We start from the raw sequence: 227,671 nt of genomic DNA, 5'->3' as shown, positions 1-227,671 counted from the left end.
AGAACCCGGTACCAGCCGCCACCGGCCCCACAGGGCCGACCGACCAGACGAGGAAGACGAACCGTGCAACTCGAAGCGCACGCCCCGTCCGTACCGCCTTCCGAAACGATCCCCCCGCCCGGCCTCACGGAGGACTCCGCCTTGACCCCGCTCACCGCGCTCACCGCGCTCGACGACGCCATCGAGAACCTGGGGGTGCCCGTCCCCTGCCGTTCCTACGACCCGGAGGTCTTCTTCGCCGAGTCGCCGGCGGACGTCGAGTACGCCAAGTCCCTCTGCCGCACCTGCCCGCTGATGGAGGCCTGCCTCGCCGGAGCCAAGGAGCGGCGTGAGCCCTGGGGCGTCTGGGGTGGCGAGCTGTTCGTCCAGGGTGTCGTCGTCGCCCGGAAGCGGCCGCGTGGCCGCCCGCGCAAGAACCCGGTCACAGCATGAACATCGCAGGAACCATCGACCGTCCCCTCACGCACGACCCCAAGAAGCAGGCCCCGATGAAGCCGTCCACCAGCGAGCCCGCAGGCTCCGCGACCGAAGACGTCACCACCACCGGCGCGAACGACTCGCGTCAGAACAGGACCCGAGAGATGCAACTCATCCCAGAAGCCCTGGCACGTGCGCATATGCACGACCGGCTGCACGAGGCCGAGCGGGAACGCCGGGCCATGCGCGTGGCGACCGCCCGCCGGATGCAGCGCCGGGCCGAGCGCGCCTCGCTGCGCGCTCGCCGGGCGCTCGCGATGGCCGTGATGCAGTAGCCCTTCCCACCTGAAGCGGTGGCCTCCCGATGAGGGAGGCGAAGCTCTCCCGCGGGGGCCGGTCCGTCCGAACGGACCGGCCCCGCGGTGCGTTCACGCGGTGGCCGGCCCCGGCCGCGAGGCTGACAGGTCGGCCGTATCACGCCTGAGCCGCTGTGTCCTCCCCGTCCTCCTCGTCCGCCTCCAGGTCCGTCTGGAGGACGTCCGCGAGTTCTTCCTCCTCGTCCGCCTCCAGGACGAACCCCGGGAGCCACGCCTCCAGTTCCTCGCGCAGCCGCACCGCCGCGCCGAGCTGGCAGAGCACACCGATCGTGCTGAGCGTCACCCGGTGGATCAGCAGATACGCCGGGGGGAGGTTGAGCTGCTTGCCCAGTTGATGGGCGGGGGAGCGAGGGTCGGCGATCCGTGTGGCCTGGCTGCGCATCCAGTCACGGGTGAAGGTGAACTCCTCCACCCGGGCCGGCTCGATGATCGGCAGGAGGTAGTCCAGAACGGCGTCCGGGTCCAGCTCTATGGACTCCTTGACGAAGCCCTCCCTGCGCAGCAGTTCGTAGACCGCGGTGGCCTCACCGTCCAGTGTCATCCGCAGGGATTCGCCGATGGGTCCGGGGAGGCCGCCCGGGAGCCGGTCCACGGTGCCGAAGTCCAAGACGCCCAGCCGCCAGTCGTCCTCGCCGTCGGGGCCGCCGGGCAGCAGACGGAAGTTGCCGGGGTGCGGGTCGGCGTGCAGCAGGCCGGTGCGGGCCGGGCCGGAGAAGAGGAAGCGGGACAGCAGCTGGCCGGCGCGGTCCCGTTGCTCCTGGGTGCCGTCGGAGATCACCTCGGAGAGCGGCACTCCGTCGATCCACTCGGTGATCAGCACCTGGTCGCCCTGGTGGACCACTGCCGGGACCACGACGTCGGGATCGTCGGCGAACTCCTCGGCGTGAGCCTGCTGGGCCTGCGCCTCCAGGCCGTAGTCCAGTTCCTCGGAGACCCGGTCCCGTAGCTCGGTGATCAACGGCTTGACGTCCATGCCGGGGACGAGAGGGCCCAACAGACGGGCGAAGCGGCTGAGTTGGGTCAGGTCGGACAGCAGGGCCTCGCCCGCCCCGGGATACTGCACCTTGACCGCGACCGCGCGCCCGTCATGCCACACCGCCCGGTGCACCTGGCCGATCGAGGCGGCGGCGGCAGGTTTGTCGTCGAACTCCAGGAACAGGTCCGTCCAGTCCTCGCCGAGCCGCTCGGCGAGCGCGGCGTGCACCGTGCGGGTCGGCATCGGCGGCGCCGCCTCCTGGAGCTTGGTGAGGGCCGCCCGGTAGGGGCCGGCGATCTCCTCGGGCAGGGCCGACTCGAAGACGGACAGGGCCTGCCCGAACTTCATCGCGCCGCCCTTCAACTCGCCGAGGACCTTGAACAGTTGTTCCGCGGTGCGCTGCTGCAGCTCGCGGCCGACGATCTCCGCGGACTCGCCCACGATGCGCTTGCCCAGGCCCCAGGTCGCCCGGCCGGCGAAGCCGAGCGGGAGCGCGGCGAGCTTGGCGGTCCGGGTGACCGCCTTCCGGGGAAGATCAGACATGCGCCCTCCAAGTCCCAGCCGACCGCGTCGCTTGTGGCGTACGGCCCAACCCGGTCGAATGCCGTTGCTCCGCCATTGTCGCGCGTGACCCCCCGTCCTCGGGGCGAGTGTGTTCCTCCTTACCTTTCTCCGCCGCCCCGCACGAGCACCCGGAGTGTGCCCACACCGGTCGCGCGTGCCACTGGAGCGTCGGCAGGGCGACCTCCCAGCGCGCGCCCGCGCTCGACGGGAGCTTGCCGTCGAGGAAGGCGACCGCGTGCGCCGCCGCCAGCCCGGCGACGGTCGCTGCCAGCGTCAGATCGCAGGCGCGGGCCGGGCGCCGCCGTACCCCGGAGTGCCACTGAGCGACCAGGCGCGGCCAGGCCGGATCACGATCGGTGCGCCCCTGGTGCAGACAGCCGGCGCACGCCGTCTCCCCGGGGAGGACCAGCGGGCCCACAAGCCCCGTCGCCTCCACCACCCCGGCGTACAGGTGCGGTGTGCCCGAGGCGATCAGAGGCTCGGCCGCCGAAGGAGCGGGCGCGTGCACGGACACGTCGTCCCGAGGGGCGAGGACGACCAGGGAGAAGCCGGGTGAGTCCGTCTCGGCCGGGGAGTGCGGGCTTCTGCGGGGCGGGCGGTCCGGGGCTGCCCCGCGCGCCGCGCGCCCCGCGGCCTCGTCCCGGCGTTCGCCCACCGTTTCCACGGTCAGTCCGCCCGGTGCGACGTCCCCCGGCTCCACCCGGCCGCCGTCGCGCACGTCCACCTCGCCCACCCCGGCGCCTGACAGGAGCGACGCCAGGACCGAGCCGACCCGTCCCGCCCCGCGTACCTGCACCCGCATCCGTCGCCGTGCCGCCAGGCGGCCGAGCGCTTCGCCCGGTTCGGAGGCGGTCAGCGAGAGCGAGGCCAGGTCGGGACGCAGCCGCTCCATGACGTCCTTCTTCTCCCGCAGCGCGTCGGCGTCCGGCCCACCGCCGCGCGCGTCGTCCAGCAGTCCGGCCCGGGCCAGCCGCTTCACCAGCAGGTCCACGTGATCATCGGGCAAGTCCATGCGCCTGCCCTCCTGACGCAGGAGCGGCATACCGCGGGTGCCGTCCAGCAGGTCCAGGAAACTGCCCGTCGCGGTGTCCATCGGGCCGAGCGTCAAGGCGTGCGCCGGCGTCATCCCGAACTGCACGGTGTTGAGGTCGCGCCAGCCGCGCCGCAGCGCGGGCTTCACCATCGGATGCATCGAGAACCCCCGTCAGCCTGAGATCACGGCCCCCGCCGGGATCAGCCTGCAACTCCTCACACCGGCGGAGCGGAGGCGTGGGGACGACCTCGCTCCGCCGGCTCGTGCCAGCATGCCGGGGACTCGAAGACCGGTGCCGAAAGTTGTCCACAGGCCGACTGGTTCGTCGTACTAATCCGTCGTACGAGGCAGGACGGCGGTCGGCGCTCGGAACCCGACCGCCCCGGAGTCGGGACTTCCGCCATGCGCAGCGGGTAACGTCTTGGCGTGCCCGCCGACCCACCGCACCGCGCCAGAAAGCCACAGCGCAGCACGACGAACCAGCCGCCGAGCGGTTCGGGGACGAGCGCGATCGAGGTCCGCAGAAGCGCCCGCCGACGCCGGACGGTCTCCGCGTACCGCGAGGGCGATCGCACCATCGTGCTCATCCCCGCCCGGATGTCCGCGGCCGAGGAGCAGCGCTGGGTGAGCGTCATGCTCGACAAGCTGGCCGCCCAGGAGAGCCGGCGCGTCCCCGGCGACGCCGAACTGGCCGAACGCGCCGAGCGGCTGTCGGCGCAGTACTTCGCCGGCCGGGCGCGGGCCGCCTCCGTGCGCTGGGTGACCAACCAGAACACCCGCTGGGGCTCGTGCACCCCGGCCGAGGGCAGCATCCGTCTGTCGCACCGGCTCAAGGGCATGCCGGAGTACGTCATCGACTACGTCCTGCTGCACGAGCTCGCGCATCTGCTCGTGCCCGGCCACGGCGCCGACTTCTGGCGGCTGCTGGAGGCCTATCCGCGCACCGAGCGGGCCCGCGGCTACCTGGAAGGGGTGGCCGCCGCCGCCCGCCCGCCCAAGGATCCCGGCGCGCCCGAGGACTGAGCCCGTTGTGTACCGGGTCTGTACCGACATCGTCCGATGTCGGAGTTTGCCGTTAGCCTGGCGCGACGCACTTCGAATCGGGATGGGGGACGGTCGTTACGCATGACCAGGCAATTCCAGCGCGGCCACAAGGCCAGGATCAGTGATCTCACCGCGGGCACGGATCTGTACGTCGGTGTGCAGATCTCCGGTCCGGGCCTGACCTTCGACATCAGCTGCTTCGGCCTCGACGCCGACGAGCGGCTCTCCGACGACCGGTACTTCGTCTTCTTCAACCAGCCGAAGTCCCCCGAGGAGTCCATCCAGCTCCTGGGCGCCCAGGCGGGCGACACGGAGTCCTTCCGCGTCACCCTCGACCGGATCCCCCCGCAGATCCAGAAGCTGTCCTTCACGGCGACCGTCGACGGCGCCGGGCAGATGTCGCAGATCGGCCCCGGCTACCTCCGGATCGTGGCGGGCGGCGAGGAGGTGGCCCGGTACGCGTTCGACGGCTCGGAGTTCTCCACCGAGCGAGCCGTGATGCTGGGCGACTTCTACCTGAAGGACGTCTGGCGTTTCGCGGCGGTCGGCCAGGGCTTCGACGGCGGTCTGGACGCGCTGCTGAAGAACTTCGGCGGCGAGGTCCTGGAGGAGGAGGCGCCCGCCGCTCCCCAGCAGCCGCAGTCCGGCGCCGTTCCCGGGTTCGCCCCGCCGGCCCAGGCCGACGCGCCGCCCGCGTTCGGCGTCCCCGCCGCCGCGCCCTCCGCCCCGCACCAGCCGCAGCCCGCACCGCAGAGCTTCGCCCCGCCCGCCGCGACGCCGTCGGCCCCGGCCCCGCCTCCCGCGCCGGCGCCCTCGATGCACGCCGCGCCGACCATCGTCGCGCCGCTGACCCCGCCCGGCGGCGCACCTGTCCCGCCGCCCGCCCCGGCCCCCGCGCCCTACGGCCAGCCGGGTCAGCCCGGCCAGCAGCCGCCGTACGGCCAGCCACCCCACCAGCAGTCCTACGGCCAGGCCGTCCCCGGCGCCCCGACCGCACCGCTGCCCCCCGGCTACGCCCAGCCGCCCCAGGCACCTCAGGCCCCCACCGGTCACGGCCAGCAGCCCTACGGTGTGCCGCAGGGCGCGCCCCAGGGCGGCGCCGGAGTGTCGGCCGCGCTCCAGAAGTTCAAGGAGACGCCTACCGGTCAGCGCTGGACGCAGCAGAACAAGAAGCTGATCCGCGTCGACCTCGGCATCGGCGGCCAGCCCGTGCTGGCCCGCCAGGGCAGCATGGTGCTCTACCAGGGCAAGGTCGACTTCAGTTACAAGGGCGCCGGGTTCGCCGGCCGGATCGTGGGCAATGCGACCGGTCAGGAGATGCAGCTGATGCGCTGCACCGGCCAGGGACAGGTGTTCCTCGCCGACAACTCCACGATGCTGCACCCCATCGAACTCCAGGGTGACGGCATCTGCGTCTCCGCCGAGAACGTCCTCGCCTTCGACGAGAGCCTCCAGCACGAGGTGCGCCGCGTCGAGGGGCACGGCATCCCCGGCGGCGCCCTGTTCACCATGCAGTTCACCGGCACCGGGACGATCGTCGTGAAGACGCACGGCACACCCGTCGTCCTGCCGGTCACGCCCACCACGTTCGCCGACTGCAACGCCGTCGTTGCCTGGTCGGCCGCCGCCCAGGTGGTCGTCTCCAGCCAGGTGCGGATGCGCCGCAACGCCTACCCCGGCGACACCGGCGAGAGCGTCAACCTCCAGTTCCGGGGCGCGCCCGGCAACTTCATCGTCGTCCAGCCGTACGAGGTCTGAGGGAGCCCGTCATGAACCAGCCGCTCGCGGGCTTCGCCCCCGCACCCGTGACCGCCCGTATGGAGAACCACGGCAGCCACATGCTGAAGGTCGCCCTCCAGACCGGGAACGACCTCCTCGCGCGCGTGGGCTCGATGATCGCCTACGAGGGCTTCATCCAGTACGAGCCCAACCCGCCGGCCGTGCGCCAGATCGCGCGCGACTGGATGACGGGGGAGGGCGCGCCGCTGATGAAGTGCTCCGGCGACGGTCTGCTCTACCTTGCCGACTACGGCGCCGACGTCGTCCTGATCAACCTCAACGGTGACGGCATCTCCGTCAACGCCACCAATCTGCTCGCCTTCGACGCCCACCTCACCTGGGGCGTGGAGCGGGTCAAGGGGCTGGCGAAGTTCGCCGGTCAGGGCCTGTGGAACACGAGGATCTCCGGGCAGGGCTGGGTCGCGCTGACCTCCCGGGGCAAGCCGATCGTCGTCGACTGCGGCGGCGGCGAGAACGAGACGTACGTCGACCCGGACGCGCTGGTCGCCTGGTCGCCGAACCTCAAGGTCAAGGGCAAGCGCAGCTTCAAGGCGCAGTCGCTCATCGGCCGGGGCAGCGGCGAGGCCTACCAGATGGCCTTCTCCGGTGAGGGCATCGTCGTCGTCCAGCCCAGCGAGGACAGCACCGACCGTCTCCGGGTCCGGGGCTGAGGGGGAGCCAGAGCACCATGCAGAGTTCGCTTTTCGCCTACAACGACCAGCCGACCCAGGAGCGCTGGAGCCTGCAGAACAAGCAGATGCTCCGCGTCGCCCTGGAGGGCCACGACGACATCCTCGCCCGCAAGGGCACCATGGTCGCCTACCAGGGGATGGTGGAGTTCGACGCCGAGTACCGGAGCGGCAACCAGGCACGCGCGCGTGCGCGCACCGGCGAGGGCCTGGACCTGATGCGCTGTCATGGGCAGGGCACCGTCTACCTCGCCAACCTGGCCCAGCACATTCACCTCGTGGATGTGGAGCAGGACGGCCTCACCGTCGACAGCAGCTACGTCCTCGCCATGGACTCCTCGCTGCACCACGAGGTCATCGCCGTCGACAGCCTCTACGGCATCTCCGGCTCGGGGAAGTACCAGCTCAACATCACCGGCCGGGGCCGGGTCGCCCTGATGACGTCCGGCGCCCCGCTGATGATGCAGGTGACGCCCGACAAGTACGTCAACTGCGACGCGGACGCGATCGTCGCCTGGTCCACCGGGCTGCGGGTGCAGATGCAGGCCCAGACGCATTCCTCGGGGGTGTGGCGGCGGCGCGGCAACACCGGTGAGGGCTGGGAGCTGAGCTTCATGGGCACCGGCTTCGCACTGGTCCAGCCGAGTGAACTGCTGCCCCCGCAGAACGCCCAGATCGGCTCCGGGCTCGCCGCGCAGTACGGCGTGGGGCAGCAGGGGGCGCGGGCGCAGAACCAGGGCAACGTCTGGAGCTGACGGTCCGAGAAGACGAACGTGTGAGGGGCGGTCACTCCTGTGGCCGCCCCTCACACGTTCGCGTTCACAGTCGTGCGCGCGTCGCCTCCACCAGGCGCACGACCGAGCCGTCCGCCACGCCCGCGACCTCCTGGTAGGGGAACCAGCGCAGGTCGAGGGACTCGTCGCTGATGGCCTCCAGGGCGCCGTCGGGAGCGAGCGCCGCGTACTGGACGTCGAGGTGCCAGGCGCACGGTGTGAGATGCCGGTCCAGACGCACCGGGCCGCCCGGGAGCAGGTTCAGGCCGGCGATGCCCGACTCCTCGGTGGCCTCGCGCAGGGCGGCGTCCGCGAGCGTCGCGTCGCCCGGCTCGCAGTGGCCGCCCATCTGGAGCCACATCCGCAGCTTCCGGTGCAGCGTCAGCAGCACCCGGCCGCGCGCGGGGTCGATCACCAGGGCGCTGGCGGTGATGTGCCCGGCCTCGCAGGCCTTCCACATGCCGTCCGGGTGGGTCTGGAGGTGCTCCAGGTACGTCCGGCACAGCTCTTGCTGGTCCTCGTACTCCTTCAGGACGAGGACCGCGTCGTCATGCAGGCTCACTCGGTGTCGTCGTCCTTCGCGCCGCCCGGCTCCGGCTTGCCCGCCTCCGGCTTCTCCGGCCCCTTGTCCAGGTCCTGCTTCCCGCCGGTCGAACCGCTCGCCGCCTCGCCGAGGATCTTGTCCAGCTCCGAGAAGTCCAGCTGCTCGCGGTGGACGAAGCCGTCCGGGTCGTCCAGGTCGGCGGCGGTCGGCAGCATGTCGGGGTGGGCCCACAAGCCGTCGCGGCCGTCGACACCGCGCGCGTCGGTCAGCGACGCCCACAGCCGGGACGCGTCGCGCAGGCGGCGCGGGCGCAGCTCCAGACCGATCAGCGTGGCGAACGTCTGCTCCGCGGGACCGCCCGAGGCGCGGCGGCGGCGCAGGGTCTCGCGCAGCGCGTCCGCCGAGGACAGGCGCGGCTTGGCCGCCGCGTGCACCACCGCGTCCACCCAGCCCTCGACCAGCGCCAGGGCCGTCTCCAGACGGGCCAGGGCGGCCTTCTGCTCGGGGGTGTCCTCCGGCTGGAACATGCCCTGCTGGAGCGCGTCCTGAAGCTGCTCGGGGTTCTGCGGGTCGAACTGGCCGACCACGTCCTCCAGCTTGGCGGTGTCGACCTTGATCCCGCGCGCGTAGCCGTCGACCGCGCCGAACAGATGCGAGCGCAGCCACGGCACGTGTGCGAAGAGACGCTGGTGGGCGGCCTCGCGCAGGGCGAGGTACAGCCGCACCTCGTCCTTCGGGACGCCGAGGTCCTTGCCGAACGCCTCGACGTTCGCCGGCAGCAGCGCGGCCTTGCCGGCCGGGCCGAGCGGCAGGCCGATGTCGGTCGAGCCGACGACCTCGCCCGCGAGGACGCCGACGGCCTGCCCGATCTGCGAGCCGAACATGGCGCCGCCCATCGAGCGCATCATGCCGATCAGCGGGCCGGCCATGGCCTGCATCTCCTCCGGCAGGACGTCGCCCATGGCCGTGCCGACGCGCTCGGCGACCGGGTTGACCAGCTCCTTCCACGCCGGCAGCGTCGCCTCGACCCACTCCGCGCGCGACCACGCCACGGCCGATCCGGCGCCGGACGGCAGGGAGGTCGCGTCGTCCAGCCACAGGTCGGCCAGACGGACGGCTTCCTGCACGGAGGAGTGCTCGGCGGGGCCGACACTCGCGTCCTTGACGCCGTCGGAGGTGCCCTGGGCGACCGTCTGACGGGCGATCTGCTGGGCCATGTCCCAGTTCACCGGGCCGCCCTCGTAGGAGAGCATCTGGCCGAGCTGCTGGAATGCGGCGCCCAGGTCGGTGGGGTTCAGCGAACCGAACATGGCAGCGAGCGGGTTGTCGGCACCCGGGCCGCCGAAGCCGCCGGCGCCGGACAGCCCGAAACCGAACGGGTTGGCCGGTCCCTGCCCACCGCCGCTCTGCGGGTCCTTCTTCTTGCCCTCGTCGCCGTCTTCCGGCTCCTCCGGCGGAAGGCCGAATCCGAATGGGGTGTCACTCACGGGGTTCCTCGGCTGGTAAGGCCACCGGCTCTCGGCCGGCGGCGCGGCTGCCCTGCAACACCACCCAGCGTAGACACCCCGGCTCGATCGGGCCTCGGTGCTTCGCCGACTCTCGGCCTGCGGCAGGATGGATGCCACTTGGTACGTACGCGCCACTCGCGCTCGTATGGAAAACAACCGCTGGAGACACCTGGTGAGTTCCCCAGATCCGCAGGTTCGCGCAGCGCGAAACCACTCGGCTCCGTCCGCGGGGCGCGGGCCCGTCGTCGCCGTCACCGGCGCCGCGACCGGAGTGGGCGCGCTGCTCACCGAGCGGCTCGCCGCGTCGGACGAGATCAAGCAGGTCGTCGCCATCGACGAGCGGCGCGGTGAGTGCGACGCGGCGCAGTGGCACATCCTCGACGTCCGGGATCCCGCCATCGCCGACAAGCTGCGCGGCGCGGACGTGGTGGTCCACCTGGCGCTCGACCTGGACCTGGGGAGCGACTCCGCCGCCCGGACGGCGTACAACGTGCGCGGTACGCAGACCGTGCTCACCGCCGCCGCGGCGGCCGGGGTGCACCGCGTGGTGCTGTGCACCTCCACGATGGTCTACGGGGCGCTGCCCGACAATGAGCTGCCGCTGTCGGAGGACGCGGAGCTGAAGGCGACGGCGGAGGCGACCGGTGTCGGGGACCTGCTGGAGATCGAGCGGCTGGCGCGGCGCGCCCCGCGCGCGCATCCCGGCCTGAACGTCACCGTGGTGCGGCCCGCGGTGTTGGTGGGAGGCACGGACACCGCGCTGACCCGGTACTTCGAGTCGCCCCGGCTGCTCGTCGTCGCCGGGTCGCGGCCCGCGTGGCAGTTCTGCCACGTCGAGGACCTGTGCGGTGCGCTGGAGTACGCCGTCCTGGAGAAGGTGGACGGGGAGCTGGCCGTGGGCTGCGACGGATGGCTGGAGCAGGAGGAGGTGGAGGAGCTCAGCGGGATCCGGCGGATGGAGCTGCCGTCGGCGGTCGCGCTGGGGGCCGCCGCCCGGCTGCACCGGATCGGTCTGACGCCGTCCCCGGCGGGGGACCTGGCGTACACGATGTACCCGTGGGTGGTGAGCGGGAGCCGGCTGCACGACGCGGGGTGGCGGCCGGGGTGGACCAACGAGGAGGTCCTGGCGGAGCTGCTGGAGGAGGTGTCCGGGCGGCACACGGTGGCCGGGCGCCGGCTCGGGCGCAAGGACGCGACGGCCGCGGGCGCCGCGGGAGCGACGGTCGCCCTGCTGGGTGCGGCGGCCGTGGTGCGGCGGGCCCGGAAGGCCCGGCGGCGGTAGCGGGCTGAGGCGCCCGGCCCGCGTGGGGCAGTATGGAGAGTATGGCTTCCAGTAACGATCACCCGGGTGAGCAGGGCTCTTCCGACCCGCTCAAGTTGATCGCCGTCCGTGACACCGCGCTCTCCCTGGACGAGGTCTTCCGGGCCGTCGGGGACGACGCGGCCGGTGGCACCGCGCTGTTCGTGGGGACCGTGCGCGACCACGACGGGGGTGCCGACGTCGACTCGCTCGCGTACTCCGCCCACCCCACCGCAGAGGCGGAGATGCGGCGGATCGCCGAGAAGGTCGTCGCCGGCTACCCGGTGCGGGCGCTGGCCGCCGTGCACCGGGTGGGCGAGCTGAAGGTGGGCGACCTGGCCGTCGTCGTCGCCGTGTCGTGCCCGCACCGGGGCGAGGCCTTCGAGGCCTGCCGGAAGCTGATCGACGACCTCAAGCACGAGGTGCCCATCTGGAAGCACCAGAGGTTCTCCGACGGCACGGACGAATGGGTCGGGACCTGCTGACGCGCGCCTGCTGAGGCGGGCCTGCTGACGTGAGGCCGCTGATGCGGGCCCGCTGACGCACCGCGTCACGCGTCGATCATCTCCCGGTTGCGTAACCCGACCCCTGCCGTGAGCGTTGTCAGTGCGGATGGTTAATCTGCTGATCAGTCAGTTGCTGTGGGCTCACTTCGGTCGGGAGGTCGGCATGGCGGTGCTCGCCTGGTTGTTGATTCCGCTGGTGGCCGCGGTCGGCGCCGGTCTGTGGGGCAGCTGGGCCAACCGGACCCGCAGGGTCCGCGGCGACGGGCCGGAACTCGACGGCTACGCGCGCTTCCGGGCGGCCATGGAGAGGTCCCACACCGGTTCATGATCCGGCAAGTGGCCCTGACGGTGCGCTGACAGAGGCGTCCCGTACTGTCGAGGCATGCCACGCCGCACCGCGACGATGCTCGCCTCCACCCTGATGCTGATCGCGCTCCTGTGCGCGGGAGTGCTCATCCCCGTGCCGTATTCGGAGATGTCCCCGGGGCCCACGGTGAACACCCTCGGCGAGCATGACGGCGAGCCGGTGCTGCAGATCTCCGGACGCAAGACCTACGAGTCGACCGGCCACCTGAACATGACCACCGTGCGGGTCACCGGCGCCGAATACCGGATGAACCTCGTCGAGACGGTCTACGGCTGGCTCGCGCACGACTACAAGGTCGTACCCCACGACACGCTCTACCCGGACGGCAAGACCGAGGAGCAGTCCACCCAGGAGAACGCCGAGGAGTTCAGCCAGTCCCAGGAGAGCGCCAAGGTCGCCGCCCTGAAGGAGCTGGACGTCCCGGTGCGGTCCTGGGTGATCGTCTCCACCGTGGTCAAGGGCTCGCCCGCCGAGGGCAGGCTGCACGCCGGCGACGTCATCAAGACCGTCGACGGCACGGACGTCAAGGCGCCCGGGGACGTGGCGAAGCTGGTCACCAAGCACAAGCCGGGCGAGAAGGTCGTCTTCGGGATCGTGCCCGCCAAGGAGCAGGCGGCCGCCGAGAAGGAGAACCGGACGCCGAACAAGGCGGAGACGGTCACCATCACCACCGCCAGGTCCGACGACCAGGGGCAGCAGCGCGCGATCGTCGGGATCTCCGCCGGGACCGACCACACCTTCCCGTTCACCATCGACATCAAGCTGGCAGACGTCGGCGGCCCGAGCGCCGGCCTGATGTTCGCGCTCGGCATCTACGACAAGCTCACCCCGGGGAGTCTGACCGGCGGCAAGTTCGTCGCCGGTACCGGGACCATCGACGACGACGGCAAGGTCGGGCCGATCGGCGGCATCCAGATGAAGACGGTCGGCGCGCGCGCCAAGGGCGCCCAGTACTTCCTGACGCCCGCCGACAACTGCGCGGAGGCCGCCGAGGACGTCCCCGACGGGCTGACGCTCGTCAAGGTGGACACCATCGGCGACGCTCTCGGCGCCCTGGCGGACATCCGCGGCGGCGACACGGCCGGCCTGCCGAAGTGCACGACCGGGTGAGCCACGCGGGGCCGCGCCAGGCCCCGCGACCTGCTACTCGAAGGTCGCCGACAGGGCCTCCGCGAGACCCGGGACCAGCTTGGCGCCCGTGAGGACCTCCGACGGGGCGTCCTTCTCACGCAGCCGCAGGGCCGACTCGCGCGTGCCGTCGCGCAGGACCGCCACCGTCATCCGCACCTCCTGACGGTCGGGGTGGTCGGCCACCCACCGCGTCAGCTTCGACCCGCTCAGCCCCTGCGGGACCTGCGCCTCGGCGGACGGCGGCAGCATCAGACGCTCCACGGTCAGCGCGCAGCCGACCACCGCGTCCGGCCAGGCGATCGTGGCGAGGAACTCGTCGAGCGGCTTGTCCGTTGGCACTTCGTCCTGCTCGATCGGAGTGAGACCGGTCGTGGCGGACTCGTCGTCCAGACCGAGCTGGGCGGCGAGCGACGGTTCCTGCGTCCGCAACCGTGCGGTGTCTACGAGGGCGAAGAGGCGGGCGGGCTGGTCCCAGCCGAGGCCGGATGCGTACTCGTCGATCTCGAGTACGGCCCGGGTGAGAGGGCTCGCTGCCATGGGAGTGTTGGACATGGTCACAATCCTGCCTCGTTCCTGGCCGGAATCGGGAACCGAGTAAAGGGTGAGTAAGTTGCATAGGTGGGGGCCCACGATCACGGGGCGTCCCACACGGTCCACGAACACGCGGACCTGACGAATCGACAACAGCGACTTTCGAGGTGCGCACCTTGGCTTTCCAGATGCCGGACCGCGGCGGAGGCCCGACGGGACCGCGGATCAGAGTGGGCCGCCCGTCCCGGCGCGTCCGGACCCTGCTCATGACGCTGGGCGTCCTTGCCGTCCTCGGCATGGCGTTCACCATGTTCGCCGGGTTCTGGACGGACTGGCTCTGGTACCGGTCGGTGAACTACTCCTCCGTGTTCACGACCACCCTGTCGACCAAGATCGGGCTGTTCTTCGTCTTCGGCCTGCTCATGGCCTTCGCCGTCGGCCTCAACATCTGGCTGGCGCACCGGCTGCGCCCGCCGCTGAGCGCCATGTCGATGGAGCAGCAGAGCCTCGACCGCTACCGCATGGGCATCGCGCCGTACAAGAAATGGCTGCTGCTCGGCATCACCGCGCTGGTGGGGCTGATCGCGGGCGCGTCGGCGTCGAGCCAGTGGCGCACCTGGCTGATGTGGGTCAACGGCGTGCCCTTCGGCGAGAAGGACCCGCAGTTCAAGCTCGACGTGGCCTTCTACGCCTTCGACCTGCCCTGGTACCGGTTCCTGCTCGGCTTCGGCTTCGCCGCCACGATCCTGTCCCTGATCGCCGCCGCGCTCACCCACTACCTGTACGGCGGGCTGCGGGTCACCAGCCCCGGCGCGCGGGCCACCGCGGCGGCCACCGGCCACCTGTCGGTGCTGCTGGGCGTCTTCGTCGCGCTGAAGGCGGTCGCCTACTGGCTCGACCGGTACGGCCTGGCCGTGAAGTCCAGCGACTTCAAGGCCACGGACAACTGGACCGGCCTGCGGTACGTCGACGCCAACGCCTATCTGCCGGCCAAGACGATCCTGTTCTGCATCGCCGTCATCTGCGCGCTGCTGTTCTTCGCCACCCTGTGGCGGCGCACCTGGCAGCTGCCGGTGATCGGCTTCGGCCTGATGGTGCTCTCCGCGATCCTCATCGGCGGCCTGTACCCGGCGATCGTCCAGAAGTTCCAGGTCCAGCCGAACGAGCAGGCCAAGGAAGCGCCGTACGTCGAGAAGAACCTCAAGGCGACGCGTGAGGCGTACGGCATCGACGGCACGCAGGTCACCGAGTACTCGGGCGTCAGCAAGAACGAGGACAAGACGAAGCTGCGCGACGACGTCGGCGCCACGGCGAGCATCCGGGTTCTCGACCCGAACATCGTGTCGCCGACGTTCCAGCAGCTCCAGCAGATGCGGAAGTACTACGCCTTCCCCACCAACCTGGACGTCGACCGCTACAAGGTCAAGAGCGAGGACCAGGACACGGTCATCGGTCTGCGCGAGCTGAACCTGGCGGGCGTCGACAAGCAGAACTGGATCAACAACCACTTCCGCTACACCCACGGTTACGGCGTGGTCGCCGCCAAGGGCACCACCGCCGACCCCGAGGGCCGTCCTGCGTTCACCGAGTCCGACCTGCCCTCCCAGGGCGTCCTCGGACAGTACGAGCAGCGGGTCTACTACGGCGAGAAGACGACCACGTACTCGATCGTCGGCGGTCCCCAGAAGGAGATCGACTACTCCGACGACGACGGTGAGAAGACCACCAGCTACACCGGCGACAGCGGGGTCAACCTCTCCAGCCCGCTGAACCGGGCGGCGTACGCGGTCGCGTTCGGCGAGCCGCAGATCCTCTACTCCGGAGCGATCGGCGAGGGCTCGCGGGTCCTGTACAACCGCACGCCCAAGGGGCGCGTCGAGGCGGTCGCCCCGTGGCTGACCATCGACGGCGACGCCTACCCGGCGGTCGTCGGCAACCGGATCCAGTGGATCGTCGACGCGTACACCACCACCAACGGCTACCCGTACGCCTCGCGCACGACCCTCGGCGACACCACCGCCGACTCGCTGACCGCCACCAACAACAACCGCGCGGTGGTGGCCCAGCAGAACCAGGTCAACTACATCCGCAACTCGGTGAAGGCGACGGTCGACGCGTACACCGGCGAGGTCAAGCTCTACCAGTGGGACACCAAGGACCCGGTCCTCAAGACCTGGATGAAGGCGTTCCCGGGGACGGTGGAGAAGAAGTCGGAGATCTCCCCCGACCTGATGGCCCATCTCCGGTACCCGCAGGACCTGTTCAAGGTCCAGCGTGAACTGCTCACCCGCTACCACGTGAAGGACGCCACGACGTTCCTCAGCGGCAGCGAGGTGTGGCAGGTGCCGGACGACCCGACCAACAAGTCGGGCGACGCCGTGCCGCCGTACTACCTGAGCATGAAGCTGCCCGACCAGCAGGCGCAGGCGTTCTCGCTGACGACGACGTTCACGCCCAACGGCCGGGACAACCTGAGCGCGTTCATGGCGGTCGACTCCGAGGCCGGCACACCGGACTACGGCAAGATCAGAGTCCTGAAGCTGCCGACGAGCACGACGGTCGACGGACCCAAGCAGGTCCAGAGCCAGTTCAACTCCCAACAGGACATCGCCGAGTCCATCAGGCTGCTCAGTGGTGGTGCCTCCGAGGTCGAGTACGGCAACCTGCTGACGGTGCCGCTCGACGGAGGACTGCTCTACGTGGAGCCCGTGTACGTGCGCGGCGGAGGGCTCAAGTACCCGCTGCTGCGCAAGGTGTTGGTGACCTATGGCGGCAACACCGCCTTCGAGGACACCCTCGACGAGGCCCTCAACAAGGTCTTCGGTACGGAGGGCACCGCGCCGCCGCCCGCGGACCAGGGCACCAACCCGCCGCCGACGTCCCAGAACCCCACGGTCCAGGAGGCGTTGAAGGACGCCCAGGAGGCCTTCACCGCCGGCCAGGAGGCTCTGAAGAAGCCCGACTGGGAGGCGTACGCCAAGGCGCAGAAGGACCTTGAGGACGCGCTGAAGCGGGCCGAGGCGGCGCAGGCCGAGGCGGACAAGAAGGCGGGAGCCACGGGCGGGGCCAAGCCGAGCCCCGGCAGCACGCCGAGCGCCGCTGCCAAACCCGGCGGCAGTCCGGCGAGCAGTCCGGGCGCGCAGCCCAGCCCCACCCCCAGCGGCTGATCGGAAAAGCTCACCCCCGCGCCGTGATACGGTTGTGGAACACGGCGCGGGGTGGAGCAGCTCGGTAGCTCGCTGGGCTCATAACCCAGAGGTCGCAGGTTCAAATCCTGTCCCCGCTACTGAAAATGAAGGCCCGGATCCTCCAGAGGATCCGGGCCTTCGTGGTGTGCGAACACAGTATTCGCGGCCTCTGTCGCCGCGCCGCCTCGGGGAGTTGGGGGTGTCTGTGTTTGACTTGTCTCTCTGTGGGCATGTCGACAAAACGCTGAAGTGACCTTACGGGCTGCGGTATACCAGGTGTATCCCGGTTGCAGGTGGTGCGACGATGGACGTTATGGGGGACAAGGCAACTCTGTTCGAGACAGGGCGATTTGTGCAGCCTTCCTATGAGAAGGCCACCCCGGACGCGAGTCGGGGCGAGTACCGGGTCGAGTATGACGACGACCACCGCGACAACCACCGAAACGACGGAAACGACGGGGACGACCACCGCGACGAAGAGCGGGACGAGACGGTGGAGGCCGTCGAGGAGGCACGCCGACGGCTGGCCGCCGAGGCCGGTGACGTCGAGGCGATGAGCGTCCTCGGCGCCCTGCTGCTGCGCCGCGGCGAGCTCGACGACGCCGAACCCTATCTGCGTGCCGCCACCGCGGCCGGGGACCGTGCCGCCGCCAACAACCTGGGCGTCCTCCTCCACCAGCGCGGCTATCCCGACGACGCCGCCGGCTGGTGGCGGGTCGCTGCCGTCGCCGGCTCCGCGGCCGCCGCGCACGCGCTCGGCCGCCATCACCGTGAGCGGGGCGACGAGCCGGCCGCCGAGTACTGGCTGCGCCAGTCCGCCGAACAGGGACACGTGCTGGGCGCCTACGCCCTCGCCGACCTGCTGGAGCACCGCGGCGACACCACCGCCGAGCGCTGGATGCGGGCCGCCGCCGAACGAGGGCATCGGGAGGCGTCGTACCGCCTCGCGCGCGCCCTCGACCGCAGGGACGCCCGCGCCGACGACGAGCGCGGCGTGAGCGACAGCGGAGGCCCCGCCTCACCGGAGGCCGAGCAGTGGTACCGGCAGGCAGCCGCGCGCGGCCACCGGCGGGCCGCACTGCACCTCGGGACGATCCTGGAGAAGCGGGGCGACCTCAAGGAGGCCGGGCGCTGGTACCTGACCTCCGCCAAGGACGGCGAGCCGCGCGCCGCCTGTGCGCTGGGATTCCTGCTGCGTGACGCCGGCGACACGGAGAACGCCGCCGTGTGGTGGCTGCGGGCCGCCCAGGACGGCGACGGCAACGCGGCCAACGCCCTGGGCGCGCTCTACGCCGAGCGGGGCCAGACCCAGACGGCGGAGCGCTGGTACCGGGCCGCGCTGGACGCCGGCGACGACAACGGCGCCTACAACCTCGGGCTGCTCTGCGCCGAGCAGGGGCGCCTCGCGCAGGCCGAGCAGTGGTACCGGCGCGCCGCGTACGCCGGGCACCGGGAGGCGGCCAACGCGCTCGCCATCCTGCTGCTCCAGGGCGGGGACACCGCGGGCGCCGAGCCGTGGTTCTCCAAGGCCGCGGAGGCGGGGAGCGTCGACGCCGCGTTCAACCTGGGGATCTTGTTCGCCGGGCGGGGCGAGGACGTCGTCGCGTTGCGCTGGTACGAGCGGGCCGCCGCCGCCGGGCACACCGAGGCGGCGTTGCAGGTGGGCATGGCCAGGTTGCGGGACGGGGACGAGCAGGGGGCCGAACGGCATCTGCGGTGCGCCGCGGGCGGGGGGAGTGCGGAGGCGGCGTACCGGCTGGCGGCCGTGCTGGACGCGCGCCGGCCGCCGCAGCCGGCGCACGAGCTCGGGGAGACCGTGCACGAGAAGACCGAGTGCGAGGAGTGGTACGAGCGGGCCGCCTCCCAGGGGCACCGGCGGGCGCAGGTGCGGGTCGGGATGCTGGCCGCCGCCCGCGGTGACGTGGTGGAGGCGGCGCGCTGGTACCGGGAGGCCGCGGAGGCGGGGTCGCGCAACGGGGCCTTCAACCTGGGATTGCTGCTGGCCCGGGAGGGGAGCGAGCCGGAGGCGGTGGTGTGGTGGACCCGGGCCGCCGATGACGGGCACGGGCGGGCGGCGCTGCGGCTGGCCCTCGTCTACGCGCGTCGGGGCGAGCTGGCCGAGGGCCAGCGATGGGCGGACCGAGCGGTGTCCCTGGGCCCGGCGGAGGTGGCCGAACGAGCAGCCCGCCTACGAGACGCCCTACGCCAGGAACTCTCAGCCTGACGTGCGAGCCCGCCCGCCGGTGCGGGCGGTGCGCCCTTACGCGCGTTCGCCGGCGCCGATCGGGCAGCGCGCGCTCGCCCGCTCAGGCGGGCTTTCACTGCGCCCCTTACCCCACGCGGCGCGGTTGCGGGACGCGTTGCGTCAGGCGCTGTCCGCCTGACCTGCCGTGCGGGCGACGGCGCCTGCGCGGCTGTCGGCGCGGGCGGGGTGTGCGTGCCCGCCCGCCGGTCCGGTGGCAGTGCCCCACGCGCGCTCGCCCGCGCCGGCGGGCTTTCACCTGCATCTCATGCCGCCGCAGCGGCGCGACTGCTGCGGGCGGCCCGCTTGTCGGGCGCGTTGCGCCAGGAACAGTTCGCCTGACTTGCGGTGCGGTGGGCGGGCCCTGCGCACGCAACGCCGGCACCGGGCGGCCTGCGCGCCTCGCCCGCATCGGCGGGGGTCAACCACACCCTCCCGGCTGCCGCGGCGGTGCGACTGCTGTCGGCGGCCAGGCGCGGTCCCGGTGCGGCAGGCGCTGTTCGCCTGAGCTGTGGCGCGGGTCGGCCGTGTCCTGCGCCCGTCCACCCGGCCGGTGCCAGGGCCGCGCCGCCGCAGCCTGTGTGGCTGGGGATGAAGGGATTTGCTTCCGCGGCCGGGCGTCGCGTAACGTTGCATTCGTCGACGCGGGGTGGAGCAGCTCGGTAGCTCGCTGGGCTCATAACCCAGAGGTCGCAGGTTCAAATCCTGTCCCCGCTACTGAAGGCCGAGGGCCGGAATCCATGGGATTCCGGCCCTCGGTGTTTTCACTGCGCAAAGGCGAACCCGCACGGGGGTGCCTCAAAGCGCCGCGCCCTCGGAGCGCGGCGCCTTCAGAGCGCCGCGCAGTTGGGGCAGATGCCGCGGTAGGTCACCTCGACGTCCGAGACGGCGAAGCCGAAGCGCTCGGAGTCGGGCAGGTCGGCGAGCGGGTTGCCGCTCGGATGGACGTCGCGGATCGCGCCGCACTTCCCGCACACCAGGTGGTGGTGCGGCCGGTGGGCGTTGGGGTCGTACCGCTTGGCGCGCCTGTCCGTGGCGACTTCGAGCACCTCGCCGAGCGTGACCAGCTCGCCCAGCGTGTTGTACACCGTCGCCCGGGAGATCTCGGGCAGCCTGGCGACGGCCCGTGCGTGGACCTCGTCGGCCGTCAGATGGACGTGATCGCCGTCGAGGACCTCGGCCACGACGCGCCGCTGCGCGGTCATCCGCCAGCCGCGTCCGCGCAGCCGTTCCAGAAGGTCACTCATGCAGATCAGCCTAACAGTAGGGGGACCAGGTCCCGAACGTGTGTGACTTTGGAGTGTCACTTGACTTAGACATTGTCCATTGTAGGATCGAACTCGGCTTTGGCCAAGCGACAGGAGCTGCAGAAGTGACGTCGGTGACGTGAGTGACCCCCGAGCGACTGCCGCCCGCAGGGACGACCGCCCCCGTCGTTCCTGAGCACCGTGAACCGCCTAGTCCCGGAGGATTTTCATGGCTGAGAACCACGACGCGATCGTCACCGACGACAAGCCGGCGGAGACGGGCGGCTGCCCGGTCGCGCATGGGCGCGCCGCGCACCCGACGCAGGGCGGCGGGAACCGCCAGTGGTGGCCGGACCGGCTCAATCTGAAGATCCTCGCCAAGAACCCCGCGGTGGCGAACCCGCTCGGCGCGGACTTCGACTACGCCGAGGCGTTCAAGAACCTGGACCTCGCGGCCGTGAAGCGGGACATCGCCGAGGTGCTCACCACCTCCCAGGACTGGTGGCCCGCCGACTTCGGCAACTACGGCCCGCTGATGGTCCGTATGGCCTGGCACAGCGCCGGCACCTACCGGATCAGCGACGGCCGCGGCGGCGCCGGCGCCGGTCAGCAGCGCTTCGCCCCGCTCAACAGCTGGCCCGACAACGCCAACCTGGACAAGGCCCGCCGCCTGCTGTGGCCCGTCAAGAAGAAGTACGGCCAGAGCATCTCCTGGGCCGACCTCATGATCCTCACCGGCAACGTGGCGCTGGAGCAGATGGGCTTCGAGACCTTCGGCTTCGGCGGCGGCCGCGCCGACGTCTGGGAGGCCGAGGAGGACGTCTACTGGGGCCCCGAGACCACCTGGCTCGACGACCAGCGCTACTCCGGCGACCGCGAGCTGGAGAACCCGCTCGGCGCGGTCCAGATGGGCCTCATCTACGTCAACCCGGAGGGCCCCAACGGCAACCCGGACCCGATCGCCTCGGCCCGCGACATCCGCGAGACGTTCCGCCGCATGGCGATGAACGACGAGGAGACGGTCGCCCTGATCGCGGGCGGTCACACCTTCGGCAAGACCCACGGCGCCGGCCCCGCCGACCACGTCGGCGACGACCCCGAGGCCGCCTCCCTGGAGGAGCAGGGCCTGGGCTGGAAGAGCACCTACGGCACCGGCAAGGGCGGCGACACCATCACCTCCGGCCTGGAGGTCACCTGGACCGCCACGCCGACGCAGTGGAGCAACGGCTTCTTCAAGAACCTCTTCGAGTACGAGTACGAGCTGACGGAGTCCCCGGCCGGCGCCAAGCAGTGGGTCGCCAAGAACGCCGAGGCGATCATCCCGGACGCGTACGACCCGTCGAAGAAGCGCCTGCCCACGATGCTCACCACCGACCTGGCGCTGCGCTTCGACCCGGTCTACGAGCAGATCTCGCGCCGCTTCTACGAGAACCCCGACCAGTTCGCCGACGCCTTCGCTCGCGCCTGGTACAAGCTGACCCACCGCGACATGGGCCCGAAGTCGCTCTACCTCGGCCCGGAGGTCCCGCAGGAGACCCTGCTGTGGCAGGACCCGCTGCCCGAGGCCGAGGGCGAGACCATCGACGCGGCCGACATCGCGGCCCTGAAGGCCAAGCTGCTCGACTCGGGGCTGACCGTCTCTCAGCTCGTCTCCACCGCGTGGGCCTCGGCGTCCACCTTCCGCGGCAGCGACAAGCGCGGCGGCGCCAACGGCGCCCGCATCCGCCTGGAGCCGCAGCGCAGCTGGGAGGTCAACGAGCCCGACCAGCTGCGTCACGTCCTGAGCGTCCTGGAGGGCGTACAGGCGGAGTTCAACTCCGGCGCCAAGAAGGTCTCCCTGGCCGACCTGATCGTGCTCGGTGGCGCCGCCGGGGTCGAGAAGGCGGCCAAGGACGCGGGCTTCGACGTGGAGGTGCCCTTCACGCCGGGCCGCGTGGACGCGACCGAGGAGCAGACGGACACCGAGTCGTTCGCCGCGCTGGAGCCGCTCTGGGACGGCTTCCGCAACTACGTGGGCAAGGGCACCCGGCTGCCGGCCGAGTACCTGCTGCTCGACAAGGCGAACCTGCTCACGCTGAGCGCCCCCGAGATGACCGCCCTCGTCGGCGGACTGCGCGTCCTGGGAGCCAACCACGGCCAGTCCTCGCACGGCGTCCTCACCGACAAGCCGGGCACGCTGACCAACGACTTCTTCGTCAATCTGCTCGACCTGGGCACGACCTGGAAGTCCACCTCCGAGGACCAGCACACCTTCGAGGGCCGTGACGCGGCCACCGGCGAGCTGAAGTGGACCGGCACCCGTGCCGACCTCGTCTTCGGCTCCAACTCCGAGCTGCGCGCCCTCGCCGAGGTCTACGCCAGCGACGACGCCAAGGAGAAGTTCGTCACCGACTTCGTCGCCGCCTGGGTCAAGGTCTCGAACCTGGACCGGTTCGACCTCGTCTGAGCGGACGGGCCGGCGTGAACGGACGGGCCGGATCCCCTTCGGGGGGTCCGGCCCGTCCGCGTGCCCGGACATCACACCTCCGGGCCCGGGCCCGGGCTCAGGCGGGGACCTGGCTGCGGGCGGGGGCCCAGCAGCGGATGATGTCGCGGACCGAGACGATGCCGGCCGGTTCGCCGCCGTCCAGGACCACGAGATGGCGGAAACCGCCGTGCGCCATCGCCCGGGCCGCTTCCTCCAGCGTCCAGGTCGGGGCGGCGAAGACGACGTCGCCGGTGGTGTGGCCGTGGGCGGGCTCGGTGTCCGGGTTCTGGCCCCGGCCCAGGGAGTTGAGGATGTCCCGCTCGGTGAGGATGCCGATGCCGCCGGCGTCCGGGTCGAGGACGATCGCCGCGCCGACGCGGCGTGCGGACATCAGAGCGGCGGCTTGGCGGAGGGTGTGTGCGGGGCCGATGGTGAGGACCACTGTGCTCATGGCGTCACGGACGAGCATGGGCTGGAGCCACCTCCTAAGAACCCCCGAAACAGAGATTCACATGTTCACAAGTGGGGGTGCTGTCAGCGTGGCAGGTAAAGCGCGGGTCAACAAGGGGGCGCGCGCAGTCAATTGAGGGCGCACGCGCTCATCTGTGTCCGACGGGCGGGGTGGCCGCCGCGGGTGCCCCGGCCTACTGACGCGGGTTCAGATACGTCAGCAGCTCGTCGTGGAGCAGGCCGTTCGACGCGGCCGCGTTGCCGCTGTGCGGGCCGGGCCGGCCGTCGAGACCGGTGAACGAGCCGCCGGCCTCCGTCACCACGATCGCGGGGGCCGCCATGTCCCAGAGGGACAGCTCCGGCTCGGCGCACATATCCACCGATCCCTCGGCGACCATCATGTACGGCCAGAAGTCGCCGTACGCGCGCGTGCGCCACACCTCGCGGGTGAGGTCGAGGAAGCCGTCGAACCGGCCCTGCTCCTCCCAGCCGCCCAGCGAGGAGTACGCGAACGAGGCGTCGGAGAGCTTCGAGACACGGGAGACCTGCAGGCGCGTGGCCCGGGTCATACTGCGGCCGGCGAACGCGCCGTGGCCCTTCGCGGCCCACCAGCGGCGGTTGAGGGCGGGGGCGGAGACCACGCCCACGACGGGCTGGTAGCCGCCCTCCGCGGCCTCCATGAGCGAGATGAGGGTGGCCCAGACGGGGACGCCGCGCACGTAGTTCTTGGTCCCGTCGATCGGGTCGATCACCCAGCGGCGCGGGCCGGTGCCCTCGACGCCGTACTCCTCGCCGAGGATCGCGTCGCGGGGGCGGGCGCGCTGGAGCCGGCCGCGGACGAGTTCCTCGGCCGCCTTGTCGGCCTCGCTCACCGGCGTCATGTCCGGTTTGGTCTCCACCTTGAGGTCGAGGGCCTTGAAGCGGTCCATGGTCGCGGCGTCAGCGGCGTCCGCGAGGACGTGCGCGAGGCTGAGGTCGTCGAGGTAGTCCGGCATGACTCGAACCTATCTGCCGAGGTGGCGGCGGAGCCAACGGGGGCTCGGGGTGAGTGAAGGGCGCGGAGGTGGGTACTTCGGATGTTTCTCGTCGTCTACCCCCCCTCACGCACTCATGACCGGCACTCACCACCCCCTCCGCGGACCCTTGACAGTGCGCGGACGCGCGTCAAACCTGGGCGCAGAGCCGCTCGCCCCAGGGAGGCGATGATGCCTGCTGCCCGGGAATGCCTACTCGACGCCGCTTTCACGGCGCTCACGCGACGGTCGTGGGCCGTGGTGCGCATGGTGGACGTCGCCGCGGCGGCCGGGGTGTCCCGGCAGACCCTCTACAACGAGTTCGGCAGCAAGGACGGCCTGGCCAGGGCGCTCGTCAGGCGGGAGGCCGACGGCTATCTCGCCGGCGTCGAACGGGCCCTGTCCGCGCCCGGCGACGCCCGTGAGCGGCTCACCGCGGCCGCCGAGTGGACGACGAACGTCGCCCGCGGGAACCCGCTCGTACGGGCCCTGCTCACCGGCTGCTGGAGCGAGCGCCTGCCGGCCCCGACGCTCGCCGCGGTGCCCTCCTCCTCGGCCGTGCCCGCGCAGCGGCGGGCGGACGGACCGCTGCCCTCGCCCGGCGACCTCCTGGCGGGCGTCCGGGACCGTGCCGTGGCTGCGATCGCCGGCCCCGGCGGCATCCCCGACGACCTCTCCCGCACCTGCGAACTGGCCGTACGACTGGCGGTGTCGTGCGTGGCGGTCCCGCCGGGGGAGGGCGGGGTCGCGGAACTGATACGCGGCGTGATCACCGCGACCCACGGGGGGAACACCGCCACCCAAGCGCCGGGCGCCGCGCCCCACCAGCCGGGCACTGCGGCTGCCGGCGCGAACACCGCGAAGCGCGGGCCGATCCCCGCGTCGCACGGAGCGCTCGCCGCGTCTAGTGCGCCGACCCCGACAGCTGCAGGCCGATCACACCGGTGATCACCAGGGTGATCGAGACGATCTTCAGGACCGACACCAGGTCGCCGAGGAAGACCATGCCGTAGATCGCGGTGCCCGCCGCGCCGATGCCGGTCCACACCGCGTACGCCGGACCGACGTCCAGCTTCCGCAGCGACAGGGTGAGCAGACCGAAGCTGCCGAGCGCGAACACGCAGAACGCGATCGTCGGCCAGAGCCGGGTGAAGCCGTGCGACAGCTTGAGGCAGACGGCGAAGCCGGTCTCGAGCACTCCCGCGACGATGACCAGCAGCCACGCCATGTGCTGTCCTCCCGTGTGTGCGGCTCGGTGCGATTATGCACTTACCGGGCTTGCACGCCGACAAACAACGCGGCGGTCAGTCGCCTTCCGTGCGCTCCCGCGTCGACAGCAGCCGGCGCAGTGAGTACAGCCGTGCCTGGTCCGCGTGGCCCTCGGCGACCCAGGCGTCCAGCGCGCAGTCCGGCTCGTCGTGACTGCACGCGCGCGGGCAGCCGACCGTCCCCGGCTCCAGGTCGGGGAAGGCGTGGATCACCCGGGACGGGTCGACGTGGGCCAGACCGAACGAGCGGACGCCCGGGGTGTCGATGGCCCAGTCGTCCGTGCCTTCGAGCGGCAGGGCGAGGGCCGACGTCGTGGTGTGGCGGCCGCGGCCGGTCACCGCGTTGACGTGCCCCGTCAGACGCCGACGGTCCTGCGGGACCAGCGCGTTGACCAGGGTCGTCTTGCCGACGCCCGAGTGGCCCACGAACGCCGTGATCCGCCCGGCCAGATACTCGCGCACCCGGTCCGCCGCGTCGCCGTTCTCCAGCTCCTCGCGGCTGGTGACCACGTAGGGGATGTCGAGGTCGCCGTACAGCTCCAGCAGCTTGTCCGGAGCGGCGAGGTCCGACTTCGTCATGACCAGCAGCGGTTCCAGCCCGCCGTCGTACGCGGCGACCAGGCAGCGGTCGATCAGCCGCGGGCGGGGCTCCGGGTCGGCCAGGGCGGTCACGATCGCGAGCTGGTCGGCGTTGGCGACCACCACCCGCTCGTACGGGTCGTCGTCGTCGGCGGTGCGGCGCAGCACCGAGGTGCGCTCCTCGATGCGGACGATGCGCGCGAGGGTGTCCTTCTTGCCGGACATGTCACCGACGAGGGCCACCCGGTCGCCGACCACGGCCGCCTTGCGGCCCAGCTCACGGGCCTTCATCGCCATCACGATCCGGTCGTCGACGAGACACGTGAGGCGTCCGCGGTCGACGGTGAGGACCATGCCCTCGGCGGCGTCCTCGTGCTTGGGCCGGATGTTCGTCCGCGGCCGGTTGCCCTTGCGGTTCGGGCGGCTGCGGATGTCGTCCTCGTCGGTGTGCTTGCCGTAGCGGCGCATGGCGGAGCCCCTATACCCCGAGCATCCCGGCCCACAGCTGCGGGAAGTCCGGCAGGGTCTTCGCCGTCGTGGCCACGTTCTCGATCCGCACGCCGTCCACCGCCAGCCCGATGACCGCGCCGGCCGTCGCCATCCGGTGGTCGTCGTAGGTGTGGAACACCCCGCCGTGCAGGGGGCGCGGGCGGATGTGGAGGCCGTCGGCGGTCTCGGTGACGTCGCCGCCGAGCTCGTTGATCTCCTTCGTCAGCGCGGCCAGCCGGTCCGTCTCGTGCAGGCGCAGGTGGGCGACGCCCCGCAGGGTGGAGGGTGAGTCCGCGAGGGCGGCGACCGCGGCGATGCCGGGGGTCAGCTCGCCGACATCGCCCAGGTCGACGTCGATGCCGTGGATCGAGCCCGTGCCGGTGAAGACCAGCCCGTACTCGGTGAGTTCGCAGGAACCGCCCATCTCGGTGAAGATCTCCCGCAGCCGGTCACCCGGCTGGGTGGTGCGGGACGGCCAGTCCGGGATCAGCACCCGGCCGCCGGTCACCAGGGCCGCCGCCAGGAACGGCTGGGCGTTGGACAGGTCCGGCTCGATCGTCAGGTCCCGGCCGAGCAGCGCGCCCGGCGTGACCCGCCAGACGTTCGGCTCGCCGCCCGACTCCGGGGTGTCGACCTGGGCGCCGACCGCGCGCAGCATGTCGACGGTCATCCGGATGTGCGGCATGGAGGGGAGGGAGCCGCCCGTGTGCCGGACCTCCACGCCCTGGTTGAAGCGGGGGGCGGACAGCAGCAGCGCCGAGACGAACTGCGAGGACGACGACGCGTCGATCTCCACCGGGCCGCCGTCCAGCGCGCCCGTGCCGTGCACCGTCAGCGGCAGCGCGCCGCGCCCGTCGTCGTCGATCCGGGCGCCGAGCACGCGCAGCGCGTCGATGACGCCGTTCAGCGGGCGCTCGTAGGAACGGGGGTCGCCGTCGAAGCGGACGGGGCCGTCGGCGAGCGCGGCGACCGGCGGCAGGAACCGCATCACCGTGCCGGCGTTGCCCACGTCGACCGTGGCCGGACCGCGCAGCCCCGCGGGCAGGACCCGCCAGGCCTCGCCGCCGGGACCGCCGCCGACGGACGAGCTGGAGGAGACCGTCTCCTCGATGCCGACGCCCATCGCGCGCAGGGCGCCCGCCATCAGCAGCGTGTCGCGGGAGCGCAGCGGGCGGCGCAGCCAGCCCGGCTCGGAAGCCAGGGCGGCCAGGACGAGCGCGCGGTTGGTGACCGACTTGGACCCCGGCACGTGGACCGTCGCGTCGACGGCTCCGCTCGCGTGCGGGGCGGGCCAGAGGGCGGTGTGGGCGGAGTTCACGGGCATGCGCCCACTTTAGTCTCCGCGAGGGCGGGCCGATGTCAGCCGTTTCGGCGCTGAAGCGCCGGCGACGGCCCCACCGGGGCCTTAGAGCCCGAGCAGCCAGCGTCCGCCGCCCAGCAGGGAGCACAGGCTCACCGCGTGGAACAGGAAGAACCACAGGGCCGCCGGCACATGGGTCAGCCGGGACAGCTGGTCGGCGTCCGAGTCGCCCGCCCCGCCGCGCGCCCGCTTCGCCTGCAGCTCGAACGCCGGCCGCACGCCGCCCAGCAGCAGGAACCACACCACCGCGTACGCGAACGCCGCCTGAACCTGGGGTCCCGCCAGCCAGGACACCATCAGGAACGTGCCGCCCGTGACGATCACCGTCAGGGCCCCGTAGGCGTTCCGGATCATCACCAGCATCGCCAGCAGCAGCGCCGTCGCCGCCCACAGCAGCAGCGTGATGCGGCCGGCGCCCAGCAGCGCCGCGCCGCCCAGACCGAGCAGCGGGGGAGCGGTGTAGCCGGCGGCGGCGGTGAGGATCATGCCGAGGCCGTGCGGCTTGCCCCGGCTGACGGTCAGACCGCTGGTGTCAGAGTGCAGGCGTATGCCGGTGAGCGTCCGGCCGGTCAGCAGCGCGACCAGGCCGTGGCCGCCCTCGTGGGCGATCGTGATGGCGTTGCGGGAGATACGCCACAAAGTGTGGGGGACGACTATGGCGAGGGCCGCGCCCATGGTGGCCAGCACCACCCACAGATCGGGGTCGGGCTGGGTGCCGGTGAGCCGGTCCCACAGATCGGGCAGCGCGGTGACGGCGGTGCTGTCCATAATCCTTGGTGGCTCCCTGTCGTCGTCGGAGTCTGGCAGTGTGGCACGTATGTGCGGACGGTATGCAGCGAGTCGCAGGCCCGAGGATCTGGCGGGAATCTTCGAGATCGAGAAGTGGGAACCCGAGGAGACCCTGGAGCCCGACTACAACGTGGCTCCCACCAAGGAGGTCTACGCCGTCCTGGACCGTCCCCTGAAGGACGTGGCCGACCCGCGTCCGGTTCGCCAGCTGCGCAAGCTGAAGTGGGGACTGGTCCCGTCCTGGTCGAAGAACCCCGAGGGCGCCGCCCGGATGATCAACGCGCGTGCGGAGACCGTCCACGAGAAGCCGTCCTACCGCCGCGCCTTCTCCTCCCGGCGCTGCATCCTGCCCGCCGACGGCTACTACGAGTGGGTCACCGGGCAGCAGGAACGCGACCTCGAGGTCGAGGGGAAGAAGAAGCGGCCCCGCAAGCAGCCCTACTTCGTGCTGCCGGCCGACGGCTCGGTCTTCGCGATGGCCGGGCTCTACGAGTTCTGGCGGGACCGCACCCTGCCGGACGAGCACCCGCTGGCCTGGTGGGCGACGTGCTCGGTGATCACCACGGAGGCCGAGACCGGACCGCTGGCCGTCGCCCCGGCCGAGGGACCCGGCTCCCTGTCCGACATCCACCCCCGGATGCCCCTGATGCTCACCCCCGACCGCTGGGACGCCTGGCTGGACCCCGCCCGCACGGACGTCGACGACCTGCGCGCGCTCCTCGCGCCCCCGCCCACCGGGCTGATGCGCGCCTACCCCGTCGCCACGGCCGTCAGCAATGTCCGCAACAACGGACCGGAGCTGCTGAAGGAGCTGGAGGGGCCCGAGGAGGGCACACTCTTCTGACGTGACGAGCGACGAGACCAACGACGTGACGAGCGTCGAGACGACCCGCCGGCGGACGACCCAGGCCGTCCCCACCGACGCCGGCGAGGCCCGCATCACCTGGTGCCACGCCGAGAACGCGCGCCTCCTGCTCGCCGTGAGCCACGGCGCCGGCGGCGGCATCGAGGCGCGCGACCTCAAGGCCCTCGCCGCCGTCCTCCCCGCGCACGGCGTCACCGTCGCGCTCGTCGAGCAGCCCTGGCGGGTGGCCGGCAAGAAGGTCGCGCCCGCGCCGAAGACCCTGGACACCGGCTGGCGCGGCGTCTGGCCCGCGCTGGCCGCGCCCGGACTGCCGGTGGTCTCCGGAGGACGCAGCGCCGGGGCCCGGGTGGCCTGCCGTACCGCCGCCGAGCTCGGCGCGCACGCCGTGCTCGCCCTGAGCTTCCCGCTCCACCCGCCGGGCCGGCCGGAGAAGTCCCGCGCGGGGGAGCTGCTCGGCTCCGGCGTCCCCACCCTCGTCGTCCAGGGCGGCAACGACCCCTTCGGGAAGCCGGCCGAGTTCCCCGGGGGCGCGTACGAGCTGGTGGAAGTCCCGTACGCCGACCACGGCTTCGCTGTGCCCAAGCGCGCGGAGATCTCGCAGGACCAGGCCGTGGCGGTCGTCACGGACACGGTCGTGAAGTGGACCGGCTCGCTCGGGTAAAGCTTCGGGAATGCCTGGGCGGCCGGCGCTGTTGTGCGGGACGTACGTGCTGGTTACCAGCATCGACGTCGTAGGAGAGGAAGTCCGCCGCATGGGTTCGACCACCTGCCCGACCCGCAGCAGCCGCACTGACCTGGACTGGACGGTGCTGCACGCGGCCAGGACCGCCCCGGTTCGGGCGGCGGGCGGACGGGATCGTCGTCTATCCTCCGATTCGAGTGAGGCCGCTCTCGGTCTCACGAGAACACTTGAGGAGGTGGGTCCGGTCACTGGGACCGACGCAGGGACCGATCACGGCCAGGCGGAGCAGCCCGAGGGCCAGGGCGGCACGGGCGCGGAGACGGCCGCGGAGCGCAGCGCGCGCTTCGAGCGGGACGCGCTCGAGTTCCTCGACCAGATGTACTCGGCCGCGCTGCGCATGACGCGCAACCCGGCCGACGCCGAGGACCTGGTGCAGGAGACGTACGCCAAGGCGTACGCGTCCTTCCACCAGTTCCGTGAGGGCACCAACCTCAAGGCCTGGCTCTACCGGATCCTGACCAACACCTTCATCAACTCCTACCGGAAGAAGCAGCGCGAGCCCCAGCGCAGCGCCGCCGAGGAGATCGAGGACTGGCAGCTGGCGCGTGCCGAGTCGCACATGTCGACCGGTCTGCGCTCGGCCGAGTCGCAGGCGCTGGACCACCTGCCCGACTCGGACGTGAAGGCAGCTCTCCAGGCCATCCCCGAGGAGTTCCGCATCGCTGTGTATCTCGCGGACGTCGAGGGCTTTGCCTACAAGGAGATCGCGGACATCATGGGGACCCCCATCGGTACGGTGATGTCCCGGCTGCACCGGGGCCGCCGCCAACTGCGCGGCATGCTCGAGGACTACGCCCGTGAGCGCGGACTGGTCCCGGCCGGCGCCGGAGAGTCGGACGAAGTGAAAGGTTCGGGCTCATGAGCTGCGGAGAGCCGCACGAGACGGACTGCGGTGAGGTCCTCGACCATCTCTACGAGTTCCTCGACAGCGAGATGCCGGACCTCGACCGCGACAAGTTCAAGCAGCACTTCAGCGAGTGCTCGCCGTGCCTGGAGAAGTACGGGCTCGAAGAGGCCGTGAAGAAGCTGGTCAAGCGGTGCTGCGGCCATGACGACGTGCCGACCGACCTGCGCTCCAAGGTCATGGGCCGGATCGAGTTGATCCGATCCGGCCAGGCCGTGCCCGAGCACGACGTGACGGTCACGCCCCAGGAGTCCTGACCCCCCGCAGGCCTCCCACGAGGAGGCCGTGCCGTCACCCGAATGTGCTAATCGACGGGTGATGAGCCCCCGTTGCCGTCCCTCGCCGCCCTAGGCTCCGGTGCCCGGACCAAGGTGTGGTCGGGGGAGGGCGACATGGAGGCAGTTCCGGCGCGGGCGCGCGGCTACGTCGTCTGCGCCGCCTTCGGCGCCCTGCTCTGTCTGACGCCGCCGCCCCTGGCGTGGACGCCTTGGTGGACGGTCCTGCCGCTCGCCGCGCTCTACGCCGGCGGGGAGCGGATCGCCCGCCGCCGGTTCGCCGGCGCCTTCTATCCCGTACTGCTCGCCGGGGCCTTCCTGCTGCCGCCGTCCGCTGCCGCGCTCGTGCCCCTGCCCGGCGCGCTGTGCTCCCCGGACGGTCAGCGGCCCTCCCCGCTGCGGCGGATCCGGCGGGCCGCCCACCTCGCGACCGGCGTGTGGGCCGCTGCCTGGGTCCACCGGGGGCTGGGCGGAGCCGAGGCGGTCGTGGACGCGGATCTCCCCGCGGCCCTCGCCCCGGTCGGAGCCGCCGTCTTCGTGTTCTGCCTGGTACTCGCCGCCGCGGACGGCGGGATGCCCGCGCCCGCCGAACGGCTGCGGTCGCGTCCGCCGGCCCGGCGGCTGTTCCTGCGCTCCCTCGCCCCCGTAGGGGTGCACGGGCTCGCCGGGCTGATGATGGCCCTGCTGTGGCGCAGCCCCTACGGGCCGGTCGCCGCGCTGCTCGTGCTGTTCCCGATGGGCGTGTCCTGGTGGGTGTTCGCCCAGTACCACCAGGAGCGGACCGCCCATCAGGCGACCATCCGCGCCTTGGTGCAGGCCGTCGACATCAAGGACGGTTACACCCGCGGGCACAGCGAGCGCGTCGGACAGGCCTCGATGATGATCGCGCGCGAGCTGGGGATGGACGAACAACGCGTGGAGACCCTGCGGTTCGCCGGAATCCTGCACGACGTCGGCAAGCTCGGCGTCCCCACGCGGCTGCTGCGCAAGAACGGGCCGCTGACGCCCGAGGAGCGCCGCGTCATCGAACTCCACCCCGAGTACGGGCACGAGATCACCCGGGGCATCGCCTTCCTAGGCGAGGCCCGCTCGGCCATCCTCCACCACCACGAACGGATGGACGGCAACGGCTACCCCTACGGGCTGGCGGGCGCCCAGATCCCCGAGTCGGCCCGGGTGGTGGCCGTCGCGGACGCCTTCGACGCGATGACCTCCACCCGCAGCTACAGCCGGGCCCGGCCGGTCGCCGCGGCCCTGGAGGAGCTGAACCGCTGCGCGGGCGCGCACTTCGACCCCCGGATGGTGTCCGCCCTGACCGAGGTGATCACCCGCGAGGGCTGGCACCCGGTGGTCACCGCCGACACCCCCCACCCGCCGCAGCAGCCCTCGCCGCCCTCCGCAGCCGGCGCCCCCGCCGGCACGACCACACCCCCCGCCCCCGTCCCGGCCCCCGGCCGGGCCGGCGCGCCTCAGGCGGAGTCGCGATGAAGGGCACCCGGTGGTATCTCGGCGTGGTGCGGACCGGGGCCGCGCTGCTCGTGGCGGGTTCCCTGCTCGTCACCCTGCGCGCCGGCGTCGAGGAGCGGGGCGTCGCGCTCGCGTTCGGGGCGCTCGTCGCCGTGGGGGAGTCGGCGCTGCCCCGGTGCCGGCCGCGCTCGCCGGGGCTGCGGGAGGGCGCGCCGCTCGGGGCCGCCGGCTCGCTGTCGTACGCGCTGCTCGGGGAGCACGCCGGACATGCCACGCACCACGGGCTCGCACAGGCCGTCTCGGTGGTGGCCGCCGCCTCCCTGCTCGGCAGCGTGCCGCGCATCGCGCGTGGGGAGGGACCGGTCCTCGACCACCTCGTCCGGCGCGTGCTGGCCGTCGGGTTCGCCGCCGCCTGCTTCCAACCCCTCTACAACAGCGGAGCGTTCGACACCTGGAGCGGTCCGGCGTACGCGCTGCTGCTGCTCGCGCTGCTCGTCCTCACGGTCCTGTGCGAGGCACTCCTCGCCGCCGTGCTCGCCCACGCCCGCACCGGCTGGCCCCTCGCCCCGCTCCTGCACGACGAACTGCGCGGCCTGCCCGGGATCGGGACCGCCGTGTGCGCGACCGGCGCGGTCATGGCGCTCGCGGTGGCCGTCGTCGGACTGTGGGCGCTGCCCGTGTTCTGCGTGCCGCTGCTGCTCACCCAGCTGTCCCTGCGCCGGTACGCCGCCGTGCGCGCCACCTACCGGCAGACCATCGCCTCCCTGGCCCGCGCCACCGAGATCGCCGGCTGCACCCCGCACGGGCACGCCCGCCGGGTCGCCGCCCTCAGCCAGGCCGTGGGCCGGGACCTGGGGCTGACCGAGCCCGAGCTGACCGTCCTGGAGTACGCGGCGCTGATGCACGACATCGGGCAGCTCAGCCTCGTCGATCCGGTCCCGGCGGGCGCCACGGCCGGGCTGCCGCCGGACCGGCAGCGGCGGATCGCGCTGCTCGGCGGGGCCGTCGTCCGCCAGACCGGGGCGGGCGAGCGGGTCGCGACGGTCGTGGAGCGGCAGGCCGACCCCTACCCCGAGCAGCCGCCGGCCGCCCGGATCGTCCGGGTGGTCAACGCCTACGAGGAGAAGGTGCGCGACGCCGGACCGGGCGGCCCGCTGTCCGCGCTGGAGGAACTGAGGCTGGGGGCGGGCGGGGAGTACGCGCCCGAGGTGGTCGAAGCGCTGGCCAGGGTGCTGTCGAAGGGCTGTCTGACCCTGCCCTTCCCGGGGTAACCCATGGGTAATGAGCGTCCTCGCAGCCACACGTGGTTGGATGCGAGGGACAGGGTGTCCGGGGGCACCGGCCAGCCCACACCACGGAACTGGCAGGCGGGAATCGTGAGGATCTTCGGCAAGGGACGGCACCGGCCCTCCGCCTCCTGGCGGCAGGCCACCGACCGGGCGTTCACGCTCATCGGCGACGGCCGGTACGAGGACGCGGGCGCGCTGCTGACACGTGCCGCCGACCTGGAGCCCTGGCTGTCGGAGTCCTGGTTCAACCTCGCCCTGCTGCACAAGTTCCGGCACGACTGGGAGCAGGCCCGCACGGCCGGTCTGCGCGCGGTCGCCCTGCTCGACCGGGAGACCGGGGCCCCCGACTGGTGGAACGTCGGCATCGCGGCCACCGCGCTCCAGGACTGGCCGCTGGCCCGGCGCGCCTGGCAGGCCTACGGGCTGCGCGTGCCGGGCGACCTGACCGGCTCCGGCGAGCCGGTCGGCATGGAACTGGGCAGCGCGGCCGTACGGCTCTCGCCCGAGGGCGAGGCGGAGGTGGTGTGGGGGCGCCGGCTGGACCCCGCCCGGATCGAGGTGCTGTCGATCCCGCTGCCGTCCTCCGGGCGGCGCTGGGGCGAGGTGGTGCTGCACGACGGCGTCCCGCACGGTGAGCGGACCACGTCCACGGGCCACGCGTACCCGGTGTTCGACGAGATCGAGCTGTGGGCCCCCTCCCCGGTGCCCACCTGGGTGGTGCTGCTGGAGGCGGCGACGGAGGCCGACCGCGACGCGCTGGAACAGCTCGCCGCCGACGCGGGCTTCGCCGCGGAGGACTGGTCGTCGTCGGTGCGGCTGCTGTGCCGGACGTGCTCGGAGTCCCGGATGCCGTCGGACGAGGGCGACGGCGAGCACCTCGACCCGCACGACCACAGCGAGCCTGGGCACCCCGGCCCGCTGGGGCACCGCACGGACGGGCAGCTGTGGGTGCCGGAGCGCGAGTGCGGGGTCGCCGCGCCGGCCGGGCTGGTGAGGGGGTTGCTGGACGGGTGGGTCGCCGACAGCCCGGATTCGAGGGACTGGCGGGATCTCGAAGAGGTCTGCTGACGCCGGCTCCCGGCTGCGGGCCGTGCGTGGCGGCACGCCCACGTACCCTGTATTCGCAACTTCACCCCGGTTTTGAGGAAGGCATCGTCGGTCATGGCGCAGCAGGACACCGATCAGCAGCACACGGGCGTGCTCCCCGTGGACGACGAGGGCTTCGTCATCGACACCGAGGAGCCGGAGGAGCGCGAGCGGGCCTGGTGCGAGGCGGGCACCTCGCGGCCGATCACCGTCGTCGGCAACCCGGTGCTGCACAAGGAGTGCAAGGACGTCACCGAGTTCGGCGAGGAGCTGCGGCAGCTGGTGGCGGACATGTTCGCCTCGCAGCGCACCGCCGAGGGCGTCGGCCTGGCGGCCAACCAGATCGGCGTCGACCTGAAGGTCTTCGTCTACGACTGCCCCGACGACGAGGGCGTACGACACACCGGTGTGGTGTGCAACCCCCGGCTCGTCGAACTGCCCGCCGACAAGCGCCGGCTGGACGACAGCAACGAGGGCTGTCTGTCGGTGCCCACCGCGTACGCGCCGCTCGCCCGGCCGGACTACGCCGAGGTGACCGGTCAGGACGAGAAGGGCAACCCGATCAAGGTGCGCGGCACCGGTTACTTCGCTCGGTGTTTGCAGCACGAGACCGACCACCTGTACGGCTACCTGTACATCGACCGTCTCTCCAAGCGTGAACGCAAGGACGCCCTGCGGCAGATGGCCGAGAACGAGCCCCGCTACCCCGTGGTCGCCAACGACTGAGCGACGCCGCCCCGCACGAGACGCCTGGCCGAGATCTTCTCCCGGTCAGGCGTCGTTCGTATGTACGTCGGATCTTCGATCGCTTATGCACATCCGCTGATCCATAACCAGTCATGCCGGGGCGTATACGCGGCAGGTTGGGGGAGTGAATGAAGCAAATCCGTTCCCAGAGCGGTCAGTCGTAGTGCTGAATGGGGAGTGCGGGGATACGCAACGGCGCACGCCCGGCACGGCGGGAGGGGTGTGCGTCACCGGCGGCTGAGAGGGGTTGTTCGTGCCAGCTTTCCCATACAGCACCACAAACCGCACCGCAGCGACGGGGACCGCCGTCGCGGTTCCGCCGTCGCTCTTCCTCCCGGTCGTCGAGGCGGAGTTTTCGCGGCGGCTGCACCCGTATTGGCCCCGGCTGCAGGAGAAGACGCGCACATGGTTGCTGGAAAAACGGCTGATGCCGGCCGACAAGGTCGCGGAATATGCCGACGGCCTGTGCTACACCGATCTGATGGCGGGCTACTACCTCGGGGCCGGTGACGAGGTGCTCCAGGCCATCGCCGACTACAGCGCCTGGTTCTTCGTCTGGGACGACCGGCACGACCGCGACGTGGTCCACGACCGGGCAGGCGCCTGGCGGAAGTTACGCGTCCGTCTGCACGCCGCCCTGGACTCCCCGGCCCGCCACCTGCACGACGCCGACCCTCTGGTCGCCGGGCTCGCGGACAGTGCGGGCCGGCTCTTCGCCTTCCTGCCGAAGACCTGGAACGCGCGGTTCACCCGGCACTTCCACACCGTGATCGAGGCGTACGACCGGGAATTCAGCAACCGCGTCGAGGGACGCGTTCCCGGGGTCGACGAATATCTCGCGCTGCGCCGCCTCACCTTCGCCCACTGGATCTGGACGGACCTGCTGGAACTCGCCGCGGGCCGTGAACTCCCGGACCAGGTGCGCAAACACCCCGCATTCCGCCGGGCCGCCCTGCTGAGTCAGGAATTCGCCGCCTGGTACAACGACCTCTGCTCACTTCCCAAGGAATTAGCGGGAGATGAGGTCCACAATCTCGGGATCAGTCTCATCACCCATGAGGGGCTGACTCTGGAAGAGGCGGTGGAAGAACTCAGGCGACGCGTCGAGGAATGCGTGTCCGAGTTCCTCGCCACCGAACCCGAGGTCCTGTCCCTGGCCGATCGGCTCGCCGACGGGACGGTTCACGGGAAGGAATTGAGCGTCACCGTCCTGGCCTGCCTGGGAAACATGCGGAACTGGTTCAGTTCCGTCTACTGGTTCCACCACGAGTCCGGCCGGTACCGGGTCGACAACTGGGACGACCGGTCCACGCCCCCGTACGTCAACAACGAAGCGGCAGGTGAGAAATGACCGTCGAATCGATGAAACACGAAACCCCGGAGACGGCCGGGACCCCCGGGACGGACGGCGTGCCGACACCGGCGGAGCCGCCCCTGGCGGGCGGCGGCGTCCCGCTGCTCGGCCACGGCTGGCGGCTCGCCCGCGACCCGCTGGCCTTCATGAGCCGGCTGCGCGACCACGGCGACGTCGTCCGCCTCAAGCTCGGCCCCAAGACGGTGTACGCCGTCACCGCGCCCGCCCTCACCGGGGCCCTCGCCCTCAGCCCCGACTACATCATCGCCGGGCCCCTGTGGGAGTCCCTGGAGGGCCTGCTCGGGAAGGAGGGCGTGGCCACCGCCAACGGCCCGCTCCACCGGCGTCAGCGGCGCACCATCCAGCCCGCGTTCCGGCTCGACGCCATCCCCGGCTACGGGCCGGTCATGGAGGAGGAGACGCACGGACTGGCCCGGCGCTGGCGGGACGGGGACGCGGGCGAGACGATCGACTGCACCTCGGAGTCCTTCCGCGTCGCGGTGCGCGTCGCCGCCCGCTGTCTGCTGCACGGGCACTACATGGACGAGCGGGCCGAGCGGCTGTGCGAGGCGCTCGCCAGCGTCTTCGAAGGGATGTACCACCGCATGGTGGTGCCCCTCGGGCCGCTGTACCGGCTGCCGCTTCCGGCCAACCGCGAATTCAACCGCGCCCTGGCCGATTTGCATCTCCTCGTGGACGAGATCATCGCCGAACGCCGGGCATCCGGCCAAAGGCCGGACGATTTGCTGACGGCATTGCTCGAAGCGAAGGACGACAATGGGGACCCCATCGGGGAACAGGAGATCCACGACCAGGTCGTCGCGATACTCACCCCGGGCAGCGAAACCATCGCGGCCACGATCATGTCCCTGCTGCTGGTCCTCGCCGACCATCCGGAACACGCGGACAAAGTATGCGAGGAGGTCCACGCCGTAACCGGAGGCAGGCCGGTCGCATTCGGCGACGTACGCAAGCTGACGCACACCAACAACGTGGTCGTCGAGACCATGCGTTTACTTCCGGCCGTATGGATTCTGACGCGGCGGGCGGTCACCGACACGGAACTCGGCGGGTATCGCATTCCGGCCGGGGCGGACATCGTGTACAGCCCCTACGCGATCCAGCACGACCCGCGCTCCTACGAGCGGCACCAGGAGTTCGACCCCGACCGCTGGCTTCCGCAGCGGTCGAAGGACATCCCCAGGTACGCGATGCGGCCGTTCAGCGTGGGCAACCGCAAGTGCCCCAGCGACCACTTCTCGATGGCCCTGCTCACCCTGGTCACCGCGGCGCTCGCCACGGCGTTCCGGTTCGAGCAGGTCCCCGGGTCCCGGCCTCAGCCCCGGGTCGGCATCACCCTGCGTCCCCAGGGCCTGCGGCTGAGGGCCGTGCCCCGCTGAAAGGCACGCGCAGGCCACCCGCGAGCCACCGGCGTGCGCTCACGCGGCCTCAGGGCCGCGGAACGTGCGCCGGTAGGCGTTGGGAGTGGTGCCCAGCGCCCGCACGAACTGGTGCCGCAGCGCGGCCGCCGTGCCGAAGCCGGTGCGCCAGGCGATCGCGTCGACCGTGTCGTCCGTCGCCTCCAGCAGACGCTGGGCGAGCAGCACCCGCTGCCGCAGGATCCAGCGGTAGGGGGTGGTGCCGGTCTCCTGCTGGAAGCGGCGGGCGAAGGTGCGCGGCGACATGTGCGCGCGGGCCGCGAGCTGCTCGACCGTGACGTCCTCGTCGAGGTGCCGCTCCATCCAGACCAGCTCCTCGCCGACGGTGTCGCACGACGAGCGGGGCAGTGGCCGTTCGATGTACTGGGCCTGGCCGCCGTCCCGGTGCGGCGGCACGACCATCCGGCGGGCGATCCCGTTGGCGACCTCGGGCCCCTGCTCCTTGCGCACGATGTGCAGACAGGCGTCGATGCCGGCGGCCGTGCCGGCCGAGGTGATGACCGGGTCGTCGTCGACGTAGAGCACGTCCGGCTCGACGGCCGTGCGCGGGTACTGCCGGGCCAGCTGCTCCGCGTGCCGCCAGTGCACCGCGCACCGCCGGCCGTCCAGGAGCCCGGCCGCGGCCAGGACGAACGCGCCCGAGCAGACGCTGAGCACCCGGGTTCCCCGGTCGACGGCCCGGCGCAGCGCGTCGAGCAGCTCGGGCGGGAACTCCCGGGCGGCGTAGGTGTCCCCGGCCGGCACGGCGATCAGGTCGGCGCTCTCCAGCCGTTCCAGGCCGTGTTCGGTACGCAGGGTGAAGCCCGCGTGGGTCGACAGCGTCGGCCCCTCGGCCGAGGCGACCGCGAAGTCGTAGACCGGCAGCCCGTCGTCGCTGCGGTCGATGCCGAACACCTCGCAGACCACACCGAGTTCGAAGGGGTGCACACCGTCGAGGAGGACCGCGGCCACGTTCTTCAGCATGCGGCCAGTGTGCCCCGGAATCCGGCTGGAGGGGACGGGGAAGTGGCAGGAAATCGAAGCCATGCGGCAGTCCTGCCACTGTCAGGAGTGTCAGCCACGCACGATGCTTACCTCATGAACGCACTCACCGCTTACCTCCCGGTCCTCGTCCTGTTCCTCCTCCTCGCGGGTCCGGCGTTCGTGGGACTGGCCCACGAACGCCGGATCGACCGTCAGCTGAAGGCTCAGAAGGCTCAGAAGTCCTCGTCCAGGTCGACCGTGCCCTCCACGGCCACCTGGTACGCCGAGGCCCGGCGCTCGAAGAAGTTGGTCAGCTCCTGAACGCCCTGGAGCTCCATGAAGGAGAAGGGGTTCTCCGAGCCGTACACCGGGGCGAAGCCGAGCCGGATCAGCCGCTGGTCCGCGACGCACTCCAGGTACTGGCGCATCGAGTCGGTGTTCATGCCCGGCAGGCCGTCGCCGCACAGGTCGCGGGCGAACTGCAGCTCGGCCTCGACGGCCTCCGACAGCATGTCGGTGACCTGCTGCCTCAGCTCGTCGTCGAAGAGCTCCGGCTCCTCCTTGCGGACCGTGTCCACCACGTCGAAGGCGAAGCTCATGTGCATGGTCTCGTCGCGGAACACCCAGTTGGTGCCGGTGGCCAGGCCGTGCAGCAGACCCCGGCTGCGGAACCAGTAGACGTACGCGAAGGCGCCGTAGAAGAACAGGCCCTCGATGCACGCGGCGAAGCAGATCAGGTTCAGCAGGAAGCGGCGCCGGTCGGCCTGGGTCTCCAGCCGGTCCAGCTTCTCGACCGAGTCCATCCACTTGAAGCAGAACCCGGCCTTCTCCCGGATGGAGGGGATGTTCTCCACCGCCGCGAAGGCGGCCGCGCGGTCCTCCGGGTCGGGGAGGTAGGTGTCCAGCAGTGTCAGATAGAACTGGACGTGCACGGCCTCCTCGAAGAGCTGGCGCGACAGGTACAGGCGCGCCTCCGGGGAGTTGATGTGCTTGTAGAGCGTCAGCACCAGGTTGTTCGCCACGATCGAGTCGCCTGTCGCGAAGAAGGCGACCAGCCGGCCGATGAGGTGCTGCTCGGCCGGCGACAGCTTCGTGAGGTCGGCCACGTCCGAGTGGAGGTCGACCTCCTCCACTGTCCAGGTGTTCTTGATGGCGTCCCGGTAGCGCTCGTAGAAGTCCGGGTAGCGCATGGGGCGCAGAGTCAGCTCGAAGCCGGGGTCGAGAAGGTTCTGGGTCATAGCAGTCGGCGCGAAGCGCCGTCCTCCAGGGGTGGTGGTCGGGTGGCGGGTGGGAATTACTGGCAGGCCTCGCAGGACTCGGGGTTTTCCAGGGAGCAGGCGACGGCGTCTTCGGCGGGCGTCTGCTGGACGGGGACGGTCTTCGCGGGCTGGCCCTGGGAGCCGGCCGCGCGGGCGATACGGGTCGCCGGGCGCGAGCGCAGGTAGTACGTGGTCTTCAGGCCCGACTTCCATGCGTACGCGTACATCGAGGAGAGCTTGCCGATCGTCGGCGTCTCCAGGAACAGGTTCAGCGACTGCGCCTGGTCCAGGTACGGGGTGCGGGCGGCGGCCATGTCGATCAGGCCGCGTTGCGGGATCTCCCACGCCGTGCGGTACAGGGCGCGCACGTCGGCCGGGATCCACGCGAAGTCCTGCACCGAGCCGCCCGACTCGCGCAGCGCCTCACGTGTGCGGGCGTCCCAGACGCCCAGCGCCTTGAGGTCCTGCACCAGGTAGGAGTTGACCTGCAGGAACTCGCCGGACAGCGTCTCGCGCTTGAACAGGTTGGACACCTGCGGCTCGATGCACTCGTAGACGCCCGCGATCGAGGCGATCGTCGCGGTCGGCGCGATGGCGAGCAGCAGGGAGTTGCGCATGCCGACGGAGGCGATCCGCTCGCGCAGGGCCGCCCAGCGCTCCGGCCAGGTGAACTCCACGCCGTAGTGGTCGGGGTGCAGCACCCCGCGTGCCGCGCGGGTCTTGTCCCAGGCGGGCAGCGGGCCGTTCCGCTCGGCGAGGTCGGCGGAGGCCTCGTACGCGGCGAGCATGATCCGCTCGGCGATGCGCGTGGAGAGCGCCTTGGCCTCGGGGGAGTCGAAGGGCAGCCGCAGCTTGAAGAAGACGTCCTGGAGGCCCATCGCGCCCAGGCCCACCGGACGCCAGCGGGCGTTGGAGCGGCCCGCCTGCTCGGTGGGGTAGAAGTTGATGTCGACGACGCGGTCGAGGAAGGTGACCGCCGTGCGGACGGTGCCGTCCAGCCGCTCCCAGTCGATGTCGCCGGTCGCCGTGTCGACGAACGCGCCCAGGTTGACCGACCCCAGGTTGCAGACCGCCGTCTCCCCGTCGTCGGTGACCTCCAGGATCTCCGTGCACAGGTTGGAGGAGTGCACGACGTGCCCCGGCTCGGCCGTCTGGTTGGCGGTGCGGTTGGCGGCGTCCTTGAAGGTCATCCACCCGTTGCCGGTCTGCGCGAGGGTGCGCATCATCCGGCCGTACAGCTCGCGGGCCGGAATGGTCTTCTTCGCCAGACCCTCCGCCTCGGCCTTGCGGTAGGCGGCGTCGAACTCATCGCCCCACAGGTCGACCAGCTCCGGCACGTCGGCGGGGGAGAACAGCGACCACTCGGCGTCCGCGTTCACACGGCGCATGAACTCGTCCGGGATCCAGTGCGCCAGGTTGAGATTGTGCGTACGGCGGGCGTCCTCACCGGTGTTGTCCCGCAGCTCCAGGAACTCCTCGATGTCGGAGTGCCAGGTCTCCAGGTAGACCGCCGCCGCGCCCTTGCGCCGGCCGCCCTGGTTCACGGCGGCGACCGACGCGTCCAGCGTCTTCAGGAACGGGACGATGCCGTTGGAGTGCCCGTTGGTGCCGCGGATCAGCGAACCCCGGGAGCGGATGCGGGAGTACGACAGCCCGATGCCGCCGGCGTGCTTGGAGAGGCGGGCGACCTGGTGGTACCGGTCGTAGATGGAGTCCAGCTCGTCCAGCGGGGAGTCGAGGAGGTAGCAGGACGACATCTGGGGGTGCCGCGTACCGGAGTTGAAGAGGGTGGGGGAGGACGGCAGATAGTCGAGGCGGCTCATCAGGCCGTACAGCGCGGCGACTTCGTCGACCGAGCGGGGGGTGTCGTCCTCGGCGAGACCGGCGGCGACGCGCAGCAGGAAGTGCTGGGGCGTCTCGACGACCTTGCGGGTGATCGGGTGGCGCAGCAGGTAGCGGCTGTGCAGGGTGCGCAGCCCGAAGTAGCCGAAGCGGTCGTCGGCCTCCGTGTCGACCAGCGCGTCGAGGCGGCGGCCGTGGAGGCGGGCGAACTCGGCGGTGCGGTCGGCGATCAGGCCCTCGCGGTGGCCCACGGCGATGGACTCGGTGAACGAGGTGACGCCCTGTGAGGCGGCCTCGGCGCGGATGCCGATGGTCAGCAGCCGGGCGGCCAGCCGGGAGTAGGCGGGGTCCTCGGAGATCAGGCCCGCGGCGGCCTCCGTGGCCAGTTCGCGCAGCTCCGCGAGGACCTCCTCGTGGCTGCCCCGGGCGGAGCGGCCGCGCAGTGCGGCGGCGGCGACCCGTCCGGGGTCGGCGGCGGGCAGGTCGGCGGTCAGCTCGGTCAGGGTCCGCAGCAGTGCGGCGCCGGGACCGTCGTCCTCCACGGGGGTGACTGCTGAAGCCGGACCGGCTGGCGCGATGGTCACGTGGGGCTCTCCCTCGCTCGGCGGGGCCTGGCGGAGGGCAGGGGCAGCACGCGAGCGCGCACGGCGTCGCGTCCACCGGCCCACTCCGCGAGGCCCGGACGTCGGGCGTCCGGACCGGATGGGCCGGACGCGCTGCCGGCAGGTCCTCGGACTGGACTGGCGTGCGGTGATGCACGAGTACACCGTTGCGGGACAGTTCCGGATTCGCACCGGATTCCCCTGCGGCGACAGCGAGCACGAGCATACATCTTGTGCTCACCCGCCACGCCACCCCCAGATGTTGTGTCGCGGCGGCTCCAGAGCGTCAGCCGGCAGGTGAGGAGAGTGATCCGGTCCAGGTGGCGTGCGGATTCCGGCGGGACCGGAGAAGGCGAGCGCCCCCGCCCCGGCGCCGCTGCCGGGGCGGGGGCGCTCGCCCCGCGTCAGTGGCTCGTACCCGCCGTCGCCGGCGGGAGCTCCACCTGCACGCCCGGGTCGCCCGCGTCCGCCGTGTAGTCCGCCGGGGACGTCTCGTCGACGCCGTCGGGGGCCTTCACAGCCTTCAGGGCGAACGTCAGGACCACCGTGACGACGACGTTGAGCACGAACGCCGTCAGACCGATGTAGCCGATCTCGCCGATGCCGGGGATCTCCTTGGCGGAGCCGCCGAAGTGCTTCTGCGTCGGGGAGGCGACGCCGTACGCGGCGAGGGTGCCGTAGACCATGCCCACCGCCCAGCCGGCGAGCAGCGCCCACCGGTGGAACCAGCGGGTGAACAGACCGCCGACCAGGGCCGGGAAGGTCTGCAGGATCCAGATGCCGCCCAGCAGCTGGAAGTTGATGGCGACCGTCTTGTCCATGGTGAGGACGAAGACCAGCGCGCCCACCTTCACCAGCAGGGACACGATCTTGGAGACCCGCGTCTCCTCCTTCGGTGTGGCGTCCGGCTTGATGAAGTCCTTGTAGATGTTGCGGGTGAACAGGTTCGCCGCCGCGATCGACATGATGGCCGCCGGGACCAGCGCGCCGATGCCGATCGCCGCGAAGGCCACGCCCGCGAACCAGTCCGGGAACATGTCCTCGAACAACTGCGGGATCGCCAGCTGCCCGTTGGTGACCTTGACGCCGGCCGCGATGGCCATGAAGCCCAGCAGTGCGAGCAGCCCGAGCATCAGGGAGTACAGCGGCAGGATCGTGGTGTTGCGCCGGATCACCTCACGGCTGCGCGAGGACAGCGTCGCGGTGATCGAGTGCGGGTACATGAACAGCGCCAGCGCGGAGCCCAAGGCCAGCGTGGCGTACGTCCACTGGCCCGCCTCGGCCGGCGCCAGGGCCCCGCGCGGCTTGCCGGTCGCGGGGTTGGTCTGGCTGAACGCGTCGCCCGCCCTGGCGAACACCTCGTCGAAACCGCCCAGTTTGATCGGGATGTAGATGATCGCCACCGCGATGACGATGTAGATCAGCGTGTCCTTCACGAACGCGATGAGCGCCGGGGCCCGCAGTCCCGAGGAGTAGGTGTACGCGGCCAGCACGCCGAACGCGATCAGCAACGGCAGGTCCTTGACGAACCAGTTGGTGTCCTCGCCGCCGCCGACGCCCATCACGTCCAGCACGGCCTGGATGCCGACGAGCTGGAGCGCGATGTACGGCATCGTGGCGAGGATGCCGGTCAGGGCGACCGCCAGCGACAGCCCCTTCGAGCCGAACCGGCCGCGCACGAAGTCCGAGGTCGTCACGTACCCGTGCTTGTGGGACACCGACCACAGCCGCGGCAGGAAGGTGAAGATCAGCGGGTACACCAGGATCGTGTAGGGCACCGCGAAGAAGCCCGCCGCACCCGCCGCGTAGATCGCCGCCGGGACGGCGACGAAGGTGTACGCGGTGTACAGGTCGCCGCCCAGCAGGAACCAGGTGACCCAGGTTCCGAACGACCGGCCGCCCAGGCCCCATTCGTCGAGGCTGTGCTCGTTCTCGGCCTTGCGCCAGCGCGCGGCCAGGAAGCCCATGACCGTGACGGCCAGGAAGAAGAAGATGAAGACGGCGAGCGCGACGCCGTTCACGCCGTCGTTCACTTCGCCGTACCCCCGTCCCGGCTCTTGCCGGCACCGCGGGAGCGCTGGTCACGCTGCCACAGCTTGTACGCGGTCATCGTGAGCGCGGTGGAGATCAGCACCCACAGCATCTGGTACCAGTAGAAGAAGGGGATCCCGGCGACCGCCGGTTCCACTTTGGCGTAAGAACCGACCCACAGCATCGCCACGAAGGGCGCGAACAAGCAGAGACCGATGACGACGCGCACGGGCGTCACCACCGGACCTCTCGACACCTCTGGGGCTTCCGACATTCAGGCCACTCCGTCCCCTTGTTGATCACCTGTGCAAACGCGCAGGCAATGTAGGTGACGGATAAAGCCCAGCGGAAGACCCCGTCCGGATATCGGTCCCAGTCTTCCCGCTGCGCCCGCGGTCAGTCCTGCGGCCGCTTCAGCCGTGCGACGAACTTGTAGCGGTCCCCCCGGTACACCGAGCGCACCCATTCCACCGGTTCGCCCTCCTTGTCCAGGGAGTGCCGGGAGAGCATCAGCATGGGCAGCCCCACGTCGGTGCCGAGCAGACCGGCCTCGCGCGGTGTGGCGAGGGAGGTCTCGATGGTCTCCTCGGCCTCGGCGAGACGGACGTCGTAGACCTCGGCGAGTGCGGTGTACAGGGACGTGTACTTCACGAGCGAGCGGCGCAGGGCCGGGAAGCGCTTCGCGCTCAGGTGGGTCGTCTCGATCGCCATCGGCTCGCCGTTGGCCATGCGCAGCCGCTCGATGCGCAGGACGCGCCCGCCCGCGGTGATGTCGAGCAGGCCGGCGAGGGTGTCGTCGGCGGTGATGTAGCCGATGTCGAGGAGCTGCGAGGTGGGTTCGAGCCCCTGGGCGCGCATGTCCTCGGTGTAGGAGGTCAGTTGCAGCGCCTGGGAGACCTTGGGCTTGGCGACGAACGTGCCCTTGCCCTGGATGCGCTCCAGCCGGCCCTCGACGACCAGTTCCTGCAGGGCCTGGCGCACGGTCGTGCGCGAGGTGTCGAACTCGGCCGCGAGCGTCCGCTCGGGCGGCACCGGCGTGCCGGGCTCCTGCGTCTGCGTCATGTCGAGCAGGTGCTTCTTCAGGCGGTAGTACTTGGGCACGCGCGCGGTGCGGACGGTCGCCCCACCCTCGTTCTCCGCACTGCTGACGTCGGTGCTCATGGCCTGCCTTCCGGCTCCGGATGCGGGTCGCATCGTGATGCGGCGACGCCGCCCCGTGCGCCGCGTCCCCGTGATCCCTCTGTATACCGTCGCGACCCTTGCTGGTCTAGTCCATACGGCAAGTGGTCTAGCGGCTCAGCATGCCACGCGGGCCGTGTTTTCAAGGGCTTCTTACTTAAAGGTTCCTTCATATGTAGGTCCCATAACGGCTGGTCAAACGCCTTTCCGCCACCCTTGACACCGCTGTGGGCCTGCGCCAGGCTCGGCGCACTGGTCTACACCATTGGTCCAGGTCCCGGCCCCACGTTCACCACGGGAGGCAGGGGGGTTCGCAGCATCCCTGAGGAGGGTGGCGTGAAGCGCAAGCTGGCAGCCGCGATCTGCATCGCGGGCATGACGGTCTCCGTCGCGGCGTGCGGGGACGGCAAGGACAGCGGGGCGGACAAGGGATCCGAGGCCGGCGAACTGACGGTCTGGCTCACGGTCGACGCCCAGAACAACTGGCCGGACCTGGTGAAGGCCGCCGACGCCGCCGTGGCGAAGAAGCACCCCGGTGTGAAGATCACCCACGAGTACTACGGCTGGCCCGACAAGAACGCCAAGCTCGACGCGGTCCTCGCCACCGACAAGGCCCCCGACGTGGTCGAGATGGGCAACACCGAGATGCTCGGCTACATGGTCAAGGGAGCCTTCGCCCCGCTCGACGCCTCCGCGTTCGACAACTCCTCCGCCTGGCTGGACGGCCTCAAGGCCTCGGTCTCCTACGAGGGCAAGACCTACGGCGTCCCGTACTACGCCGGCGGCCGCGTCGGCAACTGGCGCAAGGACCTCTTCGCCTCCGCCGGAGTCAAGGCCGCCCCCAGGACCTACGCCGAGCTGACCGCCGCCCTGGACAAACTCCAGAAGAAGGAGGGCGGCAAGTTCAGCGCCTGGTACCAGCCCACCCGCGACTGGTACGCGGCCATGTCCTTCGTCTACGACGCCGGCGGCTCGATCGCCGTCGAGTCGGGCGGCGAGTGGAAGGCGAACCTGTCCTCACCCGAGTCCGTCAAGGGCCTCACCGAGTTCAAGAACGTCGTCGACAGGTACATGCACGGCGACAAGACCAAGGACGAGTCCGACCGCCACATCGTCTACGGCCAGGGCAAGTCCGGCATGATCTTCGGCGCGGCCTGGGAGGGCGCGACCGCGGAGGCCCCCGAGAACGACAAGAGCGGCAAGCTCAAGGGCAACCTCGAGAACTTCGTGATGCCCGGTCCGTCCGGGAAGAACCTCCCCGTCTTCCTGGGCGGCTCCGACCTCGCCGTGCCGGTGAAGTCCGACGCGCAGGCCCTCGCCGCCGAGTGGATCAACGCCTTCACCGGACCCGCCGGCCAGAAGGGCCTGATGGCCAAGGGCAACCTGCCCAACAACAAGACCGACCTCGCCACGCTGAAGAACGACGCGGCCACGGCGGTCCCGGCCACCGCCGCCGAGTCCAACTGGTTCGTCCCGATGGCCCCCGGCTGGGGCCAGGTCGAGAAGGCCCAGATCCTCCAGACCATGCTCCAGAGCATCGGCACCGGCAAGAAGACGGTCGAGGAGGCCGCGAAGGAGGCGGACGCCGCCATCGACAAGGTCATCAACACGAAGTGACCGGCGAGAGCGGGGCCCCGCCGCCGGGCAGCGGGCGGGACCCCGCCTCAGTACGACCGAGGGACCGCTGAGGAGCGCGCGATGAGTGCCGCAGACACCACCACCCATGCCAAGGCGCCACCGCCGCGCCAGGCGCCACCACCGCCGGCCGTCGCCAAGCAGCCGCCCACAGGACGCCGGTCCGGCGCCGCCGCTCCCTGGCTGCTGCTCGCACCCTGTCTGCTGGTCCTCGCCCTCGTCATGGGCTATCCGCTGGTCCGCCTGGTCACCCTGTCGTTCCAGAAGTTCGGGCAGTCCCAGCTGTGGGGCTTCCAGCCCGCGGAGTCGGTCGGCTTCGCCAACTTCACGAACGTGCTGGACGACGGGGAGTTCTGGCAGGTCGTCGTGCGCACGATCGTCTTCGCCGCCGGCTGCGTGATCTTCACGATGGTCGCCGGCATGCTGATCGCGCTGCTGCTCCAGCGGGTCTCCGGCTGGGTGAAGACCCTGGTCAACATCGCGCTGGTGGCCAGCTGGGGCATGCCGATCATCGTCGCCACCACCGTCTTCAAGTGGCTCTTCGACGCCGACTACGGCATTCTCAACGCCCTGCTCAGCAAGCTGCCCGGTGTCGAGCTGATCGGCCACAACTGGTTCGCGAGCGGGCCGCAGGGCCTGGCCGTGATCATGCTTTTGGTGGTGTGGGGAGCCGTGCCCTTCGTGGTGATCACCCTGAGCGCCGGTCTCACCCAGGTCCCCGCCGAGCTGGAGGAGGCCGCCCGGCTGGACGGCGCGGGCTCGTGGGGCGTCTTCCGGTACGTCACCCTGCCCATCCTCAAGCCGATCATCGTGATGCTCACGACCTTGTCGGTCATCTGGGACATGGGCGTCTTCCCGCAGGTCTTCGTGATGCGCGGCGGCCACCCCGAGCCCGAGTTCCAGATCCTGACGACCTACTCCTACGACCGCGCCTTCGTCGTCAACGACTACGGACAGGGCTCGGCGATCGCCCTGATCACCGTGCTGCTCCTGCTCGGCGTGGTCGCCGTGTACATGCGCCAGATGCTGAAGATCGGAGACGTCGAGTGAGCGGCATCAGCAGCGTGCGCGCGCCCGCCGCCGGGCGCCACAAGTCCAGGCTCGGCTGGAACCTCCTCGGCCTGCTGGTCTTCGTCATCGCCGGCTTCCCCGTCTACTGGATGCTCAACACGGCGTTCAAGCCCGCCAAGGACGCCATCGACCCCGACCCGAGCCTGCTGCCGACCGGGCTGACGCTCGCCAACTTCGGCCGGGCGCTGGACATCTCGGACTTCTGGGGCCCGGTCGGCCGCAGCCTGGTCGTCTCCCTCGCGGTCGTGACCATCGGCATCGTGGTCGGCATGCTGGCCGCGCTCGCGATCTCCCGGTTCGCCTTCCGAGGCCGCAAGATCGTGATCGTGGGCATCCTCGCGGTCCAGATGGTCCCGCTGGTCGCCATGATCATCCCGGTCTTCCTGCTGCTCAACGACCTCGGCCAGTACGACCGGCTGACCGGCCTGGTCGTCACCTACCTGACCTTCGTCCTGCCGTTCACCGTGTGGACGCTGCGCGGCTTCATCGTCAACATCCCCAAGGAGCTGGAGGAGGCCGCGATGGTCGACGGCTGCTCCCGCACCGGCGCCTTCCTGCGCGTCGTCTTCCCGCTGCTCGCGCCCGGCATGGTCGCCACCTCGGTCTACGCCTTCATCCAGGCCTGGAACGAGTACCTCTACGCCCTGATGCTCCTCAGCCAGAAGAACCAGACCGCGACCGTCTGGCTCGGCAACTTCACCACCAAGCACGGCACCGAGTACGCCCCGATGATGGCCGGCGCCACCATGATGGCCGTACCCATCGTCGTCCTCTTCCTCCTCGTCCAGCGCAAGATGGCCGCGGGTCTGACCGCGGGCGCCGTGAAGGGATGACGCCCCGATGACGACACTCACGAGCGGCACCGACGCCCTCACGCGGGACGCGCTCACCGTCCTGCAGCCCGGCTTCCCCGGGACCACCGCCCCCGACTGGCTGCTCCGCCGTCTCGGCGAAGGCCTGGCCTCGGTCGGCCTGTTCGGCCGCAACGTCGCCTCGCCCGAGCAACTGGCCTCGCTGACAGCGCGGTTGCGGGCAGAACGCGAGGACGTGATCGTCGCGATCGACGAGGAGGGCGGTGACGTCACCCGCCTGGAAGTGCGGACCGGCTCCAGCTTCCCCGGCAACCTCGCGCTGGGCACCGTCGACGACGTGGAACTGACCCGGGAGGTGGCCCGGGAGCTCGGCCGCCGGCTCGCCGACTGCGGGGTCACCCTCAACTGGGCCCCGTCGGCGGACGTGAACTCCGACCCCCGCAATCCGGTCATCGGCGTCCGCTCCTTCGGCGCCGACCCCGACCTGGTCGCCCGGCACACCTCCGCCTATGTCACCGGCCTGCAGTCCGCGGGCGTCGCCGCCTGCGCCAAGCACTTCCCCGGCCACGGCGACACGGCCGTCGACTCCCACCTGGCCCTGCCCCGCGTCGACGCCGCCCCCGAGGTGCTGGCCGGGCGTGAGCTCGCCCCCTTCCACGCGGCCGTCGCCGCGGGCAGCCGGGCCGTGATGAGCGCCCACATCCTCGTCCCCGCCCTGGACCCGGACCGCCCGGCGACACTGTCCCGGCGCGTCCTGACCGATCTGCTGCGCGGCGAACTCGGCTACGACGGCCTGATCGTCACCGACGGCATGGAGATGCGGGCCGTCGCCGCGACGTACGGCATCGAGCGCGGCAGCGTCCTCGCGGTCGAGGCCGGCGCGGACGCGATCTGCGTGGGCGGCGGCCTCGCCGACGACGCGACGGTACGACGCCTGCGCGACGCCCTCGTCACGGCCGTCCGCGCGGGCGAGCTGCCCGAGGAACGCCTCGCGGACGCGGCGGAACGGGTGCGGGCGCTGGCCCGCTGGACGGCTTCGGCGCGGGCCGTGCCCCCGTCCCCGCGGGAGGTGACGCCCGCCGGCGTCGGCCTGGACGCGGCCCGCCGCGCGCTCCGCGTCACCGGGGCGGAGGGCTTCACCCCACTCACCGAGGCCCCCTACGTCGCCGCCCTCACCCCGGTCGCCAACATCGCCGTCGGCGACGAGACGCCCTGGGGCCTGGCCGTGGAACTGGCCCGGCTGCTGCCCGGCACCCGGACGGGCGGCTTCACCGGCGAGGACGCGGGGCGGGCGGCGTCGGCGGCGGCGGGGGAGCGCCGGATCGTCGCCGTGGTGCGCGACGAGCACCGCCACCCCTGGATGGCGAAGGCCCTGGACGCCCTTCTGGCCGCCCGCCCCGACACGATCGTGGTGGAGATGGGCGTGCCCCAGTCCCCGCCGCGGGGAGCCCTCCATGTGGCCACCCACGGAGCGGCGAGGGTGTGCGCCCAGGCGGCCGCCGAGGCCCTGACGGGCCCCCGCTGACCGGGCGGCAGGATCAGATCCCCTGCCAGGCCGGCTTGTCGGCGTAGGTGTGGCGGAAGTAGTCCGCCAGCTTCAGCTTGGACGCCGCGGGCTCGTCCGCGACCACCGTGGCGTGGGGGTGGAGTTGCAGCGCGGAGGCCGGGCAGACCGCCGCGAGCGGGCCCTCGACGGTCGCCGCCACCGCGTCCGCCTTACCCTCGCCCGTGGCCAGCAGCACCAGATGCCGTGCCTCCAGGATCGTCCCGATGCCCTGGGTGATCACATGGTGCGGGACCTGCTCGACGTCGCCGCCGAAGAAGCGCGCGTTGTCGATCCGGGTCTGCTGGGTCAGCGTCTTGATCCGGGTGCGCGAGGCCAGCGAGGAGCACGGCTCGTTGAAGCCGATGTGCCCGTCGGTGCCGATCCCGAGCAACTGCAGATCTACCCCGCCGGCCTCGGCCAGCGCCCGCTCGTAGGCCTCGCACGCCCCCGGCACGTCCTCGGCCGTGCCGTCGGGGCCGAGGAACGCGTCCATCTCGATGCCGAGCGGCTCCAGCACCTCCCGGCGCAAGACCGAACGGTAGGACTCCGGGTGGTCGGCGGGCAGCCCCACGTACTCGTCGAGCTGGGCGATCCGGGCCCGCGAGACGTCCACGGCTCCCGCGCGCACCTTCGCCGTCAACGCCCGGTAGACCGGGAGGGGGGTGGAACCGGTGGCCACGCCCAGCAGGGCGTCGGGCTTGCGCCGCAGGAGTCGGGCCATGGCCTCGGCGATGAGCTCGCCGCCCGAAGCGGCGTCCGGAACGATGACTACTTCCACGCTGGGCCTGCCGTTCTGGGAGATCTGACGTGGTGTGACATGTGGTTTAGACCAATTTATCAGAGGGGTGGGCCGCGCGACACGGCCGCGAGGTCTGCGTCCGGAGAAATTGCTCCGCCCATCCGGCCCGCTCGGGAACCCGCACAGGCTAGGCTGCGGGGTGGGCACACCATTGCCACAGCTTCCGCCTTCCCCGCACAGGAAGGCGGACCGAGGACCGGAGCTCTCTGCCCTGACTGCCCCGGCTCCTCACCTTCGGCCGACCGGGACCGCACACCCCAGCGGCCGAGATTGCTCCGGGCTGCGGTGCCGGGAGGGTTGAGGGTCCCTCCCAGGCGCCGCGGCCCGCGGGTGTTTTCCGGGCCCTCCGCCCCCGCGGGTACGCTCGCACACGTGCCCTCCATGAACGAACTCGTACGCCAGCACACCGCACTCGACGACTCCGACCTCGAGTGGCTCCACCTGCTGGTCTCGGAGTGGCAACTGCTCTCCGACCTCTCCTTCGCGGACCTGGTCCTGTGGGTCCCCACCCGCGACGGCACCCGCTACGTCTCCGTCGCCCAGATGCGCCCCAACACCGGCCCCACCTCCTACCAGGACGACATGGTCGGCCACCTCGTCCCGCGGGGCCGCCGCCCCCTGCTGGACGCCGCCCTCGACGAGGGCCGCATCGTGCGAGAGGGCGACCCGGAGTGGCGCGAGGAGGTCCCCGTCCGCGTCGAGTCGATCCCCGTCCGGCGCGACGGCCGCGTCCTCGGCGTCATCGCCCGCAACACCAACCTGCTCACCGTGCGCACCCCGAGCCGGCTGGAGCTCACCTATCTCCAGAGCGCCTCCGACCTCGCCCAGATGATCGCGGCCGGCGCGTTCCCCTTCCCCGACCAGCAGATGGACATGGATGCCGCGCCCCGCGTCGGCGACGGACTGATCCGCCTGGACGCCGACGGCATCGTCCAGTACGCCTCCCCGAACGCGCTCTCCGCCTACCACCGGATGGGGCTCGCCTCCGACCTGGTCGGCCAGCACCTCGGCCGGACCACCGCCGAACTCGCCCCCACTCGCGGCCCGGTGGACGAGGCGCTCGCCAAGGTGGCCAGCGGCTGGGCGCCCCGCGAGTTCGAGATCGAGGCCCACGACGGCGTCATCCAGTTCCGCGCGATCCCCCTCAAGCCCAAGGGCACCCGCATCGGTTCACTGGTCCTGCTCCGGGACGTCACCGAACTGCGCCGGCGCGAACGCGAGTTGATCACCAAGGACGCGACCATCCGGGAGATCCACCACCGGGTGAAGAACAACCTCCAGACGGTCGCGGCCCTGTTGCGGCTCCAGGCCCGGCGCATCGAGTCCGAACGGGGGCGGGAAGCCCTGGAGGAAGCGGTCCGCCGCGTCGGCTCGATCGCCATCGTCCACGAGACGCTGTCCCAGAACCTGGACGAGCGCGTGGAGTTCGACGAGATCGCCGACCGCGTCCTCGCGATGGTCGCGGAGATCTCCCCGGGCAAGGTCGTCGGCCGGCGCACCGGACGCTTCGGCATCCTGGACGCGGAGGTCGCCACCCCGCTGTCCATGGTGCTCACCGAGATCCTCCAGAACGCCCTGGAGCACGGATTCCGCGAGGGCGAGACCGGCACGGTCGAGGTCGCCGCGGTGCGCGGCGGCACCACCAAGGAGGCCCGCCTCCTGGTCACCGTCCAGGACGACGGCGTGGGCCTGCCCGCCGGGTTCGACCCGCACACCTCGGGCAACCTCGGTCTGCAGATCGTACGGACGCTGGTGGAGGGGGAGTTGGGCGGCGCCTTCGACATGGTCCCGGCGCCGGAGCGCGGCACGCGGGTGATCCTGGACATCCCGGTGCGGGCGCAGAAGTGAGCTGCCGGGAGTGAACTCCGGCCTGTGTGAGCGCTGCTGACGGAATGTGAGCGCCCTGGAGCGCCCTGGCCGTGCACAGCAAGAAGCCCCGGACCGCTCAGGGGTCCGGGGCTCGAATGCTCGTTGCCAGCTTGTGCTGCGCATCGGGGGTACTGCGCGCTGCGGCTCGGGGGCGGGAGAAGCGTACGCGGTGTACGCGCCGCCAAGCTCAGGCTGTGCGGGGCGGGTGTTGTCAGGCGGAGGCCTGACGGGCCCGGTTGCGGGCGGCGCGGCGCTTCATGGCACGGCGCTCGTCCTCGCTGAGACCACCCCAGACGCCGGAGTCCTGGCCGGACTCGAGCGCCCACTGCAGACACTGCTCGATAACGGGGCAGCGACGGCAGACGGCCTTGGCTTCCTCGATCTGCAGCAGCGCAGGACCGGTGTTGCCGATGGGGAAGAACAGCTCGGGGTCTTCCTCGCGGCAAACGGCGTTGTGACGCCAGTCCATGGCTGCTACCTCTCCTTGGTATTACGTGCAGGTTGCTTGTGAATGTGAACGCTTTCACGAATCCCTCAACAAGTGAAGGGCCACCAGCCGGGTTGCCCTGGCGTGGGTCCTGGTGTTTGTAGAGGGGTTCCGGTGATCAGCGGATGCCGGTGTTGCGGGCTGTCCCGATCGCCACGTAGAGACTCGCAAACCTCAGCGGCGGATACAACCCCTTCCGGAAAGTTTTTTTTGATTCCTCGGTGTCGACTAGGTCACAGCCGTACTTCCATGGGGTGGATCCTGGCCTAAACGTTCGAGTGAAAGGACTTTAGCCAGTTCTGCTCACACAATCACACGCAGTGCACGGCGTACGCCTGTGAACGTCACGCTGGTTCGCAGCCCCAGGTGGTCACCGTCCATCTGGAGGGGTAGAGGGACCTTCGAATGCAAGGTGAAGCGGTCCAGGTCGTGCAATGAGACAGCGTGCTTGCCATGGGGGCCCCGCTCGGGGGACGAAGTGAGCAACTGGGTGCCATACCGGACAACCGCAGCGGTGGACAGACGGCTGAGACCGAATACGTCGAGCCCGCTGTCGAACGAAGCCTTAGGCGACGCGTACACCGGGCGATTGCCCAGATAGGTCCACGGAGCCGTGTTGCAGACGATGGACAGCACCAAATCGGTCACCGGGTCCGCGCCCGGCCGTTCCAGAGTGATCGTGCCGTGTCGGCGCTGTGGTTCGCCGAGAAGCTGGCGCATGGCCTGGCGCACGTAAAGAGCGTGTGTGGATTTCTTGCCGCGTTCCCGGTGCTGTTCCACACGGCCCACGACCCCGGCGTCGAATCCGAGCCCCGCGTTGAAGGTGAACCAGCGGGCCGGCACCGCCTCGTCCTCGGTACCCGGGGTGCCGGAGGTCAGGCCCAGGCCGACCGTGCGCTCCCTGCCCTCGCGCAACGCGTCCAGCAGTACACCGGTGGCCTCCACCGGGTCGTTGGGCAGGCCGAGGGCGCGGGCGAAGACGTTGGTGGAGCCACCGGGGACCACGGCGAGGCCGGGCAGGCGCTCGGGGGCGGGCCCGTCGTGCAGCAGGCCGTTGACCACTTCGTTGATCGTGCCGTCGCCGCCCAGGGCGACGACCATGTCTATGTCCTCGCTGCGCGCTGCCTGCCGTCCGAGATCCCGGGCGTGCCCGCGGTACTCGGTGGTGACGGCGTCGAGTTTCATCTCGCTGGCGAGCGCGTGGATGAGGACGTCACGCGTCCGTGCACTGGTGGTCGTTGCAGCCGGATTGACGACGAGAAGTGCACGCATGGTCCGCAGCGTACCTACTGGGTGGTACCGGGGCACAGGCCGATCAAGGGATCGGTGAGAGTTCCCGCCGTGACCCTCACCACGGGCCCGGGTCCGCCGCGGATACGCTTCGGGGGTGAGTGGTGAGCAGAAGCCCGTCGTGCCGGAAACCGCAGGCCCGCGCCCGCGTCGTCTGACGTATGCCGCCGTCCTCGTCGCCCTGGAGGGATTGGCGCTGCTCGTCGGCGGGGTGTGGATCCTCGTCCTCGGGGTGGCCGGCGATCCCGACGACCGGAGCCAGGCCGTCACCGGCGGGGTGACGCTGGCGGTGCTCGCGCTGCTGCCGCTGCTGGCCGCCCGCGGGCTGCTGGGCCGCCGGGGCTGGAGCCGGGGCCCGGCCGTGATCACGCAGATCCTGGCGCTGCCCGTCGCCTACAACCTGCTCCAGGCCGAGAGCATGGCGATCCCGGCGGGCATCGCCCTCGCCGTCGTCGCCGTCTCCGCTCTCGTCCTGCTCGTCAACCCCGAGACGACCCGGGCCCTCGGGATCCGGGGGCCCGGCAAGAACGCCGGTGGCGGCGACGAGGAGAAGTAGCCCTCACTCCTCGACCCTCACTCCTCGACGAGGAGCTTCTCCCGCAGCTGGGCCAGTGTGCGCGCCAGCAGTCGCGAGACGTGCATCTGCGAGATGCCGACCTCCTGCGCGATCTGCGACTGCGTCATATTTCCGAAGAAGCGCAGCAGCAGGATCCGCTTCTCCCGTGGCGGGAGGTCCTCCAGGAGCGGCTTCAGCGACTCCCGGTACTCCACGCCCTCCAGCGCCTCGTCCTCCGCGCCGAGCGTGTCGGCGACCGCCGGGGACTCGTCGTCGGTGTCGGGGACGTCCAGCGACAGCGTGGAGTAGGCGTTGGCGGACTCCAGGCCCTCCAGCACCTCCTCCTCCGAGATCGCCAGCTTCTCGGCCAGTTCGTGGACGGTGGGGGAGCGGCCGTGCAGCTGCGACAGCTCGGCGGTCGCCGTCGTCAGCGCGAGGCGCAACTCCTGGAGCCGGCGCGGCACCCGCACCGCCCAGCCCTTGTCGCGGAAGTGCCGCTTGATCTCGCCGACCACCGTCGGGGTCGCGTACGTGGAGAACTCCACACCGCGGTCCGGGTCGAAGCGGTCGACGGACTTGATCAGACCGATGGTGGCGACCTGGGTGAGGTCGTCCAGCGGCTCGCCGCGGTTGCGGAAGCGGCGGGCGAGGTGCTCGACGAGAGGCAGGTGCATGCGGACCAGCCGGTTGCGCAGCTCCGCGTACTCGGGGCTGCCGTCCTTCAGTCCGCGCAGCTCGACGAAGAGCGCCCGCGCGCCGCTGCGGTCCTGCGGCTCGCGATGGTGGGGCTCGCGGCGCTGAGGCTCGTGCCGCGCGCCTGGCACGCCCTGTTCGTCGTCTCGCTCGTGCTCGCTCATCGTCCCGCCCGTCGCCCTCTGTCGAGCCTTTGTCTCAGCCCGGCCGGGGGTACCCCCGATCCGCCTCTCCCGAGGCGGCTCCTGCACCGCACCGCCCGCCAGGCCGGCGGCCCCCACGGAGGTCTGGTCGTCCTCCGGATGCGGCCGCGCCTGCTCGGGAATGCCGTCGACACCCATGCGCCGGGAGCCGTCCGAGGAGAGAGGCGCCCCGGCGCCCTCGGCAGGCAGCCCCCGTGTGCCGCGCTCTTCGTCCCGCACCGGCCCGTCCCCGTTCCTCACGCCGGCCCGGGTCCCGCGCCGCGTTGTTTGTAGAGGCTGATCGAAACGGTCTTGTCCTCGTCCACGGCGGAGGAGACCTTGCCCGCGAGGGCGGACAGCACGGTCCAGGCGAAGGTGTCCCGCGAGGGGGCGTGGCCGTCCGTGGTCGGGGCCGAGACGGTGACCTCCAGTGAGTCGTCGACCAGGCGGAAGACACAGCTGAGGACGGAACCCGGCACGGCCTGCTGGAGCAGGATCGCGCACGCCTCGTCCACCGCGATGCGCAGGTCCTCGATCTCGTCCAGGGTGAAGTCCAAACGGGCCGCGAGGCCGGCCGTGGCCGTCCGCAGCACCGACAGGTAGGCACCCGCAGCCGGCAGCCGGACTTCCACGAAGTCCTGGGTCGCGGGCTCGCCTGCGATCTGGGACACCCTCACCTCCAAGGTGGTACAAGCTTTTCAGGGCCGAGGGTCACCCCCCGGGGTAACGCGTGTGTGGTGCAGCGGTGACGCTATCGCGCTCTCAAGTCTCCTGTCCCGGGACCCCAACCCCATGGCGTCACTCACAGTAAACCTGTGAACACGCTCCGTGTCTAGGGGTCTGCCCGGTCCAAATGGGAACAGGGCGCGCCGGGTTGACGTACCCATGCGTCAGATGCTCGAACCGTACCCGCTGGACGGCCCGGCCGCCGGGGGGCGGTTCGGGCCAGGACCTGCGAGGTTCGCCGAGCACGCGGCGCTCACACGAGGACGTGGTCGACGAAGCACCAGCGCCAGTTCTCACCCGGTTCGAACGTCCGCATGATCGGGTGGCCCGACTCCTTGTGGTGCTCCGTCGCGTGGCGGCCCGGCGAGGAGTCGCAGCAACCCACGTGCCCGCACGTCAGGCACAGCCGCAACTGCACCGGGTGGGTGCCGTTGCGCAGGCACTCCGGACAGGTCTCGCCGAGCGGGTCCGGTGGGGGGTGCGGCAGCGCGTCGGCGTGCGTGCACTGTTTCATGATTGCCAGGTTACGACGCGCGCGCGGGCGACCGCGCGGAAAACCGAGGGCGGGACGACATGGACGTGATGCCACTGCTGTTGCTGGTGGCGGGCAGTGCGGCGATCGCCGGGGCGGCCCGGCGCACCCCGGTGCCCGCCCCGCTGCTCCTGGTGGCGGCCGGCCTGGCCGCGTCGTTCGTGCCGGGCGTCCCCGACTACACCCTCGACCCGCACATCGTCCTGCCGCTGCTGCTGCCCCCGCTGCTGTACACCTCCGCCACCGACAGCTCCTACCTGGACCTGCGCGCGCAGCTGCGGCCGGTGGCGCTGCTCTCGGTCGGATACGTCCTGTTCGCCACGGTCGCCGTCGGCTACGCCGCCCACCTGCTCATCCCCGGCCTGCCGCTGACCGCCGCGCTGGTGCTGGGCGCGGTGGTCGCCCCGCCGGACGCGGTCGCGGCGACCGCGGTGGCCCGCAGGGTCGGACTGCCCTCGCGGATCACCACCATCCTCCAGGGCGAGTCCCTGCTGAACGACGCCACCGCGATCACCGCCTACAAGGTGGCCCTCGCGGTCGTCGTCGGCACGGGCGCGTCCTGGGTCGGCGGCGTCGAGGAGTTCCTGATCGCGTCGGTCGGCGGCACCGCCGTAGGGCTCATCCTGATGGCGCCGCTGCACTGGCTGCGCACGCACCTGAAGGAGCCGCTGCTGCAGAACACGCTGTCCCTGCTGATCCCGTTTGTCGCGTACTCCGCCGCCGAGCAGTTCCACGCCTCCGGCGTCATCGCCGTGGTCGTCGTCGCCCTGTACCTCGGCCACCGCGCGTGGGAGGTCGACTTCGCCACCCGCCTCCAGGAGGAAGCGGTGTGGAAGATGGTCGCCTTCATCCTGGAGTCGGCGGTCTTCGCCCTGATCGGCCTGCAGCTCCAGGTCGTCCTGAAGGGGCTCGACGCGTACGAGGGCCCGGACGCCGCCTGGTACGCCGTCGCCCTCTTCCTCGTCGTGGTCGCGACCCGCTTCCTGTGGGTGTACCCGGCGACCTTCCTGCCGCGGCTGCTGTCGGCGCGCATCCGCGCGCGTGAGGAGGACCCGACCTGGCGGGGACCGATCGTCATCGCCTGGGCCGGCATGCGCGGCGTGGTCTCCCTCGCCATCGCCTTCTCCATCCCGCTCACCATCGCCCACGGCACGGAGCCCTTCCCGCACCGCAACCTGATCCTCTTCCTGACGTTCACCACCGTCATCGGCACCCTGGTCGTGCAGGGGCTGACCCTGCCCCCGCTGATCCGGCTGCTGAAGTTCCCCGCGGTCGACCCGCAGGCCGCCACGCTCGCCGAGGCCAACGCGCAGGCGCAGGCCTCCCGGGTCGCCGAGGAACGCCTGAACGCCCTCCTCGCCGACGAGCGCAACGCCCTCCCCCCGCCCCTCGCCGACCGTCTGCGCACGGTCCTGGAGCGCCGCCGCAACGCCGTCTGGGAGCGCCTCGGCCAGGTCAACGAGGTCACCGGCGAGACCGTCGACGACACCTACCGCCGGCTGTCCCGCGAGATGATCAGCGCCGAACGCGAGGTGTTCGTCCGCCTCCGCGACAGCCGCCACATCGACGACGAGATGCTGCGCACGCTGCTGCGCCGGCTCGACCTGGAGGAGGCGGCCGCCTTCCGCGAAGCGGGATGACGTCAGGCGGGGAACGGGGAGCCCGTGACCACCGCCGTGACCTGGGCGCCGCGTGGAAAGGCGCCCTCCTCCGCGAGGGCGGTCAGGGCGTACAGCGCCTTGGCGACGTAGAGACGCTCGACCGGCAGGGCGTGCCGTTGCTCGAAGTCGTCGGCGAAGGCGTCGAGAGCGGCCGGCACGCGCGCGTACCCGCCGAAGTGGAAGCGCTCGTCGAGCCGCCACCGGCCGCGCGGCCCGCCGAACGCCTCCGCCTGCAGGGCCCGGACCTCGTCGCCGAGGAAGCCCCCCTTGAGGACGGGTATGCCCAGCGCCGACTGGCTGGGACCGAGGCCGGCGGCCAGTCCGGCCAGCGTGCCGCCGGTGCCGCAGGCCAAGGCGACGACGTCGCCGCGCCCCCGCAGCTCATCGCCCAGCGCCCGGCAGCCGCGGACGGCCGCCGCGTTGCTGCCGCCCTCCGGGACGACGTACGTGTCCTCGGCGCCGGCGGCGCGCAGAAGGGCCGCGAGAGCGTCCGGCTCGCTCTTGCGGCGGTAGGCCGCCCGGTCGACGAAGTGCAGCCGCATCCCGTCGGCGGCGCAGCGGGCCAGGGAGGGGTTCAGCGGGCGGTCCGCCAGCTCGTCCCCGCGCACCACCCCCACCGTGGGCAGGCCGAGGAGCCGGCCGGCGGCGGCCGTGGCCCGCAGATGGTTGGAGTACGCGCCGCCGAACGTCACCACCGTCCGCCCCCGCGCCGCGGCCAGGTTCGGCGCCAGCTTGCGCCACTTGTTGCCGATCAGCTCCGGATGGATCAGGTCGTCCCGCTTGAGCCACAGCCGCACTCCGCGCCGGGCGAACCGCTCGTCGGACACCTCCTGCACGGGCGAGGGCAGCCGGGGGCGCAGCGCGGCGGGATCGAACGGAAGGGAGCTGGTCACCAGGCCATTGTCGAACATCGTTCGGGCGGGGAAAGCGCTCTTCCCAGGCCCCCGGTGATCCATTCCCCCTCGTTCGTGTAATAGCACGAGCACCCTGCGTGATGGAAGGCTTGCGGACGAAACAGTGCAGCGGCGCATCACGGCGTCCGTGCATGACCGGGAGGGCAATTCCTTATGTCGGTAGGCGAAGAGGTCCGCGCCGAGCAGGGCAAGCCGCAGCAGAGCCTCGGCACCGCGGCCGCGCGGAACCTGGCCACCACGACCAAGTCCGCACCGCAGATGCAGGAGATCAGCTCCCGCTGGCTGCTGCGGACGCTGCCCTGGGTGGACGTGCAGGGCGGCACGTACCGGGTGAACCGACGACTGACGTACGCGGTCGGCGACGGCAGGGTCACGTTCGTCAAGACCGGCGACCGCGTCGAGGTCATCCCCGCCGAACTGGGCGAACTGCCGGCGTTGCGCTCCTACGAGGACGAGGAGGTGCTCGGCGAGCTGGCCCAGCGCTGCCGCCAGCGCCAGTACGCCCCGGGCGAGGTCATCGCCTCCTTCGGCAGCCAGACCGACGAGGTCCATCTGCTGGCGCACGGCAGGGTGGAGAAGATCGGCACCGGCCCTTACGGCGACGACCAGGTCCTCGGCGTCCTCGCCGACGGCGCGTACTTCGGCGACCAGGCGCTGCTGGACGGCGAGTCCATCTGGGAGTACACCGCGCGCGCCGACACCACCTGCACGGTGCTGACGCTGTCCCGCGCCGACTTCGAGCAGGTCGCCGAGCGCGCCGACTCCCTGCGCGCGCACCTGCGTTCGCTGCTCTCCATCCCCGCGCAGCAGACCAACCGCTACGGCGAGAAGTCCGTCGACCTCGCCGCCGGCCACGCCGGAGAGGCCGACATCCCGCACACCTTCGTCGACTACGACGCCCGGCCGCGCGAGTACGAACTGAGCATCGCCCAGACGGTGTTGCGCATCCACACGCGGGTGGCCGACCTCTACAACCAGCCCATGAACCAGACCGAGCAGCAGTTGCGGCTGACGGTCGAGGCGCTCAAGGAACGCCAGGAGCACGAGCTCGTGAACAACCGGGAGTTCGGACTCCTGCACAACTGCGAGTACGACCAGCGGCTCCAGCCGCACGACGGCGTGCCGAGCCCGGACGACCTGGACGAACTGCTCAGCAGGCGGCGCGGGACGAAGATGCTCCTCGCCCACCCGCGCACGATCTCCGCGATCGGCCGTGAGCTGAACAAGCGGGGGCTCGTCCCCGAGACGATCGACATCGCCGGCAACCGCATCCCGACCTGGCGCGGGGTGCCGATCTACCCGTGCAACAAGATCCCGGTCACCGAGGCCCGGACCAGCTCGATCATCGCGCTGCGTCTCGGCGAGCAGGAGCAGGGCGTGATCGGGCTGCGCCAGTCCGGCATCCCGGACGAGATCGAGCCCAGCCTGTCCGTGCGGTTCATGGGCATCAACGAACAGGCGATCATCAAGTACCTGGTCACGGCCTACTACTCGGCCGCGGTGCTGGTGCCGGACGCGCTGGGCGTCCTGGAGAACGTCGAGATCGGCCGCTGGCGGTGACCACGCCGGCCCTGACGCGCCGGGGGCGGGGGCGGCCGGGGGGCACGCGATGCCCGGCGGCCGTGTTGCCGCCACCGTCCGCGGACCCTGCGAGGGGGACCTCATGACCGAAGTGACGGAGACCAGGCCCCATCCGGGCGGGGCACGGCAGCGGCGTTCCTCCGCCGCGAGCCGGTCGGACGGCGGCCCACCGGGGGCCGCCGCCGAGGGGCAGGAGGCGGCGGCGATCCTGGAGGACGCGCGCGCCGTCGTCGACCCCGCCCTGCGCACGGCGCTGGAATCGCTGCCCGGCTCGATGCGCCGTATCGGGCTCTACCACTTCGGCTGGGAGCACGCCGACGGCACACCGGCCGCGGGCAACGCCGGCAAGGCGATCCGTCCCGCGCTGGTCCTCGCCGCGGCCGCCGCGCTCGGCGGCCCGGCGGCCCGTACGGCGGCGGTCCGCGCGGCCGCCGCGGTGGAACTGGTCCACAACTTCACGCTGCTGCACGACGACGTGATGGACCGGGACGCCACCCGCCGGCACCGCCCCACCGCCTGGACCGTGTTCGGCGACGCCGACGCGATCCTCGGCGGGGACGCCCTCCAGGCGCTCGCCCTCGGCATGCTCGCCGAGGACCGGCACCCGGCGTCACCGGCGGCCGCCGCCCGGCTCGCGGCCTGCGTGGTCGAACTGTGCGCCGGGCAGCAGGCGGACACGGCGCTGGAGAAGCGGCACCCCGCCGAGGTCACCCTCGACGAGGTGCTCGTCATGGCCGAGGCGAAGACGGGCGCGCTGCTCGGCTGCGCCTGCGCGATGGGCGCGCTGTACGCGGGGGCGTCCGGGGCGGACGTCGAGGCGCTGGACTCGTTCGGCCGGCAGGCCGGGCTCGCCTTCCAGCTCATCGACGACGTGATCGGCCTGTGGGGCGACCCCCGGCGCACCGGCAAGCCGGCCGGCGCGGACCTGGCCGCCCGCAAGAAGTCCCTGCCCGTGGTCGCCGCGCTCACCTCGGGCACCCCGGCGGCCGCGGAACTGGCCGAGCTGTACGCGAGGCCGTACGACCCGGCGGACCTGGAGCGCACCACGCGGGCCGTGGAGCGGGCCGGCGGGCGCGAGTGGGCGCAGGAGCAGGCGGCCGACCGGATGGCCCGGGCGATGTCCGAGCTGGCCCGGGCGGTCCCGGAACCGGAGTCCGCGACGGGCCTGCTGTCCCTGGCGGAGTTCGTCACCCGGCGCAGTAGCTGACCGCGGGAGCGGTGCCCGCCGACACCTACTCACGCCGGCGGGAACCGTCCTACTCTGAGGACATGGACAGGGAAAACCACGTCTGTCCCGACTGCGGGCAGGCCGTAGACACCGTCGTCCGGCGTCACAAGACGCTGGGCGCCTGGGTCCCGCGATGGGTAGCGGGTCCGTGCCACAACCCCGGCTGCGCGTCGTACGAAGAGGGAGGCGTCGAACTGCACGGTCACCCCGAGAACACCCACCCCACCTCCGAACCGGACCCGGCCGACACTCCAACGGCCCCCACGACCTGACCCGATATCCGTCACGTCCGACCAGCGCCGGGCTCGCGTTCACGCGGGACCCGGCGACCGTCGAGCACGAGCCTTTCACGCCTGCGGGTCGCGGGCGGTCAGGCAGTACAGCCCGCCCGCCGGGTCGCGCAGCACCGTCCAGTGCGGGTGGACGGCGACGAGGCTCGCGCCGAGCGCCTCGTGACGGGCGCGCACGGCGTCGATCCCGCCGCCGCACGCCAGGTCGAGGTGCGCGGACACGCCCCGCTCCTCGCCGAGCCGCTGGAGCAGGATCCGGATCGGCAGCCCCGCGGGCGGGGCGACCACGTGGAAGCCGGGCAGCGAGCCCGGCCGGGGCGTCCAGCCCTGGCCGGCCAGGAGGCCGCTCCAGAAGGCGACTTCGGTGTCGTAGGCGGACGGCGGGACGTCGACGCAGACCTGGTCCAGACGGCTGCCGGCCACCACCGGCGGCCGCGCGGACTCCCCGTGCCAGGGCACCGCGCAGAACAACTGCCCGGCGGGCGACCGCAGCACGGACCACCCGTCGTGCGCCGCGACGGTCTCCGCGCCCGACGCGCACGCCGTTTCCACGAACGCGGGTACGTCCCTCGCGCAGAAGTCGAGATGCGCGCCGCCGTCACCGCCGGTGACGCCCTGCGCCTTCACACACGCGTCGGCGCCCTCCGGGAGCAACGTGACGAACTCGCCGTCCTCGCCCCGGGGTGAGGACACCCGCGTATCCGTGACGGCGGTCCAGAAAGCACACGCCGACTCGAAGCCCCCGGCGGGCCGGTCGACGAAGGCGTACGTCCAGCGGACGAGGGCGGCTGGGGCAGGTGAACTCATCCGCCGATCGTAGATCGGCACGTGAGCGGCCCCGCACGACCGCACCCGGACCGCGACGGACGCCGGATCGGCGCCCCGCGGGCCGGGTGCGGTCACGAAGACTCTGCGACGACAGCGGTCGGGCGCAGGTCGAACGGCGTGATCGGAGATCAGGCCTTCTTGGTCTCCCAGAAGATGCGGTCGATCTCGGCGATCAGCTCCAGGGCCTTCTCGCCGGTCTTCGGGTCCGTGGAGGCCTTGGCGGCCGACAGGGCCTTCAGGGTCTCGTTGACCAGCTCGTGCAGCTGGGGGTACTTCTCGAAGTGCGGGGGCTTGAAGTAGTCGCTCCACAGCACGGAGACGTGGTGCTTCGCGAGTTCGGCGCGCTGCTCCTTGATGACGGTGGCACGCGCCTGGAAGTGCGGGTCGTCGTTGGCGGCCATCTTCTCCTGCACGGCCTTCACCGACTCCGCCTCGATGCGGGCCTGGGCCGGGTCGTACACGCCGCAGGGCAGGTCGCAGTGGGCGCTGACCTTCACCTTGGGGGCAAACAGGCGGGAAAGCATGGAGCGTTCCTTCCTCGTGATCGTCTTCTCAGGTGGGACATTACTCCTCGCCGGACAGGTTTTCGCGAGTGCCCCCTAGGGCTTGGGACAAAAGTAGGAGGCGGGACCCAGACTGGTGGGGGAACAACCAGGGGAGGTGCCGGGGATGCCGGAGCTGTCGCGTGAGACCGAGCGCACGAGGGCGGCCGCGCCCTTCGGGCTGGCGGAGGTGACCGGCCCGTCGATGGTGCCCACGCTGCGTCACGGCGACCAGTTGCTGGTGCGGTACGGGGCCAGGGTCAGGGCCGGTGACGTCGTCGTGCTGAGGCATCCCTTCCAGCAGGACCTGCTGGTCGTCAAGCGGGCCGTCGAGCGCCGTGCGGGCGGGTGGTGGGTGCTCGGGGACAACGCCTACGCCGGCGGCGACAGCACCGACTACGGCGCCGTGCCCGACGAGCTGATCCTGGGCAGGGTGTGGTTCCGCTACCGGCCGCTCGGGCCGGATCAGCGCTCGCCGCTGGCGCTGGTGCGCTGGGCGCTCTCCGCCGCCAGGCCGGTGCCGGCCGGCCGGTCGGCCTCCAGGCGCTTGCGGGCGCGGTAGGCGGCCACGTTGGCGCGGGTGGCGCAGCGGTCGGAGCAGTAGCGGCGGGAGCGGTTGGTCGAGGTGTCGAGGTAGGCGTTGCGGCAGGGGGCGGCCTCGCACAGGCCGAGCCGGTCGACGCCGTACTCGGTCAGGTGGAAGGCCAGGCCCATCGCGGCGATGGCGGCGTAGCCGGCGGTCGCGTTGGAGGGGTGGTCGGCGAGGTGCATGTGCCACAGCGGGCGGTCGTCCTCGTCCCGGGTGTCGTGGCCGGAGATCTGGGGGCTGACCGGGAACTCCAGCAGCAACGAGTTGAGCAGGTCGACCGCGAGGGTCTCGTCGCCGGCGTCGGCAGCCTCGAACACCGCGCGCAGCCGGCCCCGTACCGCGCGGAAGCGGGTCACGTCCGCGTCGGTGGCCCGGCGGGCCGCCGACCCGTTGGCGCCGAACAGGTCCCGGACGGCCTGGACCGAGGTCAGCGAGTCCTTGCCCTGCGCCGGCGCCTCGCTGTTGACGAGACGGACGGCGTAGTCCGAGTAATGGGCCAGTTCCACTTGTAGTCCTTACGGGAGGGCTCTATGGTCGTGGGACGGTCAGGTAACGACTGATCGTGCTTTCAGGGTATTACGTATCGACCGACGAGGGGGCTCTCATGGCCATGGACACCGGGACCGACTGGCAGCGCTGGCAGCAGAGCTGGGACCGGCAGCAGGAGTGGTACATGCCGGACCGGGAGGATCGCTTCCGCGTCATGCTCGACATGGTGGAGGCGCTCGTCGGCACCGCCCCGCGCGTCCTGGACCTCGCCTGCGGCACCGGCACCGTCACCGCCCGGCTGCTCGCCCGCTTCCCCGACGCCACCAGCACCGGCGTCGACCTCGACCCGGCCCTGCTCACCATCGCCGAGGGCACCTTCGCCGGCGACGACCGCGTCCGCCTCGTCACCGCCGACCTCAAGGACCCGCACTGGACGGCGAAGCTGCCGTACGACTCCTACGACGCCGTGCTGACCGCCACGGCCCTGCACTGGCTGCACAGCGAACCCCTCGCGGACCTCTACGGCCGGATCGCGGGACTCGTCCGCGACGGCGGCGTCTTCATGAACGCGGACCACATGATCGACGACACCACGCCCCGGATCAACGCCGCCGAGCGGGCGCTGCGGCACGCCCACATGGACCGGGCCAAGGAGGCCGGCGCCGTCGACTGGGCCCAGTGGTGGCAGCTCGCCGCCGCCGACCCCGTCCTCGCCGGACCCACCGCCCGCCGCTTCGAGATCTACGGCGAGCACGCCGACGGCGACATGCCCTCCGCCGCCTGGCACGCGCGCGTACTGCGCGAGAAGGGCTTCGCCGAGGCCCGGCCGGTGTGGTGCTCGCCGTCGGACACCCTGCTGCTCGCCCTCAAGTAGTAGGACCCGCACACGCGAAGGGGGCGGTACGAAGGATCTCGTACCGCCCCCTCACCCGGGTCGGGTCACAGCACCTTGGACAGGAACGCCTTCGTCCGCTCGTGCTGCGGGTTCGTCAGGACGTCGCGCGGGTTGCCGGCCTCGACGACCACGCCGCCGTCCATGAACACCAGGCTGTCGCCGACCTCGCGGGCGAAGCCCATCTCGTGGGTGACGACGACCATCGTCATCCCGGACTCGGCGAGGTCGCGCATGACGTCGAGGACGTCACCGACCAGCTCCGGGTCGAGGGCCGAGGTCGGCTCGTCGAACAGCATCAGCTTCGGGTCCATCGCCAGAGCGCGGGCGATGGCCACCCGCTGCTGCTGGCCGCCGGAGAGCTGCGAGGGGTAGTTCCCGGCCTTGTCGGCCAGACCCACCCGGTCCAGGAGCTGCATCGCGCGCTCCTTGGCCTGGGCCCTGCTCGTGCCCTTGACCTGGACCGGCGCCTCCATCACGTTCTCCACCGCCGTCATGTGCGGGAAGAGGTTGAACCGCTGGAACACCATGCCGATGTCCCGGCGCTGCAGCGCGACCTCGCTGTCCTTGAGCTCGTGGAGCTTGTCGCCCTTCTGCCGGTAGCCGACCAGGTTCCCGTCGACGTACAGACGGCCGGCGTTGATCTTCTCCAGGTGGTTGATGCACCTCAGGAAGGTCGACTTGCCGGAACCGGACGGGCCGATCAGGCAGAACACCTCGCCGGACTGGACCTCCAGGTCGATGCCCTTGAGGACCTCGACCGCGCCGAAGGACTTGTGGACGCCCTCGGCCTTCACCATCGCGGTCATGCCACGCTCCTCGATCCGAACAGGTTCGCCTTGATCTTCTGGAAGACCGTCGGCGGCAGGCTCCGGCTGGAACCCCGCGCGTAGTAGCGCTCCAGGTAGTACTGGAAGACGCTGAACACGCTGGTCATGACCAGGTACCAGATCGAGGCGACGAAGAGCATCTCCATCACGGCGTACGACTGGGAACCGATCACCGAGGTCGAGCGCAGCAGTTCGTTGTAGGTCACCGCGTACACCAGCGCCGAGGTCTTCAGCATGTTGATGAACTCGTTGCCGGTCGGCGGCACGATCACCCGCATGGCCTGCGGGATCACGATCCGGCGCAGCGTCTTGCCGTGGCTCATGCCGAGCGCGTGAGCCGCCTCCGTCTGCCCCTCGTCGACGGCCAGCAGGCCGGCGCGGCAGATCTCGGCCATGTACGCGGCCTCGTTCAGGCCGAGGCCCAGCAGGGCGCACATGAACGGCGTCATGACGTCCGTCATCTCGTCCTTGTAGATCGGACCGAGGTTCAGGATCGGGAAGATCAGCGCCAGGTTGAACCACATCAGCAACTGGACGTAGACCGGGGTGCCGCGGAAGAACCAGATGTACAGCCAGGCCACGCTGTTGGTGACCGGGTTCTTCGACAGCCGCATCACGGCCAGCAGCACGCCCAGGGCCACGCCGAGCACCATGGACAGGAGGCTGATCAGCAGCGTCCGGCCGGCGCCCGCGATCACGGTCGAGTCGAACAGCTTGTCCGACACCGACTGCCAGCGGATGTCGCCGTGCGCGAAGGCGTTGACCAGCAGCGCGAGGAGTGCGAGAACGACGACGGCGCTGACCCAGCGGCCGTAGTGGCGCACGGGTACGGCCTTGATGGCCTCCGGCGGGCCGGCGAACGCCGTGTCCTTCGTCACCGGAGGCAGGTCGGCCGGCGGTGCGCCCGCGTCGGACTTGTCGAGCTTGTCAGTCATGGGGACTGCCCTTCAGTGGTGCTGGGGTCTTACTTGCCGCCGTTGATCTGGGCGGCCTTGATCGCGCCGCTCTGGGCGCCCCACTTCTCCAGCACCTTCTGGTACGAACCGTCCTTGATGATCCCGTCGACGGCCTCCTTGAGGGCGTCGCGCAGCTGGGTGTTCTGCTTGTCGACGACGATGCCGAAGGGGCCGGCGTCGTACTGCTCGCCGACGACCTCGAAGGCGTTGCCGCCGTCGGCCTTGCGGGCCATGTCCACGGCGACCGGGTAGTCGTTGACGCCGGCCACGGCGCCGCCCGACTTCACCCGGGTCTGGGCCTCGGTGTCGTTCTCGAACGACTCGATCGTGATGGCCTTCTTGCCGCCCTCCGTGCACTTCTTGGACTGCGTCTTCAGGGCCTCCTCGTAGGTGGTGCCCCGCTGCACGGCCGCCGTCTGGCCGCAGAGGTCCTCGATGGACTTGATGCCCTTCGGGTTGCCCTTCTTGACGTAGACGGCGGTGCCGGCGGTGAAGTAGTCGACGAAGTCGACGCCTTCGCCCAGCTTCTTGCCCTTGTCGTCCAGGCCCTCCTGGCGCTGCTTGTTGTCGGTGATCGACGACATGGCGATGTCGTAGCGGCCGGTGTTGACCGCGGTGATCAGACCGTCGAAGGAGCCGGAGGTGAACTTGAACTCGACACCGAGCTGCTTGCTGAGCGCGGCGGCGATGTCGGGGTCGACGCCCACGATCTTGCCGCCCTCGACATACTCCATCGGCGCGTACTCGGCGTTGGTGCCGACCTTGATGACGCCCGCGTCCTGGATCTTCTTCGGCAGCTTGGCGAAGAGGGGCGCCGTGCCGGCCTTGCCCGAAGCGTCTACGTCGCCGCTGCCGCTGCCGCCGGCGGTCTGGTCACCGCAGGCGGTGAGCAGCAGGGCGCCCGCGACCGCGAGGGAACCGACCGCGGCTAGCCGGGTGCGCGCGGCGGTGGTAGGGCGGATGGAACGTGCGGACATGGTGAGTGCCTCCGGCGGATGGAATGGAGATGCCGATGGGTCGACGAGAACACACACCTTCGGGTGTCGCGACCTCGTGTGATTACCGCATCTTGCCATTCGGACTGCGCCATTCGAGGGGGCAGCCATGTCAAAATCGGATAACGGGCGACCCCCGAACCGCATCAGTCCGGTACATCACGGCCGCACTGGGCCGCACCTTCTCCTGGAATCCATTCCTCCGGCCGAAAGATCTTCGGTCCATCTCACGATGCGGTCGCCGGAGATACGGTGTGTACGCCGACTTGAGTGCGTGTCAAGAGTATGTCTGGTCCTCGCCCTCGTGCTTCGGCGTGAGAGCCATGTCACTGAGATGATCACCGAGGGCTCGCCGGGGCGGTCGGCGGCATGCGGTTGTCGCCGTGACGTGCGGGGGCTGTGGGACTCCTGCAAGATGCGGCATGTGACCTTGCACGGATTGGACTCGTCCTGGGGCGCGTCCGTCCGGTAAGAAGGTTCTTCACACCCCTCATCCGGGGCTCAGGGCGCGTGTGCGGCGCGCCCGACGCGCAGGCCCGTACGTATCACCGCCTGGGACCTGCGCGATGCCCGCCCACTTCTCAACCAGGAGTGGCCACCCTCATCCATGAACACCTAAGGGGTAAGACACAGTGGCAGCGGAGATCGTCAATCCTCGCAGCGAAAGCGAAGCGGACAATACGGCCACGGAGGGCGGTGCGGAGCCCCTCGACTCGTTCGATCCGGCGTTCGCGCTGCACCGCGGCGGCAAGATGGCCGTGCAGGCCACCGTCCCGATTCGCGACAAGGACGACCTGTCCCTCGCCTACACTCCCGGCGTCGCTCGCGTGTGCACCGCGATCGCGGAACAGCCGGAGCTGGTGAACGACTACACCTGGAAGTCGTCCGTCGTGGCCGTCGTCACCGACGGCACGGCGGTCCTCGGGCTCGGTGACATCGGGCCCGAGGCGTCTCTTCCGGTGATGGAGGGCAAGGCGATCCTCTTCAAGCAGTTCGGCGGTGTCGACGCGGTCCCGATCGCGCTCGCCTGCACGGACGTCGACGAGATCGTCGAGACCGTGGTCCGCCTCGCGCCCTCGTTCGGCGGCGTCAACCTGGAGGACATCTCGGCGCCGCGGTGCTTCGAGGTCGAGCGCCGGCTCCAGGAGGCACTGGACATCCCGGTCTTCCACGACGACCAGCACGGCACGGCGGTCGTGACGCTGGCGGCGCTGCGCAACGCGGCGCGGCTGAGCGGGCGGGCCATCGCCGACCTCAGGGCCGTCATCTCGGGGGCCGGCGCGGCCGGTGTCGCCATCGCCAAGATGCTGGTCGAGGCCGGCGTCGGGGACGTCGCGGTCGCCGACCGCAAGGGCGTCGTCTCGGCGGACCGGGAGGACCTGACCGACGTCAAGCGCCAGCTGGCCGGGTTCACCAACAAGGCGGGGCTGACCGGCTCGCTGGAGGACGCGCTCGCGGGCGCCGACGTCTTCATCGGCGTCTCCGGCGGCACGGTCGCCGAGGAGGCGGTGGCCTCGATGGCCGAGGGCGCGTTCGTCTTCGCCATGGCCAACCCCAACCCCGAGGTGCACCCCGAGGTCGCCCACAAGTACGCGGCGGTCGTCGCGACCGGGCGGTCGGACTTCCCGAACCAGATCAACAACGTGCTGGCGTTCCCGGGCATCTTCGCGGGCGCGCTGCAGGTGCGGGCGTCCCGGATCACCGAGGGCATGAAGATCGCCGCCGCCGAGGCGCTCGCCGGCGTCGTCGGCGACGACCTCGCCGCGGACTACGTGATCCCGTCGCCGTTCGACGAGCGGGTCGCCCCCGCCGTGACCGCGGCGGTGGCCGCGGCCGCGCGGGCGGAGGGCGTGGCCCGTCGCTGACGCGACTTCCACGGACGGCCCCGCCCGCACGGGCGGGGCCGTCCGGCTGTGTGCGCCCCTCGCCGGGCCGGTTGGCAAGAGGGCATGTCTCACAGCGGCGTCCGGTTTCGCCCGCCGGGCGCGGACCCTATCGTCGGCTGCATGTTCGCCGTCTACGCCGCTCGCATCGATCGTGACCAGCCGCTGAACGGACTGGAGTCGGGGGAGCGCCCCGCCCCCGAGCACCGGCCCGGCTGGAGCACCGTCAACGTCCGCGCCGCCTCCCTCAACCACCACGACCTGTGGTCCCTGCGCGGGGTGGGCCTCGCCGAGGACAAACTGCCGATGATCCTCGGGTGCGACGCCGCCGGCGTCGACGAGGACGGCAACGAGGTCGTCCTGCACTCCGTGATCGGGCAGACCGGGCACGGCGTCGGACCCGACGAGCCCCGCTCCATCCTCACCGAGCGCTACCAGGGCACCTTCGCCGAACAGGTCGCGGTGCCGACCTGGAACGTCCTGCCCAAGCCGAAGGGACTCTCCTTCGAGGAGGCCGCCTGTCTGCCCACGGCCTGGCTCACGGCCTACCGCATGCTCTTCACCAACGCCGGTGTACGGCCCGGTGACTCCGTGCTCGTCCAGGGGGCCGGCGGCGGGGTGGCCACGGCCGCCATCGTGCTCGGCCGGGCCGCCGGGCTGCGCGTCTTCGCGACCAGCCGGGACGAGGCCAAGCGCAAGCGCGCGCTGGAGCTGGGCGCCGTCGAGGCGCTGGAGCCGGGCGCCCGGCTGCCGCAGCGGGTGGACGCCGTCATCGAGACCGTCGGCGCGGCCACCTGGTCCCACTCGGTGAAGTCCCTGCGGCCCGGCGGCACGCTCGTGATCTCGGGCGCGACGAGCGGGGACCGGCCCTCGCACGCCGAGCTGACCCGGATCTTCTTTCTGGAACTCAAGGTCGTCGGCTCCACGATGGGCACCAAGGAGGAGCTGGAGGACCTGCTCGCCTTCTGCGCCGCGACCGGCGTCCGCCCCGTCATCGACGAGGTCCTTCCCCTCGACCGAGCCCGCGAGGGCTTCGAACGCCTCGCGTCCGGCGACCTGTTCGGGAAGGTCGTCCTCACACATTCGTGACCGACGCTGAAGCACCCCTTGCGTGTCAACCAGGGTTGACGCCCCTCTCGTGTCAACGTAAGTTGACGGCATGACCGAAGCAACGGATCTCGCCGCACGCGCCGGCGACCGCGATCCCCGGGTCGGGCTGCGTGCCGTCGCCGCCCTGCGCAGGCTGCTGGAGCAGCTGGAGGCGGTGCAGGTGCGCAGCGCCCGCGACCAGGGGTGGTCGTGGCAGGAGATCGCGGCGGAACTCGGCATCAGCAGGCAAGCCGTCCACAAGAAGCACGGGAGGCAGTGATGTTCGAACGGTTCACGAAGGACGCCCGGGACGTCGTACGGGACGCCGTCGAGCAGTGCCAGGGCTCGGGCGTGCGGACGGTTGGCGCCGAGCATCTGCTGCTCGCCCTGCTGGACCGGACGGCGAGCCGGGGATCGTTCGCACTGACCGCTCTGGGGCTGACGGAGGAGCGTCGGCGGTCCGTACGCCTGGCGCTGGGGGAGGCGCGGCGCAGGGCGGGCCTCTCCCGGGCCGACGCCGACGCCCTCGCCGGCCTCGGCATCGATGTCGCGGAGATCGTCTCCCGGGTGGAGGAGACCCACGGCGTCGGAGCGATGGCCGATGGGCACCGGGGCGGTTCAGGCACCGGCCGGAGCGGGCGTCCCCGCTTCGGCCGTGACGGCAAGGACGTCCTGGAGCAGTCCCTGCGCATCGCCCTGGCCCACCGCGACCGGCACATCGGCGACGAGCACCTGCTGCTCGCCCTCACCGCCCGCCCCGGCCCGCCCGCCGAGACCCTCGCCGACCAGGGCGTCACTCACGCGGCCCTGACCCGGGTCCTCTACGGCGAGAACCAGGCCCAGGCGGGCTGAACGACCGCCGCCCTCTCTCTCGGCCCCCGGTGCTCAGGGCTTCGGGCTCCTGAGAGCGGCGCCGATGTGGGCCGCCGCCGCTGACAGGTGGCGGCGGGTCAGCCGGAGCTGGTCGGGGGTCACGCCGTTGTCACGCGCCGCGTCGCGGATGTCGTCGCGGAAGCGGTCCAGCAGGCGCTCCAGGTCGCGGACCGGGTCGCCGCCGGCCTCCTCGTGAGCCCAGGCCGGCTCGTACTCGGCCGGGAAGTCCTCCGGTGTCTGCGAGTACGCCGGAGGCGCGGTCGCGGTCTCCTTGCCGGCGCGGCCGAAGCCGAAGTCGCGCCCGAACTCCCTGCCGTAGTCCTTGCCGAACTCGCCGAACTCCTTGGCCAGTTCGGTCAGGCCCTCCCGCACGCCCGTCGGCCAGTCGCCCCGGGCGAAGTGGCTCTGGACCTGCTCCTGGACGCGCCGCGCTATGCGCTGCACCTCCTCCTGGGCCTGGGCACGGGCCTTGTCCTGGGCCTCCTTGGCCTGCCGCTGGGCCCGCTGGGCCTCTTCGCGGGCCCGGCGGCTCTCGTCCTTGGCGCGGCGGGCCTGTTCCTTCCACTCCTGCTTGGCCCGGCGCATCTCCTCCTTGGCGGCCCGCCACGACTCGTTGTCGCCCGGGTACGCGTGCGCGTCCCCGCCGGCCGTCGGGTCGCGCCGGGCCTCGGTGGCCGCCGCCCGCATCTCGCGCCGCAGATCGCCCGCGGCGCCGCGCACATCGGCGCGGATCTCCGCGGCGAGCTCAGCGACGGACTCGCGGATCTCCAGCTCCAGGTCGGCCAGCTCACCGCTGCGGTCGGCCAGCTCGGCCCGCCCGGCGTCGGTGATGGCGTACACCTTGCGGCCGCCCTCGGTGGTGTGGGTGACCAGGCCCTCGGCCTCAAGCTTGGCCAGCCGGGGGTAGACGGTGCCCGCCGACGGCGCGTACAGCCCCTGGAAGCGTTCCTCCAGGAGGCGGATCACCTCGTAGCCGTGGCGCGGGGCCTCGTCCAGAAGCTTCAGCAGGTAGAGGCGGAGGCGGCCGTGGGCGAAGACGGGGGGCATGTCAGAGCACCTTCTTGTCGGTCGTGCTGTCGGCCGGGGCGTCGGGGGAGCCGTCCGAGGGGGGCGAGGGCGCGTCACCCGGGCCGGAAGTCGCATTGTGCCCTGTGCGGGGCCCGGAGCCGTCGGGCGACCCGGCGGCGCGCCCCTGTGCCGTCCCGGAGTCCTCCTCCGCCTCCCAGGGGCCGTCCTCCTCGGTGGCCGGGCGGCGCAGCAGGGCGATCGAGCCGGAGACCGTGGTCGCCTTCAGCCTGCCGCTGCCCGCGCCGAGCCGGCCGGTGATCCGCTTGGCGCCCCACTGGCCGGCGACCCGCAGGTCCTCGAAGGCGTTGGACACCGTGCCGCTCGCCGTGTTCGCCTCGATCTCGGCGTCCGCCGGGTGGGGGAGCCGGATCGCGATCTCACCCGAGACGCTGGTCAGGCCGATGTCGGTGGGGCGGCTCGCGGGATCGAGGTCGACGATCATCGATCCGCTCACCGAGTCGGCCTTCACCGAGGAGCCCGCCTCCACGACGGTCAGGTCCCCGGAGACCGAGTTGAAGCGCAGATCGCCGGTGAGGGCCTGGGCCTCCACGCTCCCGGAGACGGTGTCCGCGCGCACCGGCCCGGTCAGCCGCACCAGCGTGGTGTCCCCGGAGACGCCCCTCACCTCGGTGCGTCCGTCGATCCCGGAGACGACCGCCCCGGCGCTCACCGCGCCCACCTCCACGCGAGTGCCCGCCGGCACGGCGAGCGAGACGACGGCGCTGCGGCGCCACCCCTTGCGGTCGAGCCACTTGAGGAACCCCTTCCAGGGCAGATCCTCGTAGGCCACGGTCAGGATGCCGTCGCGATGGGTGACCACCAGGGGCGGTCCCTCGATGTGCGACACCTCCAGGCGGGCGGGACCGCCGTCGTCCGTGCCCACGACGTTCACCGTGCCGTTGACCACGCGTACGTGCAGCTCGCTGACGGGCTCGTCGAAGGCGAGCTTGCGCGGCTCGGCGACGGACCACTCGGACATGGCAGACCTCCCAGGCAAGGGACAGGGGCGGGTGACACGCCATATCGCGTCTCCCGTCAAACACGATATATCGCGGTCACGGAAAGTCAAGACACACGAAAGGGGCGCCCCGAAGGGCGCCCCTGGACGAGGACGGCGGCGAACCGCGGACAGCAGCCGCCGGACCGGCCCTACTCGTCGTCCTCGTCGAACTCGTCGTCCAGCCGCGCCAGCCAGGTCGCCAGACGCTCCACCGGCACCTCGAAGTCGGGGTTCAGGTCCACGAACGTCCGCAACTGCTCGGCGAGCCACTCGAAGGTGACCTCCTCCTCGCCGCGCCGCTTCTCGAGTTCTTCGATGCCACGGTCGGTGAAGTACATGACGAGTGCTCCGTGTGTCGGTCGCAGGGAGGGGACAGCAAAAGGATAGGCGGCCCGCGCCGGCAGGCCGAAGGGCGGCCTCCGGGGACGCGCACTCCGAAGGGCGGCCTCCGGACCCGCACGCCGAAGGGCCCGCCCCGGAAGACTCCGGGGCGGGCCCTTCGACCTGTACGGCAGGGGGTCAGAGGCTCACGCCTCGAACACCTCGCGCACCAGCTGCTCCTGCTCCGCCTGGTGCCGCTTGGCCGAGCCGACCGCCGGCGACGAGCCGTGCGGGCGCGAGATGCGGCGCAGGCGCTCGCCGTGCGGGACGTCCGCGCCGACGGCCAGGTCCAGGTGGTCGATCAGGTTCAGGGCGATGAACGGCCAGGCGCCCTGGTTGGCCGGCTCCTCCTGGGCCCACAGGTACTTCTCGGCGTTCGGGTACTTCTTGATCTCCGCCTGGAGCTCCGCGCCCGGCAGCGGGTACAGGCGCTCGATGCGGATGATCGCCACGTCCGTCGCACCGCGCTTCTGACGCTCGGCCTCCAGGTCGTAGTACACCTTGCCGGCGCAGAAGACGACCTTGCGGACCGCGGCCGGGTCCACCGACGCGTCGCCGATGACCGGGCGGAACTGGCCCGTGGTGAACTCCTCCGCCTTCGACGCGGCGGCCTTGAGGCGCAGCATCGACTTCGGGGTGAAGACGACCAGCGGCTTGTGGTGCGGGTTGTGCACCTGCCACCGCAGGAGGTGGAAGTAGTTCGACGGCAGGGTCGGCATCGCGACCGTCATGTTGTTCTGGGCGCAGAGCTGCAGGAACCGCTCCGGGCGGGCCGACGAGTGGTCGGGGCCCTGGCCCTCGTAGCCGTGCGGGAGCAGCAGCGTGACGCCGGAGGTCTGGCCCCACTTCTGCTCCGCGGAGGAGATGAACTCGTCCACGACCGTCTGCGCGCCGTTGACGAAGTCGCCGAACTGCGCCTCCCACATCACGAGCGCGTCGGGACGGGCCAGCGAGTAGCCGTACTCGAAGCCCATCGCCGCGTACTCCGAGAGCAGCGAGTTGTAGACGTTCAGGCGCGCCTGATCCTCGGAGAGGTACATCAGCGGCGTGAACTCCTCGCCGTTCTCACGGTCGATGATGACCGCGTGGCGCTGGCCGAACGTGCCGCGCTGGGAGTCCTGGCCGGCCAGGCGGACCGGGACGCCCTCCAGGAGGAGGGAGCCGACGGCGAGGGTCTCGCCCATGCCCCAGTCGATCGTGCCGTCCTCGACCATCGACGCACGGCGCTGGAGCTGCGGCAGCAGCCGCGGGTGCGCGGTGATGTGGTCGGGGATGTTGACCTGGGACTCGGCGATCCGCTTGACGACCTCGGCGGAGACGGCGGTGTTCACCTCGACCGGGAAGTTGTCCTGCCCGTCGCGGGAGTCGACGGCGACCGGCTGCGCGGTGGCCTCGCGGACCTCCGTGAAGACCTTCTCCAGCTGGCCCTGGTAGTCCTGGAGGGCCTGCTCGGCCTCTTCCAGGGTGATGTCGCCGCGACCGATGAGGGACTCGGTGTAGAGCTTGCGCACCGAGCGCTTCTTGTCGATCAGGTCGTACATCAGCGGCTGGGTGAAGGCCGGGTTGTCCGACTCGTTGTGACCGCGGCGGCGGTAGCAGATGAGGTCGATCACCACGTCCTTGTTGAACGCCTGGCGGAACTCGAAGGCCAGCCGCGCGACGCGGACCACGGCCTCCGGGTCGTCGCCGTTCACGTGGAAGATCGGGGCCTCGATCATGCGGGCGACGTCCGTCGCGTACATGGAGGAACGCGAGGACTCGGGGGCCGCGGTGAAGCCGACCTGGTTGTTGATGACGATGTGGACCGTGCCGCCGGTGCGGTAGCCGCGCAGCTGCGACATGTTCAGGGTCTCGGCCACCACGCCCTGGCCCGCGAAGGCCGCGTCGCCGTGGAGGGCCACCGGCAGGACGGTGAAGTCCGTGCCGCCCTTGTTGATGATGTCCTGCTTGGCGCGGGCGACGCCCTCCAGGACCGGGTCCACCGCCTCCAGGTGGGAGGGGTTCGCGACCAGGGAGACCTTGATCTGCTCGCCGTCCAGGCCGGTGAAGGTGCCCTCGGCGCCCAGGTGGTACTTCACGTCACCGGAGCCGTGCATCGACTTCGGGTCGAGGTTGCCCTCGAACTCGCGGAAGATCTGCGCGTACGACTTGCCGACGATGTTGGCGAGGACGTTCAGGCGGCCGCGGTGGGCCATGCCGATGACGACCTCGTCCAGGCGCGACTCGGCGGCCGAGTCGATGACCGCGTCCAGCAGCGGGATGACGGACTCGCCGCCCTCCAGGGAGAAGCGCTTCTGGCCGACGTACTTCGTCTGCAGGAACGTCTCGAAGGCTTCCGCGGCGTTCAGGCGGCGCAGGATGCGCAGCTGCTCCTCGCGCTCCGGCTTGGAGTGCGGGCGCTCGATGCGGTCCTGGATCCACTTGCGCTGCTTGGGGTCCTGGATGTGCATGAACTCGATGCCGGTGGTGCGGCAGTACGAGTCGCGCAGCACACCGAGGATGTCGCGCAGCTTCATCAGGGACTTGCCCGAGAAGCCGCCGACCGCGAACTCGCGCTCCAGGTCCCACAGCGTGAGCCCGTGCTCGGTGATGTCCAGGTCGGGGTGCTTGCGCTGGCGGTACTCCAGCGGGTCGGTGTCGGCCATGACGTGGCCGCGGACCCGGTAGGAGTGGATCAGCTCGAAGACGCGGGCGGCCTTGGTGACGTCGTCGTCGTGGCTGGCGTCGATGTCCTTGAGCCAGCGGACCGGCTCGTAGGGGATGCGCAGGGCCTCGAAGATGTCGTCGTAGAAGCCGCTCTCGCCGAGCAGCAGGTTGGCGACCTGGCGGAGGAACTCGCCGGAGGCGGCGCCCTGGATGACCCGGTGGTCGTAGGTCGACGTGAGCGTCATGACCTTCGAGATGCCGAGCTTGTTCAGGGTGTCCTGGGAGGTGCCCTGGAACTCCGCGGGGTAGTCCATGGAGCCGACGCCCATGATGACCGACTGGCCGGGCATCAGACGCGGCACCGAGTGGACGGTGCCGAGGCCACCGGGGTTGGTCAGGGAGACCGTGACGCCGGTGAAGTCGTCCATCGTCAGCTTGTTGTCGCGGGCGCGACGGACGATGTCCTCGTAGGCCTGCCAGAACTCGAAGAAGTTCAGCGTCTCGGCCTTCTTGATGGCGGCCACGACGAGCTGGCGGTCGCCGTTGGGCTTCACCAGGTCGATGGCCAGGCCGAGGTTGACGTGCGGCGGCTTGACGAGGGTCGGCTTGCCGTCCTTCTCGCCGAACGACCAGTTCATCGACGGCATGGCCTTGATGGCCTGCACCATCGCGTAGCCGATCAGGTGCGTGAAGGAGATCTTCCCGCCCCGGGCGCGCTTGAGGTGGTTGTTGATGACGATGCGGTTGTCGAACAGCAGCTTCACCGGGACCGCGCGCACGGACGTGGCCGTGGGCAGCTCCAGGGAGGCGTTCATGTTCTTCGCGACCGCGGCGGACGGGCCGCGCAGCGTCACGTACTCGGGTCCCTCGGAGGAACCGGCGGACCCGTCGGCGGGAGCGGCCTTCGCGGCAGGCTTGGCGGCCGGCGCGGCCTTGGCGGGCGCCGGGGCGGCCTTCGCCGGAGCTGCGGCGGCCGGGGCGGCGGCGGGCTTCGGCGCGGCGGCCGGGGCCGGCGCGGCGGGAGCCTGGGCCTGGGCCGGGGGCGTGGTGGTGGTCCCTGCGGCCCCCGCGGCCGCAGTACCCGCCGGAGCCGGAGAGCTGGCGGCCCCCGGCTTGTAGTCGGCGAAGAAGTCCCACCAGGCACGGTCTACCGAGTTCGGGTCCTGGAGGTACTGCTGATAGATCTCGTCGACGAGCCACTCGTTCGGACCGAACGCGGCAGCGGGGTTCTTCCCCGCTTGGTCTGCGTCGGTCGAGATGCTCGAGTTACTGGGGGACTGTGGCGACACGGCGGCAACCGCCCTCTTCCGCTTCACAAGGTGATGGACAGCGGGAATAAAGGCTACGCCCCTCGGCGGGTGAAGGTCAGGCCGGGCTGCCGCATCGTCACGTAAGTCACATCTTCAAGCGTGTTTCAGGGGTTGAAACGGCGGGAAACAAGCGCAGTTGCGCTGCAAAAGGAAACGTTTGATGCAGGGTGCGCGCACCGACCGCACGACCCCCGGGCCGGTCCTTCACGAACCCCGGGCCCACCCGCGCCGACCTGCGTCGGCGCATGCCTGATCGCCCCGGTCCGGCTCGCCGCCACGGGGCGGCGGCAGCGGGAAACGCCAGTGGATCTTGTGGCTCCGGTTGGCACTTTACGTCAACTTGGCACGGAGGGCTCTCCCGGAAGAGTGATAAGAATCCGGCAACCACGCTCGGATTCGGCCACTCCGATCCGGCCTCCGTGAAGATCGACCGCCCAGCGGGCGATCGCCAGTCCCAGTCCCGTGCCGCCGTCGCTGCCCGGACCGTGCGGCCGGCTGACGGCGCCCCGGTTGAAGCGCTCGAAGACCCGGTGCCACTCCGACCGCGGAATGCCGGGACCCTCGTCCAGCACCTCCAGCTCCAGCGACTCCGGCAGCGGGCCCCGGCGCGCCCTGACCGTCACCCGGCCGTGCGGCGGACTGTGCTTGACCGCGTTGTCGATGAGGTTGGCGACGACCTGGTGGATCCGCTCCGGGTCCGCGTGCGCGGTCAGCTCCGGCGGGGTGACGTCCAGGTGCAGATGGACGTCCGTACGCGTGTGGCTGCCGCCCGAGCCCATCGTCGCGCGCGCGGAGGCCACCATGTTGGCCTCCTTCAGCACTCCCGACAGGTACGGCCACACCTCGAACCGCCGCCTGCGCAGCGGCACCACGCCGTTGTCCAGCCGGGACAGGTCGAGCAGGGTCTCCACCAGCCGGCCGAGCCGCTCGGTCTGCTTCAGGGCGGTGCGCATCGTCTCCGGGTCAGCCTCGGCGATCCCGTCGACCACGTTCTCCAGGACGGCGCGCAGCCCGGCGATGGGCGTGCGCAGCTCGTGGGAGACGTTGGCCACCAGCTCCTTGCGCTGGTTGTCCTGCGCCTCCAGCTCGTCCGCCATGACGTTGATCGTCTGGGCCAGGTCGCCCAGCTCGTCGCGGCGGTTCTCGCTGACCCGGCGGGTGTAGTCGCCGTGCGAGATGGCCCGCGCGACCGTGTTCATCTGGTCCAGCGGCGCGGTGAGCGAATGCGCGACGAACTGCGTGATGAGCAGGGTGGCGATCATCGAGAAGACCGTGATGAAGCGCAGCTCCGTCTCGGTGCGCATGGCGATCATCATCAGCCCGGTGGTGATCAGCACCGAGATGACGACGAGCGCACCCAGCTTCGTCTTGATCGAGAACGGTCGCACTCCGCCCCAGGGTTCCCTGGAAACTCTCGGTCCGGCCGGCCCGCCGCTCATGGCGTCGGGGTCTCCAGCGCGTAGCCCACGCCGTGCACCGTGCGGATCCGCTCGGCGCCGATCTTCCGGCGCAGCGCCTTGATGTGGCTGTCGACGGTCCGGGTGCCGGAGGCGTCCGCCCAGTCCCACACCTCGGCGAGCAACTGCTCACGCGAGAGCACCGCGCGCGGGGTGTTCGCCAGGCACACCAGCAGGTCGAACTCGGTGGGCGTCAGGTGCACGTCCTCCGAGCGCACCCGCACCCGGCGCTGTGCGTGGTCGATCTCCAGCTCGCCCAGGCGCAGGATGCCGGAGCGGGGCGTGGTGGCCGCGACCGCGGCCCGCTCCACGCGGCGCAGCAGCACGTGCACGCGTGCCGCGAGCTCCCGCATGGAGAACGGCTTGGTCATGTAGTCGTCGGCGCCCACGCCGAGGCCGACGAGCATGTCGGTCTCGTCGTCGCGGGCGGTGAGCATCATCACGGGCACCGGTCGGGCGGCCTGCACCCGGCGGCACACCTCGAGGCCGTCGAAGCCGGGCAGCATGATGTCGAGGATCAGCAGGTCGGGCTGCCAGGCCTCGGCGGTGTCGACGGCCGCGGGGCCGTCGCTCGCCGTTTGCACGAGGAATCCCTCGGCGCGAAGGCGGGCCGCGATGGCGTCGACGATGGTCGGGTCGTCCTCGACCACGAGGACGCGCCGCTGCGCGCCCGGGGTCGCCGTCGCCGTGCCGTTGTGTGCGGTGTGTGTCTGCTCCATCGCCCGCCCCTGGGGTGCTGTGCCGGGATCCGTGGGGTGATCCCTCGTCTGCCGTCTGCGCATGACTGCGGTTGACGCGTGAATCATTCGCGTCAGGGCAGCAGCGTACGGGGAGCCGGCGCGGCTTTGCTATCCAGGTCGGACGGCGAGATGCACGATGTCGGGTGCTCCCCGGGCAACCGGGACCTCTTCGGTACGCACCTGTTGGAACCCGGCATTCCTCAGGGTTCGCTCGAATTCGTCGGAGGGCTGTGCGGACCACACCGCGAGAACCCCACCGGGTCTCAACACCCGTGCACAGCCTGTGAGTCCGGCCGGTGTGTAGAGGTCCTCGTTGCCCTCCGTGACCGTCCAGCCGGGGCCGTTGTCGATGTCGAGGCACAGCGCGTCGAAAGTGGCGTATGTCTCATTGACGTACTTCAGCAGGTCCGCTTCCGCGATCTCCGTGCGCGGGTCGGCGAGCGCGGGGCCCGAGATCGCGGCGAGCGGCCCGTCGCGGTGCCAGTCCACGACGGCGCGTTCGCGCTCCACGACGGTGATGCGGCCCCAGCGGGCGTCGGCGGCGGCGTGCGCCAGCGAGAAGCCGACGCCCAGGCCGCCGATCAGGACGCTAGGCGCGGGGCGGCCGTCGAGCGCGGCCAGCGCCGCGTCCACGAGCAGCCGCTCCGAGCGGCCGTCGGAAGTGTCCATCAGGAAGCAGCCGTTGGCGATGATCTGGAGGACGTCCCTCTGCCGGCGCAGCACCACCTCGCCGTAGGGGCCCGTGCGACGGTCCAGCACCTCGGGAAGCTCGTTGAAGACGGACATCGGCCCATCCTGGCACTCAGCCGGCCGTCCGGCGGCGGAACGCGCAATACAGCCCGGCACCCCCGCGCGTCGGCTCGTCAGGAAGCGTCGCCTCATTCCTCGGGCGGCACGAAGGCACCGTAGCCACCGGCCTCGTCCAGTGCGGCGGGCGGGCCGTGGATCACGACGTTTCTCCCCGCCCGACAGACGGCCCAGCCGCTGCCCGAGCCGGTCGCCCACCCCACCGCCCGCGCGGCCCACTCCACCGCGGCCGGGATCTCCTCGCCGGGCATCTCCCGCGGCCGGGTCCGCCGCCGCGCGCACGCCTGCCCTCGCCCCGTCCCGGCGGGTGTCAGTCGTCATGCACCACCGTGCCGTCCTCGTGCAGGGTCGGGTGCAGTTTCATCGGGCCGTAGTCGTCGAGGTCCGACGAGCGGGGCGGTTCGGGGCCGTCCGGGCCCATGCGGACCATCCGCTCCACCCGGCAGATCCGGAACAGCCGGTCCTCCACCCGGGCCTCGTCGGCGCGGCCCGCCGCCCGGTACGCCTCGGCCGCGCGCGCGTACACGGCCTTCCTCGCCTCGTCGAAGCCGTACAGCAGCGCCCAGAAGCGGGCCATCCCGTCGTGCAGCAGCCGGCGGGCCTCGTGCGGGGTGGCCATGAGGGCGCCGTGCGGGGTCCAGCCCGTGCCGTCGTGCTCGGCCACCGAGAAGCCGACGGGAAGACAGACGACGTCGGGGTGTGTCAGGACCGCGCGCGCGGAGCCCTCCCGCACGTCGGCCGGGTAGCGGGAGCCCGTGTAGGCGAAGTCCCGCAGCCCGAGCCGCAGGGCGCCCGCCATCGGCCCCTCGTCGCGGTCCGGGTCGAGGACGAACCCCAGGTCGGGGGAGGGGGTGTCGTCCCGGCCGTCCCACAGGGGTGCGGGCGGCTCCGGGTCGGTCGGGCGGGGCGGCTCCAGCCCGTCGTCCCCCATGCGCGCGAACTCGTCGCCGCGCACGACCCGGTAGCGCACGCCCAGCGCCGTCACCTCGTCGGCCGGCTCCCGCTCCAGCACCCGCACCGCACTCAGCAGTTCCCGGCGGACGGCCGGGTCGTCGGTGTCGTCCTTCGCCTTGAACCACAGGTGGGAGTTGAGGCCGTCGCGGGCCTGCTGCGGGGTGCCGTTCACGACCGGCTTGAGCAGCCGCCAGCGCGGGTCGCCGGCGGAGGTGTCCTGCGCCGCGACACCGAAGACGGGCCCGCGCGGGGCGAGGTCCGGGTAGCGCCGGGACGCCTCCACGGCGTCCGCCTCCATCACCCAGGCGACGGGGTCGTCCCGGCGGACCAGCTCCGCGTGCAGGGCGTCGAGCCGTTGCTTCCAGTCATCGGTCATGTGCGCATTGTGCTGTCGGGGCGGGTCCGGTTCGGCGGGAACGCCGGAAATGGGGGCGGGCGAGACGAGGGAGGTGATCGCCCACAGCGAACGCGGACCGGTACGGGGAACATCCGGGGGCCGCCGTTCATTGAGTCGGCATAACTCAACTTGACTGCCGAAGGGGAGATCATGGCTGCTGAGTCCGCAGCGTTCACACCGCTCACCCTGCCCGTGCTGCCGCTCGACGACGAAGTGGTGCTGCCCGGGATGGTGGTTCCGCTCGACCTCAACGACGCCGACGTGCGCGCCGCGGTGGAGGCCGCCCAGGCCGCCGCCCGGTCCGAGCCCGGCAAGCCCAGGGTCCTGCTGGTGCCGCGCATCGACGGGACCTACGCGAGCACCGGCGTGCTCGGCACGGTCGAACAGGTCGGCCGCCTGGCCGACGGAGACCCGGGCGCGCTGATCCGGGGCCGCGGCCGCGTGCGCATCGGCGCCGGCACCACCGGCCCCGGGGCGGCGCTGTGGGTCGAGGGCACCCGCATCGAAGAGCAGACGCCCGAGCCGCTCCCCGGCCATGTCACGGAACTGGTCAAGGAGTACAAGGCCCTGGCCACCGCCTGGCTGCGCAAGCGCGGCGCCTGGCAGGTCGTCGACCGCGTCCAGGCCATCGACGACGTCTCCGCGCTCGCCGACAACTCCGGGTACTCGCCGTTCCTCACCACCGAGCAGAAGGTGGAGCTGCTGGAGACCGCGGACCCCGTGGCCCGGCTGAAGCTGGCTGTACGCCAGCTGCGCGACCACCTCGCCGAGCAGGACGTCGCCGAGACCATCGCCAAGGACGTCCAGGAGGGCGTCGACAAGCAGCAGCGCGAGTTCCTCCTGCGGCGGCAGCTGGAAGCCGTGCGCAAGGAGCTGCGCGAGCTGAACGGCGAGGAGCAGGGCGAGGAGTCCGACGACTACCGCGCACGCGTGGAGGCCGCCGACCTGCCCGGGAAGGTCCGCGAGGCCGCCCTCAAGGAGGTCGACAAGCTGGAGCGGGCGAGCGACCAGTCGCCCGAGGGCTCCTGGATCCGCACCTGGCTGGACACCGTCCTCGAACTCCCCTGGAGCAAGAGGACCGAGGACGCCTACGACATCCAGGGCGCCCGGGCCGTCCTCGACGCCGAGCACGCCGGCCTGGACGATGTGAAGGAGCGGATCACCGAGTACCTCGCGGTGCGCAAGCGGCGCGGCGACCGCGGCCTCGGCGTCGTCGGCGGGCGGCGCGGGGGCGCCGTGCTCGCGCTCGTCGGCCCGCCCGGCGTGGGCAAGACCTCGCTCGGCGAGTCCGTCGCGCACGCCATGGGGCGCGAGTTCGTCCGGGTCGCCCTCGGCGGCGTCCGGGACGAGGCCGAGATCCGCGGCCATCGGCGCACCTACGTCGGCGCGCTGCCCGGCCGGATCGTCCGCGCCATCAAGGAGGCCGGGTCCATGAACCCGGTGGTCCTGCTGGACGAGATCGACAAGGTGGGCTCGGACTTCCGGGGCGACCCGGCCGCCGCCCTCCTCGAGGTCCTGGATCCGGCACAGAACCACACCTTCCGCGACCACTACCTGGAGGTCGAACTCGACCTCAGCGACGTGGTGTTCCTCGCCACCGCCAACGTGCTCGAAGCCATCCCCGAGGCCCTGCTCGACCGGATGGAGCTGGTCCGCCTCGACGGCTACACCGAGGACGAGAAGATCGTCATCGCGCGTGACCACCTGCTCCCGCGCCAGCTGGAGCGGGCCGGCCTCGACGCCGACGAGGTGACCCTCGACGAGAGCGCGCTGCGCAAGCTGGCCGGCGAGTACACGCGCGAGGCGGGCGTACGCAACCTGGAGCGGTCCGTGGCACGGCTGCTGCGCAAGATCGCCGCCCAGCACGAACTGGGCGAGCGGGAACTGCCCTTCACCGTCACCGAGGGCGACCTGCGCGCACTCATCGGCCGGCCGCACCATGTGCCCGAGTCCGCCCAGGACCCGGCCGAGCGGCGGACGGCGGTGCCCGGTGTGGCGACCGGCCTCGCGGTCACCGGCGCGGGCGGCGACGTGCTGTACGTGGAGGCGTCCCTCGCCGACCCGGAGACGGGCGCGGCGGGACTGACCCTGACGGGACAGCTGGGCGACGTGATGAAGGAGTCGGCGCAGATCGCGCTGAGCTTCCTGCGCAGCCACGGGGCCGAGCTGGAACTGCCGGTGGCCGACCTGAAGGACCGGGGCACGCACATCCACTTCCCGGCGGGCGCGGTACCCAAGGACGGCCCGAGCGCGGGCATCACCATGACGACGGCCCTCGCGTCGCTGCTGTCGGGGCGGCTGGTCCGCACGGACGTGGCGATGACCGGCGAGGTCTCCCTGACCGGGCGGGTCCTGCCGATCGGCGGCGTGAAGCAGAAGCTGCTCGCCGCGCACCGGGCGGGAGTCACCACCGTGATCATCCCCAAGCGCAACGAGCCCGACCTGGACGACGTCCCCGCGGAGGTGCTGGACAAGCTCGACGTCCACACCGTCACCGACGTCCGCCAGGTCCTGGAACTGGCGCTCGCGCCCGCCGCGAACGGCGCGACGCCCGAGGTCCCGGTCGCGGCGTGACGGACGCGGCCGGACGAGGCGGGCCCGGACTCCGTGAGGGAGGCCCGGGCCCGTCCGGCGCGGCGCGGCCAGGAGGCAACTACGCACGTAGAATCAGGTCCGAGACCGGATCAGGAGTGCTGACGTGCACGAGGACGGACACGCGATCGGACACACGGACGCGGAAGCAGGCGCGAAGGCGGGCACGGGCGGGAGCACCGTGCGCCCCGAGGACGCGGCGAACCCGGGACACCCCGGAACCGGCACACCGCCGCGCGGCGTGGACCAGGAGTTCCTGTCCCTGGAGCGCGAGCTGACGGTCCTGCTGCGCCGCGCCCGCGCCAGCCAGGGTGAGATGGCCCGCGAGGTCCACCCCGACCTGGAGTCCGCCGCGTACGGCCTGCTGGTGCGGCTGGAGGAGTGCGGCCGGCAGCGCGCGACCGAGCTCGCCGCCTACATCGGCATCGGCAAGGCCACCATGTCCCGGCAGCTGCGCGCCCTGGAACACCTCGGGCTCGTCGCCCGCGAGCCCGACCCGGCCGACGGGCGCGCCTGGCTGGTCGACCTCACCGAGGAGGGCCGCACCCGGGTCGGCCGCGTCCGCGAGGCCCGCCGCGGCCGATACGTCACCCAGCTGTCCCACTGGGAGCGCGCCGAGGTGGCCGAACTGGCCCGCCTCCTCAACCAGCTCAACCGGGGCATGGCCAGGTAGCCCGCCGCCGGGCCGCCGTTCACAGCTCCGCGTACACCGCCGTGGCGTCGTCATGGCGCTTGCCGCGGCCGAGGAAGACGCGTTCCTCGTCCGCGCGTTCCAGTTCCCGCACCCGCCGCACCAGGGCCGCGGGCCCCTCCCTCCGGAGGCGGGCGAACAGGTCCGCCCAGTCGCCCTCGCGGAACGTCTCCGTCCAGCGCGCCGCCCCGTCGCTCAGCGCCGCCAGGGCCGATACGCCCGCGCGCGGGACGCTCCCGGTGACCGCCCGCGAGGCCACGGCAGGATCGGCGGCGGCCGTGAAGAAGCCGCCCTCCTTGTTGCGGGCCTCGGCGTCGCAGATCTCCGCGCTCGCCAGCAGGGCCCGGGGCAGCCGGTCCAGCCGGTCGTCGAGGACCGCGGTGACCATGCCGTCGGGAGCGGCCAGCAGCAGGACCGCGTCGGAGAGGACCAGGTACTCGACGGTCTCCGGCGACCAGCGCGCCAGGGCGACCGTCGCCTGAGGGGTGCGCGGGTGAGAAAGGTCACAGGTTCGGGCGTGGGTGGCGGAGGTACGCGCGACTGCGGCGGCCAGTGCCTCGGCCAGAGGAGCATCCGGGTGTGAAACGGTCAGTTCGGTCAGTGCCCCGCCCAGTCGAGCGGTGAACCAGGGGACCGAATGCAGACAGCCCGTACCGCCCCGCGGCGGCGTCACCCCGTCCAGGAGGACGAGCGAACCGCCCTGCCCGGAGGCGGGAAGCGCGACGCTCACGAAGTCCTCGTTGGGGCAGGCCTGATCGCCGGGCTCCGAGACAAGTTCCGTACGCATCAAGCCAGTCTGCACGAGCCCTGCACACCCTTCGCGAAAGGCTGGCATCCATCGCGGTCTGGACGCGCCGACGCAGGTCAGACGCCTGTTTTGGGCGGGAATGAAGCGCTCCGGGAAGACGTGGCGGCGAATCCTGTCAAAGCCCGCCGTCCACGTCCAACCGGCCCCGCGCACAAGGCCGTCGCACACGCCAGAGGAACTTGCCCGCCAACTCCTCTCCGAGGTTCACTCCTTCGGGTGGCGGGGCAGGCGATGCGCGAACCCCGCCCACCGGCACTGGGAGGGTCGGGGACCGAACCGGAAGGGCGCGCCGACTGACGGAGCGTCACCTTTGGCCCATGGGTATAACACGAGTCAGGAATGCGAGCACCGGTGCAGAAGACGCGGCCTCGGCGCACAGGCAGGCAGACGGCCTCCGAGCAGGGCGCGGAGCGCACCCCTGTCGGCAAGGGCCGTCCCGCCCACGTACGCAACCGGCTGATCGTCGCGGTGGCCGTCGTGGCCGCCGCCATCGCGGGAGCCGGCGCCCCCTCCGTCATCGCCGCCTCAGGGCAGCTCAATGACTCCCAGAACCTGGTCACCCTGGCCGAGCAGACGCAGGACGCCCTCGTCCTCGCCCAGTCCCTGGCCGACGAACGCGACGAGGTCACCACCTACGTCGCGGCCGGCCGGACCAAGGGCAAGGCGCCCTCCGGGGAGAGCAGCGCCCGCGTCGACCGCCAGGTACAGGAACTGACCGCCGACACCGACGCCCCCGCCGAACTCCGCAAGGACCTCGGCGGCATCGCAGCCGTCCGCCAGGCCGCCCTCACCGGCCGGAGCACGGCCCTGGAGGCGCACCGGGCGTACTCAACGGCCATCACCGAACTGCACGGGCTCGCCGAGCAGCTCGCCCAGCAGATGCCGCCGCGCGCGGGCGCCGGCGCGTACGCCCTCGCCGAACTCGACACCGCCGTCCAGCAGGCCACCGCCGCCCGCGGACTGCTCCTCGCGGCGCTGAACATGCCGACGGACAGCGAGAACGTCACCGACCCGGACACCGGCCGGTCCGAGTCCGAGAGGGTCTCCTCCGACGCCGACACCCGGCAGCGTGACGAGCTCACCGCCGCCGCCCAGCAGGCCAGGCTGCGCTCCGACGCGGCCCTGGCCTCCTTCCGCGACCGCGCGCCCGAAGAAGCCGTCGACGCCTACGACTCCACGGTCACCGGCACGGACGTCACCGCCGCCCAGAAGTACCTGGCCGCCCTCACCGACCAGCCCGCCCTGAGCGACGACGAACTCGGCTTCGACGCCAAGAAGGTCGACGCCGCGCTCACCGCACGCGTCGCCCTCATGCGCGGAGCCGAGTCCTCCGCCTACGACCGCCGCGTCAAGGACCTCGCCCAGCTGCGCGACGACGACGTCACCGCGCTGGAGCTGCGCGTCGCCCTGCTCGGCGCGCTGATACTGATCGCCGTCGGCATCGCCACCGCCATGGCCCGCAGTCTCACCCGCCCGCTGGCCGTGCTGCGCCTCGGCTCCGCCCGGCTGGCCGGCGCCGAGAACCCGGCCGCGGAGGAGTCGGTCCGCTTCACCGGCCGCAACGACGAGTTCGCGCAGGTCGTCCGTTCCGTCAACGCCCTGCACGAGCACGCCGTCGCCCTCCACGAGCGCATCGCCACCCTGGAGTCCGACCGCAAGCACCTCGTCGGGCAGCGGCAGAAGATGGCCGACGCCCGCGAGGAACTGCGCGCCGAACTCGCCGACGCCGCCGAGCGGTTGGGGCAGCTGCGGACCAGCATCAGCGGCACGTTCGTCAACCTCTCGCTGCGCACCCTCGGACTCGTCGAACGTCAACTCGCGGTCATCGAGGGCCTGGAGGAGCGCGAGCACGACCCCGAACGGCTGGCCACGCTCTTCAAGCTCGACCACTTCGCCACGGTCATGCGCCGCCACAGCGAGAACCTGCTCGTCCTCGCGGGTGAGGAGCACGTCCAGCAGCACGCGGGGCCCATCCCGCTGGTGGACGTGGTGCGCGCGGCGGTCAGCGAGATCGAGCGCTACGAACGCGTCCGCATCTCCGCGCTGCCCCCGCACGCGCACGTGGCCGGTTTCGCCGCCGACGACCTCTCCCACCTTCTGGCCGAACTCATGGAGAACGCCACCTCGTTCTCCCCGCCGGACCTGCCCGTCGAGGTCTCCGGCTGGCTCCTGGAGAACGGCGAGGTCATGCTCTCCGTCCAGGACGAGGGCATCGGCATGACCGGCGACCGGCTGACCCGCCTCAACTCCCGCCTCACCGACTTCGACCCGGACACCCCCTACGACCAGGAGGGCGAGGACGGGCTCGGGCTCGGCCTGTACGTCGTGGCCCGCCTGGCCCACCGGCACGGGGTGCGGGTGCAGCTGCGCGAGCAGAAGCAGGGCGGTGTGGCGGCGGTCGTGGTCCTGCCCACCTCGCTGCTGGCCTCACCCCCGACCGCCTCCGTCCCCGCCGCCCCGCCGACCACGGCGGCCACGCCCGCCGTCACCCTCCCCGGCGCGGACGCGGAGTCCAACGGCAACGTCCTCCCCGCCCGGACCAAGTCCACGTCGCTCCCGGAAACCCCGGCCGAAACGACGATGGAACTCCTGCTCCCACTGTCGGCCGACCCGTCGGCCTCGACGGACTCGGCTGAATCGCCGGCGGCTGAGGCGGAAGCGCCGGCGGGTGACGCGGCAACGTCGGTCGCCGCGGCGGACCCGTCCGGAACCGGCGCCACGCCGGGTTCGTGGGGCGAGGCCGACACGTCGGCCACTGCGTCCACAGTGGTCCCCGCGGGCACGCAAGCCCCGGCCGACGCCCCGGCCGGCTCCCCGGACATGCCCTACGCGGCAAGCGCGGTGGACGCAGGCGACACGTCGGCGACCGCGACCCCGTCGGACGCCGACAGCGTGCCGCCCACAGCCGACCCCGCAGGCAACGCCGACGCCAGGACGGCCCGTCGCGCCTCGGACGACCGGCCGACGGGCGACGCCACAGCGGCCGGCAGCACGCCCGACGCGGTGGCCGAGGCCGTAGGCCCCGCCGAGTCCAGGACGGCCCGTCGCGCGGCCGACGACTGGCCGAGCACCGCCCCCGCAGCGGACGGCGGCACGCCGAACGCCGTCGGTTCCCGTCGCGCCCGCCGCGCGGCGGACGACTGGCCGGGCAGCGATGTCGCGGCAGCCGACGCCATGGCGTCCGACGACCAGACCGCCCCCGGCGGCATGCCGGACGCCGGCACACCGACCATCCCGGACACCACCCCCGGTGGCACGTCGGTCTCCAACGCCCCCACTCCGGACGCCGGCACACCGACCACCCCGGACACCGCCCCCGGCGGCACGCCGCCCACGGCCCGTCCCCCGCGTGCCCGTCGCGCGGCGGACGACTGGCCGACGGCCGCGCCTGCTGCCGGCGGCGCGCCGGAGACCGCAGCCCCGGCAGTCGATGCCGGTACGCCGCCCACGGCTGGCTCCCCGCGTGCCCGTCGCGCGGCGGACGACTGGCCGACCGCCGCCCCCGCGACCGACGGCGGGACGCAGGCCGCCCCCGCCTCCCCGGCCGATGCCGGCACGCCGCCCACCGCCCGCTCCCCGCTTTCCCGTCGCGCGGCGGACGACTGGCCGACGGCCGCCCCCGCTGCCGACGGCGGCACGCCGGACACCCCCGCCCCCGCGACTGAAGGCGGCACGCCGAACCGTGCCCCCTTCGCGCCCAGCGGCACCGCCAACCCCGGCGCCACGCCGACCGCCGCCGGTTCCCGGCGTGCCCGTCGCGCGGCGGACGACTGGCCGGGCGGAGACGTCCCGGCGGCCGACGCCATGCCGGCCGAGGACCGCACCGCCCCCGCCCGCAGGCCGGACACCGACGCCCCCGCACCCCACGGCGGCACGCCGACCCGCGCCCCCTTCGCCCCCGGCGGCGCGCAGAACCCCGCAGGCCCCGGCGCCACGCCGCACCCCGCCCCCGGCGGGGCCCGCCCGCCCCAGGCCAGGAGGGCCGCCGACGACTGGCCCGGCACCGCTCCCGCGGCCGCCCCCGCCGGTCGTCCGACGCACGGGCACGCGGGCGGCGCGCAGACCCACCCGACGGGCGGACCCGTCGGCCGGGCCGAGGTCGAGCACGGGCGGGCAGCCGACGCCCCCGAGGAGCTCGTCACCGACAAGGGCCTCCCCAAGCGCACACCCAAGCTCACCGCACCCACCCCCACCCCCCGCCGCCACAGCGGCAGCGTCGACGCGGAGGCCCTCCGTCGCCGTCTCGGCGGCTTCCGTAGCGGAGCGCAGGCCGGCTACCGCGACGTGGAAGCCGAGCTGGCCGAACAGACGGCGCCGGCGCCGAACGCCGCACCTCAAGAAGCACACGCACACGCCGAAGAAGACACGGGGGGCACCGTCGAGGAGGCAAGCAGTTGACCGCGCCCAGTACCTTCGGACTGAGCAGTGAGGCCCGCAACCTGCACTGGCTGCTGACCAACCTCGTGGAGGAGGTCCCCGGCATCCAGTCCGTCGCAGTGGTCTCCTCCGACGGCCTGCTCCTGCTGTCCTCCGACCCTGGTCTCAACCAGGCTGCCCGCCACCCCGGCGGAGCACAGCGCAACGGCCCGCGAGGCTCCTCCGCCGACCTCGCCACCATCGTCTCCGGCATCGGCAGCCTCACCGTCGGCGCCGCCAGGCTGATGGCGTTCGGCGGGGTGAAGCACACCATGGTCGCCATGGACGAGGGCAGCCTCTTCGTGATGTCGATCAGCGACGGCTCCCTGCTCGGAGTCCACGGCTCCGCCGACTGCGACATGAGCGTCGTGGCGTACCACATGGCGCTGTTCGTGGGCCGCGCCGGCCACGTCCTGACTCCCGAACTGCGCAGCGAGCTGCGGCAGTCACTGGAGTCCGCGACGGCGGGGAGCCCCCGATGAGCACGCCCCGGCGCAACGCGCCGAGCCCCCGCAACGCGTCGGGCCCCCGCGGCGCGGCCGGCCCGCTCCCCGTCCGGGGCGGCGACCGCAAGCCGGCGCGCGTGCGCCCCTACTCGCTGACCGGCGGCCGTACCCGCTTCGGTCACGTCCTCCTCGTCGAGACGTTCGTGGCGACCACGGCCGAGCTCGAAGCGCCCGAGGAGCGCAAGGAGTTGACGAACGGCTCGCTCACCACCCGGGTCATGCCGGAGCTGCGGGCCATCGTCGAGCTGTGCCGCCGCATGCGTACGGTGGCCGAGATCGCCGCGCTGCTGAAGATGCCGCTCGGCGTGGTCCGCGTGCTGCTCAGCGATCTCGCGGACCAGGGAAAGATCCGTGTGTACGGCACCGGTACCGCCCACGGTACGGGCCGTCCCGACCGAGCTCTGCTGGAAAGGGTGCTCAGTGGACTCCGTCGTCTCTGACGCCGACGCCCCGTTCGGTGTCTCCCCCCTCGTCGACGAGCCCGACGAGAACCTGAAGTCCTGGCAGACGGACCGGACCCGGGCCCCCATCGCCACCAAGATCGTGGTGGCGGGCGGCTTCGGCGTCGGCAAGACCACCCTCGTCGGCACCGTCTCGGAGATCACCCCGCTCCAGACCGAGGCGCTGATGACGGAGGCCAGCGAGGAGACCGACGATCTCACCGGCACCCCGGGCAAGCTCACCACCACGGTGGCGATGGACTACGGCCGCATCACGCTCGACGACGACCTCGTCCTGTACCTCTTCGGCACCCCGGGCCAGCAGCGCTTCTGGTTCATGTGGGACGACCTGGTGCGCGGCGCGATCGGCGCCGTCGTCCTCGCCGACACCCGCCGCCTCAGGGACGCCTTCCCCGCGCTGGACTACTTCGAGAGCTGCGGACTGCCGTACGTCGTCGCCGTGAACCACTTCGACGACAGCGAGCTGTTCGACCCGGAGGACGTACGGGAGGCGCTGACCATCCCCAAGCACATACCCGTCATGATCATGGACGCGCGCCGCCGGATCTCGGTGATCGAGACCCTGCTGTCCCTCGTCGGCCACGCGCTGGACGAAACCCCCGAGTAGGGCCACCCCCCACCCCCACACCCTGCCCAGGCCACCTAGGAGACACCCCCCGCATGCGGAAGATACTCGTCGTCGGAGCCGGCCAGTCCGGTCTCCAACTCGCCCTCGGCCTCCAGTCGCACGGGTACGAGGTCACCCTGATGTCCAACCGGACCGCCGACGAGATCCGCTCGGGGCGGGTGATGTCGACGCAGTGCATGTTCCACACCGCACTCCAGCACGAGCGCGACCTCCAGCTGAACTTCTGGGAGTCGCAGGCACCGAAGATCGACGGGCTCGGCGTCTCGGTGGCGGCCCCCGGCTCGCACGACCCCGGACCCACGCAGCGGGCGATCGACTGGGTGGGCAGGCTCGACGGGTACGCGCAGTCCGTCGACCAGCGGGTGAAGATGGCCGGCTGGATGGACGTCTTCGCCCAGCGCGGCGGCCAGTTGGTGATCCACGGCGCGGCCGTCTCCGACCTCGACTACTTCTCCCGCGCCTACGACCTCGTCCTGGTCTCCGCCGGCAAGGGCGAGCTCGTCCAGATGTTCGGCCGCGACGCCGAGCGCTCCCCGTACAGCGAGCCGCAGCGCGCCCTCGCGGTGGCGTACGTCCACGGCCTCGGTCCCCGCCCCGAGCACCCGGACTACGACGCGGTCCGCTGCAACCTGGTGCCCGGCGTCGGCGAGCTGTTCGTCATGCCGACGCTGACCACCTCGGGCCGTGCCGACATCCTCTTCTGGGAGGGCGTGCCCGGCGGCCCGCTCGACGTCTTCAAGGGCGTCAAGGACCCGGCGGAGCACCTCTCCCTGACGCTGGAGCTGATGGAGAAGTTCACGCCCTGGGAGTACGCGCGGGCCACCCGCGTCGAGCTGACCGACGCGGGCGGCACCCTGGCCGGCCGCTATGCGCCCACCGTGCGCAATCCCGTCGGCCGGCTCCCCGGCGGCGGCCTGGTGCTCGGCGTCGCCGACGTGGTCGTCGCCAACGACCCGATCACCGGGCAGGGCTCCAACTCGGCCTCCAAGTGCGCGGCCGCCTACCTCGCGTCCATCCTCGAACAGGGTGAGAAGCCGTTCGACGAGGAGTGGATGCGGGCGACGTTCGACCGCTACTGGGACACGGCCCAGCACGTCACGAAGTGGACCAACGCGATGCTGGCCCCGCCGCCCGAGCACATCCTGAACCTCATCGGAGCGGCCGGCCAACTGCAGCCGGTCGCCGACCGCTTCGCCAACGGCTTCAACGACCCCGCGGACTTCGAGAACTACTTCTACGACCCGGAGGAGACGGCCGCCTACCTGTCCTCGGTAGCCCCCTGACCGACCTCCACCACCAGACCGCCCCCTGACCTGGGGAACAGGTCAGGGGCCAGGTCACACCGCTTCTCCGGCTATCTCTTCGCGGTGGGGGCAGGGGCTTGAACTCCCTTCGGGGCTGCGGGAGTCGGGGTCGTGGCTTTTGTGAGGTCCAGGGGCTTGTAGTCGGGCAGGGGCTCGGATCCGGGGTCTGGGCGGACTGCGCCCAGGATCGGGTTGGCCGCGATGGGGGAGAGTTTCACCGGCTCGCCCGGTCTCGGGGCCTGTACCACCATGCCCTTGCCGGCGTAGAGCGCCACGTGTGTGGCGTCGGGGAAGTAGACGATCAGGTCGCCCGGGCGGAGCCGGTCCAGTGGGACGCGGTTCAGGCGGGCCCACTGCTGCTGGCTCGTCCGGGGGATCGGGGTGCCCGCGTGCTGCCAGGCCCGGGAGGTCAGCCCCGAGCAGTCGTAGGAGGCGGGCCCTTCCGCGCCCCACTCGTACGGCTTGCCGAGCTGGCCCACGGCGTAGCGCAGGGCGCGGTCGCCCTGCGGCGACGGCGCTCGTTCCTCGCCCAGCGCGCCCGACGCCACCAGCGTGGCCTGGGCCTCGGCAGTCTCGGCGCGTTCACGGTCGGCGAGGGCGGTGAGCTGGCCGGCGCTGAGCGAGGCGAGGAGCCGCTCGACGTCGTCGAGCCTGCGGCGTACGTCGTCGCGCTCCTTCTTCTTCCGCTCGGTCAGCGTGAGTTGCGCGTCGAGGGCGGCCCGCGCCCGGCGGGCGAGAGCGTCGGCCTTGCGTTCGCTGCCCTCCAGCCGGCCCACCGTCTCGGCCCGCTCCCGCGCCAGCTGTCCGATCACATGCCCCTGGTCGAGGGCGCGCTGCGGATCCCGGGCGAGCAGCAGCCGTACGTAGGGGGAGATGCCGGTGACGTTCTGGTACTGCTGCCGGGCCAGGCGTCCGGCGGCGCCCCGGCTCTCCTGGAGGGACAGCCTCGTCCTCGCCAGTTCGGCGTCGACGCGCTCGGTCTCGGCCCGGCGTTCCCTCAGCTTCTCCTCGGTGGTGTTGTAGGCCTCGGTGGCCTTCTCCGCCTCCCGGTAGAGCCGCTGAAGGTCCGTCAGCAGCTCGGTCACCGAGCGCCCGCCGGGCTCCGGCGGCTCGGGGACGGCCCGGGCGGCCGCCGGGACCAGCAGTACGGCCTGCGCGGCCAGCATCGTCGTCGTGCAGGCCGTGCACACCCGACGCAGCAGCCTTCCTGACACGTCATCACCTCCCGCACGGGGCGGCCCTTCCACCCCGCAGGGCGAGCATCAGGTGCGGTAGTGCGACAAGTGCGGTAAGACTGCGCGGTTCGGCGCAACGAAGTCACCCGTGAGCGTCATCCGGCTTGCCTTCCGGCCCGCCTTCCGCCTTGTCTCCCGGTGCGGTGTCGGGCTTCGACCAGGGCCAGCGGAGCCGGCTGTCCTTGCGGCCCTCGGGGTCGTACACGTACTTCCACCCCCGGGGCAGGCCGAGCTTCGCGCTGTGCCCCCGGGGCTCCCGGCGGTAGACCAGGACGGTGGGCGGGCCGCCGTCCGCGTCGGGGACGGGGATGCGGTACGTCTTCGGCGGGTGGCCGGTGGGGCCCAGCAGGACGGGGAGGACGCGGCCCTCCATCGGGCCGCCCTCGAAGGGGGTGTCTTCGCTCTTCACACCACCAGTGTCGATCAGGGCCGCTCCGCGAGCGCACCCCGGACCGCCTCGGCGGTCTGCGGATCGCGCGCTGCGGTCACCGTCATGACGGCGACGAACTGCTCCATCAGCCAGTCCCGCAGCTCGCCGGCCGGCGGCTGCTTGCCCTCGTCGAGCCAGATCAGCGAGGCCGCCTCCACGGCGGTGATCCACATCCGCACCGTCATCCGCAGCCTGGGGCCGGGCTCGGCCACGCCGAGGTGGCTGTGGATGTGCTCGGCGGCGGCGCGGCGCACACCGTCCACGATGGCGGTCGTCCGGGACGTCTCCACGACGCTGCCGCCCTGGAGGAGCGCGCTGAACCCGGCGTCGTGCTGGTCGACGAAGGCGAGGTAGCGGTCCAGGGCGCGGGCGAGCCGGGGGAGCATGGGGCCGTCGTGGGGCTCGTCGAAGCAGTGCCGGAGCTCCTCGGCGGCGGAGCCCAGCGCGGCCTCGTACAGCTGCTGCTTGCCGCCGGGGAAGTACCGGTACACCAGCGGCCTGGACACCCCGGCGGCCTCCGCCACGTCGTCCAGCGAGACGTCCTCCGGCAGATGGTGAGCGAACAGCCCGAGCGCCGCGTCGAGCAGCTGCCTGCGCCGCTCCTCGACGCTCAGGCGACGGTAGGCGGGGGCGGCGGGGCTCATGCCTGCAGCGTAATCGCTTGCCCCGCCCGATCACCGCCGACCGCGGACGGCCACCGCAAGAACACCCACACCGGCAGCGCCGCCCGTGCGTGCGGCGACCACGTCGGCAGCCCCGACAGCTCCGCCCGTGCGTGCAGCGGCCACGCCGACAACCCGACCCGCGCCCGCGTGCAGCGACCACGCGCACAGCCCCGCCCCCACGGGCAGCGACCGCGCCCGCAGCCCCGCCCACGCTCGCAGCGGCTACGCCAGCAATCCCGACGACTTCCACAGCCGTCGCCCGACTCCCCGCAGCACCCCGATGTCGTCCAGGAAGTCCGTCAGCCGCTTCGCCCCGGTCTGCATGACCTCGCGCCGGTGCCCGCTGGCCCGCACCTGCGCCACGGCCTCCCGCTTGTCCAGCCCGACGTTCGCGTACACCTCGGGGTTGACGAACGCGACGGAGAAGACGCGGGCGAACTCACCCGAGGTGACCCGGGTGAACTCCTGCGACCACCGCGGAGCGGTCACCATCTGCCGCCGCAGCTCCTCCCGCGCGTACCGCACATGCCGCGCCTCCTCCACCACATGGATCCGGGTGACGCCCCGCACCAGGGTCTGCACCCGCTCGTCGGGGAAGGTCAGCCGCTGCATCCAGTCCAGCACCTCCTCGCCCAGCAGTGTCGCGGTGAAGGACCCCGGGGTGGTGGAGACCGTCTTGAACAGCCGGCCGAGGTGCTGGTGCGCCCTGCCCACCGGGTACCAGGGCGTGCCGCCCCGCGCGATCAGCCGGGCGAACATCTTCGAGTGCCGGCACTCGTCCTCGATCTCGGTCAGCGCGTACCGCACATGCGCGCTGGTCGCCGACTTGTCGTAGATGTGCCGCACCAGCAGCTGCATCAGGATGATCTCGAACCAGATGCCCAGCGAGGCCAGCGCCGCCGCCTCGTGCTGCGACAGCAGGATCCGCTGCTCCTCGCCCATCCGCTTCCACAGCGGCGTGTCGTACAGCGACACCAGCTCCGGCGGCCAGAACCACTTGCCCTCCTCGAAGGGCGCGTCCCAGTCCAGCTCCTCGTCCGGGTCGAAGGAGTGCTTGGCGGAAGAGACGAGCAGCCGCTCGGCCACCTGCTCGCGGTCCTTGAGCAGCCCGAGCGCGTCCCGCAGCCCGTCGAGCGCGTCGGCTTCCGTCTGGGTCGTCATCGCTGTTCCACCTCGTCGCACGGGGGCGTGTCCTGTTTCCCGGGATTCACTCGCCTCCTTATGAGACTGCCTGTCAGCAAGACCGTCAATCCCTCGCGCGGGACTGTTTCGGGACTCCTTTGCGCTCCGGTCGGCGGCCGGGGGACCGGCCAGGCGGGGCAGCCCAGGTCGTCGGGGACGTCCAGGGCGACGGGCTCGGCGGCCCCGGGCGGGAAGGACGCGCGCAGGGTGAAGGCGTACGGCGTCGGGCCGTTGGCGCGCAGGTGCAGCAGGCGGGCCTCGGCCTCGGCGACGGTGGGCCGGTGTCCGGCCGGGACCCACCACAGCGTCGCCATCGCCTCACGCACCCGCTCGAACCACTCACGGCGGCGGGCCGGCATCTCCCGGTGCCGCCCCCGGTACATGAAGGCGGTCAGGGCGTCGGCGTCCCGCCACACCGACATGTTGACGATGAGCCACTCGTCGCCGAAGACCGCGATCTCGGTCGCGTCACCACCGTCGTCCTGAAGTCGCCAGACGAAGCCCTCGGCCGCGTCGGCGTCGGCGTTCACGGGATCGAGGCTGTCGACGAAGTCCTTCAACTGGGCTGAGCCCAGAGGGGCTTTGATGCTGGCGATGTTGACCTGGGCGAATTCGAATGCGGCTGCGTCAGTCATGACCGAACGCCAGGTCGGGCGTGACCGTCTGCGGTAGCCGTGTCTCGCGAAGTGAGCGTGCATCAGGAACTGCACAGCAGACAGGAGTTGAGCATGGTCAGGAGTTGAGCACCGCCTCCATCACCGCCCGGGCGATCGGTGCCGCCACCCCGCCCCCGGTGATCTCCCCCCGGTTGCCCGAGGCGTCCTCCACCACCACCGCGACCGCGACCTTCGCCTGGAGGTCGCGGTCGCCCTGCGCCCACGACACGAACCAGGCGTACGGCATCCCGGCGTTGCCGATGCCGTGCTGGGCGGTGCCCGTCTTGCCGCCGACCGTCGCGCCCCGGATCGCCGCGTTCTTGCCGGTGCCCTCGCGCACCACGTCCGTCATCAACTCCCGCAGCCGGTACGCGGTCGAGGGCCGCATCGCCTGCCGCGCCGCACGCGCGCCGCCCGCCGCGAGGGTCGCCCCGCTCCACCGCGTCGTCCGCTCCACCAGGTACGGCGTGCGCACCAGCCCCCCGTTGGCGACGGCCGCCGCGACCATCGCCATCTGCAGCGGAGTGGCCCGCGTGTTGTACTGCCCGATCGAGGACAGGGCGAGCTGCGCACGGTCGACGGAGGTGTCGAAGGTGCTGCGCGCCACGGAGAACGGCACCCGCACGTCGGCCGCGTTGAAACCGAACGCCTCCGCCGTCGCCGCCATGCCCCGGAGCCCCGTGTCGACTCCCAGCTTGGCGAACACCGTGTTGCACGACCACACGAACGCATCCCGCACTGTGGCGTCCTGGCACCCTTCGGCGGCGTTCACCAGACGGGTCGTCGTTCCGGGCAGGGTGTAGGGCGCGGGGGAGCGGGTCGGTGTGTCGAGGTCACGGACCACGCCCGCGTCCAGCGCCGCCGCCGCGGTGACCACCTTGAAGGTCGACCCCGGCGGATACGTCTGCCGCACCGCCCGGTTCAGCATCGGCTTGTCCGGGTCGGCGTTCAGCCGCGCCCAGGCCCGCTCCGCCCCCGGGTCGTTCCCCGACAGCAGCGCCGGGTCGTACGACGGGGCCGACACCAGAGCCAGGATCCGTCCCGTCGACGGCTCCACCGCGGCCACCGCCCCCTTGCGCCCGGCCAGCCCCTGGTACGCCGCCCGCTGGGCACGCCCGTTGAGCGTCGTCACCACGTTCCCCGCGGGCGGCCGGGACCGGGTGAAGTCGTTCCACAGCGGGAACGCCCCGAGCAGCGGATCGACCCCCGAGAGGAGACCGTCCTCGGCGTGCTCCAGGAACGTCGTCCCGTACTCCTGCGAGGAGAACCCGGTCACCGGGGCGAACAACGGCCCGTCCGTGTAGGTGCGTTCGTAGCGCAGTTGCTCCCTGGTGTCCCGCGACCCGGTGACCGGGGCGCCGTCGACCAGGATGTCGCCGCGCGGCTGCCCGTAACGGGCGATGGACGCACGCCGGTTGCCGGGGCTGTCGTCGTAGCGGGCGGCCTGGACGATCTGCACGCGCGCGGCGTTGACCAGCAGGGCGGCCAGCAGCAGCGCGCAGAAGACGGCCGCGTGCCGGATGTGCCGACTCATCACCGGCGCCTCGTGCCGGCGGCTCACCGGAACCCGGTGCCCGCTCAGGTTCACGGCGCCGCCTTCCCGTCGTACTGCCGCCGCGCCGAGTCGCTCACCCGGATCAGCAGCGCCACGATCGCCCAGTTGGTGACGACCGAGGAGCCGCCCTGCGCCAGGAACGGCATCGCCATGCCGGTCAGCGGGATCAGCCCGGTCACCCCGCCCGCGATCACGAACACCTGGAGCGCGACGATCGAGGCGAGGCCGATCGCGAGCAGCCGGCCGAACGGGTCGCGCAGGGCCAGGCCGGCCCGGTAGCCGCGCTCCACCAGCAGGCCGTAGAGCAGGAACAGCGCGGACAGTCCCGCCAGGCCCAGTTCCTCACCGGCCGTCGCGAGGACGAAGTCCGACTTCACGGCGAACCCGATCAGGGTGGAGTGGCCGAGGCCCAGACCGGTGCCCAGCAGCCCGCCGGCCGCGAACGAGAAGAGGGACTGGGCGAGTTGGTTGGGACCCCGGCCCGCCTCGATCGACGCGAAGGGGTGCAGCCAGTCCTCGACCCGGCTGTGCACGTGCGGCTCCAGCCAGCCGACGGCCACCGCGCCGAGCGCGGCCAGCAGCAGCCCCACCGCGATCCACCCGGTGCGGCCCGTGGCGACGTACAGCATGACGACGAACAGGCCGAAGAAGAGCAGCGAGGTGCCCAGATCGCGTTCCAGGACGAGTACGACCACGCTCAGCAGCCAGATCGCGAGAACCGGGCCGAGGACCCGCCCCGCGGGCAGCTGCACGAACCAGATCCTGCGGCCCGCGTACGCGAGCGCCGTGCGGTTGGCGGCCAGGTAGGCGGCGAAGAACACCGCGAGCAGCACCTTCGCGAACTCGCCCGGCTGGATGGAGAACCCGGCGATCCGGATCCAGATGCGGGCGCCGTTGACCGCCGGGAAGAGGATCGGCAGCGTCAGCAGGGCCAGCGCGCCGACCACGCTCACGTACGCGTACCGCTGGAGCACTCGGTGGTCGCGCAGCGCGGCCACCACGAAGGCGAACAGCGCCACGCCGAGCGTGGACCACACGAGCTGCGTCGGGGCCGCCCGGTCGCCGGGCGTCTCCAGGTCCAGCCGGTAGATCAGCACCAGGCCGATTCCGTTCAGCAGCACGCCGATGGGCAGCAGGAGGGGATCGGCGTAGGGGGCGCGCATCCGGACGGCCCCGTGCGCCAGCAGCGCCAGCACGCCGAGCCCGGCGCCGTAGCCGGCGGCGCCGGGCGGGACGGACCCGGTTCTGGCGAGGCCCACGGCGCAGTAGCCGTAGACCGAGAGCAGGACGGCCATCAGGATGAGCGTGAGTTCGACCCCGCGACGCCGGGCGAGGCGTGCGGCGGGGGCCGGGGCGTCAGCCGCCGGCGCGATGGCTTCGGCTCCGGCTCGCGTCATGTCCGGAACTTACCCAAATGTGGCTCCTTGTGAGCCTTGAACTGATCTTCGGTTCAGCACCAGCGCGGCGACGAGCCGCGGGTGTCGATGTAGCGCGCGGCGCCCCAGGCCCAGGTGCCGTCGGTGAGCAGGTACCAGTAGCGGTTGCCCTGGACGGGCTGGCCGACGGTCTTGCAGTAGATGGAGACGACCTGGCCGCGGCGGGCGACCCGGATCACCTGGCTGCCGCGGGTCGGGGCGCTGTGCAGGAGGAGCTGACTGGTGGTGACGACGCCTCGGGTGAGGCGGTGGCCGCCGGCCTGGTTGCCCTGGTTGTTGCCGTGCCCGTTGTTGTTGCCCTGGCCGCCCTGGTTGGTGCCGCCGTTGTTGTTGCCCTGGCCGCCTTGACCGTTGCCGTTGCCGTTGCCGTCGCCGCGGCCGCCTGGGTTGTTTCCGTTCCCGTTCCCGTTGTCGCCCCGTCCTCCGCCACCGTTCCCGGCGTTCCCGCCGTTCCCGCCGCCGTCGAAGCCTCCCCCGTCCGACGCGAAGCCCGAACCGGTGTCGGAGGCGGAGCCGAAGCCGTCGTCCGCACCGGCCGGGGTGATGACGGCGGCGGTGGCGAGGGCGCCTGCGGCGGTGATTATGGCCAGACGGACGAAGGCGGTGCGCAGGGGCATCGGGTACCTCCATGAAGGCGGCGAAACTGACTTATCGCCACATTAGGAGCAGCGCACGGGGCTCGCCCGTCACGCTGCGCCATCGGGGACGCCGTCCCCGCCCGGAGGACTCTGAGGCAGCGTCAGCGTGGCCACCGCCCCGCCGTCCGGCGCGTTCGCGAACGTCAGCCGCGCGCCCAGCACCTCCGCCTGGCCCACCGCGATGGTCAGCCCCAGCCCGTGCCCCCTCGCGCCGCCCTCCGTGCGGAACCGCTGCGGCCCGTGCGCCACGAGGTACCCCGGATAGCCCTCCCCGTGGTCCCGGACGGTCACCACGGGACCGTCCACCGACAGCTCCACCGGAGCCCGGCCGTGCCGGTGCGCGTTGGCGACGAGGTTGCCCAGCACCCGCTCCAGCCGCCGCCGGTCGGTCTCCACGCGCGCGTCCCGGACCACCCTGACCTCGGTGCGCGCCCCCGACGCCCGCACCACCCGCCCGGCCAGCGCGCCCAGTTCCTCCGCGTCCAGCTCCAGCCGCTCCCGCCCGATGTCCAGCCGGGAGATCTCCAGCAGATCCTCGGTGAGCGTGCGCAGCGCCGCCACGCGGTCGCGCACCAGCTCCGTCGGCCGGCCCGGCGGCAGCAGCTCGGCCGCCGCGTGCAGACCGGTGAGCGGGGTGCGCAGCTCGTGCGCGACGTCGGCGGTGAACCGCTGCTCGCTCTGCAGCTTGCCCTGGAGCGAGGACGCCATCGAGTCCAGCGCGACGGCCACGGCGGCCACCTCGTCCTGCGGGCGCGTCGGGTCCTTCGTCCGCGCGTCGTTCACGCGCGCGTCCAGATCGCCGGCGCTGATCCGCCTGGCCACCCGGGCGGTGGTGTGCAGCCGCCGGGTCACCCGGCTCACGGCGAACGCGCCGACCAGCAGCGTCGCCCCGATCGCCGGCACCGACGACCACAGGATCGCGTTGTCCAGCCCCTCGATCGTGCGCGCCTGCTGTTTGTAGTCGACGGCCACGGCCAGCGTCCGCCCGCCGTCGGCCGGGCCCGCCGCCCACATCACCGGGCGGCCCCGGTGGACGGCGACCATCGTGCCGCGCTCCCCGTGCGCCGCGAGCTCCCGCAGTGCCGTGGGCAGGCCCGCCGGGTCCACCCCGGCCCCCGGCCGCAGCGCGTCCCCGGCCTCGTACGCCGCCGTGGCGTCCGTCAGCCGGGACAGCGCGAGGTCGCGGGCCTGCCCCACGGTCTGGTCGGTGACCTGCACGTGCACCAGGACGCCGAGCAGCGCGGCCAGGGCGCAGCACATCACCGTGATGAAGACGGCCGCCTTCACCGCCAGCGTGCCGGCCCACTGGGGGAGCAGGGGTCTCATCGCCCGCTCGCCGAGGAGGACGCGGACGCCGGCGGGGTGACGCCGGGCGCGGGCTGCGTGGAGGGCACGGACGTCGACGGCGAAGCCGACGAGGCGGGCGACTTGTGCGCGCGGGTGCCGGGCGTGTGCTTCGCACCGTCGGACCGCAGCATCTCGTCGTGGGTGAGGAGCATCGCCTTCTGCTCCGGGTCCCAGGTCCACTGGAGCCGGTACTCGTAGTCGGCGAGGTCGGAGGGCGAGCGGATGATCACCGACCGGCCCGCCAGCTCGACCGCGCTGACCGCGTCCTCCCACGCCATCACCCGCACCAGCCGGTCCCGCTCGACGGTGTACACGCGTACGGCGGTCAGGTCGCCCGGCAGCAGCCGGAAGCCGAGGGTCAGCTCAGGGCGGCCGTCGCCGGTGAGGTCGCGGTAGTAGGGCGCGAGGACGGGGCAGTGACTCGCGGCGTCGCTCGCTCCCGCCGCGCGGTCGGCGCAGTCGGCCATCCGGGCGGTGGTCCCGCGGTAGGACGCCGAGTCGCCCTGGTACTCGTCGGGATGCGCGGCGATCTCGGCGCGGACGACGGCGACCGGGTCCACCTCGCGGATGTCGCCGTGGGGCACGGCCACGCCCTTGATCGTCTCGGTGTCCGCCTCGTCTATGGCCCAGGCCGGACTGGACGCCGGCTTCAGCGTCGGCCAGAGCCGGGCCGGGCTGATCGCGGTCGGCGTCGCGCCCGCGCCGCGCAGCCCGCCGGCGTCGCCGCAGGCCGCGGTGACCGACGCCAGCAGGGCGACGGACGCGACGGCGAGAGCGGGACGTCTGAGGGACACGGGGCTCCTGTGATCATGCGGTGATGCCCCGTCCACCTTATTCGTATTATTCGTACGAACGTATGGGAGACCTTCGGGGGGTGCTGACGGTGGGGCCCGCCTCGGGAGGTGCCGCCGGTGCAGCAGAGGGAAGCATCGCCGGCCCAGTCGCGCGAGGTGCCGCCGGAGAAACGATTACTCGGCGAGCTCCTCCAGCAGCCGAGCGGTCGCCAGCCCCACCTTGAGGTACTCGACGAACAGCTCGTTGTGCAGGGCCCACGGCGAGCGCCGCGACCGTATCAGCCGGATCGCCGCATCGGCCGACTCCCCCCGCAGCATCAGGGCGTGCGCGACGACCAGCCCCGACCGGTTGTAGCCGTGCCAGCAGCGGACGAGGACCGTACGCCCGCCGTCCAGCGCCTCGCACGCCGCCTCCGCCAGCCGCATCACCCCGGCGAGCTGGGTGCCGTCCAGCGGCCCGTCGGGGATCGGCCACACCTGGTGCGCGACGCCCGGGTCCGGGCCGTGTCCGGGCAGCCGCAGCAGCGTCTGGACGAGATCGAACTCGTCCCGCGCCACCGCGAACTGCCGTTGCCCGGCACGCCCGCGGAACTCGTGCCCGCCCATCCACAGACCGGGCACGATCTCGTTCCACGCGGCGTCCGGCGAAGGCACTCCGGACTGGTTCCTGCGGGTCCGCAACGACGCCTCCCCAACCTCGCTCCGTCCCGTCACGGGTGACTGCCCCACCCCGCCCGGAGGTATGCGCCTTCTTGCCCCTGAAGCGCCCCTCCTGTTCCCATGGTCATGGGGTGATGGTGCATGAGCGGACTGCGCGTCGTACCGACCTGGCGGCACGGCCGGGAGCGGCTCTACGTCTGCCTGGCCGACGGCCGGAACATCGCCTGGTACGACCGTGAGGCCGGCCGGGTGAACGTCCTCGCCGACGACCGCCGCGAGGACGTCCTGGAGGTGCTCGGCCCCTTCCTGAGCGGCTCGGTCACCGTGGGCCCGCCCCCGGTCCCCACCCCCGCCGAGCTGGCCCGCCTCGCCCTGCCGCCCGACGACGACCTGGCCCCCAACCGTCCCGGCGAGGCCCTGCTCATCGACCTCGACCGCGACCCCGGCCCCGCCCACCGGCTGCGGCCCGACCCGCGCCGGCGCGCGCTCGCCGCCGAGCAGGCCGTCGGCGACGCGCTGGACCGGCTGGACGGCGAGGGCTGGCACACCCTGCACTCCGTTCCGCTGCCCGGCGGCGACCGCATCCACCACCTCGTCATCGGCCCCGGCGGCCTCTTCGCCGTTCACGCGCTGTACGCCCGCCGGCAGCGCGTGCTCGTCGCCGACCCGGAGGTCGCCGTGGGCCGCCGTGACTCGCGGCCCCTGCTGCGCCGCGTCCGCGCCGACGCCGACCGCGCCTCCCACGCCCTGACGGCCGAGGTCCGCCCGGTCCTCGCGCTGGTCGAACCGGCGGACGTCCGCGTCACCACACCCCCGAGACAGGTCCGCGTCCTGACCGCCACGGAACTGCGGAGCCTGACCCGCACCGGCGCGACCCTGAAACCGGCGGACATCGAGGCCCTCCACGCCATGGCCCGGGCCAGACCCACCTGGACCTGAAGCACCCGCACAGCCGCGCACTCGGGGGCAGTCGTGCCGCAGGGCGGCACGGGTGGGCGCGACGGCACGGGTGGGCGCGACGGCACCCCGCCCATGCCGGGCAGTGCACCTGCGGCCCCCGCCATGCCGGGCAGCGCACCTGCGGCCCCCGCCATGCCGGGCAGCGCACCTGCCGCCCCCGCCATGCCGGGCCGCGTGCCTGCGGCCCCCGCCTGCCGGCCCCGCGCCGCCCGGACCGGCCCCCGCTCAGGGCACCTCCGCCGCCCTCGCCTCGAACAGCGGCCCCAGCAGATCCCCGTGCTCACGGACTCGCGCGCTCACGTCCTCCGCCCGGAACACCAGCTCCTCCGGCAGCCCGCACGCCTCCACCTCCTCCCACCCCACCGGCGCGGACACCGTCGGCTCCGCCCGCGCCCGCAACGTGTACGGCGTGGCCGTGGTCTTGCGGGCCGCGTTCTGGCTCCAGTCCACGAACACCTTCCCCGGGCGCAGACTCCGCGTCATCCGGTGCACCACCAGCCGAGGCATCTCCCGCTCCGCCTCCACCGCGAGCCGCTTGGCGTACTCCGTGACCCGTTCGGACGACGCCCCCCGCACCGCCGCCACCAGGTGCAGCCCCTTCGACCCCGACGTCTTGGCGTACGCCTCGATCCCGTCCCGCGCCAGCCGCTCCCGCAGCCACAGCGCGACCTCGCAGCACTCGACCACGGTCGCGGGGGCGCCGGGATCGAGGTCGAAGACGATCCGGTCGGCCTCCCCGGGGTCCTGGATCACCCACTGGGGCGTATGGAACTCGGTGACGAGGTTCGCCGCCCACATCAGGCTCGCCAGGTCCTGCACCAGCACCATCCACGCCGGCCCCTCAGCCCTCGGCACCCGCGCCGTGGCGACCCACTCGGGCGTGCCCGGCGGCACGTTCTTGGCGAAGAACAACTGTCCGTCGGGCCCGTCCGGGTAGCGCAGGAAGGACACCGGCCGGTCGCGCAGATGGGGCAGCAGGACCCCGGCGACCGTGGCGTAGTAGTGCAGGACCTCGCCCTTGGTGAAACCGGTCGCCGGATACAGCACCTTGTCCAGGTTGCTGAGCGCCAGCCGTCGCCCCTCCACCTCTGTGATCGGCGTCATACCATGAGAATCACACGAAAACGGTACATATCGGTACAGGCAGGCGGTGCACCTCGCGCCCGTCAGGAAGGTGCTGCACGTGCGATCCATCTGGAACGGCGCCATCTCCTTCGGACTCGTCAGCATCCCCATCAAGCTGGTGAACGCCACCGAGAGCCACTCCATCTCCTTCCGCCAGATCCACACCGAGGACGGCGGCCGGATCCGCTACCGCAAGGTGTGCGAACTGGAGGACCGCGAGGTGAGCCAGGGCGAGATCGGCAAGGGGTACGAGGACGCGGACGGCACGATCATCCCGATCACCGACGAGGACCTGGCCCACCTGCCCATCCCGACCGCGAAGACGATCGAGATCGTCGCCTTCGTGCCGGCCGACCGGATCGACCCGCTCCAGATGGACGCCTCGTACTACCTCCAGGCGGGCGGCGCCCCGGCCGCCAAGCCGTACACCCTGCTCCGGGAGGCGCTCAAGCGCAGCCACAAGGTGGCGATCGCCAAGTACGCGCTGCGCGGGCGGGAGCGGCTGGGCATGCTCCGCGTGGTCGGCGACGCCATCGCCATGCACGGCCTGCTGTGGCCGGACGAGGTCCGCGCCCCGGAGGGCGTCGCCCCGGACACCTCCGTCACCGTCCGCGACAAGGAACTCGACCTCGCGGACGCGCTGATGGACACCCTCGGCGAGGTCGACCTCGACGACCTGCACGACGAGTACCGCGAGGCGATCGAGGAGGTCGTCGCCGCGAAGGCCGCGGGCGAGACCCCGCCCGAGGCCCCCGCCCCCGCGACCGGCGGACGGGTACTCGACCTGATGGCCGCCCTGGAGAACAGCGTGCGGGCGGCGAAGGAGTCCCGGGGCGAGTCGACCGCGACCGGGAAGGCCGAGGTCAGACACCTGCCGCCGGGGAAGTCGGCCCGTACGGCGCCGAAGCAGACGGGCGGCAAGAAGTCGACGTCGACGGCGAAGAAGACGACGGCGGCCAAGAAGACGGCGGCCGCGAAGCAGACCAAGTCGGCCCAGGCCGCCGGCGGAGCGAAGAAGTCCACGTCGACGGCGAAGAGCACGGCCGCCAAGAAGACGGCGGCGAAGAAGACGACGTCGACGGCGAAGAAGGCGGCGGGCCGCAAACGCACCGCATGACCTGACCCCGTCGGCGGCGGAGGTCACCACCCGAGGTCACGCGGCCTCCTCCAACCCTTGCGCCCGTCCTTGTGCGGTCCGCCCCCGCACCCCCGTCACCCCGCCCCCGGCTTTCAGCACCAGCACCGTCCCCACGGCCAACCCGGCCGCGCCCCACACCGGGAACCTCCCCCCGTACGCGAACCCGTGCCCCGCGAAGTACGTCAACGCCCAGACGCTCAGGCCGAGACCGGCCCAGAGCCGCCAGGCCTGCCGGAACCCGGCGTCGGCGCGAGGCCCGCCGGCCTCCGGTGAGGCCGGCCGGCGGTCCAGTGAGGCCGGCCGGAGCTCCAGTGAGGCCAGCCGGCGCTCCAGGGGGACGAGCAGCCGCACCACGCCCACCAGCACCACCCCCAGCACCAGCAGCCAGGGCCCCCGCCACCCCCACCACGCCGCCGACCCGAAAGCGGGCTGCGGGGCGAGCCCGGTCAGATAGAAGGCGGCGGCGATCACCAGCACCGGCACCATGTGCCACAGGTACAGCGTCATGCTGACGGCCCCCGTCGCCCGCACCGCCCGCCACAGCCGCTCCCGCACCAGCAGCCGCCGCATCACCGGCGCGACGAGCAGACACGCGCCGACCTGCCCGACCGCCCACGCCAGCATGGCCGCCGACGGCGGGTTCGTGTTGCTCGGATCCTGCCCCGTCACCAGGATCAGGCTGACCGGGAACGGACCGAACCCGACGAGCGCGGCGAACGCGGACCACCCCCCGACGGTCATCGCCACTGCCACCCGCCGGCTCCCGCCACCACCCACCAGCCCGTCCCGCAGGCAGAACCCGAGCTGGTAGACCACCCCCCACACGAGCACGTAGTCGAGGGCCCCGACGTACGGCACTCCCGCCGCGAGATCCAGCACCCCGACGAGCAGCGCCAGACCGGCCGTCCCCGCCGGGGCGAGCGCACCCCACCGCAGATGCAGCGCGTACAGCGCCGGAGTCAGCGCGCTGACCAGCAGGTACACCGGCAGGAACCAGAACTGCATGGCCAGCGCCCACCCCACCAGCGCCAGCGTGACCGGATCCACGCCGAGCGCGGCGCACACCGCGACGGCGACGAGCACGAGCCCGCTGTAGACGCCGGTCGGCAGCAGCAGCCGCACCGCCCGCCGCCCCACCCACCCCGCGACGGTGACCCCCCGCTCCCGCGCCCGAGCCCAGGACCCGCCCGCCGCACAGCCACCGGCGAAGAAGAACAGCGGCATGATCTGGAACCCCAGCGTCAGCCACTGGGTCCAGGGCACGGTCGCCAGCAACTCCGGCGCGGTGATCGCCCCGTCCGGCTGCCGGACCAGCCCGGTGATCACCCAGTGCCCGAGCACCACGAGCACGATGGCCCACGCCCGCAGAAAGTCCACGTACCGGTCCCGTTCCATGCCCCGGATGCTCCCCGCTCCCCAACTCCCCGTCACCGGAAAGCCCTTGTCGCAACCAACCCGTGGCCGGGACGACACCGTCGGCGCTCTTTCCTGATTCACGTCACGCAGAGTGTTCGGTCGGCTCTACCCTGTATGCGGCGTGGGGATCCTTCGGACGGAGAGTGAGGGGTCGCGGTGACCTTGTCGGAGCAGGTGGAAAGCGCGGGGACCGAGGAGGCCTACGACGAGGTCGAACAGGTCAACGACCTGAACCGGGCCGTCGGCAAGCAGTTGAGGCTGCTGCGGGAGCGAGCCGGCCTGACCCAGAAGGAGTTGGGCGACCGCCTCGGGTACGGCCCCGACCTGATCTCCGCACTGGAGAGAGGCGTTCGGACGCCTCAACGGGAGTTCCTGGAAGCGGCGGACGAACTCCTCGACGCGGGCGGGCTGTTGAAGGCGCTGATCGAGGACGTGGAGCGGGCCAAGGCGAAGGCGAGGGTCCGGCATCCGGCATGGTTCAAGGACTACGCGCGGCTGGAGCGCAGCGCGGTCGAGATCAACTTCTACAACAACCATGACGTTCCTGGTCTGTTGCAGACCGAGCGACGAACCCGAGCGCTGTACGTGATGCGCAAGCCGGTGCTGGACCAGGACACCGTCGAGCAGCGCGTGGCCTCCCGGGTGGACCGGCAGGAGATCCTGACCCGCTGGCCCCTCCCCATGGTGACCGCGGTGATCGAGGAGGTGGTGCTGCGACGCCCCCTCGGCGGCTGGGACATCCACCGGGAACAACTGGAGCATCTGCTCAAGCTCGGCCGGCTGCCCAGCGTGGAGCTCCAGGTGATGCCCTCGGAACGGAGTGAACACGCGGGAATGGGCGGGCCGTTCGTGCTGCTGACGCCCAAAGGGAAGCCCCAGGTCGGGTACACCGAGGCGCAGAGCAGCAGTAATCTCATCACGGACCCCGAGGAGGTGCGGATGCTTGCCGCGCGGTACGGGAGCATCAGGGCCCAGGCGCTTACGATGCAGGAGTCCCTTGTCCTGATCGAGAGCTTGCTGGGAGAACGATGAGCACCGCTGAGCCCGCACCCCACGCCTGGTTCAAGAGCAGCTACAGCGGCAACGAGGGCGGCGAGTGCCTGGAGGCCGCTGCCACGCCCGGCACAGTCCACATCCGCGACTCCAAGGCCCCCGCCCGCGCTCAACTCGCCTTCTCCGAGGCCGGATGGGCCGCGTTCGTGACGTACACGGCCCGCCGGGACTGACCGCCGCCCATGGACGACAACGTGTACGTCGGCAACGCCGGCAAGGACGCCGCGCTCGACCGGGGTTGGCTGCTCGGGCACTTCAAGCCGGACGGCGATCCCCGGCACAGCGACGACCTCGAGATCAAGTGGGGCGTCCACCCGCGGGGCGACCGGCGTGCGCAGTGGGTCCGGGGCGAGGAGCGCACCGCGCTGCAGGTGCTGATCAGCGGCCGGTTCCGGGTCGAGTTCCCGGGACGCAGCGTGGTGCTGGAGGAGCAGGGCGACTACGTCGTCTGGGGCCGCGGAGTGGACCACTCCTGGGTCGCCGAGGAAGAGTCGGTGGTGCTGACCGTGCGCTGGCCGTCCGTCCCGGGCTACGCGGTGCCGCAGGAACGCCCCGAGGAGTGACGGGATCGCCCGCGTACGACCGGTACGCGGGCGAAGCACGCCCCCGACACGGGATCGGTCCCGCTCACGTGTCCTCTTCGGCGCTGTCGTCCTTGCCGGCGCCGGGCCGGTCGCCGCGGTGCCGGCTGCCGGGGAGCATCTCCTGCAGCTTGGCCTTGATGCCCTGCCGGACCATTCCCGCGCGGTCGCTGTCGCCCTGGAGGATCGCCGAGGCGGCGGCCTCGATCTGGTCCAGGGAGGCGTGCGGCGGGATCGGCGGGACGGCGGGGTCGGTGCGGAAGTCGATGACGAAGGGCCGGTCCGCCGACAGGGCCCGGTCCCAGGCCGCCTCGACGCCCTCGGGCTTCTCCACGCGCACGCCGTCCAGGCCCATGCGCTGGGCGATCTCGGCGTAGGGAAGGTCGGGGATGTGCTGGGACTCCTCGAACTGCGGCGCGCCCGACATGGCCCGCATCTCCCAGGTGACCTGGTTGAGGTCCTGGTTGTTCAGCACCGCGACGACGAGCCGCGGATCGGACCACTCACGCCAGTACTTGGCGGCCGTGATCATCTCCATCATGCCGTTCATCTGCATGGCGCCGTCGCCGACGAGGGCGATGGCCGGCCGGTCCGGATGCGCGAACTTCGCGCCGATCGCGTACGGCACACCGGGCCCCATCGTCGCCAGCGTCCCGGAGAGCGAACCGCGCATCCGGCCGCGCAGGCGCAGGTGCCTGGCGTACCAGTTGGCGGAGGAGCCGGAGTCGGCGGCGATGATGGCGTCGTCGGGCAGCTTGCCGTCGAGGGCGTGCACCACGTACTCGGGATTGACCGGGTCGGCGTCCACGGCCGCCCGCCGCTGCATGACCTCCCACCAGCGGGAGACGTTCTTCTCGACCTTCTCCCGCCAGGCCCGGTTCTCCTTGCGGCGCAGCAGGGGCAGCAGCCGGCGCAGCGTCTCGCGGGAGTCGCCGACGAGGTTCACCTCGAACGGGTAGCGCAGGCCGATCATGTGCGGGTCGATGTCGATCTGCACGGCGCGCGCCTGGTCCAGCTCCGGCAGGAACTGCGTGTACGGGAAGCTGGAGCCGATCATCAGCAGCGTGTCGCAGTCCTGCATCAGCTCGTACGAGGGGCGCGTGCCCAGCAGCCCGATGGACCCGGTGACGTAGGGCAGGTCGTCGGGGAGGACGTCCTTGCCCAGCAGGGCTTTGGCCACACCGGCGCCGAGCACGTCGGCGAGCTGCTCGACCTCGGCGCGGGCACCGCGCGCGCCCTGCCCGACGAGCACGGCGACCTTCTCGCCGGCGTTCAGCACCTCGGCGGCCCGCTGGACGTCCTCGTCGGCGGGCACGGGCGCGTAGCGGCCCAGCCCGAGGCTGGAGGGCACCATCTTGAAGGCGTGCGTGGGCGGGCTGTAGTCCAGCTCCTGCACATCGGCGGGGAGGATGATCGCGGTGACGGTGCGCTTGGCGTACGCGGTGCGGAAGGCGCGGTCGATCAGGTTGGGCAGCTGCTCCGGCACCATCGCCGTCTCGCAGAAGTCGGAGGCGACGTCCTTGTAGAGGCTGTGCAGATCGACTTCCTGCTGGTAGGAGCCGCCCATGGCGCTGCGGGCGGTCTGCCCGACCAGCGCGACGACGGGGACGTGGTCGAGCTTGGCGTCGTAGAGCCCGTTGAGCAGATGAATGGCCCCGGGTCCGGAGGTGGCGGCGCACACCCCGACCTTCCCGGAGAACTTGGCGTACCCCACCGCCTGGAAGGCGGCCATCTCCTCGTGCCGGGCCTGCACGAACCGCGGCTGGTTGTCGGCCCGCCCCCATGCGGCGAGCAGCCCGTTGATGCCGTCACCCGCGTAGCCGAACACATGCTCGACATCCCACTCACGCAACCGCTGCAGCACGTAGTCGGACACCTTCACGCTTCCCATAAGCCACTCCACTCCGACCTCGACCACCCCCGCACGAGGCTTTCTGGGTAACCGTGGGGGGCGGGGGGAAACGTCGGGGGCGGGGCGTGAGCGGGGGAACGGCGGCGACCGGAGTGCGTACGGTCGAGCGAGTCCGTCCAGGGAGTCCCGGGAGCTACCACGTCGCCGTCGTGGCGAGGTAGAGCTCATCCACGACGGAACGATTCAGCGGCGCACTCGCCGGTATGTGCAGCGGTGAGTCCTCCAGCGCTCTGTACTCCGCATACCCCAGCAGAGCGGGGGCGACGGCGACCACAAGGTCTGGCCCGATGGCCAGCAGCCCGGAGTCGAAGAGGCGGTGCACATCGGCCCGCAGCAGTAGCCCCTCGTCGACACGGTGCTGCTCAGTGGCGGCGAACGGCCGAAGATGGGCTGCTTCCAGCACTTCCGCCGGGGCAGGCCCGGACACGGCGCACACCAACCCGTACTCATGGATCAGGGCCCGGCGAAACGCATCCTGCCCCCGCCGCACGGCCGCGACCGCTCTCCGTCGCCCTCCGGCCGGCGCGAGGGAGCGTCGGCGCGCGGAACGGGCCGCGAGGTGCCTCTCGGGCAACCGGACGCCACGAGCTGCCACCGCCGCGAGCGTGCCGGCCCGGTCCATCGCCTTGATCGACTGCTGATCCGACTTGCTGAGGGTGATCTCCGTGAGGGCATCCTTGTCCAGACAGCCTTCGAGCGGCTGCCACGTGCCGCCGTAGTGCGCCCGGTAGGTGGTCACCTGGATGACCTCCGTACGCGGCTCGTCGAAAGCATTCCGACAAGGACTGCACCAGTAACGCACCGCCGCCGTTGTGCGCTCCTTGAAGCCGGTGTTCCCGCAGTAAGGGCACCGATTGCGTACCTTCTCCTGCCCCGGCAGCACGTCCAACTGCTCTATGCGCCCGATCCCGAGAGCCTCGTCACGATTCCTCACGATCACCAGGTCACCCACGGCAACCCGCCGGTGGTTACCCACGGTTGAGTCATAGCTGTACGACTCCTCCGCGACGTCCTCGTACCCGGCGTTGCCCTGAAACTGACGCACTGCATCATCCGCGATCAGCAACGACCAGACTCCGTAGTTGACTTGCCCTGATGCGATCTCCATCCGCTCCACAACGGAAGGATATGGGCACGCTGTTGGCCTGTGTGCTCGGCGCGTGCCCCTCGTGCACCCTTCAACTTTGAGCCTCATGGCTCGAACCGCGCTCTACCTGCATCGGACCGGCCAGGTCACTGTCGAGAAAGACCGATCCGACGGCCGGCTGGGTGGGGAGCGCTTGGGGGTGGCCGATGGCCTACGTTCCGATCCTGAAAGGAAAGGCGGGGGAGTTTCTGGCGCTGGGACACGCCTCGCCGGCGGTCCAGGCTCAGATCCGCCCGGTCATGGAGATCGTTCCTGATTTCGAGCTCCGGGACCTACTGGAAACCTTTTGCGAGCACGCCATGGACCACGTGCCGAACGGCATGGTCCTGACGGTGGACTGTGGCGCATTGCCCTTCGTCCGTGTACTCGAAGGAGACACGGGAGGCCCCGTGGCGCGAGTCAGCGAATCGCTGAGCCTTCGCGGCATTGCCATGTGCCCGGTCTTCAGGGTCGCTGATCACCCAGCCTTGCTGGCCGAAGTGGCCAAGGCAGCAGCAGTGCACCGGCGAGGAGCATGCCTGCGCTTCTCCACGGCCGTCGACCGAAGCGACCGGATCCCGGACGGAGAGCACGTACGCGACGTGCTTCAAGTGCTCCAGCTGGAGCCGCAGGAGGTCGACTTGCTGGTTGACGCCGGCCCGGTGCACTCGGGTCGTACACGGGATGCCATGGCCGCACGGATTGCCGAAGTCCTGAACAGCCTTTCCCGCTGGCCGTGGCGGCACCTTTGCGTTGCGGCCGGCGCGTTCCCCGTCAACCTGACAGGCTTCCCGCGAGGCACGGCCACACCTGTTGTGAGGGAAGACGCGAATCTGTGGAGGGAGGTCGTCAGGAAGTGGCGAGGGCCGCGATCGCCTGACTTCGGCGACTTCGGGGTCACCTACGCACGCTTTCTGCCCAAGAGTCGTGGGACACCGGACCCCAACATGCGCTACACGACGGCGTCGGAATGGCAGGTCTTCGTGTATCCGCGGCAACAGCGAGGCAATGACGACTTCTTCGTTCTCAGCCAGGACCTGGTCAACTCGCCCTATTGGCCCGTCACGGGAGCCGCAACGTCGTGGGGTGACGCCCGCCTCCAGGAATGCGCCCAGAGAAAGCGCCAGAAGGCGGGTGGAGGCACGGAGTGGCGGGCCTGGGCGACGTCGCATCATCTAGCCGTCGTGACGTCTCACCTCACCGCCACGGGCCATCCGTAGCGCTCAGATGGAGGCGCAGCTTGCCCGACGCGTCACGGACGCGACCCGGTCCCTGCGCGGAAGCTCGAAGGACGCTGTCAGACCTTGATCACTGTGGCGCGCCCGCCGCACAGAGCGGCGATGTCCTCAGGATCGGAGGTGAGGACCGTGACGGGGCCGGGTGCGGTGAGGGCGGTGGCGCTGAGCATGGCGTCGACGGCGTACTTGTGCCCGTGCAGGCCGGCGTCGGCGAGGAGGGCTGCGGCGTGACGGGCAATCGGCTCGGTGACCGGTTCGACCACCAGGCGGGAAAGGGTCCATTCCAGGGCCGGGCGGTTGATCCGGGGATGAACCACTTCTACAAGGGTGGCCGCCGAAGTGATCACGCGCAGATCATCGGCGCGTGCCAGGGCAAGCCAGCCGGTCACTGTGCGGTCACGCAGGACAGCCTTGGCCAGCCCTTCGCTGTCGAGGACCAGGGTGCCGCCGGGGATGGCGACGGAACGGCTCACGCTGCGTTCGCTCCGCCCTGCGTCTGCTTCTCGCGTGCCTGGTGGAGCTGATCCCGCAGGGACTGGATCTCTTCGTCCGTGATGGGCCCGTGCTCGGCCTCGGCCACCTGGATCAGCTCATTGAGGTTGTCCCGTTCGACCTGTCGGGCCACGGCCGCGGCCACATAGGCGGACAGGCCGGAGGGTCCGCTGCGCGCCTTGGCGGCTTCGGCGATGTCGCGCGGCATGGTGATCGAATACTTGCCGGTAGGCTCGCTCATGCCACTAATCCTACCGCTCATCCTCCCTGCGTGGCGGGATTCACGCACTCTGCCTCTTACGCGCCAGTTCCCCCCGCCAAAGCCTCCGTGGCCCTTGGAGCTCCCCAGGGGCCTCGCCGTTTGCGCCTCCGGCCAGGGTGATGTGCTCAGCCCACCCACTTGGTGATCCGCGTACGGCCGCTCCGCTGCCCCACCTGCACATACGCGAAGACCCCGGCTCCAGCGCTTCCGCTGGTGACGGGGTCTTTAGGCACCTGATTCAAGGTGCCCCCGGCAGGATTCGAACCTGCGCACACGGCTCCGGAGGGGGCCTGTCTTCCCGCTAACAGTGCAGGTCATGGCGTTGCCAAGGTGGATTTGAGCGGATCACGTCCACAGGTAGTCCACGCCCGCTGAAGCGGATCCCCGAGAGAGAAGCTGACACCCCCGCAGCGTTCCGAGCCATCAGCTCGACTCGCTTCAGATGTCACCTGGCCATCGTCACCCAGTTGTCAATCAACAACTGCCGTCCCACGCTGAGGCCATCGGACGGCGGACAAGGCACTGGTCTCCATGCTTCGGAACTCGGCCTGCGGCTCTACGGGCTACCAGGAGAGCGACGACTCCTGTCAGCAATACAAAGTTCCTAGCCTCTCGAAAAGGTCCTCAATCTCGCTCACCTGCTGAACAGCTAATGCTGCGGCAGCATCCTCGGCTCTAACAAGGTTGAGACGCAGTAGCCTCCCATCCTGTCCCTTCGCTACTGCATCGATCCGGGCATACTTTTCTCCGTGCTGCTGGGCGTACGCAGCCAAGGCACGAAGCTTGTCAACCCCGTCCGCAAGGTGGGTTCCGTGCGGGTCAACGATGGAAACCGATAGTTCGCCACCAGAGCTCCGGTGAAAGAAAATAAAGTCAGGGTAGACTGCGTTTTTTGCAGCGTCGACGTAGGGGACTCGCAATGCGCGCCTTCCAGATGACGGATTGCGATACCATCCCACCAATTCTGGGTCCGCCAGTTCAGCGTCCAGGATTTCTCGTTCCCATCCATTCACTGTGTGGGGATAGAGGCCATCAGCCTTACCCGCGTAGAGATGAAGTGGGTCACTAGATGCGTTCTCTGACGGCCGAGCAGTCACTGCATCTGGAAGAATCAAGCGTGTTTCTTCCGCGCTCGCAGACTGTTCCCTCAGTTCGTCGTACTCTGCCCGTCGTGCGGCGTGTAGAGCGTCGATGCGGCGTCGGTACTTGCGATCCAACTCTCGCACGTAAGTTGCTGCCGTGGACTCGACCGCACTAAGCGCATCTGGGTCCTTCGTGAGCGCGATAATTTCGCCCTTAGCTGTTGTGAGGTCGCGATGACTTTCGTAGCCACGGGCTAGGTACTCGTCTGCGATCTGGTCAGGCCAAAGGCGAGAAGCCCTGCGGTACTCCCGCTCCACTCCTCGGGGATCGAGGGGCACTGCATCGCCCTCGATAACCTTGGTCTGACCTGTCGTGAGGTCGTGCGTGGTTGCAGTCATGCGCACTGTGGTCGTCGCTCTGATTACCCGGTCAAGCTCTCCGGTTGCCCGCAACGATTCGATACGGCCCGCCATGGCGCCCAACATCACCTCGTTGGCCTGCATGGGAGCATCTTCGTCTATGGCGTCATAGGCAAGAAGGTGCGCAAGCTTACGCAGGCGCGTGATGTTTGAGCGGCTTCGCTGCGCCGGCTTGGTGTACGTGGGCAGATCGGTAACCGTCTCCCAGATTTCCTCGGACACTGCCTGGTTCCGTGGACACGTGATCAGAGATGTAACCGCCTCGGATGCACCGACATCTTCAGACTGCGCACCCTCGTGGAAGGCCGCGGCCACAGCTTCAACCTGCTTTGTATCGAAGTACGGCAGGAAGACAGCAACAGTATTCAGCGTCTCATCATCGTCGATTCGTCGAGCAAGTGGAGTTCGTACCATGCGCCCCAAAAGTTGGGCGATATACGTCGCATCGCGCGCGGTCCGAAATGACAACAGAACTTCGGCTCGGGGGCAGTCCCAGCCTGTAGTGATCGCTTCTTTGCAGAGCACGACACGGGCTCTGCGGTCATCCTGGACAGCATGCGGTTCCACGTAACGTACGGCAGCCCCGCTTGAAAGCGCAATATGGCCGTGCGCGACGCCGTCCCATTCGCCGAAGGTGTGAACGATGCTGTCTGTCGTCAAGCCAGGCCAAGCATCTTTAAGGGAAGCTACTAGGTCGCTGACTTCTTTAGTCGCCACCTTTGCCTTGACCTGGACCACGAGGATCGGTATCGGGGCTTCTTCGTCATTCGACTCCGCGTAGGTCGCCCATTTAGCTTCGTATTCGCGCACGGCACGGACCGCTTCCACGGTGAGAGCGGTGTCCGCGGCTGGGCCCCCCTGGGGATTGTGTAGGACGATGATGTCCTTCACCAGACCGGACGCACGCACGTCAGCTACGTCGACACTTACACCTCGCTGAACGCGTGCGGGTTTCCGTGCGGCGGCCATCGCTTGCTGAAACTTTTCTGGAGTAGCCGTAATCCCCCACACGACGGGTGCCGCGGCTCTTTGCCGATCTGGGTCCCCGGAAATGATCCGGCTGATGATCGTTGGACGATCTGAGCCATTGCCCGTGCCGCGATGGGCCTCGTCAATCACGACTAAGAATCGACCGCCACGGCTACGCGACGTATTGCTTATCGTGTCCCATAGCGACCATCGTCGCCGGTCTGTTCTACTCTGCTCATAGAGGGAACCGCGACGCAGTTTCTGGATGTTCAGAAACGATACGGTATTGGGCGGAAGGAACTCGGAATCGAAAGCCCCATCAATCGTGAGCAGCTGAGGGCCGGCGTGCAGAAGGGACGAAGCGGAGTACATCTTGCGAAGCGTCTGTATGTTCAGCGAAGGGTCGTCGGTTACCCAGAGCACCGTAGCGCCGTCGAGTGCTGGCCTGCCACTCTCAGGGTCACCATGAAAGAGACGCTCAACGACTGCTGTCGCGATTACCGTCTTACCTGCTCCGGTGGGAGCCACTAGGGAGACCGACTGATGCTCGCCTGACTTCTTGTACTCTTCGTTAGCCCGGTCAAGTGCAGTGAGCAGTTCGCCGGCAGCTGCCTCTTGGTAGTCCTTGAGTGCGTATTTCACGCTGCCTCCTCTTCTGCTACATCGACGGTGCCAATCTCAAAGCTCGTTAGGTAATCATCCCAGAGATGTACCGCTTCCACCCCGGTCGGAAGTTCCGCAGCCACTTGTGCGAAAACTGCAGCCGATCGACTGACTATGAAGGCATGTCTCACGTCGCGCCGACTTTGGATGGATCGCACAAAGGATCTCGCCCTACTTGCGTTGAAGAGCACCCCGTACGTTGCACCCTCCGGAAGGGCCCACCCTGTCGCATCTACGCGGTCGATCCGGGAGCCGGTAGCGCCAGCCTTTAGCCAGAGCAGAGGGGCAATAGCCTCAAAAGCGAGACCAAGACTTACAGAGTCCCGATCCAGGTACGCCAGGCGGAAAAACTCGACGTTTTCATGGAATCCATCGGCCATGGGGGTACCATCCAGGTACGCTCCTGGTACGGGCCTATTTTGTGGGTTGCGTCCGGTGATAGCGGCTCGGACCCTAGGCCACGTAATATGTTCAGCGATTCCTTGCTCTTCCCAACCCGGGTCGCCAGGCACGTGACCAGCCGCGCGTAGAGCCGTTGCCTGTTCCGGGCCTACTTCATTGTTAGTCACCAGGATGAAGCGCCGGCGCCCGCCGTCCTCTGCATTCAACTTGGCAACCGCATGTCCCGTGGTACCGGAGCCCGCAAAGAAGTCGAGTACTACAGCGTCCGGCTTGTCTCCTACCGCGATACGCAGTGCATCGACTACAGCGTAGAGAGATTTTGGAAAGGGGAATGGGCGCCCGGTAAGTGCCTTTACGAGTTCCGTGCCGTGCTTCCCCGCAGCATGGGAAAGACGGTTCCAGACAGTTTTGGCTGTCCGGATGCGCGGGGTTCCATTGTATTCAACCTGCACGACCCCGTTCGCATCCCGGCCGGTCAGGATGAGTTCGCCAGTGTCTATCATGTTGGCTAGGCGATCAGGGAGATACAGGACTGACCACCGGTCGCGCTTGGCGTTGTACTGGCCAACACGAACATGGCCAGCCTCTAGTTTCCGGAGGAAAGATTCGCGGCGCATTCGCCAAATGCCTTCCCTCCCGTCCGTCTTCAGCGGCCATAGCAGGATGACTCCAGGTGGAGCCGGGACGGTGCGCCAGTCCTCGTCGGGTGCTAGCGGTTCTCCCGCCCCTACTATGTGACGCTTTTTGGGGTCCAAATACAGAGGATAGAACCACGTCGGAACATCGACACGCGATGAATTCGAGTTGACTCCGCCACGCAACAGCCACTCCCAACGCACCTTCTTCTCCGATTTTTCGATGTCGGAGATAGGCTGTTCGGGCTCCCGTCCCTGTTCACCCAAGAGGTCATCGGCTACACGTGAGGGAACTGCGTTACCTATGAAGACGAAGAAGGCGAATTCCTCAACCCGTGACAGTTCAGATGCCCGTGGTGAGCCGTTAGGGTTCATGACGATGGTGACCATCTGCCGTACAGCAGTCGGGAAGATCTGCTCCAAGAGGCACCCGAGGTGGTGAACCTCCTTAGCGTCGATCGTAACCACCAGCACCGAAGACTCGGGGTTCAGTAGATCTCTGGCGAGGAGCAGGCGGCGTTCCATGAATGCAAGCCACTTGCTGTGACGGTAGCCATCCTGGCCGTCTACGTAATCGTTGTTGTAGCGCCAGTCGCGAGCCCCCGTGTTGTATGGGGGGTCGATATATATGCAGTCGACCTTCTCACGATGCGTGTACCTTAGCGTTTCCAGGGCATGGTGGTTCTCGGCATTGATGACCGCGCTCCAAGCGCCCTCGGGGGAACCATTCTCGACGCGGGCTACGGACTGGAGTCCCGGATACAGTGGTTCACCAAAGACGGCGACCGGCATCAGGTCCCCGACAGGTACAGCTAATGTGGTTTCGCTACTGCTCGACTCGGTGATGTATGCAGTCTCACCTTGAACTGCTGTTACCTGCCAAATACCCTCATCTGCAGGCCGATCACGCCGCATCACTCGGGCTCCAGCCACGACCGGCGTACCAGGGAGCGCGGTGTGCTCGGGCATGTGCCTTTCAAAGAAGATGCCGAACTGTTGCCGGTCCCGGATGCGTGCTAGTTCCGCCCGTATGACCTGCGCTGCGTCCTGGTCGCCGAGATTGCTTAAGACATCATCGATGTAGGCCATCCTGGCCGGCCCCCTGTAGGTCCTGCTCGTGCTGTCGATCACTGGCGTGAGGGACCGTCATATCATCCTAGGGGCACCTTTGTTGAGTCGCTGCGCGCTTCTCGTCCCTGCGCCAGGCGTACGGCAGGCGGTGCTGGCTGCAACGCTCGGCATCGTTCCGCTCATGTGTCAGGCTCGTGACGTGCGGCGATGCGTGGGGCTTGAGCTAGTGGAGCTCCGACCCGCCTCTCGGCATGGGGAAGCGCTGCAAGCTGGACGAGCCGTGACTCTCCGTCCCTCTGGTAGCTGTGTACCGCACGGGTCTGGCCCACACGGTGCCAGCAGGCCTGTTACAGGGCAGGGCCGCCCCTCTCGAAGGTCAATTCAATCTTTCCTGTGACGCCGTCGACGGTGGCGTGGAACGTTAGTTGTACATCTCGTTCGACAAATGCCCACACGGTGTGATTGCTCCATTCGCCATCATGCAGCTCAACTTCGCTTTCCTTGTCGTAATAGACGGACTTATCCATGAAGCCGTCAAATTGCACCTGAGCTTGCACAGTCAAGATGGCTAGGGCATTACCTGAATCATAGCTGCCATAAGAAGATAGCTCGATGGTCTCGATCTCGGGGTGCACGTTCTCAATCGTTATTGATTGCAATGCGCTCGGCAAGTCGATATCTTCGAATTGCAGGCTGTCGGACCATTCATACTCCGGGTTCGCTACGCGGGCTCCCAGTAGTTCCTCACATGCCCCGATAACCGCATGACGTGTACGAGCGTTCATCTCGATATTGGGTGGCATGGTGGGGTTGTCGGGGCTCAATGAGTCGGCGAATAGTGGTTGCAGTGCTTGAAGGTTCTTGATTCGCTTGATAGTAGGGTGCGGTGCGTGCAGGTCTGCCAGCAGATCGGAACTAAGGTTTTCGTCGTCTCGATCGCAGAAGTCTTTATGATTGTTCGTAACGACAACCAGTAGGCCGCTACTTCCCAGGTCTCTGGATGCTTCAACTACACTCATCCAAATCAGAGTGTCGCGGTAGCCGTCGGGTCCTCTCTTCTCCGGGTCTACACCTTTGTTTCGGAACGGCTTCCTCTCGAGTAGCGCGCGGTTTATCAATTCCTCGTGTGAAACTTCAGGCAGTGGGAGGACGCGAGCTTTGGCTGTGCTTAGTTTCGCCCTGAGGCGTCCTTCGAAGCCCTCGGCCTTCTCGCGTACGGAGCTCTCAAGGTCTTTATGTGTAGGGAGAAGGCCAACATCTAGGCGCAGCGCCCGCAATGGGGCAAGGCCGGTGCGCATGCTTCGGATCGATTCGTCCAGACTGCGGCTGTAATGACGTATGGTTTCTCGGATGACGATTTCGGGAACCCATAGAGCGATCTGCCCTTTACTCGATTGTAGTAGCAGAGTTTTCCACGCCTCATTCTCTAGTGACAGATCAGAGTAGAAGCACGAGGTATCAACGACGACAGTCGGTTTACTTGACACTCTTACCTACTTCCGTAAGGCGTTTATGGCGGAGAGGGAACCGTGTGCACGGCATACCTCAAGTGGCTCCAACCCACGGGCAGGGGGTTTGACCCAGACGCTGCTTTCCGGAGCGATCTTAGGTCGGAGGAGCGGGTTTGGCCGGTGGCCTGCCCGGTCTGGGGTCGAGCATGATCAGGGGGCCGTACGCTGGTTGGCAACTCGGGCAGGCTTTGGGCCTGACCGCAATGTGCACGAGTGGCCCCCTGGTCTTGCTCGACTCGGGACCCGGACCGGGGAGGTGGCTAAAGCCGTGGAGCCGACCGGCCCTAGCCACGACGTACCCCTTCTCTGGCGTCAGGCGGCTGATTGCTGTGCGCGCGGTACGGGCGCCGGCCGGGCTGGAGCGGGGCGGAGACAGGAGCGCAGGCCCGGCCGGGGGCCGGGCCGCGCGCGGTGAGCGGAGCGAGCCGCCTTGAACCCGTAAAGAAGGTTGTTACTCAGCTCAGTTGGCCATGCGCCACAAGGGTGCCTCGTACTGCTCCGGACGGTTACTGATTAGCAGTTCGCGCAGGTTCTCGCGCTGGGTGCCGCTGTAGTTGAGGGCTTCGGTGATGCGGCGGAACGTCGTGTGGGTCACTCCGCGGCCAGTGGCTTCCGCCTCGAACACTGCGAGTTGGGCCAGGACGGTGTCTGGGTTCAAGTCCGCCGGCGGCTGGTCCTTGAGCCATGTGGCCTTGTTGCGTTCGTAGTCGATTTCCGAGTAGCCGCAGATCTCGCGGCTGTGGGCCTCGACCTCGTCGAGTGTCTCGGTCGTCATGATGGCGCGGGCGAGTTGGTTGCGACTGACAGCGTCGTCCAGGTCGACTTCACGGACCGTCGGACTCTCGTCCGTGAGGTGGACGGGCAGGCCGGCGTCTCGAATCTCGCAGGTTCCGCGGACGCCTCGGGCGGCGGCTGCGAGCATCCCGGTTGCCTCGGAAGGGTGCCAGTCCAGAACCGTGCCGAGTCTGTCCACATCCGCTGCGGTGAAGGTGTGGACGAGAGGGCCGAGCAGATCGCGGAAGTCGTCCGGGGGAAGCTCGCCGTCCAGACCGGCTCCGGCGACCAGGAGCCGGACGGGGGCGTTGACCTGGCAGCACGCCGCGAGGGTGACCGCGTCGGCCAGGGGGCTCTTCAGCGTGGGCTCGTCGCCCCGGGCCAGGATGTCGCCGCCCACGTCCAATAGGTCGATAGACGTGGGGGACAAGTGGCTGATTAGTTCTTCGAGTTGGCGGGTGACGCCTTCCACGCCGTGGTGCGGGTCGAGTAGGGCGAAGGTGTGTGGGAGCTCTGCCGCGAGTCTGGGGAGGGTCGAGCCTGCTGGAGCGACAGGGCGAGCCTCTGCCGGCACCTGCCGTACAGCGGGTGTCATCGGGAGAAGGCCGGTGAAGTTGTCGGCTCCCCGCGGTCCCGGTACCGGGTCGATCAGCAGGCGGTCCCACGCGTACGTGAGGATCACCGCCCGGTCCTCTTCGCCGTAGAGACCCGCGTCAAGCATCGCGGCGGCGACCGTGTCGCCTCCGCCTCCCGCTGCGACGATCAACCGCGTCATGCCCTCAGCCTACGGGTTCCGGGGTTGACCACTCACCCTATAGTGGCCAGAGGCTATAGCCACTTGTCGACCCAGGAGGGGACATGCCGCAGATCGAGGAGACTCAGCCGAAGTATCTCCAGATCGCTCATTACATCCGTGACCAGATCCTGCGTGGTGATCTGCGACCGGGGGACGAGGTTCCTTCGGAGCGGCAGTTGGCGGCCGACTGGTCCGTTTCCCGGCCGACAGCTGCCCGGTCTTTGGAAGCGCTGAGTCATCAGGGGCTGGTCGAGAAGCGTCAGGGTTCGGGTACCTATGTGCGCAGCCTCGAAGTGAACCGGCGCGCAAGGGAGTTGTACGGGCGGGCACGGCAGACCGGCAAGATCTACACCGCCGGTGAGTACGCGGTGATCACGTCGGCGGGCTGGCTGGATGCGCCGGACCATGTGGCCGAAGCGCTGGGGCTGGTCAAGGACCGCCGGGCCGTCCACCGGCGCCGTGTAACGAACAACCAGGATGGGCCGATCAACCTGTCCACCTCGTGGTTCGCGCCGGATGTCGGCCGACGGGCGACCAAACTCCTGGATGCCGAGCGGATCCAGGAGGGGACCTTGATGTACGTCGAGAACATGACCGGCCGGCAGGGGAGTTACGCCGAGGACCGCATGTGTGCGCGGCAGGCCACGGACGAGGAAGCGGAGGAACTCCGCCTCGCCCCGGGGTCGGCGGTGCTGATCGTCCATCACGTCGTCTACGACCTCCAGGACCGGCCGCTCGAGTTCGCCGAAGCCACCTATCCGCCGCACCGCTGGGCCTTCGAGCAGGGCTACCCGCTGACCTGAACTGAGCGGTGGTTCCGCTGAACCGCTTGCATAGGCAGAGTGGCTAATGCCACTATCCACAAAGTGGCTAAGGCCACTTGAGGGAGAGGGGGCATGGCGTGACGAGTCAGCGGCCGGACGAGGGGACGCTCAGCAACTGCCGGGGGTGCCGGGGGCGCGGATGGAAGCGCGTCGGCTCCCGTACGGCGCTGGCGCTCTCGACGGCCAACGACCGCACCCGTGCCACATCGAAGCGGCGCTGCCTCGACTGCGACGGCAGCGGCAAGGAGTGAGCGCGGATGACCTACACGATCGACCGCTATCCCTGCGAGGACTCGCCGCGACTGGGAGCGATGAACTTGCACCCGACTGCGGAGTCTGTACCGCGGGCCCGGCGCTGGTTCCGGAAGTTCATCGCCCCCTACAACCCGGCCTGTTCGATCGACGACTGCACGCTGATGATTTCGGAACTGGTCACCAACGCGGTCCTCTACGGGCGGTCGGACGCGGGATGGGTCGTACGCGTGGAGTGGTTCCGGGAGGGAACCTCACTCCGTGTGGAGGTGCACAACCCCGGGTTCCCGGCGAGCGTGCGTCTTCGCCGGCCGGACGCCAATGACGCGCACGGGCGCGGGCTGCTCCTCGTCGACTCCATCGCCGAGTCGTGGCACTCCGGGCCCAGTCGATTCGGTGGAACGGTGGTCTCCTTCGTGGTGGCCGATGCCTGGCCTTCCTGAGGGAGGGATGCCCTGCTTCTACTGTCACAGTGGGAATGTCGCTAGTCTGGTTGACCGGTTGACTTGGCCAATCCTGACAGGCGGCGGCGTTCATGGCGTATGAAGTGGAGGCACCCAAGTACGTGCGCCTCGCGCAGACGATCCAACGTCGCATCGAGGACGGGACGTACGCGCCTGGCACGCGGGTCCCCAGCGAGAACCAGCTGGTGCAGTCGTTCGGGATGTCCCGCCCCACGGTCGTGCGGGCCTTGGAGCTACTGAAGCGGGACGGCTGGCTGGAGTCTCGGCAGGGGTACGGGACGATCGTGCGCGGGCGTCCCGCGGTCGTCGAAGGGAAGGATCGACGCGGGCTCGAAGCTCTGGGGCGCGACGAGTCGCGGACCCCTGGGCGCCTGGTCGACGTCGGTCAAGTGGCCGTGCCGGCGCGCGTGGCCTCGGCTCTGGGGCTACCCAAGACGGCCAAGGTGCTCAGGCGCCGGTTCGTGGTGGAAGAGGACGGCGAACCGTTCGAGCTGACCTCGTCGTACTTCCCTGCCGACCTTGTCGACGGAACCGATCTGGCTGACGGGGGCACGCTGACGTCCGGCGTGCGCGAGCACTTGGAGACGCGCAAGAAGGTCCGCTTCGACCACGTGACGGAGCGGGTGTCCGCACGTTTGGCCGATGCCGCTGAAGCCGAGTTGCTTGGGGGGCTGCCGGATGATGTCCCTGTCCTGAGCGTCCTCGTCATCGCCTGTGACGCCTCCGGGCGGGCACTGCAAGTCTCTGACGTGCTCCTTCCCGCCGACCGGCAGGAACTGGAAGACACCTACCGCGTGAACTGAGCCGTCTGACGGCACCTCAAATCACCTGCGAATCAAGCTTAACAAGTCAACTTGGCATCTCTAACTTCGAACTTGCTAAGTCAACTTGTCAGGTGGCGAGTTGATCGACTCAGAAGGAGCAACCCCTGTGCGTGTGATCCGTGTTGACGCCTCGACCGCCACGATCCTGCTCACCGAAGCGCCGGCGCCGAAGGTGCGCGACCGGCAGACCGGTGAGATCGCCAAGGACGCCGTGAGCGGTGAGGCGCTGATGACCATCGGCGTCGTGTACATCGACGAGGGTGAGTCGTCGCTGATCCAGGTCACCATCCCGGAAAGCGGTGTGACGGACGGCCTGACCGTCGGTGCTCCGGTTTCCCTCCCCGGCCTCGTCGCCCGGCCCTGGCAGAGTGTGTTCAACGGCCGGGAGCGGCACGGCATCGCCTACCGCGCCACGGCCGTCATGCCCGGCGCGTTCCAGATGGCTCAGGCGGGCTGATCGACGTGACCGACCTGGTGACGTTGGCCGAGCTGGGCGGGCCCCTCGCTGCAATAGGTGGCGCGGCCTACGCCCGGCACGCCCACCCGGCGGCGTACTGGTCCACGGTCGGGCTGCCGCTCTCGGTGGCCCGGCTGGTGGCCTCGTACTCCTCGACCATGGACGCGTGCGGGCTGACCGTCGAGCCGTCCCGCTGGCGGGCGCTGGCCGTTCGGGCCACCACCCGGCGGGAGATCCGGCCGGTTCCCCCGCGCCGCGGAGTGATCCGGCCCAATTCGACGGGCCTCCGCGTGCGGCTGCGGCTCGCTCCCGGGCAGGAACCGGCGGACGTGGCCGCATCGGCCGAACGGCTGCGGCACGCCTGGGGTGTTCACGCCGTGTACGTGCGGGACGTCAAGCCGGGTGTCGTCGAACTCCGGCTCGTCGGCTACGACGTCTTACGCAAGGTGCGGATGCCGCGCCGCGTCGACGGCGGGCTTCTGCGGGTGCCGGTGGCCCTGCGGGAGGACGCGACCGCGTTCGTCCGCGACTACCGCGCCGTACCGCACGAACTCGTCCTCGGCGCCACGTTGTCCGGCAAGTCCATGTACCTGCGCCACCTCGTCGCCGGCCTTGCGGCGCAACCCGTCGCCCTGGTCGGCATCGACTGTAAGCGCGGTGTCGAGCTGGCGCCCTTCGCTCCGCGGCTCTCCGCGCTGGCGACCGACCCGGACGAAGCGGCCGAGCTGCTGCCGGTCCTGGTCAAGGAAATGGAGGACCGATACGACCTGATCAAGGCCCGACAGGGCATTACGCCCGGCACCCCGGATGAGGAGATCACCTCGGACGTCTGGGGTTTGCCCGACAGTGAACGCCCCGTTCCCATCGTGCTGTTCGTCGACGAGGTGGCGGAACTCTTCCTCGTCGCCACCCGCAAGGATGAGGAACGGCGGGACGAGATGGTCACCCAGCTCATCCGCCTCGCTCAGCTCGGCCGCGCGGCCGGCATCTACCTCGAAGTGTGCGGGCAGCGCTTCGGCGCCGAACTCGGCAAGGGCGCGACCATGCTCCGGGCCCAGCTCACCGGGCGGGTCTGTCACCGCGTGAACGACGAAGCCTCCGCCAAGATGGCGCTCGGCGACATCGCGCCCGAAGCGGTCGACGCGGCCTGCTCCATCGCCCCTGAACTGCCCGGCCTGGCCGTCGTCGGCGACACCTCCGGCGGCTGGTCCCGCATCCGCACCCCGTACCTGTCCCTCGCCGACGCTGCGGCCACCTGTTGGGAATCGGCGCACCTCGCCCCGGACGTACCGGCGCTCACGCCCTTCCGGCCGTACGTCCCGCCCGTGCCCGTAGAGGCGTCCGGGACGGCGACCGTTCCCCGCCCGGTGACTGAGTAGCCGTACGCCACCCCTCGGCCGACGCGGCCGCACCGCGCCAAGTCCTTACCCCGCCATGCCCGGAACCGGAAGGAGTAGCGCCGTGCGTTCCCTGCCCGTCCGCCTCGACGCCGTACTCGTCCAAGCCCTGATCGCCGCCGCGTTGTCCTTCGCCCACCTGCACGACCTGGCCGCAGCCGCCGGACAGGACGGCTGGAAGGCGTGGGCCTACCCGGTCTCCGTCGACCTGCTGTTGGTGGCGGCCTGGCGGCGACTGCGCTCCGGCGGGTCGAAAGCGGCCGGGTGGTGCTGGTTCCTCGTCGCGCTGACCGCGTCGCTCGGGGCCAACATCGCCACGGCCGGCCTGCTCGACCTGGACGCCGTACCCGCCTGGCTGCGCATCCTCGTCGCCGGATGGCCCGCAGTCGCCTTCCTCGGCGGCACACTCCTCGCCCACGGCTCGACCGCAGAGCCCGAAACGGCCCCTGCCCCTGCCCCGGCTCCGGCTCCGATGCCTGTGCGGCCCGCTGTCGAAGCGGCGCCCGAACCGGCTCCGTCGCCTGCCACCCCCGTCCCGCAGGCCCTCGTCACCCACGCCCGCAAGGTCGCCGACGACCACCACGCCCGGACCGGAACCCCCATTGACACCCCGACCCTTCGTGCACGGCTCGGCGTCCCCCTACCGATCGCCGAAGCCATCGCCGCCCAACTCACCTGAATCGGGAGCACTTCCGCCCATGCGTCCGTCCACGCTCCGCGCCCTCAACCGCGCTGCCGAGCTGACCCGTCAGAACCGCCTCACCGAAGCAATGCTCATCGCCGAACCCGTGATCATCACCGCTGACGAGTACGAGGGCGAGGAGATCCGGCGATGGCTGCTCGATCACGTCGGCGACTTCACCGGCGAGAACCACCCCAACGCGAAGGAGCTGCCCTGATGCCCGCCAACCCGCGCTTCCGCCGGGTCGTCCGTATCGGACCCGTCCAGGTCGGCACGTACTACGACAGCCGGGGCCGCGAGAAGCACGCCGCCGTGTGCACGGCTCCGCGCTGCGGCTTCTCCGCCGACTACGACAGCCGCACCGCCGCCGAACTGGCCGCCCGCACCCACCGCTGTCGCGCCCGCTGATCTGCTGAGGAGACCCCTGTGACCGTCTCACTCCCGCTTGTCTTCGTCCTGGGCGTCATCGCCTGGGCCGCGATCAAGTTCCTCGGCGTCCGCCTCTGGGTCGCCGTCGTGATCGCCCTGTTCGGCTTCTGGCTCTCCCACACCTTCCTCGCCCCCGCCATCGAGACCGGCACCCGCACCGGCGTCGACGTCGTCGACGGCACCGACAAATGACCAGGAGGTATGCCGTGCTGTTCCGCCCCCAGCTCCCCGACACCCCGCAGCCGCTCATCACCCTCACCACGCAGCCCCCGGTGCCGGTGCCGGTGCCGTCCGCCGGCCGCCCGCTCACCCCCTATGTGGGTGCGGTCGCCGCGGTGGTCGTCGTTGGCGTTGTCCTCACCGCGCTCCTGGCCGCCGTCGCCGTCACGGCCGTGTCCGTGGCCGTCGCCGCCGTGGTCCTGCGCTCCCTGGTCACCGGCGCCACCAGGCGCTGACCGGCCACCGGGGCGGCAACAAGCCGCCAAGCATCCCGCCGCCCCGGGGCCGTCCCTTCCCACCGCCGAAACAGTCGAAAGGAACTCCCATCATCACCCGGCAGACTCCGCCCCCGCTGGCGGAACTCTCCACGCTGGCCTCCCTAGGCACCCTGCCCGAGCTGGCCCGCCAACTCTCCGGCCTGGGCGGCTGCACCCACCCCATCCGCCTCGACGGCCACCGCACCGAGTACGACGTCGACACCCGTACGGGCGAGATCGGCACCGTCCTGCACCACCTCGACTCAGTCGCCCTGCCCGCCGGTCACCTCCTGGTCCGCTGCAACAACCGCCGGGCCACCCGGTGCGCGGCCTGCGCCGAGGTCTACCGCCGCGACACCTACCACCTGATCACCGCCGGACTGCGCGGCGGCAAGGGCACCCCAGACCGGGTCTCCTCCCACCCGCGCGTCTTCGCCACCTTCACCGCCCCCGGCTTCGGCCCGGTCCACAACCGCCGCACCGACGGCCGCCCTTGCCGCTGCGGCACCCGCCACGACCAGGACGACGCCGTCCTCGGCACCCCGCTTGACCCGGACCGCTACGACTACGACGCGGCCGTGCTGTGGAACGCGCACGCCGGGGCCCTGTGGCGGCGCTTCTCGATCTACCTCCGCCGGGAGGTCGCCAAGCGCGCCGGCCTCACCCAACGCGCCTTCCGCCACCACGCCCGGATCTCCTTCGCCAAGGTCGCCGAATACCAGAAGCGCGGGGCCGTCCACTTCCACGCGGTCATCCGCCTCGACGGCCCGGAAGGCGGTGACACCCCGCCGCTCGCCTGGGCGACGGCCGAGCTGCTCACGGACGCCATCCATGCGGCCGCGGCCGCCGCCCGCGTCGACGGGCCGGAGATCGATGGTCGCGCCCACACCTTCGCCTTCGGGCGTCAGCTCGACGTCCGCACCATCCGCTCGGCCGACTTCGACGGCGGCCAGGAGCTGACTGAGCGAGCCGTAGCCGCCTACATCGCCAAGTACGCCACCAAGGGTGCCGAGACAGCCACGGGAGCCCTGGACCGCCCGCTGAAGTTCGCCGCTGAGCTCGCCCAGCTCGACATCAGCGACCACGCCCGCCGCCTCATCCGCACCGCCTGGACCCTTGGAGCCCGCAAGGACCTCGAACACCTCCGCCTGCGCGCCTGGGCCCACATGCTCGGCTTCCGCGGCCACTTCTCCACCAAATCCCGCCGCTACTCCACCACCCTCGGCGCCCTCCGCACCGCCCGTGCCGACTGGCGACGGGCCCAGACGGCTCCGCCCGTCCCGCAGGACGGCGACAGCACGCTCGTCCTCGCCCACTGGGTGTTCGCCGGCACCGGCCTCAGCGCTGCGGAGAGCTGGCTTGCCGCGTCTCTCGAACCTGCCATCGGAACGGAAGGAGAACCGATATGGACCACCGTCACGACGAGCTGATGACTGTCCGCCAGGTGCTCGACGAACTGGGCGGTGTCTCTCGACGGACCTTCTACCGATGGCGGGAGCTGGGACTGGGACCTGAGGCGTTCAAGCTCCCCAACGGAGAGCTCCGAATCTGGCGGAGCGACTTCACCACGTGGCTGCGGCAGTTGGAGGCGGCGGCGTGAAGTCTCTTGACGTGAAGGTCTGGGGCGTCCGTAAGCGGGACACCAAAACGCCTTCGTACGGCGTCCGCTGGTCCGTGGCCGGCATTGTCTTCTCCGAGTCCTTCCGTACCAAGGCACTCGCCGACCACTACCGCACGAAGCTGATGCGGGCGATGCGCGACGGCGAGGAGTTCGATACGGAGTCGGGTCTTCCGGCTTCGATGGAAGAGAAGAAGTCGGCCGTGTCGTGGTACGCCTTCGCCCTCAGGTACCTCGCCATGAAGTGGCCTCATGCCGCCCCCAACACACGGGACGGCATCAACGAATCGCTCACGAGCGTGACCGTGGAACTCCTCGACGACCGTGCCGGACGTCCGTCCGATGAGGCGATCCGCAAGGCGCTCCGCAACTGGGCCTTCGTCTTGCCGGGGCCCGACGATCGGGAAGTCCCGGACGATGTGCGGAACGTTCTCCACTGGGTGTCCAAGGCTTCTCGACCGCTCGCTGACCTCGCTGAGCCCGCCACGGCTCGCACGGTCCTCGACTCCCTGAAGCTCAAACTCGACGGCACGGCGGCAGCGGCGGAGACCGTGCGGCGCAAGCGTCGGACACTCGTCAACGCCGCGAACTACGCCGTCGACCTGGGGGAGCTGCGTGAGAACCCCATCACGGCTGTCCGCTGGCAGAAGCCGAAGGTGTCCAACCAGGTCGACCCGCGCGTCGTCGCCAACCCGGAGCAGGCGCGCAACCTCCTGGCGGCCGTCTCCTATGTGGGCGGGTACCGGCGTGCCCGCGGCCGCCGCCTCGTGGGTCTGTTCGCCGCCATGTACTTCGGCGGTCTTCGGCCGGCGGAAGCGGTCGGCCTCGTCGAGACGGACCTGAACCTCCCCGCGCAGGGTTGGGGTTCGGCCCTGCTCCACCGAACCCGCCCGTCGGTCGGCAGGCAGTGGACCGACTCGGGGGAGACCCACGACGACCGCGGGTTGAAGAATCGGCCGACCGAGGACGTGAGGCGGGTGCCGATCCCGCCTCACCTCGTCGCTCTGCTCCGCGAGCACCTGGCGACCTTCGGCACGGCGGACGATGGACGGCTCTTCTTCAGTGAGAAGGGCGCGGTCGTCCCGTCCTCGACCTACTACCGCGTGTGGCAGGAGGCCAGGCTCCTCGCGCTCCCGCCGGCCGTCGCGTCCTCGCCGCTGGCGAGTCGGCCGTACGACCTCCGTCACTCGGCGCTGTCGACGTGGCTCAACGCGGGTGTCGATCCGACCGAGGTGGCCGAGCGGGCTGGCAACAGCGTGGAGGTCTTGCTGACCCGCTACGCGAAGTGCCTCGACGGACGACAGGACGTCGCTAACCGGCGTATCGAGGACCTTCTGCGCGAGTACGAGTGAGACACCCTGCACCCCGCACCGAGGCCCCGGGCACCTTGTCCGGGGCTTCTCTCGTTTTGAGCGCTACCTGCTGCGATGCTTCGAGCCGAGAGCGGACGAGGGGGGCTCGTGGAGCTGAGGGTGACGCGCTGGAAGCGGTACGGACAGGATCGCCTGTACGCGAACCTGCCCGATGGCACCGCGGTCGGCTGGGCGGATGTAAGGACGGGGCACATTACGGTCCTGGTCGCCGAGTACCGCGACGACGTGGTTGCCGTGCTGACACGCCACTTACGGAACGACTCCGAGTCGGTCATGCCACAGAGGGCACCTGAGGCTGAAGCGCGCCCGATGCTGCCGCCTTTGACGTCGGCCGACGACCTGTCCACCAACCGTCCTGGTGAGTCTCTCAGGGACCTGCTCGACAAATCCGGCGTGGGTCTGATTGAGCGGCTCGTCTCACAGCTCTTGCGTCGTCGCACAGAGTGGGATTCATGGCGCAAGGGGCTGGCGGGGGAGAGGCGAGTGGGAGCCGAGCTGAACCGTTTGGCGAGTCACGGCTGGCGGGTCCTGCATTCCATCCCCCTGGCCGACAAGGTGGACGTCGATCACTTGCTGGTCGGACCCGGCGGTGTGTTCAGCATCAACACCAAGCACCACCACAAAAAGGCTGTATGGGTCGGCGACGATTCCGTGAAGGTCAATCACGGAAAGCCGACACCGTACGCGCGCAAGAGCCGGGCGGAAGCGAAGCGGGTAGCTCGAGTGCTTGAGCACTATTGCGGCTTTCCTGTCCCGGTGGAGCCCGTGCTCGTCTTCGTCGGCGTGACCGATCTGAAGGTGGTTGCCACACAGCTCAGCGTGCGCGTGTACCAGGAGCGCCAGGTGGCGGCGCTGGCGCCGCTCTCCGGGGTGCTGACGGCCGGGCAGGTCGAGCAGGTGTACAGCGTCGCTCGCCATCGACAGGCCTGGCGCCAGTTCCCGCCGACGGCGACACCAAAATTTTGAGCACGTGGGCGTCTCCGACGCTCCCGAATGATCCTCGGGAGCCTCGTCGTTAACCCGCCTATGCAGGCCGCGCGGCTTGGGCCTGCTCGGAGGAGAGTAGGCGCTCAAGGCTCCTTCGCTCGCTATTGAGCACAGCGAGCATTTGAGTACGTGTGTGCTCGAAGTCAGGCTCGACCTCGACGCCGAGGTCATGACGCAGGGTGACCCGCAGCAGATACACCCCGTCGGATAGGGGGCCGCTGAACCAATCTTTGGCCCGGTTGTACGACCTGTCTGGGGCAGGGCTGCTCGCCAATTGCTTCACCACGGTGTACCCGACTCCGAGCGCCCTATTGAGGGAAGAGGCGATCTCGTTGACGTCCTTCGGTAGAGCCATCTGGGCCAAGGAGTATTGCTCTGCCCAGGCTTCCTTCGCGGCATCGAGGACTGCTGGTTCGGCGCTTTCACCGCGCTCGGCCGCTAGGACTGCGTCTCGGGCAGCGACCCGGTAAGCGCGAGCCGTGGTATTCAAACGGGCATAGAGATCCCGCCTGGCTTCCTGCGCTCGGTCGTGGCGGTCCTCTGCCCGTTCACGATCGGCGCGCTGGTTCTGCTCCCGGGTGACGCGCTGGCTGAGCAATGCCCCACCCAGGGTCCCACCCAACGTTCCTCCGACGCCGATGAGCGCAGCTGCAAGCGTGGTCACGTCCACGAGATCCCCCACCTCGTCCGATCATTTGCCCGCCGGCGGCGGTCGTCAGTCTTCCCACCCTCGACGCCGTCTACTACCGGGACGACGATAGCGAGCAGCGCGGCTGCTCGACTTCGATGCGCTGCGTCACCTGCGGCGATGCCCCAAGATCCCGTCCACGCCTCGTCCACAGACCCCGACATACGCCCGCTCTGGGCGACATACGGCTGCACATACGCGAAGACCCCGGCCTCAGCGTTTCCGCTGGTGACGGGGTCTTGGGCACACTTACACAGTGTGCCCCCGGCAGGATTCGAACCTGCGCACACGGCTCCGGAGGCCGTTGCTCTATCCCCTGAGCTACGGGGGCGTGTTCGTCGCGTTGCTCGCGGCGACGGGTAGAACACTACCAGCTCGGTCGGGGTGATCAGGAACGGGTTTCGGGGGCGTGGGGTGGAAGTGGGGAAAACCCGGACGCGGTGGCCGGTGTCGACCTACTCTCGAGTTGTGTCAGGCGCGTCGGGCCGGGTGCTTGTGGTCGATGACAGCAAGGTCATCCGGCAGCTGATCAGGGTCAATCTCGAGCTGGAGGGCTTCGAGGTCGTGACCGCGTCCGACGGTGCCGAGTGTCTGGAAGTCGTTCATCAGGTGCGGCCCGACCTCGTGACCCTCGATGTCGTCATGCCCCGGCTGGACGGGCTCCGCACCGCCGCCCGGCTCCGTGCCGATCCGCTCACCCGCGACCTTCCCCTCGCCATCATCAGCGCCTGTACGCCCTACGAGGTCGAGGCCGGTCTCGACGTCGGCGTCGACGCCTTCCTCGGCAAGCCCTTCGAGCCCGCTGAGCTCATCGCCGTGGTGCGGAAGTTGATCGAGGGGAGAGAGGGCAGGTTAGAGCGGGTGCCTCGTCCTCACAAACACGAGCGGTCCGCCTGAGCGGGCCCTGCCAGCGGCGACCCATGTGCGGCGCCGTCCGTATCGCGGACCCTCGGCCCCGGCCGCTCGCCTCCTCACCCCCCTCCTCCCCTACGCTTGTGCCGTGACCCCCGTCGAGCTCTCCCGCACCGTCGTGCACGCGGTGCGTCGTGCCGTGGACGCCGGTGAGCTCAGCGTGGACGTCCCCTCGCGGGTCGTCGTCGCGCCGCCCGGGCCGGGGGGATGCGGGGACTACGCGACCAACGTCGCCCTTCAGCTGGCCCGCCCCGCCGGGCAGCCTCCCCTTCGCGTCGCCGAAGTGCTCCAGGGCTACCTGTCCGACGCCGCCGGCGTCGTCGACGTCGAGATCACCGGGCCCGGGTTCCTCAACATCAGCCTCGATCCGGCCGCCGTCTCCGCCGGCCTCGGGGAACTGGTGCGGCGCGTCCTGGACGAGGGGCTGCGGTACGGGCACTCCGACGCCCTCGCCGGGCGGGTCTTCGAGCTGCGCGTGCCCTACGAGGTCCGTGCCGAGGTTCTCGCCGACGCCCTCGGGCGGATCGTCGCGGCCCAGGGCGGCCGCGTCGACGTACTGCACCGGGAGCCCGTGAACCTGCGGCCCGTGCCCTCACCGGAGGACCCCGCCCCCCTCGGCCTCGACGCCGCCTGCTGGGCCCTGCTGCACCCCGCCCCGCACGACCGGCCCCGCATCACCGCCGACCACCTCGTGCAGCGCGAGGCGAACCCCCTCTTCCGCGTCCGGTACGGCCACTCCCGCGCCCGTGCCCTCCGGCGCAACGCCCGCGCCCTCGGCTTCGCCGCCGACGACCGCACCCCCCAGCCCGCCGACGGCCATACCCCCCACCCCGCCGACGGCCATACCCCCCACCCCGCCGACACCCCCGGCGCCCACCCCCTCCTCACCCTCCTCGCGGACTACCCCCGCGTCCTCGGCACCGCCGCCTGCCTTCCGCACCCGGACGGCATCGGCGCGCCTTCCCGCCTCACCAGGTATCTCCTCGACCTCGCCGACACCGCGCTCCCCTTCTTCGCCACCGTCCTCCCCCGCGGGGACGAGAAACCCACGGCCGCCCACCGCTCCCGGCTCGCGCTCGCCGAAGCCGTCGGGACGGTGCTCGCCGGTGGCCTCACCCTCCTCGGCATCGACGCTCCCGATCACCTCTGAGCCACAGAACCCCGACCAGCCCCGGTCAACGTTCACACCGCGACTCGCCCCGAAAGAGCACTCCCAAGATGAGCCGTTCCGCACACCCCGCCGGGCCCCGTCACGCCGACGTCTATCCCGAGGGCCACTACTCCGCCCCGCCCGCCGACCTCAACGCCCTCGACCCGAAGGTGTGGGCCCAGACCGTCAGCCGGGACGACCAGGGCGTCGTCACCGTCGGCGGGGTCGACGTGAAGACGCTCGCCGAGCAGCACGGCACCCCCGCCTACATCCTCGACGAGGCCGACTTCCGGGCCCGCGCGCGGGCGTGGCGCAGCGCCTTCGGGGCGGACGCCGACGTCTTCTACGCCGGCAAGGCGTTCCTGTCGCGTGCCGTCGTGCGGTGGCTGCACGAGGAAGGGCTCAACCTCGACGTCTGCTCGGGCGGCGAGCTCGCCACCGCGCTGTCCGCCGGCATGCCCGCCGAGCGCATCGCCTTCCACGGCAACAACAAGTCCGTGGGGGAGATCGAGAGGGCCGTGCGCGAGGGGGTCGGGCGGATCGTGCTCGACTCGTTCCAGGAGATCGTGCGGGTCGCGCACATCGCACAGTCGCTCGGCAAGCGGCAGCGCGTGCAGATCCGGATCACCGTCGGCGTCGAGGCCCACACCCACGAGTTCATCGCCACCGCGCACGAGGACCAGAAGTTCGGCATCCCGCTCGCGGGCGGCCAGGCCGCCGAGGCGGTACGGCGGGCCCTCCAGCTCGACGGGATCGAACTCATCGGCATCCACAGCCACATCGGCTCGCAGATCTTCGACATGTCGGGGTTCGAGGTCGCCGCGCACCGGGTGGTCGGGCTGCTGAAGGACGTCCGGGACGAGCACGGGGTCGAACTGCCCGAGATCGACCTCGGGGGCGGTCTCGGGATCGCGTACACGAGTGACGACGACCCCCGCGAGCCGCACGAGATCGCCAAGGCGCTGACCGAGATCGTCACCCGTGAGTGTGAGGCCGCCAAGCTGCGCACGCCGCGCATCTCCGTCGAGCCGGGCCGCGCCGTCGTCGGGCCCACCGCCTTCACGCTCTACGAGGTCGGCACCGTCAAGCCGCTCGACGGGCTGCGCACCTACGTCTCCGTCGACGGGGGCATGTCCGACAACATCCGTACGGCGCTGTACGACGCGGAGTACAGCGTCGCCCTGGTGTCGCGCACGTCCGACGCCGCGCCGATGCTGGCGCGCGTGGTCGGCAAGCACTGCGAGAGCGGTGACATCGTCGTGAAGGACGCCTTCCTCCCGGCGGACCTGGCACCTGGTGACCTGATCGCCGTGCCGGCCACGGGCGCGTACTGCCGGTCGATGGCCAGCAACTACAACCATGTGCCCCGGCCGCCGGTGGTCGCCGTCGCGGACGGCGAGGCCCGGCTCATCGTGCGGCGGGAGACCGAGGAGGATCTCCTGCGGCTCGACGTGGGGTGAGGAAAGCCCCAGGCGTCGGGTGAGAGACGCCCGCGCCGGGTGGAAGATCTCCTGTCCGCCACCGCCGAGAAAATGAAATAAACGTCTCACGATCCGGACCCTGGCCAGAAAGTCCGGTTCGGTGGGTGAGACTGGTCCAACCGAAGACGGTATGAGGAAACGAGGTCGGATGATGCGTACGCGTCCGCTGAAGGTGGCGCTGCTGGGCTGTGGAGTGGTCGGCTCAGAGGTGGCGCGCATCATGACGACGCACGCCGACGACCTCACGGCCCGGATCGGCGCCCCGGTGGAGCTCGCGGGCGTCGCCGTGCGGCGGCCGTCCCGGGTGCGCGAGGGCATCGACCCGGCCCTCGTCACCACCGACGCCACCGCCCTCGTCAAACGCGGGGACATCGACGTCGTCATCGAGGTCATCGGGGGCATCGAGCCCGCCCGCACCCTCATCACCACCGCCTTCGAGCACGGCGCCTCCGTCGTCTCCGCGAACAAGGCGCTCCTCGCCCAGGACGGCGCCGCTCTGCACGCGGCCGCCGAGGAACACGGCCGGGACCTCTACTACGAGGCCGCCGTCGCCGGCGCCATCCCGCTGATCCGCCCGCTGCGCGAGTCCCTCGCCGGCGACAAGATCAACCGGGTGATGGGGATCGTCAACGGCACGACCAACTTCATCCTCGACAAGATGGACACCACGGGGGCGGGCTACCAGGAGGCCCTCGACGAGGCGACCGCGCTCGGGTACGCCGAGGCCGACCCGACCGCCGACGTCGAGGGCTTCGACGCCGCGGCCAAGGCCGCCATCCTCGCCGGCATCGCCTTCCACACGCGGGTGCGTTTCGACGACGTCTACCGCGAGGGCATGGCCGAGGTCACCGCGGCCGACTTCGCCTCCGCCAAGGAGATGGGCTGCACCATCAAGCTGCTCGCCATCTGTGAGCGGGCCGCCGACGGGGGTTCCGTCACCGCGCGCGTGCACCCCGCCATGATTCCGCTGAGCCACCCGCTCGCCTCCGTGCGCGGCGCGTACAACGCCGTGTTCGTGGAGTCCGACGCGGCCGGCCAGCTCATGTTCTACGGCCCCGGCGCGGGCGGTTCGCCCACCGCCTCCGCCGTGCTCGGCGACCTCGTCGCCGTCTGCCGCAACCGGCTCAGCGGGGCGACGGGGCCCGGCGAGTCGGCGTACGCCGCCCTGCCCGTGTCGCCGATGGGGGACGTGGTCACCCGCTACCACATCAGCCTCGACGTCGCGGACAAACCGGGTGTTCTCGCCCAGGTGGCGACCGTGTTCTCGGAACACGGCGTATCGATCGATACGGTTCGTCAGCAGGGCAAGGACGGTGAGGCCTCCCTCGTCGTCGTCACCCACCGTGCCTCCGACGCCTCCCTCACCGGGACCGTCGAGGCGCTGCGCAAGCTCGACACCGTGCGGGGTGTCGCCAGCATCATGCGGGTTGAAGGAGAGTAACCAGCAATGACCCACCAGTGGCGCGGAATCATCGAGGAGTACCGGGACCGGCTGCCGGTGTCCGACAGCACGGTCGCCGTGACGCTCCGCGAGGGCGGCACGCCGCTCGTGCCCGCGCAGGTGCTCTCCGAGCGCACCGGCTGCGAGGTCCACCTCAAGGTGGAGGGCGCCAACCCCACCGGGTCCTTCAAGGACCGCGGCATGACCATGGCCATCACCCGGGCCAAGGAGGAGGGCGCGAAGGCGGTCATCTGCGCCTCCACGGGCAACACGTCCGCCTCCGCCGCGGCGTACGCCGTGCGCGCCGGCATGGTTTCGGCCGTTCTCGTGCCGCAGGGCAAGATCGCGCTCGGCAAGATGGGCCAGGCCCTCGTCCACGGCGCCAAGATCCTCCAGGTCGACGGCAACTTCGACGACTGCCTCACGCTGGCTCGCTCGCTGAGCGACAACTACCCGGTGGCGCTGGTCAATTCGGTCAACCCGGTGCGTATCGAGGGCCAGAAGACGGCCGCGTTCGAGATCGTCGACATGCTGGGCGACGCCCCCGACATCCACGTCCTGCCGGTCGGCAACGCGGGCAACATCACCGCGTACTGGAAGGGGTACCAGGAGTACGCCGCCGACGGCGTGGCCGGAAAGAAGCCCCGGATGTGGGGGTTCCAGGCGTCGGGCAGCGCGCCGATCGTGCGCGGCGAGATCGTCAAGGACCCGGCGACCGTCGCGACCGCGATCCGGATCGGCAACCCCGCCTCCTGGAAGTTCGCGCTGGCGGCGCGGGACGAGTCCGGCGGCCTCATCGACGAGGTGACGGACCGTGAGATCCTGCGCGCCTACCGGCTGTTGGCCGCGCAGGAGGGCGTCTTCGTGGAGCCCGCGTCGGCCGCGTCCGTGGCCGGTCTGCTCAAGGCGGCCGAGCAGGGCAAGGTCGACCCGGGGCAGCGGATCGTGTGCACCGTCACCGGCAACGGCCTGAAGGACCCCGACTGGGCCGTGGCCGGCGCCCCGCAGCCGGCCGCCGTCCCGGTCGACGCCGTGGTGGCGGCCGCCCGCCTCGGCCTGGCCTGACTGGCGCCCCGCGTCCCGGCCGGCGGGCGCCGACGCCCGCCGGTCCGGCCGCGGACCGGCGTCGCGAGGGGCGCTCGCAGCCGCTCGCGGCGGGCCACAGGGGGTTACCCCCGTCGGGGGTGCACGAGGGGCTTGCGACACGCATCGTGCGCCTCCTGTGCGCCCTATGTCGCCGCAGAACCTTCCTTCGATAGGCTGTACCGAACCCGCCTACCGCATATGCCTTCGCATATCGCGTCGCGCGGCCGGCAACGGCGCCGCGCCGTGCCGTCGGCCCGAGGGTCTTCGTACGTCATCGAATCGTCATCGAATGTCATTCGACCATCACGCAGCTCAAGGAGAGTCAACGAGCGATGGCCGGTCCAGCGTTCCGCGCCGCCGCCGTCCGGGTGCGCGTCCCCGCCACCAGCGCCAACATCGGCCCGGGCTTCGACGCCCTGGGCCTCGCGCTGGGGCTCTATGACGACGTCGTGGTCCGGGTGGCCGACTCAGGGCTGCACATCGACATCGCGGGTGAGGGCAGCGAGACCCTGCCGCGCGACGAGCGGCACCTCCTCGTCCGCTCCCTGCGCACCGCCTTCGACATCCTGGGCGGCCAGCCGCGCGGCCTGGAGATCGTCTGCGCCAACCGCATCCCGCACGGCCGGGGCCTCGGCTCCTCCTCCGCCGCCATCTGCGCCGGCATCGTCGCCGCCCGGGCGGTGACCATAGGCGGCGAGAACAAGCTCGACGACACCGCCCTCCTGGAGCTCGCCACCGAGATCGAGGGCCACCCCGACAACGTCGCCGCCTGTCTGCTCGGCGGGTTCACGCTCTCCTGGATGGAGGCCGGCGCCGCCCGTGCCATCAGGATGGAGCCCGACGATTCCATCGTTCCGGTGGTTTTCGTGCCCGGCAAACCGGTGTTGACCGAGACCGCGCGCGGACTGCTCCCGCGCTCCGTGCCGCATGTCGACGCCGCCGCCAACGCGGGCCGCGCCGCCCTGCTCGTCGAGGCGCTGACCAGGCGACCCGAGCTGCTGCTGCCCGCCACCGAGGACCGCCTCCACCAGGAGTACCGCGCGCCGGCGATGCCGGAGAGCGCCGCGCTGGTGGAGCGGCTGCGCGCCGACGGGATCCCCGCCGTGATCTCCGGCGCCGGACCCACCGTGATGGCGCTGGCCGACGTGGCGACGGCCGACAAGGTCGAGGCCCTGGCCGGTCGGGAATGGGCGGCGAACAGGCTGGTCCTCGACCTGCAGGGAGCGAGCGTTCTGCCGCTCGCTGCCACCGGCGACCTCCAGTAACGCGTGGTTGCCGGATTTCGAGAGGGGGAATGTTTGTTGGATCCGGTAGTGTTAACCTCAAGTCTGCACCCGACCCCACCATGGCGAGGTGCTTCGTGTCCCCGTCCGGGACAGACATTCTTCCGGGAGCTCCCCACGCCGCACTGCGTTCCGTACGTCGTACCTGGGCAGTACGCCGTACAGCGACGCTGAGCGGTCCGACGGGCACGCTCCGGAATCGGTGCGACCAGGCTGCGTGACACCGCGTGTCATGCCTCGTCGAGGAAGCGCCATCACCAGAAATCTCTTCCGCCGCTATGGCGGACCACCGCCCCGGCTTCGCCACATCAAGGCACGAAGCCGGACAGCACAACCGGTCGCCGAGCCAGACAGGCCGACGTCCGCTCCAGGGAAGGACCCTTCGTGAGCGACACCACCGATCTGATGGGCGCACGTGTCGAGGAGACCGCTGCCGCGCCCGCCACGGACGCCTCCGCGCCTGCCACCGGTGCCGGCTCCCGGCGGCGCCGCGGTACCGGCCTCGAGGGCATGGTGCTGGCCGAGCTGCAGCAGGTCGCATCCGGCCTCGGCATCAGGGGCACCGCGCGCATGCGCAAGAGCCAGCTGATCGAGGTCATCAAGGAGGCGCAGGCGGGATCCGGCGCACCGGCCGCGAAGGCCGACGCCGTCGCCGAGACCAAGCCCAAGCGCCGCGCCACCTCCAAGGCCCGTACGGGTGAGGCCCCCGCCGAGAAGAAGGCGGACGCCGCCCAGGCCGAGGCCCCCGCCGAGAAGGCCGTGGCCCAGCAGCAGATCGAGATCCCCGGCCAGCCGGCCGGAGCCGACGCGCCCACCGAGCGCCGTCGCCGCCGCGCCACCGCCGAGGCGGGCAGCCCCGAGACCGTGGCGGCCGAGGCGAAGAGCGCGGCCAAGGCCGAGACGCCCGCCCCGGCGCAGAACGACCAGGGCCAGCCGCAGGGCGACGCCAAGGGCGACGACGCCGAGAGCCGCCGCCGCGACCGCCGTGAGCGCGGCCGTGACCGCGACCGCCGCGGCAAGGGCGACGACCAGCAGGGCCAGGGCGGTCAGCGCGACCGCGGCCAGCAGCAGGGCGGCCAGCAGCAGGGCGGCGGCCGTCAGGACCGCCAGCAGCGCGACAACGGCCCGCAGGACGACGACGACTTCGAGGGCGGCCGGCGCGGTCGCCGCGGCCGCTACCGCGACCGCCGGGGCCGTCGCGGCCGTGACGAGATGAGCGGCCCCGAGCCGCAGATCGCCGACGACGACGTCCTGATCCCCGTCGCGGGCATCCTGGACATCCTCGACAACTACGCCTTCATCCGCACCTCGGGCTACCTGCCCGGCCCCAACGACGTGTACGTCTCCCTCGCCCAGGTCCGCAAGAACGGCCTGCGCAAGGGCGACCACCTCACCGGCGCCGTGCGTCAGCCGAAGGAAGGCGAGCGCCGCGAGAAGTTCAACGCGCTGGTGCGGCTCGACTCCGTCAACGGCATGGCCCCCGAACACGGCCGTGGACGCCCGGAGTTCAACAAGCTGACCCCGCTGTACCCGCAGGACCGCCTCCGTCTGGAGACCGACCCGGGCGTCCTCACCACGCGGATCATCGACCTCGTCTCGCCCATCGGCAAGGGCCAGCGCGGTCTGATCGTGGCCCCGCCGAAGACCGGCAAGACCATGATCATGCAGGCGGTCGCCAACGCGATCACCCACAACAACCCCGAGTGCCACCTGATGGTCGTCCTCGTCGACGAGCGTCCGGAAGAGGTCACCGACATGCAGCGGTCGGTGAAGGGCGAGGTCATCTCCTCGACCTTCGACCGCCCGGCCGAGGACCACACCACGGTCGCCGAGCTCGCCATCGAGCGCGCCAAGCGTCTCGTCGAGCTGGGCCACGACGTCGTCGTGCTGCTCGACTCGATCACCCGTCTGGGCCGTGCGTACAACCTCGCCGCGCCCGCCTCCGGCCGCATCCTCTCCGGTGGTGTCGACTCGACGGCGCTGTACCCGCCGAAGCGCTTCTTCGGTGCGGCCCGCAACATCGAGGACGGCGGCTCGCTCACCATCCTCGCCACCGCGCTGGTGGACACCGGGTCCCGCATGGACGAGGTGATCTTCGAGGAGTTCAAGGGCACCGGCAACATGGAGCTCAAGCTCGACCGGAAGCTCGCCGACAAGCGCATCTTCCCGGCGGTGGACGTCGACGCGTCCGGCACCCGCAAGGAGGAGATCCTGCTCGGCAGCGAGGAGCTGGGCATCGTCTGGAAGCTGCGCCGGGTGCTGCACGCGCTCGACTCGCAGCAGGCCATCGAGCTGCTCCTCGACAAGATGAAGCAGACGAAGTCGAACGCCGAGTTCCTGCTGCAGATCCAGAAGACGACGCCTGCGCCGGGCAACGGGGACTGACGCTTTACGCTCCGCTGGAGGGGCCGCGACTTTCCGACGTGGTTCGGTGCGGCGCCGTAGTGGCTGGTCGCGCAGTTCCTCGCGCCCCTTGAGGGCGTTGTCCGTAGGTGCCTCAGGGCCGCCACCCGAATCCGGGGGGCGGCCCTTCGCCTTGGCCGAGACGTTTGCCACAGGGGCCCGGGAGCGGTCGGGGTGGGGGCCCCGGGAAACGTGCAGGTGAGCGGCGGGCGTGTGGGGGCTCGGGGTGCGGATTGGGGGGGGTCGGTGGTATGGGGCGGTGTCGGGTGTTGTGCAACCCTTTCCCGAGTTTCGCCGTCTGGTCGGGCGGAGCGACGATGGTGCGGTGAGGGTCCGATCGGACCGAGCCGGACGAGGGGGTAACCGAAACCGGACGAGAACCGAGGAGAGCATGTCCGCCGAGAGCACGCCGGATCCCGCCATACCGGGGCAGCCCGTCACGCCGGGAGAGGCCCGCGCACAGTACGTGGCCGCCACCCGCCCCAGAGGCAAGGGGCGCCGCCGCAAGCCGCGCGCCCGCCGCAAGGGCCTCGTCATCGCGGCCTGGACCGCCGCGGGCATCGCCGTCCTCGGCGGCACCGGCGCCGGATACGTGTTCTTCAAGCTCAACGGCAACATCAAAAGCGTCGACATCGACCAGGCCCTCGGCGCCGACCGGCCCGACAAGGCGGACAACGGCTCCGAGAACATCCTCGTCCTCGGCTCCGACACCCGCGCCGGCTCCAACAGCAAGCTCGGCGGCGGCGAGGACGACGGAAGCGCCCGCTCCGACACGGCGATGATCGTGCACGTCTACAAGGGGCACAAGAAGGCCAGCGTGGTCTCCATACCCCGCGACACCCTCGTCGACCGGCCCGCGTGCACCGACGCCGAGGGCGGCGCGCACGACGCCGCCGAGGACGTCATGTTCAACTCGGCGTACAGCACGGGCGGCGCGTCCTGCGCGGTGAAGACGGTCGAGTCGCTGACGGGCGTCCGCATGGACCACTACCTGGAGGTCGACTTCTCCGGCTTCCAGAAGCTCATCGACGAGCTCGGCGGCGTCGGCATCACCACCACGAAGGACATCGACGACCCCGACAGCCACCTGCACCTCAAGGCCGGACGGCACACGCTCGACGGCCGGCAGGCCCTCGCCCTCGTGCGCACCCGGCACGGCGTGGGCGACGGCTCCGACCTCGGCCGCATCCAGCTCCAGCAGGCCTTCGTCAAGGCGCTCGTCGCGCAGGTCAAGCACATCGGCCTCTTCTCCGGCGGCACCCGGCTGTACGACCTCGCCGACACCGCCACCAAGACGGTGACCACCGACTCCGACCTCGGCTCGCTGAACTCCCTGATGTCCTTCGCCGAAGGCCTCAAGGGCATCGGCGCGGGCAACATGGACATGGTCACCACGCCGGTGCAGTACGACCCGGCGAACCCCAACCGCGTCCTGCTGCAGAAGCAGAAGGCGCAGTTGATCTGGAAGGCGCTCAAGGACGACCGGCCGATCCCCGGGACGGCCACCGAGGGCAACGCCAGCGGCGAGGCGGCGGGCGTCGTCACCCCGTGACCCCCACCCCGTGACCCCCACGCCGTAACCGTCACCCAGGAGCCCTCCCCGGCCCCCGTCGACGGCCACGGGAATACAACGGCGCCCCCTCCGGTTTGGGGGGATGGCACCAGTCCTGGCAGACTGGTACGTCGGCTCCGGTTCACGCATCCGCATCCCGCGGCGGCGACCCGGCGCCCTCCCGAAACCTAGGAGACACCTTGAAGCGCGACATCCACCCCGCGTACGTCGAGACGCAGGTCAGCTGCACCTGCGGCGCGTCGTTCACCACCCGTAGCACGATCGAGGCCGGCACCATCCGCGCCGACGTCTGCTCCGAGTGCCACCCGTTCTACACGGGCAAGCAGAAGATCCTCGACACCGGTGGCCGTGTGGCCCGCTTCGAGGCCCGCTTCGGCAAGGCCGCCGGCTCCAAGAAGTAGCGAGCCTGATTTCGCCGGTCCTCGGCCGCGCCCCGTGGGGTGCGCCGGGACCGGCGTTTTTGGTCGCCCGCCTTTCCTTCCGTCCGCAGTATCAGGAGCCAGAGATGTTCGAGGCCGTCGAGGAACTCGTCGGTGAGCACGCCGACCTGGAGACGAAGCTCGCCGACCCGTCGGTCCACGCCGACCAGGCCAACGCGCGCAAGCTGAACAAGCGCTACGCCGAGCTCACCCCGATCGTCGCCACGTTCCGCTCCTGGAAGCAGACCGGCGACGACATCGACACCGCACGCGAACTCGCCGCCGACGACCCGGACTTCGCCGCCGAGGTCAAGGAGCTGGAGAAGCAGCGCGAGGAGCTGACGGACAAGCTCCGCCTGCTGCTCGTCCCGCGCGACCCCAGCGACGACAAGGACGTCATCCTGGAGATCAAGGCGGGCGCGGGCGGCGACGAGTCCGCCCTGTTCGCCGGCGACCTGCTGCGCATGTACCTGCGCTACGCGGAACGGGTCGGCTGGAAGACCGAGATCATCGACGCCACCGAGTCCGAGCTCGGCGGCTACAAGGACGTCCAGGTGGCGGTCAAGACCCGCGGTCAGAGCGAGCCCGGCCAGGGCGTGTGGGCCCGCCTGAAGTACGAGGGCGGCGTGCACCGCGTGCAGCGCGTCCCCGCGACCGAGTCGCAGGGCCGCATCCACACCTCCGCCGCCGGCGTGCTCGTCACCCCCGAGGCGGAGGAGGTCGACGTGGAGATCAACCCCAACGACCTCCGCATCGACGTCTACCGCTCCTCCGGGCCCGGCGGCCAGTCCGTCAACACCACCGACTCCGCCGTGCGCATCACGCACATCCCCACCGGCGTCGTCGCATCCTGCCAGAACGAGAAGAGCCAGCTGCAGAACAAGGAGCAGGCGATGCGCATCCTGCGCTCCAGGCTGCTGGCTGCCGCGCAGGAGGAGGCGGAACGGGAGGCCGCGGACGCCCGCCGCAGCCAGGTCCGCACCGTCGACCGCTCCGAGAAGATCCGCACGTACAACTTCCCGGAGAACCGCATCTCCGACCACCGGGTCGGCTTCAAGGCCTACAACCTGGACCAGGTCCTGGACGGCGAGCTCGACGCGGTGATCCAGGCCTGCGTCGACGCGGACTCCGCAGCCAAGCTAGCGGCCGCGTAACGCGTAAGAGGCACCCACGCACGAGGACGACACGGAGGACGAGCGTGCAGCGATCCATTGGGGGGCGACCCCCGAGCCCCCGCAGTCTGCTGCTCGCTGAGGTAGCTCAGGCCACCCAGCGGCTGGCCGACGCCGGCGTGCCCTCGCCGCGCACCGACGCCGAGGAACTCGCCGCGTTCGTGCACGGTGTGAAGCGCGGCGCGCTCCACACCGTGCACGACTCCGACTTCGACGCCCGGTACTGGGAGGTCATCGCCCGGCGCGAACAGCGCGAGCCGCTCCAGCACATCACCGGGCGGGCCTACTTCCGCTATCTGGAACTCCAGGTCGGACCAGGGGTGTTCGTGCCCCGCCCGGAGACCGAGTCCGTCGTCGGGTGGGCCATAGACGCCGTGCGGGCCATGGACGTCGTCGAACCGTGCATCGTCGACCTGTGCACCGGCTCCGGCGCCATCGCGCTCGCCCTCGCCCAGGAGGTGCCGCGCGCCGGCGTGCACGCCGTGGAGCTGTCCGAGGACGCCTTGGTGTGGACCCGCAAGAACGTCGAGGGGTCCCGCGTCGACCTGCGCCAGGGCAACGCCCTCGACGCCTTCCCCGACCTCGACGGCCAGGTCGACCTGGTCATCTCCAACCCGCCGTACATCCCGCTCACCGAATGGGAGTACGTCGCCCCCGAGGCCCGGGACTACGACCCCGACCTCGCCCTGTTCTCCGGCGAGGACGGACTCGACCTCATCCGGGGCATCGAACGCACCGCACACCGGCTCCTGCGCCCCGGCGGCGTCGTCGTCATCGAGCATGCCGACACCCAGGGCGGCCAGGTGCCGTGGATCTTCGCCGAGGAGCGGGGCTGGGCCGACGCGGCCGACCACCCCGACCTCAACAACCGCCCCCGCTTCGCCACGGCCCGCAAGGCGACGCCGTGAGCGCCACCCACACTCTCGACCGGCAGTACGTGCACGAGGAGGCCCGCTAGACATGGCTCGGCGATACGACACCAACGACGCGACCGACCGCGTGACCGGTCTGCGCGAGGCCGCGTCCGCCGTCCGCCGTGGCGAGCTCGTGGTCCTGCCCACGGACACGGTGTACGGCATCGGCGCGGACGCCTTCTCCTCGGAGGCGGTCTCCGACCTGCTGGAGGCCAAGGGACGGGGCCGCAACATGCCCACCCCCGTGCTGATCGGCTCCCCGAACACGCTCCACGGTCTCGTCACCGACTTCTCCGAGCTGGCCTGGGAGCTCGTCGACGCGTTCTGGCCGGGCGCGCTCACGCTCGTCGCCAAGCACCAGCCGTCCCTCCAGTGGGACCTCGGCGACACCCGTGGCACGGTCGCCGTGCGCATGCCGCTGCACCCGGTCGCCATCGAACTGCTCACCGAGGTCGGCCCGATGGCGGTCTCCTCCGCGAACCTCACCGGACACCCCGCGCCGGAGAACTGCGACTCCGCTCAGCAGATGCTCGGCGACTCCGTCTCCGTCTACCTCGACGGCGGCCCGACGCCCGGCATCGTGCCCTCGTCGATCGTCGACGTCAGCCGCGAGGTGCCGCTGCTGCTGCGCGCGGGCGCGATCTCCGCGGACGAGCTGCGCAAGGTCGTACCCGACCTCGAGGTGGCGAATTGACAGCCCCTGACGCGGGGCGTGGCATAGGCAACGGGGTCAGGGCCGCGGAGGAGACGACGACGTTCGGGTTCCCCCGTGACACCTTCCGCATCCTCCACGTCAGCACCGGCAACGTGTGCCGCTCGCCGATCACCGAGCGGCTGACCCGGCATTTCGTGTCGCAGCGGCTCGGGGTGCTGGGCGGCGGGCTGATCGTGGAGAGCGCGGGCACCTGGGGCCACGAGGGCGCGCCGATGGAGGCCAACGCGGAGGCCGTGCTGGCCGACTTCGGCGCGGACGCGTCCGGGTTCACCGGCCGGGAGCTGCTCGACGAGCACGTGATCCGGGCGGACCTGGTGCTGACGGCCACACGTGACCACCGGGGTCAGGTCATCTCCATGGGGCACTCGGCGGGGCTGCGCACGTTCACGCTCAAGGAGTTCACCCGGCTGGTCAACGCGATCGACCCGGCGACGCTGCCTCCCCTCGAAGAGGGCGTCGTGATGCGGGCCCGGGCGCTGGTGCGGGCGGCCGCGGCGCTGCGGGGCTGGCTGCTCGCGCCCACGGCGGAAGCCGACGAGGTGTACGACCCGTACGGGGCGCCGCTGCCGTTCTTCCGGTCGATCGGCGACGAGATACACCAGGCGCTGGACCCCGTGGTCACGGCGCTCACCGGGGTGCCCGCGCGGATGTAGCGGGCCTGCCGCCGGGCGGTGATGCGCGGGCCCGGTACCGGCGGCCTACATTGGACGTACGGCATCGTCGACGGTCCGGAGTGCGTCATGTCGCTCACCCATGTCAGCGCGGCCGCCGATGCGCTGCGGCGGCAGGACCCCGAGCTCGCCGGGGTGCTGCTGGGGGAGCGCGAACGGCAGGCGTCGACGCTCCAGTTGATCGCCGCCGAGAACTTCGCCTCGCCCGCCGTGCTGGCCGCGCTCGGCTCGACGCTCGCGAACAAGTACGCGGAAGGCTACCCGGGGGCCCGCCATCACGGCGGCTGCGAGATCGTCGACGTCGCCGAACGCCTCGCCGTGGAGCGCGCCGAGACGCTGTTCGCCGCCGAACACGCCAACGTGCAGGCGCACTCGGGGTCGTCGGCGGTGCTGGCCGCGTACGCGGCGCTGCTGCGCCCCGGGGACACCGTCCTCGCCCTCGGCCTGTCCTGCGGCGGTCACCTCACGCACGGCTCGCCCGCCAACTTCTCCGGCCGCTGGTTCGACTTCGTGCCTTACGGGGTGGACGCCGAGAGCGGGCGCATCGACCACGAGCAGGTGCGGACGCTGGCCCGCGCCCACCGGCCCAAGGCGATCGTGTGCGGGTCCATCGCCTACCCGCGCCACATCGACTACGCCTTCTTCCGGGAGGTGGCCGACGAGGCCGGCGCGTACCTCATCGCCGACGCCGCCCATCCCATCGGCCTGGTCGCCGGCGGAGCGGCGCCCTCGCCGGTGCCGTACGCCGACGTGGTCTGCGCGACCACGCACAAGGTGCTGCGCGGGCCGCGCGGCGGGATGCTGCTGTGCGGCAGCGAGCTCGCCGAGCGCGTCGACCGGGCGGTGTTCCCTTTCACACAGGGCGGTGCGCACATGCACACGATCGCCGCGAAGGCGGTCGCGTTCGGCGAGGCCGCTACACCCGCGTTCGCGGTGTACGTCCATCAGGTGGTCGCCAACGCGCGGGTGCTCGCGGCAGGGCTGGCGGCGGAGGGTCTGGCCGTCACCACCGGCGGCACGGACACACATCTGATCACCGCCGACCCCGCGCCCCTCGGTCTGGACGGGCGCACCGCGCGTGGCCGGCTCGCGGCGGCGGGCCTGGTGCTGGACTGCTGCGCCCTGCCGCACGCCGACGCCCGCGGTCTGCGCCTGGGCACGGCCGCGCTGACCACGCAGGGCATGGGGGAGGGGGAGATGGGGCGGCTCGCCAAGGTGATGGCGGGCGTGCTGAGGGACGAGGTGGAGCTGAAGAGGGCGCGTGAGGAAGTGAGGGAGCTCGCAGGGGCGTTTCCGCCGTATCGGGACTGAACCGGGGTAGGCGCGCTCCCGTACACAGCCACACATGCAACCATCGTGGCTACCCGTAAGTCCCCAACCATATGCGGCCGTCGCTAGGGTGTGGGGCTGTGATGGCCAGCGAGACCTGTGGGGAAGCCCGTGCGTGAATACCTGCTGACGCTCTGCATCACGGCCGCGGTTACGTATCTGCTGACAGGGCCGGTGCGCAAATTCGCGATCGTGGCCGGAGCGATGCCGGAGATCCGGGCACGTGACGTGCACCGGGAGCCCACTCCGCGGCTCGGCGGGATCGCGATGTTCTTCGGCCTGTGCGCCGGACTGCTGGTCGCCGACCATCTGACGAACCTCAACGAGGTCTTCGACAAGTCCAACGAGCCGCGGGCGCTGCTGTCCGGGGCGGCCCTGATCTGGCTGATCGGCGTCCTGGACGACAAGTTCGAGATCGACGCCCTGATCAAGCTGGGCGGTCAGATGATCGCCGCCGGTGTGATGGTCATGCAGGGTCTGACGATCCTGTGGCTGCCCATCCCGGGCGTCGGCAACGTGGCGCTCACCCAGTGGCAGGGCACGCTGCTGACCGTGGCGCTGGTCGTCATCACGATCAATGCGGTCAACTTCGTGGACGGTCTGGACGGTCTGGCCTCCGGCATGGTGTGCATCGCCGCCACCGCGTTCTTCCTGTACGCCTACCGCATCTGGTACTCGTACGGCATCGAGGCCGCCGCCCCGGCGACGCTCTTCTCGGCGATCCTGATGGGCATGTGCCTGGGCTTCCTGCCGCACAACATGCACCCGGCGCGGATCTTCATGGGCGACTCCGGGTCGATGCTGATCGGGCTGGTGCTGGCCGCCGGCGCGATCTCCATCACGGGGCAGGTCGACCCGGACGTGATGAACCTGTTCTCCGGTTCGGAGCGCGAGACGGTGCACCAGACGGTGCCGGTCTACATCCCGCTGCTGCTGCCGCTGACGATCATCGCGATCCCGGCCGCGGACCTGATCCTGGCGATCGTGCGCCGTACCTGGCGCGGCCAGTCGCCGTTCGCGGCGGACCGGGGGCATCTGCACCACCGGCTGCTGGAGATCGGCCACTCGCACAGCCGCGCGGTGCTGATCATGTACTTCTGGTCGGCGCTGATCGCCTTCGGCGCGCTCGCCTACTCGGTCAACTCGGCGTCCATGTGGATCGTCCTGGGCGTGGTGTTCCTCAGTGCGGTCGGGCTCGGGCTGCTGCTGATGCCGCGGTTCACTCCGCGTGCCCCGCGCTGGGCGGAGGCGTTCGTGCCGCCGCGCTACCGCCGCCGCAAGGTCCTGCCGGCCGCCGCGGCCGCGGGACCGGGGGAGCCTGGCGAGGGCGACCAGGAGGAGCCGCGAACTCCTGTGGCGGTCGGGGTCTCCGGGGTCAACGGGGCGACCGCCGTGGGCCCTCGTTCGCGTGCGGCAAGGTAAGAATCTGACGAGAGCATTGCCAAGTCGTGGGGAAGCCGACGGGTGGCAAAGCGCCCAATACCAGACAAGTGGGCGCGGTTTCTGCACAGACGCGCACTGTCATTCTCATGTGTGACAGCAAGCACACCATCCAGGTAAAGACCTCATCAAATAGTTTGTGATACGGTTCACGAGAACCCGGGATAGAGCCGAAGGACCGTAGTGCGACGGTCCATTGGTGTGAGGTCTTCACCCTGTCGGACCGGGACTACGCTCGTCCATGACGACACCCTGCCCCCTGTGAAAGCGGAGTTGCCGCCATGCCGTCCAACGACGTCCGGATCCTGGCCCAGGCTGCCGTGCCCACGGCTGCCGTCGGCGCGATTGCCGCCGTCGTCGGCGGTGTCATCGCCGGCGGCAAGGGGGCGGTCGGTGCGGTCGTCGCGACGCTCGTGGTCATCCTCTTCATGGGTATCGGTCTCTACGTCCTGCAGCGCACCGCCAAATCGCTTCCGCACCTGTTCCAGGCGATGGGCCTGATGCTCTACGCGGCACAGATCCTGCTGCTGTTCGTCTTCGTCTCCGTGTTCAAGAACACGACGCTGTTCCACCCCAAGGTCTTCGCCATCACGCTGGTCGTCGGCACCCTCGCCTGGATCGCCGCACAGACGCGTGCCCATATGAACGCCAAAATCCTTTACGTCGAGCCCGATTCGACGACGGGCCCGAAGCCCGAAAAATCGGGGCACTCGTCGTGAGGAGTAGGGCCGGGATAAAGAGGCGTGAGATCTCCTGCTATCGTCCGGTGCCAACTGCGGCATCGCGGGCGCGGGCATCCGAGCTGACGCCTGCTCCATCGCGAGGCGAGATGCCCCCAAGCCGCCCCCACATCCGTAACACCAGTCCCGTGCCGAACCGCGGCCCCGCGCCGCGCCGACACAACGAGGTTGCCGTACCCATGCGTCACGCCGAAGGAGCCCGCGGTGAGTGCTGACCAGACCCAGCTCGCCTTTGACTGGAGCTGTCGGATCATGTCCGACAACGGGTGTGGTTTTCCGGCTCCGGGCCTGCACTCGTTCCTCTTCAAGCCGATCGCCACGGTCGGGGGGTTCGAGTTCAACAAGGTGATGCTGCTCGCCATCGTCACCACCCTCGTGGTCGTCACCTTCTTCACCCTCGCTTTCGGCAAGGCGAAGGTCGTGCCGGGCAAGCTCCAGATGATCGGCGAGGCCGGCTACGACTTCGTACGCCGTGGCATCGTCTACGAGACCCTCGGGAAGAAGGAGGGCGAGAAGTTCGTCCCCCTCATGGTCTCGCTGTTCTTCTTCATCTGGATCATGAACATCTGGTCCGTGATCCCGCTGTCGCAGTTCCCCGTGTCGTCGATCATCGCCTACCCGATGGTGCTGGCCGCGATCGTCTACGTGGTGTGGGTCTCCATGACCTTCAAGCGGCACGGTTTCGTCGGCTTCTTCAAGAACGTCACCGGTTACGACAAGGAACTCGGCCCGGTCCTCCCGCTCGTGATGGTCATCGAGTTCTTCTCGAACCTGCTCGTTCGCCCCTTCACGCACGCGGTCCGACTCTTCGCCAACATGTTCGCCGGCCACCTGATGCTGGTGATGTTCACCGTCGCCTCCTGGTATCTGCTGAACAGCTGGATGATCCCGGCCGCCGGTGTCTCCTTCGTCATGACGATGGTCATGATCGTTTTCGAGCTCTTCGTGCAGGCGGTTCAGGCGTACGTCTTCGTCCTCCTCGCCTGCTCGTACATCCAGGGCGCTCTCGCCGAGCATCACTGAGCCCCAGTCCCTCAAGCCCCTGATCGTCCGGTGGCCAACCCCCGCCGGTCCATGAAAAAGAAGGAAGATTCAGCATGGCTGCCCTTGAGACCCTCGCCGCTGTCGAAGGCAACATCGGTTCCATCGGCTACGGCCTCGCCGCCATCGGCCCCGGCGTCGGCGTCGGCATCATCTTCGGCAACGGCACCCAGGCCCTCGCCCGCCAGCCCGAGGCGGCCGGCCTGATCCGCGCCAACCAGATCCTCGGCTTCGCCTTCTGTGAGGCGCTCGCCCTCATCGGCATCGTCATGCCGTTCGTCTACGGATGATCGAGCCCTGACGAGCGAACCTGCCAACGAAAGGCACTGATGTGATCGCCAACCTGGTGCAGCTGGCGGCCGAGGAGAAGCAGAACCCGCTTATTCCTCCGGGCCCCGAGCTGCTCGTCGGCACCATCGCCTTCGCCATCGTCTTCTTCTTCTTCTGGAAGAAGCTGCTCCCGAACATCAACAAGGTTCTGGAAGAGCGCCGCGAGGCGATCGAAGGCGGTATTGAAGAGGCCGAGGCCATGAAGGTCGAGGCCCAGAGCGTCCTTGAGCAGTACAAGGCGCAGCTCGCCGAGGCCCGGCACGAGGCCGCGCGTCTGCGCCAGGAGGCGCAGGAGCAGGGCGCGACCCTCATCGCGGAGATGCGCGCGGAGGGTCAGCGGCAGCGCGAGGAGATCGTCGCCGCCGGCCACTCCCAGATCGAGGCCGACCGCAAGGTCGCCGCGGCCGCGCTGCGCCAGGACGTCGGCAAGCTCGCCACCGAGCTGGCCGGCAAGCTCGTCGGCGAGTCCCTCGAGGACCACGCCCGGCAGAGCCGCGTCATCGACCGCTTCCTCGATGAGCTCGAGGAGAAGGCCGAGGCGTCGCGATGAACGGAGCGAGCCGCGAGGCCCTGACAGCCGCACGCGAGCGTCTCGACGCGCTGACGGACTCCACGTCCGTTGACGCGACGCGGCTCGCCGACGAGCTGGCGGCCGTCACCGCGCTGCTCGACCGCGAGGTGTCGCTGCGTCGGGTCCTCACCGACCCGGCGCAGGACGGCGAGGCCAAGGCCGAGCTGGCTCAGCGCCTGCTCGGCGGCCAGGTCAGCGGCACCACCGCCGACCTGGTGGCCGGACTGGTGCGCTCCCGCTGGTCGCAGCCGCGCGACCTGGTGGACGCGCTGGAGGAGCTGGCGAACATCGCCGACCTCACCGCCGCGCAGAAGGCCGGCACGCTCGACGACGTCGAGGACGAGCTGTTCCGCTTCGGGCGGATCATCACCTCGAACACCGAGCTGCGCGCCGCGCTGACGAACCGGAAGGCCACCGCCTCCGCCAAGGGCGAGCTGCTGCGCAGCCTGCTGGGCGGTCGTGCGGACGCGGCCACCGTGCGTCTGGTGACGCGCCTTGTCACCGCGCCGCGAGGCCGTAGCCTGGAAGCGGGACTCGAGTCCCTGTCCAAGCTCGCCGCCGAGCGCCGGAACCGCGTCGTGGCCGTCGTCACGTCCGCCGTGCCGCTGAGCGACCCGCAGAAGCAGCGCCTGGGCGCCGCCCTCGCGAAGCTCTACGGCCGCCAGATGCACCTCAACCTCGACGTGGACCCCGAGGTCCTCGGCGGGATCCGGGTGCAGGTCGGCGACGAGGTGATCAACGGCTCCCTCGCGGACCGCATCGAGGACGTCGCCCGCCGCATGGCGAGCTAGCAGCAAGAAGACCGCAGTACGTACGCAAGCGGCCCTGGTTGGGCCGTGCAGAGGATTCACCTCTTTCAGGGGGGAGTCCGGGATTCAGACATCCCCCCAAAGTGAAACTTCGGGCCCAACAAGGAGAGCAGGGAACCCAGATGGCGGAGCTCACGATCCGGCCGGAGGAGATCCGGGACGCGCTGGAGAACTTCGTCCAGTCGTACAAGCCGGACGCGGCCTCGCGCGAGGAGGTCGGTACGGTCACCCTTGCCGGCGACGGCATCGCGAAGGTCGAGGGCCTGCCCTCGGCCATGGCCAACGAACTGCTGAAGTTCGAGGACGGCACCCTCGGCCTCGCGCTCAACCTGGAAGAGCGCGAGATCGGCGCCATCGTCCTCGGTGAGTTCAGCGGCATCGAGGAGGGTCAGCCGGTCACCCGTACCGGCGAGGTCCTGTCCGTGGCCGTCGGCGAGGGCTACCTCGGCCGTGTCGTCGACCCGCTCGGCAACCCGATCGACGGCCTCGGCGAGATCGAGACGACCGGCCGCCGTGCCCTGGAGCTTCAGGCTCCCGGCGTCATGGCCCGTAAGTCGGTGCACGAGCCGATGGAGACCGGCTACAAGGCCGTCGACGCGATGACCCCGATCGGCCGTGGCCAGCGTCAGCTGGTCATCGGTGACCGCCAGACCGGCAAGACCGCCCTGGCCGTCGACACGATCATCAACCAGCGCGACAACTGGCGCTCGGGCGACCCGAAGAAGCAGGTCCGCTGCGTCTACGTCGCCATCGGCCAGAAGGGCTCGACCATCGCCTCCGTGCGTGGCGCCCTCGAAGAGGCCGGCGCGCTGGAGTACACGACCATCGTCGCCGCCCCGGCGTCCGACCCGGCCGGCTTCAAGTACCTCGCGCCGTACACCGGTTCGGCCATCGGCCAGCAGTGGATGTACGAGGGCAAGCACGTCCTCATCATCTTCGACGACCTGTCGAAGCAGGCCGACGCCTACCGCGCCGTGTCGCTGCTGCTGCGCCGCCCGCCGGGCCGCGAGGCCTACCCGGGTGACGTCTTCTACCTGCACTCCCGTCTGCTGGAGCGTTGCGCGAAGCTCTCCGACGAGCTGGGCGCCGGCTCGATGACCGGTCTGCCGATCGTCGAGACGAAGGCCAACGACGTCTCGGCGTTCATCCCGACCAACGTCATCTCCATCACCGACGGCCAGTGCTTCCTGGAGTCGGACCTGTTCAACGCCGGTCAGCGTCCCGCGCTGAACGTCGGTATCTCGGTCTCCCGCGTCGGCGGCTCGGCCCAGCACAAGGCGATGCGCCAGGTGTCCGGCCGTCTCCGCCTCGACCTGGCCCAGTACCGCGAGCTGGAGGCGTTCGCCGCCTTCGGTTCCGACCTGGACGCCGCGTCGAAGTCGCAGCTGGAGCGTGGTCAGCGTCTGGTCGAGCTGCTCAAGCAGCCGCAGTACCAGCCGATGCCGACCGAGGACCAGGTCGTCTCCGTGTGGGCCGGCACCACCGGCAAGATGGACGACGTCCCGGTCTCCGACATCCGCCGCTTCGAGAAGGAGCTGCTCGAGTACCTGCACCGCAAGGAGCAGGGCCTCATGACCTCCATCAAGGAGGGCGCGAAGATGTCGGACGACACCCTCACCGCTGTGGCCGACGCGATCGCCGAGTTCAAGAAGCAGTTCGAGACCTCGGACGGCAAGCTTCTCGGCGAGGACGCCCCCGCCGCGGCCAAGTGACGTAGGAAGGGACCTGACTCATGGGAGCCCAGCTCCGGGTCTACAAGCGTCGCATCCGATCCGTCACCGCGACCAAGAAGATCACCAAGGCGATGGAGATGATCGCCGCCTCGCGCGTCGTCAAGGCGCAGCGCAAGGTGGCGGCCTCCACGCCGTACGCGACCGAGCTCACCCGCGCGGTCACGGCGGTCGGCGCCGGCTCGAACACCAAGCACGCGCTGACCACGCAGGCCGACAAGGTCGTGCGGTCCGCGGTGCTGCTCCTGACGAGCGACCGCGGTCTCGCCGGCGCCTTCAACTCCAACGCCATCAAGGCCGCGGAGCAGCTGACGGCACGTCTCGAGGCCGAGGGCAAGCAGGTCGACACGTACATCGTCGGCCGGCGTGGTCTCGCGCACTACAACTTCCGTGAGCGCAAGGTCGCCCAGTCGTGGTCGGGCTTCACGGACGAGCCGACGTACGCGGACGCCAAGAAGGTCGCGGCCCCGCTGATCGAGGCCATCGAGAAGGACACGGCGGACGGCGGCGTGGACGAGATCCACATCGTCTTCACCGAGTTCGTCTCGATGATGACGCAGACGGCCCTCGGTGACCGTCTGCTGCCCCTCAGCCTCGACGAGGTGGCGAAGGAGGCCGCCCCCAAGGGCGAGATCCTCCCGCTGTACGACTTCGAGCCGTCGGCGGAGGACGTCCTCGACGCCCTTCTGCCGCGCTACGTCGAGAGCCGCGTCTACAACGCGCTCCTTCAGTCGGCAGCCTCGAAGCACGCCGCCACGCGGCGCGCGATGAAGTCGGCGACCGACAACGCGGGAGAGCTGATCGAGACGCTCTCACGCCTTGCCAACGCGGCCCGCCAGGCCGAAATCACCCAGGAAATCAGCGAGATCGTCGGTGGCTCCGCAGCCCTGGCCGACGCGACCGCGGGGAGTGACAGGTAATGACGACGACAGTTGAGACGGCCGTTGCCACGGGCCGCGTCGCCCGGGTCATCGGCCCGGTCGTCGACGTGGAGTTCCCCGTCGACGCCATGCCGGAGATCTACAACGCCCTTCACGTCGAGGTGGCCGACCCGGCCCAGGACGGCGCGAAGAAGACGCTGACCCTGGAGGTCGCCCAGCACCTGGGTGACGGCCTGGTCCGCACCATCTCCATGCAGCCCACCGACGGTCTGGTCCGCCAGGCCCCGGTCACCGACACGGGCACGGGCATCACCGTCCCCGTCGGCGACTTCACCAAGGGCAAGGTGTTCAACACCCTCGGTGACGTGCTGAACGTCGACGAGCAGTACGACGGCGAGCGCTGGTCCATCCACCGCAAGGCCCCGAACTTCGACGAGCTCGAGTCGAAGACCGAGATGTTCGAGACCGGCGTCAAGGTCATCGACCTTCTCACCCCGTACGTCAAGGGTGGAAAGATCGGTCTGTTCGGCGGCGCCGGCGTCGGCAAGACGGTGCTCATCCAGGAGATGATCTACCGCGTCGCCAACAACCACGACGGTGTCTCCGTGTTCGCCGGCGTCGGTGAGCGCACCCGTGAGGGCAACGACCTCATCGAGGAGATGGCCGACTCGGGCGTCATCGACAAGACCGCCCTGGTCTTCGGTCAGATGGACGAGCCCCCGGGCACCCGTCTGCGCGTGGCCCTCGCCGGTCTGACCATGGCGGAGTACTTCCGCGATGTGCAGAAGCAGGACGTGCTGTTCTTCATCGACAACATCTTCCGCTTCACCCAGGCCGGTTCCGAGGTGTCGACCCTGCTCGGCCGTATGCCCTCCGCGGTGGGCTACCAGCCGAACCTGGCCGACGAGATGGGTCTCCTCCAGGAGCGCATCACCTCGACCCGCGGTCACTCGATCACCTCGATGCAGGCGATCTACGTCCCCGCGGACGACCTGACCGACCCGGCCCCGGCCACCACGTTCGCCCACCTCGACGCGACGACGGTTCTCTCCCGTCCGATCTCCGAGAAGGGCATCTACCCGGCCGTGGACCCGCTGGACTCCACGTCCCGCATCCTGGACCCGCGCTACATCGCGGCGGACCACTACACCACCGCGATGCGGGTGAAGAACGTCCTGCAGAAGTACAAGGACCTCCAGGACATCATCGCCATCCTCGGCATCGACGAGCTCGGCGAGGAGGACAAGCTCACCGTCCACCGCGCCCGTCGCGTGGAGCGCTTCCTGTCCCAGAACACCCACGTCGCCAAGCAGTTCACCGGCGTCGACGGGTCGGACGTCCCGCTGGACGAGTCGATCGCCGCGTTCAACGCGATCATCGACGGCGAGTACGACCACTTCCCGGAGCAGGCGTTCTTCCTCTGCGGTGGCATCGAGGACCTGAAGAAGAACGCGAAGGAGCTGGGCGTCTCCTGAGCTGACGGCTCTTGAGCGGTCCGTCCGCTCACGTCCGTGAGCCGCGTGCTCACACCGGAGGGGGCGGGGTTCGTCCCGCCCCCTCTTTCACGCCCCTTAGACTTGTAACCAACACCCGGCAGACGCCGGGTGGTGACCCGAGGAGCCACCTTGGCTGCTGAGCTGCACGTCGCGCTGGTCGCGGCCGACCGAGAGGTCTGGTCCGGCGAGGCCACCCTGGTCGTCGCGCGCACCACGTCCGGCGACATCGGCGTCATGCCCGGTCACCAGCCGCTGCTCGGTGTGCTGGAGTCGGGCCCGGTGACCATCCGTACGAGTGACGGTGGAACGGTCGTCGCCGCGGTGCACGGCGGTTTCATCTCGTTCGCGGACGACAAGCTGTCGCTGCTGGCCGAGATCGCCGAGCTGTCGGACGAGATCGACGTCCAGCGCGCGGAGCGCGAGCTGGAGCGTGCGAAGGCGGAGGGCGATGCCACCGCCGAGCGCCGCGCGGACGTACGACTGCGCGCGGCGGCGGCGAGCTGACCCAGCTCACCGTGTGATGACGTCACTCAGCCGCGGCCGGCACCGGAGCGATCCGGAGCCGGCCGCGGCTGTGGCAGATCTGGATGTTTTTTCCGTTCCGTTACCTGTCGAAGGTACCTAGGAGACGAGGAGGTCGGTGTCGATGGTCCTCGCTCTGACTGTGTGCGGAATCGTCGTGGCGCTGGTGGCGCTGGGGCTGTTCGTCTTCGGCCTGCGCCGCAGGCTCATCCAGCGCTCCGGCGGCACCTTCGACTGTTCCCTGCGCTGGGACGTGCCCGAGCAACCGGACCCGAGCGGAAAAGGCTGGAGCTACGGCGTCGCCCGCTACAACGGCGACCGCATCGAGTGGTACCGCGTCTTCTCCTATGCCTACCGGCCGCGCCGCGTCCTGGAACGCGCCTCGATCGAGGTGGCAGGCCGCCGCCTTCCCGAGGGCGAGGAGGAGCTGGCGCTGCTGTCCGACGCGGTGATCCTCGCCTGCGTCCACCGGGGCACGCGGCTGGAACTGGCGATGAGCGAGGACGCGCTGACCGGTTTCCTCGCGTGGCTGGAAGCAGCCCCGCCCGGACAGCGGGTGAATGTGGCGTAGCCGCATTCACCCGCTGGTTGGGGGTCCCCCCGGACGAAGTCTGGGGGAGCGTCGACGTCGCTCAGTGGCTACAGGTTGTTGCTGATGGCGTTCACCAGTTCGCCGTTCGCCGTGTCTCCGCTGAACTCCCAGAAGAACGCGCCGCCCAGGCCCTGGTTCTTCGCCCAGTTCATCTTCGTGGCGATGGTGGCCGGGGTGTCGTAGGACCACCAGTTGCCGCCGCACTTCGCGTAGGCAGTGCCGGCGATCGTGCCGGTGGCCGGACAGGACGTCTTGAGGACCTTGTAGTCCTCGATGCCCTGCTCGTAGGTGCCCGGGGCCGCTCCCGTGGCGGTGCCGCCCGGGGCTTCCTGGGTGACGCCGCTCCAGCCGCGGCCGTAGAAGCCGATGCCGATGAGCAGCTTGTTCGCCGGCACGCCCTTCGCCTTGTACTTGGCCATCGCGTCGGCCGTGGTGAACCCGGCCTGCGGGATGCCGCTGTAGGAGGTGAGCGGCGAGTGCGGGGCCGTCGGTCCCTGGGCGGCCCAGGCGCCGAAGAAGTCGTAGGTCATCACGTTGTACCAGTTGACGTAGGCCGCGGCGCCCCCGTAGTCGGCGGAGTCGATCTTGCCGCCGGAGGAGCCGTCGGCCGTGGTGGCCGCGGTGACCAGGTAGTTCGCGCCGAACTCGGCGCGCAGCGCCGCCATCAGGTTCTTGAAGGCCGCGGCGCCCGAGGTGTCGCAGGACAGCCCGCAGGCATTGGGGTACTCCCAGTCGATGTCGATGCCGTCGAAGACGTCGGCCCAGCGCGGGTCCTCGACCAGGTCGTGACAGGACCGCGCGAACGCGGCGGGGTTGGCGGCGGCCTGGCCGAAGCCGCCGGACCAGGTCCAGCCGCCGAAGGACCACAGCACCTTGATGTGCGGGTACCTGGCCTTCAGCTGGCGCAGCTGGTTGAAGTTGCCGCGCAGCGGCTGGTCCCAGGTGTCGGCGACGCCGCTGACCGACTGGTCGGCGGTGAAGGCCTTGTCGTAGTCGGCGAAGGAGTCGCCGATCGCGCACCGGCCGTTCGTGACGTTGCCGAAGGCGTAGTTGATGTGGGTGATCTTGGCAGCCGAGCCGGACGTCACCAGGTTCTTGACGTTGTAGTTGCGGCCGTAGATGCCCCACTCGGTGAAGTAGCCGAGCTTGACCTTGTCGCCGGTGGGCGGGGGCTCGGTGGTGCCGCCGGTGGTGCGCACGGCGCGGGCGCCGCTGACCGGGCCGCTCTGGTCGGCGGTGTCACGGGCGCGGACGGTGTAGGAGTAGTCCGTGCCGGCCGTCAGCCCGGTGTCGGTGTACGAGGTCGTCGCGACGGTGGCGATCTTGGCGCCGTCGCGCAGCACGTCGTAGTTCTTGACGCCCTTGTCGTCGGTGGCGGCCGACCAGCTCAGCTTCACCGAGGTGTCGGTGACGGAGGAGGCCGTGGGGGTGCCCGGGGCGGACGGGGGCGCGTCGCCGGGGACCGAGGTGCCGTCACAACTGCCGCCGTTGAGCTTGCAGTTGGCGGGTGAGCCGGAGCCGGAGCCGTTGAACCCGAAGGAGAGGGAGGCGTCGGGGGCGAGGGTGCCGTTCCAGGACTTGTTCTTCGCGGTCCAGTGGGTGCCGGCGGAGGTGACGTCGGCGTCCCAGGCGGAGGTGACGGACGTGCCGGAGGGGAAGTCCCACTCGACGGTCCAGGAGGTGAGGGTGGTGGTGCCGGTGTTCTTCACCGTCCACTTGCCCTCGAAGCCGGTGCCCCAGTCCTGGGGCTTGGTGTAGGAAGCGGTGGCGGAGGGGGCCGCCTCGGCGGGGCTCGCGAGACCGACCAGTCCGGCGAAGGGGAGCAGCAGGGTGACCAGCCCTGCCGCGACTCGGTTCCTGAAGCGCATCGTGCGCCTCCTCGGGGGAGTTGTGGGGGGCGTGACTGAGCCTCACGCCACGGTGCCGCGAGAATAGAAAGGTCTGGACCACGGGTCAATAGGTCTGGACCACTCTGCTCATGCCGGTGGTTCGGCGTGCTGGATCCCCAACTCCTGCGCCAGCACGGCCGCTTGCACCCGGCTGCGCAGTTCCAGCTTCGCCAGCAGTCGGCTGACGTGCGTCTTCGCCGTCGCCTCGGCCATGTCCAGCCGCCCGGCGATCTCCGCGTTCGACAGCCCCTCGCCCAGACAGCCCAGCACCTCGCGCTCGCGCCGGGTCAGCGACTCCAGCACTGCCGGATCGGCCTTCGGCGGCCGGGCCGGCCGCGCCGCGAACTCGGCGATGAGCCGCCGCGTGACGGCGGGCGCGACGACGCCCTCGCCCCCTGCGACGGTCCGCACCGCCGCGATGAGGTCCCTGGCCTCGGTGTTCTTCAGCAGGAACCCGGCGGCCCCCGCGCGCAGCGCCCCGAACACGTACTCGTCCAGGTCGAAGGTGGTCAGCACCAGGACGTCCGCGAGGCCCTCCGCGACGACCGCCCGGGTCGCCGACACGCCGTCCATTCGCGGCATCTGAACGTCCATCAGCACCACGTCCGGCCTCAACTCCCGTGCCAACGCGAGTGCTTGCTCCCCGTCCATCGCCTCCCCGACCACCTCGACGTCGGGCGCGCTGCGCAGGATGAGGACCAGCCCGGCGCGTACGGCGGACTGGTCCTCGGCGACGAGCACGCGGATCATGCGGGGCCTCCTCGGGCGGCGGTGCGGGTGGGATCGGGGGCGGCGACGGTGTCGGTGAGGGGCAGGGCGGCGCGCACCGACCAGAGTCCGCCGTGAGCGGCCGTCGCCGGGCCGGCCTGGAAGGCGCCGCCCAGCAGCTCCGTCCGCTCCCGCATCCCGACCAGCCCCGCGCCCGAGCCGGGCGCCCGCGGCCCGTCCCGGTCGCCGTACGGGCTCGTCACCTCCACGGTGAGCGAGTCGTCCCGCCGGGCGAGGGACACGGTCACCCGGCCGGGAGAGGCGTGCTTGAGGGCGTTGGTGAGGGACTCCTGCACGATCCTGTACGCCGCCAGCCCCACCGGGGCGGGGACAGGTTCGCCGCCGTCGTCCAGGGCGGTGCCGAGCTCGACGTCCAGGCCGTTGGCGCGCGCGCCCTCGACCAGCGAGCCGAGGCCGTCGAGGGTGGGCGCGGCGACCGGTTCCAGGTCACCGCCGCTGTCGCGCAGGATCCCGATCAGCCGCCGCATCTCCGCCAGTCCCTCGACGCTGTTCTCCCGGATCACGCCGAGGGCCTCCCGGGAGGTCTCCGGGCTGTCGATGGAGAGCGCGGCCGTGGAGTGGATCGCGATCGCGGACAGGTGGTTGGCGACCATGTCGTGCAACTCCCGTGCCATCCTGGCGCGTTCGGCGACGACCGCCTGCGTCCGGTCCATCTCGGCGAGCAGCGCGGTCTGTTCGGCGCGCAGCCGGGCGGCCTCGGCGGCATCGCGGTGATTGCGGACGATCAGACCGGTGGAGGCCGGCGCGAGCGACACGAGCCCGACGGCCACCCCGATCAGCAGGGCCTCGGGCACCCGCCAGGCCGCGAACGGCACCACCGTCGCGAGCACCGTGACCAGCCCGGTGATCCAGGGGATCCGGCGAGCCGAGGCGGGCGTGCCGTACAGCACGGCCGCGTACACCAGGTCCGTGAACATCAGCAGGGTGCCCAGGCTGCCCTGGGTCATCGTGTCCAGGGTCAGCGCGGCCGTGGCGGTCAGCAGGGCGACGCGTGGCGCGGTCCGGCGCAGCAGCTCGCAGGCCGCCGTCACGAAGAGCGGCAGGAGGACGGGCCAGCGTCCGTCGAACAGGACGATCGGGTCGGCCGCCCGCCGGGTGCCCAGCCCGATGCCCCACAGCAGCAGCCCGCCGAGCAGCCCGCCGGCCGCCGCGTACACGTCGAGCCGGTGCGGTCGGGGGAGTCGTCGGGCCATGCCTCCATCCAACACGGCCCACCGCGTCGGCGAGTGATCCCCCGGAAGGGTCCGGCACTGCATCGTTCGATGTACCGGGGGTTCGTCATCGACGACGACGATCCCGGCCGCCGGACGCGGGAGCCTTGAACGGTGAGCGAGAGGAGCAAAACGTGGTCGTCTGGTTGGTCGCCGCCTGTGAGATCGGCTTCTGGGTGCTGCTGGCGCTCGGGCTGGGCGCCCGCTACCTGCTGAAGTGGCGCCGTACGAGCGTCGTGCTGCTGTTGTGCGAACCGGTGCTGGAGCTCGTGCTGCTCGCCGCGACGGCCGTCGACCTGAGGAACGGCGCCGAGCCGGGCTGGGAGCACGGTCTGGCGGCGCTGTACATCGGCTACACCGTGGCGTACGGGCACTGCACGATCCGCTGGCTCGACGGCCACGCCGCGCACCGCCTGGCCGGCGGTCCGCCGCCGCCGAAGCCGCCCCGCTACGGCCGCGCCCGAGCCCGGCACGAGGCGAAGCTGTGGCTGCGCGCAGTGCTCGGCGGGGCGGTCGCCCTGGCCCTGCTCCAGCTCGCCGTCCTCTACGTGGGCGACTCCGGCGACGTCAGCTCGTTGCGGGCGTTCCAGTGGACGACCCTGCGCGTCGTCGGCGTGTACGGCCTGATCGCCCTGTCGTACACGGTCTGGCCCCGCAGGGCCCCGGCGGACGCGGACGCCGACAGCGCCGTGGAGGTCAAGGCCCCGTAGCCGGCGCTCAGCGCTCCCCGCCGGGGACCCACAGTACGTCGCCCTCGGCCTTGTTGGCCGTCCTCGCCAGGATGAACAGCAGGTCCGACAGGCGGTTGAGGTAGGTCGCGGTCAGCGGGTTCATCGCCTCGCCGTGGACCTCCAGCGCGGCCCACGTCGAGCGCTCCGCGCGGCGGACCACCGTGCACGCCTGGTGCAGCAGGGCCGCGCCCGGCGTGCCGCCCGGCAGGATGAAGGAACGCAGCTTCTCCAGCTCCGCGTTGAAGCGGTCGCAGTCCGCCTCCAGCCGGTCCACGTAGAACTGCTCGACCCGCAGCGGAGGGAACTCCGGATTCTCGACCACCGGCGTCGACAGGTCCGCGCCCACGTCGAAGAGGTCGTTCTGCACGCGGGTGAGGACGGCGACGACCTCCGCGTCGAGCCCGCCCAGCGCGATCGCCGTGCCGAGCACCGCGTTCGCCTCGTTCGCGTCCGCGTACGCGGCGATCCTCAGGTCGGTCTTGGCGACCCGGCTCATGTCGCCGAGGGCCGTCGTGCCCTGGTCGCCGGTCCTCGTGTAGATGCGCGTCAGATTGACCATGCGGCCAATCTAGACCCTCCCCGCCGAGCCGTTCCGTCGCCTTCGTCACCCCTGCCCAGCACGGGGTCAATCGGTGCGAATCAGACAGGATTTGACGACGTGACCGGTGTCTCACCCGCTGAGACGTGAAACGCGTTACTAACCGGTCACACAGCGCCTCAGGCCCGCTAGTGTCCGGCCGAGAGCCGTGAGGAAGCGGTCGATACGCCGGATGGCTGACGCCGGTGACATCGGACGCACGAGCGGGCAGGGCTTCTACAGGCACGGAATCCGCACAGGCCTCACCGGCCTCACCCCTGCGGGTGAATCTGTTATCGGTTCGCTCACAGACGGCAACCTCCGACCGCTTCACGCAGTCAGAGGGGGCAACACCGGACATCACACCGCGGAGCACGAGACGCACGCTTAGGGGAGCGCTATGTACATCAGGGGCGACCACGCCGAGCTGGTCGTCGGGGGCCGTCTCGACGTCCGCACCGCGGCGGACGCCCGTACGGCCCTGCACGCGGCGGTCGACGGCGGCGTAGGCGACCTGGTGCTCGACCTGTCCGAACTGGACTCCTGGGACGCCACCGGCCTCGGCGTCATCATGGGCGCCCACCGCCGCGCCGGCCGCTGCGGCCGCCGCCTCGTCCTGCGCGGCGTACCGCCCCAGATGCAACGCCTGCTGGTGGCCACCCGGCTGCACCGCATCCTCGCCATCGAGGGCGGCATCCCGCTGGAATCGCTGCCCCGGGTGTGAAACTCCCCCACGGGGGACCCGGCACACGGCGCGCGCACCGGCACGGTCGCGGTCGCACACCTCTCCGTGACGAAACGCGCGCCGCACGCAATCCTCACCGGACTGTGACGTCTCGGACGGCGTGGCCCCCCGGACTGTCGTGGATACTGTGCGAAGGTTTACGGTTCGTCTGCCCGCCGCGCGCATCCCTCAGGCGGGCACCGGACCAGAAGCGACAGCGCAGTGTGCAGCAAGGCCGGGAGGGGCTACGCCACACGACGCTTTTGGGGGGACCCATGGACCCGACGAACCGGGGACCCGAGGAGTACGGCCACGACGACGCCGAAGGCTCCCGCCCGGCCGACGCCGACGCCGGGCAGGGCCACGCGCCGCGCCCTCGCTCCTCCAGGGACCCCCTGGCACCCGACTTCACCCCGCACGGCCCGGCGCCCGCCCGCACCGCGCGACTGCACACCGGCGAGCACCTCCTCACCGTCAACCCCGTCGACGGCAGCGAGATCGAGCTGTGCCCGCCCACCGAACGGCCCGAACCGCCCGCCAGGCGCACCCCCGAGGAGCGCGCCGAGGCCGACCGCGCCGCCCGTCCCCCCGCACCGGCGGGCACCCACCGCACCCCCGCCCAGCCCTTGATCGGCCGCCAGGACGAACGCGAACAGCTCGTCCGCCTGCTCGCCCGGGGCCGCACCGTCCGCCTCACCGGCCCCTCCGGCTCCGGCCGCACCAGCCTGCTGGACCTCGTCGCCGAGGACTGCGAAGACCTCGCGCCCGACGGCGTCGTCCGCCTCACCGGCTACCACCGCACCCCCTCCGACCTGCTGCACGACCTCTTCCACACCGTCCACGACGCCCCGGGGCTGCGCCCCGAGGACGACGAGCTGCTCGCCCACGTGCGCGAGATCGGCGCGGTCGTCGTCGTCGACGACCTGGAGTTCGGCGGCGCAGCCCTCGACGAACTGCTCGACGCGACGCCCGAGTGCGCCTTCCTCCTCAGCGCCACCCCCGACGTCCCCGCCCCCTCCGCCGGCTCCGCCGTCGAGGAGGTCGTCCTCGCCGGCCTCGACCGCGCCGGCGGCGTCGAGGTGATCGAGCGGGCCGTCGGCCGCGTGCTCACCGAGGAGGAGGCCAACTGGGCCGGCGACCTCTGGTTCGAGTCCGAGGGCCTGCCCCTGCGGTTCGTGCAGGCCGGCGCCCTGCTGCGCCAGCGCGACCAGCTCCGGGCCGGCGTCGACGCGGTCGACGAGTTCGGCGTCTTCGAGGACGCCCGCCCCTTCACCGCGTCACTGGACACCGGCGCCGGGGAGGCCGAGGAGATACCCCTGCCCTCCCTCGGCGAGGCCGCCGCGCCCGCCCCCCTCCTCGCCGCCCGCCTCAGCGCCTCCGCCCGCACCGCCCTGCGCTTCGCCGTCGCCCTCGGCGGCGAGGTCCCGCACCAGGCCCATCTGCCGGCCCTGGTCGGCGACACCCACGCCGACGCCGCCCTCGGCGAACTCGCCGCCTGCGGGCTCGTCTCCCCGGCCGGCCCCCGCTACCGGCTCGCAGCCGGCGTCCGCGCCCAGCTCGAAGCCGCCGGATACGCCGACGACGTCGACGGCCGCGCCCACGCCGCCGCCCAGCACTACGCCTGGTGGGCCGCACACCCCTCGGTCACCCCGGAGCGGGTGTGCGCCGAGGCCGACGCCATCCTCACCGCCCTCGCCCTGGTCGTGCCCGGCACCACCCGGCCCGCCGAGGGCGAGGACGAGGCCACCTCCGTACGGCTGGCCCGCGCCGCCGCGCCCGCGTTCGCCGCCGGGCTGCACTGGAGCGCCTGGGAGCAGGTCCTGCACGAGGGCGCCGAGGCAGCCCGTCTCGCCGCAGCCCGGGCCGACCGGGCCTACTTCCACCACGAACTCGGCGTCCTCGCCCTCTGCGCCGGACAGCTCGACAGGGCCCGCTCCGAACTGGAGGCCTCCCTCGCCCTGCGCGGCGCCCTCGCCGACAAGCGGGGCACCGTCGCGGGCCGCCGTGCCCTCGCCCTGGTCGCCGACCGCACGGGTGACGTGCCCGGCCTGGCCGCGCTCACGGCCGTCGAGGAGGGGGCCGAGGCCCGCCGCGAGGAGCCCGCGTCACCGCCGCGCGGCGTCCCCGCCGCCCTGGCCACTCCGACGCCCACCGCCCCGACCCTCGTCACCGGCGTGCCCTCCGCCGCCCCGGCGGCCGCCCGCCACGGCCGCGGCGGCTTCAGGGCCCTGGCGAAGCGCAACCTCGTCGCGGCCGGCGCGGGCGCCGTGCTCGTCGCGGTGCTCGGCACGGTGGTGACGCTCGGCGCGACCTCCAAGAACGACGCGAACACCCCCGCCGACCGGCCCGGCGTCCGCCCGTCCGTCAGCGCGGGCACCGACGACGGCACCACGGGCGAGGAGACGCCCGGCGGGGACACCGGCCCGGGGGACGCGGGAGCGGTCACCAGCAGGCCGACGGACCCCGGTCCGGACGGCACGATGGGCACCGTCGACGACCCGACGCCGACGGAGGCGACGCCGGAGCCGTCGGGGGACCCGAGCGGCACGCAGGGGACGGGGCCTGGAGGGGCTTCACCCTCTTCCGGCGGGGCGACGCCGCCGAGCCAGTCGCCCAAGCCCACGTCGTCCACATCGGTGTCGCCGCGCCCCTCGGACTCCGCCACGTCGTCGACCTCCCCCTCCCCGACCGGGACCACCACGAATCCGTCCGGCTCCCCGAGCACGAGCAGCTCCTCCTCGGGCGGCAACAACGTGTCGTCCAGCCCGGTGAGCCCGAGCGGCATCACGCAGAGCAGCACCACCGGCTCCCCCAGCGCCGCCGGCTCCCCGTTCGTGTCTCCGGACACGATCATCTGAGCCGGGCGGCCCCGCCGGGCACGCCGAAGGGCCGGGTCCCTCACAGGACCCGGCCCTCCTCGTCGCCCGGCGCTCGCGCCGGCGTTCAGAACAGGCGCAGCTTGTCGTCCTCGATGCCGCGCAGCGCGTCGTAGTCCAGCACCGTGCAGCCGATGCCGCGGTCCGTGGCCAGCACGCGGGCCTGCGGTTTGATCTCCTGGGCCGCGAAGACGCCCCGCACCGGCGCCAGATGCGGGTCGCGGTTCAGCAGCTCCAGGTAGCGGGTGAGCTGCTCGACGCCGTCGATCTCCCCGCGCCGCTTGATCTCCACCGCGACGGTCTGCCCCTCGGCGTCCCGGCACAGGATGTCGACGGGGCCGATGGCGGTCATGTACTCGCGGCGGATGAGGCTGTAGCCCTCGCCGAGCGTCTCGATGCGGTCGGCGAGCAGTTCCTGGAGGTGCGCTTCCACGCCGTCCTTGATCAGACCGGGGTCGACGCCCAGTTCGTGCGAGGAGTCGTGGAGGACTTCCTCCATCGTGATGATCAGTTTCTCGCCCGCTTTGTTGACGACGGTCCACACGCCCTCGTCGTCGCCCGCGCCCTCCTTCAGCGTGCAGGGCGGGGACATCCAGTTCAAGGGCTTGTAGGCCCGGTCGTCCGCGTGGATCGAGACGCTGCCGTCCGCCTTCACAAGGATGAGACGAGGGGCGGAGGGGAGGTGGGCGGTGAGCCGGCCCGCGTAGTCCACGGAGCACCGGGCGATGACGAGACGCATGGCAGGCAACGCTACTCGACGCCCCGCACGCCACGCGATTCGCCCGAGCGTCACCCCGCACCAGGCTCCCCGAGGGCCCGGTGCGCCGCACCTTTTGATCTGGAAAACGTGAGTTCGGCAGTGGCTGATTGTGTGCCCACCAGGATTTCCCTATGTGCCCGTTCTCCTGGTGCGGTCACGGGCCGTTGCCTACCGTAGGAACGGGAGGTCGCGATGCGTGTACTCAGCGTGCTCGCAGTTCTCGGTGTCCGTGCACTGCGAACTCCCTTTCCCTGTCCGGCAACCCCTGCGCGTCGGGGGTGCGAGAGGAGTACCCATGTCGCTCGACGTCTCACCGGCCCTACTCGAACAGGCCGAGCGAGGCGAGGTCGACGAAGCAGAATTCGTCGACTGCGTCCGGACCTCCCTGCCCTACGCATGGGAGATGGTCAGCTCCCTGGTGGCCCAGCTGAAGGTGGACGGCGGAGACTTCGCCGACAACCAGACGCCCCCGCCGGACGAGCAGGCACGCGGGCAGCTGCTGCGAGCGCTGGCGAGCGACGCCATTCGCGGCGCGCTGCAGCGGCACTTCGGCGTGCGGCTGGCCTTCCAGAACTGCCACCGGGTGGCGGTCTTCCCGTTGGACTCATCGGTCGACGAGAAGCTGTCCCGATTCACCTCGGTCCGCAGTCAGGTGCTGAACCAGTCCCCGGAGTTCCGGGACTGCTGAGGCAACGTGAGCCTGTCGCTTGCCGCTCCTCGCGCACGGCGCCGCACAAGGCGCCGATCGACAGGAGCGGCAGGTTCCTCGGCGGCGGGGCCGTTCACCGGAGGTGGGGGAGGACCTCCGCGCCCAGCCGCCGCAGGTTCTCCTCGGTGGCCGTCAGATCGCCCGAGCCCTCGACGAGGAGGGCGAAGCGCGAGACGCCGGTCCGCTCGCTGGTCGCGGCGAGCCGGTCCGCGCACAGTCGCGGCGTGCCCACCGGGTGCAGCCCGCAGAGCAGTTCGGTGTACGCGACCGGGTCCCGCATGCCGCGGGCGCGGCCGTCCACCGTCACATGGGCGTCCAGGCCCTGCTTCAGCCAGCCCGGCATCGCCTTCACCAGCGTCTCCACGGCGTCGGTGCGCCGGTCGGCGATCTGGCAGACGCCCGCCGAGACATGGCCCGCGTCGCGGATCTCGTCCGCCGGCCGCCCGGCCGCGCGCGCGTGCCGCCGCCACAGGGCGACCATCTCGGCCTTCTCCTCGTCCCCGACGTGCATGCCGAGCAGCATCGGCAGTCCGCGCTCCGCGGCCAGCCGCACGCTCGCGGGGGAGGTGCAGGCGACGACCACCTCCGGTCCCGCCGCGTCCGTCAGGGCCTCCGACGGGCGTGGTACGACGGCGACTTCACGGAAGCGGAAGCGCTCGCCGTCCGCTGCGACCGACGGTTCGCGCAGCCAGCGCACCAGCAGATCGAGTGATTCGGGGAACCCCTTCTCGTACGCCTCGAGGCCCGCCCCGAACACCTCCAGGTCGACCCAGGGCCCGCCGCGGCCCACGCCGAGGGAGAAGCGGCCGCCGCTCGTCATGTGCAGCAGTGCGGCCTGCTCGCCCAGGGCGACGGGGTGGGCCGTGGGCAGTACGCTGACCGCCGTGCCGACCCGCAGGCGCCGGGTGCGGCCCAGCAGGAGGGCGGCCAGGGTGATCGCCGACGGGCACGTGCCGTACGGCACGAAGTGGTGCTCGGCCAGCCAGACCGAGTCCAGGCCGGCCTCCTCGGCGACCTCGGCGGAGCGGACCGCCCGGTGCAGGGCCTCCCCGTGACCCTGGCCCGGGAACTGGGCCGCCAATACGAAACTTCCAACGCGCATGGGACTTTCCTGCTTCCTCGGCTCCGACGCGGAGCTCCCCCACCCGGCATAACCGTCTGACACGTGCCGAGGACACGGCCCGTCGGAGTATTTTGCGGATTGTCTGCAGAATGGGCGGTCTCTGAGGGGGACTTGCGGGGTTCGGCACCCTTCGGATACCCCTGTCCGGGCCGCGTAGGCTGGACGGGAACCCTGCCCCCTGTACAGCCCCGTGAGGTGTCCCGTGTCCCCGCGTCGCAACCGACCCAAGGGTGAGGGCCCGTCCGGCCGCAGCGCCGAGGAGGACGGCGCGAGCCGGTACGGCGGCTGGGAGTCCACGGTGAGCTGGCAGGACGAGCAGTGGAGCGTGCGGCACGTGGCCGGGGCGAGCGCGCGGGGCAAGGCCTACCGGTGCCCCGGCTGCGACCAGCTGATCCCCGACGGCGTGCCGCACGTCGTCGCCTGGCCCGAGCACGCGGGAGTCGACGACCGCCGCCACTGGCACAAGGCGTGCTGGAACGCGCGGGACCGCCGCACCCCGGGGGTGCGGCGGTCCCGTAACGCGCCGAGATTCTAGGACTGCGGGCCGTCAGACGTCCCGCTTCTCCAGCAGGGCGAAGGCGCCGGCGAAGACGGCGGCCGTGACGCCGAGCGCGATCCACAGCGGGTCCCAGCCGGAGGGACCGGTGTCGGTCAGCGAGGTGGAGTAGAAGACACTGAGAAGGTTGGGGATCGAGTACTCGAACAGGGCCTCGCGCACGTCCACCAGGGACTCCGAGAACATGAACAGCGCGATCACCAGCGGCGCGAGGAAGAGGCCGATCATGATGGTGATCGCGCCGGCCGAGTGCCGGATGATCGAGCCCACGGCCAGCGACAGCAGCCCGAGCAGCGCGATGAACAGGGACACGCCGAGCGTCCCCTTGGCCCACTCGCCGCCGGAGGGCTCCCGGGCCTCGGGCATCAGAGCCACGTCGACCATCGCGACGAACACCGACGACACCAGCGTCACCGCGAACGCGACCAGGAAGAACACGATGGCCTTCGCAGCGAGGACGCGCCCCCGGGACGGGCAGGCCACCATCGTGGTCCGGATCATGCCGGTGCCGTACTCGGAGGCGGTGGTCAGCACGCCGAGCGTGATGACGCACATGCTGCCGAGGAGCAGCCCGAAGAAGCCGAACGACAGCGCGTTCTCGCTCTCCAGGTCGGCCCCCTCGGTGTTCGCGGCGACCAGTGCGGCGGTTCCCAGCCCGATGCCGATGACGAGCAGGACGAAGACGCCCAGCGTCCACATGGTGGATCGCACCGAGCGGATCTTGGTCCACTCCGAGGCGAGGGCGTGCCCGAGGTGCGTGCGCACCACGGGGATCGGCGAGGTGTAGCCGGGGTACGCGGCCCCGGGCGCCGCCGGCGGAGACGTGGGCTGCGGGGTGCTCATCGGACGTCCTCGGTCGTGGTCGAAACGGTGCCCTGCCTCTGCGGAGCCGCGGGAGCCGGGGCTGAGGGAGCGGCGTCGGCCGGGGCCTGGTCCGCGGGGGCCGCCGGGACCTTCCCCAGGGCGACGGTGGCCGGACTCCCGGCCGGCGCGGGCCCCTGCGGCGCGGAGGCGGCCGCGGGCGGCGCGGCGGGGGCGACCGGGGCCGGAGTCGCCTGGGCCGGGTGGCCCTGTGCCGGGCCGGGCGACGGCTGGGCGTACGGGTTGGCGCCGCCGGCCGGCACCTGCCCGCCGTACGGGGCCTGGGCGGGCTGCGGCGGGGCGTAGCCCTGCTGCGGGGGCGGCGGGGCGTACCAGCCGGGCTGGCCCTGGCCGGGGACCGGCATGGGAGGCTGGGCGCCGGGCGGCAACGGCTGCTGGAGGCCCGCCTTCTGGTCGATGGTCGACCGGTAGTCGACGGCCCCCTGCGTCATCCGCATGTACGCCTCCTCCAGCGAGGCCTGATGCGGCGACAGCTCCCACAGCCGTACGTCGGCCTCGTGGGCGATGTCGCTGATGCGGGGGAGCGGCAGACCGGTGACGCGCAGCGCGCCGTCCTGCTCGGGGAGCACATGTCCGCCCGACTCGGTGAGCGCGGCGGCGAGCTTCTCGCGCAGCTGGGGCTCCGAATGCGGGGTGCGCACGCGGGCGAAGCCGGCGGAGTTGGCCGCGATGAAGTCGCTCACGCTCATGTCCGAGAGCAGCTGTCCGCGTCCGATGACGATCAGGTGGTCGGCGGTGAGCGCCATCTCGCTCATCAGGTGGGAGGAGACGAACACCGTCCGCCCCTCCGCCGCCAGCGACTTCATCAGGTTGCGCACCCAGAGGATGCCCTCGGGATCGAGCCCGTTGACCGGCTCGTCGAACAGCAGCACCTGCGGGTCGCCGAGCAGCGCGGCGGCGATGCCGAGGCGCTGCCCCATGCCCAGCGAGAACCCCTTGGACCGTTTCTTCGCCACGTCCTGGAGGCCGACGACGCCCAGCACCTCGTCCACGCGCCGGGAGGGGATGCCCGAGAGCTGGGCGAGGCTCAGCAGATGGTTGCGGGCGTGGCGGCCGCCGTGTACGGCCTTGGCGTCCAGCAACGCGCCGACATGGCGGGCGGCGTTCGGCAGCTTCCGGTACGGGAAGCCGCCGATCGTCACCGTCCCCGAGGTCGGGTTGTCCAGACCGAGGATCATCCGCATGGTGGTGGACTTCCCCGAGCCGTTCGGCCCGAGGAAGCCCGTGACGGCGCCCGGTCGCACCTGGAAGGAAAGGTTGTACACAGCGGTCTTGTCGCCGTAGCGCTTGGTCAGGCCGACTGCTTCGATCATGCTCCGCACCCATCGACAGGTTCAGGACAGCGGGGCGCACGCCCCCCGTAAGGGTTAGGAGGATATCGAGGCGCTGACGGTTCCGCTCAAATCAAAGTAAAGCCCAAAGGTTCACGCGTCCCGTCGCTTGAGGGTGACGTATCCGCCCAGAAGCGCCGCCGCCACCCAGATCGCCATGATCGCCAGGCCGCCCCAGGGCCCGTAGGGAGCGTCGTCGCCGGTCGAGGGGACCACCTGCATGATCTTGCTGCCGGCCTGGTCGGGCAGGTACCGGCCGATCTTCTTCGTAGCGTCGACGTTCCCCAGGATGTTGGAGATGAGGAAGAAGAACGGCATCAGAATGCCCAGCGACAGCATCGGCGAGCGCAGGATGGCGGCCACGCCCATGGAGAAGACCGCGATGAGCGTCATGTAGAGGCCGCCGCCGATCACCGCCCGCAGCACCCCGGTGTCGCCGATCGACGCCTTGTGCTCGCCGAGCATCGCCTGCCCGAGGAAGAACGCGACGAAGCTGGTGACGAGCCCGACGACCAGCGCGAGGCCCGCCGCGACGGAGATCTTGCCGAACAGGAAGGCCCCGCGCTGCGGCACCGCCGCCAGCGAGACGCGGATCATGCCGGTGCTGTACTCGTTGGACACCACCAGCACCCCGAACACGATCATCGCCAGCTGACCGAGACTCATCCCGGCGAAGCTGATGAACGTCGGGTCGAAGGTGCTGCGGTCGCCGGCGCTCATCTCGTCGAACTGGCTCGCGGACAGCGCCGAGATGAGCATGCCGAGGGCGATCGTCACCACCGCGGCGAGGGAGAGCGTCCACAGCGTGGACGCGACGGAGCGGATCTTCGTCCACTCGGACCGGATGACCTGGGTCGCCGCCATGTCAGCCCTTCCTCCATCCGTCGCCCCACTGCTGCCCCGGTTGCTGCGGCTGCTGTGCGGGCGGCGCGTCGGTGTGCGCGTGGTACTCCACCGACTGAGCGGTCAGTTGCATGAACGCCTCCTCCAGCGAGGCCCGCTGGGGACTCAGCTCGTGCAGCACGAGCTGGTGGCGCGCGGCCAGTTCACCGATGGCCTCGGACTTGTCCCCGTCCACCTCCAGGCACCCGTTGCCGGCCTCGACGACGGTGACCCCGGCCTCGTGCAGCACGTCGAGCATCCGCTCCCGCTGCGGGGTGCGGATCCGCACGTACGAGCGCGAGTTGCGCGCGATGAAGTCCGCCATCGAGGTGTCGGCGAGCAGTCGGCCCTGGCCGATGACGACGAGGTGGTCCGCGGTCAGCGCCATCTCGCTCATCAGATGGGACGACACGAACACCGTCCGGCCCTGCGCCGCCAGCGACTTCATCAGGTTGCGGATCCAGTGGATGCCCTCGGGGTCGAGCCCGTTGACCGGCTCGTCGAACATCAGGATCCGGGGGTCGCCCAGGAGCGCGCCCGCGATCCCGAGCCGCTGCCCCATGCCCAGCGAGAACCCCTTCGCCTTCTTCTTCGCCACGGAGGTGAGGCCCACGGTGTCGAGCACCTCGTGCACCCGCGAGTCGGGGATGCCGTTGCTCTGCGCCAGGCACAGCAGGTGGTTGAAGGCGCTGCGCCCGCCGTGCACGCCCTTGGCGTCGAGCAGGGCGCCGATGTACTTCAGCGGATCCCTCAGCCGGTCGTAGTGCTGTCCGTCGATGCGGACGTCCCCCGAGGTCGGCCGGTCGAGCCCGAGCATCATCCGCATCGTGGTGGACTTCCCCGCGCCGTTGGGACCGAGGAAACCCGTGACGATGCCCGGTCTGACGGTGAACGTGAGGTTGTCGACCGCGACCTTGTCGCCGTACCGCTTGGTCAGCCCTTCCAGCTCGATCATGCGGGCCACGCTATGGCCGGTGCACGGCCTGTGCCAACCCGGCGGGCGAACGGCGGCCGACGCGGACGGCAACAACACATGCGCGGGGGCGGTGGGGTCTCGCGCCCACCGCCCCTCGACCCGTCGGCGACTACCGGGACTGCTGGGCCGGAACGCCCCGGGAGACCGGCTCGTCCTCGGTCGGGGAACCGGCCGCGGCCACCGCGGCGCCGGTCAGCGTGGCCAGCATCTCGCGGACGTTGGTCAGCTGGGCGTTGATCGAGTCGCGGCGGTTGGTGAGAGCCGCGAGCTCGCGCTCCGATTCCGAACGGATGCGGTCGGCCTTGGCGTTGGCGTCGGCCACGATGTCCTCGGCCTGGCGCTGCGCCGTCTCGACGGTCTGGCGGGCGCGGCGCTCGGCGTCCGTGCGCAGCTTCTCCGCCTCCAGTCGCAGCTGCTCCGCGCGGTGCTCGATCTCCGCGAGGCGCTTCTCGGCCTTCTGCTGACGGGACGCCAGGTCGCGCTCGGACTGCTCGCGGCGCTTGGCGAGGTTGGTCTCGAAGTCGGCGGCGGCCTGCGCGGCCTTCGCACGGGTCTCCTCGAAGAGCGCGTCGGCCTCCTCGCGCTTGGACTGCGCGTCCTTCTGCGCGTCCTGGCGCAGCTGAGCGGCGTCGCTCTTGGCCTTCTCGACGATCCGGACGCCCTCGTCCTCGGCCTTGGCCTTGCGGTCCGAGGCGAACGCCTCCGCGTCGTTGCGCACCTGCTGGGCCGCCGACTCGGCGAGCTCACGGTGCTGCTCGGACGCGCGACGGGCTTCCTCGCGCAGATCCTTGGCCTCCTCCTCGGCGAGGCGGAGGATCTTCTCGACACGCGCGCCGAGACCGGCGTACGACGGCTCTGCGTCGCTTACCTGGGCCTGGGCGTGCTGCGTCTCGAGGTGGAGCTCCTCGATGCGCTTTTCCAGAGCGGTGATGCGGGTGAGAGCGCTGTCACGGTCGGAGACGAGCTTGGAGATCCGTTCGTCCACCTGAGCGCGGTCGTATCCACGCCGCACAAGCTCGAAGCCGTAGGGGGAAGTGTCGCTCATGGGGTTCCTGTCGAATGAGACCGGTGAGGTGATAGGTGGAATCCTAGGGGCCGAAGCGCTGTGTCATCGAGCGGATACGTGTTTGATCTGGAGATTGACACCCCTTTTGGGTGGCTCCCCGCTGGACAGCTTGCCAAAAAGTTGGTCAAAGGCCCCAGATCTCAACGCAATTCTCATGCAGCGCCACGGCCTGTCGACTGGCCCCGGCCACCCCCGCACCGCTAGTGCCGCGGCACCGGCTTTCAGCCCTCCGACGGCTTTCAGCCCTCCGACGGCTTGCCGCCCGACCGGGGCGCGCCGATCGTCGCGCCCGCCCGGACCCCGCCGTCCTTGGCGGAGGACGGCGCCTCGAACGACTCCAGCGCCTCCAGCACGTCCTGCACCCTGGAGATCTCGGCGTTGATGTCCTCCCGGCGCCGGACCAGCACCTCCAGTTCGCGCTTTCCCTCCTCGACGGTGCGCCGCGCCTCGCGGATCGCCTCCGCCTTCAGCTCCTCGGCCTCCCGGACCAGCGTGGCCTTCTTCTGCTCGGCCTCCTTGAGCAGCCCCTCCGCCTTCTTCACCGCGGCGATACGGACCTTGCCCGCCTCCGAGTTGGCCTCCGACACCAGTTCCTTGGCTTTGGCCTGCGCCTTGGCGAGCTGCTCCTCGGCCGCCTTGATCAGCGCGTCGCAGCGGTCACCGGTCGACTTCATCGTCTCCGCGGCCTCCCGGCGGGCCCGCTCGTGCAACTGCTCGATCTCGGTGGTGATCCGGTCGCGCAGCTCCTCCGCCCGCTCCCTTATGGCGGTCGCGTCCCGACGGGCCCCGACGAGCAGTTCGTCCGCGTCCGTACGGGCCTTCTCCACCCGCGCGTTGCCCTCGCGGGTCGCCTCCGCGACGAGCCGGTCGGCCTCCTTGCGGGCCGCGCCGACCATCGTGTCGGCCTGCGCCTCCGCCTCCGCGGTGGTCTTCAGCGCCTGCTGCTGTGCCTCGGTGAGCAGCTTGTCCGCCTCGGCGGTGGTCTCCGTGATGAGCGTGTCGACCTGCTCGGCCGCCTCCGAACGCCGCTTGTTGGCGTCCTTGCGGGCCTCGTCCAGCGTGTGGTCGGCCTCCTCGCGGGCGACGCTCATCAACCGGTCGGCCTCCGCCGCGGCCTCCGCCTTGAAGCGCTCGGCCTCCACCCGGATCCGCTCCGCCTGCTGCTGCGCGGAACCCACCGTCTCGGCGGCCTCGGCGCGCAGCCGCTCCGCGTCGTCGGTGGCGTCCCCGATCAGCTTCTCCGCCTTGGCGACCGACTCGGCCCGCACCCGCTCGGCCTCCGCGGCCGTCTCGGCCTGGAGCCGCTCCGCCTCCGCGAGGGTCTCCGTCTGCAGCCGCTCCGCCTCGGAACGCGCCTCGGTGATGAGCGTGTCGGCCTGCGTCGCCGCGTCCGAACGGATGCGGTTGGCGTCGTCGCGGGCGTCCGCCCGGGTGCGCGACGCGTCCTGGTCGGCCTGGGCGATCGCGTCCGAGGCCTCGGTGCGCACCCGCTGGGCGTGCGCGGACGCCTCCGAACGCAGCCGCTCGGCCTCCGCGATCGCCTCGCCGACGGTCCGCTCGGCCAGCGCCTGGGCGGCCTCCGCCTCCTCGCGCGCCTCGCGCCGCAGCCGGGCCGCGTCCTCGGCGGCCCGCTCACGCTCGGAGTAGGCGTCGGCGCGGAGCCGGTCCGCCTCCTCCTCCGCCTCCCGGCGGGTACGGTCCGCCACGTGCTCCGCGGCGCTGCGCAGCCCGGTGATCTCCTCCTGGGCCTGCTCGTGCAGCCCCGCCACGGAGTCCCGCACCTGCTGCGCGTGCTGCTCGGCCGCCGACACCATCTCGGAGGCGCGCCGGTCGGCCTCCTCGACCAGCCGGACCGCCTCCGCCTGCGCGTCCTCCACCCGGCGGCGCGCCGACGCCAGCAGCTCCTCGCTCTGCTCGCGGGCCCGCTGACGCTCCTGGTCGGCCTCCTGACGGGCCCCGCCGAGGTACTCCTCGGCCTCCCGCAGACGCCGAGCGGCCTCCTCCTGGGCGGCGGCCAGCGTCTCCGAGGCCTCCGTCTCCAGCCGCTCCGCCGCGGCCTGCGCCTCCGCGCGCACCCGGTCGGCGGTTTCCTGCGCCTCCGTCTTCAGCCGCTCCGCCTCCGCGGCGGCCTCCGACCGCAGCCGTACGGCGACGGCCTCGCCCTCGGCCCGGGACGCGGACGCGTCGGACGCGGCCTCGGTGCGCAGCCGCTCCGCCTCCGTCTCCGCCTGCTGCTGCAGCGTACGGATCCGCTCGGCGGCCTCGCCGCGCAGCCGGTCGATCTCCTCGCCGGCCTCCCGGCGGATCCGTGAGGCCTCCTCGCGCGCGTCGGTGAGCGCCTGCTCGGCGGAGGCGAGCCGCTGCTCGGCCTCGGAGTGCAGCCGGGCCAGCTCCTCGGCGGCTTCCGCCTGCCGGGCCTCGACCGCCCGCTCGGCCTCCTCGCGCAGCTCGCGCGCGGCCTCCTCGGCGTTGGAGGTGATCGTCTCCGCGAGGTCGACCGCCTCGTCGCGCTGCCGCTCGGCCTCCTTGCGGGTGCGCTCCAGGGTGTCCTCGGCCTGCCGGCGCAGCGTGGTCGCCCGCTCGATGGCCTCCGTGCGGACCTTCTCGCTGTCCGTCGTGGCCTTCTGGCGCAGCTCGTCCGCGTCGGCCTTCGCCTTGGACAGCAGCTCCTCGGCGGTCCTGGCCGCCTCCTCGATCTGCTGGACGGCCTCCCGGCGGGCCTCCGCGCGGATCTTCTCGCCCTCGGCGACCGCGTCGGCGCGCAGCTGCTCGGCCTCGCCGCGCAGCCGGCGCGCCTCCTCCTGCAGCTCGACCGTCTTGGCGCGGTACTCCTTGGTGTCGTCCTTCGCGGAGCCCTTCAGCTCCTCGGCGATGTCGTGCGCCTCGGCGCGCAGCCGGTCCGCCTCGGTCTCCGCCTCCCGGCGGATGCGCTCGGCCTCCTCGGCGGCGGCCTTCGTGGTGCGCCGCGCGTCCTCCTGCGCCTTGTTCAGGACGTCCTCGGCGGTCTTGGCCGCCTTCGACAGCTGGGTCGCGCTCTCCTCGGCGGTGACCGCGCGGGCCTTCTCCGCCGCGTCGCTGAGGATCTTCTCCGCCTCGGCGCGGGCGTCGGCGACGATCTGCTCGGCATCCGCCTTGGTGGTCTCGGCCTCCTTGGTGGCCTCGCTGACCAGCCGGGCGACCTGCTCCTTCGCCGTACGGGTGCGCTGCTCGTTCGTGGACTCGGCGCTGCTGAGCGCCTTCTCCGCGGCGGCCTTCGCCTCGGTGACGAGCTTCTCCGCCTCCGCGCGCGCCTCCCGCAGCGCGGTCTCCGCCTCGGCCATGCGCTGCTCGGCGGCACGGCTCAGCTCACCCGCCTGGCGGCGGGCCGCGTCCGACTCGGTCGCCGTGGAGCTGCGCAGCGCCTCGGCGTGGTCGCTGGCCTCCTGGGCCTGCGTGGACGCCGCGTTCAGCAGCCGTTCGGCGTCCGCGCGGGCGCGCAGCAGCAGTTGCTCGGCCTCCGCCCGGGCCGACTCGGCCTCGCTCTGGAGCCGCTGGCGAGCCTGCTCGGCGACCCGTTCGGCCTCGGCGCGCGCGGCCGTCAGGGCCTGCTCGGCCTCGGCGCGGGACTCCTCCAGCAGCCGGCGGGCCTGCGCCTCGGTGCGGGCCCGCAGCTGCTCGGCCCAGGCCACGTTGTCGTTGACGTGCGACTCGACGGTCTGCCGGCGCTCGGCGAGTTCCTGGTCGAGCTGCTGTCGCCGGGCCACGGCCTCCGCGTGCAGCTCCGCCTGGAGCCGGGCGGCCTGCTCGGCGTGCTCCTGGAGGATGCGCTGGGTCTGCGCCCTCGCCTGGCTCAGCTCCCGCTCGGCGTCGGAACGGATCTGGTCCGCCTGCATCTGCGCGTTGCGCAGCAACTGCTCGGCCTGGTAGCCGATGTCGCCGCCGTCGAACGCGGGCCGGGACATGATGGTGCGCCGCGCCTCGTGCAACTTGGCGCGCAGCACCTCGACCTGGTAGCCGAGGTCCTCGGCATGCTGGATCGCCTTTTCCCGCTCGGTCTTCAGCCGTTTCATCTCGGCTTCGAACCGAGTGAGGTGGTCGACGTCAGCCGCCGGTTCCCGCTCCTGGCTCTCGTAGCCCCGCACTGCGCGGTCCCATCCGTCCCCTGGTCGCAAGCTTTTCCACGAGCTCCGTCCATCCGCCGGACGGGGCCCCCGGGGAATGGTGTCAGATCAACGGCGGAGCACGGGCTGCCGCCCCGACGCTCGTCCCCCGAAACCCGGACCCCGGCTGGTCCTGCCGCCGAGGCGGCAGGACGTAGGTCGCCCGTCAAGAGCGGCGACCGACCCCAACCCTACCGGCCCCTCTGTACGGGGGTCAGTGCTCAGGGGACTCAACTGGGGCCGATGTGACCAGTTCTGTCAGTACTCCGTGGCAATCCTTGGGGTGCAGGAAGGTGATTCGTGACCCCATGGAGCCGCGTCGCGGCTCTTCGTACAGAACGCGTACGCCCTTGTCGCGGATGTCCGCCGCGTCGGTGTCCACATCCGCCGTACCGAAAGCGATGTGGTGGACGCCCTCGCCGTTCTTGGCCAGCCACTTCGCGACCGTGGAGTCCTCCCGGGTCGGTTCCAGGAGCTGGAGGTAGGTGGCGCCGCCGTCGGACGTCTCGTTGATCTTGAGCATGGCCTCGCGCACGCCCTGCTCCTCGTTGACCTCGGAGTGGAACACTTCGAAGCCGTACGTGGAACGGTAGAACTCGACAGTGGCGTCGAGGTCGTGGCAGGCGATCCCGATGTGGTCGATTCGCGTCAGCATGTAGTCAGTGGAGCGTCCCGGAGGTGGTTGCGCAACGTGCGGGCGATCACACCGACAGCGAGGTGACGGGGCGCACTACCGCTCAGTACATTCGAAGTAAACCCTCGTTCACTCCTCGGCCCGTGCAGGCCGGTAAGGGGATCGCAGCTCATGACTGGATCGACAGGTTCCAACGGCACGACCTCGGTGATCGTCGCGGGCGCGCGTACGCCCATGGGACGGTTGCTGGGCTCGCTGAAGTCCTTCTCCGGAGCCGACCTCGGCGGCTTCGCCATCAAGGCCGCCCTCGACCGCGCCGGCATCGAAGGCGACCAGGTGCAGTACGTGATCATGGGCCAGGTGCTCCAGGCGGGCGCGGGCCAGATCCCGGCCCGCCAGGCCGCCGTCAAGGCCGGCATCCCGATGAACGTCCCGGCGCTCACCGTCAACAAGGTGTGTCTGTCGGGGCTCGACGCCATCGCGCTCGCCGACCAGTTGATCCGTGCGGGTGAGTTCGACGTGATCGTCGCGGGCGGCCAGGAGTCCATGACCAACGCCCCGCACCTGCTGCCGAAGTCCCGCGAGGGCTTCAAGTACGGTGCGATCGAGATGCTCGACGCGATGGCCTACGACGGGCTGACCGACGCCTTCGAGGGCATCGCCATGGGCGAGTCCACCGAGAAGCACAACACCCGCCTCGGCATCGAGCGTCCCGCGCAGGACGAATTCGCCGCCCTCTCCCACCAGCGCGCCGCGGCCGCCCAGAAGAACGGGCTGTTCGACGCGGAGATCACCCCGGTGCCGATCCCGCAGCGCAAGGGCGAGCCGGTCCTCTTCAGCCACGACGAGGGCATCCGCCCCGAGACCACCGCCGAGTCCCTCGGCAAGCTGCGCCCGGCCTTCGCCAAGGACGGCACGATCACCGCCGGCTCCGCCTCGCAGATCTCCGACGGCGCCGCCGCCGTGGTCGTGATGAGCAAGGCCAAGGCGCAGGAACTGGGCCTGGAGTGGATCGCCGAGATCGGCGCCCACGGCAACGTGGCCGGTCCGGACAACTCGCTGCAGTCCCAGCCGTCCAACGCCATCCTGCACGCCCTGAAGAAGGACGGCCTGGAGGTCGCCGACCTCGACCTCATCGAGATCAACGAGGCCTTCGCCGCCGTCGCCGTCCAGTCAATGGACGACCTCGGCGTTTCCACGGAAAAGGTGAACGTCAACGGCGGCGCCATCGCCCTCGGACACCCGATCGGCATGTCCGGCGCCCGGCTCGTGCTGCACCTCGCCCTGGAGCTGAAGCGGCGCGGCGGCGGCGTCGGCGCGGCCGCGCTGTGCGGCGGCGGCGGCCAGGGCGACGCACTGATCGTGCGGGTGCCCAAGGCCTGAGTTCTCTCCTGTAAGGAACGCGTGAACGGAGCTGTGATGCAGGACGTCTCCTCGCTGGTCGCCCAGGCCAGGGAAGGCCGGCCCCGGGCCGTCGCCCGGCTGATCTCCCTGGTGGAGGGGGCGTCCCCGCAGCTCAGGGAGGTGATGGCGGCGCTGGCCCCGCTGACCGGCAACGCCTACGTCGTCGGCCTCACCGGCTCCCCGGGTGTCGGCAAGTCCACGTCGACCTCCGCGCTGGTCACGGCGTACCGCAAGCAGGGCCGGCGGGTCGGCGTCCTCGCCGTCGACCCGTCCTCGCCCTTCTCCGGCGGCGCCCTGCTCGGCGACCGCGTCCGGATGTCCGACCACGCCTCCGACCCCGGCGTCTACATCCGCTCGATGGCCACGCGCGGCCACCTCGGCGGGCTGGCCTGGGCCGCGCCGCAGGCGATCCGCGTGCTGGACGCGGCCGGCTGCGACGTGGTCCTCGTCGAGACGGTGGGCGTGGGCCAGTCCGAGGTGGAGATCGCCTCCCAGGCGGACACCTCCGTCGTGCTGCTCGCCCCGGGCATGGGCGACGGCATCCAGGCCGCCAAGGCGGGCATCCTGGAGATCGGCGACGTGTACGTCGTCAACAAGGCCGACCGGGACGGCGCCGACGCGACCGCCCGCGAGCTGAACCACATGCTCGGCCTCGGCGAGTCCCGCAGCCCCGGCGACTGGCGCCCGCCGATCGTCAAGACCGTCGCGGCCCGCGCCGAGGGCGTCGACGAGGTCGTGGAGGCGCTGGAGAAGCACCGGGCGTGGATGGAGGAGCGCGGCGTCCTGGCGGAGCGCCGCCGCGCCCGCGCCGCCCACGAGGTCGAGGCCATCGCCGTCACCGCCCTGCGGGAACGGATCGGCGACCTCCACGGCGACCGCCGGCTGAGCGCCCTCGCGGACCGCATCGTCGCCGGCGAACTGGACCCCTACGGCGCGGCGGACGAGCTGGTGGCGGGGCTGACGCAGGGGGAGTGACAGAGCAGCACCCCGGGGTTACGCCGGGGGCGTGCGAGGGCGCGCCGACCGCCGACGGCGGTACGTCAGCCGTCGTCGCCGTCCACCTGGTCGCCGTCCGCCCGGTCGTCCGCGTCGTCGGCGGCGTCGGTCTCGTGGTCCGGCGTGAGCTCCGGGGTCTTCAGGCCCACGGTCCAGTCGTGCTCCTTCGCCGCCGCGTCCGTGGTCTCCACCTCCCAGCCGCCCTGACCGTCCCCGCCGTCGTCGTACAGCTCCACCGAGGTGACGGCCCCCTTGCCGGCGGCGGTCCGCGCGGCGTCGGCGGCGGTGACCCGGGCGTCCTTCAGCAGGGCGCGGGCCTCGCGGACGTCGTCGGCGTCGTCGCCGTCGGTCTCCTTGCCGAGGATCCGGCCGTCGGCGGAGTCCACGAGGACGGTGTGGGCCGTCGTGCCCTGGCCCAGCACGTCGACCTCCCAGCCGCGGTCGGCCCCGTCGTCGGCGAGACCGGCGGAGACCACCGTGCCGGGCTGCGCCTTCAGCGCCGCGGCGATCGCCTGCCCGGCGGTGACCTTCACCCCGTCCGCCGGGGCCTGCGCGCCCCTCACACCGGCGTGCGTGCCGTCCCGCGCGCCGTCGTCCGCGAAGGCGACCGCGGTGCCGCCCCCGATCGCGACGGACGCGGCGACGGCGGCGATGACGAGCTTGCGCTTCATGACGGGTTCCTCCCGAGCTTCAGGCGTGTGTTGTCTGACGGGAACCACCGTCGCCGACCCATGCTGAGGAGAACCTGAAGGCACGTCACCTACCCGGGACTGATGTCCAGGGCTTGCTGCTCGGGGTTCACCGATGGCTTCGGTGGTCCCGGCTGCGTCCAGCTCTCACGCTCGATGGTGTCGCCGGTCAGGCGATGAGAGTGAGGGCGGGCGCCGGTGACTCGGCCCCGCAGACTTCTTTTGCGGATCGGCGCGCAGCTTCCGGTCCGTTTCACGGCGTCGGTTCAGGCGTCGCCCGCTGTGCCGCTTGCCGGTGGAGGTGGTGGCGATGTTGACGATGCCCAGATCCACCCCGACGAAGCCCGCCGGGTGCGCGTTCCCTTCGGCCTCGGCGATGTCGCAGGTCACCAGCAGGTACCACTGCCCGCCCCGGCACAGCAGATCGGACTCGCCTTTGCGGTGCGCGGCCACCACCGCCAGCTGCCCCGGCTCGCCGGTGAACGCGACGCTCTTCGGCAGGCACGGCCCGGCTCCGCCGGGAAGTCACCCGTCCGCTTCGCCTCCCCGCCACCTCCGGCCCGATTCCGCGGTGCTCCGCACCACCAGACGCGACTGCCCCCGCGAGTGAAGGTCTGAGGTTCCTCGCGAGAACAGGCTGAAGGCCGCTTCAGCTCGGGTCTGAAACCCTGACGGGCATGCGCCTGCTCATCATCGAGGACGAGAAGCGACTCGCCCTGTCCCTGGCCAAGGGCCTGACCGCCGAGGGCTACGCCGTGGACGTCGTCCACGACGGCCTGGAGGGCCTGCACCGCGCGAGCGAGTCGCCGTACGACCTCGTCGTCCTCGACATCATGCTGCCCGGCCTGAACGGCTACCGCGTCTGCTCCGCCCTGCGCGCCGCCGGGAACGACGTCCCGATCCTCATGCTCACCGCCAAGGACGGCGAGTACGACGAGGCGGAGGGCCTGGACACCGGCGCGGACGACTACCTCACCAAGCCGTTCTCGTACGTCGTCCTGGTCGCCCGCGTGAAGGCGCTGCTGCGCCGCGGCCAGGGCGCCGGTGCCTCGCCCGTGCACGTCCTCGGCGAGCTGAGGGTGGACACCGCGGCCCGCCGGGTCTTCCTCGGGGAGGACGAGGCGACGCTCACCGCGAAGGAGTTCTCCGTCCTGGAGCAGCTGGTCGTGCGGGCCGGCGCGGTGGTGTCCAAGTCCGAGATCCTCGACCACGTCTGGGACTTCGCGTACGACGGCGACCCCAACATCGTCGAGGTGTACGTCAGCGCGTTGCGCCGCAAGCTGGGCGCCGGTCTGATCCGCACGGTCCGCGGCGCCGGGTACCGGCTGGAGCGGCCGGAACCGCCGTCGGGCCCGTCGGCCCCCGCGGCGCCCGGGGTGCCGGGGGCGCCGGGGGCGCCGGGGGAGGGGCGGTGAGGCGCCGGCTCGGCTCCGTCCGCGCCAGGGCCGCGCTGGGCGCCACGCTCGTCGTCGCCGTGGCCCTGGTCGCCGCCGGGGCGGCGGTCCTGCTCGCGCTGGAGTCCAGCCTGAGCGGCCAGGCCGGCGCCCAGGCGGACCGCGCCGCCCGCGAGGTGGCCGCCGAACTCGCCGCCGGGCACGCCTACGACCGGCTGTCCCTCGACGACGAGGACCGGCCCGTCCAGGTCGTCACCGAGGACGGCACCCTGGTCGCGGCCACGGAGGGCCTGGAGCGGATCAGCGGGACCGGGACGGACGCGGTGCGCCCGGCGCCGGGCGCGGCCCGAGCGACGGCACAGGCGGGCCACGCGGCCCCCACCCCGGACGACGACGATGACGCCGACCGGGGCGCCGACGCGGGCGGCGACGGGGGCGGCGACGCCTCCTCGGTGCCTCGGCCCGGTGAGATCGGCGAGGACACCGCCTTCCGCGACGGCTCCGCCACCGTGGACGGCGACACCGCCGACTACCGCTTCGCCTCGGTCTCCGTCGAGACCGACGACCGGGGCGCCCTGGCCGTGCACGCCGGCGCGCCCCTGTCCAGCGAGCACAGCGCGGTCGGCACCGCACTCACCGTCATGCTGATCGGCTTCCCGCTGCTGCTCGCGGTCGTGGCGGGTGTGACCTGGCTGGTCACCCGGCGGGCGCTGCGGCCGGTCGAGGGGATCCGGCGCGAGATGGCCGCCATCACAGCCTCCGCGGACCTCGCCCGCCGGGTGCCCGAGCCGGACACCCACGACGAGGTCGCCCGGCTCGCCCGTACGACGAACGAGACGTTGACGGCACTTCAGAGGGCGGTGGAGCGCCAGCGCCGGTTCGTCGCCGACGCCTCCCACGAACTGCGCAGCCCCATCGCCTCCTTGCGCACCCAGCTCGAAGTGGGCGCCGCGCACCCCGAGTTGCTGGACGTGCCGGGCGCGGTCGAGGACACCGTACGGCTTCAGGACCTGGCCGCCGACCTGCTGCTGCTCGCCCGGCTGGACGCGGGGGAGCGGCCCGCGGACGCCCGGGTGGACCTGGCGGCGCTGGTGCGTGAGGAGACGGCTCAGCGGGCCGGGGTGAGGGTGGACGCGGAGCCGGTGGAGGTGGCCGGATCGCGGGGGCAGCTGGGGCGGGTGCTGGCCAACCTGCTCGACAACGCGCGGCGGCACGCCCGGGAGAAGGTCACCGTGTCGGTGCGGCGGGAGAACGGGCCGGACGGGCGGTGGGCGCTCGTCGCGGTCGCCGACGACGGGGACGGGGTGTCCGAGGCGGACCGTGAGCGCGTCTTCGAGCGGTTCGTGCGGCTGGACGCGGCCCGCACGCGGGACGAGGGCGGCGCGGGGCTGGGCCTGGCCATCGCCCGTGACGTGGCCGAACGACACGGCGGCACGCTCACGGTCCGGCAGGCGCCGGCAGGCGGAGCCCTGTTCGAGCTCCGCCTGCCGGCCGCCTGAGGCGTGTGGTGCGCGCGGGGCGCTAGGGGCGGCCCCGCTCGCCGCGGAGGTGGTCCGCGACGGGCTTCAGGGCCCGGTCGAGCTCCCCGAGGGCCTCCGGGGGGAGAAGGTCGATGAAGTGCCGCCGTACGGACGCCACGTGGTGGGGCGCCACCTTCCGCATCGTCTCCATGCCGTGCTCGGTGAGCACCGCGTACAGACCGCGGCGGTCGGACTCGCAGTTCTCCCGGCGCACCAGATCGGCGTTCTCCATCCGGGTGATCTGGTGCGACAGGCGGCTCTTCGACTGGAGGGTGGCGGAGGCGAGGTCGCTCATCCGCATCCGTACGTCCTCCGACTCGGAGAGGTTCACCAGGATCTCGTAGTCGTTCATGGTCAGGCCGAACGGCTGCAGGTCCTTTTCGAGCTGGTACGTCAACAGCCTGTTGACCTCCAGGTGGGTGCGCCAGGCGCACTGCTCCGCATCGGTCAGCCAGCGCGTGGCCGTTTCGGTCTCCATAAGTGAAGTCTACCTAAAATGTTGAAAGGTGAACTAGTGAGGGTCGTGTGACGGCGTGCACGCGTTCGACGTCACACTCCGCAGACTACCGCTCACAGCCCGAAGCGACGCTGGAGGTCTCCCAGCTGTCCGGGAAGGCGCGGTACCCCGGGCTGGCCGCCCTGAGGACCGCCGTGCCCGCCCGCGTGGCCCCCGCCGGGGACCCCCGGCTCGTGCGGAACCGCACCCGTGGCCTGCTCCGCCATGAGGGTCTCCGACGACTGGAGCAGCACCGTCCCGGCGCCCACGAACTCGAACTGGTGCTCCTCCCCGGACGCCCCGCCGAGGCCCGTCAGTGCACGTAGACCGCCCATCACGCCGGTCATGTACCCGTGGTCGTAGTGGTGGCAGGGCGAGGGGCAGTCGGCCCAGCCGACGAGCGCCTGGGGGTCCACCCGGATGGGCGGTTCCATGAACACCACCGGTCCGTTCGACGCGGCCACGAACTTTCCGGTTCCGATCAATGTGAGGAAGCCCGGCACGATCGACTGCTTCAGCGACAGACTTGGCTGAAAAGCGAGCAGATTGCCCGCGCGAATGGTCAGATTGCCGTTGTCCAGGTCGTAGGAGTTCACATCGAAGGCCCGGTCGGCCAGCAGCATCTTGCCCGAGCCCTGCGCCACGACCCAGTCGCTCGCGTGCAGAGGTGAATGGAACGAGGTCCGCACCAGACGGTCCAGTCCGCCGTGCCCGACGCCGTTGAACTCCATCGAGCCGTAGTAGGCGATCATCTTCCCCTTCTGCAGGAACCACTGGCTCCCCTTGAGCTCCACGCAGAAGGTGTACGCGTTGACGTTGTCGTCGACGGGCAGCGTCATCGGGTCGAGGACCACGGGGCCCGCCCCGTGAGGACCCGCGCCGGGGTAGGCGGTCACAGCTTCTCCTCCGATGCCTGCACGTACACCGCGCCGTTGCCGCTCAGCTCCAGCTGGAACGCCTCGCCCGAGCCCCGGCCCACCATGTCCCGCCAGCCCAACGCCGTCGACAGCTTGTTGCGCACGTCGCCGTGGTGGGCGACGTAGGCCTGCGGGTCGACGTGCACCGGGCGCTGCGGGGTGATGGGGACCTCGAAGACCCCGCCGTGCGCCATCACGGCCACCGAGCCGTGGCCCTTGAGGGTCGTGGTGAACAGGCCCTGTCCGCTGACCTGGCCGCGCACCATGCCCATGACGCCGCCCTGCGAGCCCATGAACATCGTGCCCTGCTGGAGCGTGCCCTCGAAGGCGAGCAGGCGGTCCGCCTCCACGTACAGGGTGTCGCCGGTGAGGTTGATGACCTGGACGTGGTGGCCGCCGTGGCCGAACAGGACCGTGCCGCTGCCCTCCACCGACATCAGCGGGGTGTCCTCGTTCGCCAGCCGGCGCCCGAGCATCGACATCACCCCGCCCTGCCCGCCCTGCATGTTGGGCGTGAAGGACACCTCGCCCTTGTAGGCGAGCATCGCGCCGCGCTGACTGAACAGCCGCTGCCCCGGCAGCACCGTCGCCTCGACCATTTTGGAGTTGATCTCACGGAAGGGCATGTCACACGTCCCCCGCGATCGTGTTCCGCTCGCTCGGCTGCACGTACACGAGCCCGTCCCCCTCGAACCGGATCTGGAACGCCTCACCGCCGCCCTCGCCGAGGAACGTGCGGAACGTCACCCCGGACTGGAAGGACTGCCGTACGTCGCCCTGATGCGCGACGTACGCGCCCGGGTCGACGGTCAGCGGGTACTGGGGGCTGACCCGCAGCACCACCGCCGGACCGTCCGAGGTGATCGCCGCCTGCCCGTGCCCCTCGACGGTCGTCGTGAACAGGCCGTTGCCCTGGGACGCGCCGCGCAGCCCGGTGAAGCTCGTGCCCGTCCGCAGTCCCCCGTCCGTCGCGAGCAGGTTGCTCGACTCGACGTACAGCTTGTCGCCGTTGAGTCGCACGAGGTTGATCTCCGACGCGCGGTCGGCGAACCAGCACGTGCCCTGCCCCCTCACCTCCATCACCGTCATCTGCTCGCCGGTGAGCCTGCGGGTCACCATCCCCCGGAGTCCCTCGCCGCCACCGCTCATCTTCTTGAAGGCCATCTGTCCGTCGTACGCGACCATGGAGCCGTTCTTCGCCTTCACGGCGTCCCCGGTCATGTCGACGGCGAGCACCTTGCTGCCCTGAAGTCGAAACATCGCCACGCAGCGAAGGTAGCCTCCCGAAGCCCGGGCCGACAGGTCCCGAGGGCGGAGATCATCCCTGAACGTCCCCCTAAGGGATGCGCGCGGGGTTTCCCCCGACGGTCCGTCCGGGACCCCGCTCCCGCCTCGCCCCTCGCGTTTGTCACAATGGACGAGCGCTTGTGCGTACGTTCACAAGCGTCCCCGATTCCCGACGCGACCCCACCGAAGGTGACCCGTGGACCTCAAGACAGCCTCCGCCCTGCGCCGACTGCGCCTGGTCTCCGCGCCCGAGGCCATCTCCTTCCTGCTGCTGCTCGTGTGCTCGGTGCTGAAGCGGACCACGGAGTTCAACGCGGTGCCCGTCATGGGCATGGTTCACGGCGTGCTGTTCGTCCTGTACGTGATCTTCTGGGCGGACGCCTGGAACCGCGCGAAGTGGTCCGTCGGTACCGCCGCCGTCTATTTCGTCCTGTCCGTCCTGCCCACCGGCGGCTTCTTCGCGGAGCGCAAGCTGCGCCGCGAGGCCGAGGACGCGGTCATCGCCTCCCGCGCCCGGCGTGAGGGCGTGGTGGAGGCGTCGTGATCGTCGCCTTCTCCGTCACCCCGCTCGGCGTGGGCGAGGAGGTCGGCGAGTACGTCGCCGACGCCGTCCGGGTGGTTCGCGAGTCGGGTCTGCCCAACCGTACGGACGCCATGTTCACGTCCGTCGAGGGCGAGTGGGACGAGGTCATGGACGTCGTCCGGCGTGCCGTCGCCGCCGTCGAGGAGCGGGCGCCGCGCGTCTCCCTGGTCCTCAAGGCGGACATCCGCCCCGGGGTGACGGACGGGCTGACGTCCAAGGTGGAAACGGTGGAGCGGCATCTGACCCACCCGGGGGAGCGACGCCAGCCGGAGGAGTGACGTTTCTCCGCGATCCGCCGGGCCGGGGGCCCCGATCGTTGCCCCGATCGGCCCGGCCGCGTACACCCTTCCGCTCACCGCCGCCACCGGACAGCGCCGCAGCGGCCGACGTCGCAGCCGGTCGGCCCCGCTGCCCGCCCCGCCCACAAGTCGCCGTGCACCCGTCCGAGCGATCGCTCGAACGGGTGACATATAGATGGTTTTCAGCTCGCTTCGGACGGCTAACCTCTCCGGGAATCGATCAAGTTCCGCCCGCGTGGCGGACCTTCGGGCGGAGGCGAAGTGACAGGTCGTCACGGGCCGCAACTGGTGGGGCGCATCAGCGCGGCGCTGGTTCTCGCGGTCTCGGGAGCGGTGGTGAGCGCCGGGGACACACCCCCGCGCGCGAGCGACCGGTGCGTGCTCGCCGACGGGGTGTTGACCGTCGACGACCTGCCCGCCGGCTCCTCCGTGCTGGACTGCGACGCGGTCGGACGTCTCGTCACCCACGAGGGCGCCGGCGTCACCGTCCCCGAACCGGGCACCAAGGTCGGCGTGGACGCTCTGACGACGGACGGCTCACGCCACGGCTTCACCCTGGAGGTCGCAGCCGACGGGACGGTGTCGTACGACCTGTCGGCCCACGGCGAGGCCGGGGAGCGCGGCCTGTCCGCCTCCGCCCGGCCGGGCAAGCGACCCCCCGCCTCCGCCCGCGCCGCGTGCGCCGACAGCGCCTACGCCGTCGCCGACCACAAGGAGTACGGCACCTACGACTGGTGGATCGGCGACGGCCCCCTGCCCGGCGGTCTCACCCCCGCCCAGGCCCGCCGGGCCTTCGAGGACTCCATCAGCACGATCACCGGCACCCGCAACGACTGCGGCTACGGCGACGCGGTCGCGGCGCGCTCCAAGTACTGGACGGTGACCCACCACGAGGCCGACATCGACCCCCAGGCCCGCTGCACCGCGCGCGACGGGGTGAGCGTCTGGGACGCGGGCGACCTCACCAGCGGAGTCGTCGCCACCACCTGCTCCTGGAGCCGCCCGGTGCCCCGCGGCCCGGACTGGCTGAAGGAGGCCGACGTCCGCTTCAACACCGGCGACTACGTCTTCACCGACAACCCCGGCGGCGACTGCTCCAACGCCTACGACATCCGCAGCGTCGCCACGCACGAGGCGGGACACGTCTTCGGCCTGGCCCACGTCGGCCCCGGGCACGAGGGGCAGACCATGTTCACCAACTCCTTCGCGTGCAGCACGGGCGCCCGCACCCTCGGCCGGGGGGACGTCCTCGGCCTGCGCGCCCTGTACTGAGCGGCAGCGGCCGACCGCGTTCACGCACCGCCCGACGTCAGGGCCATCCCGAGCGGCGTCCGCTCGTACAGCACCTGGTGGCCGTACCGGCGGGAGACCAGCAGACCGGCGTCGCGCAGGACCGTCAGCTGGGCGGAGACCGAGGACGGTGCGAGGCCTAGGCGGTGGGCGAGCGCGGTCGTGGTCGCCGGGTCGTCGAGCGCGGCGAGGACGGCGGCCCGGCCCCGCCCGAGGAGCCGTACGAGCGCGTCGGGGGAGCGGCCGGCGGGGTCGGCCCACAGGCCGGCGATGCCGCGCGCCGGGTAGACCAGGGTCGGTTGCCAGGGCGGGTCGAAGGAGCTGACCACGTCCGGCCACACGAACACGCTGGGCATCAGCACCAGCCCCCGCCCGCCCAGATGCCGCTCGTACTCGCCGTCGGACGCCACGGTGAGGGTGCCGGACCGCCAGCCGCACCGCCGGTGGATCTCCGGCAGCAGCCCGCCGAGACCGACCTCGGCGAGCCGCCGCGAGTGGAAGGTGACGTCCGCCTCCAGCAGGGCCCGCAGCCGGGGCCAGTCCGGCGCGAGGAGGGTGTGCCAGACCTGTTCCAGAAGGTCGGCGAGGTCCCGGATCATCCGTTCGGGGTCGGCGAGCCAGGCACGGGCCAGCGGATGCTCCAGCGCGCCCGGGGTGTCCGCGAGCGAGCGGGCCGAATCCTCGCGCGCGGCCCCCGGGTCCGCCGCGCGGACCTGCGCGATCTCCTCCTCGAAGGTGGCCGTCGGGCCGGCCGGCGGCGGGCTCAGCCAGTCGGGGGAGTGACCGCGGCGGGGCATCAGCAGCCACAGCCCGGTCAGGTCGATCCCCTCGGCCGCCTCCCGGATCCGGCGCAGCCAGGGCGCGTGGTACCCGTGCCGGTCGGGCCGCTTCAGGGTGCGCACGGCGTCCTGCGTCTCCCACAGCGGGGACACCGCGAAGCGGCAGCGCAGGAAGTCGTCCTCCCCGAAGTGCAGTCGTGACGGCACAGGCGCCCCCCTCGAAGATTCGGCTGTCGCCGAAACTCTAGGCCGCCGCACGCGGCACGGGCACGCTGCCGCCCATGCCCGAACAGCTCACGGCCGTCGCCGCACGGCCCCCCGGCTACGCCCGGGTCCTCGCCGTGCGCGAGTTCCGCGCCGTCTTCGCCGCCCATCTGCTGTCCCTGCTCGGCGTGGTCGTCGCCGAGATCGCCCTCTCCGTCCTCGTCTACGACCTGACCGGCTCGCCCCTGATGAGCGCGCTCTCCTTCTCCCTGGGCTTCCTGCCGTACGTCGTCGGCGGCACCCTGCTCGCCGGGATCGCCGACCGCTACCCGGCCCGCCGGGTCCTCGTGGTGTGCGACCTGGTGTGCGCGGCGTGCGTCGCGCCGATGGCCGCCCCGGGCGCGCCCCTCGCCGCTCTCCTCGGCCTGCGCTGCTGCCTCGCCGTCGTCTCGCCCGTGTTCGCCGGGACCCGGATGGCCACGCTCGCCGACGTCCTCGGCGACGGCGACCTGTTCGTCCTGGGCCGCTCCCTGCTGAGGATCACCTCGCAGAGCGCCCTCCTCGCCGGCTTCGGCCTCGGCGGACTGCTGCTCACCGTGGTCTCCCCGCGCCGGGCGCTGCTGGTCACCGCCGGCACCTTCCTCGCCTCCGCCGCCCTGCTGCGCCTGGGCACCCGCCGCAGGCCCGCCCGGACCCGGCCGGACGGCGCCCTCGTCACGGACTCCCTCAAAGGCGCCCGGCGGATCCTCGCCGACCGCCGGGTGCGCGTCCTGATGCTGCTGTTCTGGGTGCCGCCGATGTTCACGGTCGCACCGGAGGCGCTGGCCGCGCCGTACGCCGACCAACTCGGTGCGGGACCGGTCGGCCTCGGCCTGCTGATGTGCGCGCTGCCCGTCGGGACCATCGCCGGCGAGCTGTACGCGGGGGCGCGCCTGCGGCCGGCGACCCGTGAGCGGATCGTCCTCCCCCTGGTCTGTCTCACCCTTCTGCCGTACCTGGGCTTCGCCCTGGCCCCGGGTCTGCCCCTCTCCCTCCTGCTGACGGCGCTCACCGGAGCCGGGTCGGCGTACACCCTCGGCCTCGACCAGTGGCTGGTGCGGGCGGTGCCGGAGGAGCTGCGGGGGCGGGCCATGACGCTGCTGACCGCCGGGCTGATGACGGTGCAGGGCGTCGGGATGGCGCTCGCGGGAGTGGTGGCCGAGTGCGCGGGGGTGACGGCGGCGGTCACCGGCGCGGGCGCGCTCGGGGCGGTGTGCTGCGCCGCGCTGGCGTGGGAGGCACGGCGTGCCGCGGCGGCGGACCTCCCGGCCCTGGCCTCCGGCGTACCGGAGGCCCGGGAGACCGAGGGCCGAGACGGGGCTGACCGCCATATGACCGACGGGTAGGGTCTGGTGCCGTGCCGAAGCCGCTCAGCCTCCCCTTCGACCCCATCGCCCGCGCGGACGAGCTCTGGAAGCAGCGCTGGGGAAACGTGCCGTCCATGGCCGCGATCACCTCCGTCATGCGCGCCCACCAGATCCTGCTCGCCGAGGTGGACGCGGTGGTCAAGCCGTACGGGCTGACCTTCGCGCGGTACGAGGCGCTGGTGCTGCTCACCTTCTCGAAAGAGGGCGAGCTGCCCATGTCGAAGATCGGCGAGCGGCTGATGGTCCACCCCACGTCGGTCACGAACACCGTGGACCGCCTGGTCAGATCGGGTCTGGTGGCCAAGCGCCCCAACCCCAACGACGGCCGCGGCACCCTCGCCTCCATCACCGCCAAGGGCCGCGAGGTCGTCGACGCCGCCACCCACGACCTGATGGCGATGGACTTCGGCCTCGGCGTCTACGACGCGGAGGAATGCGCCGAGATCTTCGCCCTCCTACGGCCCCTGCGGATCGCGGCCCACGACTTCGACGAGGAATGAGGGTTCCCGGTCAACCATCGGAGCGAAAGCCACGGCAGGGTGATTTCATCTCGGTCCGCCCAGCTGGAACGTTCAGCCCGCCCCTTCGCACTGCCAAGCTGGCACCCCACTGAATCCGGACGAGCAGCTTCCGGATCGTGAACGCGGAGGCCTGCCTTGTCGTCTGTGCGGAGTGTCGTGCGCAATCTGCTGACCGTCGGAACCATGGTGACGCTCGGCGCCGCCGTGACCGTGGTCACCACCCCATCGGCGTATGCCGGTGCCACGGGTACCACGGCGATCGGCAGCTTCGACTACGACCTGCACGGAGCCGGCATCAAGGTGCCCACCGGCTGTTTCCTCACTCACTCGGTCCACGGCTCGGGCAAACGCATCACCGGTCAGCTCGCGGGGGTGGACTGCGTCGGCATCGCGGCCACCTTCGCCAGGTTCTGCAACTGGAGGATCGACTTCACCTACGCGGACCTCTCCAACCGGACGTACAAGACCTCGCGCGGCAAGACGCACGCGGAGTGCAAGGGTGACCCACTGCGCCGTAACGCGGCGCAGACGCTGCCGAAGTACGGGAAGGCATGCGCGCGCTTCTATGTGAATGGCGAGCAGCGGGCGGCGCAGTGTCACTTCATCACGAAGTGAGTCAAGCCGGGTTCCGGTCCCTGGTCAGGCCGCCGCGGGGTTGGGTGCGCTCTCCTGCGTGATGAGCGGCTGCACCTCGCGGCTCACCTTCCGCTCCACGAAGAAGGCAGCCGTCGGAATGGTGCCGGCGAGCAGGACCCAGGCAAGGCGGCCCAGGGGCATCTTCGCCTTCGTGCCGAGATCGAAGGCGAAGACGAGATAGACCACGTACAGCCAGCCGTGGGCGATGCCGACCACCGAGACGAAGCCGTCGAATCCGTCCAGCCCCAGCAGTCGCTTTCCGATCACGCCGATCGTGAGCAGAACGAGCAGGACGGCGGTCACGTAGGCCATCACCCGGTAGCGGGTCAGGACGCTCTTCTTCATGGCGTCGAGCGTAACGGGTGGTTTGCCGTCGACATTTACTAGGACGTCCTAGTAAATTCGAAGCATGGACGCTGACGCCATCGAGGAAGGCCGCCGACGCTGGCAGGCCCGCTACGACGCCTCGCGCAAGCGGGAGGCCGACTTCACCACGCTCTCCGGCGATCCCGTGGAGCCCGTGTACGGGCCGCGGCCCGGTGACGCCTACGCCGGGTTCGAACGGATCGGGTGGCCCGGGGAGTACCCCTTCACCCGAGGGCTGTACCCCACCGGGTACCGCGGGCGGACGTGGACCATCCGGCAGTTCGCCGGGTTCGGCAACGCCGAGCAGACCAACGAGCGCTACAAGATGATCCTCGCCAACGGCGGCGGGGGCCTCTCGGTCGCCTTCGACATGCCGACCCTCATGGGCCGCGACTCCGACGACCGGCGCTCGCTCGGCGAGGTCGGGCACTGCGGGGTTGCCATCGACTCCGCCGCCGACATGGAGGTGCTGTTCAAGGACATCCCCCTCGGGGACGTCACCACCTCCATGACGATCAGCGGGCCCGCCGTCCCCGTCTTCTGCATGTACCTGGTCGCCGCCGAGCGGCAGGGCGTCGACCCGTCCGTCCTGAACGGCACGCTCCAGACCGACATCTTCAAGGAGTACATCGCGCAGAAGGAGTGGCTCTTCCCGCCCGAGCCGCACCTGCGCCTCATCGGCGACCTGATGGAGTACTGCGCGTCGGGCATCCCCGCCTACAAGCCGCTGTCCGTCTCCGGCTACCACATCCGCGAGGCCGGAGCGACGGCCGCGCAGGAACTGGCGTACACGCTCGCCGACGGCTTCGGCTACGTCGAGCTCGGACTCAGCCGCGGGCTCGACGTCGACGTCTTCGCCCCGGGCCTGTCCTTCTTCTTCGACGCCCACGTCGACTTCTTCGAGGAGATCGCCAAGTTCCGCGCCGCACGCCGGATCTGGGCCCGCTGGATGCGGGACGTCTACGGCGCGAAGAGCGAGAAGGCGCAGTGGCTGCGCTTCCACACCCAGACCGCCGGCGTCTCCCTGACGGCCCAGCAGCCGTACAACAACGTCGTGCGCACGGCGGTGGAGGCGCTCGCCGCGGTGCTCGGCGGCACCAACTCGCTGCACACCAACGCCCTTGACGAGACCCTCGCGCTGCCGAGCGAGCAGGCCGCGGAGATCGCCCTGCGCACGCAGCAGGTCCTGATGGAGGAGACCGGCGTCGCCAACGTCGCGGACCCGCTGGGCGGTTCGTGGTACGTCGAGCAGCTGACCGACCGGATCGAGGCCGACGCCGAGGCGATCTTCGAGCGGATCAAGGAGCGGGGCCTGCGGGCCCACCCCGACGGGCGGCACCCCATCGGCCCGATGACGTCCGGCATCCTGCGCGGCATCGAGGACGGGTGGTTCACCGGGGAGATCGCCGAGTCCGCCTTCCGCTACCAGCAGGCGCTGGAGAAGGGGGAGAAGCGGGTCGTCGGCGTCAACGCCCACACCGGCTCGGTGACCGGGGACCTGGAGATCCTGCGCGTCAGCCACGAGGTGGAACGGGAGCAGGTGCGGGTGCTCGCCCAGCGCCGCACCACGCGGGACGACGCCGCCGTGCGCGACGCCCTCGACAAGATGCTCGCGGCGGCCCGGAACGGCGGCAACATGATCGCCCCGATGCTCGACGCGGTACGCGCGGAGGCGACGCTGGGCGAGATCTGCGACGTGCTGCGCGAGGAGTGGGGGGTGTACACCGAGCCCGCCGGGTTCTGACGCGGGAGACGGGGGCGTACGCCCGGCGGTCGCCCCCGCCGCCCCTGCCCGTCCTCACACGCCGGACGGGCTGGAAGCGGACGTCAGTCCCAGCAGCAGGACCCTCGTGAAGCTCCGCACCCACTCCTCGTCCGCCGGTTCGTCGCTCACGAGGGTGCGGTGCACCACCGCGCCCGCCACCACGTCGAAGATGAGGTCCACCGTGCGGGCCGCTTCCAGCGGGTCCGTCTCCGGGGGAAGTTCGCCGCGTCTCTGGGCACGCGCCCGGCCCTCCAGGACCAGGTCCTTCTGCGGGTCCACGATCGAGGAGCGGACACGGGCGCGCAACGCCTCGTCACGGGTGGACTCCGCCACCACCGCCATCAGGCCGCTCCTGGCCTCCGGGCGGGCCAGGATCGCCGCGAACTGCAGGACCACGCCCTCGATGTCGGCGGCCAGACTGCCGCGGTCGGGGAGCCGCAGCTCGCCGAAGAGCTCCGCCACCGCGTCGACGACCAGTTCGTTCTTGCCGGACCAGCGGCGGTAGAGCGTCGTCTTGGCGACCCCGGCCCGGGTCGCCACGTCCCCCAACGTCAGTTTGGACCAGCCCAGTTCGACCAGCGCCGCCCGGGTCGCGGCGAGGATCGCTGCGTCCGCGGCCGCGCTGCGCGGCCGGCCCGCACGGCCGGCGGGGGAACGACTCTGCATGCTTCGACCATAACGGCCACTTTCCGTGCCGCTCCCAGTGAGGGAGATCACCGGAAAGCGACCCCCGCGCCGGCCCCATGGGCATTACGCTACGACCCGTAGCGAAAGCTCGTGGTGGACGTCCGCGAGCCGAGATCACGCGGCGCGTGGGGTGGGGACCCCGGCGCATTCGCGGATCGTTTTCACGCACGCGCGGGAACGGGGGAGGATAGACGCATGCAGCCACGGAACATGTCCATGAGCGGAGTCGTCGACCTCGCCGCGGTGAAGGCGGCCCAGGAGGCCAAGGCGAAGGCGGAGCAGGTGCGCGCCGAAGCCGCCCGGCAGGGCGGGACGGGGGCGGTGTCCCCCGCGGAGCTCGTCATCGACGTCGATGAGGCGGGGTTCGAGCGCGACGTCATCCAACGGTCCGCCGAGGTGCCCGTCGTCATCGACTTCTGGGCCGAGTGGTGCCAGCCCTGCAAGCAGCTGAGCCCCGTCCTGGAGCGGCTCGCCGCCGAGTACGCCGGGCGCTTCCTGCTCGCCAAGATCGACGTCGACGCCAACCAGATGCTGATGCAGCAGTTCGGGGTGCAGGGCATCCCGGCCGTCTTCGCCGTCGTCGCGGGGCAGGCGCTGCCGCTCTTCCAGGGGGCCGCCCCGGAGGCTCAGATCCGCCAGACGCTCGACCAGTTGGTGGCCGTCGCCGAGGAGCGCTTCGGTCTCACCGGCCTGACCGTCGACCCCGACGCCCGGCCCGGCGAGCCCACCGAGGCCACCGAGGCGCCGGCCGGTCCGTACGACGCCCTGCTGGAGGCCGCCGTACAGGCCCTGGACGCGGGCGACTTGGGCGGCGCGGTGCGCGCCTACCAGAACGTGCTGGCCGACGACCCGGGCAACACCGAGGCCAAGCTCGGTCTCGCGCAGGCCGAGTTGCTCCAGCGCGTGCAGGGCATGGACCCGCAGGCGGTGCGCAAGGAGGCCGCCGAGAAGCCGCAGGACGCGACGGCCCAGATCGCCGCGGCCGACCTGGATCTGGTGGGCGGTCATGTCGACGACGCGTTCGGCCGGCTCATCGACACCGTGCGGCGCACGGCCGGTGAGGAGCGGGACGCCGTACGGCTGAGGCTGCTGGAGCTGTTCGAGGTCGTGGGCCCCGAGGACCCGCGGGTGGCGACGGCGCGCAGGGCTCTGGCGCGCGCCCTGTTCTGAGCCCCGCCGGGCCCCGGTGCTGATCAGCCGCTAAACGCCGGGGCCTGTGGTGCCGGAGTGAAAATTCTGGCGACTGGATGCCCCTACGGCCGCGTTTTACCAAATCTTGGTAATCGTGGCAGCTGTTACTGCGAGTAAAGCAGGGGCGCGGATCTGTCGGATTCTGTCCAGCGATCAATAGTTTTGTCCTGGGCATGATTGCCACCCAGCGTCGTTGGCCGAGACCTGTGGGTCGTTGTTCGGTTATCCGGCCGTTACTAGCCGGTAACGAACCCCCTTGTGCGGGCGGCCAGAATGCACCACGATCGGCCACGCTCGGTCCAATTCCGTACCCCGACAGCCGGTTGGGTCGACGGGTCCCCTGGGTCCCCACCGAGCAGGGCCGGCGACAGTGGCGTCGGCCCTTGGACAGGGGGGTCTTCGCCGCTCGGTGAAGCCTGTCCAGCAGGGTTGTGCGTGATGCGTGTCAGGCGCGACCGATGTGTCGCTCGGGGGTGATCGCCGGTGATTCGGAGCGCGGTTCGCGCCTTTCGGGTTCGGGCGCTCCCCTTCCCGAGGACGTAGTGCTTCTCCCATCCCTGCCCGGCCGAGCCGCCGCCTCGGAGGCGAGCCGGAGCCAGGAGATGTACGTCCGAGAAGGAGGAAATATGGAGTCCCAGGTGCGTGGCGGGACCAGATGGAAGCGGTTCGCTGTGGTCATGGTGCCCAGCGTCGCCGCGGCAGCGTGTGTGGGCGTCGGCCTGGCGCAGGGCGCACTCGCGGCCTCGTTCAGCGTCTCCGGTCAGCAGTTCAAGGTCTCGGCCGAGACCCTGCACGGTGACGGATTCGCCCAGTACGGCGGCATCGACAACGTCTACACCGCGGTCGACGGCAAGACCAAGACGCAGGTTCCGGTCGCGGTCTCCTCGTTCGAGACCGCGAAGATCACGAACATGTGCCAGTCGGTCAAGACGACGATCCCGGTGCTCAACAAGACGTTCTACCTGCGTCTCGACGCGGGCAAGGACCCCAAGAAGCCGGTCACGGCCGAGAACCTCTACATCGACGTCGCGCAGCTCGACGCCGACGCGACGTTCAACCAGATCGACATCGGTGTCGCGGTCAAGGACAAGACCCGTGGCCCCGCCGTCAAGGAGGGCGAGAGCGTACTGCCGGGCGGCTTCGCCCAGCAGGCGAAGTCGGCCGACCTCTCGAACGTCGAGCAGACGGCGTGGGCGACCACCGCCGGAACGTTCAAGCTCAGCGGGCTGTCGATGCGTCTCGGCGCCGACCCCAAGATGGAGTGCTTCTGACGGCTCGCGCCGCAGGGGTGATCTTGGCAGGCTGAGCCGCCAGGACGGGGCGGAGGAGCGCTCGCTCCTCCGCCCCGCGCCCCCACCCGGCACCGAGCGCCGGGCATCCCCACCCCACAGACTCTCCGGCTTCTCCACGTCACGGCCGAGCCGGTATGTACCCAACCCGGACCCAGGGAGCTGTTTTCCATGAGTGCCGAGACTCCGGGCCAGAGCACCGGGACTTTCACCCGGCTGCGTCTGCGGTTCCGTGACTGGCGGGGCAACCGGCCCTTCTGGGCGGGCCTGTTCACCTTGCTCGGCGGTCTGCCGATCGCCTACTTCCCCTACGCCACGCTCAAGCTGGGCACCATGTCGCTCACCATGGCGACCACCGCCGGCGCCGGTTCGCTGATCATCGGTGTGCTGCTGGTCACCCTGGGCCTGACCATGTGGTTCCAGCAGGCCACCCGCGTCTTCGCCGGCATCGCCGCGATCCTGCTCGCGCTGGTCTCCCTCGTGGTCTCCAACATCGGCGGCTTCATCATCGGCTTCCTGCTGGCGCTGATCGGCGGAGCCCTCGCCCTCTCCTGGGCGCCCGGAAACCCGGCCCCCCAGGGCGCGGAGCCCCAGAACCTCCCGCCCGCCCCGACCCAGGACGGCGCCCCCGCGCCCGGCCCGTACCCCGTCGCCGGGGAGCAGGGCCCGTCGTACACGCTGCACAAGCAGGCGGACGGCGGCACGTCCCAGCCCGTCCAGGCGGACGAGCCGAACGGAGTGCACCGTGTCGGCTGACGAGGTCCTCGGCGACGGCTCGGTCCTGCCGGACCGGTCGGGCGGGGCACGCCACGCAGCGCCGAAGAAGCCGCTGTTCACCCGGCTGCACATGCCGGCCGGCAAGGCGATAGCCATGGCCGCGATGCCCACGGCGGTGCTCATGGGCATGGGCTTCACGCCGACGCTCGCCGTCGCCGACGACCAGCCGACGTCGAACAGCCAGCTCGCCGACGACTACAAGGACTGCCTCACGGCCCTGGAGAGCGCCTCCGCCTCTCCCTCGGCCTCGCCGTCCCCGTCGGCCTCCGAGGGCGACTCCAAGAGCGACGCCAAGGACAAGGACTCCAAGGGCGACGCGTCGGACTCCGGCTCCGAGAAGTCCGGCGGGGCGAAGAACCCGTCGAGCTCGAAGGGATCCAAGGGCTCCTCCTCGGGCGGTTCCTCCTCGTCGGATTCAGGTTCCGACGAGGGCCCCGCGCCGGCCCCGGCCCCGTCCGCGTCGGCCTCCGCGCAGGAGCCGTCCTCCGGCGGGACCGAGACCGAGAGCCCGGCGCCGGCCGAGACCGAGAAGACAGACAAGAACGTCCTGGAGACCATCGGCGACGCCGTCAAGGACGTCTTCGACGGCGGCGGCCTCGGCGGCTCCGCCACGACGGACGACGCGAGCCCCTCACCGTCGGCCTCCCCCTCCGCCACGGACTCCGGAGCCAAGTCGGGCGCCTCGGGCTCCTCCGCGGGCACCGGCAAGAGCTCCGGCACGGCCGCCGAGGACACCTCCGACGCCGTCACCGACACGGCGAAGGACACCACGCAGACGGCGGGCGACAAGGCCGGCGAGACGGCCGAGCAAGCCGGCGAGAAGACGGACGAGGCGGCCTCCGACGCCAAGGACGCCGCCGACGCCTCCCCCTCGCCCTCCGCCTCCGCGTCTCCGAGCCCGTCCGCGAGCTCCACCGTGAAGCCCGAGGACTGCGCCGCCGCCACCGACAAGGAGAGCGGTGTCGACAACAAGGTCCTCCTGGCGGACGACCCCTGGTACCTCAACGCCAGCGCGCTGCTGCTGAAGAGCGCCGACTACCAGGGCATCGTCGAGGTGAAGACGGCGAACGGGACCAAGAAGAAGGTCCTGAAGTACGTCATCTCCGGCGGCACCGAGATCGACGACCTGCACCAGACCGTGGACGACAAGCAGAAGGGCGTGACCTACCACGTCCAGGCCGGCGCCGGCACCAAGTCCAAGATCACCGGCGGCGACACGATCATGTACACCGAGAGCATCTCGGGCAACCTGTTCGGCCTGCTCCCGGTCACGTTCAGCCCGCAGAACCCCCCGCCGCTGAACATTCCCCTGATCTACTTCACCAAGGTCAAGGTGGTCCAGGCCGGCCAGTTCGGCGGCAATCTGCACATCCCCGGCATGCAGGTCTACACCAGCAAGCTGGCCGGCTGACCTTCACTTCCCTTCGAGAGCCGCTCAAGCGCCGCAGCCCGGGTCCCCCGTCATATGGGGACCCGGGCTGCAGCCTTACGGCGTCAGTGGGACACGTACATCGGCATGGACGGCGAGGCGATCAAATGGTGTTGGGGTGACCGTGTGCTTCGACGGCCTTGACCGGCTCGACCTGGACGGCCACGTGCGGCGCTGGTCCGAGCCGGCGGCGACCGACGGTGAGGTGAGCCAGTGGATCGCCGCAGCTCAGCAGTTCGCGGCCAGGGTCCGAGAAGATGCGTCCACGCTCTCCGACGAGCGGTGGCGCGCGGTCGGGGAAGCTTGGACGTCGCTGCTGACGCGCGCCGAGCGTTCCACCGGGCCCCAGCGGGGCGAGTGGTTGCTGCGTGACTTGCAGCTGCGGTCCTGGCTGCTGGAGCGGACAGGGCCGCGCAAGGGCGTTCCTCTGCTCGATCCGCAGATCGTGCTCGAAAGCGCGCTGGCCGCCATGCCGCTGTCCCCGGATGAGGCCGTCCGCTGCGCCGGGCACTGGCGGGAACTGGACCGCGAGCAGATCCTGGCACTCCGGATGATCCGGCGACTGCTCGCCCCCGTACGGGGGTTGGCGCCGCTCCTGGCGGAGCATCCCCGCTGGGCGGAGGTCCAGGTGTGGGAGCGGCCGGCCCCGGACCTGCCGTAGCCGTGAGAACGCCAGAGGGCGCCCCCGTCCCGGGGGCGCCCTCAGTGGCTGAAGTGCTGGGGCGTCAGTCGCGGGCGCCCTGGCCCAGGTGGTGGACTCGGACCATGTTCGTCGTGCCCGGGACGCCGGGCGGGGAGCCGGCGGTGATGACCACGATCTCGCCCGCGTTGAAGCGGTTGAGCTTGATGATCTCCTGGTCGACCAGTTCGACCATCTCGTCCGTGCTGTTCACGAACGGCACGATGTGCGACTCGACGCCCCAGCTCAGCGCCAGCTGGTTGCGGGTGCCCTCGTCGGTGGTGAAGGCGATGATCGGCTGGGCCGCGCGGTAGCGGGAGAGGCGGCGGGCCGTGTCGCCGGACTGGGTGAAGGCCACCAGCCCCCGGCCGCCGAGGAAGTCGGCGATCTCGCACGCGGCGCGCGCGATCGAACCGCCCTGCGTGCGCGGCTTCTTGCCCGGTACCAGCGGCTGCAGGCCCTTGCTCAGCAGCTCCGTCTCCGCCGCGGCGACGATCTTCGACATCGTCTTCACGGTCTCGATCGGGTACGCGCCGACCGAGGACTCCGCCGACAGCATGACCGCGTCCGCGCCGTCCAGGATCGCGTTGGCGACGTCGGAGGCCTCCGCGCGGGTCGGACGGGAGTTGGTGATCATCGACTCCATCATCTGGGTCGCCACGATCACCGGCTTGGCGTTGCGCCGGCACAGCTCGATCAGGCGCTTCTGCACCATGGGGACCTTCTCGAGCGGGTACTCGACGGCCAGGTCGCCACGGGCGACCATCACACCGTCGAACGCCATCACGACGTCCTCCATGTTCTCCACCGCCTGCGGCTTCTCCACCTTGGCGATGACGGGGACCCGGCGGCCCTCCTCGTCCATGACGCGGTGGACGTCGGAGACGTCCTTGGCGTCCCGCACGAAGGACAGCGCGACCAGGTCGCAGCCCATGCGCAGCGCGAAGCGGAGGTCCTCGATGTCCTTCTCGCTCAGCGCGGGCACGTTGACGGCCGCGCCGGGCAGGTTGATGCCCTTGTGGTCGGAGATGACACCGCCCTCGATGACGATCGTCCGCACCCGGGGACCGTCGACGTCCAGCACCTTCAGCTCGACGTTGCCGTCGTTGATGAGGATCTGGTCGCCGCGCGAGACATCGCCGGGCAGGCCCTTGTAGGTGGTGCCGGAGATCGTCTTGTCGCCGGGCACGTCCTCGGTGGTGATGGTGAACTCGTCACCGCGGACCAGCTCCACCGGACCCTCGGCGAAGGTCTCCAGGCGGATCTTGGGGCCCTGGAGGTCGGCGAGGACACCGATGGCCCGGCCGGTCTCCTTGGACGCGGCCCGGACCCGGTCGTACCGGCCCTGGTGCTCGGCGTGCGTGCCATGGCTGAAGTTGAAGCGGGCCACGTTCATGCCGGCCTCGATCAGCGCGACGAGCTGCTCGTGGGAGTCGACCGCGGGGCCGAGAGTACAGACGATTTTCGAACGGCGCATGGGGCGATCCTAACGGTTTGTTTCGCTCCGGAATATTCCGTCTGGCGGAAGATACAAATGGGCGGGAAGCCGCTCAGTTGCCGAGCGGCGGGGCCGCATTTCGACGACGCTGTTCAGTTGCCCCGGGTCGGAGCCGCTTATCAATACCGCCCCACCAATGCGTAGGTCTGCGTGGCGATCTCCAACTCCTCGTCCGTCGGCACCACGGCCACCTTCACCCGCGCGTCCCCGGGCGAGATCAGCCGCGGCTCGTCCCCGCGTACGGCGTTCAGCGCGTCGTCCACCGCCAGGCCCAGGGTCTCCAGGCCCGCGACGGCCGCCGCGCGCACCGACGCCGCGTTCTCCCCGACGCCGGCGGTGAACGCCACCGCGTCCACCCGGCCGAGAACGGCGTAATAGGCGCCGATGTACTTCTTCAGCCGGTGAATGTAGATGTCGAAGGCGAGCTTCGCCTGTTCGTCGCCCTCGTCGATCCGACGGGTGATCTCCCGCATGTCGTTGTCGCCGCACAGACCGATCAGTCCGCTCTTCTTGTTGAGAAGAGCGTCGATTTCGTCGATGGACAGCTTGCCGACACGGGTCAGATGGAAGATGACGGCCGGATCGGCGTCCCCCGACCGCGTACCCATCACGAGCCCCTCCAACGGCGTGAGCCCCATCGAGGTGTCCACGCACCTGCCCCCGCGCACGGCCGACGCGGACGCCCCGTTGCCGAGGTGCAGCACGATGACGTTCACCTCCTCGGGCGCCTTGCCCAGCAGTTCGGCCGTGGCCCGGGAGACGTACGCGTGCGAGGTGCCGTGGAACCCGTAGCGCCGGATGCGGTGTTCGTCGGCCGTCTTCACGTCGATCGCGTACCGGGCCGCGGACTCCGGCATCGTGGTGTGGAACGCAGTGTCGAAGACGGCGACCTGCGGCAGGTCGGGCCTGAGCGCCTGCGCCGTGCGGATGCCGGTGAGATTGGCCGGGTTGTGCAGCGGGGCCACCGGGATCAGCCGCTCGATCTCGGCGAGCACCGCCTCGTCGATGACCGTCGGCTGGGTGAAGTGCTTGCCGCCGTGCACCACCCGGTGCCCGATGGCGGCCAGTTCGGGCGAGTCCAGGCCGAGCCCGTCCTGGGCCAGCTCCTCCGCGACGGCCTTCAGCGCGGCGTCGTGGTCGGCGATGGCGCCGGTCCGCTCCCGCGACTCGCCGCCGTCCGCCAGGGGGGTGTGCTTGAGCCGCGAGGTCTGTTCGCCGATGCGCTCGACGAGCCCCATGGCCAGCCGGCTGCCGTCGCTCATGTCGAGCAACTGGTACTTCACCGACGAGGAGCCGGAGTTGAGGACGAGGACACGAGAAGCAGGGGCCGAGCGCAGCTCGTCCGGCAGGGCGGTGGTGGGAGACGGGTGGGAGCTCACTGCTGGGAAGCCTTCTCGCTGGGGTTCTGGGCCTGGATCGCCGTGATGGCGACCGTGTTGACGATGTCCTGGACGAGGGCGCCCCGGGACAGGTCGTTGACCGGCTTGCGCAGACCCTGGAGCACCGGTCCGACGGCGATCGCGCCGGCCGAACGCTGCACGGCCTTGTAGGTGTTGTTGCCGGTGTTCAGGTCGGGGAAGATCAACACGCTGGCCTGGCCCGCGACTTCGGAGCCCGGCAGCTTGGTCGCCGCGACCGACGGCTCCACGGCGGCGTCGTACTGGATCGGCCCCTCGATCATCAGGTCGGGCCGGCGCGAGCGCACCAGCTCCGTCGCCTCGCGCACCTTGTCCACGTCCGCGCCCGAACCGGACGTGCCGGTCGAGTACGACAGCATCGCGATCCGCGGCTCCACGCCGAACTGCGCGGCCGTCGCGGCCGACTGGATGGCGATGTCCGCCAACTGCTCGGCGTTGGGGTCGGGGTTGACCGCGCAGTCGCCGTAGACGAGGACCTTGTCGGCCAGGCACATGAAGAAGACCGAGGAGACGATGTCGGCGTCCGGCTTGGTCTTGATGATCTCGAAGGCCGGCCGGATCGTCGCTGCCGTCGAGTGCACCGACCCGGACACCATGCCGTCGGCGAGCCCCTCCTGCACCATCAGGGTGCCGAAGTAGTTCACGTCGGAGACGACGTCGTACGCCAGCTCCACCGTGACGCCCTTGTGGGCGCGCAGCCTCGCGTACTTCTCGGCGAACGCGTCGCGCAGTTCGCTGGTGGCGGGGTCGATCACCTGCGCGTCGGCGAGGTCGATGCCGAGGTCGGCGGCCTGCTTGCGGATCCGGTCGGCCGGGCCCAGCAGCGTCAGGTCGCACACGCCGCGGCGCAGCAGCACCTCCGCCGCGTGCAGCACCCGCTCCTCGGTGCCCTCGGGCAGGACGACCCGGCGCCGGTCGGTGCGGGCCGTCTCCAGAAGCTGGTGCTCGAACATCATCGGCGTGAGACGGTCGCTGCTCGGCGCGGAGACCCGCTTGAGCAGGTCGGCGGTGTCGACGTGCCGCTCGAACAGGCCGAGCGCGGTCTCCGCCTTGCGCGGTGTGGCCGCGTTCAGCTTGCCCTCCAGGGAGAACAGCTGCTCCGCCGTGGGGAAGCTGTTGCCGGCCACCGACAGCACGGGCGTGCCGGGCGCGAGCCGGGCGGCCAGTGTGAGGATCTCGTCGCTGGGCACCTCGCCCAGGGTGAGCAGCACGCCGGCGATGGGCGGGGTGCCGGCGCTGTGCGCGGCGAGCGAGCCGACGACCAGGTCGGCGCGGTCGCCCGGGGTGACGACCAGGGTGCCCGGGGTCAGGGCGTTGAGGAAGTTCGGCAGCATCGCGCCGCCGAAGACGAAGCCGAGGGCGTCGCGCGCGAGCCCCGAGTCGTCCCCGAGGAGCACCTTCGCCCCGAGGGCGTGGCTGATCTGGGCGACGGTCGGCGCGGACAGCGCGGGCTCGTCGGGGAGCACGTAACAGGGCACCGGCAGCCGGGAGGCGAGCTGCTCGGCTATCGCCTCCCGGTCCTCGCGGGCCACCCGGTTGGTCACCATGGCGAGGACGTCGCAGCCCAGACCGTCGTAGGCGCGGTAGGCGTTGCGGGTCTCGGCGAGCACGGACTCCGCGGTCTGGCCCCGGCCGCCCACCACGGGGATGACGGAGGCGCCGAACTCGTTGGCCAGCCGGGCGTTGAGGGACAGCTCGTCCGGGAACTGGGTGTCGGCGTAGTCGGTGCCGAGGACGAGGACGACGTCGTAGTCGCGGGCGACGCGGTGGAACCGGTCGACGAGGGTGGACACCAGCTCGTCCGCGCCCTGCTCGGCCTGGAGGGCGGACGCCTCGTGGTAGTCCATGCCGTAGACGGTCGCCGGGTCCTGCGCCAGCCGGTAGCGGGCGCGCAGCAAATCGAAGAGGCGGTCGGGCCCGTCGTGGACGAGGGGGCGGAAGACGCCGACCCGGTCGACCTGACGGGTCAGGAGCTCCATGACCCCAAGCTCCACGACCTGGCGGCCGTCGCCGCGGTCGATCCCGGTCACGTACACGCTGCGCGTCACGCGTGCTCTCCACTTCTTGCGTCGGGTGCTTGTCGTCGAGGGCCGCCGTCCGGGCAGAAAAATGGCCCACCGGGATGAGCGGAACCCTCTTGACAGTACCCCTGCGTCTGGATAAGGCGCCCGTCAAGAGACAGTGCCCTCGACGGCGTGAAAGAATCGGAGCGGCTCACCGGTATCGACAGCGAGCAGGAGACACAGCACGATGCGCATCGGAGTTCTCACCGCAGGCGGCGACTGTCCCGGGCTGAACGCAGTGATCCGGTCGGTCGTGCACCGAGCGGTCGACAACTACGGCGACGAGGTCATCGGCTTCGAGGACGGTTACGCGGGTCTGCTGGACCGCCGCTACCGGGTCCTCGACCTCAACGCGGTCAGCGGCATCCTGGCTCGCGGCGGCACCATCCTCGGCTCCTCCCGCCTGGAGCGGGACCGGCTGCGCGAGGCCTGTGAGAGCGCCGGCGACATGATCCACGACTTCGGCATCGACGCGCTGATCCCCATCGGCGGCGAGGGCACGCTGACGGCGGCGCGGATGCTGAGCGACGCGGGCCTGCCGGTGGTCGGCGTCCCCAAGACGATCGACAACGACATCTCCTCCACCGACCGCACCTTCGGCTTCGACACCGCGGTCGGCGTCGCCACCGAGGCGATGGACCGCCTCAAGACGACCGCCGAGTCCCACCAGCGGGTGATGGTCGTCGAGGTCATGGGCCGGCACGCGGGCTGGATCGCCCTGGAGTCCGGCATGGCGGCCGGCGCCCACGGCATCTGCCTGCCCGAGCGCGCCTTCGACCCGGCGGACCTGGTCACGATGGTGGAGGAGCGCTTCTCCCGCGGCAAGAAGTTCGCGGTGATCTGCGTCGCCGAGGGCGCGCACCCCGCCGACGACACCATGGACTACGGCAAGGGCGCGATCGACAAGTTCGGCCACGAGCGCTTCCAGGGCATCGGCACGGCACTGGCGTACGAGCTGGAGAAGCGGCTCGGCAAGGAGGCCCGCCCGGTCATCCTCGGCCACGTCCAGCGCGGCGGCGTCCCGACCGCGTACGACCGTGTCCTCGCCACCCGCTTCGGCTGGCACGCGGTGGAAGCCGCGCACCGCGGCGAGTTCGGCCGGATGACGGCCCTGCGCGGGACGGACGTGGTGATGGTCCCGCTCGCGGAGGCCGTCACCGAACTGAAGACGGTCCCCAAGGAGCGCATGGACGAGGCGGAGTCGGTCTTCTAGAACGGCAGGGCGGCACGGGGGCGGTTCGTCAGCCGAAGCGCCGCGAGGTCGCACGGCGCGCGTCACCGCCCGGCGGTCTGCCGCCGGTGCACCGGCGCCGCGTGCGTCACCGCCCTGCGGTCACCCGCCGGTACAGCCGGCCCCGCGTTTTCGCATCGGGTGCGTCACCGCCTCGCGGTCGACCACCCGGTGCGCTTGGCCACCCGTCGTCGCACCGCGTATGTCACCGCCCCGCGGCCACCCACCGGTACACCAGTTCCGGGCGGCCCACCTGGCCGTACAGCGGCTTTCGCTCGACTCTTCCCGCGTCCACCAGGTGCTCCAGGTACCGTCGGGCCGTGATGCGCGAGATGCCGACCGCCTCCGCGAGGCCGGCCGCCGTGAGCCCCTCGTCCGCCTCCCGCACCGTCACCGTCACCCGCTCCAGCGTCGGCCCGCTCAGCCCCTTCGGCAGAGCCGCGGGGCCGGGTGCGCGCAGCGCCGCCAGCGCCCGGTCCACCTCGTCCTGACCGCTCGCCTCGCCCGCCGCGCCGCGGAACTCGGCGTAGCGCACGAGCCGATCCCTCAGCGTCGCGAAAGTGAACGGCTTCAGGACGTACTGGACGACGCCCAGCGAGACCCCCTCCCGGACCACCGTCAGATCCCGCGCCGACGTCACCGCTATCACGTCCGCGTGATAGCCGGCCGCCCGCAGGGACCGGGCCAGCTGCAGACCGTGGCCGTCGGGAAGGTGAAGGTCCAGCAGCAGCAGGTCCACCGGCGTGCGGTCCAGCATGCGCCGCGCCTCCGCGCCCGTGTGCGCCTTTCCGACCGCGACGAAACCGGGCACCCGCCCCACGTACAGGACGTGCGCGTCGGCGGCGACCGGATCGTCCTCCACGACCAGCACCCGGATCGGGTGCGCGGCGGCGGGGCCCGTGGCGTCAGTCATCTCGCGCCTCCCGACGTCCGCGCCGCGCCCGCCGCCGACCGCAGCGGCAGCCGCACGGTGAACTCCGCGCCGACGTCACCGTTGGCACCGCCGTTGCCGGACGCCGCCATCGACAGCGTGCCCTCATGCCGGGTCACCGCCTGCCGCACCAGCGCCAGGCCGAGACCGCGGCCCCCCGGGCCCGCCGGCTTGGTGGAGAAACCGCGCTCGAAGACCTGGGAGGCGTGCGCCGGGTCCACCCCGTCGCCGGTGTCGGCGACCCGCAGCAGCAGGTCGTCGCCGTCCGTCGACGCCGTCACCGTCACCCGGGCCCGCGTGCTGCCCTGCGCCGCGTCCACGGCGTTGTCGATGAGGTTGCCCAGGATGGTCACCAGGTCGCGGGCGGGCAGGGACTCGGGGAGCAGACCGTCGTCCAGGCCGCTGTCCTCGGACACCACCAGCTCCACCCCCCGTTCGTTCGCCTGTGCCGTCTTGCCGAGCAGCAGCGCCGCCAGGACCGGCTCGCTCACCGCCGCCACCACCTGGTCGGTGAGCGCCTGGGCGAGCTCCAGCTCGGCGGTCGCGAAGTCGACGGCCTCCTCCGCCCGGCCCAGCTCGATCAGCGACACCACCGTGTGCAGCCGGTTCGCCGCCTCGTGCGCCTGCGAGCGCAGCGCCTGGGTGAAGCCGCGCTCGGAGTCCAGCTCACCCATCAGCGACTGGAGCTCCGTGACGTCCCGCAGGGTCACCACCGTGCCCCGGCGTTCACCGCCGGACACCGGCGAGGTGTTCACCACCAGCACCCGGTCCGCCGTCAGATGCACCTCGTCGACCCGCGGCTCGGAGGCCAGCAGCGCGCCCGTCAGCGGGGCCGGCAGGCCGAGGTCGGCCACCGAGGCGCCGACCACCTCCTCGCCCACGCCGAGCAGCTCCCGCCCGCCGTCGTTGATCAGTGCCACCCGGAACCGGCCGTCCAGCATCAGCAGCCCTTCGCGCACGGCGTGCAGCGCCGCCTGGTGGTAGTCGTGCATCCGGCTGAGCTCGGTGGCGTTCATGCCGTGGGTGTGGCGGCGCAGCCGGGCGTTGACCACGTACGTGCCCACCGCGCCGAGCGCGAGAGCGCCCGCCGCCACCGCGAACAGGGCCTTCACCTGGTCCGAGACCCGCGCGCTGATCGCCTCGACCCTGATGCCGGCGCTGACCAGGCCGACGACCCGCCCGTCGTCCTCGATCGGCGTCACCGCGCGCACGGACGCGCCGAGGGTTCCCGTGTACGTCTCCGTGAACGACTCGCCCTTCAGGGCGCGGGCGGTGTTGCCGAGGAAGTGCCGGCCTATCTGGCCGGCGTCGGGGTGCGTCCAGCGGATGCCCTCGGGATTCATGATCGTCACGAAGTCGACCTCCGTGTCCCGCATCACCCGCAGCGCGTACGGCTGGAGGGAGGCCGTCGGGTCCGGCGTGCCGATCGCCTCCCGCACGGAGGGGGAGTCGGCCACCGACCGGGCCACGGCGGTGGCCTGCCGGCCCGCCGCCTCCTCGGCCTGCGAGCGGTCGCTCACGTAGGTGAACATCGCGTATCCCGCCACGACGACCGCGATCAGCACCGCCTGCATGGCGAACAGCTGTCCGGCCAGGCTGCGAGGTGCGGGAACGGGTAGACGCATGTCGTCAGTGTGCCCCCGGCGTGCATTGTGAACTAAATGAACGGAAGGGTGACCGCCCTCACACGCCGGGAGATAGTCCCTGCATTCCCCTTAACTTCCCGGACGTGAGCCGCACGCCGGTGATGCCGACGAAGACGTCAAGGAGGGCAGCCGTGGCCGCCAGCAGCACCACGAATACGGCACCTGCCGCACCCGCCAAGCGGGACCGCACCCACTACCTGTACATCGCGGTGATCGTCGCGGTCGCCCTCGGCATCGCCGTGGGTCTGATCGCGCCCGACTTCGCGGTGGAGCTGAAGCCCATCGGCACCGGTTTCGTGAGCCTGATCAAGATGATGATCTCGCCGATCATCTTCTGCACGATCGTTCTCGGCATCGGCTCGGTCCGCAAGGCCGCCAAGGTCGGCGCGGTCGGAGGCATCGCCCTCGGCTACTTCCTGGTGATGTCGCTGGTCGCCCTCGGCATCGGCCTGGTCGTCGGCAACATCCTGGAGCCGGGCACCGGCCTCGCGGTCACCGACGCGATCAAGGAGACCGGGCAGGCGCAGGTGTCGGCCGAGGCCAAGGACACCACCGAGTTCCTCCTGGGCATCATCCCGACCACGATGGTCTCCGCCTTCACCGGCGGCGAGGTGCTGCAGACCCTGCTGATCGCGCTGCTCGCCGGTTTCGCCCTGCAGGCGATGGGCTCCGCGGGCCAGCCGATCCTGCGCGGTGTCGAGCACCTCCAGCGGCTCGTCTTCCGCATCCTGGCCATGGTGATGTGGGCCGCCCCGATCGGCGCGTTCGGCGCGATCGCCGCGGTCACCGGTTCCGCCGGCGTGGACGCGCTGAAGAGCCTGGCCGTGCTGATGCTCGGCTTCTACGTCACCTGTTTCCTGTTCGTCTTCGTCGTCCTCGGCGCGCTGCTGCGGATCGTCGCCGGCCTGAACATCTTCACGTTCCTGAAGTACCTGGGCCGTGAGCTCCTGCTGATCCTGTCGACCTCCTCCTCCGAGTCCGCGCTGCCGCGGCTCATCGCGAAGATGGAGCACCTGGGCGTCAGCAAGCCCGTCGTCGGCATCACCGTCCCGACCGGCTACTCCTTCAACCTCGACGGCACCATGATCTACATGACCATGGCCTCGCTGTTCATCGCGGACGCCATGGGCACGCCGATGTCGCTCGGCGAGCAGATCCCGCTGCTGCTCTTCCTGCTGGTCGCCTCCAAGGGCGCCGCGGGCGTCACCGGCGCCGGTCTCGCGACCCTCGCCGGCGGCCTCCAGTCGCACAAGCCGGCCCTGGTGGACGGCGTCGGCCTCATCGTCGGCATCGACCGCTTCATGAGCGAGGCCCGCGCCCTGACGAACTTCGCGGGCAACGCCGTCGCCACCGTCCTGATCGGCACCTGGACCAAGGAGATCGACAAGGCGCGCGTCGACGAGGTACTCGCGGGCCGGATCCCCTTCGACGAAACCACCCTGCTCGACGACGGCCACGGCGCCCCGGCGCCCGCCGAGGAGGCCGTCCGGCCCGAGCAGCGCGAGGGCGGCGAGAAGGAACTCGCCAAGGCCTGACGCCCCCCGCACCCCGGGTGTCCGGCCCCGCCTGAACCGGGGCCGGACACCCGGCCGAGCCCTGTGGTTCCGCCCCCAGAACGCCGGGCGGCTGAGACTCCCCCGTTGCTCAGCCGCCCGGCACTCTCATGCGTCCGTGGGCGCCGAGTCGGTGAGCAGGGGGGTCTCCTTGGGGTTCGGGCCGTACTTGTTCTGGCCCGGGACGCCGTCCTCGGCCGTGAAGATCAGCAGGGTGATGAGGCCGACGCAGGGCAGCACCCCGATGAGGGCCCACCAGCCGGTGCGGCCCGTGTCGTGCAGCCGGCGCACCGTGACGCCCAGGGAGGGCAGCGCGATCGCCAGGGTGAAGGCGGTCGTGGGCGCCTCGTTGCCGGCCCAGTCGTCCGCGAACATCAGCGCGAGGTAGATGATCGTGCTGACCAGAGTGAACATCCAGTACTCGGCGCGGCGGGCGCGCCCGCTGAAGACCCAGTACTTCCTGAGCACGACGATGAACCAGCGCACTGCGTGTCCCCCGGGGATAGATGTCGGCGCCTGAAAGACGATCAGGGCCGGGCAGAACCTATGCGGGAGGACGTGTACGCGTCAAAGTGGTTCAGGCTGGCCCGTCTTCTCCGGAGCGCGGCCGGCCGCCCGCGTCGCCTTCGTCACCAGCGCCGTGGCCAGCGTGGCCGGGACGCCCGCCGCCGTCAGGACGGTGACCGCGGCCGAGCGGCCCGCCTCCCGCGGGCTCACCAGACCGTCGTTCACGGCCTCCATCAGGCCGAAGAGGATCTGCTCGTGGACGTACGCCAGGGCCGGCGCCGGCAGCGGTGAGACGAACGTCCCCTCCTCCAGACCGCGCCGCAGCAGCCGTACGCTGTTCTCCCGGACGGGCGTCAGCCGCTCCCGGATGCCCTGCACCGTGACCGTGCGCTGGGCCAGCGCGACCAGCAGCCGGTAGCGGTCGGCGACCTCCCACACCGCGAGCACGGACCGGGCCAGCGCCTCCGCCGGCTCCTCGATCCCCTCCCGGCCCGCCGCGTGCGCCGCCGCCAGCGACTGGACGGCGTCCTCCACCAGCGTCCCGATCAGCGCCTCCCGGCCGGCGAAGTGCCCGTACACCGTGCGGCGTACGACCCCGGCGGCCCGCGCGATCTGGTCCATGGACGCGTCGGGGTCGCGCAGCAGCTCGGTGAGGGCGACGTCGAGGATGCGGCGGCGATTGGCCTCGGCGCGACCGGTGTTGCCCGTGGTCATGGCTGCCATTGTGCCCGTCGGCACGAGCCGCTCTTGCCTTGACGCCGGCGTCAAGCCGTACGTTCGTCGTCATGCGAATCGGCGAGTTGGCCGCACGGGCCGGGACCACCACGCGGGCGCTGCGGTACTACGAGGCGCGGGGGCTGCTGCCCGCGCGCCGCGACGAGCTGGGGCACCGCGCGTACGACGAGCGTGATCTGCGGCTGCTGCGGCAGATCAGGACGTTGCGGGACTTCGGCTTCGACCTGGAGGAGACCCGGCCCTTCGTGGAGTGTCTGCGCGCCGGGCACCCGGAGGGCGACTCCTGCCCGGCGTCCCTCGCGGTCTACCGGCGCAAGCTGGACGAGCTGGACGCGCTCATCGGGGAGCTGCGGGCGGTGCGGGAGAAGGTCGCCGGTCAGCTGGAGCGGGCCGAGCAGGCCCGCGACGAACTGGCCGCCGAGTCGCTGGTTCCGGGGGGCCCGGAACCCGGGTGCGAGCTGGGAGGACGGGAACTGTGAGCAAGGCCGCAGGAGTGAGCGAGGTGTCGGACGGCGACTTCTCGGCGGAAGTGCTGGCGGCACAGCTGCCGGTGCTGGTGGAGTTCACCGCCGACTGGTGTCCGCCGTGCCGGCAGATGGCGCCGGTGCTGAGCGCGCTGGCCGCGGAGGAGGGGGAGCGGCTGAAGGTGGTGCAGCTGAACGTCGACCACAACCCGGCGACCACCAACCACTACAAGGTGCTGTCGATGCCGACCTTCATGATCTTCCGTGACGGTGAGCCGGTGAAGGCGATGGTGGGGGCGCGGCCGAAGCGGCGGCTGCTGGAGGAGCTGTCCGACGTGCTCTGACCGGGCGCCTGCGTGAGGCTGTGCCGGCGCAAGAGAAATCCCCCGGGCAATTGCGTCCGGGGGATTTCTCTGCGTATATTGAATGGTTCGCGACTTTGCCCCCGTCTTCATTGTGAGTCTTCAATGTGAAGATTAACGGGAGGTCGCAGTGAGTTCAGTAGGCACAGTATATCCGGGCGGGAGCGGAATTGTCAAACAACGGATTTACCGACAGTGAATTGCGCCGTGAACAGGAATACATCGACGGCCTGTACGCCCGTGTCGACGCCCTGCGCGGCGACACCGAGGCGTCCGTCGCCGACGCCCTCGCCCAGGGCGACAAGCCCAGGCAGGCCCGGCTGGAGCGGGACATCCTCGTCGCCGAACGCTCCGGCCTGCTCGCCGCGCTGAACGCCGTGGACGGCTCCCTGTGCTTCGGCCGTATCGACCTCGTCTCCGGGGCCACCCACCACATCGGGCGGATCGGCCTGCGCCGCGACGACGCCGAACGCACCCCGGTCCTCATCGACTGGCGGGCCGGCGTCGCCCGCCCCTTCTACCTCGCCACCGGCCACACCCCCATGGGCCTGCGCCGCCGCCGGCACATCGGCACCGAGGGCCGCCGGGTCACCGCTCTGCACGACGAGTTCCTCGACGTCGAGGACGCCACCCGCACGGGCTACGAGGACCCGGCCGGCGACGACGTCCTGCTCGCCGCGCTGAACGCCGCCCGCACCGGCCGCATGGCCGACATCGTGCAGACCATCCAGGCCGAGCAGGACGAGATCATCCGCGCGCCGCACCGCGGGGTGCTGGTCGTCGAGGGCGGCCCGGGCACCGGCAAGACGGCCGTCGCCCTGCACCGCGCCGCCTACCTCCTCTACGAGCACCGCGAACTGCTCGCCAGGCGGGCCGTCCTCATCGTCGGCCCCAACCCCGCCTTCCTCGGCTACATCGGCGAGGTGCTGCCCTCGCTCGGCGAGACCGGCGTGCTGCTCGCGACCGTCGGCGAGCTGTACCCGGGCGTGCGGGCGACCGCCGCGGACACGCCCGAGGCGGCCGCGGTGAAGGGCCGCGCGCACATGGCCGACGTCCTCTCCGCCGTCGTACGCGACCGGCAGGCGCTGCCCGACCCGGTGATCGCCGTCGAGCACGACCGCGAGGTGCTGATGCTCGACGAGGGGCTCGTGCGGATCGCCCGCGAGCGGACCCGGGCGCTGAAGCTGCCGCACAACGCCGCCCGCGAGCACTTCGAGGGCCACATCCTCAACACCCTCACCGAGCTGTACGCCGAACGCGTCGGCACCGACCCCTACGACGGGTCCAGTCTCCTCGACCCCAGCGACATCACCCAGATCCGCGACGAGATCGCCGAGAACCCCGAAGTCTGGGCCGCCGTCGACCAGTTGTGGCCCGTGCTCAGCCCGCAGCGGCTGGTCGCCGACTTCCTCGCCGACCCCGAGGGGTATCTGGGCGACGAGGAGGCGGCGGCCGTCCGCCGCCCGGTCACCCGCGCCTGGACCGTCGCCGACGTACCGCTGCTCGACGAGGCCGCCGAACTCCTCGGCGAGGACGACCGGGCGGCCCGGGAGCGCGCCGCACGCGAACGGCGGACCCAGATCGCCTACGCCCAGGGAGTGCTCGACGTCTCCTACGCCTCCCGGACCTACGAGTTCGAGGACAAGGAGGACAGCGACCCGGACGGCTCCGAGGTGCTGTCCGCGCACGACATCATCGACGCCGAGCGCTTCGCCGAACGGCACGAGGAGGACGACCACCGCAGCGCCGCCGAGCGCGCGGCGGCCGACCGGACGTGGGCGTTCGGCCACATCATCGTCGACGAGGCGCAGGAGTTGTCGCCGATGGCGTGGCGGCTGCTGATGCGGCGCAGCCCCACGCGTTCCATGACCCTCGTCGGCGACCCGGCGCAGACCTCGGAGGCGGGGGGCGTGGGGTCCTGGGAGCGGATCCTCCGGCCGTACGTCGAGGACCGCTGGGAGCACACGCGGCTGGGCGTCAACTACCGTACGCCCGCGGAGATCATGGAGGCGGCGGCCGCCGTCGTCCGGGCCGAGCGGCCGGACTTCGTGCCGCCGAGCTCGGTGCGGTCCACCGGCGTGCGGCCGTGGGCACGGGCCGTCGACGATCTGCCCGGGGCGGTCGCCAAGGCGGTGGAGGAGCTCACCCCGGCGGAGGGGCGGCTCGCGGTGATCGCCCCCCGGGCGCTGCACCATGAGCTGGCCGCCCGGCTCGACGGCGTGACGGCGGGGGACGAGCCCGACCTCACGCGAGCGGTCGTCCTGCTCGACCCGCGACAGGCCAAGGGCCTGGAGTTCGACTCCGTCCTGGTGGTGGAGCCGGGCGACTTCGGCACGAGCGACCTGTACGTCGCCCTGACCCGGGCCACGCAGCGGCTCGGCGTGGTCCACGCGGGGGAGCTGCCGCAGGCTTTGGAGGAGGCGCTCGCGTGACGTGTGGGCGGGGGCGGTGAGGGGCGTTCCCCGCCCCCGCCGCCCCTACCCCGCCCCGGGGGCTGCCGCCCCCGGACCCCCGCTGTCGGCCCTGAACGGGCCTCGTCCTCAAGCTCCCCCGGAGGGGGCACCCCCAGACGGGCTGGAGCCCCCATGAGGTCAGGCCGGGCGGAGCCAGACCGTGGCCAGCGGGGGGAGGGTCAGGCGGATGCTCGCCGGGTGGGCGTGCCACGGCTGCGGCTCCGGCTTCACCGGGTGCGGGTGGGTGACACCGCTGCCCCCGTACCGCTCCGCGTCCGTGTTCAGCACCTCCAGCCACGCCGGCACGTCGTCCGGCACCCCCAGCCGGTAGTCGTGCCGCACGACGGGCGAGAAGTGGCACACAGCTAGCAGCGGCGCCCCGTCCGCGTCGTGGCGGAGGAACGCGAGGACGTTGTCGTCGGCCGCGTCGCCCACCACCCACTGGAAGCCGTCCGGGGCGACATCCCGCTCCCACAGCGCCGGCGTCGACCGGTACACGCCGTTCAGATCCCGCACCAGATCGCGCACCCCGCGGTGGTCGGGCTCCGCCCCGTACGCGGGGTCGAGCAGCCACCAGTCCGGCCCGTGCTCCTCGGACCACTCCGCGCCCTGAGCGAACTCCTGCCCCATGAAGAGGAGTTGCTTGCCCGGATGGGACCACATGAACGCCAGGTAGGCGCGCAGACCGGCCCGCTGCTGCCACCAGTCGCCCGGCATCTTCGACACCAGCGAGCCCTTGCCGTGCACGACCTCGTCGTGGGAGATGGGCAGGACGTAGTTCTCGCTGTAGGCGTACACCATGGAGAAGGTCATCTCCCCGTGGTGGTACCGCCGGTGGACCGGCTCCTTGCTCATGTACTGCAACGAGTCGTGCATCCACCCCATGTTCCACTTCAGCCCGAACCCGAGCCCGCCGAAACCGCTCGGCCCCCGGTGGTGCGTGGCGCGGGTGACGCCGTCCCAGGCCGTGGACTCCTCCGCGATCGTCACGACACCGGGCACCCGGCGGTACACGGTCGCGTTCATCTCCTGGAGGAAGGCCACCGCGTCCAGGTTCTCCCGGCCGCCGTGCTCGTTCGGCGTCCACTGGCCGGGCTCGCGCGAGTAGTCGAGGTAGAGCATCGAGGCGACGGCGTCCACCCGCAGCCCGTCGATGTGGAACTCCTCGCACCAGTAAGTGGCGTTGGCCACCAGGAAGTTGCGCACCTCGCGCCGTCCGAAGTCGAACTCCAGGGTCCCCCAGTCGGGGTGGGCGGCCCGCAACGGGTCCTCGTGCTCGTACAGCGGCCTCCCGTCGAACTCGGCCAGCGCCCACTCGTCGCGCGGGAAGTGCGCCGGCACCCAGTCCATCAGGACGCCGATCCCGGCCCGGTGCAGCGCGTCCACCAGGTACCTGAAGTCGTCCGGCGTGCCGAGACGGGCCGTCGGCGCGTAGAAGCCGGTGACCTGGTAGCCCCAGGACCCGCCGAAGGGGTGCTCGGCGACCGGCATCAGCTCGACATGGGTGAAGCCCAGATCCTTGACGTACGCGGGGAGCTGCTCGGCAAGTTGACGGTACGTCAGACCCGGTCGCCAGGAGGGCAGATGGATCTCGTACACCGAGAACGGGGACTCGTGCACCGGGCGTTCCGCCCGACGGGCGAGCCATTCCTCGTCGTCCCACTCGTAGTGCGAGGCGGTCACGACCGACGAGGTGGCCGGCGGGACTTCGGTGCGGCGGGCCATGGGGTCGGCGCGCAGGGTGCGCGAACCGTCGGGCCGGGTGATGTCGAACTTGTACAGCTCGCCCTCGCCGACGCCCGGCACGAACAGCTCCCACACCCCGGAGGAGCCGAGCGAGCGCATGGCGTGCCCGGCGCCGTCCCAGAAGTTGAAGGTGCCGGCCACCCGTACGCCGCGCGCGTTCGGCGCCCACACGGAGAACCGGGTGCCGGTCACGCCCTGGTGGGTCGTCGGGTGGGCGCCCAGCACCGTCCACAGTTGCTCGTGCCGGCCCTCGCCGATCAGGTGCAGGTCCAGATCGCCCAGCGTCGGCAGGAAGCGGTAGGCGTCCTCGGTCTCCACGACCGCGTCCTCGTAACGGACGAGGAGGCGGTAGGCCGGGACCTCGTGCAGGGGCAGCAGTCCGGAGAAGAAGCCGTCGCCGTCGTCGTGCAGGTCGGCGCGCAGCTCGCCGGAGACGACCGTGACGCCGCGCGCGTAGGGGCGGAAGGCCCGGAAGACGATCCCGCCGGGCACCGGATGCGCGCCGAGCACGCCGTGCGGGTCGTGGTGGGAGCCGTGCAGGAGGCGGTCGCGGTCGCCGGCGTCCAGGGCGGGGGAGAGGCCGACCTCCAGGGGCCCGGCGGGAGGCGCGGGCGGCGACGCCTTCACCTGCGCGGCCTTCTTCGCGACAGCCCTCGCGGCTTTCGCCGCCTTCACGGGCTTGGGAGCCTTCACCGCCTTGGCCACCGCCTTCGCCGGCGTCGCGGCCTTCACCGCCTTCACGGCCGCTTTCCCGCCCGCCGCCTTCTTCGCAGCGGTCTTCTTCACCGCGGCCTTCTTCGCGGTCGTCTTCTTCGCCGCCGCCTTCCCGGCCGCCCCTTCCTCGGCCGCGGCCGTCTTCTTCTTCGGGTTCTTCGGTTCGGAACCGTTGGACGGGGGGCTGGGAGTCACGGACAAAGCCTCCTCAGAGCTGGTCGGACGCTGCGAGCCTGCGTATCGCGGAGAGCGGGACGGGGAGCCAGTCCGGGCGGTGCCGGGCCTCGTAGACGACCTCGTAGACCGCCTTGTCCGTCTCGTAGGCCCGCAGCAGCACGGGATCGGTGCGGGGGTCGGCGCCCGACACCTCGGCGTACCCCGCGCAGTAGGCCGCCCGGCAGGCACGGGCCCAGCCCGGCGCCGGCGGGGTGGCCGAGTGCGCCGCGTAGTCGAAGGACCGCAGCATCCCCGCCACGTCCCGCACCGCCGGCTGCGGCATCCTGCGCTCGGCCAGCGGCCGGGCCGGCTCGCCCTCGAAGTCGATCAGCGACCACTGGCCGGAGGGAGCCCGCAGGCACTGCCCGAGGTGCAGGTCGCCGTGGACGCGCTGGGCGGTCCAGGTGTGGCCCTCTGCCGCGAGGTCGGCCAGCGCGGTGAAGGCGGTGCGCAGCGCGGGCGCGTAAGGGTGCAGTGCGGGCACCGCCTGCGTCGCCGCGTCGAGGCGCTCGACCATGCCGTGCACCAGCGGCTCCAGCTGGGCGTGCCCGAAAGTCACCGTGGGCAGCGCACGGGCCAGCGCCGTGTGCACCTCGGCGGTGGCCCGGCCCAGCGCCCGTGCCTCCGCGCCGAAGTCCTCGGTCTTGGCCAGCTCCCGCAGGGCCAGCTCCCAGCCGTCCGTCGCGCCCTGCACATAGGGCTGGAGCACGCCGAGGACGTACGGCTCGCCGCTCTCCCCGGGCCCCTCCACGAGGTCCTCGGCCTCGGCGCGCATCCACGCCGTCGGCGCGGGCACCCGGGGGCAGCCTTCCCGGGCCAGCGCCAGCGGCAGCTCCAGGTCGGGATTGACGCCGGGCACCACCCGGCGCAGCAGCTTGAGAATGAACGTATCTCCATAGACGACCGAGGAGTTCGACTGCTCGGAGGTCAGCCGGCGCGGCACGAGGCCGGGGCGTATCTCCTGGGACGGGTCCCGTTCGCAGCGCAGCACGCCGATCCGGGACCCGGTGCGCAGCGCCTCCAGGAGCAGCTCGGCGGGCCGTGTGTCGTACAGGGCGTCGTAGACGGTCCGGCCGGCGAGCGGGCCGTCCGGCACGTGTCCGATGAGCGCGGGCGCCAGCCGGGGCGGCAGCGCCTCGCGCACGCCTATCAGGAGCTGGTAGCAGTCGCCGGGACCGGCGCCCTGGTGGGCGCGCACCAGCAGGTGGTAGAGGCCCAGCGGGGAGTCCTCGGGCAGCAGCTCGGTGGCCGCGACCTGCGAGAACCCGGTGACCGGGCTTCCCTTCCCGGCGAACCAGCGCTGGCGTGGCAGCCAGTCGCGCAGCAGGGGCCCCAGGGACGCGAGGAGGCCGGAGCTCGTCTTGCCGGAAAGTGTGACAGTTTCCGCCATGGCGTCACGTTCCTTTCCCCGGGGGACGGGGTCTGGGGTGCTACTCATGCGTGCCCCGGCCGGGGCGGAGGAAACGCCCCGCCCCGGACAGGCCCGTCTAGACGGCCTCCCTGCGGAGCCGGAACCAGTAGAAGCCGTGGCCGGCGAGGGTGAGCAGGTAGGGCAGCTCGCCGACGGCGGGGAAGCGGACGCCGCCGAACAGCTCGACGG

208 protein-coding genes, 3 tRNA genes, 5 pseudogenes and 1 riboswitch are annotated in these 227,671 nt (G+C 71.0%); of the genes and pseudogenes, 120 read left to right on the top strand and 96 right to left on the bottom strand.

Features of this window, described 5'->3' with window-relative positions:
- Positions 1-63 precede the first annotated feature (63 nt).
- Positions 64-432 (top strand): WhiB family transcriptional regulator, encoded by a 369-nt coding sequence (locus tag ACIOC0_RS33670; RefSeq protein WP_030784068.1) that lies wholly within the window; start codon positions 64-66, stop codon positions 430-432.
- The gene (locus tag ACIOC0_RS33665) at positions 429-752 is read left to right on the top strand and encodes a hypothetical protein (RefSeq protein ID WP_402159501.1); all 324 of its coding nucleotides are present in this window, start codon (positions 429-431) and stop codon (positions 750-752) included. Before ACIOC0_RS33670 ends, ACIOC0_RS33665 begins: the two co-directional genes overlap by 4 nt.
- 139 nt (positions 753-891) lie before the next feature.
- Here the strand turns inward: ACIOC0_RS33665 and ACIOC0_RS33660 are convergent, their stop codons facing one another.
- A complete protein-coding gene (locus ACIOC0_RS33660) occupies positions 892-2,313 on the bottom strand; it encodes an ABC1 kinase family protein (RefSeq protein WP_402159499.1) in 1,422 nt (473 codons plus the stop codon).
- Complete coding sequence (locus tag ACIOC0_RS33655) at positions 2,306-3,526, bottom strand: TOMM precursor leader peptide-binding protein (RefSeq protein ID WP_402159497.1); 1,221 nt, start codon at positions 3,524-3,526, stop codon at positions 2,306-2,308. Before ACIOC0_RS33655 ends, ACIOC0_RS33660 begins: the two co-directional genes overlap by 8 nt.
- A gap of 267 nt (positions 3,527-3,793) precedes the next feature.
- Here ACIOC0_RS33655 and ACIOC0_RS33650 point away from each other — a divergent pair, with 267 nt between their 5' ends.
- The 4 genes from ACIOC0_RS33650 to ACIOC0_RS33635 all read left to right on the top strand — a co-directional run bounded on the left by ACIOC0_RS33650 (position 3,794) and on the right by ACIOC0_RS33635 (position 7,634).
- Positions 3,794-4,390 carry a M48 family metallopeptidase gene (locus tag ACIOC0_RS33650; RefSeq protein ID WP_402159495.1) on the top strand — a complete coding sequence of 199 codons (597 nt, stop codon included), beginning with the start codon at positions 3,794-3,796 and terminating at the stop codon, positions 4,388-4,390.
- Positions 4,391-4,492: 102 nt separating this feature from the next.
- Positions 4,493-6,169, top strand: a complete 1,677-nt coding sequence (locus ACIOC0_RS33645; RefSeq protein ID WP_402159493.1) for a TerD family protein — start codon at positions 4,493-4,495, stop codon at positions 6,167-6,169.
- A gap of 11 nt (positions 6,170-6,180) precedes the next feature.
- Positions 6,181-6,861 carry an AIM24 family protein gene (locus tag ACIOC0_RS33640; RefSeq protein WP_402159491.1) on the top strand — a complete coding sequence of 227 codons (681 nt, stop codon included), beginning with the start codon at positions 6,181-6,183 and terminating at the stop codon, positions 6,859-6,861.
- A 17-nt stretch (positions 6,862-6,878) separates the two neighbouring features.
- The gene (locus ACIOC0_RS33635) at positions 6,879-7,634 is read left to right on the top strand and encodes an AIM24 family protein (RefSeq protein WP_402159490.1); all 756 of its coding nucleotides are present in this window, start codon (positions 6,879-6,881) and stop codon (positions 7,632-7,634) included.
- Positions 7,635-7,698: 64 nt separating this feature from the next.
- Here the strand turns inward: ACIOC0_RS33635 and ACIOC0_RS33630 are convergent, their stop codons facing one another.
- Positions 7,699-8,214, bottom strand: a complete 516-nt coding sequence (locus tag ACIOC0_RS33630) for an NUDIX hydrolase (RefSeq protein ID WP_402159489.1) — start codon at positions 8,212-8,214, stop codon at positions 7,699-7,701.
- Positions 8,211-9,683, bottom strand: a complete 1,473-nt coding sequence (locus tag ACIOC0_RS33625; RefSeq protein ID WP_402159487.1) for a zinc-dependent metalloprotease — start codon at positions 9,681-9,683, stop codon at positions 8,211-8,213. Before ACIOC0_RS33625 ends, ACIOC0_RS33630 begins: the two co-directional genes overlap by 4 nt.
- A 193-nt stretch (positions 9,684-9,876) precedes the next feature.
- Here ACIOC0_RS33625 and ACIOC0_RS33620 point away from each other — a divergent pair, with 193 nt between their 5' ends.
- From ACIOC0_RS33620 to ACIOC0_RS33605, 4 genes and pseudogenes are all read left to right on the top strand, one after another.
- Positions 9,877-10,986: an SDR family oxidoreductase gene (locus ACIOC0_RS33620; RefSeq protein ID WP_130443718.1), complete on the top strand. Its 1,110-nt coding sequence runs from the start codon at positions 9,877-9,879 to the stop codon at positions 10,984-10,986.
- A 32-nt stretch (positions 10,987-11,018) separates the two neighbouring features.
- Positions 11,019-11,366: pseudogene (locus ACIOC0_RS33615) on the top strand (molybdenum cofactor biosynthesis protein MoaE); the annotation flags it as partial.
- Between the two features lie 250 nt (positions 11,367-11,616).
- Entirely contained in the window at positions 11,617-11,838 is a 222-nt protein-coding gene (locus tag ACIOC0_RS33610) for a hypothetical protein (RefSeq protein WP_130443714.1), read from the top strand.
- Positions 11,839-11,892: 54 nt separating this feature from the next.
- The gene (locus ACIOC0_RS33605; protein WP_402159485.1) at positions 11,893-12,987 is read left to right on the top strand and encodes a PDZ domain-containing protein; all 1,095 of its coding nucleotides are present in this window, start codon (positions 11,893-11,895) and stop codon (positions 12,985-12,987) included.
- A 33-nt stretch (positions 12,988-13,020) separates the two neighbouring features.
- Here ACIOC0_RS33605 and ACIOC0_RS33600 read toward each other — a convergent pair whose 3' ends face one another.
- A complete protein-coding gene (locus ACIOC0_RS33600; RefSeq protein ID WP_242620987.1) occupies positions 13,021-13,560 on the bottom strand; it encodes a PPA1309 family protein in 540 nt (179 codons plus the stop codon).
- A 167-nt stretch (positions 13,561-13,727) separates the two neighbouring features.
- Here ACIOC0_RS33600 and ACIOC0_RS33595 point away from each other — a divergent pair, with 167 nt between their 5' ends.
- From ACIOC0_RS33595 to ACIOC0_RS33580, 4 genes are all read left to right on the top strand, one after another.
- On the top strand, positions 13,728-16,706 hold the full coding sequence (locus ACIOC0_RS33595; protein ID WP_402159696.1) for a UPF0182 family protein: 2,979 nt from the start codon (positions 13,728-13,730) through the stop codon (positions 16,704-16,706).
- Between the two features lie 45 nt (positions 16,707-16,751).
- Positions 16,752-16,825, top strand: a tRNA-Met gene (locus tag ACIOC0_RS33590).
- A 206-nt stretch (positions 16,826-17,031) separates the two neighbouring features.
- Entirely contained in the window at positions 17,032-18,951 is a 1,920-nt protein-coding gene (locus ACIOC0_RS33585) for a tetratricopeptide repeat protein (protein WP_402159483.1), read from the top strand.
- 661 nt (positions 18,952-19,612) lie between these two features.
- Positions 19,613-19,686, top strand: a tRNA-Met gene (locus ACIOC0_RS33580).
- A 113-nt stretch (positions 19,687-19,799) separates the two neighbouring features.
- Here the strand turns inward: ACIOC0_RS33580 and ACIOC0_RS33575 are convergent.
- Entirely contained in the window at positions 19,800-20,216 is a 417-nt protein-coding gene (locus ACIOC0_RS33575) for a Fur family transcriptional regulator (RefSeq protein ID WP_402159481.1), read from the bottom strand.
- Between the two features lie 229 nt (positions 20,217-20,445).
- Here ACIOC0_RS33575 and katG point away from each other — a divergent pair, with 229 nt between their 5' ends.
- Positions 20,446-22,662: a catalase/peroxidase HPI gene (gene katG / locus ACIOC0_RS33570; protein WP_402159479.1), complete on the top strand. Its 2,217-nt coding sequence runs from the start codon at positions 20,446-20,448 to the stop codon at positions 22,660-22,662.
- A 97-nt stretch (positions 22,663-22,759) separates the two neighbouring features.
- On the opposite strand, the gene ACIOC0_RS33565 is transcribed toward katG, so the two are convergent.
- A complete protein-coding gene (locus tag ACIOC0_RS33565; protein ID WP_402159478.1) occupies positions 22,760-23,152 on the bottom strand; it encodes a cyclic nucleotide-binding/CBS domain-containing protein in 393 nt (130 codons plus the stop codon).
- A 175-nt stretch (positions 23,153-23,327) separates the two neighbouring features.
- Complete coding sequence (hisN, locus tag ACIOC0_RS33560; protein WP_402159477.1) at positions 23,328-24,128, bottom strand: histidinol-phosphatase; 801 nt, start codon at positions 24,126-24,128, stop codon at positions 23,328-23,330.
- Positions 24,129-24,338: 210 nt separating this feature from the next.
- Between hisN and ACIOC0_RS33555 the strand changes: the two are divergent.
- Positions 24,339-24,917 (top strand): annotated as a pseudogene (locus tag ACIOC0_RS33555) (TetR/AcrR family transcriptional regulator); the annotation flags it as partial.
- Positions 24,918-25,050: 133 nt separating this feature from the next.
- Here ACIOC0_RS33555 and ACIOC0_RS33550 read toward each other — a convergent pair.
- From ACIOC0_RS33550 to ACIOC0_RS33535, 4 genes are all read right to left on the bottom strand, one after another.
- Positions 25,051-25,374 (bottom strand): multidrug efflux SMR transporter, encoded by a 324-nt coding sequence (locus ACIOC0_RS33550; protein ID WP_130443696.1) that lies wholly within the window; start codon positions 25,372-25,374, stop codon positions 25,051-25,053.
- Positions 25,375-25,450: 76 nt separating this feature from the next.
- Positions 25,451-26,461: a ribosome small subunit-dependent GTPase A gene (rsgA, locus tag ACIOC0_RS33545; RefSeq protein WP_402159476.1), complete on the bottom strand. Its 1,011-nt coding sequence runs from the start codon at positions 26,459-26,461 to the stop codon at positions 25,451-25,453.
- A gap of 10 nt (positions 26,462-26,471) precedes the next feature.
- Complete coding sequence (gene aroA, locus ACIOC0_RS33540; protein ID WP_402159475.1) at positions 26,472-27,806, bottom strand: 3-phosphoshikimate 1-carboxyvinyltransferase; 1,335 nt, start codon at positions 27,804-27,806, stop codon at positions 26,472-26,474.
- Between the two features lie 81 nt (positions 27,807-27,887).
- Positions 27,888-28,610, bottom strand: a complete 723-nt coding sequence (locus ACIOC0_RS33535) for a M50 family metallopeptidase (RefSeq protein WP_402159474.1) — start codon at positions 28,608-28,610, stop codon at positions 27,888-27,890.
- A gap of 49 nt (positions 28,611-28,659) precedes the next feature.
- Here ACIOC0_RS33535 and ACIOC0_RS33530 point away from each other — a divergent pair, with 49 nt between their 5' ends.
- The 10 genes from ACIOC0_RS33530 (at position 28,660) to ACIOC0_RS33485 (ending at position 38,760) form a co-directional block, all read left to right on the top strand.
- Positions 28,660-29,475 (top strand): SOS response-associated peptidase, encoded by an 816-nt coding sequence (locus tag ACIOC0_RS33530; protein ID WP_389033757.1) that lies wholly within the window; start codon positions 28,660-28,662, stop codon positions 29,473-29,475.
- Positions 29,476-29,500: 25 nt separating this feature from the next.
- The gene (locus ACIOC0_RS33525) at positions 29,501-30,157 is read left to right on the top strand and encodes an alpha/beta family hydrolase (RefSeq protein WP_402159694.1); all 657 of its coding nucleotides are present in this window, start codon (positions 29,501-29,503) and stop codon (positions 30,155-30,157) included.
- 256 nt (positions 30,158-30,413) lie between these two features.
- Positions 30,414-31,100, top strand: a complete 687-nt coding sequence (gene sigR, locus ACIOC0_RS33520) for an RNA polymerase sigma factor SigR (RefSeq protein WP_402159473.1) — start codon at positions 30,414-30,416, stop codon at positions 31,098-31,100.
- Positions 31,097-31,399, top strand: coding sequence for a mycothiol system anti-sigma-R factor (rsrA, locus tag ACIOC0_RS33515; protein WP_130443686.1), 303 nt, complete (start codon positions 31,097-31,099; stop codon positions 31,397-31,399). Before sigR ends, rsrA begins: the two co-directional genes overlap by 4 nt.
- A gap of 135 nt (positions 31,400-31,534) precedes the next feature.
- Entirely contained in the window at positions 31,535-32,905 is a 1,371-nt protein-coding gene (locus tag ACIOC0_RS33510; protein WP_402159472.1) for an HD-GYP domain-containing protein, read from the top strand.
- The gene (locus ACIOC0_RS33505; protein ID WP_402159471.1) at positions 32,902-34,155 is read left to right on the top strand and encodes an HD-GYP domain-containing protein; all 1,254 of its coding nucleotides are present in this window, start codon (positions 32,902-32,904) and stop codon (positions 34,153-34,155) included. Before ACIOC0_RS33510 ends, ACIOC0_RS33505 begins: the two co-directional genes overlap by 4 nt.
- A 105-nt stretch (positions 34,156-34,260) precedes the next feature.
- Positions 34,261-35,241: a hypothetical protein gene (locus tag ACIOC0_RS33500; protein WP_130443680.1), complete on the top strand. Its 981-nt coding sequence runs from the start codon at positions 34,261-34,263 to the stop codon at positions 35,239-35,241.
- Positions 35,242-35,334: 93 nt separating this feature from the next.
- Positions 35,335-35,985 carry a peptide deformylase gene (def, locus tag ACIOC0_RS33495; RefSeq protein ID WP_402159470.1) on the top strand — a complete coding sequence of 217 codons (651 nt, stop codon included), beginning with the start codon at positions 35,335-35,337 and terminating at the stop codon, positions 35,983-35,985.
- A 274-nt stretch (positions 35,986-36,259) separates the two neighbouring features.
- Positions 36,260-37,357 (top strand): epi-isozizaene synthase, encoded by a 1,098-nt coding sequence (gene cyc1, locus ACIOC0_RS33490; RefSeq protein ID WP_402159469.1) that lies wholly within the window; start codon positions 36,260-36,262, stop codon positions 37,355-37,357.
- Positions 37,354-38,760 (top strand): cytochrome P450, encoded by a 1,407-nt coding sequence (locus ACIOC0_RS33485; protein WP_402159468.1) that lies wholly within the window; start codon positions 37,354-37,356, stop codon positions 38,758-38,760. Before cyc1 ends, ACIOC0_RS33485 begins: the two co-directional genes overlap by 4 nt.
- 39 nt (positions 38,761-38,799) lie before the next feature.
- Here the strand turns inward: ACIOC0_RS33485 and ACIOC0_RS33480 are convergent, their stop codons facing one another.
- From ACIOC0_RS33480 to ACIOC0_RS33455, 6 genes are all read right to left on the bottom strand, one after another.
- Positions 38,800-39,762, bottom strand: a complete 963-nt coding sequence (locus ACIOC0_RS33480; protein WP_402159467.1) for a GlxA family transcriptional regulator — start codon at positions 39,760-39,762, stop codon at positions 38,800-38,802.
- 233 nt (positions 39,763-39,995) lie between these two features.
- The gene (locus ACIOC0_RS33475) at positions 39,996-41,000 is read right to left on the bottom strand and encodes a ribonucleotide-diphosphate reductase subunit beta (protein WP_402159466.1); all 1,005 of its coding nucleotides are present in this window, start codon (positions 40,998-41,000) and stop codon (positions 39,996-39,998) included.
- Between the two features lie 56 nt (positions 41,001-41,056).
- On the bottom strand, positions 41,057-43,447 hold the full coding sequence (locus ACIOC0_RS33470) for a ribonucleoside-diphosphate reductase subunit alpha (protein ID WP_402159465.1): 2,391 nt from the start codon (positions 43,445-43,447) through the stop codon (positions 41,057-41,059).
- Positions 43,448-43,566: 119 nt separating this feature from the next.
- A riboswitch (cobalamin riboswitch) is annotated at positions 43,567-43,704 on the bottom strand.
- Positions 43,705-43,869: 165 nt separating this feature from the next.
- Positions 43,870-45,498: a monocarboxylate uptake permease MctP gene (mctP, locus tag ACIOC0_RS33465; RefSeq protein WP_402159464.1), complete on the bottom strand. Its 1,629-nt coding sequence runs from the start codon at positions 45,496-45,498 to the stop codon at positions 43,870-43,872.
- Complete coding sequence (locus ACIOC0_RS33460; protein WP_402159463.1) at positions 45,495-45,770, bottom strand: DUF3311 domain-containing protein; 276 nt, start codon at positions 45,768-45,770, stop codon at positions 45,495-45,497. The genes mctP and ACIOC0_RS33460 overlap by 4 nt, the downstream gene beginning before the upstream one ends.
- A gap of 122 nt (positions 45,771-45,892) precedes the next feature.
- On the bottom strand, positions 45,893-46,657 hold the full coding sequence (locus ACIOC0_RS33455; RefSeq protein WP_352250388.1) for a GntR family transcriptional regulator: 765 nt from the start codon (positions 46,655-46,657) through the stop codon (positions 45,893-45,895).
- Between the two features lie 354 nt (positions 46,658-47,011).
- Between ACIOC0_RS33455 and ACIOC0_RS33450 the strand changes: the two genes are divergently transcribed.
- The 4 genes from ACIOC0_RS33450 to ACIOC0_RS33435 all read left to right on the top strand — a co-directional run bounded on the left by ACIOC0_RS33450 (position 47,012) and on the right by ACIOC0_RS33435 (position 51,718).
- Positions 47,012-48,292, top strand: coding sequence for an extracellular solute-binding protein (locus ACIOC0_RS33450; RefSeq protein WP_402159462.1), 1,281 nt, complete (start codon positions 47,012-47,014; stop codon positions 48,290-48,292).
- A gap of 81 nt (positions 48,293-48,373) precedes the next feature.
- Complete coding sequence (locus ACIOC0_RS33445; RefSeq protein ID WP_402159461.1) at positions 48,374-49,360, top strand: carbohydrate ABC transporter permease; 987 nt, start codon at positions 48,374-48,376, stop codon at positions 49,358-49,360.
- On the top strand, positions 49,357-50,214 hold the full coding sequence (locus tag ACIOC0_RS33440) for a carbohydrate ABC transporter permease (RefSeq protein WP_402159460.1): 858 nt from the start codon (positions 49,357-49,359) through the stop codon (positions 50,212-50,214). The genes ACIOC0_RS33445 and ACIOC0_RS33440 overlap by 4 nt, the downstream gene beginning before the upstream one ends.
- 7 nt (positions 50,215-50,221) lie before the next feature.
- Positions 50,222-51,718: a glycoside hydrolase family 3 protein gene (locus tag ACIOC0_RS33435; protein WP_402159459.1), complete on the top strand. Its 1,497-nt coding sequence runs from the start codon at positions 50,222-50,224 to the stop codon at positions 51,716-51,718.
- A gap of 13 nt (positions 51,719-51,731) precedes the next feature.
- On the opposite strand, the gene nagB is transcribed toward ACIOC0_RS33435, so the two are convergent.
- Positions 51,732-52,517: a glucosamine-6-phosphate deaminase gene (gene nagB, locus ACIOC0_RS33430; RefSeq protein WP_402159458.1), complete on the bottom strand. Its 786-nt coding sequence runs from the start codon at positions 52,515-52,517 to the stop codon at positions 51,732-51,734.
- Between the two features lie 402 nt (positions 52,518-52,919).
- Here nagB and ACIOC0_RS33425 point away from each other — a divergent pair, with 402 nt between their 5' ends.
- Positions 52,920-54,386, top strand: coding sequence for a PAS domain-containing sensor histidine kinase (locus ACIOC0_RS33425; RefSeq protein WP_402159691.1), 1,467 nt, complete (start codon positions 52,920-52,922; stop codon positions 54,384-54,386).
- Positions 54,387-54,618: 232 nt separating this feature from the next.
- On the opposite strand, the gene ACIOC0_RS33420 is transcribed toward ACIOC0_RS33425, so the two are convergent.
- Both ACIOC0_RS33420 and ACIOC0_RS33415 read right to left on the bottom strand, forming a co-directional pair.
- Positions 54,619-54,876, bottom strand: coding sequence for a WhiB family transcriptional regulator (locus tag ACIOC0_RS33420; protein ID WP_003992873.1), 258 nt, complete (start codon positions 54,874-54,876; stop codon positions 54,619-54,621).
- A gap of 321 nt (positions 54,877-55,197) precedes the next feature.
- Complete coding sequence (locus ACIOC0_RS33415) at positions 55,198-56,166, bottom strand: diacylglycerol kinase family protein (RefSeq protein ID WP_130443652.1); 969 nt, start codon at positions 56,164-56,166, stop codon at positions 55,198-55,200.
- 115 nt (positions 56,167-56,281) lie between these two features.
- On the opposite strand from ACIOC0_RS33415, the gene ACIOC0_RS33410 reads away from it, so the two are divergent.
- Entirely contained in the window at positions 56,282-56,740 is a 459-nt protein-coding gene (locus ACIOC0_RS33410; protein ID WP_402159457.1) for a hypothetical protein, read from the top strand.
- A gap of 17 nt (positions 56,741-56,757) precedes the next feature.
- Here the strand turns inward: ACIOC0_RS33410 and ACIOC0_RS33405 are convergent, their stop codons facing one another.
- From ACIOC0_RS33405 to ACIOC0_RS33395, 3 genes are all read right to left on the bottom strand, one after another.
- A complete protein-coding gene (locus ACIOC0_RS33405; protein ID WP_402159456.1) occupies positions 56,758-57,876 on the bottom strand; it encodes an RNA polymerase sigma factor SigF in 1,119 nt (372 codons plus the stop codon).
- Positions 57,873-58,286 (bottom strand): anti-sigma regulatory factor, encoded by a 414-nt coding sequence (locus ACIOC0_RS33400; protein WP_004925829.1) that lies wholly within the window; start codon positions 58,284-58,286, stop codon positions 57,873-57,875. Before ACIOC0_RS33400 ends, ACIOC0_RS33405 begins: the two co-directional genes overlap by 4 nt.
- A gap of 308 nt (positions 58,287-58,594) precedes the next feature.
- The gene (locus ACIOC0_RS33395) at positions 58,595-58,855 is read right to left on the bottom strand and encodes a UBP-type zinc finger domain-containing protein (RefSeq protein WP_130443646.1); all 261 of its coding nucleotides are present in this window, start codon (positions 58,853-58,855) and stop codon (positions 58,595-58,597) included.
- Positions 58,856-58,914: 59 nt separating this feature from the next.
- Here ACIOC0_RS33395 and ACIOC0_RS33390 point away from each other — a divergent pair, with 59 nt between their 5' ends.
- Entirely contained in the window at positions 58,915-60,513 is a 1,599-nt protein-coding gene (locus ACIOC0_RS33390) for a Na+/H+ antiporter (protein WP_402159455.1), read from the top strand.
- 2 nt (positions 60,514-60,515) lie between these two features.
- Here ACIOC0_RS33390 and ACIOC0_RS33385 read toward each other — a convergent pair whose 3' ends face one another.
- Positions 60,516-61,445: a 1-aminocyclopropane-1-carboxylate deaminase/D-cysteine desulfhydrase gene (locus ACIOC0_RS33385; RefSeq protein WP_402159454.1), complete on the bottom strand. Its 930-nt coding sequence runs from the start codon at positions 61,443-61,445 to the stop codon at positions 60,516-60,518.
- 156 nt (positions 61,446-61,601) lie between these two features.
- Here ACIOC0_RS33385 and ACIOC0_RS33380 point away from each other — a divergent pair, with 156 nt between their 5' ends.
- Positions 61,602-63,008 carry a family 2B encapsulin nanocompartment shell protein gene (locus ACIOC0_RS33380; protein WP_402159453.1) on the top strand — a complete coding sequence of 469 codons (1,407 nt, stop codon included), beginning with the start codon at positions 61,602-61,604 and terminating at the stop codon, positions 63,006-63,008.
- Positions 63,009-63,120: 112 nt separating this feature from the next.
- Positions 63,121-64,236 carry a family 2 encapsulin nanocompartment cargo protein polyprenyl transferase gene (locus tag ACIOC0_RS33375; protein ID WP_402159689.1) on the top strand — a complete coding sequence of 372 codons (1,116 nt, stop codon included), beginning with the start codon at positions 63,121-63,123 and terminating at the stop codon, positions 64,234-64,236.
- A 368-nt stretch (positions 64,237-64,604) separates the two neighbouring features.
- Here the strand turns inward: ACIOC0_RS33375 and ACIOC0_RS33370 are convergent, their stop codons facing one another.
- Together ACIOC0_RS33370 and sodN are read right to left on the bottom strand one after the other, a co-directional pair.
- A complete protein-coding gene (locus ACIOC0_RS33370; RefSeq protein ID WP_402159452.1) occupies positions 64,605-65,354 on the bottom strand; it encodes a VOC family protein in 750 nt (249 codons plus the stop codon).
- Positions 65,355-65,503: 149 nt separating this feature from the next.
- Positions 65,504-65,899 (bottom strand): superoxide dismutase, Ni, encoded by a 396-nt coding sequence (sodN, locus tag ACIOC0_RS33365; RefSeq protein ID WP_351095090.1) that lies wholly within the window; start codon positions 65,897-65,899, stop codon positions 65,504-65,506.
- Between the two features lie 145 nt (positions 65,900-66,044).
- Here sodN and sodX point away from each other — a divergent pair, with 145 nt between their 5' ends.
- Positions 66,045-66,479, top strand: coding sequence for a nickel-type superoxide dismutase maturation protease (gene sodX, locus ACIOC0_RS33360; RefSeq protein ID WP_402159451.1), 435 nt, complete (start codon positions 66,045-66,047; stop codon positions 66,477-66,479).
- Here sodX and ACIOC0_RS33355 read toward each other — a convergent pair.
- Positions 66,383-67,012 (bottom strand): CGNR zinc finger domain-containing protein, encoded by a 630-nt coding sequence (locus ACIOC0_RS33355; RefSeq protein WP_352250356.1) that lies wholly within the window; start codon positions 67,010-67,012, stop codon positions 66,383-66,385. The genes sodX and ACIOC0_RS33355 overlap by 97 nt on opposite strands.
- Before the next feature lie 98 nt (positions 67,013-67,110).
- On the opposite strand from ACIOC0_RS33355, the gene ACIOC0_RS33350 reads away from it, so the two are divergent.
- Positions 67,111-67,869, top strand: coding sequence for a class I SAM-dependent methyltransferase (locus ACIOC0_RS33350; RefSeq protein ID WP_352250354.1), 759 nt, complete (start codon positions 67,111-67,113; stop codon positions 67,867-67,869).
- Between the two features lie 65 nt (positions 67,870-67,934).
- Here ACIOC0_RS33350 and ACIOC0_RS33345 read toward each other — a convergent pair whose 3' ends face one another.
- From ACIOC0_RS33345 to ACIOC0_RS33335, 3 genes are read right to left on the bottom strand one after another with little or no spacing between them, the layout of a single operon-like run.
- Positions 67,935-68,696: an amino acid ABC transporter ATP-binding protein gene (locus tag ACIOC0_RS33345; protein ID WP_402159450.1), complete on the bottom strand. Its 762-nt coding sequence runs from the start codon at positions 68,694-68,696 to the stop codon at positions 67,935-67,937.
- Positions 68,693-69,652, bottom strand: coding sequence for an amino acid ABC transporter permease (locus ACIOC0_RS33340; protein WP_402159449.1), 960 nt, complete (start codon positions 69,650-69,652; stop codon positions 68,693-68,695). Before ACIOC0_RS33340 ends, ACIOC0_RS33345 begins: the two co-directional genes overlap by 4 nt.
- 29 nt (positions 69,653-69,681) lie before the next feature.
- The gene (locus ACIOC0_RS33335; protein WP_402159448.1) at positions 69,682-70,650 is read right to left on the bottom strand and encodes an ABC transporter substrate-binding protein; all 969 of its coding nucleotides are present in this window, start codon (positions 70,648-70,650) and stop codon (positions 69,682-69,684) included.
- A 650-nt stretch (positions 70,651-71,300) separates the two neighbouring features.
- Here ACIOC0_RS33335 and ACIOC0_RS33330 point away from each other — a divergent pair.
- From ACIOC0_RS33330 to ACIOC0_RS33315, 4 genes are all read left to right on the top strand, one after another.
- A complete protein-coding gene (locus ACIOC0_RS33330) occupies positions 71,301-72,533 on the top strand; it encodes an NADP-dependent malic enzyme (protein WP_402159447.1) in 1,233 nt (410 codons plus the stop codon).
- Positions 72,534-72,674: 141 nt separating this feature from the next.
- A complete protein-coding gene (locus ACIOC0_RS33325) occupies positions 72,675-73,640 on the top strand; it encodes a zinc-binding dehydrogenase (RefSeq protein WP_402159446.1) in 966 nt (321 codons plus the stop codon).
- Between the two features lie 70 nt (positions 73,641-73,710).
- Positions 73,711-73,920: a helix-turn-helix domain-containing protein gene (locus ACIOC0_RS33320; protein WP_351095105.1), complete on the top strand. Its 210-nt coding sequence runs from the start codon at positions 73,711-73,713 to the stop codon at positions 73,918-73,920.
- A complete protein-coding gene (locus tag ACIOC0_RS33315) occupies positions 73,920-74,492 on the top strand; it encodes a Clp protease N-terminal domain-containing protein (RefSeq protein WP_402159445.1) in 573 nt (190 codons plus the stop codon). The genes ACIOC0_RS33320 and ACIOC0_RS33315 overlap by 1 nt, the downstream gene beginning before the upstream one ends.
- A 33-nt stretch (positions 74,493-74,525) precedes the next feature.
- Here the strand turns inward: ACIOC0_RS33315 and ACIOC0_RS33310 are convergent, their stop codons facing one another.
- The 9 genes from ACIOC0_RS33310 to ACIOC0_RS33270 all read right to left on the bottom strand — a co-directional run bounded on the left by ACIOC0_RS33310 (position 74,526) and on the right by ACIOC0_RS33270 (position 85,252).
- Positions 74,526-75,560, bottom strand: a complete 1,035-nt coding sequence (locus ACIOC0_RS33310) for a helix-turn-helix transcriptional regulator (RefSeq protein ID WP_402159444.1) — start codon at positions 75,558-75,560, stop codon at positions 74,526-74,528.
- A 1-nt stretch (position 75,561) separates the two neighbouring features.
- Entirely contained in the window at positions 75,562-76,560 is a 999-nt protein-coding gene (locus tag ACIOC0_RS33305; protein ID WP_402159443.1) for a DUF4097 family beta strand repeat-containing protein, read from the bottom strand.
- Between the two features lie 170 nt (positions 76,561-76,730).
- Positions 76,731-76,919 (bottom strand): DUF6104 family protein, encoded by a 189-nt coding sequence (locus tag ACIOC0_RS33300; RefSeq protein WP_130443608.1) that lies wholly within the window; start codon positions 76,917-76,919, stop codon positions 76,731-76,733.
- Positions 76,920-77,108: 189 nt separating this feature from the next.
- On the bottom strand, positions 77,109-80,897 hold the full coding sequence (locus ACIOC0_RS33295) for a multifunctional oxoglutarate decarboxylase/oxoglutarate dehydrogenase thiamine pyrophosphate-binding subunit/dihydrolipoyllysine-residue succinyltransferase subunit (RefSeq protein ID WP_402159442.1): 3,789 nt from the start codon (positions 80,895-80,897) through the stop codon (positions 77,109-77,111).
- Between the two features lie 356 nt (positions 80,898-81,253).
- Positions 81,254-82,357, bottom strand: a complete 1,104-nt coding sequence (locus ACIOC0_RS33290) for a sensor histidine kinase (protein WP_402159441.1) — start codon at positions 82,355-82,357, stop codon at positions 81,254-81,256.
- Entirely contained in the window at positions 82,354-83,094 is a 741-nt protein-coding gene (locus ACIOC0_RS33285) for a response regulator transcription factor (RefSeq protein ID WP_130443602.1), read from the bottom strand. Before ACIOC0_RS33285 ends, ACIOC0_RS33290 begins: the two co-directional genes overlap by 4 nt.
- A gap of 129 nt (positions 83,095-83,223) precedes the next feature.
- Positions 83,224-83,901: a spermidine synthase gene (locus tag ACIOC0_RS33280; protein WP_402159440.1), complete on the bottom strand. Its 678-nt coding sequence runs from the start codon at positions 83,899-83,901 to the stop codon at positions 83,224-83,226.
- Positions 83,902-83,993: 92 nt separating this feature from the next.
- Positions 83,994-84,173, bottom strand: coding sequence for a hypothetical protein (locus ACIOC0_RS33275; RefSeq protein WP_402159439.1), 180 nt, complete (start codon positions 84,171-84,173; stop codon positions 83,994-83,996).
- 59 nt (positions 84,174-84,232) lie between these two features.
- The gene (locus ACIOC0_RS33270) at positions 84,233-85,252 is read right to left on the bottom strand and encodes a DUF5954 family protein (protein ID WP_402159438.1); all 1,020 of its coding nucleotides are present in this window, start codon (positions 85,250-85,252) and stop codon (positions 84,233-84,235) included.
- Positions 85,253-85,423: 171 nt separating this feature from the next.
- Here ACIOC0_RS33270 and lon point away from each other — a divergent pair, with 171 nt between their 5' ends.
- The gene (gene lon, locus ACIOC0_RS33265; protein ID WP_402159437.1) at positions 85,424-87,847 is read left to right on the top strand and encodes an endopeptidase La; all 2,424 of its coding nucleotides are present in this window, start codon (positions 85,424-85,426) and stop codon (positions 87,845-87,847) included.
- A gap of 259 nt (positions 87,848-88,106) precedes the next feature.
- Positions 88,107-88,538, top strand: coding sequence for a MarR family transcriptional regulator (locus ACIOC0_RS33260; protein WP_130443923.1), 432 nt, complete (start codon positions 88,107-88,109; stop codon positions 88,536-88,538).
- A 19-nt stretch (positions 88,539-88,557) separates the two neighbouring features.
- On the opposite strand, the gene ACIOC0_RS33255 is transcribed toward ACIOC0_RS33260, so the two are convergent.
- Positions 88,558-89,343, bottom strand: coding sequence for a hypothetical protein (locus ACIOC0_RS33255; RefSeq protein WP_402159436.1), 786 nt, complete (start codon positions 89,341-89,343; stop codon positions 88,558-88,560).
- 360 nt (positions 89,344-89,703) lie between these two features.
- Between ACIOC0_RS33255 and ACIOC0_RS33250 the strand changes: the two are divergent.
- The 5 genes and pseudogenes from ACIOC0_RS33250 to ACIOC0_RS33230 all read left to right on the top strand — a co-directional run.
- Positions 89,704-92,367 (top strand): annotated as a pseudogene (locus ACIOC0_RS33250) (nitrate- and nitrite sensing domain-containing protein); the annotation flags it as partial.
- 1,391 nt (positions 92,368-93,758) lie between these two features.
- Entirely contained in the window at positions 93,759-94,262 is a 504-nt protein-coding gene (locus tag ACIOC0_RS33245; protein ID WP_402159435.1) for a roadblock/LC7 domain-containing protein, read from the top strand.
- Entirely contained in the window at positions 94,259-94,726 is a 468-nt protein-coding gene (locus ACIOC0_RS33240) for a DUF742 domain-containing protein (protein WP_402159434.1), read from the top strand. The genes ACIOC0_RS33245 and ACIOC0_RS33240 overlap by 4 nt, the downstream gene beginning before the upstream one ends.
- Entirely contained in the window at positions 94,707-95,354 is a 648-nt protein-coding gene (locus tag ACIOC0_RS33235) for a GTP-binding protein (protein ID WP_402159433.1), read from the top strand. Before ACIOC0_RS33240 ends, ACIOC0_RS33235 begins: the two co-directional genes overlap by 20 nt.
- Before the next feature lie 53 nt (positions 95,355-95,407).
- Positions 95,408-96,658 carry a styrene monooxygenase/indole monooxygenase family protein gene (locus tag ACIOC0_RS33230; RefSeq protein WP_402159432.1) on the top strand — a complete coding sequence of 417 codons (1,251 nt, stop codon included), beginning with the start codon at positions 95,408-95,410 and terminating at the stop codon, positions 96,656-96,658.
- A 71-nt stretch (positions 96,659-96,729) separates the two neighbouring features.
- Here the strand turns inward: ACIOC0_RS33230 and ACIOC0_RS33225 are convergent, their stop codons facing one another.
- The 11 genes and pseudogenes from ACIOC0_RS33225 to ACIOC0_RS33175 form a co-directional block, all read right to left on the bottom strand.
- Positions 96,730-97,893: an NlpC/P60 family protein gene (locus ACIOC0_RS33225; RefSeq protein WP_402159431.1), complete on the bottom strand. Its 1,164-nt coding sequence runs from the start codon at positions 97,891-97,893 to the stop codon at positions 96,730-96,732.
- A 103-nt stretch (positions 97,894-97,996) separates the two neighbouring features.
- The gene (locus tag ACIOC0_RS33220; protein ID WP_351095143.1) at positions 97,997-98,323 is read right to left on the bottom strand and encodes a hypothetical protein; all 327 of its coding nucleotides are present in this window, start codon (positions 98,321-98,323) and stop codon (positions 97,997-97,999) included.
- Positions 98,324-98,337: 14 nt separating this feature from the next.
- Positions 98,338-98,988: a TetR/AcrR family transcriptional regulator gene (locus ACIOC0_RS33215; RefSeq protein WP_402159430.1), complete on the bottom strand. Its 651-nt coding sequence runs from the start codon at positions 98,986-98,988 to the stop codon at positions 98,338-98,340.
- A gap of 243 nt (positions 98,989-99,231) precedes the next feature.
- Positions 99,232-100,170, bottom strand: coding sequence for a diiron oxygenase (locus ACIOC0_RS33210; protein ID WP_402159429.1), 939 nt, complete (start codon positions 100,168-100,170; stop codon positions 99,232-99,234).
- 158 nt (positions 100,171-100,328) lie between these two features.
- A pseudogene (locus ACIOC0_RS33205) lies at positions 100,329-100,826 on the bottom strand (DUF3291 domain-containing protein); the annotation flags it as partial.
- A 97-nt stretch (positions 100,827-100,923) separates the two neighbouring features.
- Positions 100,924-102,381, bottom strand: a complete 1,458-nt coding sequence (locus ACIOC0_RS33200; protein WP_402159428.1) for a penicillin-binding transpeptidase domain-containing protein — start codon at positions 102,379-102,381, stop codon at positions 100,924-100,926.
- A gap of 50 nt (positions 102,382-102,431) precedes the next feature.
- Entirely contained in the window at positions 102,432-103,799 is a 1,368-nt protein-coding gene (locus tag ACIOC0_RS33195; RefSeq protein WP_402159427.1) for an FtsW/RodA/SpoVE family cell cycle protein, read from the bottom strand.
- 53 nt (positions 103,800-103,852) lie between these two features.
- On the bottom strand, positions 103,853-104,455 hold the full coding sequence (locus tag ACIOC0_RS33190; protein WP_402159426.1) for an SH3 domain-containing protein: 603 nt from the start codon (positions 104,453-104,455) through the stop codon (positions 103,853-103,855).
- Positions 104,456-104,524: 69 nt separating this feature from the next.
- Positions 104,525-105,802, bottom strand: coding sequence for an ATP-binding protein (locus ACIOC0_RS33185; protein ID WP_402159425.1), 1,278 nt, complete (start codon positions 105,800-105,802; stop codon positions 104,525-104,527).
- Positions 105,799-106,617, bottom strand: a complete 819-nt coding sequence (locus ACIOC0_RS33180) for a hypothetical protein (RefSeq protein ID WP_402159424.1) — start codon at positions 106,615-106,617, stop codon at positions 105,799-105,801. The genes ACIOC0_RS33185 and ACIOC0_RS33180 overlap by 4 nt, the downstream gene beginning before the upstream one ends.
- Before the next feature lie 174 nt (positions 106,618-106,791).
- The gene (locus tag ACIOC0_RS33175; protein WP_402159423.1) at positions 106,792-107,298 is read right to left on the bottom strand and encodes a protein phosphatase; all 507 of its coding nucleotides are present in this window, start codon (positions 107,296-107,298) and stop codon (positions 106,792-106,794) included.
- Between the two features lie 120 nt (positions 107,299-107,418).
- On the opposite strand from ACIOC0_RS33175, the gene ACIOC0_RS33170 reads away from it, so the two are divergent.
- Positions 107,419-108,216, top strand: coding sequence for a nuclease-related domain-containing protein (locus ACIOC0_RS33170; protein WP_402159422.1), 798 nt, complete (start codon positions 107,419-107,421; stop codon positions 108,214-108,216).
- Positions 108,217-108,462: 246 nt separating this feature from the next.
- On the opposite strand, the gene ligD is transcribed toward ACIOC0_RS33170, so the two are convergent.
- On the bottom strand, positions 108,463-109,341 hold the full coding sequence (gene ligD, locus ACIOC0_RS33165; RefSeq protein ID WP_402159421.1) for a non-homologous end-joining DNA ligase: 879 nt from the start codon (positions 109,339-109,341) through the stop codon (positions 108,463-108,465).
- 79 nt (positions 109,342-109,420) lie between these two features.
- Between ligD and ACIOC0_RS33160 the strand changes: the two genes are divergently transcribed.
- Positions 109,421-110,479 carry a Ku protein gene (locus tag ACIOC0_RS33160; RefSeq protein ID WP_402159420.1) on the top strand — a complete coding sequence of 353 codons (1,059 nt, stop codon included), beginning with the start codon at positions 109,421-109,423 and terminating at the stop codon, positions 110,477-110,479.
- A 36-nt stretch (positions 110,480-110,515) separates the two neighbouring features.
- Here the strand turns inward: ACIOC0_RS33160 and ACIOC0_RS33155 are convergent, their stop codons facing one another.
- The gene (locus ACIOC0_RS33155; RefSeq protein ID WP_402159419.1) at positions 110,516-111,895 is read right to left on the bottom strand and encodes an acyltransferase family protein; all 1,380 of its coding nucleotides are present in this window, start codon (positions 111,893-111,895) and stop codon (positions 110,516-110,518) included.
- 183 nt (positions 111,896-112,078) lie between these two features.
- Between ACIOC0_RS33155 and ACIOC0_RS33150 the strand changes: the two genes are divergently transcribed.
- From ACIOC0_RS33150 to ACIOC0_RS33140, 3 genes are read left to right on the top strand one after another with little or no spacing between them, the layout of a single operon-like run.
- The gene (locus tag ACIOC0_RS33150) at positions 112,079-112,948 is read left to right on the top strand and encodes a helix-turn-helix domain-containing protein (RefSeq protein ID WP_402159686.1); all 870 of its coding nucleotides are present in this window, start codon (positions 112,079-112,081) and stop codon (positions 112,946-112,948) included.
- Complete coding sequence (locus ACIOC0_RS33145) at positions 112,945-113,142, top strand: DUF397 domain-containing protein (protein WP_402159418.1); 198 nt, start codon at positions 112,945-112,947, stop codon at positions 113,140-113,142. Before ACIOC0_RS33150 ends, ACIOC0_RS33145 begins: the two co-directional genes overlap by 4 nt.
- A gap of 9 nt (positions 113,143-113,151) precedes the next feature.
- On the top strand, positions 113,152-113,532 hold the full coding sequence (locus tag ACIOC0_RS33140; protein ID WP_402159417.1) for a signal peptidase I: 381 nt from the start codon (positions 113,152-113,154) through the stop codon (positions 113,530-113,532).
- 64 nt (positions 113,533-113,596) lie between these two features.
- On the opposite strand, the gene ACIOC0_RS33135 is transcribed toward ACIOC0_RS33140, so the two are convergent.
- Positions 113,597-115,441: a thiamine pyrophosphate-requiring protein gene (locus ACIOC0_RS33135; protein ID WP_402159416.1), complete on the bottom strand. Its 1,845-nt coding sequence runs from the start codon at positions 115,439-115,441 to the stop codon at positions 113,597-113,599.
- Positions 115,442-115,595: 154 nt separating this feature from the next.
- Positions 115,596-116,570, bottom strand: a complete 975-nt coding sequence (locus ACIOC0_RS33130; RefSeq protein WP_402159684.1) for an HNH endonuclease — start codon at positions 116,568-116,570, stop codon at positions 115,596-115,598.
- Positions 116,571-116,755: 185 nt separating this feature from the next.
- Here ACIOC0_RS33130 and ACIOC0_RS33125 point away from each other — a divergent pair, with 185 nt between their 5' ends.
- On the top strand, positions 116,756-117,808 hold the full coding sequence (locus ACIOC0_RS33125) for a hypothetical protein (RefSeq protein ID WP_402159415.1): 1,053 nt from the start codon (positions 116,756-116,758) through the stop codon (positions 117,806-117,808).
- Positions 117,809-117,885: 77 nt separating this feature from the next.
- Here ACIOC0_RS33125 and ACIOC0_RS33120 read toward each other — a convergent pair whose 3' ends face one another.
- The 6 genes from ACIOC0_RS33120 to ACIOC0_RS33095 form a co-directional block, all read right to left on the bottom strand.
- The gene (locus ACIOC0_RS33120) at positions 117,886-118,299 is read right to left on the bottom strand and encodes a PIN domain-containing protein (protein WP_402159414.1); all 414 of its coding nucleotides are present in this window, start codon (positions 118,297-118,299) and stop codon (positions 117,886-117,888) included.
- On the bottom strand, positions 118,296-118,559 hold the full coding sequence (locus ACIOC0_RS33115) for a CopG family transcriptional regulator (protein WP_402159413.1): 264 nt from the start codon (positions 118,557-118,559) through the stop codon (positions 118,296-118,298). The genes ACIOC0_RS33120 and ACIOC0_RS33115 overlap by 4 nt, the downstream gene beginning before the upstream one ends.
- Positions 118,560-119,167: 608 nt before the next feature.
- Entirely contained in the window at positions 119,168-121,693 is a 2,526-nt protein-coding gene (locus tag ACIOC0_RS33110; RefSeq protein WP_402159412.1) for a DEAD/DEAH box helicase, read from the bottom strand.
- Positions 121,690-123,840, bottom strand: coding sequence for a DNA methyltransferase (locus ACIOC0_RS33105; protein ID WP_402159411.1), 2,151 nt, complete (start codon positions 123,838-123,840; stop codon positions 121,690-121,692). Before ACIOC0_RS33105 ends, ACIOC0_RS33110 begins: the two co-directional genes overlap by 4 nt.
- A gap of 329 nt (positions 123,841-124,169) precedes the next feature.
- Positions 124,170-125,309 carry a PIN domain-containing protein gene (locus ACIOC0_RS33100; protein ID WP_402159410.1) on the bottom strand — a complete coding sequence of 380 codons (1,140 nt, stop codon included), beginning with the start codon at positions 125,307-125,309 and terminating at the stop codon, positions 124,170-124,172.
- Positions 125,310-125,793: 484 nt separating this feature from the next.
- Positions 125,794-126,882, bottom strand: a complete 1,089-nt coding sequence (locus ACIOC0_RS33095) for a DUF1152 domain-containing protein (RefSeq protein WP_402159409.1) — start codon at positions 126,880-126,882, stop codon at positions 125,794-125,796.
- 83 nt (positions 126,883-126,965) lie between these two features.
- Between ACIOC0_RS33095 and ACIOC0_RS33090 the strand changes: the two genes are divergently transcribed.
- The 15 genes from ACIOC0_RS33090 to ACIOC0_RS33020 all read left to right on the top strand — a co-directional run bounded on the left by ACIOC0_RS33090 (position 126,966) and on the right by ACIOC0_RS33020 (position 136,665).
- Entirely contained in the window at positions 126,966-127,706 is a 741-nt protein-coding gene (locus ACIOC0_RS33090) for a GntR family transcriptional regulator (RefSeq protein ID WP_402159408.1), read from the top strand.
- 98 nt (positions 127,707-127,804) lie between these two features.
- The gene (locus ACIOC0_RS33085; protein WP_402159407.1) at positions 127,805-127,978 is read left to right on the top strand and encodes a hypothetical protein; all 174 of its coding nucleotides are present in this window, start codon (positions 127,805-127,807) and stop codon (positions 127,976-127,978) included.
- A 6-nt stretch (positions 127,979-127,984) separates the two neighbouring features.
- Positions 127,985-128,422 carry an ATP-binding protein gene (locus tag ACIOC0_RS33080; protein ID WP_402159406.1) on the top strand — a complete coding sequence of 146 codons (438 nt, stop codon included), beginning with the start codon at positions 127,985-127,987 and terminating at the stop codon, positions 128,420-128,422.
- A gap of 92 nt (positions 128,423-128,514) precedes the next feature.
- Positions 128,515-129,246: a GntR family transcriptional regulator gene (locus ACIOC0_RS33075; RefSeq protein WP_402159405.1), complete on the top strand. Its 732-nt coding sequence runs from the start codon at positions 128,515-128,517 to the stop codon at positions 129,244-129,246.
- Between the two features lie 127 nt (positions 129,247-129,373).
- Positions 129,374-129,724, top strand: a complete 351-nt coding sequence (locus ACIOC0_RS33070; protein ID WP_093799046.1) for a hypothetical protein — start codon at positions 129,374-129,376, stop codon at positions 129,722-129,724.
- A 5-nt stretch (positions 129,725-129,729) separates the two neighbouring features.
- Positions 129,730-131,103: an FtsK/SpoIIIE domain-containing protein gene (locus tag ACIOC0_RS33065; RefSeq protein ID WP_402159404.1), complete on the top strand. Its 1,374-nt coding sequence runs from the start codon at positions 129,730-129,732 to the stop codon at positions 131,101-131,103.
- Between the two features lie 82 nt (positions 131,104-131,185).
- Positions 131,186-131,800 (top strand): DUF2637 domain-containing protein, encoded by a 615-nt coding sequence (locus ACIOC0_RS33060; RefSeq protein ID WP_402159403.1) that lies wholly within the window; start codon positions 131,186-131,188, stop codon positions 131,798-131,800.
- Between the two features lie 19 nt (positions 131,801-131,819).
- Positions 131,820-132,020 carry a hypothetical protein gene (locus ACIOC0_RS33055; protein ID WP_402159402.1) on the top strand — a complete coding sequence of 67 codons (201 nt, stop codon included), beginning with the start codon at positions 131,820-131,822 and terminating at the stop codon, positions 132,018-132,020.
- The gene (locus ACIOC0_RS33050) at positions 132,020-132,211 is read left to right on the top strand and encodes a mobile element transfer protein (protein ID WP_385324992.1); all 192 of its coding nucleotides are present in this window, start codon (positions 132,020-132,022) and stop codon (positions 132,209-132,211) included. The genes ACIOC0_RS33055 and ACIOC0_RS33050 overlap by 1 nt, the downstream gene beginning before the upstream one ends.
- Positions 132,212-132,229: 18 nt before the next feature.
- Complete coding sequence (locus ACIOC0_RS33045) at positions 132,230-132,424, top strand: hypothetical protein (RefSeq protein WP_252545166.1); 195 nt, start codon at positions 132,230-132,232, stop codon at positions 132,422-132,424.
- 17 nt (positions 132,425-132,441) lie between these two features.
- On the top strand, positions 132,442-132,687 hold the full coding sequence (locus ACIOC0_RS33040) for a SpdD protein (RefSeq protein WP_402159681.1): 246 nt from the start codon (positions 132,442-132,444) through the stop codon (positions 132,685-132,687).
- A 116-nt stretch (positions 132,688-132,803) separates the two neighbouring features.
- Positions 132,804-134,138 (top strand): replication initiator, encoded by a 1,335-nt coding sequence (locus tag ACIOC0_RS33035; RefSeq protein WP_402159679.1) that lies wholly within the window; start codon positions 132,804-132,806, stop codon positions 134,136-134,138.
- A complete protein-coding gene (locus ACIOC0_RS33030) occupies positions 134,114-134,308 on the top strand; it encodes a helix-turn-helix domain-containing protein (RefSeq protein WP_361352429.1) in 195 nt (64 codons plus the stop codon). The genes ACIOC0_RS33035 and ACIOC0_RS33030 overlap by 25 nt, the downstream gene beginning before the upstream one ends.
- Positions 134,305-135,678 (top strand): tyrosine-type recombinase/integrase, encoded by a 1,374-nt coding sequence (locus ACIOC0_RS33025; protein ID WP_402159401.1) that lies wholly within the window; start codon positions 134,305-134,307, stop codon positions 135,676-135,678. Before ACIOC0_RS33030 ends, ACIOC0_RS33025 begins: the two co-directional genes overlap by 4 nt.
- 75 nt (positions 135,679-135,753) lie before the next feature.
- Positions 135,754-136,665 (top strand): nuclease-related domain-containing protein, encoded by a 912-nt coding sequence (locus ACIOC0_RS33020; RefSeq protein ID WP_402159400.1) that lies wholly within the window; start codon positions 135,754-135,756, stop codon positions 136,663-136,665.
- A gap of 58 nt (positions 136,666-136,723) precedes the next feature.
- On the opposite strand, the gene ACIOC0_RS33015 is transcribed toward ACIOC0_RS33020, so the two are convergent.
- Both ACIOC0_RS33015 and ACIOC0_RS33010 read right to left on the bottom strand, forming a co-directional pair.
- Positions 136,724-137,356: a hypothetical protein gene (locus tag ACIOC0_RS33015; RefSeq protein WP_389033591.1), complete on the bottom strand. Its 633-nt coding sequence runs from the start codon at positions 137,354-137,356 to the stop codon at positions 136,724-136,726.
- Between the two features lie 277 nt (positions 137,357-137,633).
- Positions 137,634-137,705 (bottom strand) — tRNA-Arg (locus tag ACIOC0_RS33010).
- An 89-nt stretch (positions 137,706-137,794) separates the two neighbouring features.
- Between ACIOC0_RS33010 and ACIOC0_RS33005 the strand changes: the two genes are divergently transcribed.
- The 25 genes from ACIOC0_RS33005 (at position 137,795) to ACIOC0_RS32885 (ending at position 164,054) form a co-directional block, all read left to right on the top strand.
- Complete coding sequence (locus tag ACIOC0_RS33005; RefSeq protein ID WP_402159399.1) at positions 137,795-138,271, top strand: PleD family two-component system response regulator; 477 nt, start codon at positions 137,795-137,797, stop codon at positions 138,269-138,271.
- A gap of 103 nt (positions 138,272-138,374) precedes the next feature.
- A complete protein-coding gene (nrtL, locus tag ACIOC0_RS33000; RefSeq protein WP_402159398.1) occupies positions 138,375-139,436 on the top strand; it encodes an ArgS-related anticodon-binding protein NrtL in 1,062 nt (353 codons plus the stop codon).
- Between the two features lie 68 nt (positions 139,437-139,504).
- On the top strand, positions 139,505-140,896 hold the full coding sequence (gene lysA / locus ACIOC0_RS32995) for a diaminopimelate decarboxylase (protein WP_402159397.1): 1,392 nt from the start codon (positions 139,505-139,507) through the stop codon (positions 140,894-140,896).
- A 169-nt stretch (positions 140,897-141,065) separates the two neighbouring features.
- Entirely contained in the window at positions 141,066-142,358 is a 1,293-nt protein-coding gene (locus ACIOC0_RS32990) for a homoserine dehydrogenase (RefSeq protein ID WP_402159396.1), read from the top strand.
- A gap of 6 nt (positions 142,359-142,364) precedes the next feature.
- Positions 142,365-143,423 carry a threonine synthase gene (gene thrC, locus ACIOC0_RS32985; protein ID WP_351098980.1) on the top strand — a complete coding sequence of 353 codons (1,059 nt, stop codon included), beginning with the start codon at positions 142,365-142,367 and terminating at the stop codon, positions 143,421-143,423.
- A gap of 353 nt (positions 143,424-143,776) precedes the next feature.
- On the top strand, positions 143,777-144,709 hold the full coding sequence (gene thrB / locus ACIOC0_RS32980) for a homoserine kinase (RefSeq protein WP_351338480.1): 933 nt from the start codon (positions 143,777-143,779) through the stop codon (positions 144,707-144,709).
- A gap of 402 nt (positions 144,710-145,111) precedes the next feature.
- The gene (rho, locus tag ACIOC0_RS32975) at positions 145,112-147,112 is read left to right on the top strand and encodes a transcription termination factor Rho (RefSeq protein ID WP_402159395.1); all 2,001 of its coding nucleotides are present in this window, start codon (positions 145,112-145,114) and stop codon (positions 147,110-147,112) included.
- Positions 147,113-147,521: 409 nt separating this feature from the next.
- Complete coding sequence (locus tag ACIOC0_RS32970) at positions 147,522-148,682, top strand: LCP family protein (protein ID WP_402159394.1); 1,161 nt, start codon at positions 147,522-147,524, stop codon at positions 148,680-148,682.
- A gap of 200 nt (positions 148,683-148,882) precedes the next feature.
- Positions 148,883-149,104: a 50S ribosomal protein L31 gene (gene rpmE / locus ACIOC0_RS32965; protein WP_189942647.1), complete on the top strand. Its 222-nt coding sequence runs from the start codon at positions 148,883-148,885 to the stop codon at positions 149,102-149,104.
- A gap of 104 nt (positions 149,105-149,208) precedes the next feature.
- On the top strand, positions 149,209-150,276 hold the full coding sequence (gene prfA / locus ACIOC0_RS32960) for a peptide chain release factor 1 (protein WP_402159393.1): 1,068 nt from the start codon (positions 149,209-149,211) through the stop codon (positions 150,274-150,276).
- Positions 150,277-150,362: 86 nt separating this feature from the next.
- The gene (prmC, locus tag ACIOC0_RS32955; protein ID WP_356680738.1) at positions 150,363-151,202 is read left to right on the top strand and encodes a peptide chain release factor N(5)-glutamine methyltransferase; all 840 of its coding nucleotides are present in this window, start codon (positions 150,363-150,365) and stop codon (positions 151,200-151,202) included.
- A gap of 52 nt (positions 151,203-151,254) precedes the next feature.
- Entirely contained in the window at positions 151,255-151,902 is a 648-nt protein-coding gene (locus ACIOC0_RS32950) for an L-threonylcarbamoyladenylate synthase (protein ID WP_130443482.1), read from the top strand.
- On the top strand, positions 151,899-152,576 hold the full coding sequence (locus ACIOC0_RS32945; protein ID WP_130443480.1) for a protein-tyrosine-phosphatase: 678 nt from the start codon (positions 151,899-151,901) through the stop codon (positions 152,574-152,576). The genes ACIOC0_RS32950 and ACIOC0_RS32945 overlap by 4 nt, the downstream gene beginning before the upstream one ends.
- Positions 152,577-152,663: 87 nt before the next feature.
- The gene (glyA, locus tag ACIOC0_RS32940) at positions 152,664-153,905 is read left to right on the top strand and encodes a serine hydroxymethyltransferase (RefSeq protein ID WP_402159392.1); all 1,242 of its coding nucleotides are present in this window, start codon (positions 152,664-152,666) and stop codon (positions 153,903-153,905) included.
- 129 nt (positions 153,906-154,034) lie between these two features.
- A complete protein-coding gene (locus ACIOC0_RS32935; RefSeq protein WP_402159391.1) occupies positions 154,035-155,345 on the top strand; it encodes an MraY family glycosyltransferase in 1,311 nt (436 codons plus the stop codon).
- A 299-nt stretch (positions 155,346-155,644) separates the two neighbouring features.
- A complete protein-coding gene (locus ACIOC0_RS32930; protein WP_402159390.1) occupies positions 155,645-156,082 on the top strand; it encodes a hypothetical protein in 438 nt (145 codons plus the stop codon).
- A 273-nt stretch (positions 156,083-156,355) separates the two neighbouring features.
- Positions 156,356-157,126: a F0F1 ATP synthase subunit A gene (gene atpB, locus ACIOC0_RS32925; protein ID WP_402159675.1), complete on the top strand. Its 771-nt coding sequence runs from the start codon at positions 156,356-156,358 to the stop codon at positions 157,124-157,126.
- A gap of 74 nt (positions 157,127-157,200) precedes the next feature.
- On the top strand, positions 157,201-157,434 hold the full coding sequence (atpE, locus tag ACIOC0_RS32920; RefSeq protein WP_031485821.1) for an ATP synthase F0 subunit C: 234 nt from the start codon (positions 157,201-157,203) through the stop codon (positions 157,432-157,434).
- Between the two features lie 41 nt (positions 157,435-157,475).
- On the top strand, positions 157,476-158,024 hold the full coding sequence (locus ACIOC0_RS32915; protein ID WP_130443472.1) for a F0F1 ATP synthase subunit B: 549 nt from the start codon (positions 157,476-157,478) through the stop codon (positions 158,022-158,024).
- Complete coding sequence (locus ACIOC0_RS32910; RefSeq protein ID WP_402159389.1) at positions 158,021-158,836, top strand: F0F1 ATP synthase subunit delta; 816 nt, start codon at positions 158,021-158,023, stop codon at positions 158,834-158,836. Before ACIOC0_RS32915 ends, ACIOC0_RS32910 begins: the two co-directional genes overlap by 4 nt.
- A gap of 140 nt (positions 158,837-158,976) precedes the next feature.
- A complete protein-coding gene (atpA, locus tag ACIOC0_RS32905; RefSeq protein WP_130443468.1) occupies positions 158,977-160,566 on the top strand; it encodes a F0F1 ATP synthase subunit alpha in 1,590 nt (529 codons plus the stop codon).
- Positions 160,567-160,586: 20 nt separating this feature from the next.
- Positions 160,587-161,504 (top strand): F0F1 ATP synthase subunit gamma, encoded by a 918-nt coding sequence (locus ACIOC0_RS32900; RefSeq protein ID WP_130443466.1) that lies wholly within the window; start codon positions 160,587-160,589, stop codon positions 161,502-161,504.
- The gene (atpD, locus tag ACIOC0_RS32895; protein ID WP_351098995.1) at positions 161,504-162,940 is read left to right on the top strand and encodes a F0F1 ATP synthase subunit beta; all 1,437 of its coding nucleotides are present in this window, start codon (positions 161,504-161,506) and stop codon (positions 162,938-162,940) included. Before ACIOC0_RS32900 ends, atpD begins: the two co-directional genes overlap by 1 nt.
- A 150-nt stretch (positions 162,941-163,090) precedes the next feature.
- Entirely contained in the window at positions 163,091-163,465 is a 375-nt protein-coding gene (locus tag ACIOC0_RS32890; protein ID WP_130443462.1) for a F0F1 ATP synthase subunit epsilon, read from the top strand.
- A gap of 142 nt (positions 163,466-163,607) precedes the next feature.
- A complete protein-coding gene (locus ACIOC0_RS32885; RefSeq protein ID WP_402159388.1) occupies positions 163,608-164,054 on the top strand; it encodes a DUF2550 domain-containing protein in 447 nt (148 codons plus the stop codon).
- Positions 164,055-164,122: 68 nt separating this feature from the next.
- Here the strand turns inward: ACIOC0_RS32885 and ACIOC0_RS32880 are convergent, their stop codons facing one another.
- The 3 genes from ACIOC0_RS32880 to ACIOC0_RS32870 form a co-directional block, all read right to left on the bottom strand.
- On the bottom strand, positions 164,123-165,943 hold the full coding sequence (locus ACIOC0_RS32880; protein ID WP_402159387.1) for a glycosyl hydrolase family 18 protein: 1,821 nt from the start codon (positions 165,941-165,943) through the stop codon (positions 164,123-164,125).
- A gap of 108 nt (positions 165,944-166,051) precedes the next feature.
- A complete protein-coding gene (locus ACIOC0_RS32875) occupies positions 166,052-166,714 on the bottom strand; it encodes a response regulator (protein ID WP_402159386.1) in 663 nt (220 codons plus the stop codon).
- Positions 166,711-167,946: a sensor histidine kinase gene (locus ACIOC0_RS32870; RefSeq protein WP_402159385.1), complete on the bottom strand. Its 1,236-nt coding sequence runs from the start codon at positions 167,944-167,946 to the stop codon at positions 166,711-166,713. Before ACIOC0_RS32870 ends, ACIOC0_RS32875 begins: the two co-directional genes overlap by 4 nt.
- A 152-nt stretch (positions 167,947-168,098) precedes the next feature.
- Between ACIOC0_RS32870 and ACIOC0_RS32865 the strand changes: the two genes are divergently transcribed.
- Entirely contained in the window at positions 168,099-168,674 is a 576-nt protein-coding gene (locus ACIOC0_RS32865; protein WP_402159384.1) for a hypothetical protein, read from the top strand.
- Between the two features lie 7 nt (positions 168,675-168,681).
- On the opposite strand, the gene ACIOC0_RS32860 is transcribed toward ACIOC0_RS32865, so the two are convergent.
- A complete protein-coding gene (locus tag ACIOC0_RS32860; protein ID WP_130443451.1) occupies positions 168,682-169,254 on the bottom strand; it encodes a cob(I)yrinic acid a,c-diamide adenosyltransferase in 573 nt (190 codons plus the stop codon).
- A 418-nt stretch (positions 169,255-169,672) separates the two neighbouring features.
- Here ACIOC0_RS32860 and ACIOC0_RS32855 point away from each other — a divergent pair, with 418 nt between their 5' ends.
- Together ACIOC0_RS32855 and ACIOC0_RS32850 are read left to right on the top strand one after the other, a co-directional pair.
- Complete coding sequence (locus tag ACIOC0_RS32855) at positions 169,673-169,996, top strand: STAS domain-containing protein (RefSeq protein WP_402159383.1); 324 nt, start codon at positions 169,673-169,675, stop codon at positions 169,994-169,996.
- A 275-nt stretch (positions 169,997-170,271) separates the two neighbouring features.
- Positions 170,272-172,854, top strand: a complete 2,583-nt coding sequence (locus tag ACIOC0_RS32850) for an ATP-binding protein (protein ID WP_402159382.1) — start codon at positions 170,272-170,274, stop codon at positions 172,852-172,854.
- Between the two features lie 85 nt (positions 172,855-172,939).
- Here the strand turns inward: ACIOC0_RS32850 and nucS are convergent, their stop codons facing one another.
- Entirely contained in the window at positions 172,940-173,611 is a 672-nt protein-coding gene (nucS, locus tag ACIOC0_RS32845) for an endonuclease NucS (RefSeq protein WP_402159381.1), read from the bottom strand.
- Positions 173,612-173,927: 316 nt separating this feature from the next.
- Here nucS and ACIOC0_RS32840 point away from each other — a divergent pair, with 316 nt between their 5' ends.
- Complete coding sequence (locus ACIOC0_RS32840) at positions 173,928-174,320, top strand: SCO5389 family protein (protein WP_130443444.1); 393 nt, start codon at positions 173,928-173,930, stop codon at positions 174,318-174,320.
- Between the two features lie 94 nt (positions 174,321-174,414).
- On the opposite strand, the gene ACIOC0_RS32835 is transcribed toward ACIOC0_RS32840, so the two are convergent.
- Positions 174,415-175,443 carry an LLM class flavin-dependent oxidoreductase gene (locus ACIOC0_RS32835; protein ID WP_402159380.1) on the bottom strand — a complete coding sequence of 343 codons (1,029 nt, stop codon included), beginning with the start codon at positions 175,441-175,443 and terminating at the stop codon, positions 174,415-174,417.
- A gap of 223 nt (positions 175,444-175,666) precedes the next feature.
- On the opposite strand from ACIOC0_RS32835, the gene ACIOC0_RS32830 reads away from it, so the two are divergent.
- Positions 175,667-175,999 carry an ATP/GTP-binding protein gene (locus ACIOC0_RS32830; protein WP_402159379.1) on the top strand — a complete coding sequence of 111 codons (333 nt, stop codon included), beginning with the start codon at positions 175,667-175,669 and terminating at the stop codon, positions 175,997-175,999.
- Between the two features lie 12 nt (positions 176,000-176,011).
- On the opposite strand, the gene ACIOC0_RS32825 is transcribed toward ACIOC0_RS32830, so the two are convergent.
- The 7 genes from ACIOC0_RS32825 to mce form a co-directional block, all read right to left on the bottom strand.
- Positions 176,012-176,863 carry an ABC transporter permease gene (locus ACIOC0_RS32825; RefSeq protein ID WP_402159378.1) on the bottom strand — a complete coding sequence of 284 codons (852 nt, stop codon included), beginning with the start codon at positions 176,861-176,863 and terminating at the stop codon, positions 176,012-176,014.
- Positions 176,860-178,215 (bottom strand): ATP-binding cassette domain-containing protein, encoded by a 1,356-nt coding sequence (locus tag ACIOC0_RS32820; RefSeq protein ID WP_402159377.1) that lies wholly within the window; start codon positions 178,213-178,215, stop codon positions 176,860-176,862. The genes ACIOC0_RS32825 and ACIOC0_RS32820 overlap by 4 nt, the downstream gene beginning before the upstream one ends.
- A 111-nt stretch (positions 178,216-178,326) precedes the next feature.
- Positions 178,327-179,097: an ABC transporter permease gene (locus tag ACIOC0_RS32815; RefSeq protein ID WP_351338440.1), complete on the bottom strand. Its 771-nt coding sequence runs from the start codon at positions 179,095-179,097 to the stop codon at positions 178,327-178,329.
- Position 179,098: 1 nt separating this feature from the next.
- On the bottom strand, positions 179,099-180,070 hold the full coding sequence (locus ACIOC0_RS32810) for an ABC transporter ATP-binding protein (protein WP_402159376.1): 972 nt from the start codon (positions 180,068-180,070) through the stop codon (positions 179,099-179,101).
- 130 nt (positions 180,071-180,200) lie between these two features.
- Positions 180,201-181,136 (bottom strand): cellulose-binding protein, encoded by a 936-nt coding sequence (locus tag ACIOC0_RS32805; protein WP_130443430.1) that lies wholly within the window; start codon positions 181,134-181,136, stop codon positions 180,201-180,203.
- A gap of 260 nt (positions 181,137-181,396) precedes the next feature.
- Entirely contained in the window at positions 181,397-185,278 is a 3,882-nt protein-coding gene (gene scy / locus ACIOC0_RS32800) for a polarized growth protein Scy (protein ID WP_402159375.1), read from the bottom strand.
- A 232-nt stretch (positions 185,279-185,510) separates the two neighbouring features.
- Positions 185,511-185,951: a methylmalonyl-CoA epimerase gene (mce, locus tag ACIOC0_RS32795; protein WP_402159374.1), complete on the bottom strand. Its 441-nt coding sequence runs from the start codon at positions 185,949-185,951 to the stop codon at positions 185,511-185,513.
- A 150-nt stretch (positions 185,952-186,101) separates the two neighbouring features.
- On the opposite strand from mce, the gene ACIOC0_RS32790 reads away from it, so the two are divergent.
- Both ACIOC0_RS32790 and meaB read left to right on the top strand, forming a co-directional pair.
- Positions 186,102-187,313, top strand: a complete 1,212-nt coding sequence (locus ACIOC0_RS32790) for an acetyl-CoA C-acetyltransferase (protein ID WP_351338433.1) — start codon at positions 186,102-186,104, stop codon at positions 187,311-187,313.
- A 36-nt stretch (positions 187,314-187,349) separates the two neighbouring features.
- Positions 187,350-188,309, top strand: coding sequence for a methylmalonyl Co-A mutase-associated GTPase MeaB (gene meaB, locus ACIOC0_RS32785; RefSeq protein WP_402159673.1), 960 nt, complete (start codon positions 187,350-187,352; stop codon positions 188,307-188,309).
- A gap of 65 nt (positions 188,310-188,374) precedes the next feature.
- On the opposite strand, the gene ACIOC0_RS32780 is transcribed toward meaB, so the two are convergent.
- Positions 188,375-189,001, bottom strand: coding sequence for a PepSY domain-containing protein (locus ACIOC0_RS32780; protein WP_402159373.1), 627 nt, complete (start codon positions 188,999-189,001; stop codon positions 188,375-188,377).
- Between the two features lie 165 nt (positions 189,002-189,166).
- Positions 189,167-189,475, bottom strand: a complete 309-nt coding sequence (locus ACIOC0_RS32775) for a hypothetical protein (protein WP_402159372.1) — start codon at positions 189,473-189,475, stop codon at positions 189,167-189,169.
- A 221-nt stretch (positions 189,476-189,696) separates the two neighbouring features.
- Here ACIOC0_RS32775 and ACIOC0_RS32770 point away from each other — a divergent pair.
- Both ACIOC0_RS32770 and ACIOC0_RS32765 read left to right on the top strand, forming a co-directional pair.
- A pseudogene (locus ACIOC0_RS32770) lies at positions 189,697-190,350 on the top strand (response regulator transcription factor); the annotation flags it as partial.
- Positions 190,351-190,430: 80 nt separating this feature from the next.
- Positions 190,431-191,912, top strand: a complete 1,482-nt coding sequence (locus tag ACIOC0_RS32765; protein ID WP_402159371.1) for a sensor histidine kinase — start codon at positions 190,431-190,433, stop codon at positions 191,910-191,912.
- A gap of 22 nt (positions 191,913-191,934) precedes the next feature.
- Here ACIOC0_RS32765 and ACIOC0_RS32760 read toward each other — a convergent pair whose 3' ends face one another.
- The 4 genes from ACIOC0_RS32760 to ACIOC0_RS32745 all read right to left on the bottom strand — a co-directional run bounded on the left by ACIOC0_RS32760 (position 191,935) and on the right by ACIOC0_RS32745 (position 194,606).
- Positions 191,935-192,411 carry a MarR family winged helix-turn-helix transcriptional regulator gene (locus tag ACIOC0_RS32760; RefSeq protein WP_130443414.1) on the bottom strand — a complete coding sequence of 159 codons (477 nt, stop codon included), beginning with the start codon at positions 192,409-192,411 and terminating at the stop codon, positions 191,935-191,937.
- A 92-nt stretch (positions 192,412-192,503) separates the two neighbouring features.
- Complete coding sequence (locus ACIOC0_RS32755) at positions 192,504-193,268, bottom strand: AIM24 family protein (protein ID WP_402159671.1); 765 nt, start codon at positions 193,266-193,268, stop codon at positions 192,504-192,506.
- Between the two features lie 53 nt (positions 193,269-193,321).
- Positions 193,322-193,972 carry an AIM24 family protein gene (locus ACIOC0_RS32750; RefSeq protein WP_351099554.1) on the bottom strand — a complete coding sequence of 217 codons (651 nt, stop codon included), beginning with the start codon at positions 193,970-193,972 and terminating at the stop codon, positions 193,322-193,324.
- A gap of 1 nt (position 193,973) precedes the next feature.
- A complete protein-coding gene (locus ACIOC0_RS32745) occupies positions 193,974-194,606 on the bottom strand; it encodes an AIM24 family protein (protein ID WP_130443530.1) in 633 nt (210 codons plus the stop codon).
- A gap of 223 nt (positions 194,607-194,829) precedes the next feature.
- Here ACIOC0_RS32745 and ACIOC0_RS32740 point away from each other — a divergent pair, with 223 nt between their 5' ends.
- From ACIOC0_RS32740 to ACIOC0_RS32730, 3 genes are all read left to right on the top strand, one after another.
- Positions 194,830-195,177, top strand: coding sequence for a DUF3817 domain-containing protein (locus tag ACIOC0_RS32740; protein ID WP_352249206.1), 348 nt, complete (start codon positions 194,830-194,832; stop codon positions 195,175-195,177).
- A complete protein-coding gene (locus tag ACIOC0_RS32735; protein ID WP_402159370.1) occupies positions 195,174-195,494 on the top strand; it encodes an MTH1187 family thiamine-binding protein in 321 nt (106 codons plus the stop codon). Before ACIOC0_RS32740 ends, ACIOC0_RS32735 begins: the two co-directional genes overlap by 4 nt.
- Before the next feature lie 282 nt (positions 195,495-195,776).
- A complete protein-coding gene (locus ACIOC0_RS32730; protein WP_402159369.1) occupies positions 195,777-196,787 on the top strand; it encodes a matrixin family metalloprotease in 1,011 nt (336 codons plus the stop codon).
- Between the two features lie 20 nt (positions 196,788-196,807).
- Here ACIOC0_RS32730 and ACIOC0_RS32725 read toward each other — a convergent pair whose 3' ends face one another.
- Positions 196,808-197,791: a DUF5937 family protein gene (locus ACIOC0_RS32725; RefSeq protein ID WP_402159368.1), complete on the bottom strand. Its 984-nt coding sequence runs from the start codon at positions 197,789-197,791 to the stop codon at positions 196,808-196,810.
- Between the two features lie 74 nt (positions 197,792-197,865).
- Here ACIOC0_RS32725 and ACIOC0_RS32720 point away from each other — a divergent pair, with 74 nt between their 5' ends.
- The 3 genes from ACIOC0_RS32720 to ACIOC0_RS32710 all read left to right on the top strand — a co-directional run bounded on the left by ACIOC0_RS32720 (position 197,866) and on the right by ACIOC0_RS32710 (position 200,330).
- Complete coding sequence (locus tag ACIOC0_RS32720) at positions 197,866-199,173, top strand: MFS transporter (protein WP_402159367.1); 1,308 nt, start codon at positions 197,866-197,868, stop codon at positions 199,171-199,173.
- 11 nt (positions 199,174-199,184) lie between these two features.
- Positions 199,185-199,694, top strand: coding sequence for a MarR family winged helix-turn-helix transcriptional regulator (locus tag ACIOC0_RS32715; RefSeq protein ID WP_402159366.1), 510 nt, complete (start codon positions 199,185-199,187; stop codon positions 199,692-199,694).
- Between the two features lie 204 nt (positions 199,695-199,898).
- Positions 199,899-200,330 carry a hypothetical protein gene (locus tag ACIOC0_RS32710; protein WP_402159365.1) on the top strand — a complete coding sequence of 144 codons (432 nt, stop codon included), beginning with the start codon at positions 199,899-199,901 and terminating at the stop codon, positions 200,328-200,330.
- Positions 200,331-200,354: 24 nt separating this feature from the next.
- On the opposite strand, the gene ACIOC0_RS32705 is transcribed toward ACIOC0_RS32710, so the two are convergent.
- Positions 200,355-200,696 (bottom strand): DUF3817 domain-containing protein, encoded by a 342-nt coding sequence (locus ACIOC0_RS32705; protein WP_402159364.1) that lies wholly within the window; start codon positions 200,694-200,696, stop codon positions 200,355-200,357.
- 64 nt (positions 200,697-200,760) lie between these two features.
- Between ACIOC0_RS32705 and ACIOC0_RS32700 the strand changes: the two genes are divergently transcribed.
- Positions 200,761-202,461: a methylmalonyl-CoA mutase gene (locus tag ACIOC0_RS32700; RefSeq protein ID WP_402159363.1), complete on the top strand. Its 1,701-nt coding sequence runs from the start codon at positions 200,761-200,763 to the stop codon at positions 202,459-202,461.
- 54 nt (positions 202,462-202,515) lie between these two features.
- Here the strand turns inward: ACIOC0_RS32700 and ACIOC0_RS32695 are convergent, their stop codons facing one another.
- Entirely contained in the window at positions 202,516-203,148 is a 633-nt protein-coding gene (locus ACIOC0_RS32695) for a TetR/AcrR family transcriptional regulator (RefSeq protein WP_352249188.1), read from the bottom strand.
- Positions 203,149-203,364: 216 nt separating this feature from the next.
- Between ACIOC0_RS32695 and ACIOC0_RS32690 the strand changes: the two genes are divergently transcribed.
- From ACIOC0_RS32690 to ACIOC0_RS32670, 5 genes are all read left to right on the top strand, one after another.
- Positions 203,365-204,339 carry a tetratricopeptide repeat protein gene (locus ACIOC0_RS32690; protein WP_402159362.1) on the top strand — a complete coding sequence of 325 codons (975 nt, stop codon included), beginning with the start codon at positions 203,365-203,367 and terminating at the stop codon, positions 204,337-204,339.
- Between the two features lie 647 nt (positions 204,340-204,986).
- Positions 204,987-205,631, top strand: coding sequence for a DUF6230 family protein (locus tag ACIOC0_RS32685; RefSeq protein WP_402159361.1), 645 nt, complete (start codon positions 204,987-204,989; stop codon positions 205,629-205,631).
- Between the two features lie 189 nt (positions 205,632-205,820).
- A complete protein-coding gene (locus tag ACIOC0_RS32680; protein WP_351099587.1) occupies positions 205,821-206,405 on the top strand; it encodes a DUF6114 domain-containing protein in 585 nt (194 codons plus the stop codon).
- Positions 206,395-207,837, top strand: a complete 1,443-nt coding sequence (locus ACIOC0_RS32675) for a hypothetical protein (protein ID WP_402159360.1) — start codon at positions 206,395-206,397, stop codon at positions 207,835-207,837. The genes ACIOC0_RS32680 and ACIOC0_RS32675 overlap by 11 nt, the downstream gene beginning before the upstream one ends.
- A gap of 136 nt (positions 207,838-207,973) precedes the next feature.
- Positions 207,974-208,516, top strand: coding sequence for a hypothetical protein (locus tag ACIOC0_RS32670; protein WP_402159359.1), 543 nt, complete (start codon positions 207,974-207,976; stop codon positions 208,514-208,516).
- Between the two features lie 64 nt (positions 208,517-208,580).
- Here the strand turns inward: ACIOC0_RS32670 and pyk are convergent, their stop codons facing one another.
- The 3 genes from pyk to pta form a co-directional block, all read right to left on the bottom strand.
- Positions 208,581-210,011 carry a pyruvate kinase gene (gene pyk, locus ACIOC0_RS32665; RefSeq protein ID WP_402159358.1) on the bottom strand — a complete coding sequence of 477 codons (1,431 nt, stop codon included), beginning with the start codon at positions 210,009-210,011 and terminating at the stop codon, positions 208,581-208,583.
- A 140-nt stretch (positions 210,012-210,151) separates the two neighbouring features.
- Positions 210,152-211,411 carry an acetate kinase gene (locus tag ACIOC0_RS32660; RefSeq protein WP_402159357.1) on the bottom strand — a complete coding sequence of 420 codons (1,260 nt, stop codon included), beginning with the start codon at positions 211,409-211,411 and terminating at the stop codon, positions 210,152-210,154.
- A complete protein-coding gene (gene pta, locus ACIOC0_RS32655; protein ID WP_402159356.1) occupies positions 211,408-213,498 on the bottom strand; it encodes a phosphate acetyltransferase in 2,091 nt (696 codons plus the stop codon). Before pta ends, ACIOC0_RS32660 begins: the two co-directional genes overlap by 4 nt.
- 202 nt (positions 213,499-213,700) lie before the next feature.
- On the opposite strand from pta, the gene ACIOC0_RS32650 reads away from it, so the two are divergent.
- Complete coding sequence (locus tag ACIOC0_RS32650; protein WP_402159355.1) at positions 213,701-214,726, top strand: ATP-dependent 6-phosphofructokinase; 1,026 nt, start codon at positions 213,701-213,703, stop codon at positions 214,724-214,726.
- 223 nt (positions 214,727-214,949) lie between these two features.
- Here the strand turns inward: ACIOC0_RS32650 and ACIOC0_RS32645 are convergent, their stop codons facing one another.
- Both ACIOC0_RS32645 and ACIOC0_RS32640 read right to left on the bottom strand, forming a co-directional pair.
- Positions 214,950-215,657: a response regulator gene (locus ACIOC0_RS32645; protein ID WP_352253260.1), complete on the bottom strand. Its 708-nt coding sequence runs from the start codon at positions 215,655-215,657 to the stop codon at positions 214,950-214,952.
- A complete protein-coding gene (locus ACIOC0_RS32640) occupies positions 215,654-217,300 on the bottom strand; it encodes an ATP-binding protein (protein ID WP_402159354.1) in 1,647 nt (548 codons plus the stop codon). The genes ACIOC0_RS32645 and ACIOC0_RS32640 overlap by 4 nt, the downstream gene beginning before the upstream one ends.
- Before the next feature lie 122 nt (positions 217,301-217,422).
- Here ACIOC0_RS32640 and ACIOC0_RS32635 point away from each other — a divergent pair, with 122 nt between their 5' ends.
- Positions 217,423-218,856 (top strand): cation:dicarboxylate symporter family transporter, encoded by a 1,434-nt coding sequence (locus tag ACIOC0_RS32635; protein ID WP_402159668.1) that lies wholly within the window; start codon positions 217,423-217,425, stop codon positions 218,854-218,856.
- A gap of 126 nt (positions 218,857-218,982) precedes the next feature.
- On the opposite strand, the gene ACIOC0_RS32630 is transcribed toward ACIOC0_RS32635, so the two are convergent.
- Positions 218,983-219,360, bottom strand: coding sequence for a DUF805 domain-containing protein (locus ACIOC0_RS32630; protein WP_402159353.1), 378 nt, complete (start codon positions 219,358-219,360; stop codon positions 218,983-218,985).
- A gap of 81 nt (positions 219,361-219,441) precedes the next feature.
- On the bottom strand, positions 219,442-220,104 hold the full coding sequence (locus ACIOC0_RS32625) for a TetR/AcrR family transcriptional regulator (RefSeq protein WP_402159665.1): 663 nt from the start codon (positions 220,102-220,104) through the stop codon (positions 219,442-219,444).
- Between the two features lie 62 nt (positions 220,105-220,166).
- On the opposite strand from ACIOC0_RS32625, the gene ACIOC0_RS32620 reads away from it, so the two are divergent.
- From ACIOC0_RS32620 to ACIOC0_RS32610, 3 genes are all read left to right on the top strand, one after another.
- Complete coding sequence (locus ACIOC0_RS32620) at positions 220,167-220,595, top strand: MerR family transcriptional regulator (protein WP_352253268.1); 429 nt, start codon at positions 220,167-220,169, stop codon at positions 220,593-220,595.
- The gene (locus tag ACIOC0_RS32615) at positions 220,592-220,924 is read left to right on the top strand and encodes a thioredoxin family protein (protein WP_402159352.1); all 333 of its coding nucleotides are present in this window, start codon (positions 220,592-220,594) and stop codon (positions 220,922-220,924) included. The genes ACIOC0_RS32620 and ACIOC0_RS32615 overlap by 4 nt, the downstream gene beginning before the upstream one ends.
- 218 nt (positions 220,925-221,142) lie before the next feature.
- Positions 221,143-223,374 (top strand): HelD family protein, encoded by a 2,232-nt coding sequence (locus ACIOC0_RS32610; protein ID WP_402159351.1) that lies wholly within the window; start codon positions 221,143-221,145, stop codon positions 223,372-223,374.
- A gap of 159 nt (positions 223,375-223,533) precedes the next feature.
- On the opposite strand, the gene glgB is transcribed toward ACIOC0_RS32610, so the two are convergent.
- The 3 genes from glgB to ACIOC0_RS32595 form a co-directional block, all read right to left on the bottom strand.
- On the bottom strand, positions 223,534-226,050 hold the full coding sequence (glgB, locus tag ACIOC0_RS32605) for a 1,4-alpha-glucan branching enzyme (RefSeq protein ID WP_402159350.1): 2,517 nt from the start codon (positions 226,048-226,050) through the stop codon (positions 223,534-223,536).
- Positions 226,051-226,063: 13 nt separating this feature from the next.
- A complete protein-coding gene (locus ACIOC0_RS32600; RefSeq protein WP_402159349.1) occupies positions 226,064-227,461 on the bottom strand; it encodes a maltokinase in 1,398 nt (465 codons plus the stop codon).
- A gap of 97 nt (positions 227,462-227,558) precedes the next feature.
- Positions 227,559-227,671, bottom strand: a 113-nt coding sequence (locus tag ACIOC0_RS32595; protein ID WP_351099642.1) for an alpha-glucosidase C-terminal domain-containing protein, incomplete at its 5' end; no start/stop codon positions are given.

Source organism: Streptomyces sp. NPDC088254 (assembly GCF_044740925.1).
In the GTDB taxonomy this organism is placed as follows: domain Bacteria; phylum Actinomycetota; class Actinomycetes; order Streptomycetales; family Streptomycetaceae; genus Streptomyces.
The sequence above is the reverse complement of the archived record's forward strand: the minus strand, read 5'-3'. Positions and strand labels throughout refer to the sequence as shown.

Excerpts from the sequence above, each read along its gene's own strand:
- meaB (WP_402159673.1), top strand. The coding sequence starts at position 187,350 with ATGCAGGACGTCTCCTCGCTGGTCGCCCAGGCCAGGGAAGGCCGGCCC.
- ACIOC0_RS33455 (WP_352250388.1), bottom strand. The coding sequence starts at position 46,657 with ATGAGCACCGACGTCAGCAGTGCGGAGAACGAGGGTGGGGCGACCGTC.
- ACIOC0_RS32600 (WP_402159349.1), bottom strand. The coding sequence starts at position 227,461 with ATGGCGGAAACTGTCACACTTTCCGGCAAGACGAGCTCCGGCCTCCTC.
- aroA (WP_402159475.1), bottom strand. The coding sequence starts at position 27,806 with ATGCCCGTGAACTCCGCCCACACCGCCCTCTGGCCCGCCCCGCACGCG.
- ACIOC0_RS32685 (WP_402159361.1), top strand. The coding sequence starts at position 204,987 with ATGGAGTCCCAGGTGCGTGGCGGGACCAGATGGAAGCGGTTCGCTGTG.
- ACIOC0_RS32930 (WP_402159390.1), top strand. The coding sequence starts at position 155,645 with ATGCCGTCCAACGACGTCCGGATCCTGGCCCAGGCTGCCGTGCCCACG.
- ACIOC0_RS33275 (WP_402159439.1), bottom strand. The coding sequence starts at position 84,173 with ATGCCCGGCGAGGAGATCCCGGCCGCGGTGGAGTGGGCCGCGCGGGCG.
- ACIOC0_RS33080 (WP_402159406.1), top strand. The coding sequence starts at position 127,985 with ATGACCTACACGATCGACCGCTATCCCTGCGAGGACTCGCCGCGACTG.
- ACIOC0_RS33505 (WP_402159471.1), top strand. The coding sequence starts at position 32,902 with ATGAAGGGCACCCGGTGGTATCTCGGCGTGGTGCGGACCGGGGCCGCG.
- ACIOC0_RS33370 (WP_402159452.1), bottom strand. The coding sequence starts at position 65,354 with ATGAGTTCACCTGCCCCAGCCGCCCTCGTCCGCTGGACGTACGCCTTC.
- prfA (WP_402159393.1), top strand. The coding sequence starts at position 149,209 with ATGTTCGAGGCCGTCGAGGAACTCGTCGGTGAGCACGCCGACCTGGAG.
- ACIOC0_RS33460 (WP_402159463.1), bottom strand. The coding sequence starts at position 45,770 with ATGTCGGAAGCCCCAGAGGTGTCGAGAGGTCCGGTGGTGACGCCCGTG.
- ACIOC0_RS33415 (WP_130443652.1), bottom strand. The coding sequence starts at position 56,166 with ATGCGTGCACTTCTCGTCGTCAATCCGGCTGCAACGACCACCAGTGCA.
- ACIOC0_RS33660 (WP_402159499.1), bottom strand. The coding sequence starts at position 2,313 with ATGTCTGATCTTCCCCGGAAGGCGGTCACCCGGACCGCCAAGCTCGCC.
- ACIOC0_RS33135 (WP_402159416.1), bottom strand. The coding sequence starts at position 115,441 with ATGGGAAGCGTGAAGGTGTCCGACTACGTGCTGCAGCGGTTGCGTGAG.
- ACIOC0_RS32805 (WP_130443430.1), bottom strand. The coding sequence starts at position 181,136 with ATGAGCGACACTTCCCCCTACGGCTTCGAGCTTGTGCGGCGTGGATAC.
- lysA (WP_402159397.1), top strand. The coding sequence starts at position 139,505 with ATGAGCCGTTCCGCACACCCCGCCGGGCCCCGTCACGCCGACGTCTAT.
- ACIOC0_RS33310 (WP_402159444.1), bottom strand. The coding sequence starts at position 75,560 with ATGCCCCCCGTCTTCGCCCACGGCCGCCTCCGCCTCTACCTGCTGAAG.
- ACIOC0_RS33335 (WP_402159448.1), bottom strand. The coding sequence starts at position 70,650 with ATGTCCGCACGTTCCATCCGCCCTACCACCGCCGCGCGCACCCGGCTA.
- ACIOC0_RS32635 (WP_402159668.1), top strand. The coding sequence starts at position 217,423 with ATGCCGACGAAGACGTCAAGGAGGGCAGCCGTGGCCGCCAGCAGCACC.
- mce (WP_402159374.1), bottom strand. The coding sequence starts at position 185,951 with ATGCTGACGCGAATCGACCACATCGGGATCGCCTGCCACGACCTCGAC.
- ACIOC0_RS33170 (WP_402159422.1), top strand. The coding sequence starts at position 107,419 with ATGAGCGGACTGCGCGTCGTACCGACCTGGCGGCACGGCCGGGAGCGG.
- ACIOC0_RS33090 (WP_402159408.1), top strand. The coding sequence starts at position 126,966 with ATGCCGCAGATCGAGGAGACTCAGCCGAAGTATCTCCAGATCGCTCAT.
- rsgA (WP_402159476.1), bottom strand. The coding sequence starts at position 26,461 with ATGCGCCGCTACGGCAAGCACACCGACGAGGACGACATCCGCAGCCGC.
- ACIOC0_RS32710 (WP_402159365.1), top strand. The coding sequence starts at position 199,899 with ATGGTGACGCTCGGCGCCGCCGTGACCGTGGTCACCACCCCATCGGCG.
- ACIOC0_RS32815 (WP_351338440.1), bottom strand. The coding sequence starts at position 179,097 with ATGGCGGCGACCCAGGTCATCCGGTCCGAGTGGACGAAGATCCGCTCC.
- ACIOC0_RS33315 (WP_402159445.1), top strand. The coding sequence starts at position 73,920 with ATGTTCGAACGGTTCACGAAGGACGCCCGGGACGTCGTACGGGACGCC.
- ACIOC0_RS33290 (WP_402159441.1), bottom strand. The coding sequence starts at position 82,357 with ATGAGCGGCGGGCCGGCCGGACCGAGAGTTTCCAGGGAACCCTGGGGC.
- ACIOC0_RS32750 (WP_351099554.1), bottom strand. The coding sequence starts at position 193,972 with ATGCCCTTCCGTGAGATCAACTCCAAAATGGTCGAGGCGACGGTGCTG.
- ACIOC0_RS32650 (WP_402159355.1), top strand. The coding sequence starts at position 213,701 with ATGCGCATCGGAGTTCTCACCGCAGGCGGCGACTGTCCCGGGCTGAAC.
- ACIOC0_RS33140 (WP_402159417.1), top strand. The coding sequence starts at position 113,152 with ATGGACGACAACGTGTACGTCGGCAACGCCGGCAAGGACGCCGCGCTC.
- ACIOC0_RS33390 (WP_402159455.1), top strand. The coding sequence starts at position 58,915 with ATGGACGTGATGCCACTGCTGTTGCTGGTGGCGGGCAGTGCGGCGATC.
- ACIOC0_RS33640 (WP_402159491.1), top strand. The coding sequence starts at position 6,181 with ATGAACCAGCCGCTCGCGGGCTTCGCCCCCGCACCCGTGACCGCCCGT.
- ACIOC0_RS33075 (WP_402159405.1), top strand. The coding sequence starts at position 128,515 with ATGGCGTATGAAGTGGAGGCACCCAAGTACGTGCGCCTCGCGCAGACG.
- ACIOC0_RS32745 (WP_130443530.1), bottom strand. The coding sequence starts at position 194,606 with ATGTTTCGACTTCAGGGCAGCAAGGTGCTCGCCGTCGACATGACCGGG.
- ACIOC0_RS32885 (WP_402159388.1), top strand. The coding sequence starts at position 163,608 with ATGGTCCTCGCTCTGACTGTGTGCGGAATCGTCGTGGCGCTGGTGGCG.
- thrB (WP_351338480.1), top strand. The coding sequence starts at position 143,777 with ATGGCCGGTCCAGCGTTCCGCGCCGCCGCCGTCCGGGTGCGCGTCCCC.
- ACIOC0_RS32950 (WP_130443482.1), top strand. The coding sequence starts at position 151,255 with ATGGCTCGGCGATACGACACCAACGACGCGACCGACCGCGTGACCGGT.
- ACIOC0_RS33215 (WP_402159430.1), bottom strand. The coding sequence starts at position 98,988 with ATGAGCCCCGCCGCCCCCGCCTACCGTCGCCTGAGCGTCGAGGAGCGG.
- ACIOC0_RS33280 (WP_402159440.1), bottom strand. The coding sequence starts at position 83,901 with ATGTCCGTCTTCAACGAGCTTCCCGAGGTGCTGGACCGTCGCACGGGC.
- ACIOC0_RS32835 (WP_402159380.1), bottom strand. The coding sequence starts at position 175,443 with ATGCGCGTTGGAAGTTTCGTATTGGCGGCCCAGTTCCCGGGCCAGGGT.
- katG (WP_402159479.1), top strand. The coding sequence starts at position 20,446 with ATGGCTGAGAACCACGACGCGATCGTCACCGACGACAAGCCGGCGGAG.
- ACIOC0_RS33325 (WP_402159446.1), top strand. The coding sequence starts at position 72,675 with ATGTTCGCCGTCTACGCCGCTCGCATCGATCGTGACCAGCCGCTGAAC.
- ACIOC0_RS32790 (WP_351338433.1), top strand. The coding sequence starts at position 186,102 with ATGACTGGATCGACAGGTTCCAACGGCACGACCTCGGTGATCGTCGCG.
- ACIOC0_RS33270 (WP_402159438.1), bottom strand. The coding sequence starts at position 85,252 with ATGACCGATGACTGGAAGCAACGGCTCGACGCCCTGCACGCGGAGCTG.
- ACIOC0_RS33635 (WP_402159490.1), top strand. The coding sequence starts at position 6,879 with ATGCAGAGTTCGCTTTTCGCCTACAACGACCAGCCGACCCAGGAGCGC.
- ACIOC0_RS33665 (WP_402159501.1), top strand. The coding sequence starts at position 429 with ATGAACATCGCAGGAACCATCGACCGTCCCCTCACGCACGACCCCAAG.
- ACIOC0_RS32690 (WP_402159362.1), top strand. The coding sequence starts at position 203,365 with ATGCAGCCACGGAACATGTCCATGAGCGGAGTCGTCGACCTCGCCGCG.
- ACIOC0_RS33530 (WP_389033757.1), top strand. The coding sequence starts at position 28,660 with ATGTGCGGACGGTATGCAGCGAGTCGCAGGCCCGAGGATCTGGCGGGA.
- ACIOC0_RS32700 (WP_402159363.1), top strand. The coding sequence starts at position 200,761 with ATGGACGCTGACGCCATCGAGGAAGGCCGCCGACGCTGGCAGGCCCGC.
- ACIOC0_RS32820 (WP_402159377.1), bottom strand. The coding sequence starts at position 178,215 with ATGATCGAAGCAGTCGGCCTGACCAAGCGCTACGGCGACAAGACCGCT.
- ACIOC0_RS33195 (WP_402159427.1), bottom strand. The coding sequence starts at position 103,799 with ATGACGCGAGCCGGAGCCGAAGCCATCGCGCCGGCGGCTGACGCCCCG.
- rsrA (WP_130443686.1), top strand. The coding sequence starts at position 31,097 with ATGAGCTGCGGAGAGCCGCACGAGACGGACTGCGGTGAGGTCCTCGAC.
- ACIOC0_RS32970 (WP_402159394.1), top strand. The coding sequence starts at position 147,522 with ATGTCCGCCGAGAGCACGCCGGATCCCGCCATACCGGGGCAGCCCGTC.
- ACIOC0_RS33575 (WP_402159481.1), bottom strand. The coding sequence starts at position 20,216 with ATGAGTGACCTTCTGGAACGGCTGCGCGGACGCGGCTGGCGGATGACC.
- ACIOC0_RS33340 (WP_402159449.1), bottom strand. The coding sequence starts at position 69,652 with ATGACTGACAAGCTCGACAAGTCCGACGCGGGCGCACCGCCGGCCGAC.
- ACIOC0_RS33595 (WP_402159696.1), top strand. The coding sequence starts at position 13,728 with ATGCCGGACCGCGGCGGAGGCCCGACGGGACCGCGGATCAGAGTGGGC.
- ACIOC0_RS33190 (WP_402159426.1), bottom strand. The coding sequence starts at position 104,455 with ATGCCCCTGCGCACCGCCTTCGTCCGTCTGGCCATAATCACCGCCGCA.
- ACIOC0_RS32625 (WP_402159665.1), bottom strand. The coding sequence starts at position 220,104 with ATGGCAGCCATGACCACGGGCAACACCGGTCGCGCCGAGGCCAATCGC.
- ACIOC0_RS33485 (WP_402159468.1), top strand. The coding sequence starts at position 37,354 with ATGACCGTCGAATCGATGAAACACGAAACCCCGGAGACGGCCGGGACC.
- ACIOC0_RS33385 (WP_402159454.1), bottom strand. The coding sequence starts at position 61,445 with ATGTTCGACAATGGCCTGGTGACCAGCTCCCTTCCGTTCGATCCCGCC.
- ACIOC0_RS32620 (WP_352253268.1), top strand. The coding sequence starts at position 220,167 with ATGCGAATCGGCGAGTTGGCCGCACGGGCCGGGACCACCACGCGGGCG.
- atpE (WP_031485821.1), top strand. The coding sequence starts at position 157,201 with ATGGCTGCCCTTGAGACCCTCGCCGCTGTCGAAGGCAACATCGGTTCC.
- ACIOC0_RS33255 (WP_402159436.1), bottom strand. The coding sequence starts at position 89,343 with ATGCGTACGGAACTTGTCTCGGAGCCCGGCGATCAGGCCTGCCCCAAC.
- ACIOC0_RS32755 (WP_402159671.1), bottom strand. The coding sequence starts at position 193,268 with ATGACGCTGCCCGTCGACGACAACGTCAACGCGTACACCTTCTGCGTG.
- ACIOC0_RS33550 (WP_130443696.1), bottom strand. The coding sequence starts at position 25,374 with ATGGCGTGGCTGCTGGTCATCGTCGCGGGAGTGCTCGAGACCGGCTTC.
- ACIOC0_RS33210 (WP_402159429.1), bottom strand. The coding sequence starts at position 100,170 with ATGACGACCCAGACGGAAGCCGACGCGCTCGACGGGCTGCGGGACGCG.
- atpB (WP_402159675.1), top strand. The coding sequence starts at position 156,356 with ATGTCCGACAACGGGTGTGGTTTTCCGGCTCCGGGCCTGCACTCGTTC.
- ACIOC0_RS33480 (WP_402159467.1), bottom strand. The coding sequence starts at position 39,762 with ATGCTGAAGAACGTGGCCGCGGTCCTCCTCGACGGTGTGCACCCCTTC.
- ACIOC0_RS33320 (WP_351095105.1), top strand. The coding sequence starts at position 73,711 with ATGACCGAAGCAACGGATCTCGCCGCACGCGCCGGCGACCGCGATCCC.
- ACIOC0_RS33585 (WP_402159483.1), top strand. The coding sequence starts at position 17,032 with ATGGACGTTATGGGGGACAAGGCAACTCTGTTCGAGACAGGGCGATTT.
- hisN (WP_402159477.1), bottom strand. The coding sequence starts at position 24,128 with ATGCCGGACTACCTCGACGACCTCAGCCTCGCGCACGTCCTCGCGGAC.
- lon (WP_402159437.1), top strand. The coding sequence starts at position 85,424 with ATGGCTGCTGAGTCCGCAGCGTTCACACCGCTCACCCTGCCCGTGCTG.
- ACIOC0_RS32910 (WP_402159389.1), top strand. The coding sequence starts at position 158,021 with ATGAACGGAGCGAGCCGCGAGGCCCTGACAGCCGCACGCGAGCGTCTC.
- ACIOC0_RS32990 (WP_402159396.1), top strand. The coding sequence starts at position 141,066 with ATGATGCGTACGCGTCCGCTGAAGGTGGCGCTGCTGGGCTGTGGAGTG.
- ACIOC0_RS33350 (WP_352250354.1), top strand. The coding sequence starts at position 67,111 with ATGGCCATGGACACCGGGACCGACTGGCAGCGCTGGCAGCAGAGCTGG.
- ACIOC0_RS32880 (WP_402159387.1), bottom strand. The coding sequence starts at position 165,943 with ATGCGCTTCAGGAACCGAGTCGCGGCAGGGCTGGTCACCCTGCTGCTC.
- thrC (WP_351098980.1), top strand. The coding sequence starts at position 142,365 with ATGACCCACCAGTGGCGCGGAATCATCGAGGAGTACCGGGACCGGCTG.
- ligD (WP_402159421.1), bottom strand. The coding sequence starts at position 109,341 with ATGACGCCGATCACAGAGGTGGAGGGGCGACGGCTGGCGCTCAGCAAC.
- ACIOC0_RS33420 (WP_003992873.1), bottom strand. The coding sequence starts at position 54,876 with ATGGACTGGCGTCACAACGCCGTTTGCCGCGAGGAAGACCCCGAGCTG.
- ACIOC0_RS33510 (WP_402159472.1), top strand. The coding sequence starts at position 31,535 with ATGGAGGCAGTTCCGGCGCGGGCGCGCGGCTACGTCGTCTGCGCCGCC.
- ACIOC0_RS32840 (WP_130443444.1), top strand. The coding sequence starts at position 173,928 with ATGTCGCTCGACGTCTCACCGGCCCTACTCGAACAGGCCGAGCGAGGC.
- ACIOC0_RS33395 (WP_130443646.1), bottom strand. The coding sequence starts at position 58,855 with ATGAAACAGTGCACGCACGCCGACGCGCTGCCGCACCCCCCACCGGAC.
- ACIOC0_RS33345 (WP_402159450.1), bottom strand. The coding sequence starts at position 68,696 with ATGACCGCGATGGTGAAGGCCGAGGGCGTCCACAAGTCCTTCGGCGCG.
- ACIOC0_RS33125 (WP_402159415.1), top strand. The coding sequence starts at position 116,756 with ATGGCCTACGTTCCGATCCTGAAAGGAAAGGCGGGGGAGTTTCTGGCG.
- ACIOC0_RS33020 (WP_402159400.1), top strand. The coding sequence starts at position 135,754 with ATGCTTCGAGCCGAGAGCGGACGAGGGGGGCTCGTGGAGCTGAGGGTG.
- ACIOC0_RS33030 (WP_361352429.1), top strand. The coding sequence starts at position 134,114 with ATGGACCACCGTCACGACGAGCTGATGACTGTCCGCCAGGTGCTCGAC.
- ACIOC0_RS33185 (WP_402159425.1), bottom strand. The coding sequence starts at position 105,802 with ATGAGACCCCTGCTCCCCCAGTGGGCCGGCACGCTGGCGGTGAAGGCG.
- ACIOC0_RS33475 (WP_402159466.1), bottom strand. The coding sequence starts at position 41,000 with ATGACCCAGAACCTTCTCGACCCCGGCTTCGAGCTGACTCTGCGCCCC.
- atpD (WP_351098995.1), top strand. The coding sequence starts at position 161,504 with ATGACGACGACAGTTGAGACGGCCGTTGCCACGGGCCGCGTCGCCCGG.
- ACIOC0_RS32720 (WP_402159367.1), top strand. The coding sequence starts at position 197,866 with ATGCCCGAACAGCTCACGGCCGTCGCCGCACGGCCCCCCGGCTACGCC.
- ACIOC0_RS33095 (WP_402159409.1), bottom strand. The coding sequence starts at position 126,882 with ATGACGCGGTTGATCGTCGCAGCGGGAGGCGGAGGCGACACGGTCGCC.
- ACIOC0_RS33115 (WP_402159413.1), bottom strand. The coding sequence starts at position 118,559 with ATGAGCGAGCCTACCGGCAAGTATTCGATCACCATGCCGCGCGACATC.
- ACIOC0_RS32850 (WP_402159382.1), top strand. The coding sequence starts at position 170,272 with ATGGACCCGACGAACCGGGGACCCGAGGAGTACGGCCACGACGACGCC.
- ACIOC0_RS33565 (WP_402159478.1), bottom strand. The coding sequence starts at position 23,152 with ATGCTCGTCCGTGACGCCATGAGCACAGTGGTCCTCACCATCGGCCCC.
- ACIOC0_RS33055 (WP_402159402.1), top strand. The coding sequence starts at position 131,820 with ATGCGTCCGTCCACGCTCCGCGCCCTCAACCGCGCTGCCGAGCTGACC.
- ACIOC0_RS33285 (WP_130443602.1), bottom strand. The coding sequence starts at position 83,094 with ATGGAGCAGACACACACCGCACACAACGGCACGGCGACGGCGACCCCG.
- ACIOC0_RS33105 (WP_402159411.1), bottom strand. The coding sequence starts at position 123,840 with ATGGCCTACATCGATGATGTCTTAAGCAATCTCGGCGACCAGGACGCA.
- ACIOC0_RS32760 (WP_130443414.1), bottom strand. The coding sequence starts at position 192,411 with ATGGAGACCGAAACGGCCACGCGCTGGCTGACCGATGCGGAGCAGTGC.
- nucS (WP_402159381.1), bottom strand. The coding sequence starts at position 173,611 with ATGCGTCTCGTCATCGCCCGGTGCTCCGTGGACTACGCGGGCCGGCTC.
- ACIOC0_RS33145 (WP_402159418.1), top strand. The coding sequence starts at position 112,945 with ATGAGCACCGCTGAGCCCGCACCCCACGCCTGGTTCAAGAGCAGCTAC.
- pyk (WP_402159358.1), bottom strand. The coding sequence starts at position 210,011 with ATGCGCCGTTCGAAAATCGTCTGTACTCTCGGCCCCGCGGTCGACTCC.
- ACIOC0_RS33655 (WP_402159497.1), bottom strand. The coding sequence starts at position 3,526 with ATGCATCCGATGGTGAAGCCCGCGCTGCGGCGCGGCTGGCGCGACCTC.
- sodN (WP_351095090.1), bottom strand. The coding sequence starts at position 65,899 with ATGCTTTCCCGCCTGTTTGCCCCCAAGGTGAAGGTCAGCGCCCACTGC.
- def (WP_402159470.1), top strand. The coding sequence starts at position 35,335 with ATGGCGCAGCAGGACACCGATCAGCAGCACACGGGCGTGCTCCCCGTG.
- ACIOC0_RS33230 (WP_402159432.1), top strand. The coding sequence starts at position 95,408 with ATGCGGAAGATACTCGTCGTCGGAGCCGGCCAGTCCGGTCTCCAACTC.
- ACIOC0_RS33610 (WP_130443714.1), top strand. The coding sequence starts at position 11,617 with ATGGTTAATCTGCTGATCAGTCAGTTGCTGTGGGCTCACTTCGGTCGG.
- ACIOC0_RS33200 (WP_402159428.1), bottom strand. The coding sequence starts at position 102,381 with ATGAGTCGGCACATCCGGCACGCGGCCGTCTTCTGCGCGCTGCTGCTG.
- sodX (WP_402159451.1), top strand. The coding sequence starts at position 66,045 with ATGCCGGAGCTGTCGCGTGAGACCGAGCGCACGAGGGCGGCCGCGCCC.
- ACIOC0_RS32640 (WP_402159354.1), bottom strand. The coding sequence starts at position 217,300 with ATGCGTCTACCCGTTCCCGCACCTCGCAGCCTGGCCGGACAGCTGTTC.
- ACIOC0_RS33600 (WP_242620987.1), bottom strand. The coding sequence starts at position 13,560 with ATGTCCAACACTCCCATGGCAGCGAGCCCTCTCACCCGGGCCGTACTC.
- ACIOC0_RS33155 (WP_402159419.1), bottom strand. The coding sequence starts at position 111,895 with ATGGAACGGGACCGGTACGTGGACTTTCTGCGGGCGTGGGCCATCGTG.
- ACIOC0_RS32870 (WP_402159385.1), bottom strand. The coding sequence starts at position 167,946 with ATGGCCCGACGACTCCCCCGACCGCACCGGCTCGACGTGTACGCGGCG.
- atpA (WP_130443468.1), top strand. The coding sequence starts at position 158,977 with ATGGCGGAGCTCACGATCCGGCCGGAGGAGATCCGGGACGCGCTGGAG.
- ACIOC0_RS33435 (WP_402159459.1), top strand. The coding sequence starts at position 50,222 with ATGACGACACTCACGAGCGGCACCGACGCCCTCACGCGGGACGCGCTC.
- ACIOC0_RS33645 (WP_402159493.1), top strand. The coding sequence starts at position 4,493 with ATGACCAGGCAATTCCAGCGCGGCCACAAGGCCAGGATCAGTGATCTC.
- ACIOC0_RS32705 (WP_402159364.1), bottom strand. The coding sequence starts at position 200,696 with ATGAAGAAGAGCGTCCTGACCCGCTACCGGGTGATGGCCTACGTGACC.
- ACIOC0_RS32860 (WP_130443451.1), bottom strand. The coding sequence starts at position 169,254 with ATGGTCAATCTGACGCGCATCTACACGAGGACCGGCGACCAGGGCACG.
- ACIOC0_RS32645 (WP_352253260.1), bottom strand. The coding sequence starts at position 215,657 with ATGACTGACGCCACGGGCCCCGCCGCCGCGCACCCGATCCGGGTGCTG.
- ACIOC0_RS32680 (WP_351099587.1), top strand. The coding sequence starts at position 205,821 with ATGAGTGCCGAGACTCCGGGCCAGAGCACCGGGACTTTCACCCGGCTG.
- ACIOC0_RS33425 (WP_402159691.1), top strand. The coding sequence starts at position 52,920 with ATGAACGAACTCGTACGCCAGCACACCGCACTCGACGACTCCGACCTC.
- ACIOC0_RS32825 (WP_402159378.1), bottom strand. The coding sequence starts at position 176,863 with ATGAGCACCCCGCAGCCCACGTCTCCGCCGGCGGCGCCCGGGGCCGCG.
- ACIOC0_RS33240 (WP_402159434.1), top strand. The coding sequence starts at position 94,259 with ATGAGCACGCCCCGGCGCAACGCGCCGAGCCCCCGCAACGCGTCGGGC.
- ACIOC0_RS32695 (WP_352249188.1), bottom strand. The coding sequence starts at position 203,148 with ATGCAGAGTCGTTCCCCCGCCGGCCGTGCGGGCCGGCCGCGCAGCGCG.
- ACIOC0_RS32875 (WP_402159386.1), bottom strand. The coding sequence starts at position 166,714 with ATGATCCGCGTGCTCGTCGCCGAGGACCAGTCCGCCGTACGCGCCGGG.
- ACIOC0_RS33445 (WP_402159461.1), top strand. The coding sequence starts at position 48,374 with ATGAGTGCCGCAGACACCACCACCCATGCCAAGGCGCCACCGCCGCGC.
- ACIOC0_RS33050 (WP_385324992.1), top strand. The coding sequence starts at position 132,020 with ATGCCCGCCAACCCGCGCTTCCGCCGGGTCGTCCGTATCGGACCCGTC.
- ACIOC0_RS32810 (WP_402159376.1), bottom strand. The coding sequence starts at position 180,070 with ATGATCGAGCTGGAAGGGCTGACCAAGCGGTACGGCGACAAGGTCGCG.
- ACIOC0_RS33300 (WP_130443608.1), bottom strand. The coding sequence starts at position 76,919 with ATGTACTTCACCGACCGTGGCATCGAAGAACTCGAGAAGCGGCGCGGC.
- glyA (WP_402159392.1), top strand. The coding sequence starts at position 152,664 with ATGTCGCTCACCCATGTCAGCGCGGCCGCCGATGCGCTGCGGCGGCAG.
- ACIOC0_RS32900 (WP_130443466.1), top strand. The coding sequence starts at position 160,587 with ATGGGAGCCCAGCTCCGGGTCTACAAGCGTCGCATCCGATCCGTCACC.
- ACIOC0_RS32780 (WP_402159373.1), bottom strand. The coding sequence starts at position 189,001 with ATGAAGCGCAAGCTCGTCATCGCCGCCGTCGCCGCGTCCGTCGCGATC.
- ACIOC0_RS33380 (WP_402159453.1), top strand. The coding sequence starts at position 61,602 with ATGTCGGTAGGCGAAGAGGTCCGCGCCGAGCAGGGCAAGCCGCAGCAG.
- ACIOC0_RS33305 (WP_402159443.1), bottom strand. The coding sequence starts at position 76,560 with ATGTCCGAGTGGTCCGTCGCCGAGCCGCGCAAGCTCGCCTTCGACGAG.
- ACIOC0_RS33605 (WP_402159485.1), top strand. The coding sequence starts at position 11,893 with ATGCCACGCCGCACCGCGACGATGCTCGCCTCCACCCTGATGCTGATC.
- ACIOC0_RS33535 (WP_402159474.1), bottom strand. The coding sequence starts at position 28,610 with ATGGACAGCACCGCCGTCACCGCGCTGCCCGATCTGTGGGACCGGCTC.
- ACIOC0_RS33130 (WP_402159684.1), bottom strand. The coding sequence starts at position 116,570 with ATGGAGATCGCATCAGGGCAAGTCAACTACGGAGTCTGGTCGTTGCTG.
- ACIOC0_RS32855 (WP_402159383.1), top strand. The coding sequence starts at position 169,673 with ATGTACATCAGGGGCGACCACGCCGAGCTGGTCGTCGGGGGCCGTCTC.